This is a genomic window from Pseudomonas sp. LBUM1669 (assembly GCF_059695705.1).
This window is the reverse complement of the sequence record NZ_CP166784.1, coordinates 5,513,773-5,740,487: the sequence shown is the minus strand read 5'-3', so window position 1 is coordinate 5,740,487 and position 226,715 is coordinate 5,513,773. Positions and strand designations below refer to the sequence as shown.

Sequence of the window (226,715 nt, the reverse complement as noted above, 5' to 3'; positions counted from 1 at the left end):
GGCAGCAACGTGCGCATCGCGGCATCGGCTTGAAGCAGAAGACGGTCAATCGGCGAGTAGTGACGCTGGGTAGTCATGTTGACCTCCGGGAAGAATCTCGGCGGCCAGTTTAACCCAATCGGTCGGGGAAGGTTTGCGCTGGGTCATGTGGATGTCGCCGTGATCTGTAGGCGCGAGCGATGCGGCGACCCGACTTGCCCGCGAATGCGGTTTATCTGATGACATTAATGTGACTGTCAGATCCTTTCGCGGGCAAGTCGGGCCGCCGCATCGCTCGCTCCTACAGGGAAGAGCGGTGCATCAGCCCGGCGGCCAGTGCATCTGGCGCTGACCCAGCACATGCATATGAATGTGATAGACCGTCTGCCCACCCAATTCATTGCAGTTCATGACCACGCGGAAACCTTCTTCGCAGCCCAGTTCCAGGGCCAGGCGCTGGGCGGTGAACAGAATATGCCCGGCCAAAGCCTTGTCGTCCTCGGTGAGGTCGTTGAGGGTGCGCACCGCTTTTTTCGGAATGACCAGAAAATGCACCGGTGCCTGTGGGGCGATGTCGTGGAAGGCCAGTACCTGGTCGTCCTCGTAGATGATCTTCGCCGGGATTTCCCGGTTGATGATCTTGGTGAACAGAGTATCCACAGCTGTTTTCTCCGTTGTTTTGACTGGCCTGAGTGTACTCATGGGTTATCCACGAGCCCAGCCTTTTACCTTGAGGCCTGGTCAGCGCGGGCAGTAGGCCTTGTTGACCATGCCAGCGATTGTCCGGTTGAGCCAGCGCGAGCCGAGCCGCGGCAGGAAGGCGCGCCAGCGGTTCCCTCGGCCCGGAATAATGATTGCGCGATTTTTCTCAAGGGCGCGCACGGTATACAACGCAACCTCTTCGGGACTCATGAGCATGTTGCTGTCGGCCAGCTTGCCGGTGTCCAGTTGAGCGGTACGGAAGAACCCGGTACGGGTCGGGCCGGGGCACAGCACCGAGACCTTGACCGCACATTTCTTCAGTTCGACGCGCAACCCTTCGGAAAAATGCAGCACATAGGCTTTGCTGGCGTAGTACGTGCTCATCCACGGGCCGGGTTGGAAAGCGGCCGTTGAGGCGACATTCAGAATCTGCCCGCCCCCCTGCAAAGCCATGCTGTTGCCGATGGCATGGCACAAGCGGGTAAGTGCCAGGATGTTCACTTCGATCAGGTCCTGCTCGGTCATCCAGTCCTGGGCCAGGAATGGCCCGCAGGTGCCGATGCCGGCGCAGTTGATCAGCAGATCGATTTGCCGGTCACCTTCTTCCAGTTCCAGCAGGAACCCGGACAGCCGTAACGGTTCGCCCAGGTCACAGGCGCGGAACAATACTTCCACGCCAAAGCGTTGGGTCAGTTCAATGGCAATACTTTCCAGCTGATCACGTTGTCGGGCCACCAGAATCAGGCTGCGGCCGCGGCGGGCCAGTGCTTCGGCCATCGCCAGGCCGATGCCACTGGAAGCGCCAGTGATCAGAGCGTAACGGGTCATGCAGTTCTCCATCGCAACAGCCCCGCGCCGGCGACGCGTGTGTCACGGGCGGGGAGCGCTGTTCATTCTTTCGCAGAGTCTACAGGGGCCGGGGCTTCTTCGGCTTCATCGTCTGCAGAATCGGGTGCCTGCTCAGCCTCTGCGGCCGGCTCGACTTCAACTTCTTCAGTAATCACCGAGCTGCTGTCATAGCTGGTTTCGGCAGCAGTTTCATACTCTTGCTGGATCGCCGTAAGGCCTCCGGCCAGTGCGCCAACCAAGACGATGGCGATTAACACCACCCACAACGAAGACAGCACTTTGACCGCCGTGGTGTTGGGCGGAGGCGGTGCGCCGTAGCGATTGGCGATGTTGGTGCCCGGCGCGACCATGATCACGAACGGAAAGAAGCTGCCCACGAACGGGACCAGGTTCAGCAGCCAGAGCCAGCCGGACCAGCCGATGTCATGCAGACGCTGAACACTGATCTGGATGCTGACGACCGCGGCTGCGATGCACAGGATGAACGCTGCCAGGCCGCCGAGAATAAGGCCTGCGGTCGAATCGGCACTGATGATGGCGACTGCGAAAATCGCCGCTACGGAGCCGACCGCCAGCATGACCAGCGTCAGGACCATCGTCCACGCCAAATAGCGCAAACGACCGATGCGGCCTTCGACGCTGAATGGCTTGAGTATGGCGTATTCTGGCAGGGCTTCACCGACGGTAGCCCGGGGCGGGGCGTAAGGGGATGCCGGGTCGGCGAATTCGGATGGGCTGCTGACGGGCCGGTGTTCGTGAGCATCGGCCAGGTTCAGTTCTATGGACGGCTCGCTTTCGATGCGAGCATCGATACCAGTTTTCTTCAGCGCCTGAAGATAGGTTTGTGCGTCGGCGTGCGACAGGTCTTTCTTGAGTGTAACCGTCTTGCCAGTGAACAGCCGTTCGACCGCAGCGACTTCGCTTTTGTATAGCTCGGCCAGCTTCTGTTTAGCGGTGGTGGCGTCAACGTCTGGCAGCAGAGCGCCGTCGAACACGATCTTGAAACCGTTGTCGCTCATTGCGAGGCATCCTTGTCGCGAGTTTATTGAATGAGGAAATGTCACTGGCGTGAAGTGTAAGGCCAGCCGGTGTGGGCTGGCCAAACTTTCATCTCAGCGCGGCCAGCGTTTGGGCAGCTCGGCCGCCAGTTCCAGAGCCTTGCGGTACTCCGCGTCAAGTCGTGCGACCAATTGATCGACGCTCGGCAAATCATCGATTTCCCCGACACCCTGGCCCGCAGACCACACGGTTTTCCAGGCTTTGGCTTCATCGCTGATCGGCTTGAGTTTGGAGCCGAAGTCGACCTCGCCCTTGCCTTGCAGTGCTGCCATGTCGAAACCGGCAGCCTCCAGGCTTTGACGCATGAAACTCGCCGGTACGCCCGACACTGCCGGCGTATGGACGATGTCCGCGGCTCTGGACGTCAGCAGCATCTCTTTGTAGGCATCAGGCGCATGACTTTCAGTGGTGCCGATAAATCGCGTACCGAAGTAGGCCAGATCCGCGCCGAGCAATTGCGCAGCAAGGATCTCGTGGCCGTGGTTGAGGCAGCCTGCCAGCAGCAGGGTCTTGTCGAAGAACTGGCGAATCTCGGAAATCAGCGAGAACGGGCTCCAGGTCCCTGCGTGTCCACCGGCACCTGCTGCCACGGCGATCAAGCCATCCACACCGGCCTCGGCAGCTTTCTCGGCATGGCGGCGGGTCGTCACGTCATGGAACACCAGTCCGCCATAGCTGTGGACGGCATCTACCACTTCTTTCACGGCGCCGAGGCTGGTGATTACGATCGGTACTTTGTGCTCGATGCAGATCGCAAGGTCCGCTTGCAGCCGTGGGTTAGTGTTGTGAACGATGAGGTTGACCGCGTAAGGCGCCGGGTTTTCCAGTGTCGCCAACCCTGCTTCAATCTCTTCCAGCCAGGCCTTGAAGCCGCTGCTCTCGCGCTGGTTCAGCGCCGGAAAGCTGCCGACTACGCCGTTTCGGCAGCAGGCGAGCACCAATTGCGGATTGGAAATCAGGAACATCGGCGCTGCCACCACGGGCAGACGCAAACGTTGTTCGAGCAAAGCGGGCAGCGACATTGGAAGTACCCCGGTGAGTTGTGCCTATTGGAGTTAGAACGGCCGAACGACGACCAGAATTACGATAGCCAGCAATATCAGAACCGGCACTTCATTGAACCAGCGATAAAAGACATGGCTGCGGGTGTTTTCGCCACGGGCAAAACGCTTCACCTGTGCGCCGCACATGTGGTGGTAACCGATCAGGATCACCACCAGGGTCAGCTTGGCGTGAATCCACGCGCCTTGACTGAAGATGCTCGGGTTAAGCCAGATCAGCGCGATACCGAAAATCAGGGTAGCGATCATCGCCGGGCCCATGATGCCGCGGTACAGCTTGCGCTCCATGAGGCTGAAGCGTTCCTTGCTGACGCTGTCCTCGCTTTGCGCGTGATAAACGAACAGGCGCGGCAGGTAGAACAGGCCGGCAAACCAGCAGACCATGCTGACGATGTGAAGCGCTTTGAGCCACAGATAAAGCATTTTTAGTTATTCCCAGGTTCACGGTAGCCCGAATAGTAGAGAAAGTGTCCCGTCTCGGACATAACTGTTCAATTTTGACGGCGTCTTTTGCAGCCAGGCTGCGTTGCCGCTCCTCGCCATAGCGAGCTATGACTCGTCGCGGCGCCTTGTCTGGCCACAAAAGCCACTCGCCAAAAGTTGAACGTTATGCCCGAGACGGGACACATGAGCCGCCGCACGTCACCTAAGCGGTTGTCGCAGGCCCGCGCGGCCCCTATTATCGACGGCTTTCCAGTGGGTTCGTTGAGGGCAGGTTTATGGTCAAGGTCGGTATCGTCGGCGGCACGGGTTACACCGGTGTCGAACTGCTGCGTCTGTTGGCACAGCATCCGCAAGCTGAAGTGGTTGTGATCACTTCCCGATCCGAGGCCGGTCTGGCCGTGGCTGACATGTACCCGAACCTGCGAGGCCACTACGACGGCCTGGCTTTCAGCGTTCCGGACATCAAGACGCTGGGCGCCTGTGATGTGGTGTTCTTCGCCACGCCTCATGGTGTTGCCCATGCGCTGGCCGGCGAACTGCTGGGAGCCGGGACCAAGGTCATCGACCTGTCGGCGGACTTCCGTCTGCAAGACTCTGCCGAGTGGGCCAAGTGGTACGGCCAGCCGCACGGTGCACCGGAACTGCTGGAAGAGGCGGTCTACGGGTTGCCGGAAGTCAATCGCGAGCAGATCAAGGATGCTCGCTTGATCGCGGTGCCGGGTTGCTACCCAACAGCGACGCAATTGGGTTTCCTGCCTTTGCTCGAAGCCGGTCTGGCCGATACCACGCGTTTGATCGCTGATTGCAAATCCGGTGTCAGCGGTGCCGGTCGTGGCGCTTCGGTCGGTTCGCTGTACGCCGAAACGTCGGAAAGCATGAAAGCCTATTCCGTCAAAGGTCACCGTCATTTGCCGGAAATTCGCCAGGGCCTGCGTCGTGCAGCGGGCAAGGACGTCGGTCTGACTTTCGTTCCGCACCTGACGCCGATGATTCGCGGCATTCATTCGACGCTGTATGCGACCGTGGTGGATCGCTCGGTGGATCTGCAGGCGCTGTTTGAAAAGCGTTATGCCAACGAACCGTTCGTCGACGTAATGCCGGCCGGCAGCCATCCGGAAACCCGCAGCGTGCGTGGCGCCAACGTTTGCCGTATTGCCGTGCATCGTCCGCAGGACGGTGATCTGGTGGTGGTGCTGTCGGTGATCGATAACCTGGTCAAAGGTGCGTCGGGTCAGGCGGTGCAGAACCTGAACATCCTGTTTGGCCTGGATGAGCGTCTGGGCCTGTCCCACGCCGGCATGCTGCCGTAAGGCTTTATTCCTAGCAGCAAAAAGGCCCGACTGAACGGGCCTTTTTGCATTTTTAGCCGGCAATCGGGTTTATTGATATACCGTAACAATAGTTGACCAATTTTCTAGGAGAAGCGGATAATGCGCGTCATCACGCATTATGGCGGCGTAACGCCGGGAGATAGTCAGCATGAGCGTCGAATCCTTCACCCCCACCGCTTTGCAATTCACCCACGGTGCCGCGCACAAGGTGAAGAGCCTGGTCGATGAAGAGGGGAATGATCGCTTGAAGCTGCGCGTATTCGTTACGGGCGGCGGTTGTTCAGGTTTTCAGTACGGCTTCACCTTCGATGAAGAAGTGGCCGATGACGACACCATCGTCGAGCGCGAAGGTGTGAGTCTGGTCGTAGACCCGATGAGCTTCCAGTACCTGGCCGGTGCCGAGGTGGATTATCAGGAAGGTCTGGAAGGTTCGCGTTTCGTGATCAAGAATCCGAACGCCAGCACCACGTGTGGTTGTGGCTCTTCGTTCTCGATCTGATCGCGCTTCACCGCAATATCAAACGCCGCATGGCTTCAGGGCTTTGCGGCGTTTTGCTGTGCGGCGTTTATGCCGGGTAGATGGCGCCGAGTACGCGCAGGCCGCGGGCGCCGGTGACGCTCGGGCGGTTGGCGGCGATGCCTTCCAGGCAGCAATGGGCCAGCCAGGCGAAGGCCATGGCTTCGACCCAGTCCGGGTCCACGCCGTAATCGGCAGTGCTGCTGACTGTCGCGTTCGGCAGCAGGCTGGCCAGACGGTTCATCAGTGTGGCGTTGTGCGCGCCACCACCGCAGACCAGCAGTTCCTGAGTATCCGATTGTGCATGCTGCAGTGACTCGACGATGGTCAGCGCTGTGAGTTCAAGCAGAGTGGCTTGCACGTCTTCAGCGGCGAAGGACGGGAGTTTCGAGAGGTGCTGTGTCAGCCATGGCAGGTTGAACACTTCGCGTCCGGTGCTTTTCGGGCCTTTGGTCAGGAAGAATGGATCGCTCAGCAACTCATTCAGCAAAACTGGTTCAACCTTGCCGCTGGCGGCCCATTGGCCGTCACGATCAAAATTGTCGCCGCGTTGCTGGTGAATCCAGGCATCCAGCAGAACGTTGCCCGGGCCGCAATCGAAACCGGCGACAGGTTTGCCGGGCTCGATCAGGCTGAGGTTGCTGAATCCGCCAACATTCAACACCGCACGATGACCGGCGCGTTCATCAAACAACGCTTCGTGAAAGGCGGGCACCAAAGGCGCGCCTTGCCCGCCGGCGGCCACATCACGGCTGCGGAAGTCGCTGACCACAGTGATACCGGTCAGCTCAGTGAGCAGGGCAGGGTTGCCGATCTGAACCGTGAAGCCGCGCGCCGGTTCATGACGAATGGTCTGGCCGTGGCTGCCAATCGCGCGAATGTCTTCGGGTTTCAGGTTGTGTTGGTGGAGGAGGGTGTTAATGCCCTGAGCCGCCAGTTTCACCCAGTTCTGCTGGGCGATGGCGGAGCGGGCAATCTCGTCCGGGCCGCTGGCGCACAAGCCAAGCAGCTCGGCGCGCAGGGAATCAGGCATGGGGGTGTAGTGCGTGGCGATCAGGTTGATCCCCGGGGTCAGCTCGATCAGCGCAATGTCCAGGCCATCGAGGCTGGTCCCGGACATCACACCTATGTAGAGCGTCATGATTTAGCGCTTCGAAGCCAGCATGGTGGCTTTCTCTTGGTCCATGCGCGCCATCAGCGGCTGGCTCTGCGTGAGAAAGCGTGCGCGTTCCGCTTTGGAGATAGGGTCGGCCATCGCAACTTTCTGGCCCAGTGGGTCGACATGCACGCCGTTGACCTGGAACTCGTAGTGCAAGTGCGGGCCTGTGGACAGGCCGGTCGTGCCGATATAACCGATCACCTGGCCTTGCTTGACGCTACCGCCGGTCTTGACGCCTTTGGCAAAGCCCTGCATATGGCCGTAAAGCGTGCGGTAGGTGTTGCCATGCTGGATGATCACGGTATTACCGTAGCCGCCACGGCGACCGGCGAGTAACACTTTACCGTCACCGGCCGCTTTGATCGGTGTGCCGCGGGGTGCTGCGTAATCCACACCTTTGTGGGCGCGGATCTTGTTCAGGATCGGGTGTTTGCGGCCCATGGAGAATTTCGAACTGATGCGGGCGAAGTCTACCGGCGTACGGATGAAAGCCTTGCGCATGCTGTTGCCGTCAGCGGTGTAGTAACTGCTGTTGCCTTGCTTGTTGGTGTAACGCACGGCGGTGTAGGTCTTGCCGCGGTTGGTGAAGCGTGCGGACAGGATCGGGCCGTTGCCGACAGCCTTGCCGTTGACGACTTTTTGCTCGTAGATCACATCGAACTCGTCACCCTGGCGGATATCCTGAGCGAAGTCGACGTCATAACCAAACACGCTGGCCATGTCCATGGTCAGGCTATGGGACAGGCCTGCACGCGCGGCAGATTGCGACAGCGAGCTGTTGATCACGCCATGAACGTAGGCGGAGCGCACGGTAGGCTTGGCTGTAATGCGGTTGAACGTATAACCCTTGTCATTCTTTGTCAGGGTGATGCTTTCGAGGTCGCTGACTTTGCTGTGCAGGTTGGTCAACTGGCCGTCGGGAGTCAGTTCGAATTCGAGTTTCTGGCCGTGTTTGAGCTGGCTGAATTGCTTGGCTTGCTTATCGCTGGCCAGTACTTCATGCACCGAAGTGGCGGGGAGGCCGACTTTCTCAAACAGCGTGGACAGCGTGTCTCCTTTGGAAACGATCACTTCCCTGTGGTTTGGGGCCTTCTTTTCTTCGACGACCGGGGCAGGTACAGGCTCGACCTGAGCGGTTTCCTGTGGCTCTTCGGCGCTGTTTTCGATCTGCGCGAAAGGCGAGGCTGCCGGTTCATTTGTGGCTTGGACGGCTTCAGCTGCGTCTTGATCTTGTGTCAGTTGTTCAGCAGGGCTTTCCAGTTCAAGACTCAGGGTCGTCTTTTTGGCTTCTACATCACTGGACGGGAATACCAGAAGCGCCAGGCTCAGAAGAGCGGCGATTCCACTTGCTGCAAGCAGGTGGGTCTTCGGGTAAAGCGGTGGCGCTTTAGGCGATTCTTTGGTCATAGGTAATTTTTGACTTTGAAAAAGATGAATTGGAAAAGATGAATGACATGATGAAGATGAAATAACTGTATAAAATATAACCAAATCATCTCTGAAGCAAGTCCGTGGTCACTCTGCCGGCGGATTGGCGTCATTGCACCGGCCAAACTTTGTATTTGACGCGTGATCTTGTATGGTTGGTCCCCTTTGAATTCGAGCCTTGCGGGTCTGTTATGAAGTCGGTTGAAGAGCAGCTAGCGCTGATTAAACGTGGTGCGGAAGAACTGTTGGTCGAGTCCGAGCTGATCGAAAAGCTCAAGCGTGGCCAGCCGCTTCGTATTAAGGCAGGCTTCGATCCGACCGCGCCGGATTTGCACCTGGGTCATACGGTGCTTATTAATAAGCTGCGTCAGTTCCAGGAGCTGGGGCATCAGGTGATCTTCCTTATAGGCGACTTCACCGGGATGATCGGTGATCCGAGCGGCAAGAGCGCGACGCGTCCTCCGCTCACTCGCGAGCAGGTTCTCGAGAATGCCGAGACCTACAAGACTCAAGTCTTCAAGATTCTCGATCCGGCCAAGACCGAGGTGGCGTTCAACTCCACCTGGATGGATCAGATGGGGCCGGCGGACTTCATTCGTCTGACTTCGCAGTACACCGTGGCTCGCATGCTTGAGCGCGATGACTTCGACAAGCGTTACACGACCAACCAGCCAATCGCTATTCACGAGTTCCTCTATCCGCTGGTTCAAGGGTATGACTCGGTCGCGCTGCGCGCGGATGTCGAATTGGGTGGTACCGATCAGAAGTTCAACCTGCTGATGGGGCGTGAGCTGCAGCGCAGTTATGGTCAAGAGGCTCAATGCATTCTGACCATGCCGCTGCTCGAAGGTCTGGATGGCGTGAAGAAGATGTCCAAGTCCTTGGGCAACTACGTCGGTATACAGGAGGCGCCGGGTGTCATGTACGGCAAGCTGGTCTCTATTCCGGATGCGCTGATGTGGCGTTACTTCGAATTGCTCAGTTTCCGTTCCATGGATGAGATCAATGTCTTTCGTGCTGATGTCGAAGCGGGTGCCAATCCGCGTGATATCAAGATCAAGCTGGCCGAAGAGATCGTCGCGCGTTTCCATGGTGAAGAGGCTGCGGCCAATGCTCACCGTGCGGCGGGCAATCGTATGAAGGATGGCGAGCTGCCGGACGATCTGCCAGAGATCGAGTTGACCGCTACTGACGATATGCCGATCGCTGCCGTCCTTAATAAGGCGGGCCTGGTCAAGAACTCGGCTGTCGCGCGAGACCTGCTGGGTTCCGGTGGTGTGCGTATAGATGGTGAGGTTGTGGATCGCACCTTTATATACGTACTGGGCGCGACCCATGTTTGCCAAGCCGGAAAGAAGGCATTTGCGCGTATTACCCTCAAATCCGAATAAAGCTGAAATTATGTGTTGACGGCAGATTCTGGAAGTCTATAATTCGCCCCACTTCCGGCGCAGTCGAAACGGAAAACTCCTTGGTAAACAAAGAGTTACGCAGTTTTGGACAGCGAGTTGCTTCAGGTCATCGAAGCCCAGAAGGAGTTGGTCAGGCAGGGTTGTTTAGCTTGATTGACGATTCGATCTTCTCGGTCGAAAGCGGAGAAAAAGAGGTGTTGACAGCAGCGAGTAACGCTGTAGAATTCGCCTCCCGCTAACGAGAGATCGGAAGCGCAAGTGGTTGAAGTTGCAAAGGAAACTTTGAAAGCTTCTGAAAATAACCGCTTGACAGCAACAGAGGCTGCTGTAGAATGCGCGCCTCGGTTGAGACGAAAGATCTTAACCAACCGCTCTTTAACAACTGAATCAAGCAATTCGTGTGGGTGCTTGTGGAGTCAGACTGATAGTCAACAAGATTATCAGCATCACAAGTTACTCCGCGAGAAATCAAAGATGTAACCAACGATTGCTGAGCCAAGTTTAGGGTTTCTTAAAAACCCAAAGATGTTTGAACTGAAGAGTTTGATCATGGCTCAGATTGAACGCTGGCGGCAGGCCTAACACATGCAAGTCGAGCGGCAGCACGGGTACTTGTACCTGGTGGCGAGCGGCGGACGGGTGAGTAATGCCTAGGAATCTGCCTGGTAGTGGGGGATAACGCTCGGAAACGGACGCTAATACCGCATACGTCCTACGGGAGAAAGCAGGGGACCTTCGGGCCTTGCGCTATCAGATGAGCCTAGGTCGGATTAGCTAGTTGGTGAGGTAATGGCTCACCAAGGCGACGATCCGTAACTGGTCTGAGAGGATGATCAGTCACACTGGAACTGAGACACGGTCCAGACTCCTACGGGAGGCAGCAGTGGGGAATATTGGACAATGGGCGAAAGCCTGATCCAGCCATGCCGCGTGTGTGAAGAAGGTCTTCGGATTGTAAAGCACTTTAAGTTGGGAGGAAGGGCATTTACCTAATACGTAAGTGTTTTGACGTTACCGACAGAATAAGCACCGGCTAACTCTGTGCCAGCAGCCGCGGTAATACAGAGGGTGCAAGCGTTAATCGGAATTACTGGGCGTAAAGCGCGCGTAGGTGGTTTGTTAAGTTGGATGTGAAATCCCCGGGCTCAACCTGGGAACTGCATTCAAAACTGACAAGCTAGAGTATGGTAGAGGGTGGTGGAATTTCCTGTGTAGCGGTGAAATGCGTAGATATAGGAAGGAACACCAGTGGCGAAGGCGACCACCTGGACTGATACTGACACTGAGGTGCGAAAGCGTGGGGAGCAAACAGGATTAGATACCCTGGTAGTCCACGCCGTAAACGATGTCAACTAGCCGTTGGGAGCCTTGAGCTCTTAGTGGCGCAGCTAACGCATTAAGTTGACCGCCTGGGGAGTACGGCCGCAAGGTTAAAACTCAAATGAATTGACGGGGGCCCGCACAAGCGGTGGAGCATGTGGTTTAATTCGAAGCAACGCGAAGAACCTTACCAGGCCTTGACATCCAATGAACTTTCCAGAGATGGATTGGTGCCTTCGGGAACATTGAGACAGGTGCTGCATGGCTGTCGTCAGCTCGTGTCGTGAGATGTTGGGTTAAGTCCCGTAACGAGCGCAACCCTTGTCCTTAGTTACCAGCACGTAATGGTGGGCACTCTAAGGAGACTGCCGGTGACAAACCGGAGGAAGGTGGGGATGACGTCAAGTCATCATGGCCCTTACGGCCTGGGCTACACACGTGCTACAATGGTCGGTACAGAGGGTTGCCAAGCCGCGAGGTGGAGCTAATCCCAGAAAACCGATCGTAGTCCGGATCGCAGTCTGCAACTCGACTGCGTGAAGTCGGAATCGCTAGTAATCGCGAATCAGAATGTCGCGGTGAATACGTTCCCGGGCCTTGTACACACCGCCCGTCACACCATGGGAGTGGGTTGCACCAGAAGTAGCTAGTCTAACCTTCGGGAGGACGGTTACCACGGTGTGATTCATGACTGGGGTGAAGTCGTAACAAGGTAGCCGTAGGGGAACCTGCGGCTGGATCACCTCCTTAATCGACGACATCAGCTGCTCCATAAGTTCCCACACGAATTGCTTGATTCATTGAAGAAGACGATAAGAAGCAGCCCTAACAGGTTGTAGCTTAGTTGGTTGGAGCGCACCCCATGCTCAGTGTTAAAGAGCAGGGTGAGGTCGGCCTTAAAGCTCGAAATTGGGTCTGTAGCTCAGTTGGTTAGAGCGCACCCCTGATAAGGGTGAGGTCGGCAGTTCGAATCTGCCCAGACCCACCAATTTTGTGTGGGAACCTGTAGAAATACGGGGCCATAGCTCAGCTGGGAGAGCGCCTGCCTTGCACGCAGGAGGTCAACGGTTCGATCCCGTTTGGCTCCACCACTACTGCTTCTGTTTGTTGAAAGCTTAGAAATGAGCATTCCATTGTGATGATGGTGAATGTTGATTTCTAGTCTTTGGCTAGATCGTTCTTTAAAAATTTGGGTATGTGATAGAAAGATAGACTGAACGTTACTTTCACTGGTAACGGATCAGGCTAAGGTAAAATTTGTGAGTTACTCTTAACTGAGTATTATCGAATTTTCGGCGAATGTCGTCTTCACAGTATAACCAGATTGCTTGGGGTTATATGGTCAAGTGAAGAAGCGCATACGGTGGATGCCTTGGCAGTCAGAGGCGATGAAAGACGTGGTAGCCTGCGAAAAGCTTCGGGGAGTCGGCAAACAGACTTTGATCCGGAGATGTCTGAATGGGGGAACCCAGCCATCATAAGATGGTTATCTTAAGCTGAATACATAGGCTTAAGAGGCGAACCAGGGGAACTGAAACATCTAAGTACCCTGAGGAAAAGAAATCAACCGAGATTCCCTTAGTAGTGGCGAGCGAACGGGGACTAGCCCTTAAGTGGCTTTGAGATTAGCGGAACGCTCTGGAAAGTGCGGCCATAGTGGGTGATAGCCCTGTACGCGAAAATCTCTTAGTCATGAAATCGAGTAGGACGGAGCACGAGAAACTTTGTCTGAATATGGGGGGACCATCCTCCAAGGCTAAATACTACTGACTGACCGATAGTGAACTAGTACCGTGAGGGAAAGGCGAAAAGAACCCCGGAGAGGGGAGTGAAATAGATCCTGAAACCGTATGCGTACAAGCAGTGGGAGCCCACTTTGTTGGGTGACTGCGTACCTTTTGTATAATGGGTCAGCGACTTATTTTCAGTGGCGAGCTTAACCGAATAGGGGAGGCGTAGCGAAAGCGAGTCTTAATAGGGCGTCTAGTCGCTGGGAATAGACCCGAAACCGGGCGATCTATCCATGGGCAGGTTGAAGGTTGGGTAACACTAACTGGAGGACCGAACCGACTACCGTTGAAAAGTTAGCGGATGACCTGTGGATCGGAGTGAAAGGCTAATCAAGCTCGGAGATAGCTGGTTCTCCTCGAAAGCTATTTAGGTAGCGCCTCATGTATCACTGTAGGGGGTAGAGCACTGTTTCGGCTAGGGGGTCATCCCGACTTACCAAACCGATGCAAACTCCGAATACCTACAAGTGCCGAGCATGGGAGACACACGGCGGGTGCTAACGTCCGTCGTGAAAAGGGAAACAACCCAGACCGTCAGCTAAGGTCCCAAAGTTATGGTTAAGTGGGAAACGATGTGGGAAGGCTTAGACAGCTAGGAGGTTGGCTTAGAAGCAGCCACCCTTTAAAGAAAGCGTAATAGCTCACTAGTCGAGTCGGCCTGCGCGGAAGATGTAACGGGGCTCAAACCATACACCGAAGCTACGGGTATCACTTAGGTGATGCGGTAGAGGAGCGTTCTGTAAGCCTGTGAAGGTGAGTTGAGAAGCTTGCTGGAGGTATCAGAAGTGCGAATGCTGACATGAGTAACGACAATGGGTGTGAAAAACACCCACGCCGAAAGACCAAGGTTTCCTGCGCAACGTTAATCGACGCAGGGTTAGTCGGTCCCTAAGGCGAGGCTGAAAAGCGTAGTCGATGGAAAACAGGTTAATATTCCTGTACTTCTGGTTATTGCGATGGAGGGACGGAGAAGGCTAGGCCAGCTTGGCGTTGGTTGTCCAAGTTTAAGGTGGTAGGCTGGAATCTTAGGTAAATCCGGGATTCTAAGGCCGAGAGCTGATGACGAGTGTTCTTTTAGAACACGAAGTGGTTGATGCCATGCTTCCAAGAAAAGCTTCTAAGCTTCAGGTAACCAGGAACCGTACCCCAAACCGACACAGGTGGTTGGGTAGAGAATACCAAGGCGCTTGAGAGAACTCGGGTGAAGGAACTAGGCAAAATGGCACCGTAACTTCGGGAGAAGGTGCGCCGGTGAGGGTGAAGGACTTGCTCCGTAAGCTCATGCCGGTCGAAGATACCAGGCCGCTGCGACTGTTTATTAAAAACACAGCACTCTGCAAACACGAAAGTGGACGTATAGGGTGTGACGCCTGCCCGGTGCCGGAAGGTTAATTGATGGGGTTAGCTAACGCGAAGCTCTTGATCGAAGCCCCGGTAAACGGCGGCCGTAACTATAACGGTCCTAAGGTAGCGAAATTCCTTGTCGGGTAAGTTCCGACCTGCACGAATGGCGTAACGATGGCGGCGCTGTCTCCACCCGAGACTCAGTGAAATTGAAATCGCTGTGAAGATGCAGTGTATCCGCGGCTAGACGGAAAGACCCCGTGAACCTTTACTATAGCTTTGCACTGGACTTTGAATTTGCTTGTGTAGGATAGGTGGGAGGCTTTGAAGCGTGGACGCCAGTTCGCGTGGAGCCAACCTTGAAATACCACCCTGGCAACTTTGAGGTTCTAACTCAGGTCCGTTATCCGGATCGAGGACAGTGTATGGTGGGTAGTTTGACTGGGGCGGTCTCCTCCTAAAGAGTAACGGAGGAGTACGAAGGTGCGCTCAGACCGGTCGGAAATCGGTCGTAGAGTATAAAGGCAAAAGCGCGCTTGACTGCGAGACAGACACGTCGAGCAGGTACGAAAGTAGGTCTTAGTGATCCGGTGGTTCTGTATGGAAGGGCCATCGCTCAACGGATAAAAGGTACTCCGGGGATAACAGGCTGATACCGCCCAAGAGTTCATATCGACGGCGGTGTTTGGCACCTCGATGTCGGCTCATCACATCCTGGGGCTGAAGCCGGTCCCAAGGGTATGGCTGTTCGCCATTTAAAGTGGTACGCGAGCTGGGTTTAGAACGTCGTGAGACAGTTCGGTCCCTATCTGCCGTGGACGTTTGAGATTTGAGAGGGGCTGCTCCTAGTACGAGAGGACCGGAGTGGACGAACCTCTGGTGTTCCGGTTGTCACGCCAGTGGCATTGCCGGGTAGCTATGTTCGGAATAGATAACCGCTGAAAGCATCTAAGCGGGAAACTAGCCTCAAGATGAGATCTCACTGGGACCTTGAGTCCCCTGAAGGGCCGTCGAAGACTACGACGTTGATAGGTTGGGTGTGTAAGCGCTGTGAGGCGTTGAGCTAACCAATACTAATTGCCCGTGAGGCTTGACCATATAACACCCAAGCAATTTGCAAGCTTTGAGCTGAAAAGCAAAAGAGCACCAGATTGCGGTGTGTGAAGACGAAACGAACCGAAAGTTCGAAAGACTCACAAAACACCGAGATCTATCACATACCCATTCGCTGGAGCGTAATCCGTAAGGAGAACGACCTGGCTACCGAATTTCTTGACGACCATAGAGCATTGGAACCACCTGATCCCATCCCGAACTCAGCAGTGAAACGATGCATCGCCGATGGTAGTGTGGGGTTTCCCCATGTGAGAGTAGGTCATCGTCAAGATTAAATTCCGAAACCCCTATCTGCGTATGCAGGTAGGGGTTTTGTTTTGTCCGCAGGAAAATCTGGTCCTCGGGGTTTCTATGCAACGGCTCGGGGCATGGCTATCATGCGGGCCTCATTGTGAGGCGAGACTTGCATGCTGACGTTGTTAAAGCTTCTTAAGGATGGCAAGTTCCATTCGGGTCAGGCCCTGGGCGTCGCCTTGGGCGTCAGTCGTAGTGCGGTATGGAAGCAGCTACAGCATTTAGAGGCTGAGCTTGGCTTGTCCATCCATAAGGTGCGCGGACGTGGCTATCAATTGGCTGCGCCATTGACGCTGCTTGATCCTGCCGGCATAAAAGAACAGGCGCCCTCGTGCGACTGGCCTATTCTGCTCTTCGACTCAATTGACTCCACTAACGCTGAAGCCTTGCGCGTAATAGAGCGTGGGCAGGCTGCGCCATTCTTGGTGCTCTCCGAGCGGCAGACTGCGGGTCGCGGCCGACGTGGGCGAAATTGGGCCAGTCCTTTCGCAGAAAACATCTATTACAGCCTCGTATTGCGCATCGAAGGTGGAATGCGTCAGCTCGAAGGGTTGAGTCTTGTGGTTGGGCTTGCTGTCATGCAGGCGTTGAGAGATCTCGGTATCCCGGGCGCGGGCTTGAAGTGGCCCAATGATGTTCTGGTTGGCCAGAAAAAGATCGCCGGGATATTGCTCGAGCTGGTGGGTGATCCTGCTGATGTGTGTCACGTGGTGCTGGGTGTTGGAATTAATGTGAATATGCAGGCAACCGATGAGATTGATCAGCAATGGACATCCGTGCGGTTGGAGTCGGGCAGGGTGTTTGACCGCAATCACCTTGTCGCGCAATTAGGGTTAATGCTTCAGAAATATCTGGCCCGTCATCAGGTTGATGGGTTTTCCGCTATTCAGCGGGAATGGGAGCAGAACCATCTTTGGCAAGGGCGGGCAGTCTCGTTGATTGCTGGCGTCAACCAGATTGATGGTGAGGTGTTGGGTATCGACAGTCAGGGTGCCTTGCGCTTGAAGGTAAATGGTGTGGAAAAGGTCTTTAGTGGTGGTGAGCTCAGCCTGAGGTTGCGTGATGATTCTTGAGCTCGACTGCGGAAACAGTTTTATAAAGTGGCGGGCTCTCCATGCGGATGCCAAGCAGGTGTTTGGTGAAGGCGTCGTGGATTCGGATTTCGCATTGCTGGAAAGCCTGAGTGGACTCGAAGGGCTGGCCCTCAAGCAGTGCCGGTTGGTCAGTGTCAGAACGGCCGAAGAGACTGCTGCGTTGACCTCTCTGCTGACAAAAGCGTTCTCTGTATCCGTAATTTGCGCTGCGCCGGCGCGTGAAATGGCAGGCGTTCGGAATGGGTACGAGGAGTTTGAGCGGTTGGGGCTTGATCGCTGGTTAGCGATGCTCGGTGGATTTAACCTGGCCGCAGGAGCATGCCTGGTACTCGATTTCGGTACCGCGGTGACTGCTGATTTCATTGCGGGGGATGGAGATCATCTTGGCGGGTTTATTTGCCCTGGAATGCCTCTGATGCGCAACCAGTTACGAACCCATACCCGCAAGATTCGCTATGGCGATATCGCTGCCGAGCGCGCACTTGAAAGCCTCGTACCAGGCCGCACAACGGTCGAAGCGGTTGAGCGAGGATGTTTGCTTATGTTGAGAGGCTTCGTCCTGACTCAGCTGGAAATGGCGCGTAGTTATTGGGGGGAGGATTTTGCGGTATTCCTCACGGGAGGCGATGCGGCGCTCGTCTCCGAAATCGTACCGGATGCCAGACTGGTTCCAGACCTGGTGTTTGTAGGTCTGGCGATGGCATGCCCTTTGTCTTGAGGTTCTTATGCGTTGGTTGTTCCTGCTGTTGCTGGTTCTCAATGTCTTCTATTACATCTGGCATCAACAAGAGGCCCCGCTGCGTGCGAAAGATGTAACGCCTTTGAGTTTGTATCGAGGATCGCAGCAGGATATCCGTTTGCTAAGCGAGGCAACTGATACGGGGCGTGAGAAAGGAAAGTCGGCGTCGACGGACAGTGGCTGCCTTTACTTGGGTGGTTTCACTCGTCAGGAGGTCGCCCTGGCAGCTGAGCGCCGGCTGGGTGGGATGGATATCAAAGTTCAATCGTTGCCAAAAGACTCCTCTGATCCGTCTGGCTACTGGCTCCGTGTAGCACCTGAAAGCCGGCGTTTAGTGGATGATCTTCAGCTGCTAAACCTTTCCAAAGAATTCAATGAGTTAAAACATAAAATAATGCCGTGCGAGGGGGTTGCGCCTGCGGAATAGTTTGCATAGAATGGCGCCCGCTTCGCAGTGAAGACCTTTAACGGTCAGCAGTACGAAGCGGTGTCAATGCAGCTAACCTCAGGTTTTTAATGAGAAAATGCTTGACAGAAGGTCGGCATGATATAGAATGCCGGCTCGCTTAGGAGGGGTTCCCGAGCGGCCAAAGGGATCAGACTGTAAATCTGACGTCTACGACTTCGAAGGTTCGAATCCTTCCCCCTCCACCATTTTTAGCGAGAGCTGCAAGCTCCGCGGGTATAGTTTAGTGGTAGAACCTCAGCCTTCCAAGCTGATGATGCGGGTTCGATTCCCGCTACCCGCTCCAAGTTTGCAGGTCCTGCAAGGCGTTACGCTCTTGTAGCTCAGTTGGTAGAGCACACCCTTGGTAAGGGTGAGGTCAGCGGTTCAAATCCGCTCAAGAGCTCCATATAACAAGGCAGATATGAAAATATCTGCCTTTGTTTTAATGGGTTGTATCACTGCTTAATTCTTCTGCTGGGGGTTGCTTCGATGGCTAAGGAAAAGTTCGAGCGTAATAAGCCGCACGTCAATGTAGGCACCATTGGTCACGTAGACCACGGTAAAACTACTTTGACCGCTGCGCTAACCCGTGTCTGCTCCGAGGTTTTCGGTTCGGCAAAGGTGGATTTCGACAAGATCGATAGCGCCCCAGAAGAGAAAGCGCGTGGTATCACCATTAATACTGCTCACGTTGAGTACGATTCGGCTGTGCGTCACTACGCGCATGTTGACTGTCCGGGTCACGCTGACTACGTAAAGAACATGATTACCGGTGCTGCTCAGATGGATGGTGCGATCCTGGTTTGCTCGGCCGCAGACGGTCCGATGCCGCAAACCCGCGAGCACATCCTGCTCTCTCGCCAGGTTGGGGTTCCGTACATCGTTGTCTTCCTGAACAAGGCTGACATGGTTGATGATGCTGAGCTGCTCGAGTTGGTTGAGATGGAAGTGCGCGATCTGCTGAGTACTTACGATTTCCCGGGTGATGACACTCCGATCATCATTGGTTCTGCGCTGATGGCGTTGAACGGTCAAGACGACAACGAGATGGGTACAACTGCCGTTAAGAAGTTGGTTGAGACTCTGGATAGCTACATTCCGCAGCCTGAGCGTGCGATCGACAAACCGTTCCTGATGCCGATCGAGGATGTGTTCTCGATCTCGGGTCGCGGTACTGTCGTGACTGGTCGTGTTGAGCGTGGCATCGTCCGCATTCAGGAAGAGGTTGAGATTGTTGGTCTTCGTGACACTGTCAAAACAACTTGTACTGGTGTTGAAATGTTCCGAAAGCTGCTCGACGAAGGTCGTGCTGGCGAGAATTGTGGGGTGCTGCTGCGCGGTACCAAGCGTGATGATGTTGAGCGTGGCCAGGTTTTGGTCAAGCCGGGCACCGTCAAGCCGCACACCAAGTTTACTGCTGAAGTATACGTTTTGAGCAAGGAGGAGGGTGGTCGTCATACGCCATTCTTCAAAGGCTACCGTCCACAGTTCTACTTCCGTACTACGGATGTGACCGGTAACTGCGAATTGCCAGAGGGCGTTGAAATGGTTATGCCGGGTGATAACGTTCAGATGACCGTTACCTTGATCAAAACCATTGCGATGGAAGATGGTCTTCGTTTCGCTATCCGTGAGGGCGGTCGTACCGTCGGCGCTGGTGTCGTAGCTAAAGTCATCGAGTAAGTTGTTGTAATGTCTTTTTCAGGCCGGCATAATGGTCGGCCTGATTTTGTTTTAGGTCAGTAGCTCAATTGGCAGAGCGACGGTCTCCAAAACCGTAGGTTGGGGGTTCGATTCCCTCCTGACCTGCCAGATTCACTTGGTGTGTCTGGCTTTCTTTTCACAGGATCTTCATAGATGACTCCTAAAGCTGAAGCTCAAGGCTCTCGCTTCGATCTGCTCAAGTGGCTAGTAGTAGTTGCTTTGGTGGTTGTTGGCGTTGTTGGCAATCAGTATTACTCTGCTTCGCCGATCCTGTATCGCGTACTTGCATTGCTTGCCATCGCTGCTGTAGCTGCCTTTGTAGGCCTGCAGACTGTGAAGGGCAAGTCTTTCTTTGTGCTGGTTAAGGAAGCTCGCACCGAGATTCGTAAAGTCGTATGGCCAACTCGCCAAGAAACCACGCAGACCACGTTGATCGTTGTGGCTGTTGTTCTGGTTATGGCGTTGCTGTTGTGGGGGCTTGATTCCCTGCTCGGCTGGCTTGTTTCCTTGATTGTCGGCTAAGGGTGTCCCGTGGCTAAGCGTTGGTACGTTGTGCATGCTTACTCCGGTTACGAGAAGCATGTCATGCGCTCGTTGGTAGAGCGCGTAAAGCTGGCTGGCATGGAAGATGGCTTCGGCGAAATTCTGGTTCCCACTGAAGAAGTGGTTGAAATGCGTAATGGCCAGAAACGCAAAAGCGAGCGCAAGTTCTTCCCAGGTTATGTGCTGGTCCAGATGGACATGAACGAGGGTACTTGGCACTTGGTCAAGGATACTCCTCGGGTGATGGGCTTCATCGGCGGTACTGCTGATAAGCCTGCACCGATTACAGATAAAGAGGCAGAAGCGATTCTGCGTCGTGTCGCTGATGGTAGTGACAAGCCGAAGCCGAAGACGTTGTTCGAGCCAGGTGAGTCGGTACGTGTCAATGACGGTCCGTTTGCTGATTTTACCGGCACGGTCGAAGAAGTTAACTACGAAAAGAGCCGGATCCAAGTGGCGGTGCTCATTTTCGGTCGCTCTACTCCGGTAGAGCTAGAGTTCAGCCAGGTCGAAAAGGTCTAGCTGAGCAAGCATCCCAACCCCGCAGCCTTGGGCTGTGGGGTTTTGTCGTCACTGGGATAAACGCGCAAGTAACCGGGGAGCCTTTCGAGGCGTTCGAACCCGTAATTGGAGTGCCTCATGGCCAAGAAGATTACCGCTTACATCAAGCTGCAAGTGAAGGCCGCTCAGGCTAACCCAAGCCCACCTGTTGGTCCTGCTCTGGGTCAGCACGGCGTGAACATCATGGAATTCTGCAAGGCTTTCAACGCCCGTACTCAGGGTATTGAACCAGGTCTGCCGACTCCAGTGATCATCACTGTCTACAGCGACCGTAGCTTCACTTTCGAAACCAAGTCCACCCCTGCTTCGGTTCTGCTGAAGAAGGCTGCTGGTCTGACTAGCGGTTCCGCTCGTCCGAACACCGTTAAGGTTGGCACCGTGACCCGTGCTCAGCTGGAAGAAATCGCGAAAACCAAAAACGCGGATCTGACTGCAGCTGATATGGACGCAGCCGTGCGTACTATCGCCGGTTCTGCTCGTAGCATGGGCCTTAACGTGGAGGGTGTGTAATGGCTAAGTTGACCAAGCGTCAAAAGGCTATCGCCGGCAAAATCGAAGCAGGCAAGTCCTACAACTTTGTAGATGCTGCCGCTCTGCTGGCTGAGCTGTCGACTGTCAAGTTCAGCGAGTCGTTCGACGTTGCTGTAAACTTGGGCGTTGACCCGCGTAAATCTGACCAGGTTGTTCGTAGCGCTACTGTGCTGCCACACGGCACTGGTAAGACTGTTCGCGTAGCTGTGTTCACCCAGGGTCCAGCTGCTGAGGCCGCTCTGGCTGCCGGCGCTGACCGTGTAGGTATGGACGACCTGGCTGCCGAAATGAAAGGCGGCGACCTGAACTATGACGTAGTTATCGCATCCCCGGATGCCATGCGCGTTGTTGGTCAGTTGGGTCAGATCCTGGGTCCGCGCGGCCTGATGCCTAACCCTAAAGTCGGCACCGTAACGCCAGACGTAGCTACGGCGGTTAAAAACGCCAAGGCTGGTCAGGTTCGTTATCGCACCGACAAAAACGGCATCATTCACACCTCCGTTGGCAAAGTCGGCTTTGACGCCGTCAAGCTGAAGGAAAACGTTGAAGCCCTGATCGCTGATCTGAAGCGTATCAAACCAGCTTCGTCGAAAGGTATTTACGTCAAGCGCGTTACCCTGAGCACCACCATGGGTCCAGGTCTGGTCATCGACCAAGGCTCGCTCGACGCGTAAGACACAGATTGGCGCAAGCGATTGCGCCAATTGAAAGATTGGGGTCCCTGCCTTGCGGGGGCTATCCAAGACCGTAGGCGGCGCAAGTCTTAAACCTCAAGCCTACGCAGATGGTGCTCCCGGTTCCTTACCGAATCAGACACCAAAACGACATCTAGCCTCGGTTGGATGAAACGGTAACAAGCAGGAGTTTTTCCCGTGGCAATTAAACTTGAAGACAAGAAGGCCATCGTCGCTGAAGTCAACAAGGCTGCCCAAGTTGCTCTGTCCGCTGTCGTGGCTGATGCCCGTGGCGTAACAGTAGGCGCTATGACCGGACTCCGTAAAGAGGCTCGTGAAGCTGGCGTTTACGTACGTGTTGTACGTAACACCCTGCTCAAGCGCGCCGTTGCTGGCACTCAATATGACGTGCTCAACGACGTGTTCACTGGCCCGACCTTGATTGCATTCTCCAAAGAACATCCGGGCGCTGCTGCTCGTATCTTCAAAGAGTTCGCAAAAGGTCAGGATAAGTTCGAGATCAAGGCAGCTGCGTTCGAGGGCAAGTTCCTCGCGGCTAATCAGATCGACGTACTGGCAAGCCTGCCGACCCGTGACGAAGCAATTTCTCAGCTGATGAGCGTGATTCAAGGCGCAACCAGCAAATTGGCTCGTACTCTGGCGGCTCTTCGCGACCAGAAAGAAGCCGCTGCAGCCTAAGGCTGAGCGACACCTTTCAGCGTTTATTGTTTATTTCGATGGCCGCGTAGGCTGTCACCCCAATACAGGAATTTATAGTCATGTCTCTGACTAACGACCAAATCATCGAAGCAATCGGCGAAAAATCCGTTCTGGAAATCGTTGAGCTGATCAAGGCCATGGAAGAGAAGTTCGGCGTTTCTGCTGCCGCTGCTTCCGCTGGTCCAGCTGCTGTCGCTGCTGTTGTTGAAGAACAAACTGAATTCAACGTCATGCTGCTGGAAGCTGGCGAGAAGAAAGTTAACGTGATCAAGGCAGTACGTGAACTGACCGGTCTGGGCTTGAAAGAAGCCAAGGCAGTAGTTGACGGCGCTCCTGGCGTGGTTCTGGAAGCTGTTTCGAAAGACGCAGCTGACAAAGCCAAAGCCACTCTGGAAGAAGCAGGCGCTAAAGTCGAGCTGAAGTAAGCATCGACTTTGCTCCTCCAGCCCGAGCGTTAAGCGAAAGGCTGATGGCTGGTGGCTCTTGCCACCGGCCTTTTTCCGTTATTGGCAGCCGACTCGGTCGGTGCTGGTAACGAGCGGTAACCACCCGATGCGGTGGCGCAAACCATGGGGTTTGCACGATTTTCTGGCTGCTCCCGTCGGGAGGGGCCAAACAAGCAGGTGACCAAGCTGGGGAACGCTGATGGCTTACTCATATACTGAGAAAAAACGTATCCGCAAGGACTTTAGCAAGTTGCCGGACGTCATGGATGTGCCGTACCTCCTGGCCATCCAGCTGGATTCGTATCGTGAATTCTTGCAAGCGGGAGCGACTAAAGATCAGTTCCGCGACGTGGGCCTGCATGCGGCCTTCAAATCCGTGTTCCCGATCATCAGCTACTCCGGCAATGCTGCGCTGGAGTACGTCGGTTATCGCTTGGGCGAACCGGCATTTGATGTCAAAGAATGCGTATTACGCGGTGTAACTTACGCCGTACCTTTGCGGGTAAAAGTGCGCCTGATCATTTTCGACAAAGAATCGTCGAACAAAGCGATCAAGGACATTAAAGAGCAAGAAGTCTACATGGGTGAAATTCCCCTGATGACCGAGAACGGTACCTTCGTAATCAACGGTACCGAGCGTGTAATCGTTTCCCAGCTGCACCGTTCCCCGGGCGTGTTCTTCGACCACGACCGTGGCAAGACGCACAGCTCCGGTAAACTGCTGTACTCCGCGCGCATCATTCCTTACCGCGGTTCGTGGCTGGACTTCGAGTTCGACCCGAAAGACTGTGTGTTCGTGCGTATCGACCGTCGTCGCAAGCTGCCTGCATCGGTACTGCTGCGCGCGCTCGGCTATACCACTGAGGAAGTGCTTGACGCGTTCTACACCACCAACGTCTTCCACGTGCAGGGTGAAAACCTCAGCCTGGAACTGGTGCCTCAGCGCCTGCGTGGTGAAATTGCTGTCCTGGATATCCTGGATGACAAAGGCAAGGTTATTGTCGAGCAAGGTCGTCGTATTACCGCTCGCCACATCAACCAGCTGGAAAAAGCCGGGATCAAAGAGCTGCAAGTGCCTCTGGACTACGTCCTGGGTCGCACTACCGCCAAGGTCATCGTGCATCCGGCAACCGGCGAAATCCTGGCAGAGTGCAATACCGAACTGAACACCGAAATCCTGGCAAAAATCGCCAAGTCCCAGGTTGTTCGCATCGAAACTCTGTACACCAACGATATCGACTGCGGTCCGTTCGTCTCCGACACTCTGAAGATCGACTCCACCAGCAACCAATTGGAAGCGCTGGTCGAGATCTATCGCATGATGCGTCCAGGCGAGCCGCCAACCAAAGACGCTGCCGAGACTCTGTTCAACAACCTGTTCTTCAGTCCTGAGCGCTATGACCTGTCTGCGGTCGGCCGGATGAAGTTCAACCGTCGTATCGGTCGTACCGAGATCGAAGGTTCGGGCGTGTTGTGCAAAGAAGACATCGTTGCGGTGCTGAAGACTCTGGTCGACATCCGTAACGGTAAAGGCATCGTCGATGACATCGACCACCTGGGTAACCGTCGTGTTCGCTGCGTAGGCGAAATGGCCGAGAACCAGTTCCGCGTTGGCCTGGTACGTGTTGAGCGTGCGGTCAAAGAGCGTCTGTCGATGGCTGAAAGCGAAGGCCTGATGCCGCAAGACCTGATCAACGCCAAGCCAGTGGCTGCGGCGGTGAAAGAGTTCTTCGGTTCCAGCCAGCTTTCCCAGTTCATGGACCAGAACAACCCGCTGTCCGAGATTACCCACAAGCGTCGTGTTTCTGCACTCGGCCCTGGCGGTTTGACTCGTGAGCGTGCTGGCTTTGAAGTTCGTGACGTACACCCGACTCACTACGGTCGTGTATGCCCGATTGAAACGCCGGAAGGTCCGAACATCGGTCTGATCAACTCCCTGGCCGCTTATGCGCGCACCAACCAGTACGGCTTCCTCGAAAGCCCGTACCGTGTGGTGAAAGACGCTCTGGTCACCGACGAGATCGTGTTCCTGTCGGCCATCGAAGAAGCTGATCACGTGATCGCTCAGGCTTCGGCCACGATGAACGACAAGAAAATGCTGGTCGACGAGCTGGTAGCTGTTCGTCACTTGAACGAGTTCACCGTTAAGGCGCCGGAAGACGTCACCTTGATGGACGTATCGCCGAAGCAGGTAGTTTCGGTTGCTGCGTCGCTGATCCCGTTCCTCGAGCACGATGACGCCAACCGTGCGTTGATGGGTTCGAACATGCAGCGTCAAGCTGTACCAACCTTGCGTGCTGACAAGCCGCTGGTCGGTACCGGCATGGAGCGTAACGTAGCCCGTGACTCCGGCGTTTGTGTCGTGGCTCGTCGTGGCGGCGTGATCGACTCCGTTGATGCCAGCCGTATCGTGGTTCGTGTTGCTGATGATGAAGTTGAAACCGGTGAAGCTGGTGTCGACATCTACAACCTGACCAAATACACCCGCTCCAACCAGAACACCTGCATCAACCAGCGTCCGCTGGTGCGTAAAGGTGATCGGGTTCAGCGTAGCGACATCATGGCTGACGGCCCGTCCACCGACATGGGTGAGCTGGCGCTGGGTCAGAACATGCGTATCGCGTTCATGGCCTGGAACGGTTACAACTTCGAAGACTCCATCTGCCTGTCGGAACGAGTTGTTCAAGAAGACCGCTTTACCACGATCCACATTCAGGAACTGACCTGTGTGGCACGTGACACCAAGCTTGGGCCAGAGGAAATCACTGCAGACATCCCGAACGTGGGTGAGGCTGCACTGAACAAACTGGACGAAGCCGGTATCGTTTACGTAGGTGCTGAAGTTGGCGCAGGCGACATCCTGGTTGGTAAGGTCACTCCGAAAGGCGAGACACAACTGACTCCGGAAGAGAAGCTGTTGCGTGCCATCTTCGGTGAAAAAGCCAGCGACGTTAAAGACACTTCCCTGCGCGTGCCTACCGGCACCAAGGGTACCGTCATCGACGTACAGGTCTTCACCCGCGACGGCGTTGAGCGTGATGCTCGCGCACTGTCGATCGAGAAGACTCAACTCGACGAGATCCGCAAGGACCTGAACGAAGAGTTCCGTATCGTTGAAGGCGCCACTTTCGAACGTCTGCGCTCCGCTCTGGTCGGCCACAAAGCCGAAGGCGGCGCCGGGCTGAAGAAGGGGCAGGACATCACCGACGAAGTTCTCGACGGTCTTGAGCATGGTCAGTGGTTCAAACTGCGCATGGCTGAAGATGCTCTGAACGAGCAGCTCGAGAAGGCTCAGGCCTACATCGTTGATCGCCGCCGTTTGCTGGACGACAAGTTCGAAGACAAGAAGCGCAAACTGCAGCAGGGCGATGACCTGGCTCCAGGCGTGCTGAAAATCGTCAAGGTTTACCTGGCAATCCGTCGCCGCATCCAGCCGGGCGACAAGATGGCCGGTCGTCACGGTAACAAAGGTGTGGTCTCCGTGATCATGCCGGTTGAAGACATGCCGCACGATGCCAATGGCACCCCGGTCGACGTTGTCCTCAACCCGTTGGGCGTACCTTCGCGTATGAACGTTGGTCAGATCCTTGAAACCCACCTGGGCCTCGCGGCCAAAGGTCTGGGCGAGAAGATCAACCGGATGATCGAAGAGCAGCGCAAAGTCGCTGAACTTCGTAAATTCCTCGACGAGATCTACAACCAGATCGGCGGTCGTAACGAAGATCTGGATAGCTTCTCCGATCAGGAAATCCTGGATCTGGCGAAGAACCTGCGTGGCGGCGTTCCAATGGCCACTCCAGTGTTCGACGGCGCCAAGGAAAGCGAAATCAAAGCCATGCTGAAACTGGCAGACCTGCCAGAAAGCGGCCAGATGCAGCTGACCGACGGCCGTACCGGCAACAAGTTCGAGCGCCCGGTTACTGTTGGCTACATGTACATGCTGAAGCTGAACCACTTGGTAGACGACAAGATGCACGCTCGTTCTACCGGTTCGTACAGCCTGGTTACCCAGCAGCCGCTGGGTGGTAAGGCGCAGTTCGGTGGTCAGCGTTTCGGGGAGATGGAGGTCTGGGCACTGGAAGCATACGGTGCTGCTTACACTCTGCAAGAAATGCTCACAGTGAAGTCGGACGATGTGAACGGCCGTACCAAGATGTACAAAAACATCGTGGATGGCGATCACCGTATGGAGCCGGGCATGCCCGAGTCCTTCAACGTGTTGATCAAGGAAATTCGTTCCCTCGGCATCGATATCGATCTGGAAACCGAATAACACGTGACGCGAATCGAGAGCGGGGCAGGATTGCCCGCTCTCTGCTCCGCCAGGAGGAAAGGCCTTGAAAGACCTACTGAATTTGCTGAAAAACCAGGGTCAAGTCGAAGAGTTCGACGCCATCCGTATTGGATTGGCATCGCCTGAGATGATCCGTTCGTGGTCGTTCGGTGAAGTTAAAAAGCCGGAAACCATCAACTACCGTACGTTCAAACCTGAACGTGACGGCCTGTTCTGCGCCAAGATCTTTGGCCCGGTAAAGGATTACGAGTGCCTGTGCGGTAAGTACAAGCGCTTGAAGCACCGTGGTGTGATCTGCGAGAAGTGCGGCGTTGAAGTCGCGCTGGCAAAAGTTCGTCGTGAGCGCATGGCGCACATCGAACTGGCCTCGCCAGTTGCCCACATCTGGTTCCTGAAATCGCTGCCGTCGCGTATCGGCTTGCTGATGGACATGACCCTGCGTGATATCGAACGCGTTCTCTACTTCGAGAGCTATGTCGTTATCGACCCAGGCATGACCACCCTTGAAAAAGGCCAGCTGCTCAACGACGAGCAGTACTTCGAAGCGCTGGAAGAGTTCGGCGACGATTTCGATGCCCGCATGGGTGCCGAAGCTGTCCGTGAACTGCTGCACGCTATCGATCTGGAACACGAGATTGGCCGTCTGCGTGAAGAAATTCCGCAAACCAACTCCGAAACCAAAATCAAGAAGCTGTCCAAGCGTCTGAAGTTGATGGAAGCCTTCCAGGGTTCCGGTAACCTTCCAGAATGGATGGTGCTGACCGTTCTGCCGGTTCTGCCGCCAGATCTGCGTCCACTGGTCCCGCTGGATGGCGGTCGCTTCGCGACTTCCGACCTCAACGATCTGTATCGTCGAGTGATCAACCGTAACAACCGCTTGAAGCGCCTGCTTGATCTGTCCGCTCCGGACATCATCGTGCGCAACGAAAAGCGTATGTTGCAGGAAGCCGTCGATGCACTGCTCGACAACGGTCGTCGTGGCCGCGCTATCACTGGTTCTAACAAGCGTCCTCTGAAATCCCTGGCTGACATGATCAAGGGTAAACAAGGTCGTTTCCGTCAGAACTTGCTCGGTAAGCGTGTTGACTACTCCGGTCGTTCGGTAATTACCGTAGGTCCGACCCTGCGTCTGCACCAGTGCGGTCTGCCGAAGAAGATGGCTCTCGAGCTGTTCAAGCCGTTCATTTTCGGCAAGCTGGAAATGCGTGGTCTCGCTACCACCATCAAAGCCGCCAAGAAGATGGTCGAGCGCGAGCTGCCTGAGGTTTGGGACGTTCTCGCTGAAGTGATCCGTGAACACCCGGTTCTCCTCAACCGTGCACCGACCCTTCACCGTCTGGGTATCCAGGCGTTTGAACCAGTACTGATCGAAGGTAAGGCTATCCAGCTGCACCCTCTGGTCTGTGCTGCGTACAACGCCGACTTCGACGGCGACCAAATGGCCGTGCACGTACCGCTGACACTGGAAGCCCAGTTGGAAGCGCGTGCGTTGATGATGTCGACCAACAACATCCTGTCGCCAGCCAACGGTGAGCCAATCATCGTTCCTTCGCAGGACGTTGTATTGGGTCTGTACTACATGACTCGTGAAGCGATCAATGCCAAAGGCGAAGGTCGTGTGTTCGCGGATCTGCAAGAAGTTGACCGTGTGTTCCGTGCCGGCGAAGCCGCACTGCACGCTAAAGTCAAAGTGCGGATCCACGAAACCGTTAACGATCGTGATGGTGGCAGCGTCAAGAACACCCGTATCGTTGACACTACTGTCGGCCGTGCGCTGTTGTTCCAGGTTGTTCCACCTGGTCTTTCGTACGACGTCGTCAACCAGCCGATGAAGAAAAAGGCGATCTCCAAGCTGATCAACCAGTGCTACCGCGTGGTTGGTTTGAAAGAGACCGTGATCTTCGCTGACCAGTTGATGTACACCGGTTTTGCCTATTCGACCATTTCCGGCGTTTCCATCGGTGTTAACGACTTCGTTATCCCGGATGAAAAAGCCCGCATCATCAATGCTGCCACTGATGAAGTGAAAGAGATCGAAAGTCAGTACGCCTCCGGCCTGGTAACCCAGGGCGAGAAGTACAACAAAGTGATTGACCTTTGGTCCAAGGCGAACGACGAAGTTTCCAAGGCGATGATGGCGAACCTCTCGAAAGAGAAAGTCATTGACCGCCATGGCGTCGAAGTCGACCAAGAGTCCTTCAACTCGATGTACATGATGGCCGACTCGGGCGCTCGGGGTTCTGCTGCGCAGATCCGTCAGCTCGCCGGTATGCGTGGCCTGATGGCGAAGCCGGACGGTTCCATCATCGAAACGCCGATTACTGCGAACTTCCGTGAAGGTTTGAGCGTACTTCAGTACTTCATCTCCACTCACGGTGCTCGTAAAGGTTTGGCGGATACCGCGTTGAAAACCGCGAACTCCGGTTACCTGACTCGTCGTCTGGTAGATGTGGCGCAGGATCTGGTTGTGACCGAGATCGATTGCGGCACCGAGCATGGCCTGGTAATGACTCCGCACATTGAAGGCGGTGATGTTGTTGAGCCATTGGGTGAGCGCGTATTGGGTCGTGTCATTGCCCGTGACGTGTTCAAGCCAGGTACCGAAGAAATCATCGTTCCTGCCGGTACGCTGGTAGACGAGAAGTGGGTTGAGTTCATCGAGCTGAACAGTATCGATGAAGTGATCGTGCGTTCGCCGATCAGCTGCGAAACCCGCTACGGCATTTGCGCCAAGTGCTACGGCCGTGACTTGGCACGTGGTCACCAGGTGAACATCGGTGAAGCGGTCGGCGTCATCGCTGCCCAGTCCATCGGTGAGCCGGGTACCCAGCTGACCATGCGTACGTTCCACATCGGTGGTGCGGCAAGCCGGACCTCCGCGGCCGACAGCGTTCAGGTGAAGAATGGCGGTACCGTCCGTCTGCATAACCTGAAGCACGTTGAGCGAGTGGATGGTTGCCTGGTTGCTGTGTCCCGTTCCGGTGAGCTGGCGATCGCTGATGACTTCGGTCGTGAGCGCGAGCGTTACAAGCTGCCGTACGGTGCTGTGATTTCGGTTAAAGAAGGTGACAAGGTCGACGCTGGCGCAATCGTGGCCAAGTGGGATCCGCACACTCACCCAATCGTTACCGAAATGAAAGGTACCGTGACCTACGTGGGCATGGAAGAAGGCATCACGATCAAGCGTCAGACTGACGAATTGACCGGTATGACCAACATTGAAGTACTCGACGCCAAAGACCGTCCAGCTGCCGGTAAAGATATCCGTCCTGCTGTGAAGATGGTTGATGACAACGGCAAGGATCTCTTGCTGCCGGGTACCGACGTAATTGCTCAGTACTTCCTGCCTGCCAACGCCCTGGTCGGCGTGGCGGACGGTGCGAAAATCGCGATCGGTGATGTTATCGCTCGTATTCCGCAAGAGACTTCGAAAACCCGTGACATCACCGGTGGTCTGCCGCGTGTTGCCGACTTGTTCGAAGCCCGTCGTCCGAAAGAAGCCTCGATTCTGGCTGAAGTCAGCGGCACCATCGCGTTCGGTAAAGAGACCAAGGGCAAGCGCCGTCTGGTCATTACCCCGAACGATGGTAGCGATCCGTACGAAGAGCTGATTCCTAAGTGGCGTCACCTGAACGTCTTCGAAGGCGAACAGGTAAACCGCGGCGAAGTTATCTCCGACGGCCCGAGCGATCCACACGATATCCTGCGTCTGCTGGGTGTGAGTGCGCTGGCCAAGTACATCGTGAACGAGATCCAGGACGTTTATCGTCTGCAAGGCGTGAAGATCAACGACAAGCACATCGAGACCATCCTGCGTCAGATGTTGCGTAAGGTTGAAATCGCTGAGTCCGGCGATTCAACTTTCATCAAGGGCGACCAGATGGAATTGACTCACGTTCTTGTAGAGAACGAGCGTTTGGCTGGCGACGAGAAATTCGTTTCCAAGTTCACTCGCGTGCTGTTGGGTATTACCAAGGCGTCGTTGTCCACCGAATCGTTCATCTCGGCGGCTTCCTTCCAGGAAACCACTCGCGTACTGACCGAAGCGGCGGTAACCGGCAAGCGCGATTACCTGCGCGGCCTGAAAGAAAACGTGGTCGTAGGTCGTCTGATCCCGGCGGGTACCGGTCTGGCATATCACAGCGAGCGTAAGCGTCGTCGTGAAGCTGACAAACCGTTGCGTGTAAGCGCCAGTGAAGTGGAAGCTGCACTGACCGAAGCGCTGAACTCAAGCGGTAACTGAGTTCTGCGATTAATGAGCGTGAGGCCCTGGTCGCTCCGTTCGTCGAATCGAGACAAATTGTCGAGATTGGATGAGCGGGGAGGTCGGGGCCTTTCCTTGACTGGGGACAAGATCCTCTTTAGACTCTTGTACCCCTAAATTTGGCGGGAATTCGTTCCTGCCATTTTGCTTTTCTTGCAAGACAATAGCGTCGCAAGACAACAGTGGAGCTAGTAGATGGCAACTATCAACCAGCTGGTACGTCAGCCGCGTAAGCGTATCGTCGAGAAATCCGACGTGCCTGCGCTGCAGAACTGCCCGCAACGTCGTGGCGTATGCACCCGTGTGTATACCACCACGCCGAAAAAACCTAACTCGGCACTGCGTAAAGTATGCCGTGTGCGTCTGACCAACGGTTTCGAGGTTTCCTCGTACATCGGCGGTGAAGGCCACAACCTGCAAGAGCACAGCGTGGTACTGATCCGCGGCGGTCGTGTAAAAGACTTGCCAGGTGTTCGTTATCACACCGTACGCGGTTCTTTGGATACTTCCGGCGTTAAAGGTCGTAACCAGGGTCGCTCGAAGTACGGTACCAAGAAGCCTAAGTAGTAGTGGCTTTTTGTAAAAACTGATTTTCTATTTTTCTGAGTCGATAAGAGTAAGGTCGGAGGCGTCCCGAAAGGGGACCGATTCCGAGCGAACCTGAAGACCGTTTGAGGGCTTATCCATGCCAAGAAGACGCGTAGCAGCCAAGCGCGAAGTGCTTGACGATCCAAAATACGGAAGCCAAATCCTGGCCAAGTTCATGAACCACGTTATGGAAAGCGGCAAGAAAGCCGTTGCCGAGCGTATCGTTTATGGCGCGCTGGACAAGGTTAAAGAACGCAAGAACAGCGATCCCCTGGAAATCTTCGAGAAAGCTCTCGACGCCATCGCTCCGCTGGTCGAAGTAAAGTCGCGCCGTGTAGGCGGTGCTACTTACCAGGTTCCGGTCGAAGTTCGTCCGTCCCGTCGTAACGCTCTGGCAATGCGCTGGTTGGTAGACTTCGCCCGTAAGCGCGGCGAGAAGTCTATGGCTCTGCGTTTGGCTGGCGAACTGTTGGACGCCGCTGAAGGTAAAGGTGCTGCAGTTAAGAAGCGTGAAGACGTGCACCGTATGGCTGAAGCCAACAAGGCTTTCTCGCACTACCGCTTCTAATTTTAGCGTCACTAATTTTGCGAGGGCTTTATGGCTCGTACAACACCGATTAATCGCTACCGTAACATTGGTATCGTTGCTCACGTGGATGCTGGTAAAACCACCACCACCGAGCGCGTCCTTTTTTACACTGGCAAAAGTCACAAGATGGGCGAGGTGCATGACGGCGCCGCGACCACAGACTGGATGGTTCAGGAGCAGGAGCGTGGTATTACCATTACTTCTGCTGCTATTACCGCCTTCTGGCAGGGTTCCGAGAAGCAGCACAAAGACCAATACCGCTTCAACGTCATTGACACCCCGGGCCACGTTGACTTCACCATTGAAGTTGAGCGTTCCCTGCGTGTTCTCGACGGCGCGGTCGTTGTGTTCTGCGGCACTTCGGGTGTTGAGCCTCAGTCGGAAACCGTATGGCGTCAGGCCAACAAGTACGGCGTTCCACGTCTTGTTTACGTAAACAAGATGGACCGTGCTGGTGCCAACTTCCTGCGCGTGATCGGTCAGATCAAGCAGCGTCTGGGTCATACCCCGGTGCCAATCCAGTTGGCTATCGGTTCTGAAGACAACTTCCAGGGTCAGATCGACCTGATGGCTATGGAAGCTGTTTACTGGAATGACGCTGACAAAGGCATGGTCCCAGTTCGCAAGCCAATCCCTGCTGAACTGCAGGAACTGGCTGACGAGTGGCGCGGCAATATGGTTGAAGCTGCGGCTGAAGCCAGCGAAGAGCTGATGAACAAGTACCTCGAAGGTGAAGAACTCACCAACGCGGAAATCAAGGCCGCTCTGCGTCAGCGTACTATCGCTGGTGAGATCGTTCTGGCTGTTTGCGGTTCTTCCTTCAAGAACAAGGGTGTTCCCCTGGTTCTCGACGCCGTTATCGATTACCTGCCTGCACCAGTTGATATTCCTGCCATCAAGGGTACTGACCCGGATGACGAGACTATCGATCTGGAGCGTCATGCAGATGACAGCGAGCCGTTCTCGGCTCTGGCTTTCAAAATCGCTACCGATCCATTTGTGGGTACTTTGACTTTCGTCCGCGTTTACTCGGGCGTGTTGGCCTCCGGCGACGGTGTGATCAACTCGGTCAAAGGCAAGAAAGAGCGCGTGGGTCGTATGGTGCAAATGCACGCAAACGCCCGTGAAGAAATCAAGGAAGTGCGCGCTGGCGACATCGCGGCCTTGATCGGCATGAAGGACGTCACCACTGGTGAAACTTTGTGCGACGCTGCCAAGCCAATCATCCTGGTTCGCATGGACTTCCCGGAGCCGGTTATTTCGGTCGCCGTAGAGCCTAAGACCAAGGATGACCAGGAAAAAATGGGTGTCGCTCTGGGCAAACTCGCTCAGGAAGATCCATCTTTCCGCGTCAAGACTGATGAAGAGACTGGTCAAACGATCATCTCTGGTATGGGCGAGTTGCACCTGGACATCCTGGTTGACCGGATGCGCCGTGAGTTCAACGTCGAAGCCAACATCGGTAAGCCTCAGGTTTCGTATCGTGAGCGCATCACGAAGAACTGTGAAATCGAAGGCAAATTCGTTCGCCAGTCCGGCGGTCGTGGTCAGTTCGGCCACTGCTGGATCCGTTTTGCTCCTGCTGACGAAGGTCAGGAAGGTCTGCAATTCGTGAACGAAGTAGTGGGTGGTGTTGTTCCTAAGGAATACATCCCGGCGATCCAGAAGGGTATCGAAGAGCAGATGAAGAACGGCGTTGTTGCCGGCTATCCGCTGATCGGCCTGAAGGCCACTGTGTTTGATGGTTCCTACCACGACGTCGACTCCAACGAGATGGCGTTTAAGGTGGCTGCTTCCATGGCGACCAAGCAACTGGCCCAGAAGGGCGGTGGTGAGTTGCTTGAGCCGATCATGGCTGTAGAGGTTGTTACACCTGAAGACTATATGGGTGACGTGATGGGCGACCTTAACCGTCGTCGCGGCATGATCCTGGGTATGGAAGACACGGTTTCCGGCAAAGTGATTCGTGCCGAGGTTCCGCTGGGTGAGATGTTCGGTTATGCGACCGATGTCCGTTCCATGTCCCAAGGTCGCGCAAGCTACTCTATGGAATTCAAAAAATACAATACGGCTCCGTCGCACATCGTCGAAACCGTTACCAAAAAACAAGGCTGATTCAGCCCCTTTAGGCTAGGAGTTAATTGTCGTGGCTAAAGAAAAATTTGACCGTACCCTCCCGCACGTCAACGTTGGCACCATCGGTCACGTCGACCACGGTAAAACCACGCTGACCGCTGCTCTGACTCGCGTCTGCTCCGAAGTTTTCGGTTCGGCTGTTGTTGCTTTCGATAAAATCGACAGCGCTCCAGAAGAAAAGGCTCGTGGTATCACCATCAACACCGCGCACGTTGAATACAACTCGCTGATCCGTCACTACGCTCACGTTGACTGCCCAGGTCACGCTGACTATGTGAAGAACATGATCACCGGTGCTGCTCAAATGGACGGCGCTATCCTGGTTTGCTCGGCCGCTGATGGTCCGATGCCACAAACCCGTGAGCACATCCTGCTGTCCCGTCAGGTTGGCGTTCCGTACATCGTTGTCTTCCTGAACAAGGCTGACATGGTTGACGACGCTGAGCTGCTGGAACTGGTTGAGATGGAAGTGCGCGATCTGCTGAGCACTTACGACTTCCCAGGTGACGACACTCCGATCATCATCGGTTCGGCTCTGATGGCTCTGAACGGCCAAGACGACAACGAAATGGGCACCACTGCCGTTCGTAAACTGGTTGAGACTCTGGATACCTACATTCCGGATCCGGTTCGTGTTATCGACAAGCCGTTCCTGATGCCAATCGAAGACGTATTCTCGATCTCCGGTCGTGGTACTGTTGTAACTGGCCGTATCGAGCGCGGTATCGTCAAGGTTCAGGATTCGCTGGAAATCGTTGGTCTGCGTGACACTGTTGTCACCACCTGCACCGGCGTTGAAATGTTCCGTAAGCTGCTCGACGAAGGTCGTGCTGGCGAGAACTGCGGCGTCCTGCTGCGTGGTACCAAGCGTGATGACGTTGAGCGTGGCCAGGTTCTGGTCAAGCCAGGTTCGGTTAAGCCGCACACTACCTTCGAAGCTGAAGTGTACGTGTTGAGCAAAGAAGAAGGCGGTCGCCACACTCCGTTCTTCAAAGGCTACCGTCCACAGTTCTACTTCCGGACCACTGACGTGACCGGTAACTGCGAACTGCCGGAAGGCGTTGAAATGGTAATGCCAGGCGACAACATCAAAATGGTTGTCACCCTGATCAAAACCATCGCAATGGAAGATGGTCTGCGTTTCGCTATTCGTGAAGGCGGTCGTACCGTCGGCGCTGGCGTCGTAGCCAAAATCATCGCTTAATAAGTGATGACTTGAAAAAGCCCCCGCCTAGCGGGGGCTTTTTTATTGGGTTGACACTGTAGTAGCCCGTCTATAGAATTGCGCCTCCTTTTAACGGGCGTATTGCGCTCGCTGGGAATAGCAGCCGGAGTCTGAAATCCAATGCAAAATCAGCAAATCCGTATCAGGTTGAAGGCTTTTGACCATCGCCTGATCGACCAATCCACCCAGGAAATCGTGGAAACCGCGAAACGTACTGGTGCTCAAGTGCGTGGTCCAATTCCACTGCCTACCCGTAAAGAGCGGTTCACCGTTCTGGTCTCCCCGCACGTCAACAAAGACGCGCGTGACCAGTACGAGATCCGTACTCATAAGCGCGTTCTGGACATCGTCCAGCCAACGGATAAAACCGTTGATGCGCTTATGAAGCTTGATCTTGCGGCCGGTGTGGAAGTGCAGATCAGCCTCGGCTAAGACTCGGTCTTAGTCGTGTAACGCTCTGAAATGGGCGGCCATAGCGGGTGAAAGCCCCGTACACTCATGAGGTTTACAACATGACTATTGGTGTAGTCGGTCGTAAATGCGGTATGACCCGTATTTTCACCGAAGAAGGTGTCTCCATTCCGGTCACGGTCATTGAGATCGAACCGAATCGCGTCACCCAGTTCAAAACTGAAGAGACCGATGGCTATCGTGCAGTGCAAGTCACTGTAGGCGAGCGTCGTGCTTCGCGTGTTACAGCTGCTCAAGCTGGCCACTTCGCTAAAGCGAACGTTGCCGCTGGTCGTACCGTAATGGAATTCCGCCTTGAAGAAGGCGAGTACCAGGCCGGCGATCTGATCAACGCTGAAATCTTCGCTGCTGGTCAACTGGTTGATGTAACCGGTCAGTCCAAAGGTAAAGGCTTCCAGGGTACGATCAAGCGTTGGAACTTCCGCGGGCAAGATAATACCCACGGTAACTCCGTGTCCCACCGCGTTCCAGGCTCTATCGGCCAGTGCCAGACTCCTGGTCGTGTATTCAAGGGCAAAAAAATGTCCGGTCATATGGGCGCTGAGCGCGTGACCGTGCAGTCCCTCGAAGTAGTGCGCGTGGACGCTGAACGCAATCTGTTGTTGGTCAAGGGCGCTGTTCCTGGCGCTACTGGCGGCAACTTGGTTGTACGTCCAGCAGCCAAGGCTCGCGGTTAAGGGGAAGCTGACATGCAATTAAATGTAAATGACGCTCAAGCGATCGAAGTTTCCGAACTGACATTTGGCGGCGAATTCAACGAGACGCTCGTTCACCAAGCAGTCGTGGCCTACATGGCCGGCGGCCGTCAAGGTAGCAAGCAGCAAAAGACCCGTTCCGACGTTCGTGGTGGCGGTAAGCGCCCTTGGCGTCAGAAAGGTACTGGCCGTGCTCGTGCCGGTACTATCCGTAGCCCAATCTGGCGCGGCGGCGGTACCACTTTCGCAGCTCGTCCTCAGGATCACACCCAGAAGCTGAACAAGAAGATGTATCGCGCAGCAATGCGTTCCATCCTTGCTGAGCTGGTGCGTACTGATCGTCTGGTTGTGGTTCAGGACTTCGCTGTTGATGCACCGAAGACCAAAGATCTGCTGAACAAACTGACCGGCATGGGCCTGACTGACGTCTTGATCGTGTCTGAAGTAGTTGATCAGAACCTGTACCTGGCTGCTCGTAACCTGCCACACGTTGATGTACGTGACGTGCAAGGTTCCGATCCAGTTAGTCTGATCGCATACGACAAGGTGTTGATCACCGTGTCGGCCGTGAAGAAATTCGAGGAGCTGCTGGGATGAACCAGGAACGCGTATTTAAAGTTCTGCTTGGCCCGCACGTTTCCGAGAAGGCTACGGTTCTGGCTGACAAGAAAGGCCAGTTCGTTTTCAAGGTTGCAACTGACGCAACCAAGCTGGAAATCAAGAAGGCCGTCGAAAGCCTGTTCAGCGTGAAAGTAGAGCGTGTTACTACCCTGAATGTTCTGGGTAAGAGCAAGCGCACTGCTCGCGGTTTGGGCAAGCGTAATGACTGGAAGAAGGCGGTTATCTCCCTTCAGCCAGGCCAAGATCTCGATTTCAGCAGCAGTGCTGAGTAAGGAAGGGGTGCATCATGGCAATCGTTAAATGCAAACCGACTTCCCCTGGCCGCCGTTTTGTGGTCAAGGTGGTCAACCAGGAGCTGCATAAAGGCGCTCCTCACGCACCGCTGCTCGAGAAAAAATCGAAGACTGGTGGTCGTAACAACAATGGTCGTATTACCACTCGTCACATCGGTGGTGGCCATAAGCAGCATTATCGTCTGGTCGATTTCCGTCGCAACGACAAAGATGGCATCTCTGCCACTGTCGAGCGTATTGAATACGATCCAAACCGTACTGCTCACATCGCTCTGCTGCTGTACGCAGATGGCGAGCGTCGCTACATCATCGCCCCTAAAGGCGTGAGTGCTGGCGACCAGCTGATCGCAGGTGCTCTGGCACCGATCAAGCCGGGCAACGCTCTGCAACTGCGTAACATTCCAGTTGGTAGCACCGTACACGGCATCGAATTGAAGCCAGGTAAAGGCGCGCAAATCGCTCGTTCCGCTGGTGCTTCGGCTCAGCTGATCGCTCGTGAAGGTGTCTACGTGACCCTGCGTCTGCGTTCTGGTGAGATGCGTAAAGTGCTGGCTGAATGCCGCGCGACCCTGGGTGAAGTCTCGAACTCCGAGCACAGCCTGCGTTCGCTGGGTAAAGCTGGTGCCAAACGCTGGCGTGGCGTTCGCCCAACCGTTCGTGGTGTTGCCATGAACCCGGTTGACCACCCACATGGTGGTGGTGAAGGTCGTACCTCTGGTGGTCGTCATCCGGTATCGCCATGGGGCTTCCCGACTAAGGGCGCGAAGACTCGTGGTAATAAGCGTACCGACAAAATGATCGTCCGTCGTCGCAAGTAAATAGAGGGATACGACAGTGCCACGTTCTCTGAAAAAAGGTCCTTTTATTGATCTTCACCTACTGAAGAAGATCGAAGTGGCGGCGGAAAAGAACGATCGCAAACCAGTTAAAACCTGGTCGCGCCGTTCCATGATCCTGCCACAAATGGTCGGTTTGACCATTGCAGTGCATAACGGTCGTCAACATGTCCCAGTTCTTGTGAACGAAGACATGGTCGGCCACAAACTGGGCGAGTTTGCCGGTACCCGCACATATCGTGGGCACGTGGCAGACAAGAAAGCCAAGCGTTAAGGGGTAAGGAACGATGGAAGTAGCCGCTAAGTTGTCGGGCGCTCGAATCTCCGCCCAGAAAGCCCGCTTGGTCGCCGACCAGATCCGCGGGAAGAAGGTGGGCGAAGCGCTCAACCTGTTGGCTTTCAGCAGTAAGAAAGCCGCCGAGATCATGAAGAAAGTGCTGGAGTCGGCCGTAGCCAACGCCGAGCATAACGAAGGCGCAGACGTTGATGACCTTAAAGTCAGCACCGTTTTCGTCAACGAAGGGCGTTCGCTGAAGCGAATCATGCCACGTGCCAAAGGCCGTGCTGATCGCATCGTCAAGCGGTCTTGCCATATCACTGTCAAGGTTGCTGACAAGTAACGGAGTCGAAGAGATGGGTCAGAAAGTACATCCCATTGGCATTCGCCTGGGAATCGTCAAGGAGCACACCTCCGTCTGGTACGCAGACGGTCGGACTTATGCGGACTATTTGTTCGCTGATCTGAAGGTGCGCGAGTATCTCCAAGACAAACTAAAAAGCGCGTCCGTAAGCCGTATCGATATCCATCGTCCGGCTCAGACTGCACGTATCACCATCCACACCGCTCGTCCAGGTATTGTTATCGGGAAGAAAGGTGAAGATGTTGAGAAACTGCGTCAGGACCTGACCAAGCAAATGGGTGTGCCTGTGCACATCAATATCGAAGAAATCCGCAAGCCGGAACTCGACGGTATGTTGGTTGCGCAGAGCGTAGCTCAGCAGCTGGAGCGTCGCGTAATGTTCCGTCGCGCTATGAAGCGCGCTGTACAGAACGCCATGCGCATTGGTGCCAAAGGCATCAAAATCCAAGTGAGCGGTCGTCTCGGCGGTGCTGAAATCGCACGTACTGAATGGTATCGCGAAGGTCGTGTGCCACTGCACACCCTGCGTGCCGACATCGACTATGCCAACTACGAAGCTCACACCACTTATGGTGTGATCGGTGTAAAGGTTTGGATCTTCAAAGGCGAAGTAATTGGTGGTCGCCAAGAAGAACTGAAACCACAAGCACCAGCGCCTCGTAAAAAAGCTGCTAAGTAAGGGGTACGCCAAATGTTGCAACCAAAGCGTACGAAGTTCCGCAAGCAGATGACTGGCCACAACCGTGGCTTGGCTCAGCGCGGTAGCAAAGTCAGCTTCGGCGAATATGCGCTGAAGTCTGTAGCTCGTGGTCGTCTCACCGCTCGTCAGATCGAGTCAGCGCGTCGTGCACTGACCCGTCACGTTAAACGTGGCGGCAAGATCTGGATCCGTGTATTCCCGGACAAGCCTATTTCCAAAAAGCCACTCGAAGTTCGGATGGGTAAAGGTAAGGGTAGTGTGGAGTACTGGGTTGCCCAGATTCAGCCAGGCAAAGTCCTGTATGAAATCGAGGGTGTAACTGAAGAGCTGGCGCGTGAGGCTTTTGCCCTGGCTGCTGCAAAGCTGCCGCTCGCCACCGCCTTTGTTAAACGGACGGTGATGTGATGAAAGCGAATGAACTTCGTGAAAAAGACGCGCCGCAGCTTAACGAGCAACTGCTCGGCCTGCTGCGCGACCAGTTCAATCTGCGCATGCAGAAAGCAACTGGCCAGTTGGGGCAGTCTCACCTGCTCCGGCAAGTTAAGCGTGACATCGCTCGCGTGAAGACTGTGCTCAAACAGCAGGCAGGTAAGTAATCATGGCTGAAGCCGAAAAAACCGTCCGTACGCTGACTGGCCGTGTTGTCAGCGACAAAATGGACAAGACCATCACCGTTCTGATCGAGCGTCGCGTTAAGCACCCGATCTACGGTAAATACGTTAAGCGTTCGACTAAGCTGCACGCGCACGACGAAACCAATCAGTGCCACATCGGCGACAAAGTCACTATTCGTGAAACTCGTCCTTTGGCCAAGACCAAGTCTTGGGCGCTGGTTGATGTTCTCGAACGCGCTGTGGAAGTCTAAGGACTAGGGGTCGGAGAAATTATATGATTCAGACTCAATCCATGCTCGATGTGGCCGATAACAGCGGCGCACGCCGCGTTATGTGCATCAAGGTGCTGGGTGGCTCCCATCGTCGTTACGCTGGTATCGGTGACATCATCAAAGTTACCGTGAAGGAAGCAATTCCTCGCGGTAAAGTGAAAAAAGGCCAAGTGATGACTGCTGTTGTAGTCCGCACTCGTCACGGCGTACGTCGTGCTGATGGCTCCATTATCCGCTTTGATGGCAACGCTGCTGTTCTTCTGAACAACAAGCAAGAGCCGATCGGCACCCGTATCTTTGGGCCAGTGACCCGTGAACTTCGTACTGAGAAGTTCATGAAGATCGTCTCGCTCGCCCCAGAAGTGCTGTAAGGAGATCCGACATGCAAAAGATTCGTCGTGACGACGAGATCATCGTGATCGCCGGCAAAGACAAAGGTAAGCGCGGTAAGGTGCTTAAGGTTCTCGCTAATAACCGTCTGGTTATTGGTGGTCTGAACCTGGTTAAGCGTCATACCAAGCCTAACCCGATGTCGGGCGTACAAGGCGGTATCGTCGAAAAAGAAGCTCCGCTGGACGCTTCTAACGTCGCCATTTTCAACGGCGAAACCAACAAGGCTGACCGCGTTGGTTTCAAAGTAGAAGACGGCAAGAAAATTCGTGTCTTCAAGTCGACCCAAAAAGCGGTTGATGCTTGAACACTGCTAGGTAGATGAGACCATGGCACGACTAAAAGAGATTTACTGGAAAGAAATCGCACCGAAGCTTAAGGAAGAACTTAAGCTTTCGAACGTGATGGAAGTTCCACGCGTTACGAAAATCACCCTGAACATGGGTCTGGGCGAAGCAGTCGGTGACAAAAAAGTCATCGAGCACGCTGTTGCCGATCTGGAAAAGATCACCGGTCAGAAAGTTGTTGTGACTTACGCTCGGAAATCCATCGCTGGCTTTAAAGTCCGTGAAGGTTGGCCGATCGGCGTCAAAGTGACCCTGCGCCGTGAGCGTATGTATGAATTCCTGGATCGTCTGCTGTCGATCTCCCTGCCTCGGGTTCGCGACTTCCGCGGCCTGAATGCCAAGTCCTTCGATGGTCGTGGTAACTACAGCATGGGCGTTAAAGAGCAGATCATCTTCCCGGAAATCGACTACGACAAGATCGATGCTCTCCGCGGTCTGGACATTACCCTGACCACCACTGCCAAGAACGATGATGAAGGTCGCGCCCTGTTGCGTGCTTTCAAATTCCCGTTCCGCAACTGATTGGAGTAGGAAAATGGCCAAGATGAGCATGAAAAACCGCGAGCTGAAACGTCAGCTCACGGTTGCCAAGTACGCCAAAAAGCGTGCAGCACTGAAAGCTATCATCGTTGATCTGAACGCAAGTCCAGAAGCGCGTTGGGAAGCTACAGTAGCTCTGCAAAAGCAGCCACGTGACGCAAGCGCTTCGCGCATGCGTAACCGCTGCCGCCTGACCGGTCGTCCACACGGCGTTTACCGCAAGTTCGGCCTCGGTCGTAACAAACTGCGTGAAGCTGCAATGCGTGGTGACGTACCTGGTCTGGTTAAAGCCAGCTGGTAAGCACTATCAAAGTCTCGGTGTCCAGGAGCGCAAGTTCCTGACCATCGGTGACCTTGAACATGAATCAAGCCCCTTTTGGGGCTTGATTCATTTGTGGGGTGTGTCTAGAATACCCGGCTCGCCTGAGCCCGTGCTTTTTTCGCATGGAGTTTATCGGCGAAGGTAGTAGCCGCAAGGCTTATTTTTTTGTATTAGGAGCGTCTAGCCCATGAGTATGCAGGACCCGTTAGCGGACATGCTAACTCGAATCCGTAATGCCCAGATGGCTGAAAAGTCCGTCGTAAGCATGCCTTCTTCCACGTTGAAGGTGGCTGTAGCTAAAGTCCTGAAGGACGAAGGTTACATCGCGGGTTATCAGATCAGCAGCGAAACAAAACCACTGCTGTCTATCGAGCTGAAATATTTCGAAGGCCGTCCGGTCATCGAAGAAGTGAAGCGCGTTAGCCGTCCAGGCCTGCGTCAGTACAAGTCCGTCGATGATCTGCCAAAAGTTCGTGGCGGTCTCGGTGTGTCTATCGTCTCCACCAACAAAGGTGTGATGACGGATCGTGCTGCGCGCGCTGCCGGTGTCGGCGGCGAAGTTCTTTGCACTGTGTTCTAAGGGGGGATAAGCATGTCACGCGTCGCTAAGAACCCCGTTAAGCTGCCAGCCGGTGTCGAAGTCAAATTCGCAGGCCAACAGCTTTCGGTGAAGGGTGCCAAGGGCACTCTCGAACTGAACATCCATTCGTCCGTTGAGATCGTTGAAGAAGCTGGTGAGCTGCGTTTCGCTGCTCGCAATGGCGATCAACAAACTCGCGCAATGGCTGGTACCACTCGTGCGTTGGTAAACAACATGGTCCAAGGCGTAAGCCAAGGCTTCGAGCGCAAGCTCCAGCTGGTCGGTGTTGGTTACAAAGCGCAAGCAAAAGGCACAGTGCTGAATCTGGCTCTTGGCTTCTCGCACCCAGTGGATTATGAACTGCCGGAAGGCATCACCGCTGAGACTCCTAGCCAGACCGATATCCTGATCAAGGGCATCGATAAGCAACTGGTAGGTCAAGTGGCCGCCGAGATCCGCGACTTCCGTCCACCAGAGCCGTACAAAGGCAAAGGTGTGCGCTACGCGGACGAAGTCGTCCGTCGTAAAGAAGCCAAGAAGAAGTAGGGCATAGCAAATGACCGACAAAAAAGTTACTCGACTGCGTCGCGCTCGCAAAGCACGCCTGAAAATGCACGAACTCGAAGTCGTGCGTCTCTGCGTGTTCCGCTCGTCGCAGCACATCTACGCCCAGGTCATTTCGGCCGACGGCGCCAAAGTTCTGGCATCCGCCTCGACTTTGGATAAAGAACTGCGTGATGGTGCCACTGGCAACATCGACGCGGCCACTAAGGTTGGCCAGCTGGTCGCTACGCGTGCTAAGGCCGCTGGCGTCTCGCAAGTGGCTTTCGACCGCTCTGGCTTCAAGTACCACGGCCGCGTTAAAGCGCTGGCTGATGCTGCTCGTGAAGCTGGGCTGGAGTTCTAAGTTATGTCAAATAACGACCAAAAGCGCGACGAAGGCTACATCGAGAAGCTGGTTCAAGTTAACCGCGTAGCCAAAACCGTTAAAGGCGGCCGTATCTTCACTTTCACCGCGTTGACCGTGGTTGGTGATGGTAAAGGGCGCGTTGGCTTCGGCCGTGGCAAGTCGCGTGAAGTGCCTGCTGCGATCCAGAAGGCAATGGAAGCTGCTCGCCGCAACATGATCCAAGTTGACCTGAACGGCACCACTCTGCAGTACGCAATGAAGTCCGCTCACGGCGCTTCGAAGGTGTACATGCAGCCTGCTTCTGAAGGTACCGGTATCATCGCTGGCGGCGCTATGCGTGCTGTCCTCGAGGTTGCTGGCGTTCAGAACGTTCTGGCCAAGTGCTACGGCTCGACTAACCCGGTAAACGTGGTTCACGCCACTTTCAAAGGTTTGAAAGCTATGCAATCTCCTGAATCCATTGCCGCCAAGCGTGGCAAAAGCGTCAAGGAGATCTTCTGATCATGGCTACCGTTAAAGTAACGCTGATCAAAAGCATGACCGGCCGCATCCCTAACCACAAACTGTGCGTTAAGGGTCTGGGTCTGCGTCGCATCGGTCACACTGTAGAAGTACTTGATACTCCCGAGAATCGCGGGATGATCAACAAGGCTTACTACATGCTGCGTGTCGAGGGTTAATCGATGAAACTCAATGATCTGAGTCCAGCGCCGGGTTCCCGTCGCGAAAAGCATCGTCCGGGCCGTGGTATCGGTAGTGGTTTGGGCAAGACCGGTGGCCGTGGCCACAAAGGTCAGTCCTCCCGCTCCGGTGGCACCATTGCTCCAGGCTTTGAAGGCGGTCAACAGCCGCTGCATCGTCGCCTGCCGAAGTTCGGTTTCGTTTCCCTGAAAGCCATGGACCGCGCAGAAGTGCGTCTGTCCGAGCTGGCTAAAGTGGAAGGCGACATCGTCACCGTGCAGTCCCTGAAAGATGCCAACGTGATCAACGTCAACGTTCAGCGTGTGAAAATCATGCTGTCCGGCGAAGTGACTCGCGCTGTTACCATCGGAAAGGGAATCGGCGCCACCAAAGGTGCGCGTGCGGCTATCGAAGCAGCTGGCGGCAAGTTCGAGGAATAAATGGCTAAGCAAGGTGCTCTCTCTGCGCTCGGCAAAGGCGGTATGTCTGAACTCTGGGCTCGTCTGCGTTTTCTGTTCCTGGCGATTATCGTCTACCGAATAGGCGCACACATCCCGGTTCCAGGTATCAACCCGGACCGACTCGCGGACCTGTTTCGACAGAATGAGGGGACCATTCTTAGCTTGTTCAACATGTTTTCCGGCGGCGCGCTGGAACGGATGAGCATCTTTGCACTGGGGATCATGCCGTACATCTCGGCATCGATCATCATGCAACTGATGACCGCCGTTAGCCCGCAGCTGGAGCAGTTGAAGAAGGAAGGTGAAGCTGGGCGTCGCAAGATTGCCCAGTACACCCGCTACGGCACTGTCGTCCTCGCTCTCGTTCAGGCAATTGGCATGTCCATTGGTCTGGCAGGGCAGGGCGTTTCGTTCACTGGTGACTTTGGCTTCCATTTCGTCGCGGTATCCACTTTTGTGGCTGGTGCGATGTTCATGATGTGGCTGGGTGAGCAGATTACTGAGCGTGGTGTTGGCAACGGTATCTCGATGTTGATTTTCGCAGGTATCGTCGCCGGTCTTCCGAGGGCGATCGGGCAGTCTTTCGAGTCTGCGCGTCAGGGTGATATCAATATTTTTGCCTTGGTTGCCATCGGTTTGTTGGCAGTAGCGATTATCGGTTTCGTGGTGTTCATTGAGCGTGGTCAGCGTCGTATTGCTGTTCATTACGCCAAGCGTCAGCAGGGCCGCAAGGTCTTCGCTGCGCAGACCAGCCACTTGCCGTTGAAAGTGAACATGGCTGGTGTTATTCCAGCCATTTTCGCGAGCAGCATTTTGCTGTTCCCGGCTTCGTTGGGGACCTGGTTTGGTCAGTCTGAAGGTATGGGCTGGCTGCAGGACATCTCGCAGTCGATCGCTCCTGGTCAGCCGTTGAATATTCTGCTGTTTAGTGCAGGGATTATTTTCTTCTGCTTCTTCTATACGGCGTTGATGTTCAATCCGAAAGACGTAGCGGAAAACCTGAAGAAGTCCGGTGCCTTTATTCCGGGTATCCGTCCAGGTGAGCAGTCTGCGCGCTATATTGATGGCGTTCTGACTCGTTTGACCTTGTTCGGTGCTCTATATATGACGGCCGTGTGTCTGTTGCCCCAGTTCCTGGTGGTTGCAGCAAACGTACCGTTCTACCTTGGCGGGACCTCGTTGCTGATCGTCGTCGTGGTTGTGATGGACTTCATGTCCCAAGTACAATCGCACCTCGTTTCGCACCAGTACGAATCCCTGATGAAGAAAGCCAACCTGAAGGGTTACGGCAGCGGCATGTTGCGCTGAGTACCCATAAGGTTCGAGGAGTTGGTGATGAAAGTTCGTGCATCGGTGAAAAAGCTGTGCCGTAACTGCAAGATTATTCGCCGCGAAGGTGTTGTTCGGGTAATTTGCAGCGCGGAACCGCGTCACAAACAGCGCCAAGGCTGAGTGTGATTGTGCTTCAAGCCCGGTAGCTAGTGCGCTACCGGGTTGATTATTTGTTATTACAGCGATATTATCTCGCGCCCTATTTCTTGGCTTCCGGGGCGTAGGTAGCTGTCAATTGGAGTCCCACTGAATGGCCCGTATTGCAGGCGTTAACATTCCAGATAACAAGCATACTGTTATCTCGCTGACCTACATCTATGGTGTTGGTCGCACTACTGCACAGAAGATCTGTGCAGTGACTGGGGTAAACCCAGCCGCAAAGATCAAGGATCTGAGCGACGAGCAGATTGAACAGCTGCGTGGCGAAGTGGCGAAGTTCACCACTGAAGGTGACCTGCGTCGCGAAATCAACATGAAAATCAAGCGTTTGATGGACCTCGGTTGCTATCGCGGTCTGCGTCATCGTCGTGGTCTTCCAGTGCGCGGTCAGCGTACCAAGACTAACGCGCGTACCCGTAAAGGTCCGCGTAAGCCGATCCGCAAGTAATCGCCCCAGCGAATCGACAGGAAATTAATCATGGCTAAACCTGCTGCTCGTCCTCGTAAAAAAGTTAAAAAGACAGTGGTTGATGGCATTGCCCACATCCATGCTTCTTTTAACAACACAATCGTGACCATCACCGACCGTCAAGGCAACGCTCTTTCCTGGGCTACCTCCGGTGGTTCGGGTTTCCGCGGTTCCCGCAAGTCCACCCCGTTTGCTGCTCAAGTAGCTGCTGAACGTGCTGGTCAAGCTGCGCTGGAATACGGTCTGAAAAACCTCGACGTTAACGTCAAAGGTCCAGGCCCAGGTCGTGAATCTGCAGTCCGCGCTTTGAACGGCTGTGGCTACAAGATCGCCAGCATCACCGACGTGACGCCAATCCCGCACAACGGGTGCCGTCCGCCGAAGAAGCGCCGCGTGTAATCCAGGAGATTGTAAAGAATGGCTCGTTACATTGGTCCAAAATGCAAACTCGCTCGTCGCGAAGGCACCGATCTCTTTCTGAAGAGCGGCGTGCGCGCGATCGAATCGAAGTGCAACATCGAAGCAGCACCTGGTATCCACGGCCAACGCCGCGGTCGCCAGTCCGATTACGGCACCCAACTGCGTGAAAAGCAGAAGGTCCGTCGTATCTACGGCGTTCTCGAGCGTCAATTCAGCGGCTACTACAAAGAAGCTGCTGGCAAGAAAGGTGCAACCGGTGAAAACCTGCTGCAACTGCTCGAATGCCGTCTGGACAACGTTGTATACCGTATGGGTTTTGGCTCTACTCGTGCCGAATCCCGTCAGCTGGTATCGCACAAATCCGTCAGCGTTAACGGTCAGACCGTAAACGTACCGTCCTACCAGGTTCGTGCTGGTGACGTGGTCGCGATTCGCGAGAAAGCAAAGAACCAACTTCGCATTGTCCAAGCTCTCGATCTGTGTGCCCAACGTGGCCGCGTAGAATGGGTAGAAGTAGACACTGAGAAGAAGTCGGGCGTTTTCAAGAACGTTCCTGCTCGCAGTGATCTGTCCGCCGACATCAACGAAAGCCTGATTGTCGAGCTCTACTCCAAGTAAGGGCTAGAAAATAGGTGCATCCATGCAGATTTCGGTAAATGAGTTCCTGACACCCCGCCATATTGATGTGCAGGTTGTCAGTCCAACCCGCGCCAAGATCACTCTCGAGCCTCTCGAGCGTGGTTTCGGCCACACCCTGGGCAACGCGCTGCGACGCATCCTGTTGTCCTCAATGCCCGGCTGTGCAGTAGTCGAGGCCGAGATTGACGGTGTGCTCCATGAGTACAGCGCCATCGAAGGCGTACAGGAAGACGTAATTGAAATCCTGTTGAACCTTAAAGGTCTGGCTATCAAGCTGCACGGTCGTGACGAAGTTACGCTGACCTTGTCGAAGAAGGGTTCGGGGGTGGTTACCGCTGCCGATATTCAGCTGGATCATGATGTCGAGATCGTTAACCCCGATCACGTAATCGCTAACCTGGCGTCTAACGGCGCCCTGAACATGAAGCTCACCGTAGCTCGTGGTCGTGGTTATGAACCGGCAGACTCGCGTCAGAGCGATGAAGACGAAAGCCGCAGCATCGGTCGCTTGCAGCTTGACTCTTCGTTCAGCCCGGTTCGCCGTATCGCATACGTGGTCGAAAACGCCCGTGTCGAGCAGCGTACTAACCTGGACAAGCTGGTTATTGATCTGGAAACCAACGGTACCCTGGATCCTGAAGAGGCTATCCGCCGCGCTGCAACCATTCTGCAACAGCAGTTGGCTGCGTTCGTCGACCTCAAAGGTGACAGTGAGCCAGTGGTTGTCGAGCAGGAAGACGAGATCGATCCGATCCTGCTTCGCCCGGTTGACGATCTGGAACTGACTGTACGTTCGGCTAACTGCCTTAAGGCGGAAAACATCTACTACATCGGTGACCTGATTCAGCGTACCGAAGTAGAGCTGTTGAAGACTCCGAACCTTGGCAAGAAATCCTTGACTGAAATCAAGGACGTTCTGGCCTCCCGCGGTCTGTCCCTCGGCATGCGCCTCGACAACTGGCCGCCTGCAAGTCTTAAGAAGGACGACAAGGCGACTGCCTGATCGTCGTAATCACCGAACGTTGTGTTTGGTAAGGAATGAACCATGCGTCATCGTAAAAGTGGTCGTCACCTGAGCCGCACCAGCTCGCACCGCAAGGCCATGTTTCAAAACATGGCGGTGTCGCTGTTCGAGCACGAGCTGATCAAAACTACACTGCCAAAAGCTAAAGAACTGCGTCGCGTTGCTGAGCCGCTGATCACTTTGGCCAAGACAGACAGCCTGGCTAACCGCCGTCTGGCTTTCGACCGTACTCGTTCGAAAGCTATCGTTGGTAAGCTCTTCAACGACCTGGGCAAGCGTTACGCTACCCGTGAGGGTGGCTACCTGCGCATCCTCAAGTGCGGTTTCCGCACTGGCGACAACGCGCCTATGGCGTATGTCGAGTTGGTTGATCGTCCTGCCGGTGGTGAAGCTGTATCCGCTGAGTAAGACGTCAGTCTGAAACGAAGAACCGGGCCTAGTGCCCGGTTTTTTGTGCGCGCTCGAAAAGCATGGTCATCAACGCATAACCAGAAAGGTAATTAGTAATTTTCTATCGATAGCTGCAACTTAATGAATTTGTAGCTGTGACGTTCGTGATCAATACTCCCCGTCAGCCGATTAGCCGGCAGTTAAAGACTGACAGAGGAAGAGATCGCATGAGTCAAAATAAAACGCTGACCACCGCCAGTGGCGCTCCTGTCGCCGACAATCAGAATTCCCGTTCCGCCGGCCCTCGTGGCCCCCTGCTGCTCGACGACTTCCACCTGATCGAGAAGCTTGCCCACTTCAATCGTGAGAACATCCCTGAGCGCCGTGTACACGCCAAGGGCTCGGGTGCTTACGGCACGTTTACCGTGACTCGCGACATCACCCAGTACACCAGTGCCAAACTGTTTGAATCGGTCGGTAAGCAAACCCCGACGTTTCTGCGCTTTTCCACGGTTGGCGGCGAACGCGGTTCGGCCGATACCGAGCGCGATCCACGTGGCTTTGCCCTGAAGTTCTACACCGAAGAAGGTAACTGGGACATCGTCGGCAACAACACGCCAGTGTTCTTCATCCGTGATCCGTTGAAATTCCCGGACTTTATCCACACCCAAAAGCGTCTGCCGCAAAGCAATCTGAAAAGCGCGCAGATGATGTGGGACTTCTGGTCGCACTCGCCTGAGGCGCTGCACCAGGTCACTATTCTGTTCTCCGACCGCGGCATTCCTGACGGCTATCGTCACATGCACGGCTTTGGTAGCCACACCTACAGCTTGATCAACGCCGATGGCGAGCGGAGCTGGGTGAAGTGGCATTACAAGACCCAGCAAGGGATCAAAAACCTGGCGCCGGCAGAAGCGGCACGTTTGGCCGGTACCGATCCAGATTACGCGCAGCGTGACCTGTTCGGGGCGATTGAGCGCGGTGACTTCCCGAAATGGCGTGTATGCGTCCAGATCATGACCGAGGCCCAGGCCGCGGCGCACTATGAGAACCCATTCGACGTGACCAAAACCTGGTCGCAGAAAGAGTTTCCTCTGATCGAAGTCGGCGAACTGGAGCTCAACCGTAATCCGCAGAACTATTTTGCCGAAGTCGAGCAAGCGGCATTCGGCCCGAGCAATATGGTCCCAGGAGTTGGTCTGTCGCCAGATCGAATGCTCCAGGGCCGCGTGTTCGCTTACGCTGACGCGCACCGCTACCGCATTGGCACCAACCATCAGCAACTGCCGGTGAACGCGCCTCGCAGTCCGGTGAATAGCTATCAGCGAGATGGTTCGATGGCGTTCGGCAGCAATGGCGGTGCAGCACCTAACTATGAGCCGAACAGCTACGTCGATTCGCCGAAACAAGCGCCTCGCTACGCTGAGCCACCCCTGGCATTAAGCGGTGCCGCTGATCGTTATGATCATCGCGAAGACACCGACTACTACAGCCATGCCGGTGCGCTGTTCCGACTCATGAGTGACGAGCAGAAAGCGCTGCTTGTCAACAACATTGCCGGGGCGATGGGTGGTGTTTCAAGTGATGTGGTTGATCGCCAGTTACAGCATTTCTTCAAGGCTGACCCAGCGTATGGAGAAGCAATCGCAAAGGCACTCAGCGTACAGCTTAACGAAGTCTAAACGAGAAGCAGAACCGCCCTCATTTGGGCGGTTTTTGCGTTATTTGAACCACTTTTCTCAGAATATCTTCGCTTTTATCGCGCAGGCAGAGTGACCAAACAGTCTGCTTGGTTCAAACTACAGACTTTCAAGCAGGGAGATGTAGGGCGATGCAAGGCCACCCAGACGTAATCGATTACCTCAACACGTTGCTGACCGGCGAACTGGCCGCGCGTGATCAATATTTCGTTCATTCGCGGATGTATGAGGACTGGGGTTTCACCAAGCTCTACGAACGAATCAATCATGAGATGGAAGAAGAAGCCGGGCACGCTGATGCCCTGATGCGCCGTATCCTGATGCTGGAAGGCACACCGCGCATGCGTCCGGACGATCTCGACGTCGGCACCACGGTGCCTGACATGCTCGCCGCCGACCTGCGCCTGGAATACAAAGTCCGCGCCGCACTCTGCAAGGGCATTGAGCTCTGCGAGCAGCACAAAGACTACGTCAGCCGCGAGATGCTGCGTATTCAGCTGAACGACACCGAAGAAGATCATACCTACTGGCTCGAAAAGCAGTTGGGTCTGATCAAGTTGATCGGTCTTGAGAACTACCTGCAATCCCACACCTGATTGCTACCTGTCTAGTCCTGAAATAGGTTTACACCTGTTTCACCCCAACGCCCGATGCACCGCATCGGGCGTTTTGTATTTTAAGGACAGGTGCGGGCGTTCCTGGTTGTAGATCAGGATCGCTTCTCGCACCATTTGCTCCGCTTGCGCCAAGTCTGTCGGCCGGTGGAGTAATAGTTCTGTTTTCAAGATGCCGTTGACCCGCTCTGCCAAGGCGTTTTGGTAGCAGTCGTAGCCATCCGTCATCGAACACGTGATGCCATGCTTGGCGTGGAGCTTTTGATACAGCGCCGAGCAGTACTGGACTCCTCGATCCGAGTGATGGACCAGTTTCTGACGTGTTCGACGTGTCTTTAACGCCATGCGTAAGGCTTGGGCCACCGAGTCGGCATGCAGGCTGCCATGCACGTGATAACCGACAATTTTTCTTGAGAAGGCATCTGTGACCAGGCTCAGGTAGACCGGATCGTCACGCTGGGTGGACAGGTAAGTAATATCGGCCACCCAGACCTGTTCCGGACCGGTTGCAACGACTTGCTGCGGGCCTGGCTTTAGCAGATTGGGATGGCAGCGAAAGTGATGATGGCTGTCGGTCGTCTTGTGATACGCCCGTTTCCTGCGAACCAACTGCCGGTGCTCGCGCAGCACTTCAAACAAGCGATCCCGGCCAACATGCAACTCAGGTTTCTCATGCTCCGCGTGCATCAATGACTGGAGCTTGCGTGCGCCAATGCAGGGTTGGCGCACTCGGATTGCCTGCACAAACTTGATGAGTTTCTGATCTTGATCGACTCGCGCCCGATAGACGCGATCACGCTTGTAAAAGGCTTGGCGACTGATCCCCATAAACTGGCAAGCCCTGCTGACACTCAGGGTTTGGGTTTGCGCAACGACTTGCCGGGCCGCTTTTTTACAATGGATACGCCGTAGTCATTCTTCAGGACATCAACCACATCTTCAAAGAATTTGGCTTTCTGATTTGCTAGTGCCAGTTGCTCCTCAAGCTCTTTGATTCTCTGCTCGGGGGTCAAAGGCAAAGTTGGCTCGTCCATCGGTCGAGTCCTCTGCGTACGAATGGAGGCGCCTTGGCTCCAATCTTGTCGACCATGCTTGCGTAACCAGACCAACACCGTCGACCGACCTTGAATCCCATAACGCCGCTGAGCCTCTTTATAACTCAACTCGCCTTTTTCTACTTGGTCGACAACCGACAATTTAAAAGTCAGCGTGTAATCGCGCTGACTACGTTTTGCGCCCGTATCCATTGCACCTTCCTGATAAAAAGCCAGAAGGTGTAAACCTTATTCAGGACGAGACAACCGATACAAAAAAGCCCCTGTCACTGATGAAGTGACAGGGGCTTTTTCGTGGGCCCCGAATCAGGCCTTGTCGCGAGCCAACAGCGGCTTGAGGTAGAAGCCGGTGTGAGACTGCTTCATTTCAGACACTTCTTCCGGTGTACCGACAGCAATGATCTGCCCTCCCTTGGAACCGCCTTCCGGCCCCAGGTCCACCAGCCAGTCGGCGGTCTTGATCACGTCCAGGTTGTGCTCGATCACCACCACGGTATTGCCGTGGTCGCGCAGTCGATGCAGCACGTCGAGCAGTTGCTGAATATCCGCGAAGTGCAGGCCGGTGGTTGGTTCATCGAGGATGTACAGCGTCTTGCCGGTATCGCGCTTGGACAGCTCGCGGGACAGTTTCACCCGCTGGGCTTCACCCCCGGACAACGTCGTCGCCGATTGTCCCAGCTTGATGTAGGACAGACCGACGTCCATCAACGTCTGAAGCTTGCGCGCCAGAGCCGGAACAGCGTCGAAGAACACCCGCGCTTCCTCGATAGTCATCTCGAGGGTTTCGTGGATGTTCTTGCCCTTGTACTTGATCTCTAGGGTCTCGCGGTTATAGCGCTTGCTCTTGCAAACGTCGCACGGAACATAGATGTCCGGCAGGAAGTGCATTTCCACCTTGATCAGACCATCGCCCTGACACGCTTCGCAGCGTCCACCCTTCACGTTGAAGGAGAAACGGCCCGGGCCATAACCGCGGGAGCGGGACTCGGGAACACCGGCGAACAGTTCGCGAATCGGCGTGAACAGACCGGTGTAAGTCGCGGGGTTGGAGCGCGGCGTACGGCCGATCGGACTCTGGTCGATATCGACGACTTTATCCAGATGCTCGAGGCCCTTAATGCTGTCGTGAGCGGCAGCCTCAAGCGTCGTTGCACCGTTGAGTGCCGTAGCGCTCAAGGGAAACAGCGTGTTGTTGATCAGCGTGGACTTGCCCGAGCCGGACACGCCGGTCACACACGTCAACAGACCAATCGGAATGTCCAGGTCGACATTGCGCAAGTTGTTGCCACGAGCGCCCTTGAGCGACAGCGATAACTTCTTGTTACGCGGTGTACGTTTGGCTGGAACCGCGATCTTTACCCGGCCCGACAGGTACTTGCCGGTCAACGAATCAGGATGCGCCATCACTTCGGCCGGCGTACCTTCGGCGACGATATGCCCACCGTGGACCCCCGCACCCGGCCCGATATCCACCACGTAATCGGCCAGGCGAATAGCATCTTCGTCATGCTCGACCACGATCACCGTGTTGCCGATGTCGCGCAGGTGCTTGAGTGTGCCGAGCAACCGATCGTTATCACGTTGATGCAGACCGATCGACGGTTCATCGAGGATGTACAGAACCCCCACCAGGCCGGCGCCAATCTGACTGGCCAGGCGAATCCGCTGGGCTTCACCGCCGGACAACGTGTCGGCACTGCGGTCCAGCGAAAGATAGTCGAGACCCACGTTGACCAGGAACTGCAGGCGTTCGCGGATTTCCTTGAGGATTTTGTCGGCAATTTCGCCGCGACGGCCTGTGAGCTTCAGCACGCCGAAATACTCACACGCATCGCCAATCGGCAGATTGGTCACCGCCGGCAGCGTCTTCTCGCCCACCCAGACGTGCCGCGCCTCACGACGCAAGCGCGTGCCACGGCAATCCGGGCAAGCCTGGGTGCTGAGGAACTTGGCCAGCTCTTCACGCACAGAAGCCGACTCGGTTTCGCGGTAGCGACGTTCCAGGTTCGGCACGATGCCTTCGAACGGGTGCGAGCGTTTGACGATATCGCCGCGGTCGTTCAGGTATTTGAAGTCGACGTTCTGCGAACCGCTGCCGTGCAGGATGAACTTCTGCTGATCGGCCGACAGGTCGTTGAACGGCACTTCCAGGCTGAACTTGTAGTACGAAGCCAGCGAACCGAGCATCTGGAAGTAATAGACGTTGCGCCTGTCCCAGCCGCGAATCGCGCCCTCGGCCAGCGTCAGCTCGCCGTTCACCAGGCGCTTGATGTCAAAGAACTGCTTGACCCCCAGGCCATCGCAAGTCGGGCAAGCGCCAGCCGGGTTGTTGAAGGAGAACAGCTTGGGTTCCAGCTCGCTGATGGCATGACCGCAGATCGGGCAGGCGAAGCGTGCGGAGAAGATGATCTCTTCGCCGGGCTCGTCGTCCATCGGCGCGACCAGGGCGATGCCGTCTGCCAGCTTCAGCGCGGTCTCGAACGACTCGGCCAGGCGCTGTTGCAGATCGGCGCGGACCTTGAAGCGGTCGACTATTACATCAATCGAATGCTTCTTTTGCTTATCCAGCTTCGGCAGCTCATCCAGTTCGCAGATCCTGCCGTTGACCCGGGCCCGGACAAAACCCTGGGCGCGCAGTTCTTCGAAGACCGACAGGTGTTCGCCTTTGCGCTCGCGAATCACCGGGGCAAGCAGCATCAGCTTGCTGCCCTCCGGTTGGGCGAGGACCAGGTCGACCATCTGGCTGACGGTTTGCGCTTCCAGCGGAATGTCGTGATCTGGGCAGCGCGGAATACCCACGCGGGCGTAAAGCAGGCGCAGGTAGTCGTAGATTTCGGTGATGGTGCCGACCGTCGAGCGCGGGTTGTGCGAGGTCGACTTCTGCTCGATGGAAATGGCTGGCGACAAACCTTCGATGGTGTCGACATCAGGTTTTTCCATCATCGACAAAAACTGCCGGGCATAGGCCGACAGCGATTCGACGTAGCGGCGCTGGCCTTCGGCATACAGCGTGTCAAACGCCAGGGACGATTTGCCGGATCCGGACAGGCCGGTGATGACGATCAGCTTGTCCCGTGGCAGGGTCAGGTCGATGTTCTTCAGGTTGTGGGTTCGGGCCCCACGAATCAGGATCTTGTCCAAAGTGGCCTCGCTTGGCGGGCGTCGAAAACGTAGGAGTATACGGCCAAATACTGGATGGATGCACACTATCAAACGAGCGGAGTTGTGTCTTACATGAAGAGTCTGTCAGCGGAGCGCGTCAAAGCGTCGCGATATACCCCGTCAATCGATGGGACTGGTAGAATCGCCGCCGGTTCACATGAGGTTTTTCCATGCACGATCCCCACAGCGAACGCATGAGTGGCAGTGAGACCCGCGCAGCAAGCGGTCTGGCCCTGGTGTTCGCCTTCCGTATGCTTGGCATGTTCATGGTGTTGCCGGTACTGGCGACCTATGGGATGGATCTGGCAGGAGCGACCCCGGCCCTCATCGGGCTTGCGATCGGCGCTTACGGCCTGACCCAAGCGATTTTCCAGATTCCTTTCGGCTTCATTTCCGACCGCATCGGTCGTCGTCCGGTGATTTACCTCGGGCTGATCATCTTCGCCCTCGGTAGCGTGCTGGCGGCCAATGCCGACTCGATCTGGGGCGTTATCGCCGGACGCATCCTGCAAGGCGCCGGGGCGATTTCCGCCGCGGTGATGGCGCTGCTGTCAGACCTGACCCGGGAACAGCATCGGACCAAAGCCATGGCCATGATCGGCATGACGATTGGTCTGTCGTTCGCTGTCGCGATGGTTGTAGGGCCGTTACTGACCCGTGCTTTCGGCTTGTCCGGGTTGTTCCTCGCTACGGGCGGCATGGCGCTGTTCGGCATCGTGATCGTGATGTTCATGGTCCCGCGCTCCACCGGCCCGTTGCAGCACCGTGAGTCCGGCGTCGCGCGTCAGGCGCTGATCCCGACGCTCAAGCATCCGGACCTGCTGCGCCTGGATCTGGGCATTTTTGTGTTGCACGCGATGTTGATGTCGAGCTTCGTTGCATTGCCTCTGGCCCTGGTCGAAAAAGCCGGGCTGCCTAAAGAGCAGCACTGGTGGGTCTACCTTACCGCGCTGCTGATCTCCTTCTTCGCCATGATCCCGTTCATTATCTATGGCGAGAAGAAACGCAAAATGAAACGAGTTTTATTGGGCGCGGTGCTGACGCTGATGCTCACTGAGCTATTCTTCTGGCAGTTCGGCGACAGCCTGCGGGCTCTGGTGATCGGGACGGTGGTGTTCTTTACCGCGTTCAACTTACTGGAAGCTTCGTTGCCATCGCTGATCAGCAAGGTTTCACCGGCGGGCGGCAAGGGCACTGCGATGGGGGTATATTCCACCAGCCAGTTCCTCGGTTCGGCGCTGGGCGGGATCCTCGGCGGCTGGATGTTCCAGCATGGCGGTCTGTCGGTTGTATTCCTCGGATGCGCCGGCCTGGCTGCACTTTGGCTGGCCTTTGCTGTTACCATGCGCGAACCTCCCTACGTGACGAGTCTGCGCTTGCCGTTGTCGCCCGAGGCGATCCGCGAAGCGGGTCTGGTTGAGCGCCTGAAGGCCGTCGTAGGGGTAACAGATGCGGTAATCGTTGCTGAGGAAGCGGCGATTTACATCAAATTGGACACAGAACTATTGGATCGCACCACCCTTGAGCGCCTGGTGAACAACCCGGCCGGGGCTGCGTGCGTAGCCTAGGAGAACGTTATGGCCCGTGGGGTTAACAAAGTCATATTGGTCGGCACTTGCGGCCAGGATCCCGAAGTTCGCTACTTGCCTAACGGTAACGCCGTGACCAACCTGAGTCTGGCGACCAGCGAACAGTGGACCGACAAGCAAACCGGTCAGAAGGTCGAGAAGACTGAATGGCACCGTGTGTCGATGTTCGGCAAGGTGGCCGAAATTGCCGGTGAATATCTGCGTAAAGGTTCGCAGGTCTACATCGAAGGCAAGCTGCAGACCCGCGAGTGGGAAAAAGACGGTATCAAGCGTTACACCACTGAAATCGTGGTCGACATGCAAGGCACCATGCAGTTGCTGGGCGGCCGTCCACAGCAGGGCGAGCAACAAGGCGGGGGCAATAACTATCAGCAGTCCGCCCCGGCTCCACGCCAGCAGGCTCCGCGTCCGCAGCAGTCGGCACCGCAGCAGTCGCGTCAGGCTCCGCCTCCACAGCAGGCCGCTCCACAGCCGGCTCCGGATTTCGACAGCTTTGATGACGATATCCCGTTCTGATCCGCAGTTTTTCAGAACCGTAGACACAAAAAAGCGAAGCCATATGGCTTCGCTTTTTTGTGGGCGCTGTTAATTGGCCAACGTGGTCACATTGGCCCGTGCCGAGTGCAGCTTCTTGTAGCTTTCGATCAGCCGCAGGTGCCGGTCGAGCCCCTCCAGTTTCATGCTGGTCGGCGTCAAGCCATGGAAGCGCACGCTGCCATCCACCGAGGCGATCACGGCATCCATCCGTTCGTTGCCAAACATCCGGCGGAAATTGGCCTCGTAGTCTTCCAGCTCCAGGTCTTCGTCCAGCTTCATCTCCAGCACAGCGTTGACGGCTTGGTAGAACAAGCCACGTTCAACCGTGTTGTCGTTGTACTGCAGGAACATTTCCACCGCCTCTTTCGCCTCTTCAAATTGTTGCAAGGCGAGATAGATCAGCAGCTTCAACTCCAGGATCGTCAGCTGACCCCAGGCCGTATTGTCGTCAAATTCGATGCCGATCAAGGAGGTGATGTCGGTGTAGTCGTCCAGTTCACTTTCCACCAGACGCTCAGCCAGCGCTTGCAATTCTTCGTCGTCCAGGCGATGCAGGTTCAGGATATCGGCGCGGAAGAACAGCGCTTTGTTGGTGTTATCCCAGATCAGGTCGTCCACGGGATAGATTTCCGAGTAGTCCGGCACCAGGATACGGCACGCCGTCGCGCCGATATGCTCGTAAACCGCCATGTACACTTCTTTGCCCATGCCTTCGAGAATGCCGAACAAGGTCGCGGCTTCCTTGGCATTCGAGTTTTCACCCTGGCCGGAGAAGTCCCACTCCACGAATTCGTAATCGGACTTGGAGCTGAAGAAGCGCCACGACACCACGCCGCTGGAGTCGATGAAGTGCTCGACGAAGTTATTCGGCTCGGTCACCGCATGACCTTCAAACGTCGGCTGTGGCAAGTCGTTGAGGCCTTCGAAGCTGCGGCCCTGGAGCAGTTCGGTCAGGCTGCGTTCCAGCGCCACCTCCAGGCTCGGGTGCGCGCCGAACGAGGCGAACACACCGCCGGTGCGCGGGTTCATCAACGTGACGCACATCACCGGGAATTCACCCCCCAGGGATGCATCCTTCACCAACACAGGGAACCCTTGCTCTTCCAGCGCCTGAATACCGGCCAGGATCCCGGGGTACTTCGCCAGCACGTTGGCCGGCACGTCCGGCAGTGCAAATTCACCTTCGATGATTTCGCGTTTTACCGCACGCTCGAAGATCTCCGACAGGCACTGCACCTGGGCTTCGGCCAGCGTGTTGCCGGCACTCATGCCGTTGCTCAGGAACAGGTTTTCAATCAGGTTGGACGGGAAATAAACCACCTCGCCGTCCGACTGGCGCACGTATGGCAGCGAGCAGATGCCGCGCTCTTCATTGCCCGAGTTGGTATCGATCAGATGGGATCCGCGCAACTCGCCGTCGCGGTTGTAAATCTTCAGGCAGTGCGCGTCGAGGATTTCGGCCGGCAGTTCATCTTTACGGCCAGGCTTGAACCAGCGTTCGTCCGGGTAATGCACAAACGGCGCGTTGGCGATCTCTTCGCCCCAGAACTGGTCGTTGTAGAAGAAGTTGCAGTTGAGTCGCTCGATAAACTCGCCCAACGCCGACGCCAGCGCGCCTTCCTTGGTTGCGCCCTTGCCGTTGGTAAAACACATCGGCGAGTGTGCATCGCGGATATGCAGCGACCACACGTTGGGCACGATATTGCGCCACGAGGCGATTTCAATCTTCATGCCCAGGTCCGCCAGAATGGCCGACATATTGGCGATGGTCTGCTCCAGCGGCAGATCCTTGCCCGCAATATAAGTGCTCGCCTCTGAACTGGAAGCGGGCATCAACAGCGCCTGGGCATCGGCGTCGAGGTTTTCCACCTCTTCGATCACAAACTCAGGCCCTGCTTGCACGACTTTTTTCACGGTGCAACGGTCGATGGAACGCAGGATGCCCTGGCGGTCCTTGTCGGAGATGTCCGCCGGCAACTCGACCTGGATCTTGAAGATCTGGTTGTAGCGGTTTTCCGGGTCAACAATGTTGTTCTGCGACAGGCGGATGTTTTCGGTGGGAATACTGCGAGTGTCGCAGTACAACTTCACGAAATATGCCGCACACAACGCCGACGACGCCAGGAAGTAATCGAACGGACCCGGTGCCGAGCCATCGCCCTTGTAGCGGATAGGTTGATCGGCCACCACCGTGAAGTCGTCGAACTTGGCTTCAAGTCGAAGGTTGTCGAGAAAGTTGACCTTGATTTCCATGGGGGATTACCAGAATAACGGCTAGACGATTTGGCGGCCATTATCCGGCATTTCAGCCATAAGTCTTGCGGGCGTCTGTCGATATGTCCACACCGGGCCTTTTTAGTGGGCGATGGAGGGGTCAGTCGAGTATCAGATGCGGCAAGAACCGGCTCGAATCCTTGGTGATCAAGCTGTTGTCCTCACGCACGCCGATCCCCGCCGCTTGATCTCCGACCACCCAGGAGCCAATCAAAGTAAAGCTGTCACCAAACTGCGGCAGCGGCGCGAATTCCTGAAGGATAAACGGCGCATCGGTGTAGGGCCCGTCCTCTTTCACGATCAGACCGTCAGCGGTTTGCAACTCGATGTTTGCGCCTTCCCGCGAGAAGAACGGCTTGCGCACCCAGCCTTTCGGCACGGCTTTGCCCGGTTCGGTATCGAGGTGGGCCGCGAGCAGGTTCGGGTGACCTTTGTTGAACTCCCACAACAGCGGCAGGATGCCTTTGTTGGAAATGATGGATTTCCAGGCCGGTTCGAAAAACTGCGTATCACTCTGGGCAATCGCTGCACCAAAGGGTTCGTGGAAGATGAACTCCCAGGCGTGCAGCTTGAACAGGTGGGGAATCCAGCGGTCCTCAAGGTCGACGAAACGTCCATCACTGGTCAGGCCGATGTCTTCGATATCGATGTGGCGTGATTCGATGCCGACCTTTTCCGCCACCAGTCGCAGGTAGTCTGTGGTGCCCTTGTCTTCGACCGAGTCTTTCATCGAGGCGAAGTAGAAGGGCTGTTTGAGCTGCAATTGAGCGAAGGCCTGATGCAGTTTGGTGTCGATGCTGTTGAACTGGTCGGCGTGCTTGGGCAGCAAGCCGCGTTCGATGCATTGCTCCAGCCAACCCCACTGAAACGCCGCGGCCTCATACAGGCTGGTCGGCGTGTCGTAGTTGAGTTCCAGCAACTTGGCGGGCCCGGTGCCGTTGTAGGAGAAGTCCATGCGCCCGTACAGGTGCGGGTGGCCTTCGAGCCATGACGTGCGAATCATGTCGAAGAAAGGCGCGGGGATGCTCAGGCGTTCCAGCAGCTCCTCGCTCTGAACCACACGGGCCACCAGGTCCATGCACATCTCATGAATCTCGGTGGTCGGGTCTTCGAGATCGTTCTCGATCTGCTTGAGCGAGAACTGGTAATACGCGCTCTCGTCCCAGTAGGGCTCGTTGTCGATGGTGTGGAACAGAAAGCCAAGATTCTCGGCGGTCTGTTTCCAGTCAGCACGCTCTGCGCAATGGATCTTCTTCATGGCCCGGTTTCCTTAACTGCTCGACCCGCCGCCGCCCCAGCCGCTGCGTGCGCTGGCCTTACTGCCGAAGCCGCCACGGGAAGTGGACGAGGCCGCGGAGATCGGCTTGCTGGTAGAGGAACGGACCGAGTCGGCGTAATTGCTGCTGCCGTACCTCGCCTGATTGGACTTGGTAAACGTCGAGCCCTTTGAAATCCGCTGGTTGAGCGTTGATGAACCGTAATTTCCGCGATCATCGCGATAACGGTAAACCGGCTCGGAGTAGTAGCTGTTGCGGTTGCTGCTCAACATGTTGCCGATCAGCAGGCCGGTCAGCAGGCTGCTGGTGGAAAAGCCCGAGCCTCCACTGTTCGCCGCTTCCGAGGCGGGTAGTTGCGCCTTGGCCGCGTCCACCTGGGATTGCGTCACTTGGCCATCGGCGGTCAGTTCGAACCCGCCCAGCTTGGGGATGAACTTGCCGGTGGAGTCCTGCTGGCACCAGTCGGCGACAAAGTCGGCATCGCAATCGGCCTGGTTGTCGTACACCGGCGCTATGCGGCGGTGCTCGGTCATGGCTGTCATGTAGGCGTCTGAGCAGACATCCACCGGAAGCTTTTCATCGGCGCACTGCTGAACGGACTGGAAGTTGTACTTCTTCTGCACCGCGTAGGTTTTTTCCGTCGGCCCGCAGCCTGATATCGCCATGGCGACCGACGCTGCCAGCGAAAGCTGAACGTACTTGCTTCGTTTCATCGGGATCTCCGGGCGCAATCAGTTCTGGGAAGGGGTCATGCACGCGGCGTTCAACATGCCGACGCTGATGGCCACGGCTGCCACGTAGATGCCGGCCGCGATTTCACCTTTCTTGATGCGCTCGGAGGTGCCTTTGAGCACCAGGCTGGTCACCAGGAACGCCAGCAATTGTACGAGGGCAGCGATCACCGCCCAGACGACGAAGTCGAGGATGCTGATCGAGTAGGCAATCACATTGCTGGCCGGAATGGCGAAACCGATGATGGCGCCGCCCAAGGCAATTGCAGCCGCCACGTTGCCGGAACGGATCAGTTCGAATTCCTTGTGCGGGGTGATGCGGGTGTAGATGAACTGGAACAGCGCGAACAGAACGGCAGCGCCGAGGATGTAAGAAACAAAGCCGAACACGGCGGCTTTGTTCAACGAGATGGAGAGTGCTTCTAGCATGGACTTCTTCCTTTTTCAGAGCGTGTTCAGGTCGGTTGTGTACAGCGAGATGCCAAGCGAGGTGCTCAAACTGATGGTGCCTTCGGCGTCTTCTTCAACGGAAAACAGGAGGAATTCCCGGCGATCGGTCAGGCCGGTTTCGCGGGCGTACAGCATCGAACGGTGCTCGATACCGTAGGACTCGTCCGGATTTTTCAGCTGTTCGCTCAGCGCCACCAATTCTGTCTGGCCATCCTCGGTGCCCCATTCGCGGGTGTATTCGACGCCGTTATGGGAGTAGGTCGGCAGGCCGATCAGGCTCTGCGGACCGGCCAGTCGGCGCAGCTCCGCTTCACTGCTGATGGTGATGTAACTGAGGTAATTGAACAGGATCACCGACTCGACCTGCCCGGCGATCTCGCCGGTGGTGTGCACCTGCAGCCAGTAGTCTTCGTCGTTCATGTAATAGCGCGACAGCCAGGTCGACTGCCCGAGATCGACGGTGCCGCTGCTCCAGATCTGCTGGGAGCCCGGAATCGTCACCGTGGTATTTCCGTCGAGCAGCAATTTCAGGGTGGTGTCGAACATCACGCCCTTGCCCAATCCCAGCCCCAATGGGCCAGTGGCCGGAGGCGGGGTTTCGCTGGCGGTCCATTTCGATTCTGTCGTCGCGTTCGGGGCCTCAAGCCCCATCAACTGTTTAAACCATCCCATTGGAGATTTCCTTGAGGCGAGTGGAGGCGATGTAGAAGAGTTCGCCGCCCTCAACGCGGGTGGCGCCGGGCGGGTTGATCGACGGTTGTCGGGCGCCCTTGGCGCGATAGCCGATGAGCGTGGCGTTGTGATGTTCTTTCATCCGTGTGTACAGATCGCCAAACGTCGCTTCAAAGGCCTCGGGCAGTTTCATCAGGTATTGAGTGGCGCCTTGACCCACGCACAGCAGTTCGTTGATGACCACTGACGAGCCCGGATCCTGAGAGGCGCGCACCAGCATCTCGATGGCCATGCTTGAGGTGCATTCCAGGCTGGGTGCGTAGGCGCTGGCGAGCGCTGCGACTTCACTGTCATTGAAGTGGGCGACCACATGCCCGACAGGCTTCAGTTGATTGACCGCCAGCACGGTGGCCAGGGTCAGGTCGTCTGAATGGGTTCGCACCAGAACGCGTTCGGCACCCGGAACACCGGCGCGCAGCAACAAGGCCACGGAGGACAGGCTTTCACCTTTGATGAAGCTCGCTTTGCCCGGCATCGGGTTTTCTTCGAGGGTGCAATCGCAAATGACGATCAGGTTGTCGTTCGAGGTTTCGTCCTGAAGCAACAACTCAATGACCCGTTCGCTGGACGCGCCTTCCCAGCCGATGAGAACCGTATGGCCGACCTTGCCGGTGAAATCGCCTTTGCCCTTCATGCCTTTTCTCCATGCATCGATGACGCTGCTGGTGGTTTTGCCGATGGCTGCCGTCAGCAGCGCAATGCCCCCGAGCATGACCCAGGTGGCCACGAAAATCCGTCCCGCCGCTGTCTGCGGCGCGAGATCGCCATAGCCGACGGTGAGTGTGGTGGTCAGATAGAAGTAAGTAAACGTGGCGGGGGCGGTGAGGTGTTGTTCGCCCAGTAACACCAGGCCCAGATACGCCGTGATCAGGTGTACGCCCAAGGCAATGACCAGGCCTGCCCAGCCGAAACGGTGGAAGAGGGACGAGGCATACATGCGCAATAAAAGGAAAATCGACATTTCGTCCCTGACTCCGTGGGTACTTGTTCCTGGCGACTTCATCGCCTCGGCGTCTGAATGCGCAAGTGCGTTCAACCGGCGGCATTAAACCTGCTGCGCGGCGCCGAGAAAAGTACCTTGGCTGCAATTAATCCGGCGAGTGCACCAAACAGATGGCCTTCGAAGGAAACACCCTGGCGAGGCAGGAAGCCAAAAATCAGACCGCCGTAGAGCAGGGCCACGACGCCGGCCGTTATCAGATTGCCCCAGCTCCTGTGAAACCAGGCGCGGGACAGGAGGTACGCCCATAGCCCGAATACCCAGCCGCTGGCGCCGATGTGTACGCCTGTAAAACCGAACAGCCAGACCAGCGAGCCGCCCAGCAGAATAATGATCGCACTGACGGCAATGAACCGGTTGAGCCCTTCGACAATGACCAGGGTGCCCAGGATCAAAAAGGCAACCAGGTTCGCGCTCAGGTGTGCAAAAGAAGCGTGCAGGAAAGGCGAAGTGATGATGCCGAGCAGTCCGTGCACGGTTCTCGGGATCAGTCCGAAGGACATAAGGCTGTAGCCGGTCGCGACGTTGAACAGTTGCAACGCGACCATGAAAAGCGCCAGGCCTGCGATTGTCTTGAAACCCTTCAGGGCATCCATCCTTGACCTCGATTCACTGAAAACTGAAACGCAATCTATTGTGGGAGCGAGCCTGCTCGCGATGGGGGAGTGTCAGTCGACATCAATGTTGTCTGACAAACCGCAATCGCTAGCAGGCTAGCTCCCACAGGTTATGCGTTCGACCCGAGAGTCGGTTATTCGGCCGATTTTTGCTTCAGGCGTTCCAGGATCGCATTGGCGCTGCCGGCGTCCGGGGTGATGCCGGCGTCGCGCAGTTTGCGTTCCAGGTCAGTACCGGTCGACGCATCGGCCAGTTGGTCCTGAGCTTCCAGTTCAGCCGCGCGTTGCTGCTGCTTGGCCTGCAGGCGGTTCAGCGTACCGACGGCGGTCTCCAGCTTGCCGTTGGCGCCGCCACTGGCAATCGAAGCGCTGACCTGGGCTTTCTGCACGCTTTCGCGGGCCTTGGCCATGTCCACTTGCTGGCGCAGGCTTTTGATGCGGTTTTCGGCCTTGGTGATGTCTTTGCGCATGTTTTCCGCATAGCCGCCAAATTCGGTGGCCTGCTTTTGCTCGACATCCAGCTCGTTGGTCAGGGTCGAAATGGCTTCGGCCACTTCCAGGGCCAGGTCTTCGCGGTTGGCCTGGATGGCGGCAAGAGCCTTGGATTCCAGGTCCTTGATCTTGGCGTTGTACTCGCTGACGCGATCAGCCGACAGTTTGTGCTTGGCCATGATGGTGACCAGCTCACGCTTGGCGTTGGCCAGGGCGCTGTCAGCATCGCGAATTTCCTGGTCGAGGATGCGCAGGGCCTGTTGGTCGACGATCGATTCGCCGACTTCGTTGGCACCGCCACGCAGCGCGGTGAACAATTTGCTCCAGATGGACTGAGTCATTGGATATTTCCTGTTACCGAATAATTAATTGAAGAAACGTTCGAAGGCTTCGCTGGCGCGCTGGACGTTATCGACCAGGGTTTTCACCTCGGTCACGATGTTCGTCAGGCTGGAGTCGGAGCTCAGGGCGCCGAACATGTTGTAGACAATCTGCCCGTTCGGCATGGACTCGATACCGATCGAGGACAGCGGGAACATTTCCCGGCTGCGCAGCACGGCGTCGTTGAAGGCCGGTACATCGTTGATGGACTCGATGTCGACCAGAACGGTATCGACGATGATCTGTTCACCCACCACCGCGATGTAAATCGGCAAGCCACCGAAGTCGTTCATTTCCAGCTTGATGCTGGACTCGGAGCCTTGAACGAGAGAAAGCGTGATGTCGTTTGAAACCACTTCGTCCAGGGCTTGAAGGGCGCTGAAGAGGCGATCGATGTTCCAGTTTGTACCTGCGCTCATGTAATTCTCCGACATGAATGAGCCAGCCAGAATCGGTTGGCGAAGCTGTTTCTCCATCTGCTTGAGCAGGCTTCGGTTTTCGGGAAGCACCCAAGTCTCGTGTTTCACATAACCGGCGGCACCCAGGCCCGCGCGCATCTGCTTCATGTAGAAGCTCGATGGTTTTTTCGCAGACGGTTTCGAGCGCTCTCCCTTGCGGCTTGCTGAATCGTTATCGAGCCCCGTGGGAGGACTCGATGGAGAGCTGCTTTTCATGGGGCTGACCTCGTTGTGAAAAACTCACGCGTGAGAAACACTACAGGCAATTTTTGCCATGCTCAATAGCTCACGCGTGAGATTTTTTGTCATACATTTTTCGCTCCACGAAAAAGGCCCGCGGCGCTCAAGCGCGGCGGGCCCTTTTTGGAATTTGATCAATACGTTACGTGGTTAGCGGTTAGCCGCCAGGAATTCGTCAGTGGAAATCACGCTCGCGTAGGCGAAACCCAGGGCCGACATGAAGGCGGCGTGAACGTGGGCGGCGGGTACCGTGACGCCCTTGAATTCCAGATCGCGTGAGGCACAGGCGTCGTGGATCACGGTGACGGTGTAGCCGAAATCAGCTGCGGCGCGGGTAATGCCGTCGACGCACATATGGCTCATGCTGCCGACGACCACCAGTTCCTCGATGCCTTGCTCGTCGAGGATCGATTTCAGTTCAGTTTCACGAAACGAGTTGACGAAGTGCTTGAGCACCACCGGCTCATCGGCACGGTTCAGAACTTTGGGGTGCAGCTTCGCGCCTTCGGAACCCGGGGTGAAGAAGGGGGCTTCTTCGGAGGTGAACTCGTGGCGGATGTGCACCACCGAATCACCGGCGTCGCGAAAGGCTTTGAGCAGACGGACGGCGTTGTCGGCAGCGGCATCTGCGCCGACCAGCGGCCACTTGCCTTGAGGGAAGTAGTCGTTTTGGATATCGACTACGATGAGTGCTTGCTTGGCCATGACTGTTTCCTCGAAATAGGTGTGTTGGGTGTGGAACGAAGTATTGGCTGTGGCGGGCCTTCCGAGGATTGGCTGCACCGACAATAGAAGGGGGAAAACTGACAATGGATGCAGAAAGGGCAATCGTCGAACTCGGCGTGCTGATTTATCCCGGCGCGCAGATGGCAGCGGTGCATGGGCTGACGGACTTGTTCGGGGTGGCGAACCGGATAGCCGCCGAGCATCAGGCCGCGCAGTTGCCGCTGCTACGGATCAGCCATTGGCAGGTTGAGGGCGAGCAGACGCCCGAGCGGGTGTACGACAGTCATCCGGGGCCAGACCGCGCCTTGGTGGCGGTGTTGATTCCGCCATCGATTGTCGGATTCTCCGAGGGCCAGGCACCCCGGGGGTTGATCCACTGGATGCGTCAGCAACATGCGCAGGGCGCGACCCTCGGCGGGGTCTGCGTGGGCTCGATTCTGCTGGCGGAAAGCGGCTTGCTCGACGGCCGCAGCGCCACCACCCACTGGACCTCGGCCAAAACCTTCGCCGAGCGTTACCCGGCAATCAAGTTAAAAGCCGATACCCCCATCGTCGACGACGGCGACCTGATCACCACCGCCGGGCTGATGGCCTGGTCCGAGCTGGGGTTGCGCCTGGTAGACCGTCTGCTCGGCCCGAGTATCGCCACCGGCACCGCGCGTTTTCTGGTGGTGGAGCACAGCGACAGCGCGAGTGAATGCGGCAGCAATTTTTCACCGATTCTCAGCCACGGCGATGCGTCGATTCTCAAGGTTCAACATTGGCTGCAAAGCACCGGGGCCACCGATGTATCGCTGACGGCGATGGCCGAGCGGGCAGGGTTGGAAGAGCGCACGTTCCTGCGCCGATTCCGCGCGGCGACCGGGTTGAAACCCACCGAGTACTGCCAGCACCTGCGGGTCGGCAAGGCGCGGGAAATGCTTGAGTTCACCAACGGCACCATCGATCACATTGCGTGGACGGTGGGGTATCACGATCCGGGCGCGTTCCGCGCGACGTTCAAGAAAATCACCGGGCTGGCGCCGAGTGATTACCGCTCACGGTTTGGCGTGACGCCCACTGCCGCCGTCGCGCGGTAGCTGAATCGACACAGCCCGCGCGCCCAGTGGATCTGAGTCAGTCGTGCAAAATGCATGGAGTTAGTACTCTGTCGTGCAGAATCAAGCAGGCCTGGAGCCATCACGCTTTCCATAACTGACTGATTTGGAAACCGTTTCATACCAGCGCTCCTTGGCTTGATCTCTGCACCCCTCTAACGACATTCATCAAACGCAGATTGAAGGGGGACGCATGACCCCAACAAACCGCAAGAAACTGGTAGTCGCCCACTCGGTCCGCCCCGAGGCGCCCCAGCACGAAGTCGAAACCAATCGCGCGCTGGCCCGCTGGCTGGCGCAAATCCTGGGGCTCAAGTTCGGCGGCAGTTACGACCGAGAACTTCATAACGGCCGGGACCTTTATCTATTGCCGACTCAGACCTTGGTCGGCGTCGCTGCCGCCCAGGCTTTGGGCGTCACAGGGCCAGCGGATCTGTGGGGCGGTTACGTCGACCACGACTTCATCTGCACCAAAGCCATCAGCCACGGGTTGCGCAACAAAAATGCGCACGCCCCGCAAGGTTGGTCTGCGCTTTTTTCCGAACGTGTGCGCAACGTCGTGCTCGATGGCCTCAGCGTATTCTCGCTCGACGATGCGCGACCGGCAGCGGAGCATTTGCTTTACACCGGCCCCATCCGCATCAAGCCGATTCATGCCTGCGCCGGACGCGGGCAGGAAGTGATCAAAAGCCTCGACCAGTTCGACGCCGTTCTGGCGCGCCCCGATGCCAAGGCACTGTTCACTGAAGGCGTGGTGCTCGAGCAGGATCTCGACAAAGTGATCACCCACAGCGTCGGCCAGAGCTTTATCGGCGGCAAGGTGCTTAGTTATTGCGGTGATCAATACTTGACCGAAGACAGTCAGGGCGAGCAGGTTTATGGAGGTTCCAATCTGTTGGTGGTGCAGGGGTATTACGAAGACCTGCTGAAACTGGACCTGCCTGACGACGTGCAACTGGCGATCCGGCAGGCGCAAGTGTTCGACAGCGCAGCGGACGAGGCCTATCCCGGTTTCTACGCCTCGCGCCGCAACTACGACATCGCCCAAGGCCTGGACAGCAGCGGCAAACAGCGCAGCGGGGTGCTCGAACAGTCCTGGCGCATGGGCGGTGCCAGCAGTGCCGAAGTGGCCGCGTTGCAGAGCTTCGTCAACGATCCGGGGATGCGCGCGATTTGCGTGTCTTCGGTGGAAACCTACATCGACCAGCCGCTGCCGACGGACGCCATCGAGGTGTATCGCGGGCCGGCGGAAAACAGCGATTTTCTTCTCAAGTACGTGACGGTCAAATCCTATGACGGCTAGAAGCGAAACCATTCAGATCGACATCGACGATGAACAGATGATCGGGACCTTTCTGAGCCCAAAATCGAAAGTCCCCGGCGTGTTGTTTGTGCACGGTTGGGGTGGCAGCCAGGAACGGGACCTTGAACGGGCCAAAGGCATCGCCGGTTTGGGGTGCGTGTGTCTGACATTTGACTTGCGCGGGCACACCGGCGGGACCGGCATCCCGCTGACTCGGGTGACGCGTGAAGATAACCTGCGCGACCTGCTGGCGGCATACGACCGCTTGCTCGCCCACCCGGCACTCGACACCTCCGCCGTTGCGGTGGTCGGCACCAGTTATGGCGGTTATCTGGCCTCGATTCTGACTTCATTGCGTCCGGTGCGCTGGCTGGCGCTGCGGGTGCCGGCGTTGTATCGCGACGATCAATGGCATACGCCCAAGCGTGAACTGGACAAGGCTGATTTGCGCGATTACCGCAACACGCTGGTGCGCGCCGACAGCAATCGCGCCCTGCATGCGTGCTCGCAATTCACTGGGGATGTGCTGCTCGTGGAGTCCGAGACCGACGACTATGTGCCTCACTCGACGATCATGAGCTACCGCGCTGCGTGCCAGCAGACACATTCGCTGACGCACCGGATTATCGATGGTGCTGATCACGCGTTGAGCGAGCCGGTTTCGCAGCAGGCCTACACCTCGATTCTGGTGGACTGGATTACCGAGATGGTGGTGGGTGAGCGGTTGAGCATTATTCAATCGAAGTAGATCGGCGTTGAATTCTTCGCGGGCAAGCCTCGCTCCTACGGATTTATGTGTGTCGCAATATCGTGGTCGACGCCCAATCTGTAGGCGCGAGGCTTGCCCGCGAAAGCGTCATCAGCCTCACCAAAAATCTCAAGAAGGTTTCTTGGCAATCCGCAGCGACTTCGCCTTGGCCTCCACCACCAAATACATCACCAACGTAATCAGCAACGGCAAGATGAAATAGATCGCGCGATAAGCCAGCAATCCCGCCACCAGGCTCCCCCGCGAAGCCTCGTGCTGCAGCAACGCCACAAACACCGCCTCCAGGACCCCAAGCCCGGCAGGAATGTGGGTAATCACCCCGGCAATCGCACTGATCAACAACACGCCCAGTACCAGCGGGTAATCCAGCTTGCTCGGCAGCAACGTGAAAATCACCGCCGCCATCAGCGACCAGTTCAGCGCCCCGAGGGCCAGTTGCAGTACCGCCATGCGCAAGGACGGCAGGTTGATTTCCACCCCGCGTATCGCCCATTCCCGACGCTTGGAGAACTGGCATGCCGCCAGATACCCCGCGCTCACCAGCAGCAACAACACCCCCACACCTTGCAAGGCACCGCTGCTCAACTTCCAGCCCGGTGGCATTCTGACCATTCCGCTGCTGAACACGGCGCCCGCAATGACCATGTAGCCGAACCAGTTGGTCGCCAGGCTCAGCCCGAGGATTTTCGCGATGTTGCTTTTGCTCACGCCGAGTCGCGAATACAGGCGATATCGCATGGCAATGCCGCCGACCCAGGCACTCAGGTTGAGGTTGAAGGCGTAGCTGATGATTCCTACCGGCAGGATCTGTTTCCAGGTCAGGTCCTGGCGGATGTAGGTGCGGCCGATCAGGTCAAAACAGGCGTAGACCAGAAAACTCAACAGCGTCAGACCGGACGCAATGATCAGCGTGCGCACCTTGAAATTGGCCAGGGTGTGGAACACTTCATCCCATTCGATGCGCTGGGCAAGCATCGTCAACAGCACGATCAACGCCAGGAAAAACAGCATCGTCAGCGGTTTTTTCCAGCGATTCCAGCGTGTTTTATCTACCGGGGCGGGTGTTGCACTGTCGTCGTGAGGTGCCGAGTGCGTTTCAACGCGGTCCATGGTGGTCGCTCCCGGCGGGATGAGTGAAGGGTTTCAGACGAGGTTTATGCGCCGGCAGCCAACCGGCCCATGCCGGGAAGTGACTCAGGAAGTGAAACACCAGAAAGCCGACGGTCATGTGCCAGATCCGTCCGCGTGGTGACTTGTCCACTGACATGGCCTTGCAGTGGTTATTGCTCAGCACCTCAAGCCGTTCGAACAGATCGTGGTTGAAGGCTCGGTCGCGGATCAGCACATTGGCTTCCAGGTTCATGGACAGGCTCAAGGGGTCGAGGTTGCTCGAACCGACAGTGCTCCAGTCCTCATCCACCAGGGCGACTTTGCCGTGCAAGGGACGGTCGCAATATTCGTAAATCTTGACCCCGGACTTGAGCAAATAATCGTAAGTCATGCGCGCCGCAAGTTTGGCCACCAGCATGTCCGGCTGACCTTGCAGAATCAGCCGCACGTCCACGCCACGGCGAGCGGCATTGCGGATTTCGCGCAGCAAGCGGTAACCCGGAAAGAAGTAGGCATTGGCGATTACGACGCGGCGCCGGGCACTGCGCAGCACCTGGCGGTAAACCTCTTCGATATCCGTCTGATGGTCGCCGTTGTCGCGGTACACCAGCCGAACCTGGCCGTCGTGGTCGCTGAACGCCATTTCCGAACGCCGCTGCCGGCGGCGCTGCCACCAGTACTTGGCGCGGGCCGGGCGGCCACTTTGCAGCAGCGCGAAGTGGTGAATGTCGGCCACCGCAGGGCCTTGCACTTCAACGGAGTAATCCTGCTTGGCCTCGGGGCCGAAGTCGGCCAGGTGGTCGGCGGAAAAGTTGATCCCGCCGATGAACGCAATCGTACCGTCCACCACCACGATCTTGCGGTGCAGACGGCGGAACCAGTTGGTGCGGATGCCCAGGTGCTTGGGTGCAGGATCGAACATTTGCAGGCGCACGCCGGCCTGGCTCAACGCAGTGAGGTACCCGGTGCTCAACTCGCCGCAGCCAAACCCGTCGAGACTGGCGCTGACCCGCACACCGCGTTGGGCGGCTTCGATCAGCACTTGTTGCAGCTCATTGCCGACCTTGTCCTCGAACACAATGAAGGTTTCCAGGAGGATTTCAGTCTTGGCCTGGCGCATGGCCTCGAACACCCGCGGGAAATAGGCTTCGCCGTTTTCCAGCATTGCCACAAGATTGTTGCCCTGCCAGCCATATTCAACGTCGACCACGCCGGGTTCACGCACCGGCGGGGTGGTGGGCAGGTGTTCAACGGATTTTTCCATCGGGGCGCTGCTCATAGCTCGATCTCCACCGATAGCGGTGCGTGGTCGGAAAGGTGTGACCAGGGGCGCGCCGCCAGCACTTGTGGACGGCTGGCCTTGAGGTTGCGCACATAGATGCGGTCCAGGCGTAACGCCGGCAACCGCGCTGGAAAACTGCGCGCTGGTTTACCCAGATGCTCGGCAAACACCTCGCGCAGGCCACAGGGTTTGAGCAATGCATCGGCCCGTAGCCGCCAATCGTTGAAATCGCCGGCGACAATCACCGGGGCGTCGGCCGGGAGGTCTTCGAGGCGCCGCGCCAGCAACTTCAGCTGCTCCGTCCGGTGGCTTTCACGCAGCCCCAGATGCACGCAAATGGCGTGCACTTCACGGCCATCGCCCGGCAGGCGAAGCACGCAGTGCAGGAGGCCGCGGTTCTCATGGCCGCTGATCGAGACGTCGAGGTTCTCATGGCGAATGATCTGGAATTTCGACAACAGCGCATTACCGTGATCACCCGCGGGGTACACCGCGTTGCGACCGTAGGCAAACTGCGGCCACAGGGTGTCCGCGAGGAATTCGTATTGCGGCATCGTCGGCCAGTTGCTGTAACGCTGCGGATGATGCTCGTGGGTGCCGTGGACTTCCTGCAAAAACACCACATCGGCAGACACGCTGCGCACCGCTTCGCGCAATTCCGGCAGGATGAAGCGCCGGTTGAGCGCGGTGAAACCCTTGTGGGTATTGACCGTCAGCACGGTGAAACGGCGCACGGCGGTGATGATGGATTGCTGTTCGTCGGTACGGCCGACCGGTTCGGAAATGCTCATGACAGCACGCCTTCGGCGACTGGTTCACCGGGACAGGTGGCTTTGACGCTGAACATGAAGTCCGCTGGGGTTTCGGCATGCCACTGGGCATAACGTTCAGGCCGTTGCAGGGCATAAAACGATCCATTGATTTCGATGCTGTTGACCGCCCGTGACGCGAATTCCAGTTCGCACTTCTGGGTCAGCCCCTTCGGGTAGAAACCTCCCCACCAGGGTGTGTAGCACCAGCCTGAAATACCGATGTGAATCGTCGCCATGTCGCCTCCCGTCTAATGGTCCTCGGTTACCCCTGTCTTTTGATGACCGTGGGGCAACCGAGAAAGTTTCGACGGGGCTACGGATGGTCTGCGCTCCGGAAAACAACACCGACCTACTGTGGGAGCGGGCTTGCTCGCGAAGAGGGAGTGTCAGTCGACATTAATGCCGCTGACACACCGCTTTCGCGAGCAAGCCCGCTCCCACAGGGTTTAGTGACCGGCGACGATGCGGGTTGAACCTTCGACCGGTTCGGCATACACCGGCCCGAGTCGATCAAGGCGCCCACTCCACGCGGTCAGACCCAGCGCCACCAACACCACCAGTCCGCCAATCCACGCCGTGTGGATCAAACCCATATGCGCAACGATCAAGCCACCACCCCACGCACCACCGGCGATGCCGAGGTTGAACGCCGCGATGTTCAGTCCCGACGCCACGTCCACCGCGTGCGGGGTGTGATGCTCGGCCTGACGCACCACATACACTTGCAGCCCCGGCACGTTACCGAATGCCACTGCGCCCCAGACCAGCACGGTGGCCAGCGCCAGCCATGGGTTGCCGGCGGTAAAGGTCAGCACGAATAGCACGGCAGCGAGTAGGGCGAAGATGATTTTCAGGGCGCTGATCGGGCCGCGCTTGTCGGCCAGTTTGCCGCCCCAGATGTTGCCGACCGCCACCGAGATGCCGTAGACCAGCAACACCAGGCTGACAGTGCCGGCGCTGAAGCCGGAAATGTCCTGAAGAATCGGCGCCAGGAAGGTGAAAGCGATAAACGAACCGCCGTAACCCACTGCGGTCATGGCGTACACCAGCAGCAAGCGCGGCTGCTTGAGCACCTGCAATTGCTGCAAGAGCGAAGCGGGTTTGCTGTGGGCGATGTTTTTCGGCACGTAGAGCAGGCTGCCGATAAAGGCGATCACAGCCAATGCGGACACGGCGAGGAAGGTTTCACGCCAGCCGAAATGCTGACCGATGAAGGTCCCCAGCGGCACACCGGTGACCAGCGCCACGGTCAGGCCGGTGAACATGATAGCGATCGCGCTGGCGGCTTTTTCCTTCGGCACCAGGCTGGTGGCGATGGTTGAGCCAATCGAGAAAAACACCCCGTGGGCGAGGCCGGTGACGATCCGCGCCAGGATCAGCGATTCATAGCTTGGGGCTTTCCACGCCAGCAGATTGCCAAGGGTGAACAGCACCATCAGTGACAACAGCAGCAATTTACGCGGGACCTTGCCGGTGAGGGCGGTCAGCACCGGGGCGCCGATGGCAACACCCAGGGCGTAGAGGCTGACCAGCAGGCCGGCGGACGGCAGGCTGACGCCGAGGTCAGCGCCGATGGTAGGTAACAGGCCAACGATGACGAACTCGGTCGTCCCGATGGCGAAGGCGCTGAGGGTCAGCGCGAGCAAGGCAATGGGCATGACTGCAACTCCGGTGGGTTTGATTGATGGAGCGCAGTGTCGGGGTTTGGGTTGTGCGGAAAAATAGAGGGGTGGGCATTTGATATTTGCGCTGAGGTCAAATATCTCGCAGGGAAATGAAACCCGTGGCGAGGGAGCTTGCTCCCGCTCGGCTGCGCAGCAGTCGCAAAGCTATACCGCACGCTGTATCTGAAGAGCCAGGTTTGCAGGTTTTTTTGGGGGCGCTTCGCACCCCAGCGGGAGCCAGCTCCCTCGCCACAGGGGGATGTGCTGACGGTTATCTCGCGGGCAAAACCGAACTTGCCCGCCATTTCCCGATCAGTTCCTTACAGACCCTTCCCAAGGAGCTTCCCGTTTTGCTCAAGTTCAAGGCCGCGATACTGCTGGGGGCGTTGCTGTTTCTTGGCAGCAACGAGTTGGAAGCCGTCACGCTGCCAGGTGTTCCCGCGGCTGCCGAGGAGCCTGCCAAGCCTGAACCGCTGGTGCAGGGTGGTCTGCTCGGGGCCATCAGCTCCAGCATCGACGACGTTCAGGACAAGCTCGACCTCAACGAAAACCTGGTCGACGCCTGGCGCCTGCGGGCCGATCGGGCGGCGAATGAGGTGGACAAACTGGTCAATCGACCCTCGAGCCGTTCAGGCTGGAGCGTGATTGGCGACTTCCTGATGTTGTCCGGCGTCTGGCTCGGCAGCTTTGCCTTGCTCACCGTGCTTGGCGGGATCCTCGCCAAACGCTTGAACCAGGGCCGCTTTCTGCGAAGCCGTCAGCGTAGCCAGGATTTACTCAACTATGTGTTGCCTTACACGCTACCGGCCCTGATCTGTCTGCCGTTGACCCTCTATGTCAGCCATTTCCTGCCTGCCTCGGTGGGCCGTGCGCTGGCGCTGTGTTTCGCCTACGCCACCAGCAGCGGCATTTTCTCGACCTCGATGCTGCTCTGCGTCATCGTCATGTTCAACACCGGCCACAAGCGCACCGCGGTGCAGATCATCCGCGACTACTGCCCCCGGCCGCTGTTCCTGATCGGCTTCCTCGCCGCGCTCAGCGATGCGTTGACCAGCCCGCAGATCGCCCGGCAACTGGGCGGCAACATCACCAGCAGCGCTGCTGTGCTCACCGGCTTTTTCGTCTCGATCATCTTCGGCTTATTGGTGATTCGACTGAGGCGCCCAGTGGCGCATCTGATCCGTAACCGCCCCCTGGCCCAGCGCCTCAAACAGCCGTCGCTGCAAGAATCCCTGCGGATCTTTTCCGGGCTCTGGTACTGGCCGATCCTGCTGATGGTGATGGTCTCGGCGATCAACCTGCTCGGCGTCGGCGATGACAATCAGAAAGCCCTGCGCTGTGCGTTGTTCACCACCATCCTGCTGATCGCCACGGTGTTTCTCAGCACGATTTTCCAGCACATGTTCAAGTCACGCCAAGTCGCAGCGATCCAGCACAGCAGCGCCTACAAAGAGCGTTTTCTCAGTCTGCTGCATGCGTTGCTGCGAATCATCATGGCCGTTGCCTTCATCGAAATCCTTGGGCGGATATGGGGCGTGTCGCTGTTCGAATTTGCCGAGCAAAACTCGGTAGGGCGGGCGATCAGTGAGTCGTTGAGCAGCATGGGGCTGATCTTTCTGGTGACCTGGTTGCTGTGGGTGGTGCTGGATACAGCGATCCAGGAAGCGCTGAAACCACCGGTCAACAAACGCACGACGCAGCCGAGTACGCGGGTCAAGACGATCCTGCCGCTGCTGCGCAATGCGATCAAAATCATCCTGGTGGTGATCTGTGCGATTACCACCATGGCCAATCTGGGGATCAACGTCGCGCCGTTACTGGCCGGTGCCGGGGTGGTCGGCCTGGCCATCGGTTTCGGTTCGCAGCAATTGGTGCAGGACGTGATCACCGGGTTGTTCATCATCATCGAAGACACGCTGTCGATCGGCGACTGGGTGGTGCTCGACTCCGGCCATGCCGGTACGGTCGAGGGCCTGACCATCCGCACCTTGCGCCTGCGTGACGGCAAAGGCTTTGTGCACTCGGTGCCGTTCGGCCAGATCAAAGCGGTGACCAACCAATCACGGCAATTCGCTTATGCGTTTTTCTCGGTGCAGTTCACCTACGACACCGATGTCGACAAAGCGATTGAGTTGATTCGCGAGGCGGGGGATTCGATCCGTGAGGACGCATTTCTCAAGTACAACCTGCAAGGGCCGCTGGATGTGTTTGGCGTCGACAAAATGGACCTCAACGGCGTGGTGCTGACGGCGCAGTTCCGCACGGTGTCAGGTGGACAATATGCGGTGAGCCGGGCGTTTAACCAGCGGTTGAAGAAGCTTGTGGATAACAGCCCGTGGGTGCATTTCGCGCAGACTTATCCACAGCAGGTTTTGATGCCGAAACATGCGATGAGCGGACCGGAAGACGAGGGCCCGGCGCCGGAGAATTCGCCGGTGTTGCTGCCGGAGCAGCCGCGTACTCAATGATTTTGTGTTGTTGCTCATGGCCTCATCGCGGGCTTGCCCGCTAAGGGGCCGAAACAGGCACTACAAATCCCGTAGATCTACACTTTACGGATGACGGTTGCGCACTAAACCCGCAAAATGCAACGATTCCGGCAACTATCAACGACATCGCCCATGGGCGCTGTCGATAAAGCCATCGTTCCAATCAGACTGGGCCTGCTGACTCTATGCGAATGCGCCTTATGTTACTGGGCGGCGGAAATGCCCTTGGGCAGGCGCTGATTCGCCTCGGTGCGGAGGAAGACATCGGTTTCCTCGCCCCCCGCCCACCGCAAGACGGCTGGGATGCCGCGAGCCTGACGCAACTGCTCGACGACACCCGCCCGGACGCGCTGATCAATCTCGCCTACTACTTCGACTGGTTTCAGGCGGAGACAGTGAGTGAACAGCGTCTGGCCGGGCAGGAACGGGCGGTCGAGCGTCTGGCCGAACTGTGCCAGCACCACAACATCGTGCTGCTGCAACCTTCGAGCTATCGAGTATTCGACGGTTCCCGGGCGACCGCCTACAGCGAAAAAGACGAACCGGTGCCGTTGGGCTTGCGCGGTCAGGCCTTGTGGCGGATCGAACAAAGCGTGCGCGCCACCTGCCCGCAACATGTGCTGCTGCGATTCGGCTGGCTGCTCGATGACAGCCCCGACGGCACCCTCGGGCGGTTCCTCGCTCGCGCCGAACAGCCGGAGGAATTGCTGATGGCCGACGACCGCCGGGGCAACCCGACACCGGTCGACGACGCGGCGCGGGTGATCATTTCGGTGCTCAAGCAACTCGATTGCTCGGCGCCGCTGTGGGGCACCTACCATTACGCCGGGCATGAGGCGACCACGCCGCTGGCGCTGGGTCAGGCGATCCTGACCGAAGCCCGCAGCCTGCACCCGCTGGCCATCGAAGCGCCGACCGCCCAGGCTCACGCCGCGCGCCCGGACGCCGCCGAAGAGCCGCAACACGCGGTGCTGGCCTGCAAGAAAATTCTGCACACTTTCGGGATCAAGCCCCGCGCCTGGCGCGCGGCACTCCCGGGCTTACTGGATAGGTTTTATCGCCATGGCTGACGGCCCTGTTTTAATCACCGGCGGCGCCGGTTTCATCGGCTCGCACCTGACCGATGCCTTGCTCACCAAGGGGCATTCGGTGCGCATTCTCGATGACCTGTCCACTGGCAAACGCAGTAACCTGCCGCTGGACAATCCCAGGGTCGAACTGATGGTGGGCGACGTCGCCGATGCTGCGCTGGTGGCCCAGGCCATGGTCGGTTGCAGCGCCGTGGCGCATCTGGCGGCGGTGGCCTCGGTGCAGGCCTCGGTGGACGATCCGGTGAAGACCCACCGGAGCAATTTCATCGGTTCGCTGAATGTCTGCGAAGCCATGCGTCAGGCCGGTGTCAAGCGCGTGCTGTACGCCTCCAGCGCCGCGGTCTACGGCAACAATGGCGAAGGTGAGTCGATCGATGAAGAGACGCCCAAGGCGCCGCTGACGCCGTATGCGTCGGACAAGTTGGCCAGCGAGTATTACTTCGATTTCTACCGTCGCCAGCATGCCCTGGAGCCGGTGATTTTCCGCTTCTTCAACATTTTCGGCCCGCGCCAGGATCCGTCCTCACCGTATTCCGGCGTGATCAGTATTTTCAGCGAGCGCGCGCAGAAGGGCCTGCCGATCACCGTGTTTGGCGATGGCGAGCAGACACGCGATTTCGTCTACGTCGAGGACTTGGTGGGCTTGCTGGTGCAAGCCATCGAGCAACCTCAGGTCGACGTCGGCGCGGTCAATGTCGGCTGGAATCAGGCGACTTCCCTCAAGCAAATGCTTGGAGCACTGGAGGTGGTGGTCGGTCAATTGCCCCCGGTGAGTTATGGCCCGGCACGCTCCGGTGACATCCGCCACTCGCGTGCGAACAATCGGCGGTTGTTGGAGCGCTTTACTTTTCCGGAGCAGACACCGATGAGTGTCGGGCTTGCGCGGTTGTTGGAACGCTGAGATTTTCGCAGTCATGAAAAAGGCGCCTTTCGAGGCGCCTTTTTTCGTTCTCCTACACCCTTACGGCTGCGGTTCTTAGAACTTGTAACCCAGGCCAACCATGTAGATGAACGGATCAACATCCACATCGACCTTGGCTCGAGTGCCTGGAGCCACCGCGTTGTTTTCCACGGTCGCCGTGGTGTCGATGTCGATGTAGCGCACTTGGGCGTTGATCATCACGTTATCGGTCAGCATGTAGTCAGCCCCGACCTGAAACGCCATGCCCCAAGAGCTTTCCGCCTTGAAATTACTGAAGCCGTTGGCCTGCGCTTCGCTGCCGACGTGCTCGTCGTAGATCCAGGTGTAGTTGATGCCGGCGCCGACATACGGCTGGAACGCGGACTTCCCGTCCAGCGGGTAGTACACAACGCTCAAGGTTGGCGGCAGGTGTTTCAGGGTGCCGAGTTTGCCGTTGGCTGCGCCCAGGGCGGTGCCTTTGATCTTCACGTCATGCTCGAAGGGCGAGGCGGCCAGCAGCTCGATCCCCCAGTGGCTGTCGATCATGTAGGCGAAGTTCAGACCCAGCTGCGTGTCGCTGCTCATGGTGGCCTTTCCACCCAGGTCTGCGCCGGCCAGCGGGCCTTGATCGACCTTGACGCTGGAGCTGTCGGCTTTCGGGTTGACGGTGATTGCACCGGCACGAACGATGATGTCGCCGGCTTCGTGGGCGTAGGCGAGCGGGGCTGCGAGCGCGAGGGCGAACAGCGAAGCGCTGAGCAAGGACTTGTGCATGGGTGCTCCAAAGGACGTTAAAAGTATTCGATGTCCAATGGTACGGAGGCGTCTGATACGGTCTTTTGATTCAGCTCAATGAAACAGTGATGGGCCTGATTTTTGCGCAGCCTTTGAGGGCCTCTTCGCGGGCAAGCCTCGCTCCTACCAGGGGCTACGCATGACCTGCAGGAGCGAGGCTTGCCCGCGAAGAGGCCCTCACTGTCAAAACAAAACTGCCGGATTCACTCCGGCAGCTCATACGCATAAATCTTCTCCGCCTCCATCTGATAACCCGCATCCGCCAGCTCACTGGTCGACGCTTTGACCTGCAACGCCCCCTCGATCCAGTACGGCTGATACAGCTCATCCAGTTTCACGCCCACTTCGCTTTTCACATGCACGATCTGGTTCGACGGCGGTGGCGGCACATGGATGCAGGCGCCGAAATACGGCACCAACAAAAACTCCGTGGTGCGACCTTCTTCACTTACTTCCAGCGGCACGATGTAGCCCGGCAAGCGAATGTTCTGCCCGTCGAGGTTTTTCACCACGGGCGCGTTGGGCATGTCTTGTTTAGCGGCGGGCGCCGACTCAAGGGCGCTGCTCATCTGCGACAGGTCGTGCAGCGGTGTCATGTTCGGCACTTCCGGTGCAGCGTCCGGCGGGATCATTTCCGACCAGGTCAGCTCTTTCGGCTCGGCCGCCCACAGCGGCAGGGCGACAAGCATCAACAGCGCAAGCAGAGCGCGGGGCATCATTAACGTCCTCATAGTCGGATCGACAGGCCATCGGCCAGGGATTGGCGATACGCGCGCCAGGCCGGCACGCTGCCCATCAGCAATGCGGCGATCAGGATGCCACCGAGCAGCGTCCATTCATATTCACTGGGCCAGGCGAGCGGCAGATACAAGCCGTAATTGGCTTGCACATACCCTTGGGCCAGGGCGATGCCCACATACAAAAGACCCAGCCCGGCAATCACGCCGGACAGCGCCAAGGCAAACGCCTCCAGCACCAGCAATGTCGCGATGTGCCACGGCCGGGCGCCGACCGAGCGCAGAATCGCCATCTCGCGGCGTCGTTCGTTGAGGCTGGTGAGAATCGCCGTGAGCATGCCGATCAACCCGGTCAGCACCACAAACAGCGAGACCACGAACAAAGCTTTTTCCGCCGTGCTCATCAAACTCCACAACTCTTGCAGCGCCACACCGGGCAGGATCGCCAACATCGGCTCGCCACGGAATTCGTTGATCTCGCGCTGCACGGCGAAGGTCGAAATCTTGCTGTTGAGGCCCAGCATGAACGCGGTGATCGCTTGCGGCGTCAGGTCCATGTTGCGTGCCTGATCGGCACTGATCCGGCCCTTGCCCTGGGCCGGCACGCCGTTGTGCCAGTCGACGTGGATCGCTTCCATACCGCCGAGGCTGATGTGCAGCGTGCGGTCCACCGGGGTGCCAGTGCGTTTGAGAATGCCGACCACGGTGAACGGTTTGTCGTCGTGCTTGACCAGGCTGATCACCGCCACGCCGTGGGCCAGCACCAGTTTGTCGCCGAGTTTGTAGTGCAGGGCGTCGGCCACTTCGGCGCCGAGCACGACTTCGAATGGGTCGGTGGTGAAGGCGCGACCGTCGGCCACTTCCAGGTGTTGCTGGTGGCCATATTGGTAGTGCTCGAAGTACGCCTCGGTGGTGCCCATCACGCGGTAACCACGATGGGAATCGCCGAGGGACATCGGGATCGCCCACTTCACTTTCGGGTTGTTGGCGAAGTGTTCGAAGCTGTCCCAGCGGATGTTGTTGGTGGCGTTGCCGATACGGAACACCGAGTACAGCAACAGGTTCACCGAACCGGAACGTGCGCCGACGATCAGGTCGGTGCCGCTGATGGTGCTGGCGAAACTGGCCTTGGCTTCGGTGCGCACCCGTTCCACCGCCAGCAGCAGGCAGACCGAGAGGGCGATGGCGAACGCGGTGAGGATCGCGGTGAAGCGGCGGTTAGCCAGGCTGGCCATGGCTAGACGAAACAAATACATCTCAGACCTCGAACGGGGTGGCGGCGCGATTGAGTTCAGCCAGCGACAGATGGCGATCGAACAGCGGCGCGAGGCTTTGGTCGTGGCTGACAAACAACAGGCTCGAACCGGCCTCACGGCATTCGGCGAACAGCAGGCGAATGAAGTTTTCCCGAGCGTCGTAGTCCAGGGCCGAGGTCGGTTCGTCGGCGATCACCAGTTCCGGCTGACCAATTAACGCGCGTGCGGCAGCGACCCGTTGCTGTTGGCCGATGGACAGCGAATCGGCGCGACGGCTGAGGAGGCTTTCATCCTTCAGGCCCAAGTGAGCCAGCAAAGTGGCGGCGGCCTGGTCGACGCTGCCGTGGCGCTGTTTCGCACGTTGGGCGCGCAACCTGGAGAAGTGGCAGGGCAATTCGACGTTCTCGCGCACCGAGAGGAACGGCAGCAAGTTGAACTGCTGGAAAATGTAGCCGGTGTGATCGACCCGGAAGCGGTCACGCGCACCGGCGCCGAGTTCGGTCAGTTCCTGGCCCAGCAAGCGAATGCTGCCGCGATCGGGCTTTTGTACACCACCGAGCAGGCCGAGCAGGGTGGTCTTGCCACTGCCGCTGGGGCCTTTGAGGAACAGGGTTTCACCGGGTTCCAAACGAAACGCCGGGATGTCCAGCAACGGCGGATGGCCGGGCCAGCTGAAGCCCAGGTCGGACAGTTCGATGAGTGCTTGGGTCATGTGAAACCGGTCAGGTTGGTGGTGAACCCTGTAGGAGCGAGGCTTGCCCGCGAAGAGGTCATCACGTTCAACAGAGATGTCGACTGTAACGACGCCTTCGCGTGCAAGCCTCGCTCCTACAGGGGCGGGGCTGGATCAGAACTTGAGGGCGGCAGCCTTGGCCGTCACTTCAACCCCTTGCTGCCCGCTCGGGCTGATCAGTTGTACCTGAAGCTTCTGGGTGGCCGGGAAGGTGTTGAAAATATTTGCCAGGTCCAGGGTTTTCAGCGCGCCTGGGGCTGAGCAGGTGAATTGATAGTGGGCGTGGATTTCGCTGTGGTCGTGGTGATGTTCGTCCTTGGCTTCTTCATCGTGATCAGCGTCTGGCTTGTCACCGAACAGCGGGCTCTCCAGTTCCTGTGTCGCCATTACGCAACCTGCGGCTTTCGGAAGGTTGAACAGTGCCAGTGGTTTCTCAAGCTGCGCACGAGCTGCGGCCACTTTGGCCTTGTCGGCGTCAGTGGTGGCAGCGTGTTCGAAACCCACGAGGTTCATCGCCGGGCTTTCCAGCTCCAGCTCCAGGGTCTGACCGTCCAGCGCAGCATTCAGGCGACCGACGCCATGTTCGTGGGCGCTGAGGCTGCCGTGTTCATGGTCGTGGCTATGTTGATCAGCAGCATGGGCGACGGCCAGCGGCAACAGGGCAAACGGCAGAGCGAGCAGCAGACGGCGCATGGCGGGTCTCCGAAAGTAAAATGAAGAGTCTGTTATGTAATCTTATAACGAAAGTGCGGGGAGTTTGACCGCCTGCTTGGCGTTGCGCAAGTCACATGGGAGCATGCACGTCAGAAATGTGCAGGAGCAGACATATGTTGCGAATTCGCGGAAGCATCGGCAACTGGCCGGTGGATTTGACGGTGGAGATGGATGACGGCGACTGGGTGCGCCTGGGCGCACAGCTGCAGGTGGTCCAGCCTGAGGCCGGCGTCGCGCCGGCTAAACCGGTGAATCAGGATGATGCGCTGTGGCAGGTTGCCAAAGACCTGTTGCGCAAGGCCGGGCAATTGAGCGGGCCGGATCTGCTGGAGCAGTTGGAAGGACTGACCGGCAGCGCGTCGTCGGGAAAACGTCTGCTGGTGCGCTTGCGCCATTGCGCCGATGTGAAGGTGGTGAGCGGCGGGGATACGCCGCTCTACAGCTGGATCGAACCAGATTTGTAGGAGCAGAGCTGGCTCGCGAAGGCGATCTCAAGGACGCCTTCGCCGGCAAGCCGTGCTCCTACAAGGTTGCGGTCAATACAGCGCGGCGAACAGTTTGCGGCGGTAGGTGGTCACCAACGGGTGATCGTTGCCCAGCAGTTCGAACACCTGCAGCAAGGTCTTGTGCGGCAAGCCTTCGCTGTAGCTGCGATTGCGGATGAACAGTTTCAGCAGCGCATCCAGCGCGGCGTCGTATTGCTGGCGAGCCAGTTGCTGGATCGCCAGTTGATACACCGCTTCATCGTCCTGCGGATTTTTCGCCAGGCGCGCTTTCAGGTCTGCGGCATCCGGTAAATCCTTGGCCTGGCCAAGAAACTGGATCTGCGCCTTGGCGCCAGCCAGCGCTGCTTTGTGCTCATCGCTTTTCACTGCGTCGAGCACGGTTTGCGCTTCGCCCAGTTCGCCCCGTTCGGTGAGGCAGCGGGCGTAGAGGATCAGCGCCTTGGCATTGGTGTTGTCTTCGCCCAGCAGCACTTTGAGGGTGGCTTCGGCGTCGGCAAAGCGGTTGTCATCAAACAGTGCCTGAGCCTGTTCGAACGGGTCGGCAGCAGCCGGTGGCGGCATTTGCACGTGAGGCTCAAGCAGCGCCCGTACGGCGGATTCCGGCTGTGCACCGGCAAAACCGTCCACCGGCTGACCGTCCTTGAACAACACCACGGTCGGCAGGCTGCGAATGCCGAAACGCGAAACAATGTCCGGCTCGACGTCGCAGTTGACCTTGGCCAGCAGCAACTCGCCCTGGTAGCTCTCGGCGATGGTTTGTAGCATCGGCATCAGCGCTTTGCACGGCGCACACCATTCGGCCCAGAAATCCACCAGCACCGGTTTGTGGAAAGAGTTCTCGATCACCGACTGGTCGAAATCGGCAGTCGTGGCGTCGAAGATGTACGGCGTTTCCTGACTCATGGGGGATCTCGTAAAAGCGTGAATGGGGCAACTATAAGGCTTGATGGGGGGCGGCCGGAAGCGGGGAGGCGGTTGATAGGTGTGTTGCCTGACCGGACGCCTTCGCGGGCAAGTCGGATCGCCGCACCGCTCGCTCCTACAGGTCCGGCGTCGTTCTTCAAATCGGCGCGGACCTGTAGGAGCGAAGCTACTAGGAGCGCCGCGCGTGGTACAGGCTCACATGCCGAAACTCTTCAGGCTCGGCCAGATCCGGCAAGGTCATCGCCTCCAGCATTTCGATGCGTTGATACAGCGGATGACGAAAATCTCTCACCCGCGAGTCGGCCACCAACGCCTCCTTGCCACGGCTCAAGAACTCATCGAGCAACGGCAGGTTCGCCCGGTCGTAGAGCACGTCGGCCACCAGAATCAGATCAAACCGATCTACCTCGGCGAAAAAGTCTGTCGAGTATTCAAGGTGTACGCCATTGAGTTCAGCATTCGCCCGACACGCGGCAATCGCCAGCGGGTCGAGGTCACAGGCCACCACTTCCAACGCCCCGGCCTTGACGGCCGCGATCCCTGCCACCCCGGAACCGGCGCCAAAATCCAGCACCCGTTTGCCTTTGACCCACTCAGGGAATGCGGCGAGATAGCGGGCGACCGCCAGGCCGCTGGCCCAGCAGAAACTCCAGTAGGGCGGTTCATGCAGAATCCGTCGGGTTTCTTCCGGGCTGAAGGCGCGGTCCATATTGTCGCCGTCGATCAGCCAGAGTCTCAGCTCGGTATCGGGCAATGTGACCGGCACAAGCTGCGCATCGCCGAGCAGTTCACTTAATGCCTGTTGCAGGTCGAGCGGTGCAATCATGGCGCTTTGACGAATTGCAGCTGACCCAATACCTGGGTCGTCGGCTGGGTAATGACCTGCGAAGGCAGGTGCAAAATCAACTGACCCGACTGGCTGGCGCGACCGCGCAATTCAACGCGAACGCCGGCCGGGAACGATTCCGGGTTGAAGCGCAGGTGAAACGGCAGAACCTGATTGGTGCCGATCAGGCTGGAACTGGCGAGCAATTGCTGTGGGCGGTCCTTTTCATCAATCACTAGCAACGCCAGTTCGACTTCAGCGCCGGCCGGCACGCCTTGCAGGGTGCCGCTCAATTCGCGCTGATAAGCAGGCAGCGGGCCGAGGTTGGCGGACTCCTTGGCTTTCTTCTGTGCCGCTTGCGGGGCGGGCCCTGGCGCTGGCGGCTGGGGCTTGGGCGCATCGCTGCTGCAGGCCACCAGCAGGCTGAAAACACTGAGCAATACGAGCGGTCTTAGGTGCATTTGCGGCTCCAGCAAGGTGAAATCCATGGATCAAGCTCTATAGCCAGTCTGTATACCGCAAACCCTATGTCTTGTCTTGCCGCGGGGATGCGCTACCATGGCCCTCCCTTTTTTTGTTGCCTGCCACCATGCACTGTCCCTTCTGCGGTGCCAACGACACCAAGGTCATCGACTCGCGTCTGGTCGCCGAGGGCGAACAGGTGCGCCGCCGGCGTGAATGCCTGGCCTGCGGCGAGCGTTTCACAACGTTCGAGACGGCCGAACTGGTGTTGCCGCGCCTGATCAAAACCGACGGTAGCCGTCAGCCCTTCGACGAAGAAAAACTTCGCGCCGGCATGCAGCGTGCGCTGGAGAAGCGCCCGGTGAGTGTCGAGCGCCTCGAATCGTCGCTGGTGCACATCAAGCACAAACTGCGCGCCACCGGCGAGCGCGAGGTCAAGTCCCTCGTGGTCGGTGAACTGGTGATGGCCGAGCTGCAAAAGCTCGATGAAGTCGCCTACATTCGTTTCGCCTCCGTGTATCGGCGCTTCCAGGACCTCAATGAGTTCCGCGAAGAGATCGATCGCCTGGCCCGTGAGCCGATGAAAGAATGACCACCTCCCCAGAACAAGTCATCCTCGACGCCCATTACATGGCCCGCGCGCTGGAACTGGCCCGCAAGGGGCACTACACGACTCACCCCAACCCGCGAGTTGGCTGCGTGATCGTGCGTGACGGGCAGATTGTCGGCGAAGGCTGGCATGTGCGTACCGGCGAACCCCACGCTGAAGTCCACGCCCTGCGTGCCGCAGGTGACAAGGCCCGAGGCGCCACCGCGTACGTGACCCTCGAACCGTGCAGCCACCACGGCCACACGCCGCCTTGCGCCGATGCGCTGGTGAATGCCGGCCTCGCACGGGTCGTCGCGGCGATGCAGGACCCGAATCCGTCGGTGGCCGGTCGCGGCATGCAACGCCTGGCCCAGGCCGGCATCGCCATCGAAAGTGGCGTGCTGGAGGGCGAGGCGCGCAAGCTCAATCAAGGCTTCCTCAAGCGCATGGAGCACGGCTTGCCGTTCGTGCGGGTCAAGCTGGCCATGAGCCTGGACGGTCGCACGGCGATGGAAAGCGGCGAGAGCCAATGGATCACCGGCCCCGCCGCACGTTCGGCGGTACAGCGCCTGCGCGCCCAGGCCAGTGTGGTGCTGACCGGCGCCGACACGGTGCTGGCGGACAACGCCCGATTGACCGTGCGTGCCGATGAACTGGGACTGGACGCTGAGCAAACGGCCCTGGCCATGAGCCGTCCGCCGCTGCGCGTATTGATCGACGGCCGTTTGCGGGTGCCGCTGGATGCACCGTTCTTCAAGGCCGGCCCGGCGTTGGTCGCCACGTGCATGGCGATCGAAGAGCAATATGCCCATGGCCCGGAGTGCTTGATCGTGGCGGGCGAGGATGGTTTGGTCGACCTGCGCAAACTGCTGGTCGAACTGGCCAATCGCGGGGTCAACGAGGTGCTGGTCGAAGCGGGGCCGCGTCTGGCCGGGGCTTTCGCTCAGCAAGGGCTGGTGGACGAATTCCAGATTTTCATCGCCGGCAAGTTCCTCGGCTCCTCGGCACGGCCGCTGCTGGACTGGCCGCTGGCGCAAATGAAGGACGCGCCTGAGCTCAAAATCACCGAAATTCGCGCGGTTGGCGATGACTGGCGAGTCATCGCCATTCCTGCGCCAGCGGCGAGCGTATAATTCCCAGCCTGCGCCACGCGACGGCTCTGTTCTCGAGGAGGACTCCATGTTTACCGGCATCATCGAATCCATCGGCAGTATTCGTGCATTGACCCCAAAAGGCGGAGATGTACGGGTGCACGTAGAAACCGGCAAGCTCGACCTGAGCGACGTCAAACTGGGCGACAGCATTGCAGTCAACGGCGTGTGCCTGACCGCGGTTGAATTGCCGGGCAACGGCTTTGCGGCGGACGTCAGTCGCGAAACCCTCGACTGCACCGCCATGAATGATCTGAAAAGCGGCAGCCCGGTGAACCTGGAAAAAGCCCTGACCCCGACCACTCGCCTCGGCGGGCACTTGGTCAGCGGTCACGTCGATGGTGTGGGCGAGGTGGTTGCCCGTACCGAGAATGCTCGCGCCGTGGAATTTCGCATCCGCGCGCCGAAAGAACTGGCCAAGTACATCGCCCATAAAGGCTCGATCACTGTCGACGGCACCAGCCTGACCGTGAACGCGGTCGATGGCGCCGAGTTCATGCTGACGATTATTCCCCACACCCTGAGCGAAACCATCATGGCGTCGTACCAGCCAGGTCGCCGGGTGAATCTAGAAGTCGACTTGCTGGCACGTTATCTGGAGCGCCTGTTGCTGGGCGACAAGGCCGCAGAGCCGACATCCGGGAACATCACTGAAAGCTTTCTGGCCGAGAACGGCTACCTCAATTCCTGAAACTCAATTTTGAAAGAAGGGGGGTGCCTTGTGGCGCTCAATAGCATCGAAGAACTGGTTGAAGACATCCGCCAAGGCAAGATGGTCATCCTCATGGATGACGAAGACCGCGAGAACGAAGGCGACCTGATCATGGCCGCCGAGTGCTGCAAGGCCGAACACATCAACTTCATGGCCAAGCACGCCCGTGGCCTGATCTGCATGCCGATGAGCCGCGAGCGCTGCGAGCTGCTCAAGCTGCCCTTGATGGCACCGCGCAACGGTTCCGGCTTCGGCACCAAGTTCACCGTGTCCATCGAAGCGGCTGAAGGCGTGACCACCGGTATCTCCGCTGCCGACCGCGCGCGCACCGTGCAAGCGGCTGCGGCGAAAGACGCGAAGGCGGAAGACATCGTCAGCCCCGGCCACATTTTCCCGCTGATGGCCCAGGCCGGCGGCACCCTGGCACGCGCTGGCCACACCGAAGCGGCGTGCGACCTGGCGCGCATGGCCGGTTTCGAGCCAAGCGGCGTGATCTGCGAAGTGATGAACGACGACGGCACCATGTCCCGTCGCACCGAACTCGAAGCTTTCGCGGCCGAACACAACATCAAGATCGGCACCATTGCCGACCTGATTCACTACCGAATGATCCACGAACGTACCGTTCAGCGGATTGCTGAGCAGCCTTTGGACAGCGAACTGGGCCAGTTCAACCTGGTGACCTATCGTGATTCCGTGGAAGGCGATGTGCACATGGCCCTGACCCTGGGCACCGTGTGCGCGGAAGAACCGACCCTGGTTCGTGTGCACAACATGGACCCGCTGCGCGACTTGTTGATGGTCAAGCAACCGGGCCGCTGGAGCCTGCGCGCTGCCATGGCTGCGGTGGCCGAGGCGGGCAGCGGCGTGGTGCTGCTGCTCGGTCACCCGCTCGATGGCGACGTATTGCTGGCGCACATCCGTGAAACCGCGGATCAGACCGTCGTGAAAAAACCGACCACCTACAGCATCGTGGGTGCCGGTTCGCAGATCCTTCGGGACCTGGGCGTGCGCAAAATGCGCTTGATGTCTGCGCCAATGAAATTTAATGCGATATCCGGTTTCGATCTGGAAGTTGTAGAATACGTGCCCTCCGAATAATGACCGGTTGTTTCCAGTCCTTGATTCGCGGCTAACACATCACCGAGGGATGCGTAGAAAACGCGTCCCGGCTCTTTAAGAGATCTAACGAATGACCCTGAAGACCATCGAAGGTACCTTCATCGCCCCTAAAGGCCGCTACGCTTTGGTAGTGGGCCGTTTCAACAGCTTCGTCGTTGAAAGTCTGGTCAGCGGTGCAGTTGATGCCCTGGTTCGCCACGGCGTGAGCGAAAGCGACATCACCATCATCCGCGCGCCTGGCGCCTTCGAAATCCCGCTGGTTGCGCAGAAAGTCGCTCAGAAGGGCGAATACGCGGCAATCATCGCCCTGGGCGCGGTCATTCGTGGCGGTACTCCGCACTTCGAATACGTGGCGGGCGAATGCACCAAGGGCCTGGCCCAGGTGTCCATGGAGTTCGGCGTTCCGGTCGCTTTCGGCGTCCTGACCGTTGATTCCATCGAGCAAGCCATCGAACGTTCCGGCACCAAGGCCGGTAACAAAGGTGCCGAAGCTGCCCTGTCCGCTCTGGAAATGGTCAGCCTGCTGGCGCAGTTGGAGGCCAAGTGATTAGCGACGAAAGTGATCGTTTCAACCCGCGCGATCCAAAGCCTGCGGATGCCGGTAAGCCATCGAAAAGCGTCAAGCGTCGCGAAGCCCGTCAGCTCGCGACTCAGGCGCTGTACCAATGGCACATGGCCAAGCAGTCGCTGAACGAGATCGAAGCGCAGTTTCGGGTCGATAACGATTTCAGCGATGTCGATGCCGCTTACTTCCACGACATCCTGCACGGCGTTCCGGCGCACCGCACCGAAATCGATACTGCTCTGGCGCCATGCCTGGACATCACGATCGAAGAGCTGGACCCGGTTGAACTGGCCGTTCTGCGCCTGTCGACCTGGGAGCTGATCAAGCGCGTCGATGTGCCGTACCGCGTTGTGATCAACGAAGGTATCGAACTGGCGAAAGTCTTCGGTTCCACCGACGGCCACAAATTCGTCAACGGTGTACTCGACAAGCTGGCCCCGCGTCTGCGTGAAGCTGAAGTGAAGGCGTTCAAGCGCTGATCGGCGTTTGAATCTGCGATGGGTGAGTTTGAGCTGATCCGCAATTTCTTCGCCGCCGCGCCCTGTGCGCAAGGCGGCGAGGGCGTTTCCCTCGGGATCGGCGATGACTGCGCCTTGCTGGCTGTTCCTCCCGGGGAGCAGTTGGCCATTTCCACCGACACGCTGGTTGCCGGCGTGCATTTCGCAGAGCCTTGCGACCCTTTTCTGCTCGGTCAGCGCTCGCTGGCTGTGGCCGTCAGCGATCTGGCTGCCATGGGCGCCACTCCCGTTGCCTTTACCCTTGCTCTGACTTTGCCGACGGTGACCGCCGATTGGCTGGACGCCTACGCCCGTGGTTTGAACCTCATGGCGCAGAGCTGTGGCGTGGCGTTGGTGGGCGGCGATACCACGCGCGGGCCGCTGAGCCTGACCATGACCGTGTTCGGGCGTGTGCCCACCGGGCAGGCGTTGATTCGCAGCGGCGCGCAACCGGGCGACTTGCTGTGTGTCGGTGGCGAGTTGGGCAATGCCGCCGGCGCCTTGCCGCTGGTGCTCGGTCAACGAGCTGCGGATGAAGCTGTCGCCGATCCGTTGCTGCGTCATTACTGGTCGCCGCAACCGCAACTGGCCCTCGGTCAGGCATTGCGCGGCAAAGCCTCTTCGGCACTCGATATTTCTGACGGTTTGCTCGCCGATTGCGGGCACCTGGCGCTCGCATCGAAGGTCGGTATTCAGGTAGAGCGGAGTAAGCTGCCCCTGTCCCAGGCGTTGGTGACCTTTCTCGGTCAGTCTGGCGCTGAAGACGCTGCGTTGAGCGGTGGCGACGACTACGTGCTGGCTTTCACCTTGCCGCCCGTCGAATTGCCTCAGCTGCTGGCGGACGGCTGGCCGATCCATGTGGTCGGGCGGGTCGTGACCGGGCAGGGCGTGGTACTGCTGAACGCCGATGGACAGGACATCACCCCGCAAACCCGGGGCTATCAACATTTTCGGGAGACACCGTGACAGATCATCCCAAACAGGTCCCGGCGGAATTCGTACCGCCTTCGGTCTGGCGCAATCCCTGGCACTTCCTGGCGTTCGGCTTCGGCTCGGGCACCTTGCCAAAAGCACCGGGCACCTGGGGTTCGTTGGTTGCGCTACCCTTTATCCCGTTGTGGCAGATGCTGCCCGATTGGGGTTACTGGCTGATGCTCGGCATCACCATGCTGTTCGGCTTCTGGCTGTGCGGCAAGGTCGCCGACGATTTGCGGGTACACGACCACGAAGGCATCGTCTGGGACGAAATGGTCGGGATGTGGATCACCCTGTGGCTGGTGCCGGAAGGCTGGTACTGGTTGTTGGCGGGGTTCTTGGTGTTCCGCTTCTTCGACATTCTCAAGCCCTGGCCGATTCACTGGATCGACCGGCATGTGCACGGTGGCGTCGGAATCATGCTCGATGACGTATTGGCAGGCGTGTTTGCGTGGTTGGCGATGCAAGGGCTGGTGTGGATTTTCGCCTGACGGGCGAGACAGGGGATTAGGGATGGCTCGGCACTCGTTGGCTGTGATGATGTTCGCCACGTTTTGCTCGTTCGCCCAGGCGGGCGATGCCGCGATGACGCCGTCCGTGATCCACCTGGCCAGCGAAGACTGGGAAGACTACACCGCCGCTGACGGTCATGGCCTGGGCTGGGACTTGCTGCGCGAAGTGTTCGAGCCGGCCGGCGTCAAACTGGACATCCGCACCGAGCCTTACACGCGCTCCGTGGGCCTGGCCCAGCGCCGCGAAGTGGACGCCTGTGTCGGCTCTTACCGCGACGAGAACAGCGATGTGCTGTATCCGCGCTGGAATTTCGATACCGATCACATTTATGCCTTGGGTCTGGCGAGCAATCCGGCACCGACCCCGGAGACGCTTGGCAACTATCGACTGGCCTGGGTCCGCGGCTACGACTACCAGAACTATCTGCCCAACGTGCAGCGCTATAACGAAGTCATCCGGCGCACCGGGATTTTGTCGATGCTGACCCACAACCGCGTCGACTATTACATCGATGCGCTGACCGAAGTCGACTATATCCTCAAGTGGGCCAAGGACCCCGCGCAGTTTCGTCGCACTCACATCGCCGAATTGCCGCTGTACCTGTGCTTCTCCGATACGCCCAAGGCTCGCACCTTAATGGCGCTGTTCGATGAGCGCATGGCGTTGCTGGTGAAAAGCGGCCGGTTGAAACCGATCTTCGAACGCTGGAAACAACCGTATCCATTCAACTCAAACTGAACACGGTTAATGTGGGAGCGGGCTTGCTCGCGAAAACGGTAGTTCAGTCAACATTTCAGTCAACTGACAGTCCGCATTCGCGAGCAAGCCCGCTCCCACAGGGGTTGATGCTGGGCCTGAGATCTAACTTTTTGATCGTTATGCCCCATAATTCAGCCTAAGCGTCTGTAGGAACCTGCTGTTACAATGCCGCCTCTGCGAATCTCCAGTACTTATTGATCAGGAGCACACAGGTGCCTGTCGTTTTTGTCGCCGCTTCCAAGCTGCCAACGCCTTTTGCGCAATTCACCATGCACGGCTTTCTCGATGAAGAGAACGGGCGCGAGCACGTGGTGCTGAGCCTGGGTGAGTTCGATGACGGTGCCCCGGTACTCGGCCGGTTGCACTCCGAATGCCTGACTGGCGATGCCTTGTTCAGCCAGCGTTGCGACTGCGGCTCGCAACTTGAGGCCGCCTTGCAGGCCATCGCCCGTGAAGGCCGTGGCGTGTTGCTTTACCTGCGTCAGGAAGGCCGTGGCATTGGCCTGCTGAACAAAATCCGCGCTTATGAATTGCAGGATGGCGGTGCCGACACCGTTGAAGCCAACGAGCGTCTGGGCTTCGCCGCCGACCAGCGTGACTACGCCATGTGCCTGCCGATGCTGCAGCACTTGGGCGTGAAATCCCTGCGCCTGATGACCAACAATCCGCGCAAGGTCAAAGCCCTGACCGACATGGGCATTGTGGTCGCCGAGCGCGTGCCGCTGCACACCGGGCATAACCCACACAACAAACTCTACCTGGCCACCAAGGCCAGCAAGCTCGACCACATGATGGGCAACGAGCATCAGGGCGAGGCAGACCGGGCGTGACGCGTGGTCAAGTGCGGCGACGATTGTCCTTCAGCTGGTGGCAATACCTGGCCCTGGCCTTGCTGCCGCTGTTCGTGATCAATGGTGTGTTCGGCCAGGGCGAAGCTATCCTGCCGGTGCTGGCGATGCCGTTGTTCATCGCCGGTGTCGCCTCGATGTTTGTCAGCCTAAAGTTTTTTGGTGGCTATAAACACGCGCTGATCGCCACCCAAAAAGCCCTCGACACCCCTGAAGAACCTGCCGCCTGGATCACCCTGGCCGCCAAGCGCCGCATGGCATTCCTGGCTGCCGGCCTGCCGGCCTGGATCGGCGCACTGGCGGTGTTCGTCGGCCTTGAAGCGGTGCCGTTGGTGCTGCTGGCGCTGTCGACCACGGTGCTGTTCTACCTCTACCGTATCCCGCGTCAACTCGGCTGATGTTTCGCTTCTGGCTGGCGCTGATGCTGCTGGCCGGCAGCGGCATGGCCTCCGCTGTTGAGCGCGTTGTCAGTCTCGCGCCGTCTCTGTCTGAAATCGTTGTCGAACTGGGCTCCGCGGACCTTCTGGTCGGCGTGCTGGATGCAGGCAATCGTCCCGCTGAGCTCAAAGACCTTCCTTCCGTTGGCCGCTATGGCCAGTTGGACATGGAACAACTGCTTAGCCTGAAACCCGATTTGCTGTTGCTCTGGCCCGGCAGCGTTGGCCCGGCCCAGCGCGAGCAGCTCAAGCGCCTGAACATCCCCACGTATGTCGCCGAACCTCACAACCTCAACCAACTGACCGCGCAGATTGAAGCGATTGCCATCCAGCTCGGTCGCCCTGAGCGTGGCGTTTCCTTGGCCGCGCAATTACGCCAGCGCCTGGAGGTGCTGCGCCAGCGTTATCGCCGGGCTGAACCGTTGCGGGTGTTTTATCAGGTGTGGGATCGGCCGCTGTACACCGTTGGCGGCGGGCAGATCATCAGTGATGCACTTGAGGTGTGCGGGGCGCGCAATGTGTTCGCCGACCTGACATTGCCGGCGCCTCAGGTCAGCGTAGAGGCGGTGTTGCAGCGTAATCCCGAGGTGATTCTGGCCAGTGATCAGGCACAGCTGGAGGCTTGGAAAGCCTGGCCGCAGGTGGCGGCGGTGGCGCAGGGGCGGTTGCTGTTGGTGACGGACAAGGGGCTGGAGCGGCCGAGTGGGCAGATGATCGAGGCGACGGCCAAGTTGTGCCAAGTCATCGCGCCTGTCCGCTGATACGAAGGTGTGCTTCGCGGGCAAGCCTCGCTCCTACAGGTCCGGGGTGATCCTTGTAGGAGCGAGGCTTGCCCGCGAAGAGGCCCGCCAGAACACCTCACTTTTCAGATCAGAGCTCCGGCGTCCAGGTCACCCCAAACATCCAAGCCCGACCTTCCTCGCGATACCCATACTGGCTGCCATCATGGCTGTACAGCGCACGGCTGTAGCCTTTATCCAGCAGGTTATCGACCTTGAGCTCAAGCTTGATCTCACGATTGAGTTCCCAACTGCTGCGCACCCCCAACAAGGCGTATCCACCCAACGGCTGTTGATTGTTCAAGTCGTCATAGCTGCTGCTCACCGCTTGCCAACTGGCACCGAGGCCGAGCCGGTCGAACTGTCGATCCAGATCCAGGCTCAAGGTCCGCCGCGCACGACGGGCCAGGGTGTGGCCGCTGTCGCGATCCCTCGGGTCGATGATCGCCACGCCGAGGTTGCTCTGCCAGCCGAACAGTTCCTGCTTCAGAGCCGCTTCGAACCCGTTGATCCGCGCCGACGCCACGTTCTGTGGCCGTGAGTTGCTGCCAAAAATAATCGCGTCTTCAAGGTCCGTGCGGTATAGCGAAGTTTCGAGGCGACTGTTCTCGGTCAACTGACTGCGCCATTGCAGCTCGTAGCTTTTCGAGGTTTCGGGTTTGAGGTCCGGGTTGCTGAAATCCGGGTAGTACAAGTCATTGAAGGTCGGTGCGCGGAAACCTTCGCTGTAGGTCAGCAATACGTCGTTGTCCGGGTTCAGCGGCAGGGTGAAGGTGCCGCTCCAGCTGTTCTGACCGCCAAACTGCTGGTTCTGGTCCCGGCGCAAACCCAGTTCCGTGGAGAAGCTGTCAGCCTGGTAGCGATGCTGGATAAACGCCGCGCGGTTCCAGCGGCTGTCCTCGTCGAACGGGGTGCTGCTGTTGATCCGGTCTTCATACCAGTCGCCGCCGAGAATCAGACTGTTGCGCTCATTGAGCGTCAAGTCGTTCTGCCAGTTCACCGAGTCACGGTACGTATTGAACACGCTGCGCTCATCGCTGAGTTTGTCGAGGGTCTTCTCGCGGTTTTCGCTGTGACCGAATTCGACGCGGGTTTTCCAGAGGTCGTTGACCCGGGCATCGACATAACTGCTGATGCTGCTCACGGCAAAGTCGCTGTAAGGCTGCTGCTGGAGCGATTCGAAGGTCGTCGTGTCGAAGCGCCCGAACGGATTGTCGAACTCGCTTTTGCCGCGGTTATCCAGCAGGTTGGCGCCGATTTCGATGTCGTCGGTGAGGGCATGGCTCAGGCTCAGACTTACCGATTTGTTGCGGTATTCGTCATGATCGCCGTCGCTGGGATAGGACTCATGGGTGCGGTTGATCCCGGCGGTTTCATCGAGGCTGGCACCGAGGTTGAAGCGGGTCTTCCCATCGCCTCCGGATAATCCGAGGCTGCGCTCCCAGGCCTGATTACTGCCAAACCCCATGTGCAAGCGTGGCTGCAGGCCTGGTTCGCCACTGCGACGAGTGAAAATCTGAATAACGCCGCCAATTGCATCACTGCCATAAATCACCGAGCGGGAGCCGCGCAGCACTTCCACGCGCTCGACCTGCTCGATGTTGATGTGTTGCAGGTTGCTGTCGCCGGAGGTCGAGTTGCCGATGCGTTGGCCGTCCACCAGCACTAGGCTCTGCGCCGACTGGGTCCCGCGAATGTAAATCCCCGGCAGACTGCCGCGCCCGCCGGTTTGCACGACCTGCACGCCGGGTACCCGACTCAGCAAGTCCGTGACGCTGCCCGGTTGCAGGCGGTCGATGTCGTCGCGGGTGAACACGGTGTTGGCGGCGCTGCTGTCGTTGCGCGCTTCGACCTGACGGTTGGCGCTGATCAGCATTTCGGGCAGTTTCAGGGCTTGATCGCGTTCGAAGGTGTCGGCCAGGAGCTGGCTGGCCGGCAGCAGGGTCAGCGTCAGGGCGAGGGGGGAGAGTTTCATCGGTAATCCGTTGGGCGCTATTAAGCGAACACAAATTTTGAAAGGTACAGAAAACCAATGTGGGAGCGGGCTTGCTCGCGAATGCGGTGCATCAGTCAACATTTATGCTGATTGATACTCCGCATTCGCGAGCAAGCCCGCTCCCACAAGGGGTTTTACATTTGTTCAGATGTTGATTAGTTGCAGGCGCTCACGAACCGAAGCCTCGATCCCGGCCTCATCCAGCCCGCACTCGGCCAGCATCTGTGCAGGTTTCGCATGCTCGACGTAACTGTCCGGCAAGCCCAGGTGCAGCATCGACTTGAGGATGTTTTCACGCGCCAGGAACTCGCTGACCGCGCCACCGGCACCGCCCATGATCGCGTTCTCTTCGATCGTCACCAGCAATTCGTGGCTGTCGGCGATTTGGCGAACCAGGCCTTCATCCAGCGGTTTGACGAAACGCATGTCGACCACGGTCGCATCCAGCGTCTCGGCGACTTTCAGCGCCTCAGCCAGTTGCACACCGAACACCAGCAGGGCGACTTTGCTGCCCTGGCGACGAACCACGCCTTTGCCGATTTCAATCGGTTGCAGGTCTTTCTCGATCGTTGCATTCGGGCCAGTGCCGCGCGGGTAACGCACCGCCGCCGGGCCGTTGAACAGGTGACCGGTGGTGAGCATTTTGCGCAGTTCGTTTTCGTCGCTCGGGGTCATCACCAGCATGCCGGGGATGCAACGCAGGAACGACAGGTCGAAACTGCCCGCATGCGTCGGGCCGTCTTCGCCCACCAGACCTGCGCGGTCGATGGCGAACAGCACGTCGAGGTTTTGCACCGCCACATCATGCACAAGCTGGTCGTAACCGCGTTGCAGGAACGTCGAATAGATCGCCACCACCGGTTTCGCGCCTTCGCAGGCCATGCCGGCCGCGAGGGTCACGGCGTGTTGCTCGGCAATCGCCACGTCGAAGTAGCGCAGCGGGAAACGCTCGCTGAACGCCACCAGGTCGGAGCCTTCTTTCATCGCCGGGGTGATGCCCACCAAGCGGGGGTCGGACGCGGCCATGTCGCACAGCCATTCGCCGAACACACCGGAATACTTCGGCCCGCCGGATTTCTTCGGCGCAGCGGCCGGGGCATCAACGGGTTCAAGCTTGGTGATGGCGTGGTAACCGATCGGGTCGACTTCCGCCGGGGCGAAGCCTTTGCCTTTCTTGGTGACGACGTGCAGGAACTGTGGGCCTTTGAGATCGCGCATGTTGCGCAGGGTGGCGATCAGGGTCGGCAGGTCGTGGCCATCGATCGGGCCGATGTAGTTCCAGCCCAGCTCTTCAAACAGCGTGCCGGGAACCAGCATGCCTTTGGCATATTCTTCGGTGCGACGGGCGATTTCCCAGGCGCCGGGCAGGCGCGACAGGACCTTTTTGCTGCCTTCACGCATGCTTGCGTAAGTGCGGCTGGAAAGGATCTTCGCGAGGTAATTCGACAGTCCACCGACGTTGCGCGAGATCGACATGTCGTTGTCGTTGAGGATCACCAGCATGTTGGCGTTGACTTCCGGCGCATGGTTCAGCGCCTCGAAGGCCATGCCCGCGGTCAATGCGCCGTCGCCGATCACGGCAATGGCCTTGCGATCACTGTTCTGCAGGCGGGCGGCAATCGCCATGCCCAGCGCTGCGCTGATCGAGGTGCTGGAGTGGCCGACGCCAAAGGTGTCGTACTCGCTCTCGGAACGACGCGGGAAGGCGGCGACGCCGTCCTTCTGGCGCAGGGTGGCCATGCGCTCGCGCCGGCCGGTGAGGATTTTGTGCGGATAGGCCTGATGACCCACGTCCCACACCAGCCGGTCGTCCGGGGTGTCGAAGACGTAATGCAACGCGATGGTCAGCTCGATGACGCCCAGGCCGGCACCGAAATGCCCGCCGGTCTGACCGACCGTGTAGAGCAATTCCAGGCGCAACTCATCGGCCAGGGTTTCCAGCTCGGCTTCGCCTAACCGGCGCAGGCCGTCCGGCGTGTTGGCACGGTCGAGCAGGGGCGTGGTCGGGCGCTTGCGGGGAATCTCATGAAACGTCGTGGGCATCAGGCGAATCGTTATAGGTATAAAAGATGCGGCAGTTTACCTGATGCATCGCCCCCTGCCCACGCGTTGGTTTTAACTTGGCGGATACGCCGTCAGCTGCGCCGTTCGACGATGTAGCGGGCCAGATCGCGCAACGGCTCGGCAGCCGCGTCAAACGGTCGCAGCGCGTGCAGGGCCTGATCGCGCAGTTCCAGAGCGTAGGCCTTGGCGGCGTCGAGGCCGAGCAGGGCCGGGTAGGTCGGCTTGTCGCGCGCGATGTCGGCGCCCTGGCGTTTGCCTAGGGTTTCGGTATCGCTTTCGACGTCGAGAATGTCGTCCTGCACCTGGAACGCCAGGCCGATGGCCTGTGCATAAGTCTGCAACGACTTCAGTTCGTCCTTCTCGGCGCGGCCGCTGGCCAGGGCGCCGAGTTTGACGCTGACTTCGATCAACGCCCCGGTCTTGTGCCGGTGCATGGTTTCGAGGGCTTTTTGGTCAAGTTTCAGGCCGACCGAGCCGAGGTCGATGGCTTGGCCGCCGACCATGCCGGCCGGGCCTGCCGCCAACGCCAGGGCGCTGACCATCTGCAAGCGGATTTCGGAGTCCGACGTGCTCAGGCGTGGATCGAGCAGGGCACTGAACGCCAGGCTCTGCAAGCCGTCACCGGCCAGGATCGCGCAGGCTTCATCGAATTTTTTGTGAGTGGTCGGCTGGCCTCGACGCAGATCGTCGTCGTCCATGGCTGGCAAATCGTCATGCACCAGTGAATACGCGTGAATCAGCTCCACCGCGCACGCCGCGCCGTTGGCTTGCTCGGCCTTGCCACCGAGCGCTTCGCACGCGGCGTAGGCCAGCAGCGGACGGACCCGTTTGCCGCCATTCATCACGCTGTAGCGCATGGCTTCGTACAGGCGCGCGAGCTCAGGGCTCGGCGGGTTGAACAGGGTTTCCAGTGCCACGTTCACGCGAGCCTGGCTGGTCGCCGAATACGCTGCAATCATTCTGGCTGATCCGCGTCGAAGGGTTCCTCGGCCAGCTCGCCATCACGCTCGAGCAGCACTTGAACCTTTTGCTCGGCCTGAGCCAGCGCCGCCTGGCAATCGCGGGTCAGACCGATGCCCTGCTCGAAAGCCGTCAGCGAGTCTTCCAGCGACAATTCGCCGTTCTCCAGTCGCTCCACCAGCGTTTGCAGGTCAGCGAGGGATTGTTCGAAATCCAGTGCAGCTTTTTTGCGGGCCATGGCGGCTATTTCCGGTTGACGTTAAACCGGCGCGACACTAGCAGACATGGGGGTTATGGGCAAATGAGCGGGGTGTTTCGGCCAATGTGTCCGGGACTAAATGCGCCCCCTGTGGCGAGGGGGCTTGCCCCCGTTGGGCCGCGCAGCGGCCCCAAAACCATTCACCCAGGGTTTTCAGGAATACCGCATTCAGCAATTTACGACTGCTGCGCAGCCGAGCGGGAGCAAGCTCCCTCGCCACAAAGGAATGTCGCTTCCGGGAGTGATGGGGATTATTCGGCTCATTTCGTGAGCCGAATAACCTCCCTTTTCGGCTCACGGACTCAAATGTGCGTGATTCCTACCGCAAATATAGATGTATCCGATTGTTAAAAAACCGCCAAATGGCTAACCTTCGCGCCTTCTACGACCCAACAGTCACGGGTCTTTCTGACGAAACGCAGTTTTAGGATCTGTAACGCGCCGAGGATCGGGTGCAAGGTTTCGTTATGCATGGCAGGAGGCGTCACATGCGTTCATTTCTTCTGGTGCTGATGGGGTGGGTCTGCGCGACCGCTGCCTGGGCCGAGCCGACGGCTGAGTTGTCGGAACCGGTCGGCGGCTGGCGCTACAACGGCCTCCTCGATCGCAGCGAAAACCCTCAAGTCGCCTACCCGACGCCGCCCATCGACCGGGGCGTGCAGCGCAATCGCACGATGATCCAGGGCCAGCTCAAGGCCATTGGTACACAACGCGGGCCGCACACCCTGGCCGTCAACGGCAACCCCCTGAACCTGTACACCGACGATCAAGGGCGTTTCGCCCGGCCGTATGCGTTTGGCGCCGGTTCCAACAGCGTCGAAGTACGCAGTGCTGAAGGCAAATCCCTCAAGCGCGTTCAATTCTATGAGGCCAACAACCTGCGTACCCCGTCTCGGATTCGCGTGGTGCTGGGTTGGGATGACCCGAAAGCCGAACTCGATCTGCATATCGTGACCCCCGACGGCCAGCATGCGTTCTGGGCTCGCCCCGCGATGAGCAACGGCGGCGGGCTGGACCCGGACGGCGTCGATGGCCCCGGCCCGGAAATGTTCACCATGACCGCGCCGATGCATGGCACCTATCTGGTTTACGTGAACTATTGGGGCAACTTCGGCAGCGGCGGCTATAACTTCGAGGAGACCAGCAACCAGAACGAGGTGATCACCTCGCAGATCAACCTGGTGCTCAACGAAAACACCGTCGACGAAAAACGCGAGACCTTCATCGTGCCCCTGCGGGCCATCGGTGACCTGCTGCTGGTCAAGACTTTCAACTATTAAGCATCCCGCTCCACGGATGAATTGCTGAGCTTTGGGAACATGAGCGTGAACATGAGCGATAACACTGTTTCTCCTGCCGCTGAGACACCGGCCGCCAAACCTTCACGCCGCTGGCCGGCTGTGCTGATCGGGCTGTGCCTCGTTGCCGGTGTTGCGGCCGGGTTGGGCTGGTTCATGCACAAACCCAAGACGCCACCAGCGGAGTTGGCCAGCGACAAACTGGGCATGAGCCGCCCGGACGGTCTGCTCGAAACCCACTCCTTGAGCCAATTGCCCAAGGACTTGCTGGCGGTGCCGTTCCTCAAGGAAACCCTGACCGAAGATTTCGTCTTCTATTACGAAGCGCATGCGGATCGACTTGGCTTGATCGGCAGTCTGCGGCGGATCATTTACGAGCATGACCTGAAGTTGCAGGACAGTTTGATCGAGCAGCTCTTCGATCAACCAGCCGATGTGGCGTTGTGGCGTGGGGCGGACGGTCGGCTGAAAGACTTTTTGTTGGTGATGGATCGCGGTGGTCTGGCCAAGGTGCTGGAGCCACTGGCGAAAGTAGCGCTGGATGATTCGCAGCTGACGCAACTCGGTGACATCAAGGTCGCCGGCGATACGGTGCCGCTGTATCAGCTCACTTACAACAACAGCAAAGCGCTGCTGTTTGCCTCTCATGGCGACAAGTTGGTGGTGCTGTCCAATCCTTCGAAACTGTACGACAACAGTAATGGCCCGATCGATGAGCTCGGCATGGTTTCGACTCAATCGCTGGAAGCACTGCTCGGCGGCCAGAAACTGTTCCCCGAAGCCTTCGGCCTGCCACCGCGCGCACCTGAAGTGAAACAACGTCTGTCGGTCAATTCCAGCGTTCTGGCGATGGGTTATCAGCGTTTCATCCCGAACTTTGCCGGCCTGCGCTTCGACATGGACGATAAGGGCTGGCACAGCTTCCTCGCCATGGACGAACTGGACGACCAGCCGGACTTCGATTTCAAGCCGATCTGGCAAGCCATGCCGATGGGCGCCAGCGCCTGTGTCGCCCTGCCGCTCGCCGCCGAACAGCAGAAACCGCTGCTGGTGAAACTCGGTGCCGAAGAATCCGTGGCTCAGGCGTTGACCGAACACATGGCCGGTGCCGCCGGGCTGTGCTGGTACGCCGATTCGCGGTTGTACACGCCGTTGCTGGTGGCCAGCCTGAACGATGATGACAGCGCCAAGCTCGACGGCGACCTGGGCAGCCTGTTCGGCTCGATGGTTGGCGCCTATGAAGGCAACGTCGAAGAACACGCGTTCCCGGTGGTCGAGAAACAGGAAGGCCAAAGCCATCAGTGGCAGCGCCAGGTCAGTTCCAACTTCGGTCCCTACAAAGCCAAGGACGCCGAGAACCCGGATGCAATCACCGGCAAGGCGTTCATGAAAGTCAGCCTGGCGCGTCACGGTTCGACGCTGCTGTTCTCCCTCGACGACAAACTCGTGGACAAGGCCCTCGGCACCCTCGACAAACGCTTCCCGCCGATGGCCGACGTGGTGCCGAAAGACCTGCTGATGCCGGTCTACTTCGGCCCGGACTCCATGGCGCAACTGATGCAACAGGAAACCCTCGACAGCCTGCCGCAGGACATGGAACCGGTGTTCTACAACGCCGCGCAGACCTACCTGATCCCGAAACTGCGCAAGCTCGGCGGTTATGGCAAATACGCCCTGACCTTGCCCGAAGGCAGCGAGCCGGACGGCCATTGGCAGTGGCTGCCGCTGGAATGGAAAGCTCTGTGACCGCTCTTATCCGAGGCCTCGGCCTGCTGGCGATGTTGCTGGGCAGCCGCGCATTTGCCGGTGAAGCCGCAGCGCTGGATCCGCAGCAATCCCAGGTGTTCCGCGCCTGGTTCGTGCGCATCGCCCAGGAACAACTGACTCAAGGCCCGAGCCCGCGCTGGTATCAGCAGGACTGCGCCGGGCTGGTGCGGTTCGCCGCCAACGAAGCGCTGAAAGTCCATGACGACAAATGGCTGCGCAGCAATGGCCTGTCCAACCGCTACCTGCCGCCGGAACTGCAATTGAGCGAGGCCCAACGCGGTCTCGCCCAGCAATGGCAGCAGGGCGGCGGCAAGGTCGGGCCCTACGTCAACGCGATCAAGTTGATTCAGTTCAACAGCCATCTGATCGGTCGCGACCTGGCGCAAGCCCGGCCCGGCGACCTGATGTTTTTCGATCAGGGCGACGACCAGCACCTGATGATCTGGATGGGCCGCTTCATTGCCTATCACACCGGCACCACCACCCCCACTGACAACGGCATGCGTTCCGCGAGCCTGCAGCAACTCATGACATGGAAGGACACCCGATGGATACCCGACGCAGCCAACCCCAACTTCATCGGCGTCTATCGACTGAACTTTCTCTCCCAATGATCGGTGCCCGCATGTTGCGTTTTCTGCCTCTGCTGTTGGTTTTGGTGCTGCCGTTTTCGGCGGTCAACGCCGAAGACACCGTCGAGCCGAGCGGCTACACACCGGTGGCCGGTGAAAGCTTTTTCCTGCTGGCCGACAGCAGTTTCGCCGCCGACGAGCAGGCGATGGTGCGCCTCGAAGCGCCGGGCCGCGATTACCGTCGGTTCCGCATGGAGCCTTACGGCGGCGCAGACATTCGCGTGTATCGCATCGACAAACCGCTGGATTTCCTCAAGCGCCAGAAGAACCTGCACCGCGTGGTCAGCGATGGCCAGTTCAAGGGCGAAGGCCTGTCGAATACCCTCGCGTACCTGTGGGACAACTGGTATCGCAAATCCCGTCGGGTGATGCAGCGGGCGTTTTCCTACGAATCGCGTAAACAAGTCACCGAGGAAGTGCCGGAACTGAAGATGGGCAGCGCGATTGCCGCGCCAACGCCTTACGACGCTCAGCCGCAATTCGCGCTGATTCCGGGTTTGCCGGTGGTCAGTCAGTTCCGTTATCCGCTGTGGCAAGCCAAACCGATCCAGCCGCCTACCGGTGTGAACCTGGCCGGTTCGTCGAGCGAGTTCGTCAGCGTTGCGCCGGGTAACGTGTACATCCCGTTGGGCAACCTCAAACCCGGTCTTTATCTGGTGGAAGCGCTGATCGGCAAGTACCGCGCGACCACCATGGTCTTCGTTTCCAACACCGTCGCCGTGAGCAAGATTGCCGGCGATGAATTGGTGGTCTGGGCTGCGCGCAAGCACGAGGGCAGTTCGGTGCCGAAGGTCAATGTGTTGTGGACCGATGGCCTGGGCGTGATGAGCAGCGGCGCCACCGATGCCGATGGTTTGCTGCGCCTGAAACACGTCAGCCCCGAGCGTTCGTTTGTGATTGGCGAGGACGAAGAGGGCGGGGTGTTTGTCTCCGAGAACTTCTATTACGACAGCGAAATCTACGACACCAAACTTTATGCCTTCACCGACCGGCCGCTGTATCGGCCGGGGGATTGGGTGTCGCTGAAAATCGTCGGTCGCGAGTTCAAGAACGCCCGGGATTCGGTGTTGCCGACCGCTGCCGACGTCAACGTGACCGTGCTCGATGCCACCGGCACCGCGCTGCAATCGCTGGCGCTGAAACTCGACTCTAAGGCCGGCACCCAAGGGCGCTTCCAGTTGCCGGACAACGCCGTGGCCGGCGGTTATGAACTGCGTTTCAGCTACAAGGACCAGGCCTACAGCAGCGCTTTCCGTGTTGCCGAATACATCAAGCCGCACTTCGAAATCTCGCTGAACCTGGCCAAGCAGGATTACCGCACCGGTGAACCGGTCAAGGGCAGCCTCGTGCTGCTGTACCCGGACGGTAAGCCGGTGGCCGATGCCAAACTGACCCTGAGCCTGCGCGCCCAGCAACTGTCGATGGTCGACAACGAGCTGCAATACCTCGGGCAATTCCCGGTGGAGCTGACCAGCACCGAACTGACCACCGACAGCAAAGGCAGCGCGACCCTCGACCTGCCGGCCGCTGAGAAACCGAGCCGCTACATGCTCACCGTGTTTGCCAGCGATGGCGCGGCGTATCGGGTCAAGACCACCAAGGAAATCCTCATCGACCGTGGCGCCGCGAGTTTCCGCTTGAGCGCTCCGCAGCGCTTCAGCGCAGTGGGCGACAAGGTTGCGTTCAGCTATTTGAATGAAGGTGGCAGCGAGCAGACCAAAGCCGTCACGCCGGGCAGTTACGGTTGGGTGCGTCTGGAGGATCAGAGCACCGGCGAAGGCAAACTCGCTGCGACGGATAAAGGCTTCACCTTGGCCTTCGACCGTCCGGGCACCTACAACCTGACGTTGAAGGATGACCATGGCCGCGTCGTCGGCGCCACCGGCCATTCGGTGACCGGCGATGGCGTCAAAGCCGTGCCCGGCACCGTGGAAATCGTCCTCGACAAACCGGAGTACAAGGCGGGCGACGAAGCCCTGGCGTTGATCACTTTTCCCGAGCCGGTCAGCGATGCGCTGCTGTCTCTGGAACGGGACAAAGTCGAGTCCACGGCGTTGCTGTCCAAGGGCGGCGACTGGCTGAAGATGGAAAAACTCAGCGACACCCAATACCGCGCGCGGATTCCGGTAAAGGACAATTTCGCGCCGAACCTGACGTTCTCGGTGCTGTACACCAAGGGCGGCCAGTACAGTTTCCAGAACGCTGGCATCAAGGTGATTGCGCCGCAAATCGACGTGGCCATCGTCACGGACAAAGAGGCGTATCAGCCGGGCGATACCGTGTCGGTGGACCTGACCACCCAGTTCGCCGGCAAGCCAATTCCGGCACACCTGACGGTCAGCGTGGTCGATGAAATGGTCTACGCGCTGCAGCCGGAAGTTGCGCCGACCATCGACCAGTTCTTCTACCACCCGCGTCGCAACAATGTGCGCACCAGCGCCAGTCTGTCGTTCATCAGCTACGACGTTGCGTTGCCGGGCAGCCCCGGTGCACCGGGCAAAGCCAACCGCAGCGAGCGGGGCGTGAAAGTGTTGGAGCGGCCGCGCCGTGAAGACGTTGATACCGCCGCGTGGGAACCGGAATTGATCACCGACGCCAACGGCAAAATCCGCTTCACCTTCAAGATGCCGGATTCGCTGACCCGCTGGCGCATCACAGCCCGGGCCATTGCCGATGACGGCCAGGTCGGGCAGAAGAAGCAATTCCTGCGCTCGGAGAAACCGCTGTACCTGAAATGGAGCGGTCCGACCCAATTCCGCAATGGCGACAAACCGGATCTCGGTGTGTTCGCGTTCAGCCAGGCCGAAAAACCGGTCAAGGCCGAGCTGGTGATTCATTACGGTGGAGCGGAACAACGCGTTCCAGTAACGCTGAACAATGGCATCAACTACATCGCGCTGCCGGCGTTTGCGTTGACCTCCGGCGAGTGGACTGCCGAACTGGTGCAGGACGGCAAAACCGCCGACGCCCTGGCCGTGCGCCTGACTGCGACCGGCGAAGGCTGGCAGGTCACGCAAAGCCAAAGCCTGGACGTGGCCAGTGGTGACATGCCGCTGACCTTGCCGGCGGACGCGACGGATATTCGCCTGCGTCTGGATGACAGTCCGCAAGCGCTGTTCCGTTCGGCGCTGGATGATCTGCTGAGCTATCCATACGGCGGCGTCGAACAAACCGCGAGCCGTTTGCTGCCGTTGAGCATTGCGTATCCAACCTTGTCGTCGAACCCGCAGATCCGCGATCGCTTGCGCCTGATCATGCAAAACAGCCGTCTGCGCCTGGTGCAAATGGCCGGGCCGTCGGCGAGTTTCACTTGGTGGGGCATGGACGGCGAGCCGGATGCATTCCTCACTGCCTACGCCTATTACGCCGACTGGCATGCCAGCAAAGCACTGGAACTGAGCCTGCCGCCGGAGCATTGGCAGCGGGTGCTGGAGGTGTATTCCAAGCAGGCGCAAAACACGCCGCTGTTGCAGCGGGCGCTGATTCTGTCGTTCGCCAAGCAGATGCAATTGCCGGTCAACACCTTGCTCAGTGGCTTGATGGATGACCTGGCGAAAGCGGGCGAGGGCAATGCGGCGAACCTGATGGAGGATGGAGAAGACAGCATCGTCATGAGCGATCCAGATTCCGCGCTGGGTCTGGCGGCTGCTCGTGTGTTGACTGCCTCTTTGGCGAAGCAATCGAAGGTGACGCTGCCTGACGTATTCAATCGTCAACTGCCGGATGCGCAACAGCGTCTGGCCGTAAGTTCCCAACCGTTTGCCGAAGCCTTGAACCTGTCGCTGCAACCCTTCGATCAGGCTCACGCGCAAGCGTTGTTGCAACGTTTGCTGCCACAGCAATCGACCCTGGAACGCGCTCTGGCGCTGACCTGGTTGCAACGCAGCATCGAGCAGGCATCGCCCACTATCGCACTGGCCCCAGGTGAAGGCTGGAAAAAACAACACGGTGACACCGGTGAAATGTACTGGACGTGGCAGGGTGCTTCGGCGGTGCCGGCCGTGTTGTCGCTGGCCGGGACGCAGGAACGTCCGTTGCGCGCCGCGTTGAGCTTCCAGACCCGGCAGCCATTGGTTGATCCGATGGCGGTGACCATCACCCGTCGCCTGTCGCGTCTGGTGCCGGGTGACGAAGCCTTCACCTTCAAGCTGGAAGCGATAGGCAGCAAGCCGTTGTCCAGCGACAGCCTGTACCTGGACGAAGTGATCATCACCAGCAAAGCCGCGAAACCGCTGCGCTACGGCATGCTCGAAGTGCCGCTGCCGCCGGGCGCCGATGTCGAACGCACCACGTGGGGCATCAAGTTGATGGGCAAGGCCGGTACTGAGCCGACCGCGCTGGAGAAAGCGCGTTTCGAACCGGGCCAGATGGCTTACGCGATTCCGGTCGATGCCTTGAGCGGCGAACTGCGCCTGCGTCATCTGGTGCGCTTCTCGCAGAAAGGCCAATTCAACCTGCCGCCGGTGCGTTTCACTCAGGTCTACGCGCCGCAGCACCAGGCTCAGGAACAGAAACCCGCCCTCGGCCAGGTCACGGTCAACTGACATGCCACGAGCGCTGGTCTGGTGGCTGCTGTGTTTGATTCCTGCGCTGGCGACAGCGCAGGAGGAGCCGCTGCGCCTGGGTTTCAAGGGCGAGTTGATTTCGTTGAGCCAGACACAGGTGATTTCACGCGAGCCATTGTCCAGTGATTTGCAGGCGCCGTTGGGCAGTTTGTGGAAGTTGTTTGTGTACGGCTGGCTGGTGGATACCGGCGCCCGCGAGCCGGCTTACGAGTGTCGCGGGCAGTCGAAAGAGGAAGTTTATTGCTGCACGGCGGGCGGCAAGATCGAGCGCGATCAGGCGTTGATGAAGTCGTGCGGGTTGTATTTCGAACCTGCGCGGCTGGGTATTTCTGAGGCTGGCTGGCGGGAGTATTGGCAGGCACGGCAGGCGCCGGAATGGTTGCAGAACTTGCCTTCGATGCAGCCTTCTACGCGAGTGTCGGTGGCGCAATTGCTGAAAGTGCTGGCCGTGATGCCGGCGCAGGATCAGGCGCGCCGGGTGTTGCTCGATGTGGTGTTGAGCGCCGCCGACGGCAATGTCGTGGGCGAACTCGGTGGCCGGTTGCGGGTGAAAACCTGGAGCTGGTTGGGCGATCAGGATCCTGCGTCGCGTCAGGGCGGGTTTGCGGGTTGGATGGCGGACGGCACACCGATCTGGGCGGGCGGGCGCGGGACCAGTCAGATGGTGCTTCGTCATTACGGTGCTGCGTTGGCTTCGGTGTTGCCGGTGGATTGGCCCGTGGACGCGGGACGATGTGTCGAGGTCGGTCTGTTTTCCCGTTATCCGATCGGGCGTGTTCTTGCGGGGGATCGGGTTGTTTCTTCCGGGCCTCTGCAGGGCGACTATCGCGTCGAGTTCGCCAATGGCAATCAGCTGGATATCCACAGCGATGGCGAACTGTTTTTGCTTAAGGACAAACTGATCGCCCGTCTGGACCGCGAAGAATACGTCGCCCGTGTCCTCCAGCGCGAAGCCAAACCCGAACCCGCTGAAGCCGCCAAAGCCCTGGCCGTCGCCATCCGCACTTATCTGCTGCAAAACGCCACCCGCAATGGCGACTGTCTGAGCATCGACGACAGCAGCAACCGTCAACGCGTCGCCCCACGCCCAGCCACCGCTGAATCACGCTACATCGCCGCCTGGACCAGCGACCTCGTCATGGCCGGCAGCACCGTCACCTACCACTCCGACCAACCCGGCCCGGACAAACTCTCCTGGCAGCAAGCCGTCGAACAAGCCAACGCCGGCCAGCGCTACGACGCCATCCTGGTGCACGCCTACCCACGCGCCAGCCTCAGCCGCTGGGACAATCCCGTCGCCTCCTGCGAAGCACTGCCCGCCGCGCAAGACTGGCTACAAAAGCAACGCCGCGGTTGGCGTTTGCGGTTGGAAAGCGAGGTCGGCTACAACGACGTCAGCACCTTCGCCGTCTGCCGCCTGGTCTTCGGCCGCCCCTACGTCGACCGCGAACGTCAACGCATCTACGTGCGCGGCGTGCTGTCACTGCAAGACCGCCTCGACCTGACCCACGAATACCTGCACCTGGCCTTCGAAGCACATCCCAACGGCCAGGATGAAACCTACATCGAAGGGCTCGCCCGCCACCTCTTGCTGGAATAGGCCATGAAACTCCGTTATCCACAGGTCCTCCTGTTCCTTTGTTCTTTTTGTGTATTGCCGACGGTGTTTGCGGCTGAGAGCGGCGTGAAACTCGATACGCCCGTTGGCGGTTGGCGCACCGGCGCGGCTGAGGGGGAAGGTGAAAACTTTCGCCAGATGGTTAATTACCCGGCCTCTTCGGTGAATACCCCGGTGGGACAGGCCAACACTGCACGGATTACCGGCCAGATCAAAGCTGCGCCCAAGTCAGGTCAGCCCGGCAGGTTGATCGTCAACGGCGTCAGCATGCCGCTGAAGATTGATCCGGCCGGGCGCTTTGATCGACCGTTCTCGTTTCCCAATGGCAGCAACAGCGTTGAAGTGCGTAGTGCCGATGGACAGCAACGGTCTCGGACGCAGTTTCTTAATGCCAGTGGTGGGGCTACGCCGGCCAAGTTGCGGGTGCTGTTGGCCTGGGACAGCGATGGTACGGATCTGGACCTGCACCTCATCACGCCCGATGGTGCGCACATCTGGTACGGCGATCGGGTTGCACCCAATGGTGCGGCGCTGGATGTTGACGTGACGACGGGGTATGGGCCGGAGATCTTCGCCATGCCGGCGCCGATCAAGGGGCAGTATTTGGTGTATGTGAACTACTTTGGGGGCGGGTATCGGAGTGATGAGGAGGGGCAGGAGGAGGCGGTTCAGGCGCTGACCACGGCGCAGGTGACGGTGATTACGGAGGAGGGGACGCCGAACGAGAAGATGGAGACTTTTCTGGTGCCGATGCGGGCGGTGGGGGAGTTGACGTTGGTTAAGGGGTTTAGTTATCCGTGATGGCCAATTGTCTGATGGCTGTTGGACAATTGAATTGGGCAGCGGCTTGCTGCCCAATATCGGAAGCTCAGATGTTTTCCGAGACATTGCCTGAGCAGTCGAGATCATCCGGGCTTACCTTTACTCGCTGAGGCGATACAAGCTGCTCTGTAACCACCGCTACCAGCGCCTCATCCGCTTCGATGAGTGTCTTGTATTCAAGCGTTGAGCGTCGTCGAGATTCTCTATCGGCAGGAGTCTTGGACACGGTCATGAAGAGGCGCCTCTGATAATGGCCTTTTGGACATTAGAAATGATGATGATTTGTGGTTGGTTTTCAATCAATTTATCTATAAGAAACATAATGTTTGATTGATTTTTTAAGGATCTGAAATCCCACGCCGGCCACCATTCTCTTGCCGTTCGAGACCGGTTTTTAACAGATTTTTAGCGGTCTACAAGCCCAGACTTTACGTTTTTGATCCAGTACACTTGCCCCATCTCTAGCCTGCCAGCGGTGCAGGCGACCGAATAGTTGCTCAAGATTTTTCGAGAAAAAATGACCCTGATTACATTAAACGACCTTGAAGCCCACCTATGGAGCGACGTGCAGAAGGTGCTGCTGGTCAAGGAAGGATTTTAGCTATGAGCACGGATGGTGCCGACAGCAACACTTCACAGTTCATCATCTACCAGAGCGAAGACGGGCAAACCCGGCTGGATGTGCGCTTTGTCGACGAGTCTGTATGGCTGACCCAAGCCCTAATGGCGGAACTGTTCAGCACCACGCCAGAGAACGTGCTGATGCACCTGAAGAACATCTTCAGCGAGGCTGAGCTTGATCAAAATGCAACCACTAAGGATTTCTTAGTAGTTCGCCAAGAAGGCACACGCCAGGTAAAACGCAGCCTCAAACACTACAATCTGGACGCCATCATCTCGGTGGGGTATCGCGTACAGAGCCATACGGCAACCCGCTTCCGCCAATGGGCCACCCGGCAGCTGCGCGAATACATCGTCAAAGGCTTCGTGCTTGATGATGAGCGTCTGAAAAACCCCGACCAGCCCTTCGATTACTTCGAAGAGCTGACGCGGCGCATTCAGGATATTCGCACCAGCGAAAAGCGCTTCTACCAGAAGATCACCGATATCTACGCCACCAGCGTGGACTACGACCCAACCCAGGATGCCAGCATCGGCTTCTTCAAAACCGTGCAAAACAAAGTGCACTGGGCAATTACCGGGCAATTACCGGGCAAACCGCTGCCGAGCTTATTCACCACCGCGCTGACAGCAGCAAACCCCATATGGACCTGACCAACTGGCGCGGTGCTAAGGTGCGCAAGCAGGATATCGCCAACGCCAAGAACTACCTCTCGGCAGAAGAACTCAGCGCCTTGAACAACCTGGTCGAGCAATACCTGGTGTTTGCCGAGGGTCAGGCCATGCGCCGCATCCCCATGTCCATGGCTGACTGGGTGAAAAAGCTAGATGGCTTCCTTACTTTGAACGACCGCGACATTCTCGACAATGCCGGCAAGATCTCCCACGACATGGCCAAGCAATACGCCGAGTCGCAGTACGAGCAGTTTCACCAGCAGCGCCAGCATGCAGATGCCATCGATGCAGACAAACACCTTGCCAACTTGAGCCAGATTGCTCATCAGTTATCAGGCAATACGTGTAAGAAAGATTAAGTACCGGTCAAGCTAACACCAGAAACTCGGTGTGGGTCAGATATGGCGCTTTGCATCAAGCCCGCATTCTGCTTGTCTTTCAGGCATTAAAAAGCCGGCTTGTGGCCGGCTTCTCGGGGACTGGCTTGGTTCATTTTTGGTAAACCGCGCCAGCCTTCAAAACGTACACCCGGATCTTGCGTCCGGCTGTGGGACTCGGCGAGAAAGTCATCTGCCTTGTCGGTGCGATCAGCGCCGCGGGGCGGGGTGATGCGCAAATGTGGGGCGCAGCATACTGATTTTTTGGGGGGATTCCCAGTGTGGTGTGCGTCTTAGGGCTATCGGAGGCTTGGGATCAAGTAACCCATCCGGATTTGAGGGTGACTGTTCCATTGCTTTCGCGGGCGAGCCCGCTCCCACAGGGATTGTGTGATGCCTGTGGGAGTGGGCTCGCCTGTAAAAATGCCCGGGAGCTACAAAAACGGCACCGCCGGCCGCCGTTTGTTCAGCGTCGACCACCAGAACACCCATCCCAATACCCTGATGTTCTGCTTATCAATCTGCTCGGCATTGAAGATCTCATCCGGGTGTTCTGCCTTGTTGTAGCTGCGCAACCTCAGGGCGTTGCCCGGCATACGGTGCAGGTATTTGATTCGCAGCATCCCGTCATGCTCGATCGCATAGATTTCCCCATCAATCACTTTGGTGAGTCCGCGGTCGATGGCGAGTGTCGAGCCGTCCTCAATCCGCTCGCCCATGCCGTTGCCGATCATGTGGACGCAGAAGACATCCGTGTATCTGATTTCCAGGGAGTCGAGGTGGCTTTTGGGCAGGCGGATGAATTGGCCGGGGTCTTCGACGACGTGGGTTTTGCAGGACCCCGGGGTGACGGGTATTTCCTTGTAGAGAGGCAGTTCCACATCGGTGGGCTCGACCACCGTGTAGATGCCGCGAATGGCCTGGGCGTCGAAGGTGTTGCCAGACTCATCGAGCAGGCGCAGGTGTTTGGAGTCTTGTGGGCCTTCGCCGGTCTTGAGCCAGTCGCTGTTTACCGACAGTAGTCTGGAGACCTCTTCCATACGGTAGGCGGGCACACCGCGGGTGTACCAGTTGTGGATATTTTGCGGCTCCGTGTCGAAGAAAGCGGCAAATCCTGTCGTCGTTATTTTCGCTTTTTCGAGGAGCGCTTTAAACCGTGGGCCGCTAGTGTTCTTTTTCATAAACACGAGTCTACGGGCGCTGGGGCGGGCTTTGAATAAACGAACCGTTCAAATTTCGAGGGAAATTTACGACCGGATGTAAGACGTATTTGGAACAAATTAAACAAGAAAAAACGTAGCGCTCTGAAACTAAACGCCCTGTTTAAAAGGCACTTAATAGACGCCCACAAAAAACCCCGGATCAACCGGGGTTTTTTTCAAGTCGTCACAGGCACGAGGCCCATGGCGTCTTAGCCTTTGTAGGCAGCAACCGACTTCATGATCTCGGTGCGAGCGGCTTCTGCGTCGCCCCAACCTTCGATCTTCACCCATTTGCCTTTTTCGAGGTCTTTGTAGTTCTCGAAGAAGTGCTTGATCTGTTCCAGCAGCAGCGGAGGCAGATCGGTGTATTCCTTCACGTCGACGTACAGCTGGGAGAGCTTGTCGTGTGGGACTGCGATGACTTTGGCATCGCCGCCGCCGTCGTCGGTCATGTGCAGGATGCCGACCGGACGGGCGCGGATGACCGAACCTGGAGTAACCGGGTAAGGGGTCACGACCAGTACGTCGAGGGGGTCACCGTCGTCGGCCAGGGTGTTCGGAATGAAACCGTAGTTGGCCGGGTAGAACATCGGGGTGGCCATGAAACGGTCAACGAACAGGCAATCGCTGTCTTTGTCGATTTCGTACTTGATCGGCGCGTGGTTGGCCGGAATCTCGATCGCGACGTAGATGTCGTTCGGCAGGTCTTTGCCAGCCGGAATCTTGCTGTAGCTCATTGGGCGTTGCCCCCGTTAGTTGACCAAAAACACTTGGCCGGATTGACCAAAAAGTGGCGGCGATTATAGGCATATTCCGCCGTTGATGCTACGTACCAAGGGTCGTAGAGACCTTAGTCGTGTGCCTGATAGACCGGGTCATTGGCCAGAAGTTGCCGCAGCCGGGCCAACGGATCCTGGCGGTAAAACAGCCTCAGCTGCTCATAGACCTGAGGATACGCCTCGTGCAGCAAATCCGGGGCGCTGAAGAAGTATTCGCTGGTGACGGCGAAGAACTCGGCGGGATTTTCTGCTGCATACGGATCGATGGCTGTTTCGGCGTCTGGATTGCGGTCAAGGTGCCGATTGAGGTCGTCGTAGGCGTGCTGCATGACCTTGGCCCACTCGCTGACGCGCATGTCGGGGTGCAGCGGCGGCAAGCCGTTGGCATCGCCGTTGAGCATGTCGAGTTTGTGCGCGAGTTCGTGAATCACCAGGTTGTAGCCTTCCCAGCCGCCGCTGGCCATCACGCCGGGCCAGGCAAGGATGATCGGGCCTTGCTGCCAGGCTTCGCCGCTGTGTTCGCCGTCCCACTCGTGTTCGACGCCACTGGCATCGCGATGCCGTTGGGGGCTGAGGAAGTCGTCGGGGTAGAGGACGATTTCGTGAAAACCCTGATACCAGTTCAGATCGCCCAGGTTCAGCAGTGGCAATTGTGCCTGGGCGGCGAGCAGCAGGCGTTGCTCCTGGTGGAGTTCGACGCCGGGCAGGGCGGTCAAGTGTTTATCTTCCAGGAACAGCACGCAGGCTTCGCGCAGCCACTGATCTTCCGCGGCGCTGAGGCCATCGAGAAAACTCAAGTGATGGCGCACCCGTTGCCACAGGTCGTCGGCAATCGGGTGTCTGGCCAGGATGCGCCGGCGACGCCAGGCGCTCAGGGACCACATCGCGAGTCAGCGCGATGGGGTTTTAGGCGCGGCGTTGCCGAAGCGGCTGCGGACTACGCCGATGATCATCGGTACCAGCGACAGCAGGATGATGGCCACCACCAGCAGCGAAAGGTTTTTCTTGATGAACGGCACGTTGCCGAAGAAGTAACCCAAGGTCACCAGACCGCCGACCCACAGAATGGTGCCGAGGACACTGAAGGCAAAGAAGCGTGGGTAAGGCATTTTGGCAACGCCGGCGACGAACGGTGCAAAGGTGCGGATGATCGGCAGGAAGCGCGCCAGGGTCACGGTTTTGCCACCGTGTTTGTCATAGAAGTCGTGGGTCTGTTGTAGATAGTCGCGGCGGAAGATTTTCGAGTTCGGGTTGCTGAACAAGCGTTCGCCCGCTGTTCGGCCGATGACGTAGTTGGTGCTGTCACCGAGGATCGCCGCCAGCATCAGCAAGCCGCCCAGCAACACCGGGTCCATGCCGCCGCCGGCCGCAACGGCGCCCGCGATGAACAGCAGGGAGTCGCCCGGCAGGAAGGGCATCACCACCAGACCGGTTTCGCAGAAGATCACCAGAAACAGGATGGCGTAGATCCATGGCCCGTAGTTGTTCACCAGCAAGTCGAGGTAAACATCGAGATGCAGGATAAGGTCGATCGGGTTGAAATCCATGAGGGCACCTGTGGTGACGGCCAGACTCAGCAGGCCTGTGCGGATGACTTCGCGAAAGCCTACAGACGAGTGTAGTTTTTCTTACAAGCCGAAAAGGTCGGCATTATACGGCCTGAGTGGTGAAACGCGCGTCGAGATTGTAGCGGGGGATGTCGATGGGGCGACAGGAAGTCGCGTGACAATAAATAACCCTTTCTGCGAGAAGGGAACGTGCCCACTTCTCACAGAAATTGGCCTGGCTGCAAGGATCAGAGCTCGTCGCTGATCGGCAGCACGTAGTTCTTGAACTCGGTGTCTTCCTTGAACCCGATGGATTCGTAGGTTTTCTGCGCCACTTCGTTATTGCTGCTGGTGGAAACGCGCATGCGCACGGCATTGGTTTCCTTGGCCATTTTCTTCGCGGTACGGATGAGGTTGTCGGCCACCAGCTGGCGGCGGGCGTCTTCGGCGACATAGATGTCGTTGAGGATCCACACGCGCTTGAGCGAAAGGGATGAGAAGCTCGGATATAACTGACAGAACCCCATCAGTTTGTCGTCGCCATCGGCCAGCGCCAGGTAAATCACCGATTCCTTGCGCCGCAGACGTTTTTCAAGGAACGCCCGAGAGGAGTCTGGATAGGCCAGTGAGCCATAAAACTCGCGATATTTGACGAACAACGGGGTCAGCAGGTCCAGGTGTTCGAGGGTCGCTTGAATAATCCGCATCGATAGGTCTCATCTTCAAGTGGCTGTCTTCACGTGCTCTGACGGCGAACGGTTCTTCACTCGGGCAGCCGTGCATCGATCCTGCCTGAAACCGGAACAGAAACGCAATGCGGAAACGGTTCAGGTATTCGGCGGGCTCAGTAGGAAATTACCTTTCATGTCTGCACCTGTGTCCGACTCCAGCGTCTGAACCTGGGCTTCGTCCTTCAGATTGACCCCCGACAGTTGCCGCCGGCAAGCCTCACGCATCAGGTACAGCAAACGGTGTGCCGCCATTCCGTAGCTCAAGCCCTCGAGCCGGACATTGGAGATGCAATTGCGGTAGGCGTCGGTCAGCCCGACCTTAGGACTGTAGGTGAAATATAACCCCAGGCTGTCCGGCGAACTGAGGCCAGGGCGTTCACCGATCAGGATCACCACCATTTTCGCGCCGAGCAGTTCGCCAATCTCGTCGGCCACTGCGACCCGGCCTTGCTCCACCAGCACCACCGGTGAAACGGACCAGCCTTCAGTCACAATCTGCTCTTGCATCCGCGCCAGAAACGGCAAGGTATGGCGATGAACGGCCAGCGCCGACAAGCCATCGGCAACTACGATCACCAGGTCCACACCCCCAGGTTTTGCCTGTGCGTACCCGCGCAAGATCTGCGCCGACTCATCACTCAACTTTCGCCCCAGATCGGGCCGCTGCAAGTAACTGTCCCGGTTCGTGGCGGCGCTGTGCAGCAGCAAACTCTCGCGCCCGGCCTCGGCCAGTTGTGAGCTGAGCCCTGCATGGTCGAATGGCAAGTGCACCGCGTCCCGGGCTTGTGCGTGGGCGTATTGGAAATCCAGTTGCGCACTCGTCGGCATGCTGGTGCCGGTTCGACCCAGGGCAATCCGCGCCGGGGTCAGGCGACGCAGTTGCAGCAACGGATTCTCTGGATCAACAGGTGGTTTATCCATTTCAACACTCATCCCAGTTGCGCCATCGCTTGGCGGAAGGCTGGCGGCAGGCTGTCGCCGAAGTGAATCTTGCCGTCCGTCTGGGTCAGGATGCCCATTCTCGCCAGCCATTGTTCGAACTCCGGCGCCGGTTTCAGGCCCAGCGTCTGGCGAGCGTAAAGGGCGTCGTGGAACGAGGTGGTCTGGTAGTTGAGCATGATGTCATCGGAGCCTGGGATGCCCATGATGAAATTGATCCCGGCCACGCCCAGTAGGGTCAGCAGGGTGTCCATGTCATCCTGATCGGCTTCGGCGTGGTTGGTGTAACAGATGTCGCAGCCCATCGGTACGCCCAATAGCTTGCCGCAGAAGTGATCTTCAAGGCCGGCGCGGATGATCTGTTTGCCGTTGTAGAGGTATTCCGGGCCGATGAATCCTACGACGGTGTTGACCAGGAACGGCTTAAAATGGCGCGCCACGGCGTAGGCGCGGGTTTCGCAGGTCTGTTGATCGATGCCGTGGTGGGCGTTGGCTGACAGGGCACTGCCTTGGCCGGTTTCGAAATACATCAGGTTCTGGCCCAGGGTGCCGCGATTCAGGCTCAGCCCGGCGTCGTAACCTTCCTGCAAGACATTCAGGTTGATGCCGAAACTCGCGTTGGCCGCTTCGGTGCCGGCGATCGACTGGAACACCAGGTCCAGCGGAACCCCGCGATTGATCGCCTCGATGGAGGTGGTGACGTGGGTCAGCACGCAGGCCTGGGTCGGGATTTCGTAGCGCTGGATGATCGCGTCGAGCATTTCCAGCATGGCGCAGATCGACGCGATGTTGTCTGTGGCCGGGTTGATGCCGATCATCGCGTCACCGTTGCCGTACAGCAGGCCGTCGAGAATGCTCGCCGCAATGCCGGCCGGTTCGTCGGTGGGGTGGTTGGGTTGCAGGCGCGTGGATAACCTCCCGCGCAAGCCCATCGTGCCGCGGAATTTCGTGACCACGCGGATTTTTTGCGCCACCAGCACCAGATCCTGCACGCGCATGATCTTCGACACGGCGGCGACCATCTCCGGGGTCAGGCCGGGCGCCAGGGCGCGCAGGCTCTGTTCTTCGGCCGCATCGCTGAGCAGCCAGTTGCGAAAACCGCCGACGGTGAGGTGGCTGACGGCCGTAAACGCGTGTTTGTCATGCGTGTCGATGATCAGCCGGGTGACCTCATCGGCCTCGTAAGGAATCAATACTTCCTGCAGGAAGTGGGTCAGCGGGATGTCAGCCAGGGCCATTTGCGCCGCTACGCGCTCGCCATCGTTGAGGGCGGCGACGCCGGCCAGGAAATCCCCGGAGCGCGCCGGGCTGGCTTTGGCCATGACGTCCTTGAGACTCGCGAAGCGGTAGGTCTGGGCGCCGACGGAGTGGGCAAATTGGGCCATGGGACGGTGTCCTCCTGATGTGTAGAAGTCTTGATACCCTGACATTCCCTTGTGGGAGCCAGCCTGCTGGCGATTGCAGTGTGTCATTCAAAATCGATGCTGACTGTCAGACCGCAATCGCCAGCAGGCTAGCTCCCACAGGGGAACTGCGTGCACTTCTATATGGCAGGCGCCGGACAACAGGCCCGGCGCCGGTGCAACTCAGACGCCTTCGAGCATCGCATCGGCCGGTGCGTCGAAGCGCTGCTTGGCGGTCAGATGGAAATACAAGTAACCGGCCGCCATGAAGCCGAGGAACACGCACCCAATCAGCGGGTTGAACCACGCCATCGCCACCAGGCACACCACCGCCAGAAACAGCGCGATCCCCGGAACGATCGGATAGCCCGGCGCGCGGAAGCTGCGTTCCAGGTTCGGTTCGGTTTTACGCAGTTTGAACAGGCTCAGCATACTGATGATGTACATCACGATGGCGCCGAATACCGACATGGTGATCATCGCAGCCGTCAGCGTCATGCCTTGCAGGTTAACCAGGCCGTCGCTGTAAATCGCCGCAATGCCGATTACGCCGCCAGCGAGGATGGCGCGGTGCGGGGTCTGGAAACGCGAGAGCTTGGCCAGGCCGCGAGGCAGGTAACCGGCACGCGCCAGGGCGAAGAACTGCCGCGAATAGCCAAGGATGATCCCGTGGAAACTGGCCACCAGGCCAAACAAGCCGATCCACACCAGCATGTGCATCCAGCTTGAATTGTTGCCGACCACCGCTTTCATTGCCTGAGGCAGCGGGTCGTTGATGTTCGACAGTTGGCGCCAGTCGCCGACGCCGCCCGCCATGACCATTACGCCGATGGCCAGGAACACCAGGGTCAGAATGCCGCTGACATAAGCCCTGGGAATTGTGCGTTTCGGGTCCTTGGCTTCTTCAGCCGCCATCGCCGCGCCTTCAATGGCCAGGAAAAACCAGATCGCAAAGGGGATCGCCGCAAAGATGCCGGGGATCGAGCCCATGGTGAACTCGTTGGCGCCCGACCAGCCGTTAAGTGCGAAATTACTGAAGCTGAAGCCCGGCGCAACGACGCCCATGAACACCAGCAATTCGGCGACTGCCAGCACGGTGACCACCAGTTCGAAGGTGGCGGCGATGCTGACGCCGAGAATGTTCAGGCCCATGAACACGAAATACGCGCCAACGGCCGCGAGCTTGGGATCAAGTTCGGGGTATTGCACGTTGAGGTAAGCGCCGATGGCCATGGCGATGGCCGGGGGCGCAAAGACGAATTCGATCAGGGTGGCGATGCCGGCGATCAATCCGCCTTTCTCACCAAAGGCCCGACGGCTGTAGGCAAACGGCCCGCCCGCGTGGGGAATCGCGGTGGTCAGTTCGGTGAAACTGAAGATGAAGCAGGTGTACATCGTCGCCACCATCAATGCGGTGACGAGGAAACCCAGGGTGCCTGCGGTGCCCCAGCCATAACTCCAGCCGAAGTACTCGCCGGAAATCACCAAGCCGACGGCAATGCCCCATAGATGCAGGGTACCGAGTGTGGGTTTGAGCTGTGTGGAAGAAGTCATAAGTCCTCGCTGTCTTTTTTATTGTTTGATCTGTTGGACTTGCGGTACGACGTTTTCGTGTAGAGCGGGCACGCAAAGCCCGTGCCAGAGCGGCAGGGCGATGTTAGGTGTGAGGGGGGCGCCATCGCGAGCAAACCAGGCTCTTGTAGGAGCGAGGCTTGCCCGCGAAAGCCGTTACGCGGTGTCGCGCCGCTTTAGAAGAAGCCCAACGGATTGATGTCGTAGCTCACCAGCAGGTTTTTAGTCTGCTGATAGTGATCGAGCATCATCTTGTGGGTTTCACGGCCGACGCCGGACTTTTTGTAACCGCCAAACGCGGCGTGTGCCGGGTACAGGTGGTAGCAGTTGGTCCACACGCGACCGGCCTTGATGGCGCGGCCCATGCGGTAGGCGCGGTTGATGTCGCGGGTCCAGAGGCCGGCACCCAGGCCGAACTCGGTGTCGTTGGCGATCGCCAGGGCTTCGGCTTCGTCCTTGAACGTGGTGATGCTCACCACCGGGCCAAAGATTTCTTCCTGGAACACACGCATTTTGTTGGTGCCCTTGAGCAGGGTCGGCTGGATGTAATACCCGGTCGCCAGGTTGCCCTCGAGTTTTTCCACCTTGCCGCCGGTCAGCAGCTCGGCGCCTTCGCCCTTGGCGATTTCCAGGTACGAAAGGATTTTGTCGAATTGCTGCTCGGACGCCTGGGCGCCGACCATGGTGTCGGTGTCCAGCGGGTCGCCACGCTTGATCGACAACACTTTCTTCATCACGACTTTCATGAAGTCGTCGTAGATCGACTCTTGCACCAATGCACGGGAAGGGCAGGTGCACACTTCGCCCTGGTTGAAGAACGCCAGCACCAGACCTTCGGCGGCTTTCTCGATGAAAGTCGGCTCGGCTTGCATGATGTCTTCGAAGAAGATGTTCGGCGACTTGCCACCCAGCTCCACGGTGGACGGGATGATGTTTTCGGCCGCGCATTTCATGATGTGCGAGCCGACCGGGGTCGAGCCGGTGAAGGCGATCTTGGCGATGCGTTTGCTGGTGGCCAGGGCCTCGCCGGCTTCTTTGCCGAAGCCTTGCACCACGTTGAGCACGCCCGGCGGCAGCAGGTCGCCGATCAGCTCCATCAGCACAGTAATGCCCAGCGGGGTTTGTTCGGCAGGCTTGAGCACCACGCAGTTACCGGCAGCCAGGGCCGGGGCGAGTTTCCAGGCGGCCATCAGGATCGGGAAGTTCCACGGGATGATCTGGCCGACCACGCCCAGTGGTTCGTGGATGTGATACGCAACAGTGTTGCCATCGATCTCGGCGGCGCTGCCTTCCTGAGCGCGGATGCAACCGGCGAAGTAGCGGAAATGGTCAGCGGCCAGCGGGATGTCGGCGTTGAGGGTTTCACGCACGGCTTTGCCGTTGTCCCAGGATTCAGTGATCGCCAGCAATTCCAGGTTCTGCTCGATGCGGTCGGCGATTTTCAGCAGCACCAGCGAGCGAGCCTGGACGGACGTGGCGCCCCAGGCATCGGCAGCCGCGTGGGCAGCGTCCAGGGCTTTGTCGATGTCTTCGGCCGTGGAGCGAGGGAATTCGGCAATGGGTTGGCCATTTACTGGCGAGGTATTGGTGAAGTACTGACCTTTGACAGGCGCGACGAACTCGCCGCCGATGTAGTTACCGTATTTGCTCTTGAACGAAACGATAGCGCCTTCAGTACCGGGGTGAGCGTAACGCATGATGTTTTCTCCTTGGCTTTTGTACTTATAAGAGAGAGCGCTTGTGCGCTTGTTATAAGCGTAGAGCAAAGGTCGGGCCACTGCCTTGCAGGTCAGACAAATCAAGGCTTTACGCGGTTTTTGTCGGACCGGCGGACGCTGCCTGTGACGCTTTCGGTACAGCCCCGGTGACACTTTGTACCGCTTCTGGCGCAACCTGTGACCGGGCGGTCTTGCCAGCATTGCAATGCAGGCTAGGCTGGAGGATGCTCGGCATCACCTCAACCACGGGTCGCCGAGCTCTCGGGGAGAATAATAAGAAATGCACGACAACCATTTGAGTCGCCATGCCCAGCAAGTCTTGACCGTAACCCAGGGCAAATCCCACCTGCACGGTCCTGGCAGCGACCCGTCCATCGCCCGCTCCTGGTTGCGTTGTCTTGAGGATTATCACCTCGACCCGGCCCTGACGATGGCACCGACGGTGCTGGAGCACGGCCGCGTACTCGAAAGCCGCGAACGCTTGCAGCAAGTGCTGCACATCGCCGGCAACGAAATGACCAGCCTGCATCAGCAACTCTCCGGTGCCGGTCATGCCGTGCTTCTGACCGACGCCCGCGGGGTGATCCTCAACTGCGTCACCGCGCCTGCCGAGCGCAAGATCTTCGAGCGCGCCGGCCTGTGGCTCGGCGCCGACTGGAGCGAAGCGTGCGAAGGCACCAACGGCATCGGCACCTGCCTGGTCGAGCGCCAGTCGCTGACCATCCACCAGGACGAACACTTTCGCGGCCGCCACACCGGCCTGACCTGTTCGGCGAGCCCTGTGTTCGACCCTCACGGCGAGCTGCTGGCGGTGCTCGACGTGTCCTCGGCGCGTCACGAAGTCTCACGTCAAAGCCAGTTCCACACCATGGCCCTGGTCAATCTCTCGGCGAAGATGATCGAGAGCTGCTATTTCCTGCGCTACTTCGACAATCAATGGTTGCTGCGTTTTCACTTGCAGGCGGAGTCCGTCGGGTTGTTCAGCGAAGGATTGCTGGCGTTCGACGGGGAAGGGCGCATCAGCGCGGTCAACCAGAGTGCGCTGAACCTGCTGGGGCACATTCGCGGCGGATTGCTGGGCAAGCCGGTCGAGGTATTTTTCGATTGCTCGCTGGATGACTTGCTCGGCCGCGCAAGTGTCAACGCCAGCGCCAGTTGGCCATTGCGCACCCGTGACGGGCGGAGCCTGTTTGCCGTGTTGCGCGGGCAGCCGCGCAGCATTCCGGTGCCGGTGGTGCCCGGCACGGCGATTGCCGAGCGTCCGCGCCTGTCGGGCATCTGCCTGGGCGATGCCGCGTTGCAGGAAGATTTCCGCAAATCCTTGAGAGTCTTCGAGCGAGACGTGCCGCTGTTGATCAATGGCGAAACCGGTTCCGGCAAAGAGGCCTTTGCCAAAGCCGTGCATCAGGCCAGCCAGCGGGCCGAGAAAGCGTTCGTCGCCCTGAACTGCGCGGCGATCCCTGAAAGCCTGATCGAGAGCGAACTGTTTGGTTATCGCGGCGGCAGCTTCACCGGCGCGCGCAAGGAAGGCATGCGCGGCAAGTTGCAGCAGGCGGACGGCGGCACGCTGTTCCTCGATGAAATCGGCGACATGCCGTTGGCGTTGCAAACCCGGCTATTAAGGGTGCTGGAAGATCGTCAGGTGGTACCGATTGGCGGCGAGCCCGAGTCGGTCAACGTGCGGATCATCAGCGCCACACACCGTAACTTATTGGAGCGGGTGCAGGACGGCAGCTTTCGGGAGGATTTGTATTACCGGCTCAATGGGCTGGAGATTGCGTTGCCGGCGTTGCGTGAACGCAGTGATAAATCGCAGTTGCTTGATTTCCTGCTTGCCGAAGAAGCGGGCGGGGAAACCGTGCAGATCGACGGCCCGGCACGCCAAGCCTTGTTGGGTTTCGCCTGGCCAGGGAACGTGCGGCAGTTGCGCAACGTACTGCGCACCTTGGCGGCGTTGTGTGATGACGGGCGGATCGGGCTGGAGGATTTGCCGATGATGATTCGTCAGGTTCGACCGGTGCCGGTTGTGGCGGTTGAAGAGCCTTCCGAACATCCACTGGACGATGCCGAGCGCCTGGCGTTGCTCAATGCGCTGGAGCAGACGCGTTGGCACATGACCCATACCGCTGAGCAGCTCGGCGTCAGCCGTAATACCCTCTATCGAAAACTGCGCAAACACGGTATCGCCCGCTAGGCACGCCGTACCACTGTAGGAGCGAGGCTTGCCCGCGAAGAACGATTACGCGGTGTATTAGCGGAACCGTGTTATGGCCTTCGCGGGCAAGCCTCGCTCCTACGGGTTTTGCGTTGACCCGAAACAAAGGTGCGATTTTCCCCTCCCTACGCTAACCTGCGGCCATGTTTTACGAGGTCGACTATGCACATTCATATTCTTGGTATCTGCGGCACTTTCATGGGTTCGATGGCGGTTCTGGCCAAAGAGCTGGGCCATCATGTGACGGGCTCCGATGCCAACGTCTATCCGCCGATGAGCACTCAGCTTGAAGCGCAGGGCATTGAGTTGACCCAAGGCTACGACCCCGCCCAACTCGATCCGGCGCCGGATCTGGTGGTGGTCGGCAACGCCATGTCCCGGGGCAACCCGGCCGTTGAATACGTGCTGAACAAAGGCCTGCCTTACGTCTCCGGTCCGCAATGGCTGGCCGACCACGTGCTGCAAGGTCGCTGGGTCTTGGCCGTGGCTGGCACCCATGGCAAAACCACCACCAGCAGCATGCTCGCCTGGGTGCTGGAACATGCGGGCATGAGCCCGGGTTTCCTGATCGGCGGCGTGCCGCAAAACTTCTCGGTGTCGGCGCGTCTGGGTGACACACCGTTCTTCGTCATCGAAGCCGACGAGTACGACAGCGCGTTCTTCGACAAGCGCTCCAAGTTCGTTCACTACCGCCCACGCACGGCCATTCTGAACAACCTGGAATACGACCACGCGGACATCTTCCCCGATCTGCCGTCCATCGAGCGGCAATTCCACCACTTGGTGCGGACCATCCCGAGCGAAGGCCTGGTGATTCACCCGACCACCGAGCCGGCGTTGCAGCGCGTCATTGAGATGGGTTGCTGGACCCCGGTGCAAACCACCGGCGCCGGCGGCCAATGGCAGGTCAAACTGCTCAGCGAAGACGGCTCGAAGTTCGAAGTGATGTTCGAAGGCGTCGCCCAAGGCGTGGTCGATTGGGACATGACCGGTCAGCACAACGTCGCCAACGCCCTGGCCACATTGGCAGCGGCTCGCCATGTTGGCGTGGTGCCTGCCATGGGTATCGCTGCATTGAGCGCGTTCAAAAGCGTGAAACGCCGGATGGAGAAAGTCGCGGAAGTCCGTGGCATCACCATTTACGACGATTTCGCTCACCATCCGACCGCCATCGCCACGACCCTCGACGGCTTGCGCAAACGCATCGGTGATGCACCGTTGATCGCGATCATCGAGCCGCGCTCCAATTCCATGAAGCTCGGCGCTCACCGCGACGGCCTGCCGGAAAGCGTGGTCGATGCCGATCAAGTGATCTGGTATGCCCCCGCCAACCTCGGTTGGGACCTGGGCGCGACCGCTGCGCTGTGCACGGTGCCATCGATCGTCAGCGATTCCCTGGAAGGCATCATCGAGCGCGTGAAGAGCCAGGCTCAGCCCGGCACCCATGTGGTGATCATGAGCAACGGCGGCTTCGGCGGCCTGCACGGCAAACTCGCCGAGGCGCTGCAATGAACAACGGCCCGGAACGCATCACCCTGGCGATGACCGGCGCTTCGGGCGCCCAGTATGGTTTACGTCTGCTCGATTGCCTGATCCGCGAAGACCGCGAGGTGCATTTCCTGATCTCCAAGGCGGCGCAATTGGTGATGGCCACCGAGACTGACGTGTCGCTGCCGGCCAAACCGCAGACGATGCAGGCCTTCCTCACCGAATACACCGGCGCGGCCGCCGGCCAGATCAAGGTGTACGGCAAGGAAGACTGGATGTCGCCAGTGGCTTCGGGTTCCGGTGCGCCCGCGGCGATGGTGGTGGTGCCGTGTTCCACCGGAACCTTGTCGGCGATCGCGACCGGCGCCTGCAACAACCTGATCGAGCGGGCTGCTGATGTGACGTTGAAAGAGCGTCGCCAGCTGATTCTGGTGCCGCGTGAAGCGCCGTATTCGAGCATTCATCTGGAGCACATGCTCAAGCTGTCAAACATGGGCGTGACGATATTGCCGGCGTCGCCGGGCTTCTATCATCAGCCGCAGACGATCGATGACTTGATCGACTTTGTCGTGGCACGGATTCTCAACCTGCTGAACATCCCGCAAGACATGCTGCCGCGCTGGGGCGAACACCATTTGAGCAGCGATGAATAAGCTGCTGATTGTTCTGCTGGCGCTGCAACTGACGGGTTGCGCCACGGCGCGCACGCTGGACGCGGCCAAGCCGGGCGCTCCGGTGGTGTATGCGGGGACGCGTCTGGATTTGTATGCCATGAATGGCGGTTGCTGCGCGATGGACCGGTTTGGCGCCGAAGCGCCGAGCTACCCCGGCGTCGACCTGCCAGCCAGCGCGTTGCTCGACACACTGTTATTGCCGTTGTCATTGCTGACGGTGATCGGGGTGAGTTTTCAGGCGACGGGTGGGTTGTAGCGTTCGGATTTGAATCGGTGTTGCGCTCTTCGGGGGCAAGCCTCGCTCCTACAGGTTCTCCGTTGCCTGTGTAGGAGCGAGGCTTGCCCGCGAAGGCGCCCGCTCAGACACCACAGGATTATTTGCCTAACTTGCGTAGTTCATCCGACTCGACAATCCGCAACCCATCCTGCTCTTCCAGCGCCAGCCGCCACATGGCGCGGGCCAGTTGGCAGGCCTCGATGCCGCGGTATTTGCCGGGGATCAAGCGCGACAACGGTCCGACAAGTTGCTCGACCGTGCGCGGTTCGAGTCGTTCGCCCAGCAACATGGAAGGTCGGCAAATGGTCAGCTGCGGCCAGTCCTGCGCGCGCAATGCGTATTCCATCTCGCCTTTGACCCTGTTGTAGAAAACCGAGGATCTGCGATCGGCCCCCAAGGCACTGATCACGATCAGGTGCCGTGCGCCCATTTCCCTTGCTCGTTTGGCGAACGCCACCACCATGTCCAGGTCCACTGCGCGAAACGCCTGTTCCGAGCCGGCCTGTTTGATCGTGGTGCCGAGGCAGCAGTAGGCGATGTCGACGCGACCGTTCAGTTGCGGCAGAAACACCGCAGGGTCGCCGACCGGGTTTTCCAGATGGGGATGCTCAGCCAGCGGCCGGCGTGAGGGAGCCAGTACCCTTGAAATCGTTGGCTCATTGAGCAGTCGATCAAGCAAATGCTCACCGGTTAATCCGGTAGCTCCGGCAAGCAATACATGCTGAGGCGTCAAGTACATAGTGTTTCCCCCTTGATACTGTTCAGCTTAGTTGCTCTTTGCGTCCTTGCTGCTGATAGAGACACTTTGTAGCGCTTTTCGTGCCTGCTGTTTGCGTAAAAGCTGCCAGTGCGAGAGGACCGTTTTCGGCGCCCAGATCTGCGGTTCAGAGGCTTCGAAGCCGTCGGCCAGCTCACGTTCCGCCACCGTGGCCTTGGCCAGCTTGAAGGCTTGCTCCAGGTCGTCGGTCTGGTTCAGCGCCTTGGCGAACAGCGCATCGCCGAAGTAGGTGAAGTTGGCTTCTTCCGAGCAACCGAAGGACACCCGATCAGCGCGCGATGCGGTCATGATCAGCGTGCGTTCATCCTTGAGCGCGGGGATGAAGCCGCCGGAATAGCAGGACGAAATCACCACGATCTTGTCGCGATTTTTCAGCGGCGCGAGCACGGCGGCGAGTTCGTCGGCCGGCAGGTCGGCCAACTCCATGCGCGGCTGATCGAGCACCAGCTCATGTTCGCTGCTGCCATGGCTGGTCAGGTAGATGAAGATCAAGTCTTCCGGGCCACTGCGTTCGGCCAGGGTCATCGCGGCGCGGCGCAGGTTTTCCCGGGTGGCCATCGGTCGGTCGACGAGGTGATCGCGATGGTTCACCAGGCGGATCTGACCGAAGGCGCCGAAGCGGCTGCTGAGCATGTTGCTGACGTAATCGGACTCGCGCAGGAACACGCTCTGCTTGCCGTCGCCGCCCAGGGTCAAGGTGTACAGCTCGACCACCGGGGTCGAGGCCGGCACGTTGGTCAAGGCGTCATCGAGCAGCCGGCCTTGGGCCAGCAAGCCGAGTTCCAGGGTGTCGGGCAGCAACTTGCCATCGGCATCGCGAACACGCTGGCCATTGATCCACGTACCGCTTTGTACCGTGCCATCAGTGAGCACCAAGGTGCCGCGCCCCGAGTAGCTGTCACTGTCGAACTGGCCGATGTAGAAGCTGCCATCGGGCAGGTTCAATCGACCCTGGCCGGTAAAGCGCCAGTCGCTGAACTGGCCGATGTAATGGCTGCCGTCAGCGCCGATCAACTCGCCCTTGCCGTTCAGCGAGCCTTCCTTGAACTGGCCCAGCCAGACATCGCCGTCGGCGTTTTCGTAGCGGCCCTTGCCGTGCAGTTGATTGTTCTTGAAGCCACCGACATAGATGTCGCCGTCGGCGCTGTTGAAGGTCCCGTTGCCTTCCAGCTGACCGTCTTTGAAGTGCCCGGTGAACTGATTGCCGCTGGCGTCGCCGCGCTGGCCTTCACCGTTGGGTTTGCCGTGGGCGAACTGGCCCTGGTAGGTGCTGCCGTCGTCGAGTTCTAGACGACCGAGCCCTGAATATTGATCGGCCTTGAATTCACCGCGATAGGTCATCGCGTTTTCTTTGAGCGTGCCTTCACCGTCACGGCGACCAAGTTTGAATCCGCCGGTGTAGCTGCTGCCGCTGGTGGTCAGTGTGCCCTTGTCGTCGAACAGGCCTTGATTGAATTGGCCGCGATAGACCTCGCCGTTGCTGCCATGCCATTCGCCCTGTCCATGCCATTGCCCCTTGTCGAACTCGCCGGCGTACCAGCTACCGTTGGGGTAGTCGATGCGGCCCTGGCCTTGCAACAAACCGTTGACCAGATCACCGCGATAGCGCCCGCCGTCCGGCAAGCGGGCATCCGGGGGCAGCAGCGATTCGCCATCGCCGCAAGCGGTGAGCAACAGGGTCAAGGCGAGGAGTGCAAGTGAGCGCATAGCGGGATCCGGGCAATTATGCGACGGAGTATGCCGCAGCTATGTGTCGCATTTATAGAGACACGGCAGAGACACGGCGCGAAACAGCGTGAGCTGTTTCGCAATCAGGCCTGTGTCAGACGAAACAGAGGGACAGCGGCTCGGCGATATACGCCGGTTTGTCCGATCCTTCGATTTCAAGCGTGGCGGTGGCTTTGAGCAGCCATTGGCCGGGTTTCTTCTCGATGACTTCGTTCATGTCGACCTTGAGCCGAACCCTGGAGTTGACCTTCACTGGCTGGATGAAACGCACGCTGTCCAGCCCATAGTTGACCACCATCTTCGCCCCTTGAGGGAGGATCAGGATGTCTTCCATCAGTTTCGGGATCAGCGACAGCGACAGGAATCCGTGTGCAATGGTGCTGCCAAATGGCGTTTGCGCGGCTTTGACCGGGTCGACGTGAATAAACTGATAATCGCCTGTGGCTTCTGCGAACAGGTTGATGCGCTCCTGATCGATGGTGAGCCATTCGGAACGTCCGAGTTCCTTGCCGACATAATCTTTGAGCTCTGCAACGGGAACATAGGGCATTGAGACTCTCCTTGGGTTTCATCGGATTTATAGTTTTTCGAGTGGGGGGATTTGACCTCCCTGTGAACCACTTTAGATCAACATGGCAAATTGCTCCGGTCAACTGACCATGCTTTTGGCGAATGCCGATCCATAGCGTTGACGTGCTTATAATGCCCGGCCCCTTTTTGGTGGGGAGCGCGCGCGGGAGATGCTGGATGTTGTTACGTGGCCTGACCTGGCTGGTGCTGTTCCAATTGCTGGGCACAGCCATCAACCATTTGTTTTTGCCGGTGCTGCCGGGGCCGATTGTCGGCCTGCTGCTGTTGCTGGTGTACCTGATTTCGCGCGGGCAAGTTGGCGAGCCGCTGAACCTGGCGGCCAGCAGCCTTCTGCGTTATTTGCCCTTGCTGCTGGTGCCGCCGGCCGTTGGCGTGATGGTTTATGCCAAGGACATCGCCGCGGACTTCTGGGCCATCGTCGGCGCGCTGGTGTTGTCGCTGGTGTTGTCCATGGCGTTTGCCGGGGTGCTGATGCAGCGCATGGTCAAGCGTCATGCCCATCGCGGAGATCGCCCATGATCCTCGATTGGCACGGCGCGCTGGATTCGGTGATTCATCACCCGTTGTTCGGCATCGGCATTACGTTGGGCGCTTATCAGCTGGTGCTGGCAGCTTTTGAGAAAACCCGCTGGGTCTTTCTGCAACCGGTGCTGGTCTCCATGCTGTTGGTGATCGGCGTGCTGGTGACGTGCGGGATCACCTTTGCCGAGTACCGCAAGAGCACCGAGATCCTCAGCATCCTGCTCGGGCCTGCGACCGTTGCACTGGCGGTGCCGCTGTACCTCAATCTGCGACGGATTCGGCAGTTGTTCTGGCCGATATTTACTACGCTGGTGATAGGCGGCGTGGTTGCCACCGGCATGGGCGTGTTGTTGGGCTGGTGGTTTGGTGCCGAACACATGATTCTGATGACCATGGCGCCTAAGTCAGTGACGTCGCCGATTGCCATGTTGGTGGCCGAGCAGATCGGTGGTGTCGCGGCGTTGGCCGCGGTGTTCGTGTTGATCACCGGCGTGATCGGTGCGATCTTCGGCCCGAGTCTGTTGACCCGGCTGGGCGTGCACAGCCCTGAAGCCCGGGGCATGGCGCTGGGCATGACCGCCCATGCGGTCGGCACGTCGGTGGCCTTGCAGGAAAGTGAAGAATGCGGCGCCTTCGCGGCGCTGGCGATGAGTCTGATGGGTGTGGCCACGGCGGTGTTCCTGCCGTTGGCGGTGTCGATGGTGGTGTAAGGAAATGTCTATGAGCTTGCCGCTTTTTCCGTTGAACACAGTGCTGTTTCCTGGCTGCATCCTCGACTTGCAGATCTTCGAGGCGCGCTACCTGGACATGATCAGCCGCTGCATGAAACAGGGCGGCGGCTTCGGCGTGGTGTGCATTCTCGACGGCGAAGAAGTGGGCATCGCACCGGCGGGCTATGCGCTGGTGGGCTGCGAAGCGTTGATCACTGATTTCAAACAACAGGACAATGGCCTGCTGGGCATTCGGGTACAGGGCGGACGGCGCTTTCATGTATTGCGCACCGAAGTGCAGCGAGATCAGTTGACCCTCGCTGACATCGAATGGCTGGAAGATGAACCTGAACAGCCGCTGCAGGATGAGGATGCGGACCTGGTCGCCCTGCTCAAAGCCTTGGCCGAGCACCCGATGGTCGAGGCGTTGAACATGGGTACCGAAGCGACCGGGCAACAGTCGCTGGCGAATCAGCTGGCCTATCTGCTGCCATTTGCCGAAGTGGACAAGATCGACCTGCTGCAACTCGATGATCCCCAGCAGCGGCTGGATGCGATTCAGGCGTTGCTGGATGAGTTGCAGGGTGAGTTGTTTGCCTAGTTGTACTTTGTATTAAGTTGTCTGGTTCGCCACTATTGTCTTCGTAAAGCTCAATCAGTAGTTTGCAGCTATTCGCATGAGGCGAATTAACTGTTAACTATATGGATGTGGTTATGACAATTTATGAAGATGAATGGGCGTTTTGGGATGATATTGCCGGGCGTTATGTTTTAAAGCACGCGGGCACCGAGTCTAATACGGCTAATATTATTTACGCCGCTGCTTACTATGCAGATTCAATGGTTGTCGCGCGACGTAAGCGCAAGCGAGTAAAACTTTCAGTCTCCGGAACGGCTGCCGATGTTTCAGACGCCCCGGCGGCCATTTAGTACACGACTTATAAAATATTCGGCAACGGACTGAATTCCGCACGTATTGCTGAAAAAACAAGAATTGTGTGAAAAGCACATTGAGGTGATCCATGTCTCTGGAAAATCAAAGCAACGCATTTACCGCTAATCTTTACGTCAACGGCATGCCGGTGGTACTCAACCAGCAGCGCCTGAAGCTTCGGCTGCGCGACCCGCGAATCAACCGGCGCGAGCGCCTGGACGTGGAGGTGGCGTTGGCGAGTCACGACAGTGCAAGTATTCTGACGCTGGCCGATCATGAGGATGACAAACCCTTGTTGTTGAAATTTGTGCCCAAGGCTGGCAAATATGAAGTTCTGGCCGTTATTCGAGGTGCCTATGAAGGTAGTCGTTTAACGGTTGATGCCGGAACCCATCATCTTTACATGAATGGCGGTTTGGAAGGTTCCAGTTTTTCCATACGCAAGCACGGGGTGGAGCGAGCTGGTTTTGATGATCTTGTTGCCGGTCCTGTGTATGTGCAGCTCGTGAGTGAGCTTAATAGTCGGCCGCTCTATCTCGCTGACGACAAGGGGAAAGTGCATTTTAAAGATGTTGATCCAAACGCCACCAAGCATGACGCGTTCAATAATGCCCCTGTCAACTTCGTGATCAAGATTGTTGATAAGCCGGGCGAGGTGCGCAAGTAAAAGAACGCCATCAGTCCTGCACTCTGATGGCGTGTACCTCATTAGGTATTAGCCTAATAGGCATATCTCAACATCGCATGCGGAAGATGCCGCAATGCAAAGAACCCGAACAGCGCCACCATCACCGGCAATATCAGCCACCAGACCTTGGGCGGCATGGCATTGAGCGGTGTCTGGCGCTGGCTCAGCCACAGGCTGGCGGCACACACGCACGCCGCCAGCATCGCGCCGGCCAGTATATCCGTTGGCCAGTGCGCGCCCAGGTACACCCGGGACAGGGCAATCGCCAGGGCCGGCAAACAACCCAGCAGCAACCAGGTCAGGCGCATCCGCGGCGGCTGACCGCGACCGGCCAGCACGGCGAGGGCCAGGAACAACGCGAAGGAACCCGAAGCGTGGCCGCTGGGCATGCTGTAGCTGGTCAGCGGATCACTGAGTACTTCCGGGCGTATGCGGGCGAAAAATTGCTTGGTAAACGTGTTGCCGAGGGCGGTGAAGAGCAGGGCGCTACCGGCAAAAATCGCCTGGCGCCACTGCCGGGTGAGCAGCAGCAATCCGGTCAGCAGGGCGCTGAACACCAGCATGTTGCGGAACTCTCCGATCAGCGTGAAGGTGACGGCCACTTCATCGAGCATCGGGCTGCGGTGTTCCTGAACCAGGGTCATCACGCCTTGATCGAGCGCGGTCAGGTGCGGGTAGCCGATAAACAGCCCCGCCAGAATCAACAGGCCGAGGCTGGCTATATAGGCGGTGGCGTGGCGATGGCGGCGCAGACTGCTGGTCACGCTCAAGCCGATCATTACCGCAATGCTGCCGGCGACGATCCCTGCTTCAGGCCAGAAACCTTCGGGCAATGGCAAGCGAATCGCCGCGCCCGTGGCCCAGCCAGGCAGCAAGTAAGCGACGCTCCAGCCCGCGGCGGCCAGCAAGCTGACGGCGGCGAAGCGCGGGAACGGCATGTCGAACATCCCGGCGACCATCGGTAGCATCGGGCGTAGCGGGCCGATAAAGCGTCCGACCAGCAGGCTGGCAATACCGTAGCGCTGGAAATACGCCTCGGCGCCGGCGATCCATTCCGGATGGTGGCGCAACCCCGGCAGCCGCCGGATGTTCTGGTGGAAATGTCGACCGATGAAGTACGAAACGATGTCGCCCAGCACGCCAGCGACAAACCCCAGCAAAAGCGTTTCGCTCAATGACAGCGCCCCGCTGCCGGCCAGTACCGCCACGGCGAACAGCAACACTGTGCCAGGCACGATCAACCCGGCAATCGCCAGGCACTCGACAAAAGCCACAATGAACACCGCCGCAGCCAGCCATTGCGGGTTAGCCGCCAGCCAACCGGTCACGCTATCGAGCCATGGGCCCATAAAAACAACTCCCTCTGATGTTCATTGGTCCCATGGGACGAACGCAATCTTCAAAACACTACAAGCTCCCACAAGGGGGATATTCATTGTTCAGGACAGCAAAAAATAGTCGCGACCTTCGACCTGCCCCCGTCGCAGCGGGTTCCGCGTGCAATACGGCGCGTAAGCCGCATCGACGAAGCGATACATCAAATGCTCATCGCGTCCGTGGGGAATGCCCAGGCGCGTGGTCTGGATAATCTGGGCAGGCGCTGGGCCGATGTCTTCGACCAGCAACACTTCATGGTCAAAACGCTTGGCATCCCAGATGGGCACCTTCAACCCCAGCGACTTGCACAACAATGTCTGCCCGGCGCAGAGCTTTTGCGAGGGGCGAGGGCGACCTTGGGCGTCGGGATTGTTCAACAGCATCTGCGCCAAGCTCGCCGGCCCGCTCAACTCATCGACCCATGGATAGGCGGATTTGATCAGCACCGCGTTGCCCGGCCCTTGGGCGCTGAAGTTGAGGGAGTCGCCGCCGCGGGCGTAATACATATAGATGTGCCCGCCATCCAGAAACAAAGCCTTACGTTTTTCTGTGTAGCCGAGGGACGCGTGGCTGCCTTTTTCTTCGCAGTAATAGGCCTCGGTTTCGATAATCCGAGCGCTCAGCCACAGGTCGCCGACCCGATGACGGATGACCTTCCCGAGTAAATCCCGGGCCAGGGTTTGCGCGTCGCGGTCGAAAAATGCGTCCGGGAGCCCCGTGGGCAGGCGTGCAGCGGACGCTCGAACAGTCAGGTTGGACATGATGAACGGTGTTTATCAAGGCTGATTGAGTCGTGATGATAACAATTTGCAGCTTAATCCCGGCTGAACGTCGGCAAATTGCCCTCCATTTCGACCATCCGCCCGTCACCGCTGTTAGTCCCGGGACGCGACAGCTATAATCTGCCGCTTTACTCTTTACCAAGACCTTAGCAAAGACCCCCACAGACAATGACTGAGTCCGTTCTTGACTACATGACCCGCTTGGGTCGCGCTGCCCGTGAAGCTTCTCGCGTCATTGGCCGTGCCAGCACTGCGCAGAAAAACCGCGCGTTGCAGGCGGCTGCCAATGCGCTGGACGCTGCACGCGTCGAGCTGACGGCGGCCAATGAGCTGGATTTGGCCGCGGGCCGCGCCAATGGTCTTGAGCCGGCATTGCTTGAGCGTCTGGCGCTGACCCCGGAGCGCATCGACGGCATGATCGTCGGTTTGCGTCAGGTGGCGGCACTGCCGGACCCGGTCGGCGCGATTCGCGACATGAGCTATCGGCCATCGGGCATTCAGGTCGGCAAGATGCGCGTGCCGTTGGGCGTGATCGGGATCATCTACGAATCCCGGCCGAACGTGACCATCGACGCCGCGAGCCTGTGCCTGAAGTCCGGCAACGCGACCATCCTGCGTGGCGGCTCCGAGGCAATCAATTCCAATCGTGCCATTGCCGCCTGCATCCAGCGCGGCCTGGCCGAAGCCGATCTGCCGGCTGCCGTAGTGCAAGTGGTCGAAACCACCGATCGTGCGGCCGTTGGCGCGTTGATCACCATGCCGGAATACGTCGACGTCATTGTGCCCCGTGGTGGCCGTGGCCTGATCGAACGCGTCAGCCGCGATGCCCGCGTGCCAGTCATCAAACATCTGGACGGTATCTGCCACGTCTACGTCAGCGCCCACGCCGATCTGCCGAAAGCCCAGCGCATCGCGTTCAACGCGAAGACTTACCGCTACGGCATCTGCGGCGCGATGGAAACGCTGTTGGTGGATCAAGCCGTTGCCAAGGATTTCCTGCCGTCGATGGCTGCACAGTTCCGCGAAAAAGGCGTCGAACTGCGCGGTTGCGAACGCACCCGGGCGATCATCGATGCGGTGGCGGCCAGCGAAGAAGACTGGAACACCGAATACCTGGCGCCGATTCTTTCGATCCGCGTCGTTGACGGGCTGGACCAGGCGATCGAACACATCAATCAGTACGGCTCGCATCACACCGACTCGATCGTCAGCGAAAACCTCGCCGATACCCGGCGTTTTGTGGCGGAAGTCGATTCATCGTCGGTGATGATCAACACACCGACCTGCTTCGCCGATGGCTTCGAATACGGATTGGGTGCCGAGATTGGCATTTCTACTGATAAGCTGCACGCCCGCGGCCCGGTGGGCCTCGAAGGTCTGACCTGCGAGAAGTACATCGTGGTCGGTGATGGCCAGTTGCGCGGCCAGGCGTCAGTCTGACTTGGGCGACCTCAAACAGGCAGCCCCGCAAACCGCCAGCGAGCCTGCGCCTCGACGCATCGGCGTGCTGGGCGGGACGTTCGACCCGGTGCACATCGGCCATTTGCGCGGTGCGCTGGAGGTCGCCGAGTCGCTGGCGCTCGATGAGTTACGCCTGACACCCAGTGCCAGGCCGCCGCATCGCGGTACGCCGCAGGTGTCGGCAAAGGACCGTCTGGCGATGGTCGAGTGCGCGGTGGCCGGTGTGGCGCCGTTGGTGGTGGACGCCCGCGAATTGCAGCGGGACAAACCGTCCTACACCATCGACACCCTGGAACTGATGCGCGCCGAACTGGCCGCCTCTGACCAGGTTTTTCTACTTTTGGGCTGGGACGCATTTTGCGGCCTGCCCACTTGGCACCGCTGGGAAGAGTTGCTCCAGCATTGCCACATCCTGGTGCTGCAACGCCCGGATGCCGACAGCGAACCGCCGGATGCCTTGCGCAATCTGTTGGCGGCTCGCTCGGTGAGCGACCCGCTGGCCCTCAAAGGGCCGAGCGGACAGATTGCATTCGTCTGGCAGACGCCGCTCGCGGTATCCGCCACCCAGATCCGTCAACTGCTGGCCAGCGGTAAGTCGGTACGTTTCCTGGTGCCCGACGCGGTCCTGGCCTACATCGATGCGCACGGTCTCTACCGTGCGTCGAACTGAAAAAGGGAGCGCTTCAAAACACGTGAACGCGTGTACCGAAGCGCCCGAACATACGAGCAAAACGAGTTTTATATGACGAACAAAGACGTAACTAAAGTAAAGCGCAAAGGCACGTTCAAAAGCGCCCCGCTGCCTGAGCCGGTTCTCACCACCGAGCCACTTAAGGGTGATGAGCTGGTCAAGGTGGCCGTAGCCGCCCTGGAAGACGTGAAAGGCCAGGACATTCAGGTCATCGACGTTCGTGAAAAGCAGAGCATCACGGACTATATGATCATCGCGACCGGTACCTCCAACCGCCAGATCGGCGCCATGCTGGATAAAGTCCGCGAAGCCGTCAAAGCCCTGGGCGTCAAGCCGTTGGGTGAAGAAGGCAAGGGCGACAGCGACTGGGTGCTGCTGGATATGGATGACGTCATCGTTCACATGATGACCGCATCGGCTCGTCAGTTTTACGACCTCGAGCGTCTGTGGTCCGGTGCAGAGCAGAGCCGTGCTCTGAACGCGGCTCACCACAGCCCGGAAAACACCCATGAGCATTTCGTCAAGCTCAACAAAGACCAGCAATAAGGGACCGCTGTGCGACTGCGACTGATCGCCGTCGGCTCCCGCATGCCCAAGTGGGTGGAAGAAGGCTGGCATGAATATGCCAAGCGTCTTCCGTCCGAGCTGGCGCTGGAGCTGGTGGAAATACCGCTCAATACCCGTGGCAAGAACGCCGACGTGGCGCGCTTCATCCGTCAGGAAGGCGAAGCCATGCTGGCCAAGGTCGGGCCAAATGAGCGTGTTGTGACCCTCGAAGTCCATGGCAAGCCCTGGAGCACCGAGCAGTTGGCGGTCGAGCTCGATCGCTGGCGTCTGGACTCGCGCACGGTGAATTTCATGGTTGGCGGCCCCGAAGGGCTGGCGCCGGAAGTCTGTGCGCGGGCCGATCAGCGCTGGTCGTTGTCGCCGTTGACGTTGCCGCACCCGCTGGTGCGGATTCTGATCGGCGAACAGCTGTACCGTGCCTGGACAGTCCTGTCCGGCCATCCTTACCACAAGTAGTTCTGCCCTCATGCCTCAGCCGATCCGCATCAAGGACCACGAAAAAGACGCCCGTCTGGTGCGTGGCCGCGTCGTGTTCGGGGCTATTGCGGTGGTGTTGCTGATCTGTGTGCTGATCGCGCGGCTGTATTTCCTCCAGGTGATTCAGTACGAATACCACTCGACCTTGTCGGAAAACAACCGCGTCCATGTGCAGCCGATTCCGCCGACACGCGGGCTGATCTTCGACCGCAATGGCGTGGTGGTGGCCGATAACCGGCCCAGCTTCAGCCTGAGCATGACCCGCGAACGGTCCGGCGACTGGCAGCAAGTGCTCGATGTGATCGTCGAAGTGCTTGAGCTGACGCCCGAGGACCGGGTGATCTTCGAGAAGCGCATGCGTCAGGGGCGTCGGCCGTTCGAGCCGGTGCCGATCCTGTTCGAGCTGACTGAAGAGCAGATCGCCCGCATCGCAGTGAACCAGTTCCGTCTGCCGGGCGTGGAAGTGGTCGCGCAGTTGGTGCGTCACTACCCGCAGGGCGCGCATTTCGCGCACTCGGTGGGCTACATGGGGCGGATCAACGAGAAAGAGCTGAAATCCCTCGATCCGGTCAACTACAGCGGCACCCATCACATCGGCAAAACCGGCATCGAGCGTTTCTACGAGCCGGAGCTGCACGGTCAGGTGGGTTACGAAGAAGTCGAAACCAACGCTCGCGGCCGCGTACTGCGCGTGCTCAAGCGTACAGATCCGATTCCCGGCAAGGACATCGTCCTGAGCTTGGACATCAAATTGCAGGAGGCGGCCGAAGCGGCACTTGGCGGTCGTCGTGGCGCGGTGGTGGCGCTGGACCCGAAAACCGGCGAAGTCCTGGCGATGGTCAGTGCGCCGAGTTTCGACCCTAACCTGTTCGTCACCGGCATCAGCTTCAAGGCCTATTCCGAGTTGCGCGATTCCATCGACCGGCCGCTGTTCAACCGCGTGCTGCGCGGTTTGTACCCACCGGGTTCGACCATCAAGCCGGCGGTAGCGATTGCCGGTCTGGATGCCGGCGTCGTCACTGCGTCGAGTCGAGTGTATGACCCCGGCTATTACCAGTTGCCCAACTACGATCACAAATACCGTAACTGGAACCGTACCGGTGACGGCTACGTCGATCTGGACACGGCGATCATGCGGTCCAACGACACCTACTTCTACGACCTGGCCCACAAGCTGGGAATCGATCGCTTGTCGGCGTACATGAGCAAGTTCGGAATCGGTCAGAAGGTTTCGTTGGACATGTTCGAAGAGTCGCCGGGGCTGATGCCTACACGTGAGTGGAAGCGTGCAACCCGGCGTCAGGCCTGGTATCCGGGCGAAACACTGATTCTGGGAATCGGTCAGGGCTACATGCAGTCGACGCCGCTGCAACTGGCCCAGGCCACCGCGCTGGTGGCCAACAAAGGCATCTGGAACCGCCCGCACCTGGCCAAGACCGTCGAAGGCGAGCGGCCGAAGGATGAAAACCCGATGCCGGACATCATCCTGCGTGACCCGTCCGACTGGACCAGGGTCAACCACGGCATGCAGCAGGTGATGCACGGTGCCCGGGGTACGGCACGCAAAGCGGCGATCGGTTCGCAATACCGCATCGCCGGGAAAAGTGGTACGGCCCAGGTGGTCGCGATCAAGCAGGGCGAGAAGTACGACCGCTCCAAGGTTCAGGAGCGCCACCGCGACCACGCCTTGTTCGTCGGCTTCGCGCCGGCCGACAATCCGCAAATCGTGGTGTCGGTGATGGTCGAGAACGGCGAGTCCGGTTCTGGCGTCGCCGCGCCCGTAGTGCGTCAAGTCATGGACGCCTGGCTTCTGGATCAGGACGGTCGGTTGAAGGCCGAATACGCCAGCCCTATCAGTGCGGAGGCTACGGCCCGTGAAGAGTAATTTCGATCGCATCCTCTCCAGTGAGGATGTGATGCGTCGCCGTGCGACGCTGTTGCAACGCATGCACATCGACGGCCCGTTGCTGATCCTGCTGCTGACCCTCGCTGCCGGCAGCCTGTTCGTGCTGTATTCGGCCAGTGGCAAGAGCTGGGACCTGCTGGCCAAGCAAGCCACTTCGTTCGGCATCGGCCTGGTGTCGATGATCGTCATCGCCCAGTTCGAGCCGCGTTTCATGGCCCGCTGGGTGCCGGTCGGTTATGTGATCGGCGTGCTGTTGCTGGTGGTGGTGGACGTCATGGGCCACAACGCCATGGGCGCTACGCGCTGGATCAACATTCCGGGTGTGATCCGCTTCCAGCCTTCGGAGTTCATGAAGATCCTGATGCCTGCGACTATCGCCTGGTACTTGTCCAAGCGCACCTTGCCGCCTCAGCTCAAGCATGTGGGTGTCAGTCTGTTCCTGATCGGCTTGCCCTTCATCCTGATCGTGCGGCAGCCGGACCTCGGCACCTCGTTGCTGATTCTCGCCGGTGGCGCTTTCGTCTTGTTCATGGGCGGGTTGCGCTGGCGCTGGATCATGAGTGTGCTGGCGGCGGCCGTACCGGTGGCCGTGGCGATGTGGTATTTCATCATGCACGACTACCAGAAGCAGCGAATCCTGACGTTCCTTGATCCGGAGAGCGATCCGCTCGGCACGGGCTGGAACATCATTCAGTCAAAAGCCGCCATCGGTTCCGGCGGCGTGTTCGGCAAAGGCTGGCTGCTCGGCACTCAGTCGCACCTGGACTTCCTACCGGAAAGCCACACCGACTTCATTATTGCGGTCATGGGCGAGGAATTCGGCCTGGTGGGTATCTGCGCACTGCTGCTGATTTACCTATTGTTGATCGGTCGTGGGCTGGTGATTACCGCCCAGGCCCAGACATTGTTCGGAAAATTGCTCGCGGGCAGCCTGACCATGACGTTTTTTGTTTACGTTTTCGTCAACATCGGTATGGTCAGTGGCCTGTTGCCAGTCGTGGGGGTGCCGTTGCCGTTTATTAGCTACGGAGGAACTTCGCTGGTGACGCTGCTGTCAGCGTTTGGGGTTTTGATGTCGATCCATACCCATCGTAAGTGGATCGCACAGGTTTGAATAAGGTGAAGATGTCAATGCAAGTAATGCGTGGCTGGGCGACTCGATACGCGCCGTGGGTCGGCCTGGTAAGCATCCTTGGCACAGCGCAGGACGCGTTGGCCGGCGACTACGAAGGCTCACCCCAGGTGGCCGAATTCGTCGGTGAAATGACCCGCGACTACGGTTTTGCCGGTGAACAGCTGATGGGCGTGTTCCGCGAAGCCGAGCGTAAGCAGTCGATTCTGGACGCGATCTCGAAACCCGCCGAACGAGTCAAGCAGTGGCACGAATATCGCCCGATGTTCATCACCGACGCGCGCATCGCCCGTGGTGTGGATTTCTGGCGTCAGCACGAGGCGGTACTGGCCCGTGCCGAGCAGGAATACGGCGTGCCGGCTCAAGTCATTGTCTCGATCATCGGCGTTGAGACCTTTTTCGGCCGCAATACCGGAAATTTCCGGGTGATCGACGCTTTGTCGACCCTCGGTTTCGACTATCCCCCTCGTGCCGAATTCTTCCGCAAGGAATTGCGTGAATTCCTGTTGCTGGCCCGGGAAGAGCAGGTCGATCCGCTGACCCTCAAAGGCTCCTACGCCGGCGCCATGGGTTTGCCGCAGTTCATGCCGAGCAGTTTTCGAGCCTACGCGGTGGACTTCGACGGTGACGGCCACATTAATATCTGGACCAATCCGGTCGATGCCATTGGCAGCGTCGCCAGTTATTTCAAGCGTCACGGCTGGGTCGCCGGCGAGCCGGTGGTCAGCCGCGCCGATGTGCGTGGCGAACAAGTGGATGAAGGTTTGACGACGGGCATCGAGCCGACTAAAACGGTCGGGGAGTTGCGAGCCTTGGGCTGGTCGAGTCATGATGCGCTGCGCGATGATATGCCGGTCACGGCTTTCCGCCTGGAAGGTGACAATGGCCCCGAATACTGGATGGGCCTGAAGAATTTTTACGCAATCACGCGTTATAACCGCAGCGTGATGTACGCCATGGCCGTACATCAACTGTCTGAACAGCTGGTCCAAGCACGGGGCGTCAAGTAATGCGGGCATTGCCTATGAATAAACCCCTGAAGCTGATGGCATTCGCCGCGTTGGCGGTGCTGGTCGCCAGTTGTTCGACCAGCCGCGCGCCGACGCAAAAGTCTTCAACGGCCGTGCGCGCAACGCCTGGCCTGGACATCAACCGTGCCCACAAAGACGGCGCGCCATGGTGGGACGTCGACGTATCGCGCATCCCGGATGCCACGCCGACCCTGCACTCCGGTCCTTATAAAGCCAACCCGTACACCGTGCTGGGCAAGACTTACTTCCCGCTGCAAGAATCCAAGACCTACGTTGCCTCGGGCACAGCGTCCTGGTACGGCACCAAATTCCACGGTCAGAACACTGCCAATGGCGAGGTGTATGACCTGTACGGCATGAGTGCCGCTCACAAGACATTGCCACTGCCAAGTTACGTTCGGGTGACCAACCTGGACAACAACAAAAGCGTAATCCTGCGGGTCAACGATCGCGGGCCGTTCTACTCGGACCGCATCATCGACTTGTCCTACGCCGCCGCGAAAAAACTCGGTTACGCCGAAACCGGCACCGCGCGGGTCAAGGTCGAAGGCATCGATCCGCAACAGTGGTGGGCACAAAAGGGCCGTCCGGCGCCTTTGATGCTCAACGAGCCGCAAGTAGCGCAAAATGCCGCGCCGACGATTACCGCTTCGGCCGGCACCGTCGAGCAATGGACGCCACCGCCGCAGCAGCACGCGGCGGCCGTGGTGCCCGTGCAGATTGATGCAAAAAAAAACGCTTCTGTACCAGCCTCTGGCCAGTATCTGCAGGTGGGCGCGTTCGCCAACCCGGACGCTGCAGAACTCCTGAGATCGAAGCTCAGCGGGATGGTGAGCGCTCCGGTGTTCATCAGCTCGATCGTGCGCAATCAACAGACGCTGCATCGGGTGCGCCTGGGGCCGATCGGTTCGCCGGGTGAAATCCAGCAAGTGCAGAACAGCGTGCGCCTGGCCAATCTCGGTTCGCCGAGCGTGGTCACCGCCGAATAATACGTAGTACCTGATTGAGGGTTCGCTTGCGGTTTGGGGGGTGAACCTGGTTGTTGGCTCGTTGAAGAACAAAAGCCCGGCAAGGGTTCTGAGTGAGCAACTGAACACGCGATGGCCCGTTAGAAGGCCATCTGATTAGTTTTGCCTTCGGGCAGTTTCCATTAGCGATTTCGAGAGACGGATGAACATCACCACCTTTGCCAAACGCCTGTGTCTGCTAGTCCCGCTGCTCCTCTCGCCTGCCGCTTTCGCGGTCGAGATGATGCCGTCGCCACCACAACTGGCCGCTAAATCCTACGTGCTCATGGACGCCAGCAGCGGCAACGTGCTGGTCGAGAACAATGGTGACCAGCGTCTGCCGCCGGCCAGTCTGACCAAGCTGATGACCGCGTACATCGCGACCCTGGAAATCCGTCGTGGCCAGATCGGTGAAAACGATCCGGTGACCGTCAGCGAAAACGCCTGGCGTACCGGCGGTTCGCGGATGTTCATCAAGGTCGGCTCGCAAGTCACCGTCAGCGACCTGCTGCACGGCATCATCATTCAGTCGGGCAACGACGCCAGTGTCGCGCTCTCCGAGCACATCGCCGGCAGCGAAGACGCGTTCGCCGACATGATGAACAAAACCGTGGCCGACCTGGGCATGACCAACAGCCACTTCATGAACCCGACCGGTCTGCCGAACCCTGAGCACTACTCGTCGGCTCACGACATGGCCGTGCTGGCTCGCGCGATCATCCACGAAGACCCGGCTCACTATGCGATCTACTCGCAGAAAGAGTTCTTCTGGAACGGCATCAAACAACCTAACCGCAACCTGCTGTTGTGGCGCGACAAGACTGTCGACGGTCTGAAAACCGGTCACACCGACGAAGCCGGCTACTGCATGGTGTCTTCGGCTGTACGTGATGGCATGCGCCTGATCGCCGTGGTGTTCGGCACCAACAGCGAAGTGGCCCGTGCCTCCGAAACCCAGAAGCTGCTGACCTACGGTTTCCGCTTCTTCGAAACCCAGACCTTCTATCAGAAAGGCGCCGAGCTGGCTCAGGCACCTGTCTGGAAAGGCAGCACCAATCAAGTCAAGGCCGGCCTGGCTCAAGACCTGACCATGACCCTGCCAAAAGGCCAGCTGAAAAAGCTCGCCGCCAGCATGACCATGAACCCGCAACTGGTTGCGCCAATCGCCAAGGGCGACGTAATCGGTAAAGTCGAAGTGAAACTGGACGACAAAGTGGTGCACAGCGCCGACCTGATCGCCCTGGACGCTGTCGAGGAGGGTGGTATCTTCCGCCGCATGTGGGATAGCATCCGTCTATTCTTCTACGGCTTGTTCAACTGAATTAGTGTGGACTTGCATGACCCCGTTCCAATCCGGAGCGGGGCCATGTCCGTTGCCACGGCTTACGAGGCCGTTACGCCATGACAGATACCGAAGTAAAGGCGCCAAAGATCGAATTCCCTGCCAATGATTACCCGATCAAAGTGATCGGCGACACCATTGTGGATATCAAGCAAAAGATCATCGATATCGTTAAGAAACACGCAACGATCAACGATGAAAAGGTGGACGAACGCCAGAGCAGCAACGGCAAGTACACCACCATCCAGTTGCACATCATCGCCACCGGTCAAGACCAGCTGTACGACATCAACAGCGAACTGCGGGCTACCGGTTTCGTGCACATGGTGCTGTGATGTCTGGCACGCTGGGCTTTCGCGAGCTCGGCCAGATGGCTTATGAGCCGGTCTGGCATGCCATGCAACGCTTCACCAACGAACGCGGCAGCAATGCCGCGGACGAGATCTGGCTGGTCGAACACCCGCCGGTGTTTACACAGGGCCAGGCCGGCAAGGCTGAGCACGTGTTGCTCCCGGGAGATATTCCGGTAGTAAAGGTTGATCGCGGTGGTCAGGTGACTTATCACGGCCCCGGCCAATTGGTGGCCTACCTGCTGCTCGATGTGCGCAAGCTGGGTTTCGGTGTGCGTGACCTGGTCAGCCGCATGGAACACTGCCTGATCGAGTTGCTGGCCAGCTACGGCGTGACTGCCGTGGCCAAGCCGGATGCTCCGGGTGTCTACGTCAACGGGGCGAAAATCGCGTCCCTGGGTCTGCGGATCCGCCACGGTTGCTCCTTTCATGGATTGGCCTTGAACGTGAACATGAACCTGGAACCGTTTCGACGGATTAATCCCTGCGGTTACGCCGGGCTGGCGATGACCCAGCTGAGCGATCACGCAGGATCGATTGAATTTGCCGAGGTAAGTGCCCGGCTGCGCGCGCAGCTCGTCAAACACCTCGACTATGCTGAGCAGACGACCCTAACGGGCGGAATCGACTGATATGACTACTGATGCAGTGCAAACCATGATCCCGACGCTGGATGTCACCGAGCGTCCGGCCCCGCGTGCCAAGGTTGAAGCCGGCGTCAAGCTGCGCGGCGCCGAGAAGGTTGCACGTATCCCGGTAAAGATCATTCCGACCACCGAACTGCCGAAGAAACCTGACTGGATCCGCGTGCGCATCCCGGTTTCGCCGGAAGTCGACCGCATCAAGGCGCTGCTGCGCAAACACAAGCTGCACAGCGTGTGCGAAGAAGCGTCCTGCCCGAACCTCGGCGAGTGCTTCTCCGGCGGCACCGCCACGTTCATGATCATGGGCGACATCTGCACCCGTCGCTGCCCGTTCTGCGACGTGGGCCACGGTCGTCCGAAACCACTGGACGTCAACGAGCCGGAAAGCCTGGCCATCGCCATCGCCGACCTGAAACTCAAGTACGTGGTGATCACCTCGGTCGACCGCGACGACCTGCGTGACGGCGGTGCCCAGCACTTTGCCGACTGCATCCGCGAGATCCGCAAGCTGTCGCCGAACGTGCAGCTCGAAACCCTGGTCCCGGACTACCGTGGCCGCATGGACGTGGCGCTGGAAATCACCGCCGCCGAGCCACCGGATGTGTTTAACCACAACCTGGAAACCGTGCCGCGCCTGTACAAGGCTGCGCGTCCGGGTTCGGATTACCAGTGGTCGCTGACCCTGCTGCAACGCTTCAAGCAGATGATGCCGCACATTCCGACCAAGTCCGGCCTGATGCTGGGTCTGGGCGAAACCGACGAAGAAGTCATCGAAGTCATGAAGCGCATGCGCGAACACGATATCGACATGCTGACCCTGGGCCAATACCTGCAACCGTCCCGCAGCCACTTGCCGGTCCAGCGCTTCGTGCACCCGGACGTTTTCGCCTGGTTCGCCGAGGAAGGTTACAAGATGGGCTTCAAGAACGTCGCTTCCGGCCCGCTGGTACGTTCCTCGTATCACGCCGACGAGCAGGCGAAGCTGGTTAAAGCTGAATTGATGTCGTCTCTGTGATAAAGCGCCCGTAAGGCTTTTCAGCCTTGCGGGCGTTTTTGTTGGCCGTGCCTACGGCCGCTACCGTCTTTTCCTGCAACCTGCGGGGCGCCTGATCCTCTTCTGTTTGTCCCCGTTCCTGACTACTGTGTGCTGAAGCTTTTTCGCGCAGGGAGATTCATGGATGACCGTTCGACCGACCCACACGCTGTTTCCTCACTCAGCCGTTCCGGCCTTGCCCTCGGAAGGGCTGATCGGTGTGATCGCGCCCGCCGGTCCCGCCAGGCTGGACACCGATAAAGCCGTTGCCTGGATGCGCGCTCGCGGTTATGCGCTGCGGATATTTCCCGGGGTGTACGAACAGGATGGCTACCTGGCCGGTAGCGACGATGTGCGGCTCAATGATTTGCACGCGGCGTTCGCCGACACGGAAGTCGATGCGATCATTTGCCTGCGCGGCGGTTACGGTACGCCGCGTCTGCTCGATCGCATCGATTTCGAGTTGCTGCAAAACAACGCCAAGCCGTTCATCGGCTACAGCGACATCACTGCGCTGCACGTGGCGATCAGCCGTTACGCCGGTTTTGTGACCTTCCATGGTCCGCTGCTCAATGCCGATTTGTTGGGCGAGAAGCAGAAGCCGACGGAGTCTTCGTTTTTCAACATGCTCAGAGGGCAGGTGAAGGCGGGCAGTGTGCTTTCGCACCCGGTGGCCTGGCCGCTGACCACGATCGAACCAGGCATCGCTCACGGGCGTTTGCTGGGAGGCAATCTGTCGATGATTGCCGCGACCATGGGCACGCCATTTGAGATGGCGGCTGAAGGCGTCATTCTTTTCATTGAGGACATCAACGAGCCGCTGTATCGCATCGACCGCTTGCTGACTCATCTGCGCCTGGCCGGCACGCTGGGCAAGTTGCGCGGGGTTCTGGTGGGGGATGTGGCGGGGGTAGATACGGTTGCGCTGGAACGATTGCTCAAACAGACGTTCGAGCCGTTGCGGATACCGGTGCTGGCCGGGTGGCGCAGCGGGCATTGTGATCCGAACCTGACGTTGCCGATGGGGGCGTTGGTCAGGCTGGATGCGGGGAAGAAGGAATTGGTGTTGGAGCAGGATGTGGTGGTCAAGCGGTAGTTCGATAGCGCCTGATAGTCAGTCTTCGTCGGAACGCCGCCCGGAGCCGGCTCGCTCCCAGGTGACCGAGTTCTTTCATGTAAATACGGTCAAATGTGGGAGCGAGCCTGCTCGCGATGGCGGCAGTCGCCATACGGCTAACTATCGGTTACGCAGGCCTTCGAGCAGCTTGTGCGTCGGATACCCGTCCGCCGGCCAGCCAAACGACTGCTGTGCACTGCGGATCGCCTTGCGAGTGTTCGCGCCGATGATGCCGTCAGCAGTGCCCGCATCGTAATTCTGCGCACTCAGCAGGCTTTGCAGTTCAATCCGCTCGGTGCGGCTCAATGGCAAGTCATCTTTTGGCCAGGTGCCATTGATCAGGCCGCCGCCATTGAAGCGCTCGGACAACAGGCTCACCGCCAATGCATAAGACGACGAGTTGTTGTACTTGAGGATTGCGCGGAAGTTGTCGAGCACCAGGAACGCCGGGCCACGATAACCGGCCGGCAGCAGCAGGGCGGCGGACAGGTGTTCGGAGCCCGCCGGAGCCTGGGCGCCATTGGGCAGCGAGACACCCAACTGTTGCCATTCGGCGACGCTCTTGCGAATCGTGCCGTCGGCCAGAACGTAATTGAAGCTCCCCGGCAACCGCACTTCAAAACCCCATGGCTGGCCTCTCTGCCAGCCGGAGCTTTGCAGGTAGTGCGCCGTCGAGGCCAACGCATCGGCCGGGCTGCCCCAGATGTCCCGGCGGCCGTCACCGTCGAAATCCACGGCGTGGGTGTTGTAGGTGGTCGGGATGAACTGGGTCTGGCCCATGGCGCCCGCCCAGGAGCCGAGCATTTTCTCAGGCTCGATATCGCCTTGTTGCAGGATTTGCAAGGCGGCGATCAGTTGCGCATGAGCAAAGCCCGGACGCCGGCCTTCATAGGCCAGGGTCGCCAGGGAGTTGATCACTGACTTGTTGCCCTGGAACTGACCGAAGTTACTCTCCATGCCCCACACCGACACCAAGGCCTGGCGATCAACGCCGTAGCGCTGCTCGATGCTTTGCAGGATGTCGGCGTATTGGCTGACCAGCGCCTGACCTTTGCGTACCCGTAGCGGCGACAGGGCACCATCGAGGTATTCCCACACCGGGCGGGAGAATTCGGGTTGGCTGCGATCGGCGCGGATCACGCTGGTGTCGAGGCTGACATTGGCGAAGGCGCGGTCGAACAGATCAGCGCGGATGCCAGCGGCCAGCGCGTCTTTGCGGAAACCCGCCTGCCATTCGGCGAAGGTCTGGGTGGGCTGGATGTCGAGGTTTTCGCCGGTTGGCACCACGGGCGGAATGACCGCAGGGGCTGTCGCGATGGGGAGGGTCTGAAGCGGCTGGGCGTCGGCGGCGGTCGGTTTTTCCGCGCAGGCGACTAGCAAAATGAGGCTGGAGGCAGCGATCAGTTGGCGCAGTGGCCAACGACGGGAAAGACAAAGGGGCATGCACAGGTCCAGGGAGTACGAATCAGGTGCAGACCTTAACATGTTGAGCGGGCGCTTGCCTTTCAGGCCGCCAGAAAGTAAGAAGCCTCCCAGCTATTAGGCTGGAAGGCTTCGCGGCGGTAGCTGCCTTTGCCCTTGCCGGCTCGTTCCTGACGGCTGCGGAACAATGGCTGGGCGATGATGGATTTGGCCTTGTTGGGGCCATTTTTAGATGGCTTTTGGCTCATGATCGGATCTCTCGATTGAGTGGGTTTTGCGGGGGAAATAATCTGCCGAAGTTGGGGGGCTGTCTAGTCCCCACATTGTGTAGGACCTTTCGGATGCCTTCGCGGGCAAGCCTCGCTCCTACGGGTTGGGGTCGTACACATAATTGTGGGTCGACTGAGGTCTGTAGGAGCGGGGCTTGCCCGCGAATGGCCGTTATGCAGTCGAAAACCTTACTCCGCGGGTAGCGACAATCTCTGGCCCGCCATCAACAACGACAACCGACTCAAACTCATCCACGGCGAACCCGCCGCCTGGCCCTTGATCTGTGCATCAATGCGCTGCGCTTCCAGCAACAACTGCGCCCAGCGTTGCGCCGGGTAGCGTTGCAGGGCCTTGCTCATCAGCGGTTTGCGCTTGTCCCAGACCGGCGGTCGGGCCTGGCTGAAGGCTTTGTCCAGTGGCACACCCTGGCTGTATTGCAGCGAAAGGTTGGCCAGCAGACGCAGCTCCCGGGCCAGCGCCCAGAGAATCACGGGAGGTTCGACGCCTTCACCGCGCAGCCCTTCGAGGATGCGCAGGGCATGGGCGGCTTCGCCGTTGAGAATCGCGTCGGTCAGGCCAAACACATCGAAGCGCGCACTGTCGGCCACCGCCGCTTGCACGGTTTCAACGGTGATCTGGCCACCTTCGGCCATCAGCTTGAGTTTTTCGATTTCCTGGGCGGCGGCCAGCAGGTTGCCCTCGACCCGCGCGGCAATCAGTTCCACGGCGTCCTGGCTGGCGGAAAGCCCGGCCTGGGATAGCCGTTGACGAATCCAGCTCGGCAACTGGTTGGCATCTACCGGCCAGATCTGCACGAACTGCGTCTGCTGACCTTCGATCAGCGCCTTGCCCCACTTGGTCTTCTGCGCACTGCCATCCAGCTTGGGCAGGCTGATCAGCAGAACCGTATCTTCCGCCGGGCGCGAGCAGTACTCGATGAATGCGGCGGCACCTTTGTCGCCGGGTTTGCCGGACGGCAGACGCAGTTCCAGCAGGCGCTTTTCGGCGAACAGCGACATGCTCGCGCCGGCTTGCAGCAACGTTCCCCAGTCGAAACTGGCGTCGGCGGCAAAGACCTGGCGTTCGTCGAAACCCTGTTGGCGAGCGGCGGCCCGAATGGAGTCGGCGGCCTCCTGACACAGCAACGGGTCATCGCCGCTGATGATGTAGACCGGCGCGAGGGCACCTTGCAGGTGTTTGGCGAGTTGGGCGGGGGCGAGTTTCATAAGAGAGGGCGAACGGGGCGCCTGGGCGCCCCGTCAGTCTTATTGCTGCGGGATTTCGATGGGCGACTGACGCGGGGTTTCCGCTTCAGCTTTCTGCGCCGCTTCCAATGCCTGGGCTTCGGCTTTCGCCTTGGCGTCGGCGGTCTGCTGCAGCTGGTCCAACTGAGTCGGCGAGAGCTGTGACAGGCGCAGCATCATGCGTTGAACCAACTCGCGACGGGTTTCTGTGCGGGCGGTATTCGCTTCCTGGTCGGAACCCACCAGGTTGTTGCCGTCGTGGAGAAATATCTTCTGCACTTCGAGCTTGTCGCTCAGCAGCGGCAGGCCTTGCGCACCCCGGATGTCATAGCTCAGCACGGTGCTCACCTGATATTCGCCAGTACGGCCGGCACCGGCGTAGCTGAGGATGCGCTGACTTTCCTGCTCATCGGTCAGCACCAGTTTGTACGGCGCTCCGGTGTAAACCTTGACGCCGCTGCTTTCCAGTACCTGACGCAGTTGCGTCACGGTTTCGCCGTAGGCGTTGCGGGCGCTCAGATCGAGCTCCCTGATCGCCATTTCATTGGTGCCGGTGCCGCGCAGTTGGAAACCGCAGGCGCTCAACAGGACCGCGAGGCCCATCACCAGCAAATTGCGTTTGATCATCTTGTTGCTCCCCTTGAAACCATGTGGGCCGACCGTGCGGCCCGAAAGGTTTTACTCGGCGCCAGGCTCACCTGGCGCCTGATCCAATTAGCTGGCGACGATATTGACCAGTTTCCCGGGCACTACGATCACTTTACGAATAGTCAGGCCGTCGACGAAGCGCAGCACGTTCTCGTTGACCCGGGCTGCCGCTTCGACTTCTTCGCGAGTCGCGGTGGCTGGCATTTCGATCTGGCCGCGCAGCTTGCCGTTGACCTGGATAACCAGTGTCAGGCTGTCCTGCACCAGCGCGGTTTCGTCCACCACCGGCCAGCCGGCGTCGATCACAGGGTCAGCGTGACCCAGTTGATGCCATAGCTCGTGGCTGATGTGCGGGGTGATCGGAGCCAGCAGCAAGGTCACGGCTTCCAGACCGTCGTGAACCAGTGCGCGATCCTGTTCGGTGACTTGCGCGGCTTTTTCCAGCACATTCATCAGCGTCATCACCTGGGCGATGGCGGTGTTGAATTTGTGGTTCTGGCCGACGTCGTGGCTGGCCTGCTTGATGGCCAGGTGGATCGAACGGCGAATGGCTTTCTGCTCGTCGTTCAGGCTGGCGACGTCCAGTTTGCCCGGCAGACCCTGAATGACGTGGGCTTGAGCCAGACGCCAGACGCGCTTGAGGAAGCGGTGCGAACCTTCCACACCCGAGTCAGACCATTCCGCGCTCATGTCAGGTGGCGAGGCGAACATCATGAACAGGCGGCAGGTGTCTGCGCCGAACTGGTCGATCATTGACTGTGGGTCGACGCCGTTGTTTTTCGACTTGGCCATCTTCTCGGTGCCGCCGATTTCCACTGGCAGGCCGTCTGCGATCAGCTTGGCGCTGATGACTTTGGCCTTGCTGTCGCGTTCGAGTTCGACGTCAGCCGGGTTGAACCAGGTGTAAGCACCGTTGGCTTCACGACGATAGTAAGTCTCGGCGATCACCATGCCCTGGGTCAGCAGGTTCTTGAACGGTTCGTTGGAGCTCACCAAGCCTTCGTCACGCATCAGCTTGTGGAAGAAGCGCGCGTAGAGCAGGTGAAGAATCGCGTGTTCGATACCGCCGATGTATTGATCAACCGGCAGCCAGTGGTCGGCTGCCGATTTTTCCACCAGACCGCCTTCATAGTGCGGCGAGGCGTATCGGGCGTAGTACCACGAGGACTCGACGAAGGTGTCCATGGTGTCGGTTTCACGCTTGGCCGGTGCGCCGCATTTCGGGCAAGCGCACTCGTAGAACTCAGGCATGCGCGCCAAAGGCGAACCCGCGCCGTCCGGCACGACATCTTCCGGCAGTACCACAGGCAATTGGTCTTCCGGGACCGGCACATCACCGCAGGTGTTGCAGTGAATGATCGGGATCGGGCAGCCCCAGTAGCGCTGACGGCTGATGCCCCAGTCGCGCAGGCGGAACTGGGTGCGCGAGGCGCCAAGGTTTTTCTTGATCAGCGCAACTTCAATGGCGTCGAACGCGCCTGCGAAGTCCAGACCGTCGAACTCGCCGGAGTTGATCAGCGTGCCGTGCTCGCCGTAAGCGTCCTGCCACGGAGCCGGGTTTGTATCACCGGAGCTGGTGTGCACCACGGACTTGATCGGCAGGTCGTACTTGGTGGCGAACTCGAAATCACGTTCGTCGTGAGCCGGTACAGCCATCACCGCGCCATCGCCGTAATGCATCAGCACGTAGTTGGCGACCCATACGGGGAGTTTCTCACCGGTCAGCGGGTGCTCGACGAACAGCGAGGTCGGCAGACCTTTTTTCTCTTGGGTGGCGACGTCGGCTTCGGCAACGCTGCCGCCCTTGCATTCGGCGATGAACGCCTGCAGCTCAGGGTTGTTCTGTGCAGCCAGGGTCGCCAACGGGTGTTCGGCGGCCACGGCAACGTAGGTGGCACCCATCAAGGTGTCCGGACGAGTCGTGAAGACTTTCAGCGCGCCGGCTTCGCCGATGGAATCGACGTTGTAGGGGAACTGCACTTCCATGCCGCGGGATTTGCCGATCCAGTTGCGCTGCATGGTCTTGACCTGTTCAGGCCAGCCAGTCAGTTCGTCGAGGCTCTCCAGCAGCTCATCCGCGTAGGCGGTGATCTTGAAGTAGTACATCGGGATTTCGCGCTTCTCGATCAGCGCGCCGGAACGCCAGCCGCGACCGTCGATCACTTGTTCGTTGGCCAGGACGGTCTGGTCGACCGGGTCCCAGTTCACGGTGCCGCTTTTCTTGTAGATCACGCCTTTTTCGAACAGGCGAGTGAACAGCCATTGTTCCCAGCGGTAGTAATCGGGCTTGCAGGTGGTCACCTCGCGGGACCAGTCCACCGCCAGGCCCAGGCTGCGCAGCTGGTTTTTCATGTAGGCGATGTTTTCGTAGGTCCACTTGGCGGGCGCTACGTTGTTCTTCATCGCGGCGTTTTCCGCCGGCATACCGAAGGCGTCCCAACCCATGGGTTGCAAGACGTTCTTGCCTTGCATGCGCTGGTAGCGGGAGATCACGTCGCCGATGGTGTAGTTGCGCACGTGCCCCATGTGTAGCTTGCCGCTGGGGTAAGGGAACATCGACAGGCAGTAGAACGTCTCCTTGCCTGGCTGTTCACTGACTTCAAAGGACTTTTGCTCGTCCCAGAACGACTGGGCGGCGGCTTCGATTTCACGGGGCTGATATTGTTCGTGCATGGCTACTTTTGAACTGAATAGGGGTGGCCTAATCCTCTTCAATGCAACGTTGGGCGATGACGACGCCAAATCGGCGTTTCGGTGCCCGAACGAGCTGGAAGTGGAGTTACAGGAAGCGCCGTAGCATACATGACCGCACTCTACCGAGGGAAACCCTGATTACTGCCGCGCGTCTTGCGAAAACCGCCGCGAGGGCCGTTGGTCGCGGCATCCAGCCGGTTTGTTCATGGAAGCTAAGCTCTAAATGGGGAGCGAGTCTTATCTTCAATGAGGTGAGGGATGGTTGAGTCACAGCAAAAAGTCACGAAACCGCAGCTGTACGAAAGACTGATCGATCGTCTGGGGATGGCCCTGGACGCTGCAAAAACCGCTGACCGGCTACGCGATGAGCGTCCCCTGGAGCTGGAACTGCGTGGGTTGAGCCCCGCAGAGTTTGCACTGGTCAAAGCCTATCTGGATCGCAGTGAACGTGAGACGCACGGATGCTTGTCCGCAGCAGTGAAGCAACTCGACGCACCACGTTCGGCCAAGATCATCTGGCTCAAGGACAAGGCACCTGGCAGGGGCACGGAAAAGGTCCGGTCTCTGCAATTCAAGTAACGGCTGCACGCCATGACCCATGGTTTTTTAAAGCATAGCCTTCCGCATTTGTTGTCGCATTGCGTCAACCCACTTAGGCTTCGGGCATCTTATGGAGATGCTCGATGCCTTTTCGTTATTTCGTGAAACAACTTCTGTTGCCGCCCGGCATTCTTTTGCTGCTGTTGATGCTTGCGTGGTGGTTGCGCCGCTCAAGGCCGCGGCTCGCAGGCGTGTGCTTTGCCTTGGGGTTCGGCGGCTTCTTGTTAATGAGTTTGCCGGTGGTGGTGCAGTGGGGCGCCAAGGCCCTGGAAAGTGAGCCGCCACTGGCGCGCGAGGAATGGGCCACCCTGGGTCAGCGCGCGGATGCGATTGTGCTGTTGGGTTCGGGGCGTGAGCGTGGCGATATTGCCTGGGGGGCTGATCAGCCGACGGGCATCGGTCTGGAGCGCGAACGGTATGCGGCACGTCTGGCCAAGGCATCCGGGTTGCCCATTCTCACCAGCGGCGGCCTGCATTACGGCACACCGCCCACTGAAGCGAAGCTGATGGCGGATTCATTACTCGATGATTTCGGTGTGACCGTGCGCTGGCAGGAAGGACGCAGCCGCACGACGTGGGAGAACGCTCAGTTCAGCGCCGAGGTGTTGCTGCCACAGGGAATCAAACGGGTGGTGGTGGTGACTCAGGCCTGGCACATGCCGCGATCGGTCTGGAGTTTTCAGCAGGCTGGATTTGAAGTGGTGCCGGCACCGGTGGGTTTTTTAGGCGTGGACAATGCCCGGCCGCTGGGCGGCTGGATGCCGGAGTTCAAGTCGATCTGGCAGAGCGGGCAGTTGTTGAATGAGGCGGTGGGGCAGATCGGGTATTCGCTGTTTTACCGATAGTTATGTCGAGCGAAAACCTGTGGCGAGGGAGCTTGCTCCCGCTGGACTGCGCAGCAGTCCTGTTTTGGGGGCGCTGCGCGACCCAGCGGGAGCAAGCTCCCTCGCCACAAAAGCACGCCAGTCTCAGACCGTTTTGGCCATCCGGCTCGCCACCAGCGCCCAGCCAAACAACAACACACAAACGATGATCAGCGGCCACGAACGCCATTCCAGGTAAGGCGTCAGGTTATGCATCGGCACGACTTCGCCGTACAGAATGCCGCGTTCGAACTGCGGGATCTGCGCCGTGATCTGCCCGAACGGGTTGATCAGGCCGGTCACGCCGTTGTTGGTGGCGCGGATCATCCAGCGACCCGCCTCCAGCGCACGCATCTGTGCCATCTGCAAATGTTGCAGCGGACCGATGGAGGTGCCGAACCAGGTGTCGTTGCTGATGGTCAGCAGCAAATCACTGCGGGCCGCCAGGCTGGCGGCGAATTCCGGGTAGACCACTTCGTAGCAGATGAACGGCGCAATCTGATAGCCCTTGGCTTGCAGCATGGCCTGGTCAGCCGGGCCACGGGCAAAGTCGGACATCGGCAGGTCGAAAAACGCGATCAGCCCGCGCAGGACGTCTTGCAACGGAACGTATTCGCCAAACGGCACCAGCTTCTGCTTGAGATAAGTGCCATCGCCTTCACCGAGGACGGTGATGCCGTTGAAGAAGCGCTTCTCGTGTCGAACTTCCTGGCGGATCGGTACGCCGGTTATCAGCGCAGATTTACGCTCAGCGGCGAAATTCCCCATCATGTTGAGGTAGCCCTCGGCGGACTCCCTCAACACCGGGACGGCCGTTTCCGGCCAGATCAGCAGGTCGACCCGTTTCGAACTGAAACTCATGTCGCGGTACAGCGCCAGCTGCGCGTTGAGCTGCGCCGGGTCCCACTTCATGCTTTGTTCGATATTGCCCTGAAGGGCGGCAACGCTCAGCGCCGGGCCCGCCGGGCTGGTCCAGGCGTGTTCCTTCAGCGCCATGCCGGCCACCCAGGGGCCGACCAGCAGCAACGCGCCTGCAGCGATGAAGCCTTTACGGCCGGTGCGTACCAGACGCAAAGCGTTGTAAGTCAGCGCCGCCGTCAGGGCCAGGGTGAAGGAAATCAGCCACATTCCGCCGACGGGCGCGAGCCCGGCCAGCGGGCCGTCGAGCTGGCTGTAACCGGAGTAGAGCCACGGGAAGCCGGTGAGAAACCAGCCACGAAAGGCTTCCTGGCCGACCCACAGCGCGGCAAACGCCAACGCATCCGCCAGCGGCGCTTCGTTGCGACGCAGCCAGCGCGCCCAGATCCAGGCGGGCAGGGCGAAGAACCAGGCAATCGCGGCCGTGAAGATCAGCATCAGGAAACCGGCCAGCAGCACCGACGCGCCGCCGAAATGGTGAATGCTGTAATAGATCCAGCTGGTACCGGCGCCAAACAGGCCGAAACCGAAGCACCAGCCACGGCCCAGGGCCTGACGGGGGCTCAGTTCGCGCAAGCCAGCATAGAAGAAACCGACCGCCAGCAACGCCAACGGCCAGATATCGAACGGCGCCAGGGCCAGGGTGGTGAGTGCACCGGCCGCCACGGCCAGCAGGTTACCGGGCCAGCCGGGGCGGGTTATCCAGCGCATTTCTATCCTTAGTTTTTACCGAGCAATAGGCGTCAGGCGAAGCAAGTGAATCCGACGGCTGTCGGCGTTCAGGATGCGGAAGCGATAAGGGCCGATTTCAGTGATTTCGTTGCGTTTTGGCAAATGCCCGAACGCGCTCATCACCAGGCCGCCCACTGTGTCGAACTCGTCGTTGGAGAATTCGCTGTCGAAGAACTCGTTGAAGTTCTCGATCGGCGTCAGGGCCTTGATCAGGAAGTCACCGCTGGGCAGCGGCTTGATGTAGCTGTCTTCTTCGACGTCGTGTTCGTCTTCGATGTCGCCGACGATTTGTTCCAGCACGTCTTCGATGGTCACCAGGCCTGCCACGCCGCCGTATTCGTCAATGACGATGGCCATGTGGTTGTGGTTGGCGCGGAACTCGCGCAGCAGCACATTCAGACGCTTGGACTCGGGCACGAAGGTGGCCGGGCGCAGCAGATCCTTGATGTTGAAGCTGTCGCCATTCTCCTTGAGGATCAATGGCAGCAAGTCCTTGGCCAGCAACACGCCCATCACGTCATCGTGGCTTTCGCCGATGACCGGGTAACGGGAGTGGGCCGAGTCGACCACGGCAGGCAGGAACTCGCGAGGTGTCTGGGTCGCCTTGATGCTGACCATCTGCGAGCGCGGGACCATGATGTCCCGTACTTGCAGGTCAGCGACCTGGATGGCGCCTTCGACGATGGCCAGCGCTTCGCTGTCCAACAGTTTGTTCTGGTGTGCGTCGCGCAGCAGCTCCAGCAGCTCCTGGCGGTTCTTCGGCTCGTGGGCAAAAGCCTGGGTGAGCTTACCCAGCCAAGACTTTTGCCCGTTGCTCGATCGATCTTCGCTCATAGCGATTACTCTGAATCCTTTGTTGTAACGATAGGGTTTGTGTCTGTTTCGTCGTCCGCATAAGGGTCGGGATAGCCCAACTCGGCAAGCAACGTTCGTTCCAGTGTTTCCATTTCTTCGGCTTCGTCATCATCTATATGGTCGTAACCCAGCAGATGCAAGCAGCCGTGAATCACCAGATGCGCCCAGTGGGCCTTTAGTTCTTTGCCTTGTTCGGCGGCTTCGCGCTCGACCACTGCCACGCAAATAACCAGATCGCCCAGCAGCGGGATGTCGAGAAACTCGTCGGGCACATCGGCAGGAAACGACAGGACGTTAGTGGCGTAATCCTTTTGCCGCCAGGTGTGGTTCAGCTCGCGGGCTTCTTCGTCATCGACCAGGCGGATGGTCATTTCAGAGTCGGCAGTGCGCTGGCGCAGGGCCAGTTCGCACCATTGGCGGAACTCGGCTTCGCTGGGGGAAGACGCTTGTGTAGCCAGTTGCAGATCAAGCTCAAGCATCGCGGCGACTGTCCTTTGGTGTTTCGTCTGTCGCGCGATTTTCGAAGCGCTCGTAGGCTTCGACGATGCGCTGCACCAGTGGATGGCGCACAACGTCTTTTGGCTTGAAATGGGTGAAGCTGATGCCCGGCACGTCTTTGAGCACTTCGATCACATGGTGCAGCCCGGACTTGGTGCCTTTCGGCAGGTCGACCTGGGTGATGTCACCGGTGATGACTGCGGTAGAGCCGAAGCCGATCCGAGTCAGGAACATCTTCATTTGCTCGACGGTGGTGTTCTGGCTTTCGTCGAGGATGATGAAACTGTTGTTCAGCGTGCGACCGCGCATGTAGGCCAGCGGTGCAACTTCGATCACTTGGCGTTCGATCAGTTTGGCGACGTATTCGAAACCGAGCATCTCGTAGAGTGCGTCGTAGAGCGGGCGCAGGTACGGGTCGATCTTCTGCGACAGGTCGCCGGGCAGGAAGCCGAGCTTTTCGCCCGCTTCAACCGCAGGGCGCACCAGCAGGATGCGACGAATCTGCTCGCGTTCCAGCGCATCGACTGCGCAGGCTACGGCCAGGTAGGTCTTGCCGGTACCGGCCGGGCCGATGCCGAAATTGATGTCGTTACCGAGGATTTCCTTCACGTAGCGCAGCTGATTCAAGCCGCGAGGGCGAATCATGCCTTTTTTGGTGCGCAGGGCGACGGAGGGTTCGGACGGGGAGACGTTGTCCAGCTCTTCGACGGCCGATTCCTGCAGGAACAGGTGAACCGTGTCCGGCGACAGCTCGGTACCTTTGGTTTCCCGATACAGACGGCGAATCAGATTTTCTGCAGAAGTGGTGTGCTTGGGTTCGCCGATCAGCTCGAACTGGTTTCCGCGGTTGCGGATCTCGATGGTCAGGCGCTGTTCGATCAAGCGCAGATGCTCGTCGAATTGCCCGCACAGATTGGCGAAGCGACGGGCCTCAAAGGGCTCGAGGATGAAACGATGAGGTTCTATGGGTGCGTTCAAGGTCGTATTTAGCCGCCCTGGGGCAATTAAGATGAAATCAAGGATAACGCCAGTGGGCTGGGTGCGAAAGCTCTTAAATAATCCAGCGCCAAACACCGTCCCTGTAGGAGCGAAGCTTGCTCGCAAAGGCGGAATTTCAGACGACTCATGCTGTGAGTGTCAGTCCGCCTTCGCGGGCAAGCCTCGCTCCTACAAGTCATGCGGTGTTACTGGATCAGCGAGCCCCGCAGCGAGTGCGGCTGCGCGGCGTCGATGTGCACGTCGGCGAACTGGCCGATCAAGGTCGGATTGTCGCAGCGGAAGTTGACGATACGATTATTCTCGGTCCGGCCTTGCAGTTCGCCGGGGTCTTTTTTCGAATAATCGGTGACCAGAATCCGCTGAATCGAGCCGACCATTTGTCGGCTGATTTCGAAGCCTTGCTGGTTCAAGCGATGTTGCAGCGCGTTCAGCCGTTCTTTTTTCAGTTCTTCCGGCGTCTCGTCGGCCAGATCCGCGGCCGGTGTGCCCGGGCGCTGGCTGTAGACGAACGAGTAGGAGAAGTCGAAACCGACGTCTTCGATCAGCTTCATGGTCTGTTCGAAGTCTTTCTCGGTCTCGCCCGGGAAGCCGACGATGAAGTCCGAGCTGATGCAGATCCCCGGCACGGCGGCGCGCAGCTTGCGCAGTTTGGATTTGTATTCCAGCGCGGTGTGGTTGCGCTTCATTGCCGACAGAATGCGGTCAGAGCCCGATTGCACCGGCAAATGCAGGTGTTTCACCAGTTCCGGCACATCGGCGTGGGCCTGGATCAGGCTGTCGGAGAACTCCAGCGGATGCGAGGTGGTGTAGCGAATCCGGTCGATGCCATCGACGGCGGCCACGACGCGGATCAGCTCGGCGAGATCAGCCAGGCGCCCATCGTGAGTGGTCCCGCGGTAGCCATTAACGTTCTGCCCCAGCAGGGTTACTTCGCGCACGCCGTTTTCAGCCAGGTGGATGATCTCGGCGATCACGTCATCGAAGGGGCGACTGACTTCTTCACCACGGGTGTAAGGCACCACACAGAACGTGCAGTACTTGCTGCAGCCTTCCATGACCGACACGTAGGCGCTTGGGCCGTCGATGCGCGGCTCGGGCAAATGGTCGAACTTTTCGATTTCCGGGAACGAGACGTCGACTTGCGGCAGCTTGGTGGCGCGCGCGGCGTCAATCATTTCCGGGAGGCGGTGCAGGGTTTGCGGGCCGAAGACCACATCGACATACGGCGCGCGATCGCGGATAGCCGCGCCTTCCTGACTGGCCACGCAACCGCCGACGGCGATGACCATGTCCGGGTTGGCCAGTTTCAGTTCGCGCCAGCGGCCGAGTTGGGAATACACCCGGTCCTGGGCGCGTTCGCGGATCGAGCAGGTATTGAGCAGGATCACGTCGGCGTCTTCAGCGCGAGCGGTCACTTCCAGGGCCTGATGTTCACCCAGCAGATCGACCATGCGCGAGCTGTCGTACTCGTTCATCTGGCAACCGTGGGTTTCGATGTAAAGCTTCTTGGCCATGGACAGAGTCATCACGTGATTCAAAGAACCGCGCATTATAGGGAACATGTCTCTAGGTTCCTACCGTTGTGCGTCCGGCGGCTATGCTATAGTTCGCGCCCTCATTTTTATCCCCTATGTGTTGCCCGCCCACCATGACCAAACGTGAAGCCCCAATCTACAAGGTGATTTTCCTCAACCAGGGCCAGGTGTACGAAATGTATGCCAAGCAGATCTATCAAAGTGATCTGTGGGGCTTCCTGGAAGTGGAAGAGTTCGTCTTTGGCGAGCGCACGCAAGTGGTCGTCGACCCGAGCGAAGAGAAGTTGAAAGCTCAATTCGAAGGCGTTGTGCGCAGTTTTGTGCCGATGCATTCGATTGTGCGCATCGACGAAGTGGAACGCCTCGGCACTCCGAAAATCAGCGAAGCCCGCGGCGCGGTCGGCAATGTCATGCCGTTTCCGATGCCGATGCCTGAGAAGTAAGACCGAGTCGCTCCCTTCGCGGGCAAGCCTCGCTCCTACAGGTTTAATGCACGCCGTGAAAACGACGCATACCTGTAGGAGCGAGGCTTGCCCGCGAAGGCGTCAGTAGGGTCGAAGAAGATTTAAGGCAGCGGCGAAAACGGCGTGCGCCCATCGGCGCTTTGCAATTCCATCAGGTATTTACGGAAAATTTGCCCCAGCACCTGGGTAGCGACTTCCAGATCTTCGCGCGGCATCTTCTCGGCCACTTCATCCGCCGTGTCCAGCGCATCTTCAGCGCCGTTGACCGCGGCCATTTTCAGCACGATATACGCCTGAACGTTATTGGCCGGTACGCCTTCGCCGTGAAAGAACATGGTGCCGAGTTTGAATTGCGCCTGAGCGTGGCCTTGCAGTGAAGCCTTTTCGAAATAGCCCAGGGCTTTATTGAGGTCGCGCGGGGTGTTTTTGCCGTCGTAGTAGAACTCACCCAACTCGTATTGCGCTTGTGCATCCCCTTCATCCGACGCTTTCTGGCAGGCGGCGAGCGCTTGCGTCAGGTCTTGCGGCTGAGTATTGAGGGTGCAGCGACCCATCGCTGGGATTAACAACGAGTTGCCGCCTGCTTGTGCGAGCGCGAGCAGGGGCTGAAGGAGCAACAGGCAGCCCAGTGCAAGGGCGCGGCCGGTGCGGTTCATGGGAATCGACTTACCTCTGAAGGGCGCGCGGACCCATCGAGGGGATCCAATAAGCGCGCATTATGAAATAAGCAGGGCCAACCTTACAAAGTCTTTACTCGTTTTTCTGCTGCGCGGGGAATATATCGTCCCATTTACGGGGGATTATTAGCAGAAGCACAGGAATAAGGGTGCAAATCCAGGTGAAAGCTGACGCTGGCAATCGCCAACGTCAGCGTTACAACGTTATTTCAAGGCGGCGAATGCACGCTCGGCGGCATCCAGCGTCAGTTTCAACTCGGTTTCGCCATGAGCGATCGAGGTGAAGCCGGCTTCGAAAGCGCTCGGCGCCAGGTACACGCCGCCTTCAAGCATCAAGTGGAAGAAGCGACCGAACAGCTTGGCATCGCTGGCCATCACGTCATCGAAGGTCACGATGTCGTCGGCGCCGCTGAAGTACAGACCAAACATACCGCCGGCCTGGGTAGTGACGAACGGAATGCCCGCGGCATCGGCGCGCTGTTGCAGGCCATCGAGCAAGCGGCTGGTGTAGTCGCTCAGCTCGTCGTGGAAACCGGGACGGCTGATCAGGCGCAGCGTCGTCAGGCCCGCCGCCATAGCCAATGGATTACCCGACAGAGTGCCAGCCTGATAGACCGGGCCCAGTGGCGCGATGTGCGACATGATTTCGCGCTTGCCGCCGAAACAGCCGACCGGCATGCCGCCGCCGATGATCTTGCCGAACGTGCTCAGGTCCGGCGTCACGCCGAAGTGCGCTTGTGCACCGCCGAGGGCGACGCGGAAACCGGTCATCACTTCGTCGAAAATCAGCACCACGCCGTGCTTGTCGCACAGGGTCCGCAGGCCTTCGAGGAAACCTGGCGCTGGCGGTACGCAGTTCATGTTGCCGGCAACCGGCTCGACGATGATGCAGGCCACGTCCTGGCCGACGTCGGCGAGCATGGTTTCGACTGCGTCGATGTCGTTGAACGGCAACGTCAGGGTGTGCTTGGCAAAATCCGCCGGCACACCGGCTGAGCTCGGCACGCCTTGGGTTAAAGCGCCGGAGCCGGCCTTGACCAGCAGGCTGTCAGAGTGACCGTGGTAGCAGCCTTCGAACTTGATGATGTTGTCGCGGCCGGTGAAACCACGGGCCAGACGGATGGCGCTCATGGTCGCTTCGGTGCCGGAGCTGACCATGCGCACCATTTCCATCGACGGCACGATCGAGCAGACCAGGTCGGCCATCTCGGTTTCCATCGCGGTTGGGGCGCCGTAGGACAATCCGTGCTCAAGCTGTTTACGCACTGCGTCCAGCACGTCCGGGTGGCTGTGGCCGAGAATCATCGGGCCCCAGGAACCAACGTAGTCAACGTAACGCTTGTCGTCTTCGTCGGTGACGTAGGCGCCTTCGGCGTGTTTGAAGAACAACGGTGTGCCGCCCACGCTTTTGAACGCGCGAACAGGTGAGTTCACGCCGCCGGGGATGTGTTTCTGGGCATTGGCAAACAGGGTTTCGGAACGAGACATGATCGGGCTCTCAAATCAGACTTTTAGTAATTCGTTGAAGGCGCGGGCGCGGCGTGTCACTTCAGCCGTGCTCTCGGCGCCAAACAGGCCATGCACGACCGCCAGCAAGTCGACCCCGTGGGCCACCAGCGGTGCGGCGTTTTCCAGGGTGATGCCGCCGATCGCGCAGATCGGCAGGTGCAGTTTGCTGCGGGCCTGGTCGAGCAGTTCGAGGCTGCAGGTCGGTGCGCCGGGTTTGGTGTTGGAATTGAAGAAGCGACCGAAGGCGACGTAACTGGCGCCTTCCTTGGCTGCTTGCTCGGCGAGTTCGAGTTGCGCGTGGCAGGTCGAACCGATGATCGCCTGACGACCGAGCAGTGCTCGGGTCGGCGACAAGGGGCCGTCGGTCTGGCCCAGGTGTACGCCAACGTTCAAGCGAGCGGCCAGTTCGGCGTCGTCGTTGATGATCAGTTGTGTCTTGTAGCGATCACACAAGTCGCGCAGGGCTTCGGCCTCACGCAAGCGTCGGGCCTCGTCGCTGCTCTTGTCGCGGTATTGCAGCAGGGTGACGCCGCCTTCCAGCGCTGCTTCCACGTACAAGAGAAATTTACCGGCCAGCAACTGGCTGTCGGTAACGGCGTACAGGCCACGTAGTTTCATCGGACAAGCCTCACCGCGTTGCGAATAGAAAGTTACGAACAGAAATCCAGCGGCAGACGGCGCGGCACAAACTGGCCTTTGCCCAGTTGCTCCGCGTCACGCAGGGTACGCCAAGTGTAGTTAAGCGCGGTCTGCACGGCGCTGGCGAGATGTTCACCCTGGGCCAGTCGACCGGCCAGGGCGCTGGCCAGGGTGCAACCGGAACCGTGATAACTGCCGGGCAAGCGTTGGCAAGTAAAGGTTTCGCGGTGGCCATCGCGGCTGTACAGGCGATTGTGGATTTCGTGTTCGTCGCCATGACCGCCCGTGATCAGCAGGTGCTTGACGAACGGCAGGAGTTTTTCAGCGCACTCGTCCGCGGTGCCTTCGGGCAGTTCGGCGAGGATGCGGGCTTCGGGAAGGTTGGGGGTGGCGATGATCGACAGAGGCAGCAGGCGCTCGCGCATGGCATAGCCGACTTCATCCTTGCCCAGGCGTCCGCCGCCGCCGGCGCGCAGCACCGGGTCGCAGACCACCGGCAAATGCGGGTGTGCCGAAAGCAGTTCGACGACAGTGTCGACCATCTCCAGGGAGCCGAGCATGCCCAGTTTCACGGCAGCGACTTCGGAGTCGTTGAGTACGGCGTTGGCCTGGGCCAGCACCCACTCGCGGTCGAGCACGCGAAAGTCAGTGACGTTGACCGTGTCTTGCACGGTCAGGGCGGTGACGGCCGGAGCCGCATGACAACCCTGAGCGAGCAGGGCTTCGATATCTGCCTGCAAGCCGGCGCCACCACTGGGGTCGTGGCCGGAGAGACAGAGGACAACGGGGCGAGAGCTGTAGATATTCATGGTGCGCGAGCTTACCACCAAACATCGATTTTCGGGTGCAGTGGCCGCAAGGTCTGCCGATACATTGTGGTGAGGGGCTTGCCCCCTTTTTTGCATTCGGTCGGCAACATCGCGTCGTCAGATTCACGACTGCTTCGCAGCCGAACGCAGTGGTGTGGCATTGCGTCAAGTCCCCTCGCCACAGATGTTCAGTATTCCCATAAGCTGACCGTATAAACAGATTTGCCTCAATCGCGCCGCTGGAACACCCGTACTAGAGCCTTTTCAGGAAATATTTCAATGGTGCTCAATGGCCATCAACGGCTATGCTAGAGTGGATCCAAACCAATAACAGGTAATACCGGTTTTACGTCTACTCAAAGGGAATGAGGGGCTTCCTGAGATAACCGGACAGGCCACGCTGGGGCTTAAATGCGCTATTTGCTGATGTTGCTGTTGTGCTTGCCCCTCATGGCGAGCGCCGTCGAATTCGATGAATTCACCCAGAGCCTTCCCCTGGGCCGAACCCTGCAGGTGTACGAAGACGCGGGCGGTCAGGCGACCTTCGCCGATGTCCGTGCGCAAGCTGCGGCCGGTAACTTCAAGCCTCACGATAAAGCCACCCTCAACGCGGGTTATTCGCGTTCGGTGTTCTGGCTGAAAATCGATCTGCATTACCGTCCTTCGAATCCGGTTGCGCAACGGACCTGGCTTCTGGAGCTGGCCTACCCGCCCCTCGATCACCTCGATCTCTACTTGCCCGATGCTGTGGGTGGTTACCGATTGGCGGGACAAACAGGTGACGCGTTGCCGTTCGCCAGTCGCGAGATCCGCCAGAACAACTACCTGTTCGATCTGGATTTCGTGCCTGACCAGGCACAGACCGTTTTCCTGCGCCTGCAAAGCGAAGGGTCGATCCAGGCGCCCGTCACCTTGTGGTCGAGCACCGCTTACCTCGAAGAACAGCCGGTACGCCTTTATGTGCTGGGGCTGATTTATGGGGTGTTGTTGGGGATGCTGGTCTACAACCTGTTCATCTACCTCAGCGTGCGCGACACCAGTTACCTCTATTACATCTTTTACATCGCTTCCTTCGGCCTGTATCAACTGTCGGTGAACGGCGCAGCCGTGGAATATTTCTGGCCGGACAACCCGTGGTGGGCCAACGCCGCAACGCCATTTTTTATCGGTTGTGCAGGGCTGTTCGGCAGTCAGTTCGCCCGCAGCTTCTTGCAGACGGCCAACCACGGTCGTTGGCTCGACCGTTTACTGTTGGCACTGGTCGCGTTCAGTGCGGTGGTGGTCGGGTTGTCGTTGATGGCCAGTTACGCCCTGGCCTTGCGCCTGGCAACAGTTTTGGCGTTGGTCTTCACCGTGGTGATTTTCATCGCCGGGTTGTGCGCCTGGCTGCGTGGCCTTCGGGTGGCACGGTATTTCATCATCGCCTGGTCGGCTTTCCTGCTCGGCGGCATCGTCAACACGATGATGGTGTTGGGTTACCTGCCGAACGTGTTCCTGACGATGTATTCCAGCCAGATCGGTTCTGCCATCGAAGTGGCGCTGCTGTCTCTGGCCCTGGCCGACCGCATCAACGCCATGCGCGAGCAGCAGGCGCAGACGCTGTTTGATGCCGGTCAGAAGCTCGAAGTGCTGAACCAGCAACTGGCCCACAGTAACAAGCTCAAGGATGAATTTCTCGCCACCCTGACCCACGAGTTACGCACGCCCATGAACGGTGTGATCGGTTCGCTTGAATTGATGCAGACCGTCGAGATGGACCCGGAACTGGAGCAATACCAGCAGACCGCCGCCGGTTCCGCGCGGGACATGATGCGCATGGTCAACGGCATCCTGACCCTGACCGAGTTGCAGGCCGGCAAGCTTAAAGTCAGTCCGGCAACGTTCAGTCTGCGCGGCGTGGTCGAGACCTTGCGCGCACAGTTCGAGGGCAATGCTTCAAGCAAGTCGCTGGACTTCAAAGTGGAAGTGACACCGGGTCTGCCGGATCGCTTGAACGGCGACAGCGCCAAGCTGACGCAATGCCTGGAATGCCTGTTGGACAACGCCATCAAATTCACCCGGGTCGGCGGGCTGGCCCTGCGGGTGACGGGCAAACCGGTGGATAGCGGTCGGATGTCGCTGTCGTTTGCGGTGATCGACACCGGTATCGGCTTTACCGATCTGGGAGAGGCGACGATGTATCAGCGCTTCTTCCAGCTCGATGGTTCGATGACCCGCGAATACGGTGGCCTGGGCGTTGGCCTGGCGATCTGCCGGCAACTGGTCGAATTGCTCGGCGGGCGCCTGACCCATCGATCCGAGCCCGGCAGCGGTAGCCGTTTCCAGTTGGACGTCGAGTTCGAACTGCCCGTGATCGAGCGGCCGGCAGTGCCCTTGATGACCCGCAAGTTTGCGCGTCTTCGATTGCCACAGGACTGCACGGTGCTGTTGGTGGATGACAACAGCATCAATCAATTGGTGATGCGTGGCATGTTGCTCAAGCTCGGGTTCCGGGTACGCGCCACCGACGGCTGCGCAGCCGCGCTCGATCTCTTGCAGCGAGAAACATTCGATGCGGTGCTGCTCGATTGCCAGTTGCCGACGCTGGATGGCGCCGCCCTTTGCTGCCAGATCCGCACCTTGCCGGGCTGTGCCGATTTGCCGGTGTTCGTGATTGCCGTCAGCGCCGATCGGGAGCGCTGCCCGACGGGAGCCTTGATCGATTACCTGAGTAAACCGGTTAAATTCGAGGATCTGCAAGCGGCGCTCTATCGGCGGGTACTCTGTTCGGGGCAAGGCGAAAGCGCCGACATTTAGGCGGGTATGACACTTTGTTCGGTCAAGGGGCGGTGCTTAACTGAACCTCTTGGCTGATCAAAGGAGCCCCGTCATGAACCTGCATCAGTTCGCCGAAACCCACGAAGTCACCAACCAGCCACCGTCGCTGGACGGCACCAACCTCTATCGCATCGACCTGCCCTTGCAAGAGTGGTCGCGGCGTTTCGGGGCCGGTTGGGCCGAGTCGCGGATCGACGCGTATGGCGCACTGGCCGGTGGGCCGCTGATGGAAGCAGGGTTCCTGGCCAATCAGAACAAACCGCTGTTCGTCAGCCATGACCGTTACGGCCATCGCATCGACCTGGTGGAATTTCACCCGGCGTATCACCAGTTGATGCGCACGGCGGTCGAGCACGGCTTGACCTCGTTACCCTGGGCGCATCCGCAACCCGGCGCCCATGTGGCTCGCGCGTCCATGTCGTACCTGCACAGCCAGGCCGAAGCTGGCAGCGGTTGCCCGCTGACCATGACGTTCGCCAGCGTCCCGGCGATGCGCCTGCAACCGGATCTGGCCAAACAATGGCTGCCGAAAATCCTCTCGACCGAATACGACTCGCGCAATGTCGGCATGGCCCACAAGGCGGGTGTCACCATCGGCATGGCGATGACCGAGAAACAGGGCGGCACCGACGTGCGGGCCAACACCACCAAGGCGTACCCGGTTGGCGCCAGTGGCCCAGGCCAGGCCTATGAATTGGTGGGGCACAAGTGGTTCTGTTCCGCGCCAATGTGCGATGCCTTCCTGACGCTGGCGCAGACAGACAAGGGTTTGACCTGTTTCCTGCTGCCACGCCATCGCCCGGACGACACGCGAAATCAGTTCTATATCCAGCGCCTGAAGAACAAACTCGGCAATTGCTCCAATGCCTCCAGCGAGGTGGAGTTCCGTGGGGCGCTGGCGTGGATGATTGGCGAAGAGGGGCGGGGAGTTCCGACCATCATCGAAATGGTTGCCATGACCCGCTTCGATTGCATGGTCGGTTCCAGCTCGCTGATGCGTCAGGCGCTGACCCAGGCCAGCCATCACTGCGCTCACCGCAGCGTCGGTGGCAAGTTGCTCAGCGAACAGCCGTTGATGCAAAACGTACTCGCCGATCTGGCGCTGGAAAGCGAAGCGGCCCTGGCCTTGAGCCTGCGCATGGGCAAGGCGCTGGATCATCTGGATGACAGCCACGAAGCCAAATTCGCCCGGTTGGTCACGGCGGTGGGCAAGTACTGGATCTGCAAGCGCGCGCCCGCAATGATCAACGAAGCCGCCGAATGCATGGGCGGCGCGGGCTATGTCGAGGAAAGCATCCTCCCGCGCCTGTACCGTGAGGCGCCGGTCAATTCGACGTGGGAAGGTTCCGGCAACGTGCAATGCCTGGACGTGTTGCGAGCATTATCGAAGGAGCCGGGCGTGCTCGATGTGCTGTTCAGCGAGCTGGGCGATGGGCATGGCGATAAGCGCCTGGCTGCGCACATCAGCCAATTGCAGGCGGCGTTCAAGGACACCAGCGACATTCAATACCGCGCGCGGCAGCTGACTGAAGGCATCGCGTTGGGGCTTCAGGCCAAGTTATTGCTGGAGGCCGGGAACTCGGCGGTCAGCGATGCCTTTATCGCCAGCCGCCTAGGTTCGGCCGGTCGGGTGTATGGCGCGTTGCCGCGTGGGCTGGATGTTGAAGCGATCGTCGCCCGCTCGACTCCGCTCCTATAAACAACAAAGAACCCTTGTGGGAGCGGGCTTGCTCGCGAACGCGGTGTTTCAGTCGACATCTCTATCGCCTGACACGGCGTATTCGCGAGCAAGCCCGCTCCCACAATTGATCTTTGGCGAACTGAGCAAATTGCGTATCAGCACGCCACTGTTTCCGTCTGGCAGCGATGCAGGCAAGATGAAGCTCTGCAAGTCAGAACACAGGATGCTGATCGTGACCGAAGCTTTTATTGTCGTTCAAACCGCCGAGCAAGCCGTGGACAGGCTTGCGCTCTTGCACAATCGTGCAACCACCGCGCTGAACCAGGCGCTCAAGCGTTATCTCAAGGACCGAGTCGAGCCGGACGCTGAACAGCGTGCGATGTTTCGTTATCCCGAGCTGCGTCTGGCCTACCACTGCCAGGGCGAAGTCCCACAGACCACGCGCGCTTATGCCAAGGTTCAGTTGCCCGGAACCTACAGCGTCACCGTCACCCACCCGGCGGCCTTCCGTAAATACCTGCTGGAACAACTCGTGCCGTTGATGCACGACTTCACCGTGACCGTAGAAGTCGGCATCAGCCAGCAAAACATTCCTTATCCCTACGTGGTCGAGCAGGGCGATGAACTGGCCGGCTCCGGCGTCACCGCGGCCGTGCTGGCGCGGGTGTTCCCGAGCACCGACTTGTCCGCCGCGACCGACGGCATTGCCGATGGCTTGTACGACTGGGAAAACACCGATCCGCTGCCACTGGCCCTGTTCGATGCCGCGCGGGTCGATTTCTCGTTGCGCCGACTGGTGCATTACACCGGCAGCGACTGGCGTCATGTGCAACCGTGGATTCTGCTGACCAACTACCACCGTTACGTCGATCAGTTCATCGTCCATGGCCTGGAGCAGTTGCGCAGCGATCCGCGTTTCGTGCGCATGGTATTGCCGGGCAACGTGATCATCGAAAAGAGCATGGACCACGGCGAAGCCTCGGCGATTGCTGCGGGCGTGGTTTGGCACCGCTATCAGATGCCGGCTTATCACCTGATCGCCAGCGATGGCCATGGCGTGACCTTGGTGAACATTGGCGTCGGCCCGTCCAACGCCAAGAACATCACCGACCATTTGGCGGTGCTGCGTCCACATTGCTGGTTGATGATCGGTCACTGCGGCGGCTTGCGTCAGTCGCAGACCATTGGCGACTACGTGCTGGCTCACGCTTATATGCGTCGTGACGGGATTCTCGACCGGGTGGTGCCGCCGAACATTCCGATTCCGGCCCTGGCCGAAGTGCAGATGGCCTTGCAGCAGGCGGCCGCCAATATCACCGGCGAGAAGGGCGACGAGCTGAAGAAACGCCTGCGCACCGGCACCGTACTGACTTACGACGACCGTAACTGGGAATTGCGCTGGGCGCAGGAACGTCCGTTGATCAACCTGTCCCGCGCCGTGGCGGTGGACATGGAAAGCGGCACCATCGCGGCCCAAGGCTATCGCCTGCGGGTGCCCTATGGCACGTTGCTCTGCGTGTCGGACAAACCGCTGCACAGCGAAATCAAGCTGCCGGGTTCGGCCAACGCCTTCTATGAGCGCGCGGTCAGCCAGCACTTGAAGATCGGCATCGAAGCGGTGGATCTGTTGCGCACCGAACTCAACTCGTTGCATTCGCGCAAACTGCGCAGCTTCGACGAGCCGCCGTTCCGCTGATTCGTGATGGTCATTTGACGGTCAGGGCACTAGCATTGGCAGCCCTGACCGTTAGATGTTCCTCTTTCCCATGCCCCGTCCTCAACGTCCCGTTTCTCGCCGCCCTGGCGCGAAGCCTGCGCCATCCTCCTCAGCCCCGCGCCGTGTCGCCAAAGCGCCACCGGCCGAGCCGAAGTTGATCCTGTTCAACAAACCCTTCGATGTGCTGACCCAGTTCAGCGACGAAGGAGGGAGGGCGACACTCAAGGATTACATCGAGATTCCGGGGATTTACCCGGCAGGCCGACTGGACCGCGACAGCGAGGGATTATTGCTGCTGACCAACGATGGCCAGCTGCAAGCGCGAATCGCCGACCCGAAACACAAATTGGCAAAGACTTATTGGGTGCAAGTGGAGGGCGAGCCGAGCGCTGAGCAGTTGCAGCGTTTGCGTGACGGCGTCGAACTCAACGACGGCATGACCTTGCCGGCCGAGGCGCGGCAACTGGATGAGCCCGAGCTGTGGCCACGCAACCCGCCGGTGCGCTTTCGCAAAAGCGTGCCGACCAGTTGGCTGGAGTTGGTGATTCGCGAGGGGCGCAATCGTCAGGTACGGCGCATGACGGCGGCGGTCGGCTTGCCGACGTTGCGCCTGGTGCGGGTCAGGATTGGCGACTGGACGATCGAAGGGCTCGATCAGGGCCAGTGGAAAGAAGTACCGGCGCGATTATAACGCGCCGGATTCGATCAGGCCGATCACCACGCTTTTGATCACGAACGCGGCCACGCCCAGACCCAGTACGGAGAACAGGATAACCGAGCCAAAGCGTCCGGCCTTGGATTTCTTCGCCAGATCCCAGACGATGAAACCCATGAAAATGATCAGGATGCTGACCAGTCCAGTCATCATCCACTCTTCGAAAACTGCAGGATCCATTGAATATCTCCAGCGCGGGCGAGGCTAAAAGGCGCTGGAGTATACGGCATGGAGGAGTGGTGGAGGATTGACCTGCGGCAGTGTGTCGCACTGTGGCGAGGGAGCTTGCTCCCGCTGGGGCGCGAAGCGGCCCTCCAAAAACGCGATTGAGTTCAGCAAGGCACACCGCGTCCACCGGTTTGTGCCTGCTTCGCAGCCGAGCGGGAGCAAGCTCCCTCGCCACAATCAGCTACGCAGATGAGTCAGCGGCAGCTCGGTGCTGTTCAACACCTGATTCAGCACAAAACTCGACCGCACACTCGTCACCCCTTCAATCCGGGTCAAATGCCCCAGCAGCAGTTTCTGATAGTGATCCATGTCCGGCACGACGACTTTAAGCTGATAGTCCGCATCCATCCCCGTGACCAGACTGCATTCCAGCACCTGCGGCAAGGTGCGAATCGCTGCTTCAAAGTTCTCGAAACGCTCCGGCGTATGTCGGTCCATGCCGATCAGCACATAAGCCGTGAGGCTCAAGCCGAGCATCTTGCGGTCCAGCAGCGCCACCTGGCGGGTGATGTAGCCATCGTCTTCCAGTTGCTTGACCCGGCGCGAGCAAGGCGAAGGCGACAGGCCGATGCGTTCGGCCAGCTCCTGGTTGGAGATGCGCGCGTCGCGCTGCAATTCCGCCAAAATGCTCAAGTCGTATCGGTCGAGTTTGCTCATCAATCAGGCCTTTGTCATAACTATTGCGGCAGATTATCTATCCAGGGTTAAAAATTGCGCAAGTGATGTTTAATTGAGCAATCTTCGCAATCCTCTGCCGGCGCCTGCGGCCTATTCTTATCACCAGAATCACTGCTCGGACAAACAGTCCATAGCCGCTCGCCGAATCAGGCCAGCGGCGGCCGCCACCCCCACCGGGGATGTGCCGGCCCCCGAGCTACACACTGTCCAGAAGACGGCGTGAGGTGAGCCGACGTCATAAGCGTCGAGCACGGACGAAGTTCTCAAAGGGAGGCCGACGGGTCTCCCTTTTCTTTTGCCTGCAATTTACCCGCTGCCATCAATAAATAAGTTGCGCGACTGATAACCTGTTGCAGAACCGCCCTGTACTTTCCCAGTCCTACGTACAGGCCCTAACCCGCAGTGAGGAAAAGCATGAAGTCGCGCATCTGGCGTTTGGCCGGTGTTGGTTTGCTGTGTGTCAGTGTCACTGCGCAATTGCTGGCCGATGATCAGCAAAACCGTGGCCCCGATGGCGGGCAAGGTGGATCGGACGGCCATCAGGGCAACAATCAGGGGCATGGCGGCAATAATCAGCCGCGCCCGCAGAACAACGACATCATTCGTGGCGACAACAGCCGCCAGTTTGAGCACAACGGCCAGAATCAGAACAACGGCCAGTGGCAGAACCGTCAGCCGCCCAACTACAACAATCCTGTTCGATCACCGCCACCGCCACCTCAGCTGCCGGCCAATGACCTGCCGATTCAGGGGCGGCCGGACACTGTGCGCCAGACCCAGCAGCCTCAGCGTGGTTACTATCAGGACAATCCACAGCGCAACAATTACAACCAGCATTGGCAGAACAACGGTCCGCGTCCCGATGATCGCCGTTGGGCGGGTCGTCCGGATGGGCACGGTAATGGCTGGGGCCCCGGCCCGCAATATCGCCCGGGTCATGTGATCGACCGCTTCCCGGACCGTGACTACCGCGTGCCTTATGGTGGTCGGGATTATTTCTATTCCGGCGGCTATTGGTATCGCCCACAAGGCCCGCGGTATGTGGTGGTCCAACCACCACGCGGGATTCGAGTCAGCTACTTGCCCGATTACGCGCGTGAGGTGTGGATAGGCGGGGCGCTGCTGTTCCTGGCGGCCGGTTCGTACTACGCCTATCAGGAAAACACCCAGGACTACTTGGTGGTCGAGCCGCCGGTGCAAGCGCAGCCGCAGCCGGTCAGTAATAGCTACGACGTGGAGGCGTATCCGGCCAACGGTCAGTCGCCGGAACAGGTCAGCCAGGACGGTTACGAGTGTTATCAATACGCGGTGCAGCAAAGTGGCTTCAATCCGCGCACGGCGACCTACCAGCCAGACCCGTCGGTGGTACAAGCCTATCGCCAGGCCCAGGGCAATTGCCTGGGCGGTCGGGGTTATCAGGTGTCTTACTGAGCCTTGGCGGCCAGCACCACTTCCTGCGGGTCGGCGTGCACCAGCACTTCGGCTCGCGGGTAAGCGGCGTGAATCGCATCGGCGGCCTGATCGCTGATGCCGTGGGCGACTGACAGGGTCAGCTCCCCCGGCAACTCCAGGTGCAACTGCACGAACCACTGGTTGCCGGAAATCCGCGTGCGCAGGTCATGCGCGCCCAAAACCCCCGGAACGCCGCAGGCCAGTTCGAGCATGTGCTGGCTCACATCCGGCGGCAGTTCTTCATCCATCAGCACCGTAAAACTTTCTCGGGCGATCTGAATGGCGCTCCAGAAAATGTACGCAGCGATTCCCAAGCCAAACCACGCATCGAGCTGATGCCAACCAAACCCGGCGAGCACAAGCGCCACCAGAATGCTGCCATTGAGCAGCATGTCCGAACGGTAGTGCAGGGAGTCGGCGCGCACCGCATTGGAGCCCGTGGCCTTGACCACCCGATGTTGCAACATCAGCAACGCCAAGGTCAGCGCCAGGGAAAATATAATCACCCCGATGCTGATCCACGGCGCGCCCACCGGTTCCGGATGTTTCAGCCGCTCGATCGCCTGCAAGGCAATCAGTACCGCACTGCCACCAATGAACAGCGCTTGAGCCATGCCTGCCAGCGACTCGGCTTTGCCATGCCCGTAACGGTGATCGTCATCGGCGGGGCGCAAGGCGTAATGCACCGCCAGCAGGTTGAGCAAGGAGGTGACGCCGTCGAGCGCCGAGTCGGTCAACCCGGCGAGCATGCTCACCGAACCGCTCAACCACCACGCGATGGCTTTGGCGACGATCAGCGTACACGCCACCGCCACCGAGGCACGAGTCGCCAGCCGCAGCAGGCGGGCGTGTTCGGAGCTGGAGATCATAAGTGCGGCTATTCCTTCACGTGCACGGATTACGCGGCGGGTTGCAGGCCGAACATGGCCAGTTGCTGGGCGCTGCCTTTGTGTTGAATCAGGCGTGGGTCATCCAGAGGGAAGCTGCGACCCAACTCGGTTTCGAGAATAGTCTGCAACTTATGGTTATCAACTTTGCCGTCAGCGCCTATCGCTTCCTTGAGCTTTTCCGGAGCCACTTGGGCGGTGTGGCCAGGCTCGAAGTAAATCGCCCCGGTGGCGAAGTCAACGGCAAACGCGATCAGGCCGGGGATGATGTAGAACAGCAGACCCACGGCATCCAGCGCCGCAATGGCCGGGTCGATCTTGCCGTCAATCTGTCCCCGACGGTCCGGGTAGAAAATCGATCCGCAAGCGGTCACCTGGGTCAGCAACGTCGCGACCAATACACCGCCAATCAAGCGAAAGGGAACACGCATATGAAATCTCCTGAGTCATCTGGAAAACGAAGGGGCGTCTATATGAATTAGGACCGTGATTAACGCCGAGCAGTTCGCCGTTATACTCGGCGCGGCAGGGCGTGCCCACAGTAAATTGCGGCCGCGTCTCACCCCTTCCTGGAATAGTTGAGTACTGAAGTTGTTTTTTCCAGATCAACCACGTGTAACGGCTGATAAATTTTATCGGGGTTCGGCCCTGTGGGCTGAAGCTGTGGACGCGCCATGCTGCGTTGCGAGACTTGGTAAGGAAACGACCCTTACCAGCGTCTCGCGCCTTGCCTGGCACGCCCACAACTTCAACGCGACTCGCAATTTACTGTGGGCACGCCCTGTGGAGCCAGCATGATTCCTTTGCCGATTGATGAAGTTTTACCCGCCCTGCGTGAAGCCTTGGCTACACGCCACGAAGCCGTGCTCGAAGCACCGCCCGGCGCCGGTAAGACCACCCGTGTTCCGCTGGCCTTGCTCAACGAGCCGTGGCTGGCCGGGCAGACCATTCTGATGCTTGAACCGCGCCGTTTGGCGGCGCGGGCGGCGGCGGAGCGTCTGGCCAGTGAGCTGGGGGAGAAGGTTGGTGAAACTGTCGGATATCGCATTCGTCTCGATAGCAAAGTCGGCCCCAAGACCCGTATCGAAGTGGTCACCGAAGGCATCCTCACCCGACGCTTGCAGGATGACCCGGCGCTCGACGGCGTTGGCCTGCTGATCTTCGACGAATTCCACGAGCGCAGTCTCGACGCGGATCTGGCATTGGCCCTGAGCCTGAATGGCCGCGAGCTGTTCCGCGACGATCAGCCGCTGAAAATCCTTTTGATGTCTGCAACGCTCGAGGGCGAACGCCTGGCCGGGTTGCTCGATGACGCGCCGATCCTGCGCAGTGAAGGCCGCATGTACCCGGTGGCGATGCGCTGGGGGCGCCCGTTTCAGACCGGCGAATTCATTGAGCCCCGTCTGGTGCAGACGATTCTCGACGCCTTGAATGATGAGACCGGCAGCGTGCTGGTTTTTCTGCCGGGGCAGGCGGAAATCCGTCGCGTGCATCAACAATTGGCGGATGCGCTGGGTGAGAGTCCACAGGTTTTGCTCTGCCCGTTGCACGGTGAACTGGACCTCGCCGCCCAACGCGCGGCGATCGATCCGGCACCGGCGGGCAAGCGCAAAGTGGTGCTGGCGACCAACATCGCCGAGACCAGCCTGACCATCGATGGCGTGCGCGTGGTGATCGATGCCGGGCTGGCGCGGGTGCCGCGTTTCGATCCCGGCAGCGGCATGACCCGGCTCGACACCCAACGAATTTCCAAAGCCAGCGCCACTCAACGCGCCGGGCGGGCAGGGCGTCTGGAGCCGGGCGTGTGTTATCGATTGTGGTCTCAGGATCAGCACGAGCAATTGGCGGCCTACGCCAGTGCGGAAATTCTCTCGGCCGACCTCGCCGGCCTGGCCTTGCAGCTCGGACGTTGGGGCGTGACACCCGGGCAATTGGTGTGGCTCGACGTACCGCCCGCGGCCGCTTATGCACAGGCTCAGGATCTGCTTGATCGGCTGGGTGCCTTGGACGGCGAAGCGCTGACGCGTCACGGTCAGGCCATGGCCGAACTGCCGGCCCATCCGCGCATCGCCCATTTGTTGTTGCGCGGGCAGGCGCTCGGTTTGGCCAGCATGGCCTGCGATGTCGCGGCATTGCTCGGCGAGCGGGACATCTTGCGTGGCGCCGGAGCGGATCTGCACAGCCGATTGGTGCTGTTGTCCGGCGAAGAGCGCGCCGCACGCGGCGCTCAGGGTGGCGTGCAACGTGCCCGGCAATTGGCGCGGCAGTATCGCGGTTACCTGCGCGGCAAAGCGTCGGAGCCGGTCAGCGATCCTGATCATCCGCGCTGGCTCGGCGCCCTGTTGGCGTTGGCCTATCCCGACCGCGTTGCCCAGCAGCGTCGCGCCGGTGGCGCTGAATATCGCCTGGCCAACGGCCGTGCGGCGTTGTTCGCCGAAGCAGACAGCTTGATGAAGCAAGCATGGTTGGTGATTGCGGATCTGGGCAGTCGACAGGGGCAACGCGAGGAACGGATTTATCTGGCGGCGGATTTTGATCCGGCGTTGTTCGAGTCCGTGCTGGCCGAGCAAGTGCGCGTAGTCGATCAACTGGATTGGGACGAGCGCGAAGGCGTGTTGCGCGCCGAGCGTCAGCGCAAGGTCGGTGAATTGATCCTCAGCCGTGAACCGCTGACGGGCCTCGACGAAACCGCGCGCAGCCAGGCGCTGGTCAATCTGGTACGCCGTAAAGGGCTGGAACTGTTGCCGTGGACGCCGGAACTGCGTCAGTGGCAGGCGAGGGTGGCGTTGTTGCGCCAGCTGGACATCGGCAGTAAGGGTGAAAGTGAATGGCCGGATGTCAGCGATACCGCGCTGCTCAAAAGCCTCGAACACTGGTTGATGCCGTATCTGGGCAAAGTCTCGCGGCTCAGTCATTTCGCCAACCTGGACCTGTCGAGCATCGTCCACAACCTGCTGCCATGGCCGCTGCCGCAACGGCTGGATGAACAGGCGCCGCATCATTTGAGCGTGCCGTCGGGTTCTTCGATTCGTCTGGACTACAGCGAGCAGCCGCCGATTCTGGCGGTGCGTTTACAAGAACTGTTCGGCCTTGCCGAAACCCCGCGCATTGCCGGGGGCCGGCAGGTGGTGAAGTTGCATCTTCTATCCCCGGCGCGGCGACCGGTGCAAGTGACCCAGGACTTGGCGAACTTCTGGCGCAGCACCTACGCCGAGGTGAAGAAGGATTTGAAGGGACGGTATCCGAAGCATTATTGGCCGGATGATCCGTTGGTGGCTGAGGCCACTGCTCGGATCAAACCCCGTAAATAATCCTTCAGGTCGAACACAAAACCTGTGGCGAGGGGGCTTGCCCCCGTTGGGTGGCGAAGCCGCCCCAAAATCTGCAACCGAGGTGTGTCAGTTGCACCACATGCAGTGGTTTTGCGACTGCTGCGCAGCCGAACGGGGGTAAACCCCCTCGCCACAGTTTCACCTGACTCAGGTTCTTGTTGTGGCCTTCGCGGTGAGCTGCTCCCGACAATAATCAGCAAACAACTGCGCCGGTTTGGTCAACTGCCCGCGCTTCAACCACGCTGCCACCAGCCCTGAACCAGTGACCTCTTCGACAATATCCACGCACACCACTTTCTTCCCGTCGTAGGTGCATTCCGAATGCGGCCGCGTCACCAGGATCGAGAAGCCGAACCCTTGCCCGACCATCCCGCGCACCATCTCGATCGACGGTGAGCTGAAGGCAATGTTCGGCGACAGGTTCAGTTCTTCGAACAGGCTGACGAAGTAAGTCCGGCTCGGTTGCACGTCCAGCAGAATCATTGGCTCAAGGCACAGATCGCGCAGCGACACTTGCTTGAGCTGGGCGAAGCGATGATCCGCCGGCAGCAACGCATAAGGCCGTTGCGCCGGCATCAGCGGTTCGGTCTGAATCGTGGCGTCGAGTTCGTGCTCATAGAGGATCGCCAGGTCAAAGGTGCCCGAGGTCAGGCCTTGCACCAACTCTTGCTGCTCGCCGTCGCGGATGCGGATTTTCACCCCCGGGTACAGCGCCGAGAACCCGGCAATCAGTTGCGGCAGGTACAACGGCGCGACCGTTTCGAAACAGCCGATATCGATTTGTCCGGCCACCACGTCGTTGTCGGCGAGGGCGTTCTGTTCGAACTCCTTGGCCATGCGCAGCAATTCCTGGGCCTTGCGATAGAAGCGCGCGCCGCTCGGTGTCAGGGACACGCCTTGGGCGTGATGGCGGATCAGCAGTTGCACGCCGAAGCTGTCTTCCAGACCTTTGATCGCCGTGGAAATCGCCGGCTGGGCGATGTACAGCTTGCGCGAGGCCTCGGCGACGCTGCCGCATTCGACGGTGGTGATGAAGTACTTCAATTGACGCAGGTTGTAGGCAGCCACGGCAAACCTCGGGGTGGATGGACTCGACATCCAGGCAATTTTGCGCCGACTGCATCCGTTCTGACGACGGTGTTGTTGTGTTTGAACAATAACCACATACCGCGTCACCGGGGAGATCGGCTGCCCAGTTTTTTCATGGTCTGCGAAGACATTTTTACTATTTTTCCTCGACACAGGCCTGGGCCACCATCCAATCCACAAGAAAGCCCATGGAGCATCTGAACGTGTTCGAGCTTGCATATTGGCAAAACAAAGCCGCTGCGCTGGGGTTTCCCGATCAGGCCCTGATCGACGGCAAACCCCGTTCGGCGCAGTCGGGGCAGACCTTCACGGCGATCAACCCCGCCACCGGCCAGCGTCTGGCGAACGTGACCGCTTGCGGTGATGAAGAGGTGGACGCTGCGGTAAGCAATGCGCGGCACGTGTTCGAGGCCGGAACCTGGTCGGCGCGGTCGCCGAGTGAGCGCAAGCAAGTGCTGTTGCGCCTGGCCGATCTGATCATGACCCATCGCGAGGAACTGGCGCTGCTCGACTCGCTGAACATGGGCAAACCCGTCATGGATGCCTACAACATCGACGTGCCGGGCGCCGCCGGGGTTTTTCGCTGGTACGCCGAAAGCCTCGACAAACTCTACGACCAGATCGCCCCGAGCGCGCAGAACGTATTGGCGACTATCACCCGCGAAGCGCTGGGTGTGGTCGCCGCCGTGGTGCCATGGAATTTCCCGCTGGACATGGCCGCGTGGAAACTCGCACCCGCGTTGGCGGCGGGCAACTCGGTGATCCTCAAACCCGCCGAGCAATCACCGTTTTCCGCGTTGCGTCTGGCCGAGCTGGCGCTGGAGGCCGGCCTGCCACCGGGCGTGCTGAACGTGCTGCCGGGCCTCGGTGAACAGACCGGCAAAGGCCTCGGTTTGCACCCGGACGTCGATTGCCTGGTGTTCACCGGCTCCACCGAAGTCGGTAAATATTTCATGAAGTACTCGGCGCAATCGAACCTGAAACAGGTGTGGCTGGAGTGCGGCGGCAAGAGCGCCAATCTGGTATTCGCCGATTGTCAGGACCTGGATCTGGCTGCACAGAAAGCCGCGTTCGGGATCTTCTTCAATCAGGGCGAAGTGTGCTCGGCCAACTCACGGTTACTGGTGCAGCGTTCGATTCATGACGAATTCATCGAGCGCCTGAAAGTACAGGCCGAGCGCTGGCAACCGGGTGATCCGCTGGACCCGTCGAGCAGCGCCGGGGCGATTGTCGACAGCCGACAGACCGCGCGCATCATGAAGTTCATCCAGCAGGCCGAACGCCTGGGCGCGACCAGGGTGTGCGGCGGTCGGCAGTCGATCTTCAACGGGTCCGACAACTTCATTCAGCCGACGATTTTCACCGGTGTGAGCCCGGACATGCCGCTGTTTCGCGATGAAGTGTTCGGCCCGGTGCTGGCGGTCACGGCGTTCGATGACGAGGCCCACGCCTTGCAACTGGCCAATGACAGCGTCTATGGATTGGCCGCCTCGCTGTGGACCGACGACCTCAACCGCGCCCACCGTGTGGCGCGGCAATTGCGAGCGGGCACGGTGTCGGTCAACAGTGTCGATGCCCTGGACGTGACCGTGCCTTTCGGCGGTGGCAAGCAGTCGGGTTTTGGCCGCGACCTGTCGCTGCACTCATTCGATAAATACACCCAGTTGAAGACCACCTGGTTTCAGCTGCGCTCATAACAGCCGCTCATAACAAAACGGAGAACTGGCGATGACCACACCACGTGAAACCCGCGACTACCAGGCCGCCGACGCTGCGCACCACATCCACGCGTTCGTCGACCAAAAAGCGCTCAACGACGAAGGGCCGCGGGTGATGGTCCGTGGCGAGCGTCTGCACCTGTGGGACAACGATGGTCGGCGTTACCTCGACGGCATGTCCGGGTTGTGGTGCACCAACCTCGGTTACGGGCGCAAGGACCTGGCGGCGGCGGCGACCCGACAGCTTGAGCAACTGCCGTACTACAACATGTTTTTCCACACCACCCACCCGCAGGTGATCGAACTCTCTGAGCTGCTGTTCAGCCTGCTGCCGGGGCACTACAGCCACGCGATCTACACCAACTCCGGCTCTGAGGCCAACGAGGTGCTGATCCGCACCGTGCGTCGTTACTGGACGATTCTCGGCAAGCCCGAGAAGAAAATCATGATTGGTCGCTGGAACGGTTACCACGGTTCGACTCTGGCAGCGACGGCGCTCGGCGGCATGAAGTTCATGCACGAAATGGGCGGCATGATCCCCGACATCGAACACATCGACGAGCCGTACTTTTTCGCCCACGAGGGCAACCTGACCCCGGCCGAATTCGGCCTTCGGGCGGCGCAGCAGCTGGAAGCGAAGATTCTCGAACTGGGCGCTGACAAGGTCGCCGGGTTTATCGCCGAACCGTTCCAGGGCGCGGGCGGGATGATCTTTCCGCCAGAAAGTTACTGGCCGGAAATTCAGCGGATCTGCCGCAAATACGATGTGCTGTTGTGCGCCGATGAAGTGATCGGCGGCTTCGGTCGCACCGGCGAATGGTTCGCGCACGAGCACTTCGGTTTTGAGCCGGACACGCTGTCGATCGCCAAGGGTTTGACCTCCGGTTACATCCCCATGGGCGGGTTGATTCTGTCGAAGAAAATGGCTCAGGTACTGGTGGAGCAGGGCGGGGTGTTTGCCCATGGCCTGACCTACTCCGGACACCCGGTGGCGGCAGCGGTCGCGATTGCCAACCTCAAGGCGTTGCGCGATGAGGGCGTGGTGACGCGGGTCAAGGATGACATCGGGCCGTACCTGCAACAGTGCCTGCGTGAGGTGTTCGGCAATCACCCGTTGGTGGGTGATATTCAGGGTGTCGGCATGGTGGCGGCGTTGCAATTGGCGGAGGACAAAAGCAGCCGCAAGCGCTTTGCCAACGAGAACGACATCGCCTGGCGTTGCCGCACGATCGGCTTTGAAGAGGGTGTGATTATTCGTTCGACGCTGGGGCGGATGATCATGGCGCCGGCGTTGATTGCCCGTCGTGAGGAAATCGATGAGCTGGTTGGCAAGACCTTGAAAGCGGTTGATCGGACGGCTCAGGAATACGGCCGACTTTAATCTTGTAGCGTTCTTGCGGGCCTCTTCGCGGGCAAGCCTCGCTCCTACAGGTTATGTATCGTTCCCAATTTCCGCGGCCGACATATGTGTCGTGCCCGATTCCGAGGACGACATAAACCTTGTAGGAGCGAGGCTTGCCCGCGAATGCTATGGCCGATTCAACACATATTTCATGTTTTGCACCCACCCCGTGCACGCCCGCCTACCCCGCCCTTTAACGGCGCACGCTACCCAGTTTTTTCATCGCTCGCCTCGACATATTTCCTAATTTTCCTATTCCCGCCCCTGGTCCAACATCGACTTCGCCAGTCAGCCCGATGCTGCTCACCGAAAGGTCCACCAGAGACCGCAGGTGACAGCTGATTTCCAGGGTCGCTGGCCGTACTGCCCATCAAAACTAAATCAACAGCTTTGGGAGTGCTCCATGATCAAGTCCTTGCTTACCCGCTTCGCTCATCCACTAGCGATCACCGCCATCGCCGCCACGGTCGCCACCAGCGCCCAGGCCGGCACCCTGTCCATCGGCCACACCACGTGGGTCGGCTACGGAACCCTCTATCTCGCCCAGGACCTGGGCTACTTCAAGGAAGGCGGCTTGACCGTCGAATTGCCTGTCGTCGAAGAAGCTTCGATGTACATGGCCGCGCAAGCCTCGGGCGAATTGTCGGGCTCGGCGTCGACCATCGATGAAGTGCTGAAATACCGTCCGCAATTCTGTTTCAAGGCAGTGGCTGCACTGGATGACAGCCATGGTGGCGACGGTGTTTTGGTCGGCAAGGACGTCAAGAGCCTGCAAGAACTGAAGGGCAAGGCGGTGGCGGTGAACGAAGGGTCGACCTCGCAGTTCTGGCTGTCGTACCTGCTGAAAAAACACGGCATGAGCATGAGCGACATCACCGTGCAGAACATGACGGCTGATGACGCCGCCACCGCGTTCATCGCCGGTCGTGTGCCGGCCGCCGTGACCTGGGAACCGCACCTGTCGATGGTCCGCAATAAGCAACAAGGCAAAGTGCTGATCGACAGCAGCAGCACGCCGGGAGTGATTGTCGACGTGGTCGCGCTCAACTGCACGGTCATCGAAAAGCAACCGGAAGACGTCAAGGCCTTGGTCGCCGGTCTCTACAAAGCGGTGCAGTACACCAAGGATCATCCGCAAGAAGCCTACAAAATCATGGCCAAGGGCGTTGGCGGTTACCTCGCCGATCCGAAGGAGCTGGCCGCCGCCGCGCAAGGCGTGCGCTTCTACGATCAAGCCATGAGCGAAAAACTCCTGGGCTCGCCGGGCAAACCGGGCGATAGCGCACAGCTGATCAAACTGGCCAACGAAACCGCCAGCGAATTGCAGGGCAAACCCTACAACGTCAGCAATGACGACCTGATCGACAACCGCTTCGTCAGCCCGCTGTAGGAGGTTCGCATGTTCAAGCGCAATTCATGGCTGAGCCGCTGCATCACGCCCAAGACCGCTCTGCCGGTGCAGGTGATCTGGAGCGCGAGCGGCCTGGCCTGGGTGTTGTTGATCGGCCTGTGGGCCGGGTTGTCTTATGGCGGCGTGGTGCCGGGCATGTTCTTGCCGACACCGGGGGCGGTGGCCGAAGCCGCCGTGCGCCTGAGCCGCGACGGCACCCTCGGCCTGCACGTGTGGGCCAGTCTCGAAGTGGTGATGGTCGGTTTCATTGTTTCGTCGCTGGTGGCGGTGCCGCTGGGGTTGCTGATGGGCAGCTTCCGTATCGTCCAGGCGTTCCTTGAGCCGATGGTCAATTTCATCCGCTATCTGCCGGTGACCTCGTTCGTGCCGCTGTTCATTCTGTGGATCGGCATCGGTCTGGAACAGCGGGTGTCGGTGATCATATTCGGTGTGTTTTTTCAGCAACTGGTGATGATCGCGGACGTGTCCAAGGGCATCTCCAAGGACCTGATCAACGCGTCCTACACCTTGGGTTCGACCCGCCGCGATGCGGTGCTGCATGTGATCGCCCCGGCGTCGTTGCCGGGTGTGCTCGATACCTTGCGTGTGACCATGGGCTGGGCCTGGACTTACCTGGTGGTCGCCGAGCTGGTCGCCGCGTCCAGTGGCCTGGGTTACTTGAGCCTCAAAGCCATGCGCGGCTTTCAAGTGGATGTGATTTTCCTGGCCATCGCGATCATCGGCCTGCTGGGCCTGGTCACCGATCAACTGTTCCGTTTTCTCCGACTGAGGATTGCCGCATGGGCTCAGTAAGCGCCGTCAACCCGCGTTTCATCACGCCCACGACCGCCCCGGTGCAGGCCGCGCCACGGCTGCAAGTGGACAAGGTCAGCCTGCGCTATCAGAAACCTGACGGCGGTATGTTCACCGCGCTGGAGCAGGTGTCGTTCGAAGTGCCGGATCAACAATTCGCCGTGCTGGTCGGGCCGTCGGGCTGCGGCAAGTCGAGTTTGCTGTACCTCACGGCCGGCCTGAACGAGCCCACGGAAGGCGAGATTTACGTCGGCGGCCAGCAAGTGCAAGGGCCGGGCGCAGATCGCGGCATGGTGTTCCAAAGCTATACGCTGTTCCCGTGGCTGACCGTGCGGCAGAACGTCGAGTTTGGCCTCAAACGGCGCGGCATGGCGGCCGCTCAGCGCAAGGAGATCGTCGATTACTACGTCAATGAAGTGGGGCTGACGGGGTTCGCCGACAACTACGCCAAGCAGCTGTCCGGCGGCATGATGCAGCGTGTGGCGATTGCCCGGGCGTTGGCCAATGACCCGCAAATCCTCTTGATGGACGAACCCTTCGGCGCGCTCGACAGCCAGACCCGCCTGCAAATGCAGCAGTTGTTATTGCGGGTCTGGGGCAACAGCAAGAAGACCGTGCTGTTCGTGACCCATGACATTGACGAGGCGATTCTGTTGGGGGATCGGGTTTACGTGATGGGCGCCAAACCTGGGCGGATCAAGCAGATTCTGGACGTGCCGATCGAACGCCCGCGCAATCTGGACATGGTCATGGAGCGCTCGTTTATCGACATGAAGCGCAAGATCTTCGGGTTATTGCACGACGAACTGGAGGAAGAGCATTGAGGCTGATGTGCGATCCCCTGTGGGAGCGGGCTTGCTCGCGAAAGCGGTGGGTCAGTCGACATTAATGTTGAATGATAAATCGCCTTCGCGAGCAAGCCCGCTCCCACAGGTTGTGCATCATCAGTTGGCGGGCAGCAGGAACCGCGCTATCACCGGCAAATGATCGGAGATCCGCAAGGTATCGTCCTGCCTCACCATGGCCTCGACCCGTTTGATCCGCGGGCTGTAGAAGAGGTAATCAACCGTCCGGTCCGGGCCGTTCAAGCCTGGATCATTCGGGTAGTGGGTCAGCCACCGCGCCCGGTCGATCCCGCTGGCTTCGTTGTTGGTCGGGATCATCGGGTATTTGTCCCACAGCACGTGCAAGGCACTGTCGACGGAGTAGGGCGTGCGTTGTTCGTCGGGCAGGCGTCGATACTGGCCTAGCGGCAACAAGTTGAAGTCGCCACCGATCAACCACGGCGTGCTGCGGCTTTCAAATTTGTCGAGCACCTTGGCCACGGCGGTCACTTGTGCCAGTAGGGTTTCATCTGGTTGGATGACGCGGTCCAGATGGGTATTGAGCACCGCGATCTGCCCGCCGTCGCTCAACGGCAGGTAAGTCGCCAACAAGGCGTTTTTGGGTTTGAACTGACGGCTGATGATGTTGGCCGACGCGACCGGCAATTGCAGGCGTTCGGCGTGTTCGATCTGGTATCGGCTGAGGGTTGCCAGTTGCCGGCCGACGCTGCCGAAGATGTGCGGTAGCGGCACAAAATCGGCTTTCCAGTCGAAGGCGTGAGCGCTGCATGGATAAAGGTCGGCGACCCGCTCCTGGAGCAACTTCAACTGGTTCTGGTAATCGCTGGCCTTGGCGCCGTCATCCAGTTCCTGCAACAGCACGATGTCTGGTTGCTCGTCGCGAATCACCCGCGCCACTTCATCGAGGCTGAAAGCCATGTCTTCGGGCGTGGGTTTTTCGTCATTGCCGGCCGCCAGGTCATTCCAGAACACGTAGCGTTTTCCCGCCAGGTACTGGACGTTCCAGGTCATCACCTTCAGCGCCTGACCAGGCACCAGCGTCGGTGCCTGGGCGTTGCAACTGACCGGTAGGGCCTCCTTGGCACCGGGACGCCAGGTCAGGCTGTAGATCAGCAAGGCAATCAGGCCCGCCGCGATAAGCAGGCCCAGCAGGGGGTAGCGCAGTAGACGGGTCATGGCTCGGCTTATAGCGTTACAAAAGTTGAGCCCGAGCATAACCGAGCGCCGGGGTTAAGCCCATGGGTCATAGCGCCCCGTCAATTTTCTCGGGCGCATCGGCAATCAGCATGAACAACCGGAACAGCACCACGCTGGTGAACAGTTGCAGGAAGCTGTGCGCGCTGTCGATCAGCAGCGAAATCACCGGGTTCTGCGGCTCCGGGTAAATCGCAAAGGTCGCGCCCTTGAGCACCCACAACGGGCCCATCACACACAGGATGCACACCAGGATGCGCAGGAAATGGCCACGGGTCAGGCGCAGGCTTTCTTTCATCGCCGCCAACGGGGCCAGGCCGCGCAGCACCAGCAGGTACTCACCGAATGCCAGGGTCACCATCAGCCAGATGCCCGGCAGGAAGTACAGCGACAGGCCGATCAGGATAAGCAAGGTGTTGAGGGCGGTGAGCAGTGCGAAGCGCGGCCACAGGTAGGCCGACCTCGACAGCAACTCGCGGGTGCTTGGCGATTCGCCACGGCTGCGGGCATCGAGAAACAGGATCAGTGCGGCGGTGTACAGCGGATAGACCAACAAGCCGACCATCACGCTGATGCCGGGGAAACTGTCCGGCTCGGTGGACCGATCGACCACCTGTTGCAACAGCGCTTCGAAGATCACCAGCGGCAGGCACAGACGCACGATCTGGCCCAGATTGCGCTTGAAGAAATACAGAGAGTCACGCAGTACATCGAACGAATTCATCAGTCGGTATCGCAGGTTGAAAGCGGTGGCCCACTTTAACCGATGAAGCCCTTTGGGGCGCAAACGTAAACGTTCGGTAAAGGTCATTGAAACATCCTGTATCAGCCCCATTACTGGAGAGCACCTTATCCGCAGTGGATGAGGGCGACGATATTCCCGGCAATCTACGAGGTCGCCATGAACAGCGAAGAACAAACCCTGATCGATGGACTGTTTTCCCGGCTGCAACAGGCCGAAACGGACTCAGCCCCGCGCGACGCCCAGGCTGAGGCGCGGATCAAGGAGCACCTGACTCGCCAACCGGCGGCAGGCTATTTCATGACCCAGGCGATTCTGGTTCAAGAAGCGGCCATCAAAAGCCTCGACGCGCAGAACAAGCAACTCGCTCAGCAGGTGCAGCAATTGCAGGCCGAACTGCAATCGGCCAAGGCACAGCCGTCGGCGCCTGCCAGCGGTGGTTTCCTGTCGAGCATCTTTGGCGGCGGTTCCCGTGATCCGCAGCCTGCAGCGACGCAAAGCGCGCCGTCCTCCAATGGTGGATGGCGTGAGCCGGGGCGGCCGTCGTTCAATTCGCAGCCGCCACAGCTACAGAACTTCGGTGCCGCACCGCCGCAGCAGAATTACGCGCCGCAACAGCAAGCCCCTGGGATTGGCAGTGGTTTCCTTGGTGGTGCACTGAAAACCGCCGCCGGTGTGGCCGGTGGCGTGATGCTGGCGCAAGGCATCAGCAGCCTGTTCCATAGCAATCAGCAACCGCAGGAAGTCGTCGAAGTCATCAAGGAAGAGCCGGCTCAGGTCAACGATCAGAGCGGTGACAACGGCTCGGGCGACGATCAGCGCGTGGCTGACAACTCCAGTGATCAGGGCGGCTTTGCCGACGCCGACTACAGCGATGACAACTCATCGTTCTTCGGCGGCGACGACGACTCCTTCGTCTGATTCAACGTTACAGGTGTAACACTGAGCCCGTGGCGAGGGAGCTTGCTCCCGCTGGGCTGCGCAGCAGTCCTTCTTTGGGGCCGCTGCGCGACCCAGCGGGAGCAAGCTCCCTCGCCACAGGTCGCCATTCGTCCGAGGCTCCAAGATGCTTCGGGCCGATTATTCGCGGAACAATCCTTCAGGCTGGCATACTGGGCCACTTTTCGGGCCTGGTGCCTGACCCAGCCTGCGCGCGACTGCGCCAAAGAGGATGCACGGTGAAAAAAATCGCAGTGTTCGCCGACGTTCAAAACCTCTATTACACCGTGCGTCAGGCCTATGGTTGCCACTTCAACTACGCCGCGTTGTGGGCTGATATCAGCAAACAGGGCGAGATCGTTGAGGCTTATGCCTATGCGATCGATCGCGGCGACAGCAAACAGCAGCAATTCCAGCAGATCCTGCGCAACCTCGGCTTCATCGTGAAGCTCAAACCCTACATCCAGCGCAGCGACGGCTCGGCCAAGGGCGACTGGGACGTGGGCATCACCCTCGACATCATGGACGCCGCCGATCATGTCGACGAAGTGGTGCTGGCCTCCGGCGACGGCGATTTCGACATGCTGCTGGAACGCATCATCACCAAGCACGGCGTGCAAGCGGTGGCCTACGGCGTGCCGGGCCTGACGGCCAACTCGCTGATCCGCGCCGCCAGCCGCTACGTGCCGATCGAAGGCGCGTTGCTGCTCAAGAATTGATTTTTACGGAGTTGAAACAGGTTTGGAACGCATAGCAGTCATCGACTTTGAAACCACCGGGATCTCCCCGAGCAGCAGCTGCCGGGCCACGGAAATTGCCGTGGTGATCCTTGAACAGGGGCGCATCGTCGAGCGTTACCAGAGCCTGATGAACGCCGGCGTGCGCGTCCCGGCCTTCATCGAGCAGCTCACCGGCATCAGCAACGCCATGCTGCGCACCGCGCCCTCGGCCGAGCAGGTGATGAACGAGGTCAACGAATTCGTCGGCATCACACCGCTGCTGGCCCACAACGCCGCGTTCGACCAGAAGTTCTGGGACTTCGAACTCGGCCGCATCAAGCGCACCCGCCTGCAAAACTTCGCCTGCTCGCTGCTACTCGCCCGCCGCCTGATGCCCGCCGCGCCGAACCACAAACTCGGCACCCTCACCACCTTCGCCAGCCTGCCCAACACCGGCAAGGCTCACCGGGCCATGGCCGATGCCGAAATGGCGGCCAACCTGACGGAGCATCTGGTCCAGGAACTGCAGCACAAGCATGGGTTGCGCGAGTTGTCCCATGATCTGCTGGTCAGCTTGCAGAAGGTGCCGGCGGCTAAGATCAACGAACACCTCAAGCGCCATCGCGGGTTTTAGGATTTGTGGTGTTCTGGCGGGCCTCTTCGCGGGCAAGCCTCACTCCTACAGGTTTTGCAGTGTTCATTCGGCCGGCATAAATCCTGTAGGAGCGAGGCTTGCCCGCGAAGGCGTCATCCGCATCGCTACTTACCATTGCTTTCCAACTGCCCCAACGGCACGCGCTTCTCTATCGCGCTCGACAGCACAATCGACGTCTTGCTGAACCCGAACTTGGCGATTCGGTTGATCAACTCTTCCAGCTCCGGCATCGAACCTACCGCCGCTTGCATGATCACGCACGGATCACCCGTCACCCGGTGGCACTCCGTCAGTTGTGGGATTTTGATCAGGTCGTCGTAGGCCTTCTGGTTGCCATGCTGGTTCAGGCGCAGTTCGATCACGCACTGGATCGGCAATCCAAGCTTGGCCATGTCGACTTTGGCCTGGTAACCGGTGATGACCCCACTGGCTTCGAGTTTGGCCACGCGCTCGGCCACGGCCGGGGCGGACAGGTTCACCTTGCGCGCCAGGTCGGCGTAGGACGCACGACCGTTTTCCAGCAGGGCGCCGAGGAGCATGCGGTCGTATTTATCCATCGTCGTATACCTGAAAAATGACTGACTTTCGAAAGCACGGTTTATAGCGCTGATCTCCGTGTTTTGAAAAGTGTACCGGCGCTATAAACAGGTTTTGTAACTTATTTTTCGCCGTTGGCCTTTCTAAAATAGCGGTTCACATTGTCCTGTCATCGAGCTGCCCATGCCTGGCTTACGTCGTTTTCCCTTGCCGTTGATCGCCGCCTTTTTTGCGTTGTACGTGATTTGGGGCTCGACTTACCTGGTGATCCGTATCGGCGTGGAGTACTGGCCGCCCTTGCTGCTCGCCGGTATTCGCTTTGTCATCGCAGGGAGTTTGATGTACGCCTTCCTGCGCTGGCGCGGGGCACCGGCACCGACCTGGACGCAGTGGAAAGCCGCGGGGATCATTGGGATCTTGCTGCTGACGTGCGGTAACGGCGCGGTCAGCGTGGCTGAACACACGGGGGTCGCCTCCGGGGTTGCTGCGCTCGCGGTGGCGACGGTGCCGCTGTTTACCTTGCTCTGCGGATATTTTTGGGGCGCGCGTAATACCCGTCTCGAATGGGCCGGGATTGTGCTCGGGCTGATCGGCATTGCCATGCTCAACCTCGGTTCCAACTTGCAATCGAGCCCGCTGGGTGCCGTGTTGCTGATATTCGCGGCAGCGTCCTGGGCCTTCGGTTCGGTCTGGAGCAAACACTTGCCGTTGCCCCAGGGCGCCATGGCCAGTGCCGTGGAAATGTTGGTGGGCGGTGTAGCGCTGCTGATCGGCAGTGCGCTGAGCGGCGAGCATCTGCAAGCCATGCCGCCGATCGAAGGCTGGGCGGCCCTGGCCTACCTGACCTTCTTCGGCTCGATCATCGCTTTCAACGCTTATATGTATTTGTTGAAAAACGTGCGGCCGGCGGCGGCCACCAGTTATGCCTACGTCAACCCGGCCGTGGCGGTGTTGCTGGGGATCGTGTTTGTCGGCGAGACCATCGGGATCGAAGAAGCACTGGCCATGTTGGTGATCATCAGCGCCGTGGTGTTGATCGGTTTGCCGCAGTGGCGCCGGGCTCCGGAACGACCTGCTGCCGTGGTGCAGACAGAGTCGAGCGTGAATTAGGGTAAACTGCGCGCCATTGCATCTTGTTTTGCACACTTTTTTTGAAAAACCCGCGCTGAATTTTCCTACGGTAATCCCATGACTTTCGCCACCCTTGGCCTGATCGAACCCTTGCTGCGCTCTCTCGAGACGCTCGGCTACCAGACCCCGACGCCGGTTCAGGCGCAAGCCATTCCGGCGGTGCTGGCCGGTCGCGACCTGATGGCCGCCGCCCAGACCGGGACTGGCAAGACCGCCGGTTTCGCGCTGCCGCTCCTGCAATTGCTGGCCATGGAAGGGCCGAAAGTGGCGTCTAACTCGGTGCGCGCACTGATCCTGGTGCCGACCCGCGAATTGGCCGAGCAGGTTCACGAAGCTGTGCGTCAGTACGCCGAGAACCTGCCGTTGAGCACTTACGCGGTGTACGGCGGCGTCAGCATCAACCCGCAAATGATGAAGCTGCGCAAGGGTGTTGACGTGCTGGTAGCGACGCCGGGTCGTTTGCTCGACCTGTATCGCCAGAAGGCCCTCAAGTTCAATCAGCTGCAAACCCTGATTCTGGACGAAGCCGATCGCATGCTTGATCTGGGTTTCTCCGAGGAGCTGGGGAATATCTACCGCGTGCTGCCCAAGCAACGTCAGACGCTGTTGTTCTCCGCGACGTTCTCCGACGCGATCCGCTTGCTGGCCGGACAAATGCTCAACGATCCACTGAGCATCGAAGTCAGCCCGCGCAACGTCGCTGCCAGTACCGTCAAGCAATGGGTCGTGGTGGTGGACAAGAAGCGCAAGCCGGAGCTGTTCGTTCACCTGCTGCGCAAGGGTAAGTGGAAGCAGGTGCTGGTGTTCGCCAAAACCCGCAATGGGGTGGACGCGCTGGTGGAAAAACTCCAGGGCCTGGGCATCAATGCCGACGGCATCCACGGCGACAAACCGCAGGCAACCCGTCAGCGTGCGCTGGACCGTTTCAAGGCCAGTGAAGTGCAGATTCTTGTGGCCACCGACGTTGCGGCCCGTGGTCTGGATATCGAGGATCTGCCATTGGTGGTCAACTTCGATCTGCCGATCGTGGCAGAGGACTACATCCACCGGATCGGTCGTACCGGACGTGCGGGTGCCTCCGGGCAGGCTATTTCGCTGGTGTGCGCCGATGAAGTGAATCTGCTGTCGGCCATCGAGACGTTGACCCGTCAGACGTTGCCTCGCCAGATGGAGCATGACTTCGAGCCTGAGCACCGGGTGCCGGATACCGATGCCAGCGGCCAAGTGGTGAAGAAGCCGAAAAAACCGAAGAAGCCGAAGACCTCCGGTGGCGGTAAACGCAATCTGGGTAAGTGGGTTGAGAGTGGGGATGCTTCGGCGCCGGAGCCTTCGATCAAACCTGTGCGAAAAGTGCCGGTGTTCAATACCGGGCCGCGTAAGCGTAAGCCTTGATTAAACGCTGCGCCTGTTAAACCGCTTTCGCGAGCAAGCCCGCTCCCACAGGTGACCGAGTTCTTCCAGAAAGAATGCGGTCAATGTGGGAGCGGGCTTGCTCGCGAAAGGCGCGCCTCGGTTTTCAGTCCTTACGTTTCAACCACTCCACCATCCCCAATCCCGCCGCACGCCCACTGGCGAAACACGCGGTCAGCAGATAGCCGCCCGTCGGCGCCTCCCAATCGAGCATTTCCCCCGCGCAAAACACCCCTGGCATTTGCTTGAGCATCAGCCGTTCATCCATCGACTCAAACATCACGCCTCCGGCGCTGCTGATGGATTCATCCAGCGGACGGGTTTTCACTAAAGTCAGCGGCAACGCCTTGATCGCTTTGGCCAGCAACGCCGGATCGGCGAAGCATTCGGCTGGCGTGAGTTCGCGCAACAACGCTGCTTTCACCCCATCAATCCCGAGCTGGCTGTGCAGGTGTTTGGACATGGAACGCGACCCGCGCGGTTTGCTCAGCGCCGCCTGAACTTTATCCACAGGCCGGCCCGGGAGCAGGTCGATGCGAATGGTAGCGGAGTCGTGCTGATTGATGGCCTCGCGGATCGGCGCCGAGAGGGCGTAGATCAAACTGCCTTCGATCCCGGTCGCCGTAATCACGCATTCGCCCAAGCGCGGCACGTCGTCATTGAGGCCGATGGCGATGTTTTTCAGCGGCGTGCCGGCGAACTTGCTGACCATCAAGTCGCTCCAGGCCTGCACCTCGAAGCCGCAATTGCTCGGTTGCAACGGCATCAGTCCTACACCGCGCTGTTCCAGTGGCAGCATCCACGCGCCGTCCGAACCGAGGCGTGACCAGCTGCCACCGCCGAGGGCCAGCAAGGTGGCGTCGGGCTTGATGATGGTTTCGCCGTCGGGGCTGTCGATGCGTAATCCACCTTGGTCATCCCAGCCTAGCCAGCGGTGGCGGGTGTGGATAACAACGCCGCTGTCTCGCAGGCGTTTAAGCCAGGCACGCAACAGGGGCGCGGCTTTCATGTCGGTGGGAAACACCCGGCCGGAGCTGCCGACAAAGGTTTCGATGCCCAGGTCATGAATCCATTGGCACAACGCATCAGCGCCGAATGAACGAAGCAGCGGGGCAATCTGCGGCGCGCGTTCGGCATAGCGCGACAGAAACGCCGGGTAGGCTTCGGAATGGGTGATGTTCATGCCGCCAACACCGGCCAGCAGGAATTTTCGCCCCACCGATGGCATGCCGTCGTACAGGTCGACCTTGATTCCGGCCTGGCTCAACACTTCTGCCGCCATCAGACCCGCGGGGCCGCCGCCGATGATTGCAACGTGAGGGGGGAGGGGAGTCGAGGGCTGAGTCATGGGATGCGCTGCGGTATGGCGGAATGAAGCCAGGCATTCTATCAGCACGAAACATTGTGGGAGCGGGCTTGCTCGCGAAAGCGATTTAACATTCAACATTGATATCGACTGATACGCCGCTTTCGCGAGCAAGCCCGCTCCCACATTGGAGCTGTGTCGTTTCAAATGGCTGATCAAAAAACAACCACCCCTTTGCAGGCTATATACAGCTAGGCCTGCAGGACCTTTCACTCAGGTTATCCACAGGCAGTTCCACAGGCATTGTGGGTAAAGACCCACACCTCAATGACAACCTGATGACTGCCAGACCCGTTGCGCGCTGTGATGCAGGATGCCGTGGCGGCGCGCCAGGGCCTTGCGGTCCTTGCTGTAGCCGCCGCCAATCACCCCGACCACCGGAATATCCCGCCCCAGGCAATGACGCATCACGCTTTCATCACGAGCGGCAACGCCTTCGTCGGTCAGCTTCAGGTAACCGAGGGCGTCGTCCTTGTGCACGTCGACGCCGGCGTCATACAACACCAGATCCGGTTGGTAGAGCGGCAGCAAATAATTCAGCGCGTCGTCCACCACCTTCAGGTAATCGGCATCGCCCATACCTTTGGGCAATGGGATGTCCCAGTCGCTTTCGGCTTTGCGTGCGGGAAAATTCTTCTCGCAGTGCAGGGAAACGGTCACCGCCTCCGGGGTGTTGTGCAGAATGCGTGCAGTCCCGTCGCCCTGGTGCACGTCGCAATCGAAGATCAGCACCCGATTCACACGACCACTTTCCAGCAGGTAATGGCTGATCACCGCCAGGTCATTGAAGATGCAGAAACCCGCCGGATAGTCGTAATGCGCGTGATGGGTGCCTCCGGCCAAATGACAGGCCAGCCCATGTTCCAGCGCCTGCTCTGCCGCGAGCAACGATCCGCCGACCGCCCGCACCGTGCGCCGGGCCAGCGCTTCGCTCCAGGGCAGGCCGAGGCGCCGCTGGTCTTCGCGGGACAACTCGCCGCTCATGTAGCGTTCGATATAGGCAGCGTCATGGGCGAGGGCGAGAATCTCCGGGGGGCAGAGCTCCGGGCGCAGCAGGTCGGCGTCCCGGGTCAGTCCGCTGTCCACCAGGTGATCGCGCAGCAGGCGAAACTTGTCCATGGGGAAACGGTGATCCGCCGGGAACTCGGGACTGTAGTCTTCGTGATAGATCAGCGGCAGTGACATGAGTGATTTCATGGGTGAATGAAGGAAGGATCCTACCAGCGATGTAGACTTGCGGCATGGAAAGGGGAGGACACGATGGAGCCGATACTGGAACTCGAGAGCGCGCGACTGGTGTTGCGGCAGTGGCGCGATGAGGATTTGCCGGAGTTTGCGGCGATGTGTGCCGATCCGCAGGTCATGCGCTATTTTCCGGCCCCTTTGGGTCGACTGGAGAGTGCTTCGCTGATCGGGCGGATTCGCGGGCATTTTGCCGAACACGGCTTTGGGCTCTGGGCGCTGGAGCGCAAGGACACCGGGGCATTCATCGGTTTCACCGGCCTCGGTGTTGTTGGTTTCGATGCGCCGTTCACCCCGGCTACCGAAATCGGCTGGCGCCTGGCGCGTGAGCATTGGGGCCTGGGTTATGCCAGTGAAGCGGCGTGGACCGCTCTGCGCTGCGGGTTTGACCGGTTGGCGCTGAAAGAGGTGGTGTCGTTCACCACCGACACCAACACGCCGTCGCAGAAAGTCATGCAGGCGATCGGCATGCACCATGATTCAGCCGATGATTTTGAACATCCCAAGCTCGCGGCCGATCATCCCCTGCGTCACCATGTGCTGTATCGCATCTCCCGTGAACAATGGCTGCAAACCTTGCATGGATAAGCAGGCACGGACGTTTACAATGGCTGCCATGTTGGCCTGGGCCATAAACTGAATCGACCGCCGCAGCCAAGACTGCGCGGCAAGCTTTGTGTGAGGAGAGTCTGAATGAGCCAAGTGTTGGATGATCTGGTCGATTTGCTGACCCTGGAACCGATCGAAGAAAACCTGTTCCGTGGCCGCAGTCAGGACCTGGGCTTTCGTCAGTTGTTCGGTGGTCAAGTGATCGGTCAGTCGTTGTCGGCGGCCAGTCAGACAGTCGAAGAAACGCGCCATGTGCATTCGATGCACGGTTATTTCCTGCGCCCGGGCGATTCCGCGTTGCCAGTCGTGTATCAGGTTGACCGGGTGCGTGATGGCGGTAGTTTCAGCACGCGTCGGGTGACGGCGATCCAGAAGGGCAACCCGATCTTTACCTGCAGCGCCTCGTTCCAGTACGACGAAAAAGGCTTCGAGCACCAGGCCGAGATGCCAACCGTGGTCGGCCCGGAAAACCTGCCCTCGGAACTGGAGCTCACTCAGCAGCGTGCGCACCTGATTCCCGAGCACATGCGCGAAAAATTTCTGTGCCCCAAGCCGATCGAATTCCGACCGATCACCGAGAAAGATCCCTACAACCCGCAACCCTCCGATCCGGTCAAGTACGTCTGGTTTCGCGCCGACGGTGCTTTGGCCGACTCTCCGGCGCTGCACAAGTACCTGCTGGCCTACGCCTCGGATTTCGGTTTGCTGACCACCTCGATGCAGCCCCACGGCAAATCGGTCTGGCAGAAAGACATGCAGGTCGCCAGCCTCGATCATTCGCTGTGGTTCCATGCGGATCTGCGCGCCGATGACTGGTTGCTTTACGCGATGGACAGCCCTTGGGCCGGCAATTCCCGTGGTTTCTCCCGCGGCAGCGTATTCAACCGCGCCGGGCAACTGGTGGCTTCGGTCACGCAGGAAGGCCTGATTCGCCACCGCAAGGATTGGGCATGAGCCTGGCCGAGGTGCGGCACTGGGTGTTCGACATGGACGGCACCTTGACGGTGGCCGTGCATGACTTCGCGGCGATTCGCGTGGCCTTGGCAATCCCCGCCGAAGACGACATCCTGACCCACCTCGCGGCGCTGCCGGCCGATGAAGCAGCCGCCAAACATGCGTGGTTGCTGGAGCATGAACGGGACTTGGCGCTAGGCTCGAAAGCCGCGCCGGGCGCGGTGGAACTGGTGCGTGAGTTGGCCGGGCGCGGGTATCGCTTGGGCATTCTCACGCGCAATGCCCGGGAGCTTGCACACGTGACCCTGGAGGCGATCGGCCTGGCTGACTGCTTTGCCGTTGAGGATGTGCTGGGGCGTGATGAAGCGCCGCCTAAACCGCATCCCGGTGGTTTATTGAAACTGGCCGAGGCCTGGAACGTGCCGGCGAGCGAGATGGTGATGGTCGGTGATTATCGCTTTGATCTGGATTGCGGTCGGGCGGCGGGGGCGCGGACAGTGTTGGTGAATTTGCCGGATAACCCTTGGCCGGAACTGACGGATTGGCATGCGGCGGATTGTGCGGTGTTGCGGGAAATGCTTTCGGCTTGAGGTAATTGTTGCCTGATTAACCGCTTTCGCGAGCAAGCCCGCTCCCACAGGGGATCTCCATCGAATACAAATCCAGAGTTCACTGAAGACCCAATGTGGGAGCGGGCTTGCTCGCGAAGACGTCAGACAAGACACCGCAAACTCACTGACCAAACAACACCTTCTGCCCCTCAGGCGACGTCAACATCCCATCCCCGTTATGCCCGACCCCCGGCACTTCAACCAGCCGCTGATTCACCCCTTTTGGATTGCGACGCAGCAGGTAATTGAAAAAATTCTTTCCGCGAACCAGACGATAAGCACCTTGCGCTTCGGCCTCGCAACCTTTGTCCATCGCCGGATGCTGCGGGTCGGTGTCTTGCTGCCCGAGCAGATAAGTCACGTCCCGTTTGGCGTAGTTTCCTTCAATCTGCGGTGCCGATTGCCCACTGGCATAAACCGGTAAATCCGTCAGCCCATATTTCCACCGATTGAAACCGGGACACGCCGCATGGTTGAACGCCACCGGTCGCTGCTCGTTGAAGTACGCATAGGACGAAGGGTTGGCGACCACGTAGCGAAGCTTCACGCCGGCGGCCGCCAGGGCCGGTTGCTCACGGGCCAGCAACGCATAACGCTGCACCACCTGAGCGCCACCAGAGTGGCCGGCGATGATGATTTGCTTCACGTCCGGAAACTGTCGACGATCGCTGACTCTCTCGATGATTTGATCGAGGGCTGCAAATGAACTCAGCGCAAAAGGAGCCGTGGATAAACCTCCTGCCATCCAGTCATTGCCCTGCCAGCGCAACACTGTGTCAGCCACCGGATGAAGCGCGATGTCGGTTTCGTTGAGGAATTGCGGAGCGATCACCAAGGTGCTTGCACTTTGCCCGGCCAGTTCGGCCGAGCGCTCGGCGCTCTGGCGATAGGTTTCAGCGTTGCGCAGACGACCATGGATGATGATCAGCACGCGTTCGATTTTCTCTGGCGCCGGGCCGAGGCTCACCGCCATCTCACCTTCTTTCAACAACAACCGCCCGGGGCTGAGCTCTTTGACACCATGCTCCGCAGCCTGGGTGCTCGCGCAGGTGAACAACAACATCAACAACCACTTATTCATTTAAAGGTTTTTCGCCGCAAAGGTATCGCACTGGCCCACCTGGCCTTGCGCAAATCCGGTTTTGAACCAGCGCACCCTTTGCGCCGATGTGCCATGGGTAAACGAGTCCGGTACCACCCGACCCTGCCCCTGTTGTTGCAAACGGTCATCGCCGATGGCGTTGGCCGCATTCAAGGCTTCTTCGATGTCACCCGGTTCCAGCCAGTTCAGACGCTGCTGCGCATTGTTGGCCCAGACACCGGCCAGGCAATCGGCTTGCAATTCCTGGCGCACCAACAAGCCGCCATCACCTTCCATCTGCCGGCCTTGCTGGCGGGCTGCCTGCATTTTCGCGGAAACGCCGAGCAACGTCTGAACATGGTGTCCGACTTCGTGCGCAATCACGTAGGCCTGAGCGAAGTCGCCGGCCGCGGAAAAGCGTTGCGACATTTCCTGGAAAAAAGCCATGTCCAGGTAGACCTTCTGGTCGGCCGGGCAATAGAACGGCCCGGTCGCCGATGTCGCCAGGCCGCATGCCGAATTCACCCGGTTGCTGAACAGCACCAGCGTCGGGTTTTTGTACTGCCGACCGGCCTGCTGGAATATCTGGCCCCAGGTGTCTTCGGTGTCGCCGAGAATCGAGCGCACGAACTCGGCGCCTTCATCGTTGGTCGGCGGCGCCTTGCGGCTCTGGTTGGTGGCCGGGGCCGATTGCTCGGTCATTTGTCCGGTCAGTTGCCCGAGGATTTGCATCGGGTCCTGGCCGGTGAGCCAGCCAATCCCCACAATCAGGATGATCGCGGTCAGGCTCAAGCCTTTGCCGCCGCCAAAACGCATCCCACCGCCACCGCTGCCGACATCATCACCACGGGCGTCGACCACGTTGTCGCTGCGTCGGCCTTTTTTCCATAACATGTGGGAATCCTCTGATTGTCCGTGTTGAAGAGTGTTGCTGGTGTGTGGGGGCGGCGCCAGTCCGGCTGTCCGGCTTTTTTGTTCACTGGCCGGTCGCCTTGCTGACAGTAGGAACATGGATAACCCATCGAATTCCGTCAGGGGCACGGGTTTTTATCGAGCAGGCGATCAACTGCGTCTATCGAGCATTGGGTTCCAGATTTCGCATTACACGGTTCATCTTCTAGAATCAGGCAAATTGTAGGTGGAACCTCCCATGGCCGGCAGTCAGATCGAACGTGTCTTCAACGTGCTCGAAAGCCTCACCAGTGACCCTCGCGGTCTGCCGATGCAGGTGCTCGCGGAGCAACTGGACATCCCTAAAAGTGCAACCCACCGTCTGCTCGCGGAGCTGATCCGGCTGGGTTATGTGCGGCAGAATCCAGAGAACTTGCGATATCACTTGTCCACCAAACTGGTGGCGATGGGGTTTCGTTACCTGTCGGGCAGTGGCGCCGATATCGTACAGCCGGTGCTGGATCGCCTGGCACAGGACACTGGGGAACTGGTGCGTCTTGGGGTGATTGAAGGTGATCGGCAGATCTGGATTGCCAAGTCCCAGGGGGCCCGTTCCGGCCTGCGCTACGACCCGGAAATGGGCCGTGATGCGCCGTTGTTCTATACCGCGTCGGGCCATGCGTGGCTGGCGTGCATGAGCGATGCCGAGGCGTTATCGCTGGTGGAACGCCAAGGGGGCGAGCGGCCAAAAGACCTCGGGCCGAATGCTCCGCGTTCCAACATTGAACTGCTGGAACGCCTGCGTCTGGCGCGGGAGCAGGGTTACGCCTGGGTCGAGGAAAGCTCGGCGGTGGGCACCTCGGCGATTGCGGCGGTGGTGCGGCACCCGAGGGAAGGGCGGGTGATGGGCGTGCTGAGCATCGCCGGGCCGAGTGCGCGGATGCCGGGGGCGCGGTTGCATGAATTGGCGCCGCTGTTGTTGAGGTATACCGAAGAATTGGAGGCGGCGAGTCTGGCGTCGGAGTTGTTCAGTTAATTCAGCCAGCACAACTCAATTGTGGGAGCGAGCCTGCTCGCGATAGCGGACTTTCAAACAAATGAGATGTCGAAGCTGAGTCCGCCATCGCGAGCAGGCTCGCTCCCACAGTTGATCTTTATTGACCGTAAAACCGTGCGGTATTCGAACGCTTTCGGCCTATGCTTGTGTTGGAATCTGGAACCAGGTTCTAAATTATTGGGACTCACCGCCCGCGACACGTTGCACTTCGCAAGGGATACCCATGACCGCCAGCACACCGCTCTCCGGCGTCAACCAACCCTTCAAAGGGATTTTGCTGATTGTCGTCGCCACTTTCCTGTTTTCCAGCCATGACGCCTTTTCGAAATACCTCTCGGGCTTCTATCCGATCGTGATGGTGGTCTGGGCTCGTTATGTGGTGCACACCTTGTTGATGGCCGGGATTTTTCTGCCTCAGTCCGGGTTGCGCGTCCTACGGACCAAACGACCGATGCTGCAGTTGGTGAGGGCGTTGTGCCTGTTGGGCACCAGTTTGTTTTTTACCACCGGCCTGCAGTACATCCCGTTGGCTGAAGCGACGGCGGTCAACTTTCTTGCGCCGGTTCTGGTGACTGCGCTCTCGGTGCCGCTGCTGGGGGAGCGCGTGACACGTGGCCAATGGATCGCGGTGATTTGCGGATTTATCGGCGTGTTGATCATCGTCCACCCCGGTGGCGATCTGTTCACGCCGGCGGTGCTGCTGCCGCTCTGTTCGGCGCTGTTTTTCTGCTTTTATCAGTTGCTCACTCGCAAGCTCAGCAATATCGACAGCCCGACCACCAGCAACTTCTTCGCCGGCTTGTGCAACACCCTGGTGATGAGCGCGCTTGTGCCGTTCTTCTGGCAAGTGCCGACCCTGGGGCATGGCTTCATGATGGTGGCGCTGGGGACCTGTGGGATGACTGCGCACTTGTTTCTGACTCAGGCCTTCCGCCACGCCGCGCCCGCGCTGCTGGCGCCGTTCGGTTATTGCCAGATTGTATTTGCCGGTTTGCTGGGCTGGCTGCTGTTTTCCCACACACCGACCCTGACCACGGTGATAGGGATCGCGGTGATTTGCTGCAGCGGATTGGCGGCGGCGTGGCAGCAGAGTCGTCGGTAGGAGAAGCAAAAAGACAGGCCTGGAATCAGGCCTGCCTGAGGAGGGGATTTTACTCGGTGACGGTAGGAATCTTGCGCGGTGCCATGAAGTACATCCAGGTCAGGGCAATGAAGTACATCGCCGGAATCAGGGTGAACAGCACGGTGTAGTTGTTGTTGGTGACCGTCAGGATGTGGCCGACCAACTGGGTCATGAACATCCCGCCGATGGCCGCGCACATGCCGCCGAAGCCGAACACCGTACTCATCATGTGTTTAGGCGTGTAGTCCATCACCAGGCTCCAGATGTTGGCGGTCCAGGCCTGGTGCGCTCCGATGGCCAGGGAGATGGCGAACACCGCGACCCACAGACTGCTCGAGCCCGCCGCCATGATCACGCCGACGATGCAGCAGGCAAACAGCAACATGGACATCAGTCGTGCCTTGATCGGGTTCATGCCGCGGCCGATCAGGAACGAGGACAGGATCCCGCCGCCGACGCTGCCGAAGTCGGCGGTCAGGTAGATGATGATCAGCGGGATACCCATCTGGGTCACGTTGATCCCCAGGTTGTATTGCTGATTGAGAAACGGCGGCAGCCAGTACAGGTAGAACCAGAACACCGGCGCGGTCATGGAGTAGGCGAGGGCGAAGGCCCAGGTGCCACGCATGCGCAGGATTTTCGAGAACGGGACGCGGGCCTGTTCCGGTTCGACTTCCTTCTGGATGTAGTCCAGTTCCGATTGTTTGACGCTCGGATGCTCTTCCGGGTTGAAGTACTTCAAACCCCAGAACAGCAACCAGATCCCGCCCAGTGACGCCATGCACAGGAACGCGGCCTGCCAGCCCCACACGTGCAGGATCAGCGGCAGCAGCATCGGCGTGAACATCGCGCCGACGTTGGTGCCGGCGTTGAAGATGCCGGTGGCCACGGCGCGTTCGCCGGCCGGAAACCACAACCGGGTGGTTTTCACGCAGGCGGGGTAGTTGGCGGCTTCGGTCAAACCGAGAATGAACCGGCAGACCATGAAGCCGACCGCCGACGTGGCCAGTCCGTGGGCGCCGGTCGCCAGGCTCCAGAGCAGCACCGCGCAGAAGAACACCCGCTTCACGCCGACCCGATCGATCAACCGGCCTTGCAGCACAAAACCGATGGCGTAGCCGACTTGAAACCAGAAGTTGATGTTGGCGTAGTCCATCGCCGTCCAGCTCATTTCCTTGGCGAGGATGGGCTGCATGACGCCCAGTGCGGCTCGGTCGATGTAGTTGAGCGTGGTGGCAAAAAACACCAGTGCCAGCATGCCCCAACGGGTCTTGCCGACCGCCATGGCGCCGCGAATCTTGTCGCCGATACCGCCGCTGGCAGGAGTCATGGAGGAACGCTCCACGGGAGAGCTTTGAGAAGGAGTCATGTAGGCCACCGATTATTTTTATGTGGTGTTCTGGGTCTTTGGTCACCGAGACCGATGTGTGTGATCGGGCTCAATGTGCAGTCGATGTTGGGCAGTGGACGAAAAATCGTCAATTCGACAACAGCCATTGTGTTCGATAATCGCACGCAAAACTAACTGGGTAGTACACTTTAAATTGCTGTGTGAGATCGCCAGGCCAATAATTCCCCCCAAGAAAAACGCGATCCCTGTAGGAGCCAGGCTTGCCGGCGATGGCGTCCTCAAGATCGCCTTCGCGAGCAAGCTTCGCTCCTACAAAAAGGGTGCGACGCCTTTAACAAGATTGTCTCCACCACCGGGAGTCGAAATATGCAGCGTTCCATTGCCACCGTTTCCTTGAGCGGTACCCTGCCGGAAAAACTCGAAGCCATTGCCGCCGCCGGTTTCGACGGGGTAGAGATTTTCGAGAACGACCTCCTTTACTACGACGGCAGCCCGCGGGAAATCAAGCAGATGTGCGCCGATCTCGGGATCTCGATCACACTGTTTCAACCCTTTCGGGACTTTGAAGGCTGCCGCCGTGACCGTTTGCATCGCAACCTGGAACGGGCTGAGCGCAAGTTCGACCTGATGCAGGAATTGGGCACTGACCTGGTGCTGGTGTGCAGTAACGCGTCCGCCGATTCCCTCGGTGATGAACGCATTCTCATCGATGACTTGCGCCTGCTGGCCGAACACGCCGGCGCACGCGGGCTGCGGATCGGCTACGAAGCGCTGGCCTGGGGCCGGCATGTGAACACTTATCAACAGGTGTGGAACATCGTCCGTCAGGCCGATCACCCAAGCCTCGGTGTGTTGCTGGACAGCTTTCACACGCTGTCGCTCAAGGGGGATCCGAGTGCGATCGCCGATATTCCCGGTGACAAGATCTTCTTCGTGCAAATGGCCGACGCGCCGATTCTGGCGATGGACGTGCTGGAGTGGAGCCGGCATTTCCGCTGCTTCCCGGGCCAGGGCGAATTTGATTTGCCGGGCTTCCTCGCGCCAATCATCAAGAGTGGGTACACCGGGCCGCTGTCGCTGGAAATCTTCAACGACGGTTTCCGCGCCGCACCACCTCGGGCCAACGCCGCCGACGGTTTGCGTTCGTTGTTGTACCTCGAGGAGAAAACCCGTCAGCGTCTGGCGCAGGAAGCGACACTGGCGACCAGCCTCGACATTCTGTTCGAGACGCCCAAGGCCAGCGAATACAACGGCATTGAGTTTCTCGAATTCGCTGTGGACGAAAGCCTTGGCGCCAAGCTCTCCCATTGGCTGGAGCGACTGGGTTTCGTCAAGGCAGGTCAACATCGCTCCAAGAGCGTGAGCCTGCTGCGTCAGGGCGACATCAACCTGATCCTCAATTCCGAGCCTTACTCGTTCGCCCACAGTTTTTTCGAAGCGCACGGCCCATCGCTGTGCGCCACCGCCGTGCGGGTCAAGGACAGCGCCAGTGCGCTCGCTCGGGCCGTGGCCTATAAAGGCCAGCCTTATCGCGGGCTGGTTGGCCCCAATGAGCTGGAACTCGCTGCCGTGCGCGCACCGGATGGCAGTCTGATTTATCTGGTGGATCAGGACGCTGATGTCTACGGTACCGATTTCAATCTGCAACCGCCCGCCCGTGACCGGTGGCGGCCTCAAGCGCATCGACCACATGGCGATGGCGTTGCCGGCTGACAGCCTCGACAGTTGGGTGCTGTTCTATAAGAGCCTGCTGGATTTTGAAGCCGATGATGAAGTGGTGTTGCCCGATCCTTACGGTTTGGTGAAGAGTCGAGCATTGCGCAGTCGTGACAGTTCGATTCGCCTGCCGCTGAACATCTCCGAAAACCGCAACACGGCAATCTCACACGCGCTGTCGAGTTATCGCGGCTCCGGCGTGCATCACATCGCGTTTGACTGTGATGACATCTTTGCCGAAGTCAGTCGTGCCAAAGAGGCGGGTGTGCCGCTGCTGGATATTCCGCTCAACTATTACGATGATCTCGCTGCGCGGTTCGATTTCGACGACGAATTCCTCAGTGAACTGGCGTATTTCAACGTTCTTTATGACCGCGATGCCCAGGGCGGCGAGCTGTTCCACGTTTATACCGAGCCGTTCGAAGGGCGGTTCTTCTTTGAAATCATCCAGCGCAAACAGGGCTACGTCGGTTACGGCGCGGCCAACGTGGCGGTGCGCCTGGCGGCCATGGCCAAATCCCGAAGTGGCGCTGTACGTCCGGCAAAGTTGTAGGAAAATCGTAAACACGGCGACAAACCGCTGCCGCGCGGCTTCCTTCACTGTGCGGCGCGGCCCATAATCGCCAGCCTGTGCAGTGATGGCCGTGAGCCCGCAATGACGATAACTTCAGAACTCTCCGCAGTGCCCGCCGAGCCGATTGCGGGGCCGCGCAAGAGTCGCAAGAACAACCCGGAAAAGACCCGCGAGAACATCCTTCAAGAGGCGATTGTCGAGTTCGTCCAGCAAGGGCTTTCCGGTGCTCGCGTCGATGCCATCGCCGAGCGCATCCACACCTCAAAACGCATGATCTATTACTACTTCGGCAGTAAGGAACAGCTGTACGTCGAGGTGCTGGAGAAACTCTACGGCGAAATCCGCAATACGGAAAACCATCTGCACCTGGCCGAACTGGCGCCGGTGGAAGCGATTCGGCGACTGGTGGAATTCACCTTCGATCACCATGATCGCAACGTCGATTTCGTGCGCATTGTCAGCATCGAGAACATTCACAACGCTGAGTACGTGAAGCGCTCCGGCGCGATTAAGGCGATGAACAACACCATCCTCGATTCACTGGGCGTGATTTTGCGCCGTGGTGCCGAAGAGGGCGTGTTCCGCTCAGGGCTTGAGCCGTTGGATGTGCATCTGCTGATCAGCTCGTTTTGCTTTTATCGCGTGTCGAACCGCCATACCTTCGGCGAGATCTTTCAGATCGACTTGCCGGACGAAAGCATCAAGCAGCGTCATCGGGCGATGATCTGCGAGTCGGTTTTGCGGTATTTGCAGGCCTGACCTGTGGCGAGGGGGAGGGCTCGGAACGCCGCATCACCCCGCTGGGCTGCGGAGCAGCCCCTCCCGATCTCTCAACCATTCATGCTCTGGAAATGCGCCAACATCCGCTGCGCATCCGGCACCACACCACTGAACAATTCAAACGCCTTCACTGCCTGAAACACGGCCATGTTGCCGCCATCCAGCGTCCGGCAACCCAAGGCTCGGGCGTTACGCAGCAGCTCCGTTTCCAGTGGAAAATATACAATCTCCGCCACCCACAATTCACGTCGCAGCAACTCCACCGGCACCGGCATGCCCGGGAGTTTTTTCATGCCCATGGGCGTGGTGTTCACTAACCCATCCGCTTGGTCCAACGTGCTCGGCAAATCATGCCCCGCCACGGCCCGACCAGCGCCGAAGTGTTGATTGAGATTGTCCGCCAGCGCCTGTGCACGACTGATCTCCACATCGAAAATACTCAGCAGCTGTACGCCTTCGCTCAACAGCGCGTGGGCCACTGCCGCACCGGCGCCGCCAGCGCCCATCTGGACCACACGCGCACGGGCAACGTCCTTCAAGCCCCGGCGAAAACCCTCGGCAAAACCCAGGCAATCGGTGTTGTGGCCGATACGTTTACCGTCCTTCAGCACGACGGTGTTCACCGCCCCTATACCACGAGCTTCCGGCGACAATTCGTCGAGCAGCGGGATGATCGCTTGCTTGCACGGGAAGGTGATATTCAGGCCGGTGAAGTTCATGCGTTCGGCGGCCATCAACAGATCGGGCAGGGCGCTGCTGTCGAGTTTCAACTGATCGAGGTCGATCAGGCGATAGAGATAACGCAAGCCCTGGGCATCACCTTCATGCTCGTGCAGTGCCGGGGTACGGGAAGCCTGGATGCCGGCGCCGATCAGCCCGGCCAGTACCGCGTTGTTCTGAGTCACGGCGTTCACCCCTTCAAACGTTGGCTGAAATAATCCAGCGCCAGGCGATAACCGTGGCTGCCGAAACCGGCCATCACCGCAGTGGCAATGGCGGAAACGAAGGAGTGATGCCGGAAGGGTTCGCGGGCGTGAACGTTGGACAGGTGGACTTCGACAACCGGTAATTCGCTGGCGATCAAGGCATCGCGGATCGCGACTGACGTGTGCGTCCAGGCTGCCGGGTTGATGACGATCCCGGCGCAACGGCCACGGGCCGCGTGAATCCAGTCAAGCATTTCGCCTTCATGGTTGGTCTGGCGAAATTCCACCGCCAGACCGAATTCTTCGGCGGCGCGTCCGCACAGTGCAGAGATATCGGCCAGGGTTTCGTGACCGTAAGTCGCCGGTTCACGGGCGCCGAGCAGGTTCAGATTCGGGCCGTTGAGCACCAGAACGATAGGGGTCATCAAAGTCTCTCCACATATTATTTTTGGAATGGGCTGGGGGTGTTCAGCCTGTGGAGATAAATTGTACTAGCTGGTTAGTTCGGTCAATTGAAGAGCGGTTTCATTGAGGTTTTGTGTGCGGTGATCGGACAGTCGCACTACTTATCGCGGCAGATGTTCGACCAGAAAATCGATAAATGCCCGCAGTCTCAGCGGCATATGACGGCTCTGCGGATAGAGCAGGGTGAAGGGCCGCGAACGTCCGCCATAAGGCTTGAGCACTTCCACCAACGAACCAGCGGCCAGTTCGTTTTCGACGATGAAGCGGTAGGTTTGAAAAAGCCCCGCCCCGTGTTTGGCCAGGGTCACGCCGCCGAGTACGTCGTCAGAACAACTGAGCCTGCCCTCGGCAAGAATCTCCCGCAGGGCACCGTTGTCGTTGAACAGCCAGGCAATGCGCCGACCGCTGCTGGGCAATTCGTATTGAATGCATTCGTGCTGCGCGAGGTCGTCCAGACTCTGTGGGACACCCGCGCGCTTCAGGTAATCGGGGCTGGCAATCATCACCAGCGCGGCGTCCTCAAGGTGCCGGGCGATGAGGCCGGAATCCGGAATCGCCCGCACGCGGATCGCCATGTCATAGCCTTCGCCGACGAAATCGATGTTGCGATTGCTGATGTGCGATTCGACTTTTACGTCTGGAAAGCGCGCCCGGAATGCCGGCAACAACGGCAAGATCCGATGGTGCGCATACGTCGTGGGAATACTGATGCGCAGAGTGCCGGACGGTTGCTGTTGTTGGCCCATGACCTCGCGCTGAGCCTCGACCAACTGCGCCAGGGCCTGACGACATTCCTCGTAATAGCGGCGACCACTGTCGGTCAGCTTGACGCTGCGGGTGGTGCGCGCAAACAGCCGCACACCCAGGCGTTCTTCCATGCGCGACACCGAACGACTCACGGCTGCCGGGGTGACGCCGGCCACCAACGCGGCCGCCGTAAAGCTGCCGGCCTCGGCCGCGAGGCAAAACAGTTCGATGCTGCCCAGCTGAAGATCGTCGAATACTCGCTGCATGATGGATGACACCGCGGATCAAATGAGGGACTGCGCCACTGTAGATGAAATCGACCCGGCGGTGCTTTACTTGACCTGCGTCCTCTTTGATTACCGGCCAGGAGTAGCATCATGCCTTTCGTCAGCGTGCGCATTACCCGTGACGGCGTCACCCGGGAGCAGAAAGCCCAGGTCATTGCCGAGATTACCGACACCTTGGAGCGAGTCCTCGGCAAGGATCCGAAACTGACCCACATCGTGATCGAGGAAGTCGACACTGATAATTGGGGTTACGCCGGCATGACAGAGCCGTCCTCGCGACGGCTTTTTTGTGGGCGTGGCGAAAGGATTGCTTACTATTTTGCGCAGTTATCCACCGCCCAAGGCGAGGCTTGGCGCTAGTCTCTGAGGCGTAAAGGCAATTTGGCGCAGAGCCAATCGTCGGATTTCCAGGGAGTATCGGGTCTTTGGATTTGTTAACCTAACGGATGGGTTAGTATGCGGTTATTCAGCTACAAAGGATTTTCAATGGTGATCATGTTGCGTGATGAGCACTGTCCGCCGCACGCACATGTGGACGCCGGAAGCTGGAGCGCACGCTTCAAATTCTGCTTTTGGCACAACAGTGTCGAGCTGTGGGATGTGGTTCCTCATTCAAATCGACCGCCTGTGGCAGTGCTGGAAGGATTGCGTCAGGCACTCGGTCAACCCGCCCACTTGCGCCGCGCCCGAGCCATCTGGTGGGGCAAGCTGCACACGGTGTGTCTTGATCATCAGATGTGGGACTGGCAGACCAGCGAAGTCGTGGTGGTAAAAAGGATTGCGAGTACGGCCTGGATGATTGGCTCGGCTTGCTATGAACCCGAGACGAACAAGACCCTGCTGGCGCTGATCGGCGTTCCTGAGGGTGTGGAGATCCAACTATGAAAACGATACAGGCAGGCATGCTGGCGGATCGGCCCGTCACCGAGGCAGTGCTGGATGAAGCCATCCAGCGTGGGCAAGTGCGCCAAAAAAGCGGATTGCAGGCTACTTCGGTGACGTTTGTGGAACCTTGTCTGGCGGTCAGTTTCATTGATGGCAGTGGCGTGCTACTGCCCGTGCAGCACTATCCGGAATTTGATGATTTCGACGTCGAGGATTTCGCAGATCTGAAAGTCGGCTTTTCCGGAACCGCCCTGTGCCATGACGGCAAGGATCTGCACGTGTCCATCGCCGGGATGATTTCGGCGAGCAAGCCTTTGATGGACATGGCTGCCTCGGTCATCGCCTCGCGCAATGGTCGCCAAAGCAGCGCCGCCAAAGCAGAGGCTGCGCGGGCTAATGGCCGTAAAGGCGGGCGTCCGCGCAAGGCAGATGTCACCGATTGAGCACCCACAAAAAAGCCGTCGTGATGACGGCTGATTTGTCTAAGCGACTTACCTTCAGCGACGCGTCAGCAACACCCCGGATTCCATGTGATGTGTCCACGGAAACTGGTCGAACATCGCGCACTGGGTGATGCGATGGGTGTCGTGCAACTGGGCGATGTTGGCCGCCAGGGTTTCCGGGTTGCAGGAGATGTAGAGGATGTTGTCGAAGCGCCGGGTCAGCTCGCAGGTGTCCGGGTCCATGCCGGCGCGAGGCGGGTCGACGAAGACGCTACCGAATTCGTAGCTCTTCAGGTCGATGCCGTGCAGGCGACGGAACGGGCGGACTTCGTTCAGGGCTTCGGTCAGCTCTTCCGCGGACAAGCGCACCAGGGTGACGTTATCCACAGCGTTTTCGCTGAGGTTGCTCAGCGCCGCGTTAACCGACGTCTTGCTGATTTCGGTGGCCAGCACTTTGCGTACACGGGTCGCCAGCGGCAGGGTGAAGTTGCCGTTGCCGCAATACAGCTCCAGCAAATCGTCTGGGCGATCGCCGAGGGCGTCGTAAGCCCAGTTGAGCATCTTCTGGTTCACCGTGCCGTTGGGCTGGGTGAATGCACCTTCGGGCTGGCGGTAGCTGAACGTGCGGTCACCGACGTCCAGTTTCTCGACCACGTAATCCTGGCCGATCACTTCGCGTTTGCCTTTCGAACGACCGATAACGCTGACGTTCAGGTCAGCGGCCAGTTTCGACGCCGCCGCGTGCCAGTGTTCGTCCAGCGGGCGGTGATAGCACAGGGTGATCATCGCATCGCCGGCCAGGGTGGTCAGAAACTCCACCTGGAACAGCTTGTGGCTCAGCGCCGCACTTGCCTTCCAGGCCGCCTTGAGCTGCGGCATCAGTTCATTGATGCGCAGGCTGGCGATCGGGAACTCTTCGATCAGGATCGGCGTGCGTTTGTCTTCCTGGGAAAACATCGCGTAGTGACGATCGCCGGCTTCACGCCACAGGCGGAATTCGGCACGCAGGCGGAAATTTTTCAGTGGCGAGTCAAACACCGCAGGTTCTGGTGCATCGAACGGCGCCAGCAGGTCGCGCAGGCGCGTGACCTTTTCTTCGAGCTGAACAGCGTAGGCCTGGGAATCAAAAGTCATGCGTTGAACCAACCCAACTTGATCACGAACAGAATCGAAAGAATCACCAGCGCCGGGTTCAGCTCACGGCCGCGACCGGACAGCAACTTGATCGCGGTCCAGGAGATGAAACCGAAGGCGATGCCGTTGGCGATGGAATACGTGAACGGCATGGCCAGGGCGGTGATTACAACCGGTGCGGCGACGGTGATGTCGTCCCAGTCTATTTCGGCCAGGCCGGATGTCATCAACACAGCGACGAACAGCAGCGCCGGTGCGGTAGCAAAGGCTGGAACGCTGGCGGCCAATGGCGAAAAGAACAGCGCCAGCAGGAACAGAATCGCCACCACAACGGCCGTCAGGCCGGTGCGGCCACCGGCACTCACGCCAGCGGCGGATTCGATGTAGCTGGTGGTGGTCGATGTACCGAGCAGCGAACCGGCCATGGCTGCGGTGCTGTCGGCGATCAGGGCGCGGCCCATTTTCGGCATGTGGCCGTCCTTGCCCATCAGGCCGGCGCGCTTGGCGACGCCGATCAGGGTGCCGGAGTTGTCGAACAGGTCGACGAACAGGAAAGCGAAAATCACGCTGACCAGGCCGATGTCCAGCGCACCTTTGATGTCCAGTTGCAGGAAGGTCGGCGCCAGGGACGGTGGCATCGACATCACGCCGCCGAACGGCGTGAAGCCCAATGCGATGGACGCGATGGTCACGACCAGAATGCCGATCAGCACCGCACCGCGTATGGCGAGCGCTTCAAGCGCCACGATCAGGGCAAAGCCGAGGGTCGCGAGGATCGGTGCCGGTTGTTTCAAGTCACCGAGGCCGACCATGGTCGCTGGGTTGCTGACCACGATGCCGGCGTTATGCAGGGCAATCAGCGCCAGGAACAGACCGATACCGGCGGCAATCGCCGAACGCAGCGGCAGAGGGATGCTGTTGATGATCCATTCGCGGATGCGGAAGATCGACAACAGGAAGAACAGCACCGCCGAGATGAACACCGCCCCCAGCGCCACTTGCCAGGTGTGACCCATGTGCAGGACCACGGTGTAGGTGAAGAAGGCGTTCAGGCCCATGCCCGGCGCAAGCGCGATCGGGTAGTTGGCGATCAGGCCCATCACCGTGGAGCCGATGGCTGCCGCCAGACAGGTCGCGACAAACACCGCGCCCTTGTCCATGCCGGTCTCGCCGAGGATGCTCGGGTTGACGAACAGAATGTAGGCCATGGCCAAAAAGGTCGTGACGCCCGCCAGAATCTCGGTCCGCACGTTGGTGTTGTGTGCCTTGAGTTGAAACAGCCTTTCCAGCATGTCTGCTCCCCGTGGCGCGCCCGGCGCCGTGAATGTATTGACCTCAACAGCAAAGCACAGACCGCTGATAGCGCCTGGTCATTTTCTGTGGGCCGGAAAAAGCCGCGCATCATACCAGCAGCGTGGGGCTATGGCTGCTTATGGCTGCGATCGTCGTCGATGTTTTGCGCTAAAGCGAAGTGAGCCATACTGCGCGCTGGTTTTGGGGGGCGTTATGAATTGCATTAGGAAGCGTGGGGTTGCGGTGATTGGCGTCGCGATGGCGGTGTGGCTGGGGGCGCAAACTGCCTCGGCGGCGATGGCGCCGCCGTTGAGTCAGGTGAAAGTGGTCAAAGTGGAATCGCCCGGCTGTGGTTATGAAAACATTGTCGAGAAACAGGAGCAGACGAGCTGCGACCACAGTGGTCCGAGCATCAAAGTCTACGTTCTGGAGATTGGCTATGGTCGTGACCCGCATGTCGCGCTGGATGGTTTTGAAGTAGACGGCACCCGGACGCCCGTGTGTGCCTATCAAACCGGCAATCTGAAGGAGTGCACGCCCGGAGAAAAAACCATCGGCTATCTGTATATCTTCAATCTTGCGGGCAAGCAGGACGGGATCTTCACGTTCAGCAACACCTCAATCAATGCCCCGGGCAACACGATGTCGACGCAGCTTTACATCAAGTAACGGCTGCGCTCGAACAAGGGTCAGGAAAGCTGACTACGCTTTAAAGATCATTCTGTGGACCGCGCCCATGACCTTTAGAGCTTTGATTACCCTCGCCGAGGGCATCGACGACCTGCAAACCGTGACCCTGATCGATGTACTGCGACGCGCCAAGGTTGAAGTGGTGGTGGCGAGCATCGAGGGCCGGCGCATGCTTACTTGTGCCCGTGGTACCCGCGTGACCGCCGATGCGATGTTGGTGGATTTACTGGCTCAGCCGTTCGACCTGATCGCTCTGCCCGGCGGAGAAGTTGGCTCGCAACATCTCGCCGCCCATCAGCCTCTATTGCAACTCATCAAGGATCAGGCGGCTGCCGGACGCTTGTTTGCCGGCATCGCCGAATCTCCGGCGCTGGCGCTGCAAACCTTCGGCGTTCTGCGTCAGCGGCGCATGACCTGCCTGCCATCAGCCAGCCATCAACTCTCGGGTTGCAACTTTGTCGACCAACCCGTAGTGGTCGACGGCAATTGCATCACCGCTCAAGGTGCGGGTGCGGCGCTCGAATTTGCCCTGACGCTGGTGGAACAACTCTGCGGTAAAGCCACGCGGGCGGCAGTGGCGGGGGAGTTGGTGGTATAGCCGTTCATATTCTTTTGCCGTTGCGCGATCCTTGTAGCAGCTGGCGAAGCCTGCGTTCGGCTGCGAAGCAGTCGTGAGATTAGCCACCGTGTTGTATCAGGTAGACCAAGTTGGCAGATCTTACGGCCGCTTCGCAGCCGAACGCAGGCTTCGCCAGCTGCTACATACCCTTTTTCCACGCCCATCAATTCCCTTGAACGCTCATCCCACCCAGAAGTCGTACCCCTTATGACGGCGGTTTGCCAAAACGCCGCGAATGTACGACCAACCGTGAGGTGTTTATGAGCGCGACCACTCCCGAGGCGGCGCAGCCGTCTTTCGCACGTCATCCGTTACGCCTGTCCCTCAACGGCCAGGATCGTCATCTTGAGATCCTGCCCTGGATCACGTTGCTGGACCTACTGCGTGAGCAACTGGACCTGATCGGCACGAAAAAAGGCTGTGATCACGGCCAGTGCGGTGCCTGCACGGTATTGCTCAACGGCAAACGGGTTAACGCTTGTCTGACGTTGGCGGTGATGTGCGACGGTGCCGAGTTGACCACCATTGAAGGATTGGCCAATGGCGACGAACTGCATCCGATGCAGCAAGCCTTCATCAAACACGATGCCTTTCAATGCGGCTATTGCACGCCAGGGCAGATCTGCTCGGCGGTGGGTTTGGTCAACGAAGGTCGGGCGCAAACCACTGAACAAATTCAAGAGCTGATGAGCGGCAACCTCTGTCGTTGTGGCGCCTACAACAACATCCGCGACGCCATCGAGGAGGCGCTCCCAGTCTGCCGTCAACTTGGGCAAGGCGGTGGCCAATGAACCCTTTCCATTACAGCAAGCCGGATTCGGTGCAGGACGCGGTTCATCTCGCCGGCCCGGCATCGCGCTTCATCGCTGGCGGTACGAATCTGCTGGATTTGATGAAGGAAAACCTCACCCGCCCCGAGCACTTGATCGACATCACCGGTTTGCCATTACGCGAAGTCACCGAAACGACCAAAGGCGGATTGATGATCGGCGCCCTGGTCAGCAACGCTGATCTGGCCTGGCACCCGTTGATTGAACAGCGTTACCCGCTGTTGTCCCAAGCCATTTTGGCTGGCGCTTCACCGCAGTTGCGCAACATGGCCAGCACCGGCGGCAATCTGCTGCAACGCACGCGCTGCTATTACTTCTACGATGCCAGCGTGCCGTGCAACAAACGCGAACCCGGCAGCGGCTGTCCGGCGCGGGAGGGGCTGAACCGAATTCACGCGATCCTTGGCGCCAGTGCGCAGTGCGTCGCCACTCATCCGTCCGACATGTGCGTTGCTTTGGCCGCGCTGGAAGCCGTGGTCCACGTGCAAGGTCGCGGCGGTGCGCGGACCATCGAGTTCGCCGACTTCCATCGTTTGCCCGGCGATACGCCGGAGCGCGACAACCAACTGGCCGACGATGAACTGATCATTGCCATCGAGTTACCCTCCGCCGGTTTTGCCGAGTACAGCCATTACTTGAAGATTCGAGATCGTGCGTCGTATGCCTTTGCACTGGTCTCGGTGGCTGCTGCGCTGGAAATGACCGGGCCGATCATTCGTGAAGCTCGGCTGGTCCTCGGCGGTGTAGCGCACAAACCCTGGCGCGACAAAACCGTCGAAAACTGGCTGGTGGGCAAAGCGGTCAGCCGCGAAACTTTCGGCGCCGCCGCCGACGCTTTGCTGCAAAACGCCGAACCGCTCGAACATAACGCCTTTAAAGTCAAACTGGCGCGCCGAGCCATTGTCCGCGCCCTGAGTGATGCCGCGCTGGGAGGACACGCCTGATGAACACCTTCACCAAACCCATGGGCCAATCGCTGGATCGGGTCGACGGCCAGCTCAAAGTCACCGGCCAGGCCCGCTACGCCGGTGAGTTTCCCGAGGAAGGCTTGCTGCACGGCAGCGTCGTTTCGAGCAACATTGCCAGCGGTCGCGTGGTCAGCATCGACGCATCCGAGGCGCTGGCGCTGCCTGGCGTGGTAGCGGTGATTGATCACAACAATCGCCCGAGAATCGCCAATTACGACAAAGATTACGAAGACGCTGACTCGGCCGAAGGTTCGCCGTTTCGCCCGTTGTACAACGATCGGGTCCTGTACAGCGGCCAGCCACTGGCACTCGTCGTCGCGGATAACCTTGAGCTGGCGCGCCATGCAGGTTCGTTGATAAAGATTGAATACGAAGCCGCGTCTCATCAGACCGATCTGCTATCGCTGCAAGGCGAAGCCCATACCGCACCGGCCGAATTGCCCAAGCCACGTGGGAATTTTCAGGCTGAGTTTGCCGGCGCGGCCATGAGTCTGGATCTGAACTACAGCACCCCGATCGAACACCACAACCCGATGGAAGCCCACGCCAGCACGGTGCTGTATCAGGCCGATGGCAGTCTGCATATCCACGACAAGACCCAAGGCCCGCAGAACTGTCAGTCCTATGTGCAAAAGGTCTTCGGGCTTGAGAAGGAGCAGGTCAGAGTTTTCGCTGCCTATGTGGGCGGTGCATTCGGTTCGGGCTTGCGTCCGCAGTATCAATTGCCCTTGGCTGTGATGGCGGCGCTGGAGCTCAAACGTTCGGTGCGCGTGACGTTGACGCGCCAGCAGATGTTCACTTTCGGCTATCGCCCACGCACTCTGCAGCGCTTGCAATTGGGCGCGGCGGCCAATGGTCGGTTGCTCGCGGTCGCGCACACTGCCATCGGCCAGACTTCGCGCTTCGAGGATTTCACCGAGCACGTAGTGGAGTGGAGCGGCATGCTCTATCACTGCGACAACGTGCAGCTGACCTACAAACTGCTGCCGCTGGACGTTTTCACACCGCTGGACATGCGTGCCCCAGGCGCGGCACTGGGATTGATCGGACTTGAATGTGCAATGGACGAACTGGCGTGCGCATTAGCGATCGATCCGGTTCAGTTGCGCTTGATCAACTACTCCGAACGCAATCAGAACGAAGACAAACCGTACTCCAGCAAAGAACTGCGTGAGTGCTACGCCCAAGGCGCCAAACGTTTTGGCTGGGATAAGCGCAATGCCGAACCCCGAAGCATGCGTCACGGTCGGCAATTGGTCGGTTGGGGCATGGCCGGAGGCGTCTGGGAGGCTATGCAGCAGAAGGCCAGTGCCAAGGCATCGCTCGATCACAACGGCAAACTAACGGTTAGCAGCGCGACCACAGACATCGGCACCGGAACCTACACGGTAATGACGCAAATCGCCGCGCAGTCGTCGGGCGTTTCGCTGAAAGACGTCACTTTTGTCCTTGGTGACTCTTCATTACCGACAGCGCCATTGCAGGGCGGATCGTTCACGGTTTCGTCGGTCGGCACTGCCGTGCAGCAAGCCTGTGAAGCGCTGAAGGAAAAACTGCTCGCTGTGGCGCGGCAAACGTGTCCTGCATTCAGTGGCGTGACCTCTGAGCAGTCGGTTTTCGAAGAAGGACAGCTGTCATTCGGTGACGCGCGGATAAAGCTGTCTGATTTAGCCCGGAACAGCGGCGAAGATGTGATTGAGGTTCAAGTCGACGCCGAGCCCGACAAAAAACGCGAAGCCTACGCCACCGCGACCCACTCGGCCGTGTTCGTCGAGGTGCTGGTGGATGAGGATTTGGGCACGGTGAAGGTGAGCCGGGTGGTCAGCGCCATTGCCGCAGGCCGGGTGGTCAACCCGAAAATGGCCCGCAGCCAGATTCTCGGTGGCGTGGTGTGGGGTATCGGCATGGCGCTGCACGAGGAGACGCAAACCGACCATGCGCTGGGTCGTCACATGAACCACAGCCTGGCCGAGTACCACATCCCGGTAAACGCCGACATCGGCGACATTGATGTGCTGTTTGTCGAAGAACGCGACGAGATCGTCAACGCCCTCGGCTCCAAGGGGGTAGGCGAAATCGGCATCGTCGGGGTTGCGGCGGCGGTGGCGAATGCCATTTATCACGCCACCGGCAAGCGGGTGCGGGACTTCCCCATCACCCTCGACAAACTGCTTTAGACCTTGGCTTCTTCCACCGGCACATGCATGCGGTCGCGGTTGGCCAGGGTCGGGAACAGTTTGATCCACGCCCCGGTCACCACCAGCGTACCGATACCGCCCATGACCACCGCTGGCACGGTGCCGAACCAATGGGCGGTGAGGCCGGATTCGAATTCGCCCAACTGGTTCGATGCGCCGATGAACAAACCATTTACGGCGCTGACTCGGCCGCGCATTTCGTCCGGGGTTTCCAATTGCACGAAGGAGGCGCGGATCACCATGCTGATCATGTCCGCTGCGCCCAACACCACCAGAACGGCCAGGGAAAACCAGAAGGAAGTCGAGAGGCCGAACGCGATGGTCGCGACGCCGAACACACCGACGGCCGTGAACATCACCCGCCCGACTTTGCGCTCCACGGCAAATCGCGCCAAGTACAGCGACATCAGCAGCGCGCCGACGGCCGGAGCTGAGCGCAACAGGCCCAGGCCCCAGGGTCCGGTCAACAGGATGTCCTTGGCAAACACGGGCAGCAGCGCCGTCGCACCGCCGAGCAATACTGCAAACAGATCCAGGGATATCGCCCCGAGAATGTCCGGGCGACTGCGAATGAAGCGGATACCCGCGAGCAACGAATCGAGGGTTGCCTTGCCCTTGTTCAGCGGCGTTTGCCGGGCCGGCAGGTTGAGCATCAACAAGCAGGCAATGAGGTAGAGGATCACAGTCGGGCCATACACCCAGACGCTGCCGAAGGCATAGAGCAAACCACCCAGGGCCGGGGCGACGATGGTGGCGGATTGTTGAGCCGACTGCGCGGCGGCGACGGCGCGGGGGAACAGCGCGCTGGGCACGATGCTTGGCAGCAAGGCCTGGGTGGTCGGCATCTCGAAGGAGCGCGCAGCACCCAGCAGGAATGCGAGGATGAAGATCATCTCTCGGGTGACATGGTCGGTCGCGCTGCCGATGGCCAGGGACAGGGCAATCAACGCTTGCAGAGACTGGCAGATCGCCGCGACCTTGCGCCGGTCATAGCGGTCCGCGACATGCCCTGTGTGCAGCATGAACAGCACCCGCGGGGCAAATTCCACCAAGCCCACCAGACCCAGGTCGAGCACATTGCCGGTCAATTGATACAGATTCCAGCCGATGGCCACGGTGAGCATCTGAAAACCGCTGGCGGTAAACACCCGAGCCAGCCAGAACGCGATAAAAGGGCGGTGATGGCGTAACAGCAAGGGCGCTTGGCTGGGCATCTGAGGGCAGGTCTTGAGCGAGGGGAGGGTCGAGATTATCACCAACCTGTAACCAGAAGTTGCAGGCTGGGCAAATTTAGTTAGCTAGACACCGATCTCCAAAAACACCGACATTCCCCTGTGGGAGCGAGCCTGCTCGCGATGACGGAGTATCAGTCGACATCTCTGCTGCCTGACACACCGCTTCGCGCGCAGGCTCGCTCCCACAGGCAATGTGTTTCAGATCATGAGCAGAGCTATGAGGCAACCTGTCACGCGGCAAAAGACCACACCGTCCATCGTCAAAAATGGGACTACTCTTTTAACCATTGCTTGATCCAGATCAAGACCCTTGGTGGAAATGATCCGGCGGCCAGATGGCCAGACTCCCTACGTTGTGATGGTTGTAAAAAAAGAACGAATTCAAATTCGCCACACTCCATATCCGTGGGGGCCGTGGGTGCAGGCCGCAAGCCTTCAGCCAGTATTACCTGACAGAGGAAGACTTATGTTCGGTTTGGAGGCGCTTGATCTCGCCCGAATTCAGTTCGCGTTCACCATCTCGTTCCACATCCTGTTCCCGGCCATCACCATTGGCCTGGCGAGTTACCTGGCGGTGCTCGAGGGGCTGTGGCTGAAGACGAACAACGACACTTACCGCGATCTGTACCATTTCTGGTCGAAGATCTTTGCCGTCAACTTCGGCATGGGTGTGGTATCCGGGTTGGTCATGGCCTATCAGTTCGGTACCAACTGGAGCCGATTCTCGGACTTCGCCGGTTCCGTGACCGGGCCGTTGCTGACGTATGAAGTCCTGACAGCGTTCTTCCTGGAGGCCGGTTTCCTCGGCGTCATGCTGTTCGGCTGGAACAAGGTCGGACGCAACCTGCACTTCTTCGCCACGGTCATGGTTGCCATCGGCACGCTGATCTCGACCTTCTGGATTCTCGCCTCCAACAGCTGGATGCAAACCCCGCAGGGTTTCGAAATCGTCAATGGCCAGGTCATACCAACCGACTGGCTGGCGGTGATCTTCAACCCGTCATTCCCCTACCGTCTGATGCACATGGCAACGGCCGCGTTCGTCGCGACCGCCTTCTTCGTCGGCTCTTCGGCGGCCTGGCACTTGCTGCGCGGCAAGGACAACCCGGCCATCCGCACCATGCTCTCGATGGCCATGTGGATGGCATTGATCGTGGCGCCGATTCAGGCGGTCATCGGTGACTTTCACGGGCTCAATACGCTCAAGCACCAGCCGGCCAAAATCGCCGCGATCGAAGGTCACTGGGAAAACCACGGCGATGAGCCAACTCCGCTGATCCTGTTCGGCTGGCCGGACATGAAAGAAGAGCGGACCAAGTTCGCGGTGGAAATTCCGTACCTGGGCAGCTTGATCCTGACGCATTCCCTGGATAAGCAAGTGCCGGCGCTGAAAGATTTTCCGCCTGAAGACCGTCCTAATTCCACCATCGTGTTCTGGTCATTCCGGATCATGGTGGGTCTGGGCATGCTGATGATCTTCACCGGACTGTGGAGCCTGTGGCTGCGCAAGAGCGATAAGTTGTACACCTCGCGACCGTTCCTTTATCTGGCGTTGTGGATGGGCCCGTCCGGCCTGATTGCGATCCTTGCCGGTTGGTTTACCACTGAAATCGGCCGTCAGCCGTGGGTGGTCTATGGCCTGATGCGCACGGCGGACGCGTCCTCCAATCACAGTTTCATGCAGATGAGCATCACGCTGATCCTGTTCGTGGTGGTGTATTTCGCGCTGTTCGGTGCCGGTCTGGGCTACATGATGCGCCTTGTGCGCAAAGGGCCGAAGATCGACGAAGGCAAGGAAACCAATGACGGTGGCCCTGGCCAGAAACGCACGCCGGCCCGTCCGCTTTCTGCAGCCGACGACGATGGTGCAGACGCTGACCACCGCCCCAGCCTGACCAAGGAGATTTGAGTCATGGGTATTGATCTTCCGCTGATCTGGGCCGTGATCATCATCTTCGGCATCATGATGTACGTGGTCATGGACGGTTTCGACCTGGGGATCGGGATTCTCTTCCCGTTCATCCCGGGCAAGACTGACCGTGACGTGATGATGAACACCGTCGCCCCGGTCTGGGACGGCAACGAAACCTGGCTGGTGCTGGGCGGCGCGGCGTTGTTCGGCGCGTTCCCGCTGGCCTATTCGGTGGTGCTCTCGGCGCTGTACCTGCCACTGATTTTCATGCTGATCGGGCTGATTTTCCGCGGCGTGGCGTTCGAGTTCCGCTTCAAGGCCAAGGACGACAAGCGTCATCTGTGGGACAAGGCGTTTATCGGTGGTTCGATTGCTGCAACGTTCTTCCAGGGTGTGGCGCTGGGTGCATTCATCGACGGGTTGCCAGTGGTCAACCGCCAGTTTGCGGGCGGTTCACTGGACTGGATGACACCGTTCACCCTGTTCTGCGGCCTCGCGTTGGTGGTGGCTTATGCGCTGCTCGGCTGCACCTGGCTGATCATGAAGACCGAAGGCAAGTTGCAGGAACAGATGCATGATCTGGCGCGGCCGTTGGCGTTCGTGGTGTTGGCGGTGATCGGTATCGTCAGTATCTGGACCCCGCTGGCCCACGCCGAGATCGCGGCTCGCTGGTTCACTCTGCCGAACCTGTTCTGGTTCCTGCCCGTACCGATTCTGGTGTTGGTGACCATGTACGGTCTGATTCGCGCCGTGGCCCGCAATGCGCACTACACGCCATTCCTGCTGACGTTGGTGCTGATCTTCCTGGGCTACAGCGGTCTGGGCATCAGCCTGTGGCCCAACATCGTGCCGCCTTCGATTTCGATCTGGGACGCCGCTGCACCGCCGCAAAGCCAGGGTTTCATGCTGGTCGGTACGCTGTTCATCATCCCCTTCATCCTGGGTTATACCTTCTGGAGCTATTACGTGTTCCGCGGCAAGGTGACCCACGAAGACGGTTATCACTAGCGCACACGACAATGGCGCAGGGCTTGAACCTGCGCCGTTTCAGAGGAGATCAAGATGATGGCTGGCAAACATTCCCTGGAGGAAATCAAGGCGGCAGAGAAGAAACCGCTTTGGCAGCGACTCGGTTGGTTGGCCTTGATTTGGGTCGGTAGCGTGGGGGCCCTGTTTATCGTGGCCAGCCTGATGCGCATGTTCATGAACGCCGCGGGTCTGTCCACGCACTGAAACGCCCGATACTCCCCATCCCGTTGCCTTGCGCCACGAACTCAAAACCCTCCTGTCCCGGAGGGTTTTTTTTACCTGCGGTTATTTGCGGGCTTTGAGAATGACGAATTTCGGCGTGGCTGCCACTTGTTCAACGCCACGGAACAACCGTGCGAGCTTGCTGTGGTAGCCCAGGTGACGGTTGCCGACGATGTACAACGCACCGCCAGTCACCAGGGATTCGCGCGCCTGCTGGAACATCCGCCAGGCCAGAAAGTCGCCGACGACTTGTTGCTGGTGAAACGGTGGATTGCACAACACCACGTCCAGCGATTGTGGCTCTTGCCCGGCCAGGCCATCGCCGGCGCGCACGATCACGTCACGACCACCCAGTGCAGCGCGCCAGTTTTCGGCGGCCGATTGCACCGCCATGAATGACTCGTCCACTAGCGTGTAATGGGCTTCAGGGTTTTGTAGAGCGCTGGCGATTGCCAGTACGCCGTTACCACAACCGAGATCGGCAACCCGGGCTGTACCGAGGTTCTGTGGCAAGTGTGGAAGAAATGCTCGAGTGCCGATGTCCAGCCCTTCGCGGCAGAACACATTGGCGTGGTTCAGCAGTTCGATCGCCGGCGTGTCGAGTTGATAGCGGGAAGGGTAGGGGGACACGGCTGGGCTTTTGGCTTCGGGCGTTGCGATCAGCAGTCGGGCTTTTTTCACCGCCAACGAGGCTTGCACCGGGCCGATGTAACGTTCCAGCAGATCACCCGCGGCACGAGGCAGATGCTTGACCATCGCCGCAGCGATGACCTGGGCGCCCGGAGCCAGTTGGTTTTGCAGGCGAATCAGTTGCTCTTCCAGCAAGGCCAGGGTTTTCGGCACCCGTATCAACACACGGTCAAACGGCCCCGCAAAAGCTTCGTTGGCCGGTACGCTCGGCACGGCATCGAAGGCCTGGCCGTTGCGGATCAGATTCTTTTCCAGACCCTGGAAGGCCAGGAACGAGTCGCCGCTGGTGGTCACCACCACTTTTCCCGCCAGGCTCGCGGCCAATGCGCCGAAACTGTCGTTGAGCACCAGTACTCGAGTGTCGGCGGCCGGTTGTTGCTCGGCCAGATGGTTGAGCAGGTATTCGTCTGCTGCGTCGAAAGCTTGCAGCGGTTCGTTTTGCTGTTCTGGCTGACGGATCAGATCGAGTTGGGCGAAGGGCGTTTCGAGCAGGGGCATGAGGCGGGGCTCTGGGTAGTCAACGGGTGTGGTGTCCCGCTGCCTGAAGCGTTGTAGCGGGCGGGACCGTCCGAGTGGACTGCGACGTAATGGTTCACTCGTCATCACTCTGGAGGAGCCGCAAATGGTACGTTTTTTTCTTTTGGAATACTCGCAGGTTTTTCCTCCTGGGTACTCGGGCGTTCTGCTCAGATCATGCACGCCCTGGTTGCCGCGACCACTGCTGCGAGCTTGTTGTTGACGCCCAGTTTCTGGATTGCCCTGTGAATATGAAAATTTGCGGTGCGTTCAGTGATGAAGAGGATCCTGCCTATTTCATAGGCGGTTTTGCCATCGGCTGACAGTTTCAATACCTCTATCTCGCGTGCTGATAAATGAGGTTTGCAGCAATCCTTCACGCGATCGGGGAGTTTTTTAGCGACGAGCCCATGCAGATGGTTGCCGATGAAAATCATGAAACCCATTTTTTCATAAAATTCATAGGGGGTGATCGGGCTGTCGCTTCTTGCCAGGCTAAGCATGCTGCGCAGCCCGCTGTCGCCATGGAGCGATTGCGACCAGCCATACTGCAAACCGAGTTGTTTCTGTACTTGCCACAGCGTTGGTGTTTTCGAGTAGACCTTCTCTTCCCATAGAATGGGCAGTGTTGATTTATTGCAATGAGCTACTACTGGATCTATTTCCCTGAAGTGATTTTGTTCATATTCCGTGTTCCAGTCACTTGGGTAGTTATTGAAATTCACTCTGTCGAAGTGTGGGCCTCGTAAGTGAGAAGTGATTGAAAATGCACAAAAATTAAAGCCAAGGCTTTTGACGAAATCCAGTGACATCTCATAGGCAGGTTCAACGTCTCTTGCCTCAGATATCTGTCTTAAACGTGATTCGTTCCACACTTCCATTGGTGTAACTCCATGCGGGTATCTAGGGGGTGCACATTGGATCCGAAATCCAGCACGCCACGAGTGTAGGAGTATTCCTACGAGCAGGCTGCAATTTTTTTGCTCTTGAAAAGGTTGAAAAGTAAATAACTGGTTCTTAGTCGGGAACTGACAAGTTTATATGTTGCACCCAATGCAATTGTTGAGCCTTGTTTAGTACCCTTTGGTTAGTGTGAAAATTGAGTCATTTTCAACC

Annotated in this window: 221 protein-coding genes, 6 tRNA genes, 3 rRNA genes and 3 pseudogenes (1 of these 233 running past the window's edge); 146 read left to right on the top strand and 87 right to left on the bottom strand. The window is 59.0% G+C overall.

The window, feature by feature from the left end; translation table 11 throughout:
- The 6 genes from coq7 to hemJ form a co-directional block, all read right to left on the bottom strand.
- Nucleotides 1-77 carry the beginning of a 2-polyprenyl-3-methyl-6-methoxy-1,4-benzoquinone monooxygenase gene (coq7, locus tag ACA051_RS26765; protein ID WP_010467212.1) on the bottom strand. 571 nt of this gene lie to the left of the window's left edge, so only the first 77 of its 648 coding nucleotides appear in the window; the start codon lies at nt 75-77; its stop codon lies off the left edge, out of view.
- 223 nt (nt 78-300) lie between these two features.
- On the bottom strand, nt 301-639 hold the full coding sequence (locus tag ACA051_RS26760; RefSeq protein WP_094470373.1) for a histidine triad nucleotide-binding protein: 339 nt from the start codon (nt 637-639) through the stop codon (nt 301-303).
- An 81-nt stretch (nt 640-720) separates the two neighbouring features.
- Entirely contained in the window at nt 721-1,509 is a 789-nt protein-coding gene (locus ACA051_RS26755) for an SDR family NAD(P)-dependent oxidoreductase (protein ID WP_497296317.1), read from the bottom strand.
- Nucleotides 1,510-1,571: 62 nt separating this feature from the next.
- Nucleotides 1,572-2,549, bottom strand: a complete 978-nt coding sequence (locus ACA051_RS26750; protein ID WP_497305874.1) for a DUF805 domain-containing protein — start codon at nt 2,547-2,549, stop codon at nt 1,572-1,574.
- A 93-nt stretch (nt 2,550-2,642) separates the two neighbouring features.
- Entirely contained in the window at nt 2,643-3,611 is a 969-nt protein-coding gene (locus ACA051_RS26745; protein ID WP_497372515.1) for an NAD(P)H-dependent flavin oxidoreductase, read from the bottom strand.
- Nucleotides 3,612-3,644: 33 nt separating this feature from the next.
- Complete coding sequence (gene hemJ / locus ACA051_RS26740) at nt 3,645-4,073, bottom strand: protoporphyrinogen oxidase HemJ (RefSeq protein ID WP_497305872.1); 429 nt, start codon at nt 4,071-4,073, stop codon at nt 3,645-3,647.
- Between the two features lie 296 nt (nt 4,074-4,369).
- Here hemJ and argC point away from each other — a divergent pair, with 296 nt between their 5' ends.
- Nucleotides 4,370-5,404 carry an N-acetyl-gamma-glutamyl-phosphate reductase gene (gene argC / locus ACA051_RS26735; RefSeq protein ID WP_497372513.1) on the top strand — a complete coding sequence of 345 codons (1,035 nt, stop codon included), beginning with the start codon at nt 4,370-4,372 and terminating at the stop codon, nt 5,402-5,404.
- 169 nt (nt 5,405-5,573) lie between these two features.
- Nucleotides 5,574-5,924 carry an iron-sulfur cluster insertion protein ErpA gene (erpA, locus tag ACA051_RS26730; protein WP_007947969.1) on the top strand — a complete coding sequence of 117 codons (351 nt, stop codon included), beginning with the start codon at nt 5,574-5,576 and terminating at the stop codon, nt 5,922-5,924.
- Between the two features lie 67 nt (nt 5,925-5,991).
- On the opposite strand, the gene ACA051_RS26725 is transcribed toward erpA, so the two are convergent.
- The gene (locus ACA051_RS26725; protein ID WP_497372511.1) at nt 5,992-7,083 is read right to left on the bottom strand and encodes an anhydro-N-acetylmuramic acid kinase; all 1,092 of its coding nucleotides are present in this window, start codon (nt 7,081-7,083) and stop codon (nt 5,992-5,994) included.
- Between the two features lie 3 nt (nt 7,084-7,086).
- Nucleotides 7,087-8,508 (bottom strand): peptidoglycan DD-metalloendopeptidase family protein, encoded by a 1,422-nt coding sequence (locus tag ACA051_RS26720; protein WP_497305869.1) that lies wholly within the window; start codon nt 8,506-8,508, stop codon nt 7,087-7,089.
- Nucleotides 8,509-8,720: 212 nt separating this feature from the next.
- Here ACA051_RS26720 and tyrS point away from each other — a divergent pair, with 212 nt between their 5' ends.
- From tyrS to bfr, 56 genes are all read left to right on the top strand, one after another.
- Nucleotides 8,721-9,920: a tyrosine--tRNA ligase gene (gene tyrS, locus ACA051_RS26715; RefSeq protein ID WP_497372509.1), complete on the top strand. Its 1,200-nt coding sequence runs from the start codon at nt 8,721-8,723 to the stop codon at nt 9,918-9,920.
- Between the two features lie 552 nt (nt 9,921-10,472).
- Nucleotides 10,473-12,011, top strand: a 16S ribosomal RNA gene (locus ACA051_RS26710).
- 161 nt (nt 12,012-12,172) lie between these two features.
- A tRNA-Ile gene (locus ACA051_RS26705) sits at nt 12,173-12,249 on the top strand.
- A 27-nt stretch (nt 12,250-12,276) separates the two neighbouring features.
- A tRNA-Ala gene (locus tag ACA051_RS26700) sits at nt 12,277-12,352 on the top strand.
- A gap of 249 nt (nt 12,353-12,601) precedes the next feature.
- Nucleotides 12,602-15,493 (top strand): 23S ribosomal RNA (locus ACA051_RS26695).
- A gap of 173 nt (nt 15,494-15,666) precedes the next feature.
- Nucleotides 15,667-15,782, top strand: a 5S ribosomal RNA gene (gene rrf, locus ACA051_RS26690).
- Together the 16S, 23S and 5S rRNA genes with 2 tRNA genes alongside form the textbook arrangement of a ribosomal RNA operon.
- 136 nt (nt 15,783-15,918) lie before the next feature.
- Nucleotides 15,919-16,878: a bifunctional biotin--[acetyl-CoA-carboxylase] ligase/biotin operon repressor BirA gene (birA, locus tag ACA051_RS26685; RefSeq protein ID WP_497305865.1), complete on the top strand. Its 960-nt coding sequence runs from the start codon at nt 15,919-15,921 to the stop codon at nt 16,876-16,878.
- Nucleotides 16,868-17,617, top strand: coding sequence for a pantothenate kinase (locus tag ACA051_RS26680; protein WP_497305863.1), 750 nt, complete (start codon nt 16,868-16,870; stop codon nt 17,615-17,617). Before birA ends, ACA051_RS26680 begins: the two co-directional genes overlap by 11 nt.
- 7 nt (nt 17,618-17,624) lie before the next feature.
- Nucleotides 17,625-18,065, top strand: coding sequence for a hypothetical protein (locus tag ACA051_RS26675; protein ID WP_497305861.1), 441 nt, complete (start codon nt 17,625-17,627; stop codon nt 18,063-18,065).
- Nucleotides 18,066-18,207: 142 nt separating this feature from the next.
- Nucleotides 18,208-18,292: transfer RNA gene (locus ACA051_RS26670), tRNA-Tyr, on the top strand.
- 24 nt (nt 18,293-18,316) lie between these two features.
- Nucleotides 18,317-18,390 (top strand) — tRNA-Gly (locus tag ACA051_RS26665).
- A 26-nt stretch (nt 18,391-18,416) separates the two neighbouring features.
- Nucleotides 18,417-18,492: transfer RNA gene (locus ACA051_RS26660), tRNA-Thr, on the top strand.
- 83 nt (nt 18,493-18,575) lie between these two features.
- A complete protein-coding gene (gene tuf / locus ACA051_RS26655; RefSeq protein WP_007896619.1) occupies nt 18,576-19,769 on the top strand; it encodes an elongation factor Tu in 1,194 nt (397 codons plus the stop codon).
- Between the two features lie 53 nt (nt 19,770-19,822).
- A tRNA-Trp gene (locus ACA051_RS26650) sits at nt 19,823-19,898 on the top strand.
- 45 nt (nt 19,899-19,943) lie between these two features.
- On the top strand, nt 19,944-20,312 hold the full coding sequence (secE, locus tag ACA051_RS26645) for a preprotein translocase subunit SecE (RefSeq protein ID WP_008145488.1): 369 nt from the start codon (nt 19,944-19,946) through the stop codon (nt 20,310-20,312).
- 9 nt (nt 20,313-20,321) lie between these two features.
- Nucleotides 20,322-20,855, top strand: coding sequence for a transcription termination/antitermination protein NusG (gene nusG / locus ACA051_RS26640; protein WP_007896622.1), 534 nt, complete (start codon nt 20,322-20,324; stop codon nt 20,853-20,855).
- Nucleotides 20,856-20,972: 117 nt separating this feature from the next.
- The gene (gene rplK, locus ACA051_RS26635) at nt 20,973-21,404 is read left to right on the top strand and encodes a 50S ribosomal protein L11 (RefSeq protein WP_003210097.1); all 432 of its coding nucleotides are present in this window, start codon (nt 20,973-20,975) and stop codon (nt 21,402-21,404) included.
- Nucleotides 21,404-22,099 (top strand): 50S ribosomal protein L1, encoded by a 696-nt coding sequence (gene rplA, locus ACA051_RS26630; protein ID WP_007896626.1) that lies wholly within the window; start codon nt 21,404-21,406, stop codon nt 22,097-22,099. Before rplK ends, rplA begins: the two co-directional genes overlap by 1 nt.
- Nucleotides 22,100-22,297: 198 nt before the next feature.
- Entirely contained in the window at nt 22,298-22,798 is a 501-nt protein-coding gene (gene rplJ / locus ACA051_RS26625; protein ID WP_010467255.1) for a 50S ribosomal protein L10, read from the top strand.
- An 80-nt stretch (nt 22,799-22,878) separates the two neighbouring features.
- Nucleotides 22,879-23,244 (top strand): 50S ribosomal protein L7/L12, encoded by a 366-nt coding sequence (rplL, locus tag ACA051_RS26620; RefSeq protein ID WP_008145490.1) that lies wholly within the window; start codon nt 22,879-22,881, stop codon nt 23,242-23,244.
- 220 nt (nt 23,245-23,464) lie between these two features.
- Nucleotides 23,465-27,538, top strand: a complete 4,074-nt coding sequence (gene rpoB, locus ACA051_RS26615; protein ID WP_497305859.1) for a DNA-directed RNA polymerase subunit beta — start codon at nt 23,465-23,467, stop codon at nt 27,536-27,538.
- 64 nt (nt 27,539-27,602) lie between these two features.
- Nucleotides 27,603-31,802, top strand: coding sequence for a DNA-directed RNA polymerase subunit beta' (gene rpoC, locus ACA051_RS26610; RefSeq protein ID WP_497305857.1), 4,200 nt, complete (start codon nt 27,603-27,605; stop codon nt 31,800-31,802).
- Between the two features lie 216 nt (nt 31,803-32,018).
- Nucleotides 32,019-32,390 carry a 30S ribosomal protein S12 gene (rpsL, locus tag ACA051_RS26605; protein WP_002555494.1) on the top strand — a complete coding sequence of 124 codons (372 nt, stop codon included), beginning with the start codon at nt 32,019-32,021 and terminating at the stop codon, nt 32,388-32,390.
- A 118-nt stretch (nt 32,391-32,508) separates the two neighbouring features.
- On the top strand, nt 32,509-32,979 hold the full coding sequence (gene rpsG, locus ACA051_RS26600; protein WP_010490886.1) for a 30S ribosomal protein S7: 471 nt from the start codon (nt 32,509-32,511) through the stop codon (nt 32,977-32,979).
- 30 nt (nt 32,980-33,009) lie between these two features.
- Nucleotides 33,010-35,115 carry an elongation factor G gene (fusA, locus tag ACA051_RS26595; RefSeq protein ID WP_283181874.1) on the top strand — a complete coding sequence of 702 codons (2,106 nt, stop codon included), beginning with the start codon at nt 33,010-33,012 and terminating at the stop codon, nt 35,113-35,115.
- Nucleotides 35,116-35,146: 31 nt separating this feature from the next.
- Nucleotides 35,147-36,340 carry an elongation factor Tu gene (gene tuf, locus ACA051_RS26590; protein ID WP_497305854.1) on the top strand — a complete coding sequence of 398 codons (1,194 nt, stop codon included), beginning with the start codon at nt 35,147-35,149 and terminating at the stop codon, nt 36,338-36,340.
- 141 nt (nt 36,341-36,481) lie between these two features.
- Complete coding sequence (rpsJ, locus tag ACA051_RS26585; RefSeq protein WP_003186070.1) at nt 36,482-36,793, top strand: 30S ribosomal protein S10; 312 nt, start codon at nt 36,482-36,484, stop codon at nt 36,791-36,793.
- An 80-nt stretch (nt 36,794-36,873) separates the two neighbouring features.
- On the top strand, nt 36,874-37,509 hold the full coding sequence (rplC, locus tag ACA051_RS26580; RefSeq protein WP_003186059.1) for a 50S ribosomal protein L3: 636 nt from the start codon (nt 36,874-36,876) through the stop codon (nt 37,507-37,509).
- A gap of 12 nt (nt 37,510-37,521) precedes the next feature.
- Nucleotides 37,522-38,124: a 50S ribosomal protein L4 gene (gene rplD, locus ACA051_RS26575; RefSeq protein ID WP_007896707.1), complete on the top strand. Its 603-nt coding sequence runs from the start codon at nt 37,522-37,524 to the stop codon at nt 38,122-38,124.
- Nucleotides 38,121-38,420: a 50S ribosomal protein L23 gene (rplW, locus tag ACA051_RS26570; protein ID WP_002555488.1), complete on the top strand. Its 300-nt coding sequence runs from the start codon at nt 38,121-38,123 to the stop codon at nt 38,418-38,420. Before rplD ends, rplW begins: the two co-directional genes overlap by 4 nt.
- A gap of 14 nt (nt 38,421-38,434) precedes the next feature.
- On the top strand, nt 38,435-39,259 hold the full coding sequence (gene rplB, locus ACA051_RS26565) for a 50S ribosomal protein L2 (protein ID WP_003176423.1): 825 nt from the start codon (nt 38,435-38,437) through the stop codon (nt 39,257-39,259).
- Nucleotides 39,260-39,275: 16 nt separating this feature from the next.
- Nucleotides 39,276-39,551, top strand: a complete 276-nt coding sequence (gene rpsS, locus ACA051_RS26560; protein WP_002555486.1) for a 30S ribosomal protein S19 — start codon at nt 39,276-39,278, stop codon at nt 39,549-39,551.
- A gap of 13 nt (nt 39,552-39,564) precedes the next feature.
- A complete protein-coding gene (gene rplV / locus ACA051_RS26555) occupies nt 39,565-39,897 on the top strand; it encodes a 50S ribosomal protein L22 (RefSeq protein ID WP_003103908.1) in 333 nt (110 codons plus the stop codon).
- A gap of 13 nt (nt 39,898-39,910) precedes the next feature.
- Complete coding sequence (rpsC, locus tag ACA051_RS26550) at nt 39,911-40,597, top strand: 30S ribosomal protein S3 (protein ID WP_003176422.1); 687 nt, start codon at nt 39,911-39,913, stop codon at nt 40,595-40,597.
- Between the two features lie 12 nt (nt 40,598-40,609).
- On the top strand, nt 40,610-41,023 hold the full coding sequence (gene rplP, locus ACA051_RS26545) for a 50S ribosomal protein L16 (protein ID WP_045057467.1): 414 nt from the start codon (nt 40,610-40,612) through the stop codon (nt 41,021-41,023).
- The gene (gene rpmC, locus ACA051_RS26540; protein WP_008030901.1) at nt 41,023-41,214 is read left to right on the top strand and encodes a 50S ribosomal protein L29; all 192 of its coding nucleotides are present in this window, start codon (nt 41,023-41,025) and stop codon (nt 41,212-41,214) included. The genes rplP and rpmC overlap by 1 nt, the downstream gene beginning before the upstream one ends.
- A 2-nt stretch (nt 41,215-41,216) precedes the next feature.
- Nucleotides 41,217-41,483 (top strand): 30S ribosomal protein S17, encoded by a 267-nt coding sequence (gene rpsQ / locus ACA051_RS26535; RefSeq protein WP_003176419.1) that lies wholly within the window; start codon nt 41,217-41,219, stop codon nt 41,481-41,483.
- A 23-nt stretch (nt 41,484-41,506) separates the two neighbouring features.
- A complete protein-coding gene (gene rplN, locus ACA051_RS26530; RefSeq protein WP_002555479.1) occupies nt 41,507-41,875 on the top strand; it encodes a 50S ribosomal protein L14 in 369 nt (122 codons plus the stop codon).
- An 11-nt stretch (nt 41,876-41,886) separates the two neighbouring features.
- Entirely contained in the window at nt 41,887-42,201 is a 315-nt protein-coding gene (rplX, locus tag ACA051_RS26525) for a 50S ribosomal protein L24 (protein ID WP_003176416.1), read from the top strand.
- Nucleotides 42,202-42,223: 22 nt separating this feature from the next.
- On the top strand, nt 42,224-42,763 hold the full coding sequence (gene rplE / locus ACA051_RS26520; RefSeq protein ID WP_003176415.1) for a 50S ribosomal protein L5: 540 nt from the start codon (nt 42,224-42,226) through the stop codon (nt 42,761-42,763).
- Between the two features lie 13 nt (nt 42,764-42,776).
- Nucleotides 42,777-43,082: a 30S ribosomal protein S14 gene (gene rpsN / locus ACA051_RS26515; RefSeq protein WP_003176414.1), complete on the top strand. Its 306-nt coding sequence runs from the start codon at nt 42,777-42,779 to the stop codon at nt 43,080-43,082.
- A gap of 208 nt (nt 43,083-43,290) precedes the next feature.
- Entirely contained in the window at nt 43,291-43,683 is a 393-nt protein-coding gene (gene rpsH / locus ACA051_RS26510; protein ID WP_008065722.1) for a 30S ribosomal protein S8, read from the top strand.
- A 12-nt stretch (nt 43,684-43,695) separates the two neighbouring features.
- Nucleotides 43,696-44,229 (top strand): 50S ribosomal protein L6, encoded by a 534-nt coding sequence (rplF, locus tag ACA051_RS26505; RefSeq protein ID WP_003176412.1) that lies wholly within the window; start codon nt 43,696-43,698, stop codon nt 44,227-44,229.
- Nucleotides 44,230-44,239: 10 nt separating this feature from the next.
- The gene (rplR, locus tag ACA051_RS26500) at nt 44,240-44,590 is read left to right on the top strand and encodes a 50S ribosomal protein L18 (RefSeq protein ID WP_017341069.1); all 351 of its coding nucleotides are present in this window, start codon (nt 44,240-44,242) and stop codon (nt 44,588-44,590) included.
- Between the two features lie 3 nt (nt 44,591-44,593).
- A complete protein-coding gene (gene rpsE / locus ACA051_RS26495; protein ID WP_003186035.1) occupies nt 44,594-45,094 on the top strand; it encodes a 30S ribosomal protein S5 in 501 nt (166 codons plus the stop codon).
- 2 nt (nt 45,095-45,096) lie between these two features.
- A complete protein-coding gene (gene rpmD / locus ACA051_RS26490) occupies nt 45,097-45,273 on the top strand; it encodes a 50S ribosomal protein L30 (RefSeq protein WP_003186033.1) in 177 nt (58 codons plus the stop codon).
- A gap of 3 nt (nt 45,274-45,276) precedes the next feature.
- Nucleotides 45,277-45,714: a 50S ribosomal protein L15 gene (gene rplO / locus ACA051_RS26485; RefSeq protein ID WP_007896782.1), complete on the top strand. Its 438-nt coding sequence runs from the start codon at nt 45,277-45,279 to the stop codon at nt 45,712-45,714.
- Nucleotides 45,715-47,043, top strand: a complete 1,329-nt coding sequence (gene secY / locus ACA051_RS26480) for a preprotein translocase subunit SecY (RefSeq protein WP_008073883.1) — start codon at nt 45,715-45,717, stop codon at nt 47,041-47,043.
- Between the two features lie 27 nt (nt 47,044-47,070).
- Entirely contained in the window at nt 47,071-47,187 is a 117-nt protein-coding gene (gene rpmJ, locus ACA051_RS26475; RefSeq protein WP_002555468.1) for a 50S ribosomal protein L36, read from the top strand.
- Nucleotides 47,188-47,317: 130 nt separating this feature from the next.
- A complete protein-coding gene (gene rpsM / locus ACA051_RS26470) occupies nt 47,318-47,674 on the top strand; it encodes a 30S ribosomal protein S13 (RefSeq protein WP_003186020.1) in 357 nt (118 codons plus the stop codon).
- 30 nt (nt 47,675-47,704) lie between these two features.
- Nucleotides 47,705-48,094, top strand: a complete 390-nt coding sequence (rpsK, locus tag ACA051_RS26465; protein ID WP_002555466.1) for a 30S ribosomal protein S11 — start codon at nt 47,705-47,707, stop codon at nt 48,092-48,094.
- A gap of 18 nt (nt 48,095-48,112) precedes the next feature.
- Nucleotides 48,113-48,733 carry a 30S ribosomal protein S4 gene (gene rpsD / locus ACA051_RS26460; RefSeq protein WP_003210056.1) on the top strand — a complete coding sequence of 207 codons (621 nt, stop codon included), beginning with the start codon at nt 48,113-48,115 and terminating at the stop codon, nt 48,731-48,733.
- Between the two features lie 22 nt (nt 48,734-48,755).
- Nucleotides 48,756-49,757: a DNA-directed RNA polymerase subunit alpha gene (locus ACA051_RS26455; RefSeq protein ID WP_003186012.1), complete on the top strand. Its 1,002-nt coding sequence runs from the start codon at nt 48,756-48,758 to the stop codon at nt 49,755-49,757.
- Between the two features lie 42 nt (nt 49,758-49,799).
- Complete coding sequence (gene rplQ / locus ACA051_RS26450; protein WP_008145500.1) at nt 49,800-50,186, top strand: 50S ribosomal protein L17; 387 nt, start codon at nt 49,800-49,802, stop codon at nt 50,184-50,186.
- A 209-nt stretch (nt 50,187-50,395) separates the two neighbouring features.
- Nucleotides 50,396-51,850, top strand: a complete 1,455-nt coding sequence (locus ACA051_RS26445) for a catalase (RefSeq protein ID WP_497305849.1) — start codon at nt 50,396-50,398, stop codon at nt 51,848-51,850.
- Between the two features lie 149 nt (nt 51,851-51,999).
- Nucleotides 52,000-52,464 (top strand): bacterioferritin, encoded by a 465-nt coding sequence (bfr, locus tag ACA051_RS26440; protein WP_008030905.1) that lies wholly within the window; start codon nt 52,000-52,002, stop codon nt 52,462-52,464.
- Between the two features lie 39 nt (nt 52,465-52,503).
- Here the strand turns inward: bfr and ACA051_RS26435 are convergent.
- Both ACA051_RS26435 and uvrA read right to left on the bottom strand, forming a co-directional pair.
- Nucleotides 52,504-53,729, bottom strand: a protein-coding gene (locus tag ACA051_RS26435; RefSeq protein WP_497303223.1) for an IS3 family transposase whose coding sequence is annotated in 2 segments (ribosomal slippage) — nt 52,504-53,378 and nt 53,378-53,729 — 1,227 coding nt in all. Because the reading frame shifts where the segments join, the coding sequence is not laid out codon by codon here.
- A gap of 114 nt (nt 53,730-53,843) precedes the next feature.
- The gene (gene uvrA / locus ACA051_RS26430; RefSeq protein ID WP_497372506.1) at nt 53,844-56,678 is read right to left on the bottom strand and encodes an excinuclease ABC subunit UvrA; all 2,835 of its coding nucleotides are present in this window, start codon (nt 56,676-56,678) and stop codon (nt 53,844-53,846) included.
- Between the two features lie 191 nt (nt 56,679-56,869).
- Between uvrA and ACA051_RS26425 the strand changes: the two genes are divergently transcribed.
- Nucleotides 56,870-58,267 carry an MFS transporter gene (locus ACA051_RS26425; protein ID WP_497305845.1) on the top strand — a complete coding sequence of 466 codons (1,398 nt, stop codon included), beginning with the start codon at nt 56,870-56,872 and terminating at the stop codon, nt 58,265-58,267.
- A gap of 9 nt (nt 58,268-58,276) precedes the next feature.
- Nucleotides 58,277-58,804, top strand: a complete 528-nt coding sequence (locus tag ACA051_RS26420) for a single-stranded DNA-binding protein (RefSeq protein WP_049711300.1) — start codon at nt 58,277-58,279, stop codon at nt 58,802-58,804.
- A gap of 69 nt (nt 58,805-58,873) precedes the next feature.
- Here the strand turns inward: ACA051_RS26420 and ACA051_RS26415 are convergent, their stop codons facing one another.
- The 10 genes from ACA051_RS26415 to ACA051_RS26370 all read right to left on the bottom strand — a co-directional run bounded on the left by ACA051_RS26415 (nt 58,874) and on the right by ACA051_RS26370 (nt 68,182).
- Nucleotides 58,874-61,078: an OsmC domain/YcaO domain-containing protein gene (locus tag ACA051_RS26415; RefSeq protein ID WP_497372504.1), complete on the bottom strand. Its 2,205-nt coding sequence runs from the start codon at nt 61,076-61,078 to the stop codon at nt 58,874-58,876.
- A 121-nt stretch (nt 61,079-61,199) separates the two neighbouring features.
- Nucleotides 61,200-62,357 carry a glutathionylspermidine synthase family protein gene (locus tag ACA051_RS26410; protein WP_497305841.1) on the bottom strand — a complete coding sequence of 386 codons (1,158 nt, stop codon included), beginning with the start codon at nt 62,355-62,357 and terminating at the stop codon, nt 61,200-61,202.
- 12 nt (nt 62,358-62,369) lie between these two features.
- On the bottom strand, nt 62,370-63,089 hold the full coding sequence (locus ACA051_RS26405; protein ID WP_497305839.1) for a DUF1190 domain-containing protein: 720 nt from the start codon (nt 63,087-63,089) through the stop codon (nt 62,370-62,372).
- An 18-nt stretch (nt 63,090-63,107) separates the two neighbouring features.
- Nucleotides 63,108-63,536, bottom strand: coding sequence for a DUF350 domain-containing protein (locus tag ACA051_RS26400; protein WP_010467290.1), 429 nt, complete (start codon nt 63,534-63,536; stop codon nt 63,108-63,110).
- A gap of 15 nt (nt 63,537-63,551) precedes the next feature.
- On the bottom strand, nt 63,552-64,229 hold the full coding sequence (locus tag ACA051_RS26395; RefSeq protein WP_497305837.1) for a DUF2491 family protein: 678 nt from the start codon (nt 64,227-64,229) through the stop codon (nt 63,552-63,554).
- A complete protein-coding gene (locus ACA051_RS26390) occupies nt 64,216-65,250 on the bottom strand; it encodes an ion channel (RefSeq protein ID WP_109635242.1) in 1,035 nt (344 codons plus the stop codon). Before ACA051_RS26390 ends, ACA051_RS26395 begins: the two co-directional genes overlap by 14 nt.
- A 71-nt stretch (nt 65,251-65,321) precedes the next feature.
- Nucleotides 65,322-65,885: a rhomboid family intramembrane serine protease gene (locus ACA051_RS26385; RefSeq protein WP_497305834.1), complete on the bottom strand. Its 564-nt coding sequence runs from the start codon at nt 65,883-65,885 to the stop codon at nt 65,322-65,324.
- A gap of 155 nt (nt 65,886-66,040) precedes the next feature.
- The gene (locus tag ACA051_RS26380; RefSeq protein WP_219097497.1) at nt 66,041-66,739 is read right to left on the bottom strand and encodes a PspA/IM30 family protein; all 699 of its coding nucleotides are present in this window, start codon (nt 66,737-66,739) and stop codon (nt 66,041-66,043) included.
- A 24-nt stretch (nt 66,740-66,763) separates the two neighbouring features.
- Nucleotides 66,764-67,345 carry a YjfI family protein gene (locus tag ACA051_RS26375; protein ID WP_010467297.1) on the bottom strand — a complete coding sequence of 194 codons (582 nt, stop codon included), beginning with the start codon at nt 67,343-67,345 and terminating at the stop codon, nt 66,764-66,766.
- A 282-nt stretch (nt 67,346-67,627) separates the two neighbouring features.
- Nucleotides 67,628-68,182, bottom strand: a complete 555-nt coding sequence (locus ACA051_RS26370) for a cysteine hydrolase family protein (RefSeq protein WP_497372502.1) — start codon at nt 68,180-68,182, stop codon at nt 67,628-67,630.
- Nucleotides 68,183-68,286: 104 nt separating this feature from the next.
- Between ACA051_RS26370 and ACA051_RS26365 the strand changes: the two genes are divergently transcribed.
- From ACA051_RS26365 to ACA051_RS26355, 3 genes are all read left to right on the top strand, one after another.
- Nucleotides 68,287-69,282, top strand: coding sequence for a GlxA family transcriptional regulator (locus ACA051_RS26365; RefSeq protein ID WP_497305828.1), 996 nt, complete (start codon nt 68,287-68,289; stop codon nt 69,280-69,282).
- 211 nt (nt 69,283-69,493) lie between these two features.
- Entirely contained in the window at nt 69,494-70,603 is a 1,110-nt protein-coding gene (locus ACA051_RS26360; RefSeq protein WP_497372500.1) for a DUF3182 family protein, read from the top strand.
- The gene (locus tag ACA051_RS26355) at nt 70,593-71,351 is read left to right on the top strand and encodes an alpha/beta hydrolase family protein (RefSeq protein WP_497305824.1); all 759 of its coding nucleotides are present in this window, start codon (nt 70,593-70,595) and stop codon (nt 71,349-71,351) included. Before ACA051_RS26360 ends, ACA051_RS26355 begins: the two co-directional genes overlap by 11 nt.
- Before the next feature lie 129 nt (nt 71,352-71,480).
- Here the strand turns inward: ACA051_RS26355 and ACA051_RS26350 are convergent, their stop codons facing one another.
- The 5 genes and pseudogenes from ACA051_RS26350 to ACA051_RS26330 form a co-directional block, all read right to left on the bottom strand.
- Entirely contained in the window at nt 71,481-72,482 is a 1,002-nt protein-coding gene (locus ACA051_RS26350) for a lysylphosphatidylglycerol synthase domain-containing protein (RefSeq protein WP_497305822.1), read from the bottom strand.
- Complete coding sequence (gene clsB / locus ACA051_RS26345; RefSeq protein ID WP_497372498.1) at nt 72,469-73,761, bottom strand: cardiolipin synthase ClsB; 1,293 nt, start codon at nt 73,759-73,761, stop codon at nt 72,469-72,471. The genes ACA051_RS26350 and clsB overlap by 14 nt, the downstream gene beginning before the upstream one ends.
- Nucleotides 73,758-74,555 (bottom strand): endonuclease/exonuclease/phosphatase family protein, encoded by a 798-nt coding sequence (locus ACA051_RS26340; RefSeq protein ID WP_497305819.1) that lies wholly within the window; start codon nt 74,553-74,555, stop codon nt 73,758-73,760. The genes clsB and ACA051_RS26340 overlap by 4 nt, the downstream gene beginning before the upstream one ends.
- Before the next feature lie 38 nt (nt 74,556-74,593).
- Nucleotides 74,594-74,812, bottom strand: a pseudogene (locus tag ACA051_RS26335) (DUF72 domain-containing protein); the annotation flags it as partial.
- A gap of 210 nt (nt 74,813-75,022) precedes the next feature.
- Nucleotides 75,023-76,234: an MFS transporter gene (locus tag ACA051_RS26330; protein WP_497372496.1), complete on the bottom strand. Its 1,212-nt coding sequence runs from the start codon at nt 76,232-76,234 to the stop codon at nt 75,023-75,025.
- A gap of 356 nt (nt 76,235-76,590) precedes the next feature.
- Here ACA051_RS26330 and ACA051_RS26325 point away from each other — a divergent pair, with 356 nt between their 5' ends.
- From ACA051_RS26325 to pgnE, 3 genes are all read left to right on the top strand, one after another.
- Nucleotides 76,591-78,708: a mechanosensitive ion channel family protein gene (locus ACA051_RS26325; protein ID WP_497372494.1), complete on the top strand. Its 2,118-nt coding sequence runs from the start codon at nt 76,591-76,593 to the stop codon at nt 78,706-78,708.
- Between the two features lie 206 nt (nt 78,709-78,914).
- Nucleotides 78,915-79,799 carry a sugar nucleotide-binding protein gene (locus ACA051_RS26320; protein ID WP_497372492.1) on the top strand — a complete coding sequence of 295 codons (885 nt, stop codon included), beginning with the start codon at nt 78,915-78,917 and terminating at the stop codon, nt 79,797-79,799.
- Nucleotides 79,792-80,721, top strand: coding sequence for a UDP-N-acetylglucosamine epimerase PgnE (pgnE, locus tag ACA051_RS26315; RefSeq protein ID WP_497305811.1), 930 nt, complete (start codon nt 79,792-79,794; stop codon nt 80,719-80,721). Before ACA051_RS26320 ends, pgnE begins: the two co-directional genes overlap by 8 nt.
- Nucleotides 80,722-80,796: 75 nt before the next feature.
- Here the strand turns inward: pgnE and ACA051_RS26310 are convergent, their stop codons facing one another.
- The 5 genes from ACA051_RS26310 to ACA051_RS26290 all read right to left on the bottom strand — a co-directional run bounded on the left by ACA051_RS26310 (nt 80,797) and on the right by ACA051_RS26290 (nt 84,935).
- Nucleotides 80,797-81,495: an OmpW/AlkL family protein gene (locus ACA051_RS26310; RefSeq protein WP_497305809.1), complete on the bottom strand. Its 699-nt coding sequence runs from the start codon at nt 81,493-81,495 to the stop codon at nt 80,797-80,799.
- 224 nt (nt 81,496-81,719) lie between these two features.
- A complete protein-coding gene (locus ACA051_RS26305) occupies nt 81,720-82,232 on the bottom strand; it encodes a DUF3299 domain-containing protein (protein ID WP_497305807.1) in 513 nt (170 codons plus the stop codon).
- Between the two features lie 11 nt (nt 82,233-82,243).
- Entirely contained in the window at nt 82,244-83,509 is a 1,266-nt protein-coding gene (locus ACA051_RS26300) for an ABC transporter permease (protein WP_497305805.1), read from the bottom strand.
- A 1-nt stretch (nt 83,510) separates the two neighbouring features.
- Nucleotides 83,511-84,221 (bottom strand): ABC transporter ATP-binding protein, encoded by a 711-nt coding sequence (locus tag ACA051_RS26295; RefSeq protein WP_497305803.1) that lies wholly within the window; start codon nt 84,219-84,221, stop codon nt 83,511-83,513.
- A 135-nt stretch (nt 84,222-84,356) separates the two neighbouring features.
- Nucleotides 84,357-84,935 (bottom strand): DUF2796 domain-containing protein, encoded by a 579-nt coding sequence (locus ACA051_RS26290; protein WP_497305801.1) that lies wholly within the window; start codon nt 84,933-84,935, stop codon nt 84,357-84,359.
- 134 nt (nt 84,936-85,069) lie between these two features.
- Here ACA051_RS26290 and ACA051_RS26285 point away from each other — a divergent pair, with 134 nt between their 5' ends.
- Nucleotides 85,070-85,420, top strand: a complete 351-nt coding sequence (locus ACA051_RS26285) for a hypothetical protein (protein WP_497305799.1) — start codon at nt 85,070-85,072, stop codon at nt 85,418-85,420.
- Between the two features lie 72 nt (nt 85,421-85,492).
- Here ACA051_RS26285 and trxA read toward each other — a convergent pair whose 3' ends face one another.
- The 3 genes from trxA to ACA051_RS26270 all read right to left on the bottom strand — a co-directional run bounded on the left by trxA (nt 85,493) and on the right by ACA051_RS26270 (nt 87,673).
- A complete protein-coding gene (trxA, locus tag ACA051_RS26280) occupies nt 85,493-86,365 on the bottom strand; it encodes a thioredoxin (protein WP_497372490.1) in 873 nt (290 codons plus the stop codon).
- Nucleotides 86,366-86,555: 190 nt separating this feature from the next.
- Complete coding sequence (locus tag ACA051_RS26275; protein ID WP_497372489.1) at nt 86,556-87,212, bottom strand: class I SAM-dependent methyltransferase; 657 nt, start codon at nt 87,210-87,212, stop codon at nt 86,556-86,558.
- The gene (locus ACA051_RS26270; RefSeq protein WP_497310670.1) at nt 87,209-87,673 is read right to left on the bottom strand and encodes a YbaY family lipoprotein; all 465 of its coding nucleotides are present in this window, start codon (nt 87,671-87,673) and stop codon (nt 87,209-87,211) included. The genes ACA051_RS26275 and ACA051_RS26270 overlap by 4 nt, the downstream gene beginning before the upstream one ends.
- A gap of 128 nt (nt 87,674-87,801) precedes the next feature.
- Here ACA051_RS26270 and nrdR point away from each other — a divergent pair, with 128 nt between their 5' ends.
- The 12 genes from nrdR (at nt 87,802) to ACA051_RS26210 (ending at nt 96,603) form a co-directional block, all read left to right on the top strand.
- Entirely contained in the window at nt 87,802-88,266 is a 465-nt protein-coding gene (nrdR, locus tag ACA051_RS26265; protein ID WP_497305793.1) for a transcriptional regulator NrdR, read from the top strand.
- Nucleotides 88,263-89,396 (top strand): bifunctional diaminohydroxyphosphoribosylaminopyrimidine deaminase/5-amino-6-(5-phosphoribosylamino)uracil reductase RibD, encoded by a 1,134-nt coding sequence (ribD, locus tag ACA051_RS26260; RefSeq protein ID WP_497372488.1) that lies wholly within the window; start codon nt 88,263-88,265, stop codon nt 89,394-89,396. Before nrdR ends, ribD begins: the two co-directional genes overlap by 4 nt.
- A 46-nt stretch (nt 89,397-89,442) precedes the next feature.
- Entirely contained in the window at nt 89,443-90,105 is a 663-nt protein-coding gene (locus tag ACA051_RS26255) for a riboflavin synthase (RefSeq protein WP_497305789.1), read from the top strand.
- Nucleotides 90,106-90,135: 30 nt separating this feature from the next.
- Entirely contained in the window at nt 90,136-91,227 is a 1,092-nt protein-coding gene (gene ribBA, locus ACA051_RS26250; RefSeq protein ID WP_461977106.1) for a bifunctional 3,4-dihydroxy-2-butanone-4-phosphate synthase/GTP cyclohydrolase II, read from the top strand.
- 91 nt (nt 91,228-91,318) lie between these two features.
- On the top strand, nt 91,319-91,795 hold the full coding sequence (gene ribH, locus ACA051_RS26245; protein ID WP_003185938.1) for a 6,7-dimethyl-8-ribityllumazine synthase: 477 nt from the start codon (nt 91,319-91,321) through the stop codon (nt 91,793-91,795).
- Nucleotides 91,792-92,292, top strand: coding sequence for a transcription antitermination factor NusB (gene nusB, locus ACA051_RS26240; RefSeq protein WP_007944234.1), 501 nt, complete (start codon nt 91,792-91,794; stop codon nt 92,290-92,292). Before ribH ends, nusB begins: the two co-directional genes overlap by 4 nt.
- 18 nt (nt 92,293-92,310) lie before the next feature.
- Complete coding sequence (gene thiL, locus ACA051_RS26235) at nt 92,311-93,276, top strand: thiamine-phosphate kinase (RefSeq protein WP_497372487.1); 966 nt, start codon at nt 92,311-92,313, stop codon at nt 93,274-93,276.
- Nucleotides 93,273-93,776: a phosphatidylglycerophosphatase A family protein gene (locus tag ACA051_RS26230; RefSeq protein ID WP_008033735.1), complete on the top strand. Its 504-nt coding sequence runs from the start codon at nt 93,273-93,275 to the stop codon at nt 93,774-93,776. The genes thiL and ACA051_RS26230 overlap by 4 nt, the downstream gene beginning before the upstream one ends.
- Nucleotides 93,777-93,798: 22 nt before the next feature.
- The gene (locus ACA051_RS26225; RefSeq protein ID WP_497305785.1) at nt 93,799-94,536 is read left to right on the top strand and encodes a substrate-binding periplasmic protein; all 738 of its coding nucleotides are present in this window, start codon (nt 93,799-93,801) and stop codon (nt 94,534-94,536) included.
- Between the two features lie 233 nt (nt 94,537-94,769).
- The gene (gene ribA / locus ACA051_RS26220) at nt 94,770-95,387 is read left to right on the top strand and encodes a GTP cyclohydrolase II (RefSeq protein ID WP_497305783.1); all 618 of its coding nucleotides are present in this window, start codon (nt 94,770-94,772) and stop codon (nt 95,385-95,387) included.
- Complete coding sequence (locus ACA051_RS26215) at nt 95,384-95,803, top strand: MFS transporter (protein ID WP_497305782.1); 420 nt, start codon at nt 95,384-95,386, stop codon at nt 95,801-95,803. The genes ribA and ACA051_RS26215 overlap by 4 nt, the downstream gene beginning before the upstream one ends.
- Nucleotides 95,803-96,603, top strand: coding sequence for a cobalamin-binding protein (locus ACA051_RS26210; RefSeq protein ID WP_497305780.1), 801 nt, complete (start codon nt 95,803-95,805; stop codon nt 96,601-96,603). Before ACA051_RS26215 ends, ACA051_RS26210 begins: the two co-directional genes overlap by 1 nt.
- Nucleotides 96,604-96,712: 109 nt before the next feature.
- Here the strand turns inward: ACA051_RS26210 and ACA051_RS26205 are convergent, their stop codons facing one another.
- From ACA051_RS26205 to ACA051_RS26190, 4 genes are all read right to left on the bottom strand, one after another.
- Nucleotides 96,713-98,596 (bottom strand): TonB-dependent receptor domain-containing protein, encoded by a 1,884-nt coding sequence (locus ACA051_RS26205; protein ID WP_497372486.1) that lies wholly within the window; start codon nt 98,594-98,596, stop codon nt 96,713-96,715.
- Nucleotides 98,597-98,761: 165 nt separating this feature from the next.
- Nucleotides 98,762-100,660: a 1-deoxy-D-xylulose-5-phosphate synthase gene (gene dxs, locus ACA051_RS26200; protein ID WP_497305776.1), complete on the bottom strand. Its 1,899-nt coding sequence runs from the start codon at nt 100,658-100,660 to the stop codon at nt 98,762-98,764.
- Nucleotides 100,661-100,752: 92 nt separating this feature from the next.
- Nucleotides 100,753-101,640 (bottom strand): (2E,6E)-farnesyl diphosphate synthase, encoded by an 888-nt coding sequence (gene ispA / locus ACA051_RS26195; protein WP_497372485.1) that lies wholly within the window; start codon nt 101,638-101,640, stop codon nt 100,753-100,755.
- On the bottom strand, nt 101,637-101,879 hold the full coding sequence (locus tag ACA051_RS26190) for an exodeoxyribonuclease VII small subunit (RefSeq protein WP_007894317.1): 243 nt from the start codon (nt 101,877-101,879) through the stop codon (nt 101,637-101,639). The genes ispA and ACA051_RS26190 overlap by 4 nt, the downstream gene beginning before the upstream one ends.
- 509 nt (nt 101,880-102,388) lie before the next feature.
- Here ACA051_RS26190 and ACA051_RS26185 point away from each other — a divergent pair.
- Genes ACA051_RS26185 through ACA051_RS26160 form a run of 6 tightly spaced genes read left to right on the top strand, consistent with a single transcriptional unit; the run spans nt 102,389 to nt 112,581 of the window.
- Entirely contained in the window at nt 102,389-103,180 is a 792-nt protein-coding gene (locus ACA051_RS26185; RefSeq protein WP_497372484.1) for a YfaP family protein, read from the top strand.
- A gap of 51 nt (nt 103,181-103,231) precedes the next feature.
- Nucleotides 103,232-104,944: a DUF2138 domain-containing protein gene (locus ACA051_RS26180; RefSeq protein WP_497305767.1), complete on the top strand. Its 1,713-nt coding sequence runs from the start codon at nt 103,232-103,234 to the stop codon at nt 104,942-104,944.
- The gene (locus ACA051_RS26175; protein ID WP_497372483.1) at nt 104,929-105,579 is read left to right on the top strand and encodes a DUF1175 domain-containing protein; all 651 of its coding nucleotides are present in this window, start codon (nt 104,929-104,931) and stop codon (nt 105,577-105,579) included. The genes ACA051_RS26180 and ACA051_RS26175 overlap by 16 nt, the downstream gene beginning before the upstream one ends.
- Complete coding sequence (locus tag ACA051_RS26170) at nt 105,576-110,141, top strand: alpha-2-macroglobulin family protein (RefSeq protein WP_497375640.1); 4,566 nt, start codon at nt 105,576-105,578, stop codon at nt 110,139-110,141. The genes ACA051_RS26175 and ACA051_RS26170 overlap by 4 nt, the downstream gene beginning before the upstream one ends.
- Before the next feature lies 1 nt (nt 110,142).
- Nucleotides 110,143-111,762, top strand: a complete 1,620-nt coding sequence (locus tag ACA051_RS26165; protein WP_497372482.1) for a DUF2300 domain-containing protein — start codon at nt 110,143-110,145, stop codon at nt 111,760-111,762.
- A gap of 3 nt (nt 111,763-111,765) precedes the next feature.
- Entirely contained in the window at nt 111,766-112,581 is an 816-nt protein-coding gene (locus ACA051_RS26160) for a YfaP family protein (protein WP_497372480.1), read from the top strand.
- A 67-nt stretch (nt 112,582-112,648) separates the two neighbouring features.
- Here the strand turns inward: ACA051_RS26160 and ACA051_RS26155 are convergent, their stop codons facing one another.
- Nucleotides 112,649-112,834, bottom strand: coding sequence for a hypothetical protein (locus ACA051_RS26155; RefSeq protein ID WP_497372478.1), 186 nt, complete (start codon nt 112,832-112,834; stop codon nt 112,649-112,651).
- Between the two features lie 323 nt (nt 112,835-113,157).
- On the opposite strand from ACA051_RS26155, the gene rhuM (ACA051_RS26150) reads away from it, so the two are divergent.
- Both rhuM (ACA051_RS26150) and rhuM (ACA051_RS26145) read left to right on the top strand, forming a co-directional pair.
- Nucleotides 113,158-113,877: a RhuM family protein gene (rhuM, locus tag ACA051_RS26150; protein WP_497372476.1), complete on the top strand. Its 720-nt coding sequence runs from the start codon at nt 113,158-113,160 to the stop codon at nt 113,875-113,877.
- The gene (gene rhuM / locus ACA051_RS26145) at nt 113,868-114,257 is read left to right on the top strand and encodes a RhuM family protein (RefSeq protein ID WP_497372474.1); all 390 of its coding nucleotides are present in this window, start codon (nt 113,868-113,870) and stop codon (nt 114,255-114,257) included. The genes rhuM (ACA051_RS26150) and rhuM (ACA051_RS26145) overlap by 10 nt, the downstream gene beginning before the upstream one ends.
- A 452-nt stretch (nt 114,258-114,709) precedes the next feature.
- Here rhuM (ACA051_RS26145) and ACA051_RS26140 read toward each other — a convergent pair whose 3' ends face one another.
- The 9 genes from ACA051_RS26140 to exaC all read right to left on the bottom strand — a co-directional run bounded on the left by ACA051_RS26140 (nt 114,710) and on the right by exaC (nt 124,145).
- Nucleotides 114,710-115,456: a S24 family peptidase gene (locus ACA051_RS26140; RefSeq protein ID WP_497305754.1), complete on the bottom strand. Its 747-nt coding sequence runs from the start codon at nt 115,454-115,456 to the stop codon at nt 114,710-114,712.
- A 230-nt stretch (nt 115,457-115,686) separates the two neighbouring features.
- On the bottom strand, nt 115,687-116,214 hold the full coding sequence (gene ppa, locus ACA051_RS26135; RefSeq protein ID WP_282379152.1) for an inorganic diphosphatase: 528 nt from the start codon (nt 116,212-116,214) through the stop codon (nt 115,687-115,689).
- Nucleotides 116,215-116,327: 113 nt separating this feature from the next.
- A complete protein-coding gene (locus tag ACA051_RS26130; protein WP_497305752.1) occupies nt 116,328-117,140 on the bottom strand; it encodes a M90 family metallopeptidase in 813 nt (270 codons plus the stop codon).
- A gap of 6 nt (nt 117,141-117,146) precedes the next feature.
- On the bottom strand, nt 117,147-117,803 hold the full coding sequence (locus tag ACA051_RS26125) for a DedA family protein (protein WP_497305751.1): 657 nt from the start codon (nt 117,801-117,803) through the stop codon (nt 117,147-117,149).
- Nucleotides 117,804-118,051: 248 nt separating this feature from the next.
- Nucleotides 118,052-118,510 (bottom strand): GNAT family N-acetyltransferase, encoded by a 459-nt coding sequence (locus ACA051_RS26120; RefSeq protein ID WP_109635166.1) that lies wholly within the window; start codon nt 118,508-118,510, stop codon nt 118,052-118,054.
- A gap of 120 nt (nt 118,511-118,630) precedes the next feature.
- Nucleotides 118,631-119,455 carry an ethanolamine ammonia-lyase subunit EutC gene (gene eutC / locus ACA051_RS26115; protein WP_497372472.1) on the bottom strand — a complete coding sequence of 275 codons (825 nt, stop codon included), beginning with the start codon at nt 119,453-119,455 and terminating at the stop codon, nt 118,631-118,633.
- Between the two features lie 8 nt (nt 119,456-119,463).
- Nucleotides 119,464-120,858 (bottom strand): ethanolamine ammonia-lyase subunit EutB, encoded by a 1,395-nt coding sequence (locus tag ACA051_RS26110; RefSeq protein WP_497372470.1) that lies wholly within the window; start codon nt 120,856-120,858, stop codon nt 119,464-119,466.
- A gap of 201 nt (nt 120,859-121,059) precedes the next feature.
- Nucleotides 121,060-122,430, bottom strand: coding sequence for an ethanolamine permease (gene eat, locus ACA051_RS26105; RefSeq protein ID WP_497305746.1), 1,371 nt, complete (start codon nt 122,428-122,430; stop codon nt 121,060-121,062).
- Between the two features lie 194 nt (nt 122,431-122,624).
- Nucleotides 122,625-124,145 (bottom strand): acetaldehyde dehydrogenase ExaC, encoded by a 1,521-nt coding sequence (exaC, locus tag ACA051_RS26100; protein ID WP_497372468.1) that lies wholly within the window; start codon nt 124,143-124,145, stop codon nt 122,625-122,627.
- 301 nt (nt 124,146-124,446) lie between these two features.
- Between exaC and ACA051_RS26095 the strand changes: the two genes are divergently transcribed.
- The 4 genes from ACA051_RS26095 to ACA051_RS26080 all read left to right on the top strand — a co-directional run bounded on the left by ACA051_RS26095 (nt 124,447) and on the right by ACA051_RS26080 (nt 128,799).
- A complete protein-coding gene (locus ACA051_RS26095; protein WP_497305742.1) occupies nt 124,447-126,360 on the top strand; it encodes a sigma-54-dependent Fis family transcriptional regulator in 1,914 nt (637 codons plus the stop codon).
- A gap of 183 nt (nt 126,361-126,543) precedes the next feature.
- Nucleotides 126,544-127,893 carry a UDP-N-acetylmuramate:L-alanyl-gamma-D-glutamyl-meso-diaminopimelate ligase gene (gene mpl / locus ACA051_RS26090; protein WP_497372466.1) on the top strand — a complete coding sequence of 450 codons (1,350 nt, stop codon included), beginning with the start codon at nt 126,544-126,546 and terminating at the stop codon, nt 127,891-127,893.
- Nucleotides 127,890-128,522 (top strand): flavin prenyltransferase UbiX, encoded by a 633-nt coding sequence (gene ubiX / locus ACA051_RS26085; protein WP_219096022.1) that lies wholly within the window; start codon nt 127,890-127,892, stop codon nt 128,520-128,522. The genes mpl and ubiX overlap by 4 nt, the downstream gene beginning before the upstream one ends.
- Nucleotides 128,515-128,799 carry a YceK/YidQ family lipoprotein gene (locus tag ACA051_RS26080; RefSeq protein WP_497305738.1) on the top strand — a complete coding sequence of 95 codons (285 nt, stop codon included), beginning with the start codon at nt 128,515-128,517 and terminating at the stop codon, nt 128,797-128,799. Before ubiX ends, ACA051_RS26080 begins: the two co-directional genes overlap by 8 nt.
- 118 nt (nt 128,800-128,917) lie before the next feature.
- Here ACA051_RS26080 and ACA051_RS26075 read toward each other — a convergent pair whose 3' ends face one another.
- The 3 genes from ACA051_RS26075 to ACA051_RS26065 form a co-directional block, all read right to left on the bottom strand.
- Nucleotides 128,918-129,559 carry an oxidoreductase gene (locus ACA051_RS26075; RefSeq protein WP_497305736.1) on the bottom strand — a complete coding sequence of 214 codons (642 nt, stop codon included), beginning with the start codon at nt 129,557-129,559 and terminating at the stop codon, nt 128,918-128,920.
- Between the two features lie 27 nt (nt 129,560-129,586).
- Complete coding sequence (locus ACA051_RS26070) at nt 129,587-131,305, bottom strand: C13 family peptidase (protein WP_497305734.1); 1,719 nt, start codon at nt 131,303-131,305, stop codon at nt 129,587-129,589.
- A 115-nt stretch (nt 131,306-131,420) separates the two neighbouring features.
- A complete protein-coding gene (locus ACA051_RS26065; RefSeq protein ID WP_010467353.1) occupies nt 131,421-131,876 on the bottom strand; it encodes a MaoC family dehydratase in 456 nt (151 codons plus the stop codon).
- A 197-nt stretch (nt 131,877-132,073) separates the two neighbouring features.
- Here ACA051_RS26065 and ACA051_RS26060 point away from each other — a divergent pair, with 197 nt between their 5' ends.
- The 5 genes from ACA051_RS26060 to ACA051_RS26040 all read left to right on the top strand — a co-directional run bounded on the left by ACA051_RS26060 (nt 132,074) and on the right by ACA051_RS26040 (nt 134,750).
- Complete coding sequence (locus ACA051_RS26060; RefSeq protein WP_109635147.1) at nt 132,074-132,436, top strand: CidA/LrgA family protein; 363 nt, start codon at nt 132,074-132,076, stop codon at nt 132,434-132,436.
- Nucleotides 132,433-133,149 (top strand): LrgB family protein, encoded by a 717-nt coding sequence (locus tag ACA051_RS26055; RefSeq protein WP_497372464.1) that lies wholly within the window; start codon nt 132,433-132,435, stop codon nt 133,147-133,149. Before ACA051_RS26060 ends, ACA051_RS26055 begins: the two co-directional genes overlap by 4 nt.
- A gap of 10 nt (nt 133,150-133,159) precedes the next feature.
- On the top strand, nt 133,160-133,750 hold the full coding sequence (locus ACA051_RS26050) for an LON peptidase substrate-binding domain-containing protein (protein ID WP_497372462.1): 591 nt from the start codon (nt 133,160-133,162) through the stop codon (nt 133,748-133,750).
- 113 nt (nt 133,751-133,863) lie between these two features.
- On the top strand, nt 133,864-134,079 hold the full coding sequence (locus tag ACA051_RS26045; protein WP_497372460.1) for a hypothetical protein: 216 nt from the start codon (nt 133,864-133,866) through the stop codon (nt 134,077-134,079).
- Nucleotides 134,080-134,171: 92 nt separating this feature from the next.
- Nucleotides 134,172-134,750: a hypothetical protein gene (locus ACA051_RS26040; RefSeq protein ID WP_497372458.1), complete on the top strand. Its 579-nt coding sequence runs from the start codon at nt 134,172-134,174 to the stop codon at nt 134,748-134,750.
- Between the two features lie 53 nt (nt 134,751-134,803).
- Here ACA051_RS26040 and ACA051_RS26035 read toward each other — a convergent pair whose 3' ends face one another.
- Together ACA051_RS26035 and ACA051_RS26030 are read right to left on the bottom strand one after the other, a co-directional pair.
- The gene (locus ACA051_RS26035; protein WP_497305726.1) at nt 134,804-136,120 is read right to left on the bottom strand and encodes a bifunctional DedA family/phosphatase PAP2 family protein; all 1,317 of its coding nucleotides are present in this window, start codon (nt 136,118-136,120) and stop codon (nt 134,804-134,806) included.
- Between the two features lie 90 nt (nt 136,121-136,210).
- The gene (locus tag ACA051_RS26030) at nt 136,211-136,909 is read right to left on the bottom strand and encodes a DNA-3-methyladenine glycosylase (RefSeq protein WP_497372456.1); all 699 of its coding nucleotides are present in this window, start codon (nt 136,907-136,909) and stop codon (nt 136,211-136,213) included.
- A gap of 189 nt (nt 136,910-137,098) precedes the next feature.
- Here ACA051_RS26030 and ACA051_RS26025 point away from each other — a divergent pair, with 189 nt between their 5' ends.
- The 13 genes from ACA051_RS26025 (at nt 137,099) to ACA051_RS25965 (ending at nt 149,667) form a co-directional block, all read left to right on the top strand.
- Nucleotides 137,099-138,370 carry a glutamate-5-semialdehyde dehydrogenase gene (locus ACA051_RS26025; protein WP_497305722.1) on the top strand — a complete coding sequence of 424 codons (1,272 nt, stop codon included), beginning with the start codon at nt 137,099-137,101 and terminating at the stop codon, nt 138,368-138,370.
- Nucleotides 138,339-139,061: a nicotinate-nucleotide adenylyltransferase gene (nadD, locus tag ACA051_RS26020; RefSeq protein WP_497305720.1), complete on the top strand. Its 723-nt coding sequence runs from the start codon at nt 138,339-138,341 to the stop codon at nt 139,059-139,061. The genes ACA051_RS26025 and nadD overlap by 32 nt, the downstream gene beginning before the upstream one ends.
- 72 nt (nt 139,062-139,133) lie before the next feature.
- A complete protein-coding gene (gene rsfS, locus ACA051_RS26015) occupies nt 139,134-139,628 on the top strand; it encodes a ribosome silencing factor (protein WP_010467363.1) in 495 nt (164 codons plus the stop codon).
- 9 nt (nt 139,629-139,637) lie between these two features.
- On the top strand, nt 139,638-140,105 hold the full coding sequence (gene rlmH / locus ACA051_RS26010) for a 23S rRNA (pseudouridine(1915)-N(3))-methyltransferase RlmH (RefSeq protein WP_007937439.1): 468 nt from the start codon (nt 139,638-139,640) through the stop codon (nt 140,103-140,105).
- 10 nt (nt 140,106-140,115) lie between these two features.
- Nucleotides 140,116-142,011 carry a penicillin-binding protein 2 gene (gene mrdA / locus ACA051_RS26005; protein WP_497305718.1) on the top strand — a complete coding sequence of 632 codons (1,896 nt, stop codon included), beginning with the start codon at nt 140,116-140,118 and terminating at the stop codon, nt 142,009-142,011.
- Between the two features lie 31 nt (nt 142,012-142,042).
- Nucleotides 142,043-143,146, top strand: coding sequence for a rod shape-determining protein RodA (gene rodA / locus ACA051_RS26000; RefSeq protein WP_497310668.1), 1,104 nt, complete (start codon nt 142,043-142,045; stop codon nt 143,144-143,146).
- Nucleotides 143,147-143,163: 17 nt separating this feature from the next.
- Nucleotides 143,164-144,174, top strand: coding sequence for a lytic murein transglycosylase B (gene mltB, locus ACA051_RS25995; protein WP_497305716.1), 1,011 nt, complete (start codon nt 143,164-143,166; stop codon nt 144,172-144,174).
- Nucleotides 144,174-145,184 (top strand): septal ring lytic transglycosylase RlpA family protein, encoded by a 1,011-nt coding sequence (locus tag ACA051_RS25990; RefSeq protein ID WP_219096031.1) that lies wholly within the window; start codon nt 144,174-144,176, stop codon nt 145,182-145,184. Before mltB ends, ACA051_RS25990 begins: the two co-directional genes overlap by 1 nt.
- Before the next feature lie 181 nt (nt 145,185-145,365).
- Nucleotides 145,366-146,523, top strand: a complete 1,158-nt coding sequence (locus ACA051_RS25985; RefSeq protein WP_497305712.1) for a D-alanyl-D-alanine carboxypeptidase family protein — start codon at nt 145,366-145,368, stop codon at nt 146,521-146,523.
- 80 nt (nt 146,524-146,603) lie between these two features.
- Nucleotides 146,604-146,879: a DUF493 domain-containing protein gene (locus ACA051_RS25980; RefSeq protein WP_054052426.1), complete on the top strand. Its 276-nt coding sequence runs from the start codon at nt 146,604-146,606 to the stop codon at nt 146,877-146,879.
- Nucleotides 146,879-147,526, top strand: coding sequence for a lipoyl(octanoyl) transferase LipB (gene lipB, locus ACA051_RS25975; RefSeq protein WP_497372453.1), 648 nt, complete (start codon nt 146,879-146,881; stop codon nt 147,524-147,526). Before ACA051_RS25980 ends, lipB begins: the two co-directional genes overlap by 1 nt.
- Before the next feature lies 1 nt (nt 147,527).
- Nucleotides 147,528-148,553 carry a lipoyl synthase gene (lipA, locus tag ACA051_RS25970; RefSeq protein WP_131063091.1) on the top strand — a complete coding sequence of 342 codons (1,026 nt, stop codon included), beginning with the start codon at nt 147,528-147,530 and terminating at the stop codon, nt 148,551-148,553.
- 163 nt (nt 148,554-148,716) lie between these two features.
- Entirely contained in the window at nt 148,717-149,667 is a 951-nt protein-coding gene (locus tag ACA051_RS25965) for a S66 peptidase family protein (protein WP_497305708.1), read from the top strand.
- Between the two features lie 141 nt (nt 149,668-149,808).
- Here the strand turns inward: ACA051_RS25965 and ACA051_RS25960 are convergent, their stop codons facing one another.
- The 5 genes from ACA051_RS25960 to leuS all read right to left on the bottom strand — a co-directional run bounded on the left by ACA051_RS25960 (nt 149,809) and on the right by leuS (nt 155,945).
- Nucleotides 149,809-151,131 carry a lytic murein transglycosylase gene (locus ACA051_RS25960; protein ID WP_497372451.1) on the bottom strand — a complete coding sequence of 441 codons (1,323 nt, stop codon included), beginning with the start codon at nt 151,129-151,131 and terminating at the stop codon, nt 149,809-149,811.
- A 62-nt stretch (nt 151,132-151,193) separates the two neighbouring features.
- On the bottom strand, nt 151,194-151,358 hold the full coding sequence (arfA, locus tag ACA051_RS25955) for an alternative ribosome rescue factor ArfA (protein ID WP_497305704.1): 165 nt from the start codon (nt 151,356-151,358) through the stop codon (nt 151,194-151,196).
- 210 nt (nt 151,359-151,568) lie between these two features.
- Nucleotides 151,569-152,606, bottom strand: coding sequence for a DNA polymerase III subunit delta (gene holA, locus ACA051_RS25950; protein ID WP_497372449.1), 1,038 nt, complete (start codon nt 152,604-152,606; stop codon nt 151,569-151,571).
- 39 nt (nt 152,607-152,645) lie between these two features.
- Nucleotides 152,646-153,251 carry an LPS-assembly lipoprotein LptE gene (locus ACA051_RS25945; RefSeq protein WP_497305700.1) on the bottom strand — a complete coding sequence of 202 codons (606 nt, stop codon included), beginning with the start codon at nt 153,249-153,251 and terminating at the stop codon, nt 152,646-152,648.
- Nucleotides 153,252-153,338: 87 nt separating this feature from the next.
- Nucleotides 153,339-155,945, bottom strand: coding sequence for a leucine--tRNA ligase (leuS, locus tag ACA051_RS25940; RefSeq protein WP_497372447.1), 2,607 nt, complete (start codon nt 155,943-155,945; stop codon nt 153,339-153,341).
- Nucleotides 155,946-156,224: 279 nt separating this feature from the next.
- Between leuS and ACA051_RS25935 the strand changes: the two genes are divergently transcribed.
- Both ACA051_RS25935 and ACA051_RS25930 read left to right on the top strand, forming a co-directional pair.
- Nucleotides 156,225-156,545 (top strand): hypothetical protein, encoded by a 321-nt coding sequence (locus tag ACA051_RS25935; RefSeq protein WP_094470479.1) that lies wholly within the window; start codon nt 156,225-156,227, stop codon nt 156,543-156,545.
- 104 nt (nt 156,546-156,649) lie between these two features.
- Nucleotides 156,650-157,411, top strand: a complete 762-nt coding sequence (locus ACA051_RS25930; protein ID WP_497305697.1) for a YdcF family protein — start codon at nt 156,650-156,652, stop codon at nt 157,409-157,411.
- A 123-nt stretch (nt 157,412-157,534) separates the two neighbouring features.
- Here the strand turns inward: ACA051_RS25930 and lnt are convergent, their stop codons facing one another.
- From lnt to miaB, 5 genes are all read right to left on the bottom strand, one after another.
- Nucleotides 157,535-159,058, bottom strand: coding sequence for an apolipoprotein N-acyltransferase (lnt, locus tag ACA051_RS25925; RefSeq protein WP_497372445.1), 1,524 nt, complete (start codon nt 159,056-159,058; stop codon nt 157,535-157,537).
- Between the two features lie 15 nt (nt 159,059-159,073).
- A complete protein-coding gene (locus tag ACA051_RS25920; RefSeq protein WP_497305694.1) occupies nt 159,074-159,913 on the bottom strand; it encodes a CorC family transporter in 840 nt (279 codons plus the stop codon).
- Between the two features lie 5 nt (nt 159,914-159,918).
- Nucleotides 159,919-160,413 (bottom strand): rRNA maturation RNase YbeY, encoded by a 495-nt coding sequence (gene ybeY, locus ACA051_RS25915; protein ID WP_497305692.1) that lies wholly within the window; start codon nt 160,411-160,413, stop codon nt 159,919-159,921.
- Nucleotides 160,406-161,410, bottom strand: coding sequence for a PhoH family protein (locus tag ACA051_RS25910; RefSeq protein WP_497372443.1), 1,005 nt, complete (start codon nt 161,408-161,410; stop codon nt 160,406-160,408). Before ACA051_RS25910 ends, ybeY begins: the two co-directional genes overlap by 8 nt.
- Nucleotides 161,411-161,616: 206 nt before the next feature.
- Nucleotides 161,617-162,945 carry a tRNA (N6-isopentenyl adenosine(37)-C2)-methylthiotransferase MiaB gene (gene miaB / locus ACA051_RS25905; RefSeq protein WP_033049358.1) on the bottom strand — a complete coding sequence of 443 codons (1,329 nt, stop codon included), beginning with the start codon at nt 162,943-162,945 and terminating at the stop codon, nt 161,617-161,619.
- A 134-nt stretch (nt 162,946-163,079) separates the two neighbouring features.
- Here miaB and ACA051_RS25900 point away from each other — a divergent pair, with 134 nt between their 5' ends.
- Nucleotides 163,080-163,409 carry a DUF1820 family protein gene (locus ACA051_RS25900; protein WP_007894425.1) on the top strand — a complete coding sequence of 110 codons (330 nt, stop codon included), beginning with the start codon at nt 163,080-163,082 and terminating at the stop codon, nt 163,407-163,409.
- A 122-nt stretch (nt 163,410-163,531) separates the two neighbouring features.
- Here ACA051_RS25900 and ACA051_RS25895 read toward each other — a convergent pair whose 3' ends face one another.
- From ACA051_RS25895 to ACA051_RS25880, 4 genes are all read right to left on the bottom strand, one after another.
- Nucleotides 163,532-164,086, bottom strand: coding sequence for a tetratricopeptide repeat protein (locus tag ACA051_RS25895; RefSeq protein WP_403102585.1), 555 nt, complete (start codon nt 164,084-164,086; stop codon nt 163,532-163,534).
- Between the two features lie 225 nt (nt 164,087-164,311).
- On the bottom strand, nt 164,312-165,595 hold the full coding sequence (hemL, locus tag ACA051_RS25890) for a glutamate-1-semialdehyde 2,1-aminomutase (protein WP_497305689.1): 1,284 nt from the start codon (nt 165,593-165,595) through the stop codon (nt 164,312-164,314).
- A gap of 15 nt (nt 165,596-165,610) precedes the next feature.
- Complete coding sequence (gene thiE, locus ACA051_RS25885; protein ID WP_497305687.1) at nt 165,611-166,234, bottom strand: thiamine phosphate synthase; 624 nt, start codon at nt 166,232-166,234, stop codon at nt 165,611-165,613.
- 32 nt (nt 166,235-166,266) lie between these two features.
- Nucleotides 166,267-167,064, bottom strand: a complete 798-nt coding sequence (locus ACA051_RS25880; protein ID WP_219096044.1) for a hydroxymethylpyrimidine/phosphomethylpyrimidine kinase — start codon at nt 167,062-167,064, stop codon at nt 166,267-166,269.
- Between the two features lie 411 nt (nt 167,065-167,475).
- Here ACA051_RS25880 and ACA051_RS25875 point away from each other — a divergent pair, with 411 nt between their 5' ends.
- From ACA051_RS25875 to ACA051_RS25860, 4 genes are all read left to right on the top strand, one after another.
- The gene (locus tag ACA051_RS25875; RefSeq protein ID WP_497372441.1) at nt 167,476-169,860 is read left to right on the top strand and encodes a hybrid sensor histidine kinase/response regulator; all 2,385 of its coding nucleotides are present in this window, start codon (nt 167,476-167,478) and stop codon (nt 169,858-169,860) included.
- Between the two features lie 73 nt (nt 169,861-169,933).
- Entirely contained in the window at nt 169,934-171,580 is a 1,647-nt protein-coding gene (locus ACA051_RS25870; RefSeq protein WP_497372439.1) for an acyl-CoA dehydrogenase family protein, read from the top strand.
- Between the two features lie 178 nt (nt 171,581-171,758).
- A complete protein-coding gene (amn, locus tag ACA051_RS25865) occupies nt 171,759-173,258 on the top strand; it encodes an AMP nucleosidase (protein WP_497375638.1) in 1,500 nt (499 codons plus the stop codon).
- A gap of 70 nt (nt 173,259-173,328) precedes the next feature.
- A complete protein-coding gene (locus ACA051_RS25860; RefSeq protein ID WP_497305680.1) occupies nt 173,329-173,970 on the top strand; it encodes a pseudouridine synthase in 642 nt (213 codons plus the stop codon).
- On the opposite strand, the gene ACA051_RS25855 is transcribed toward ACA051_RS25860, so the two are convergent.
- Together ACA051_RS25855 and ACA051_RS25850 are read right to left on the bottom strand one after the other, a co-directional pair.
- Nucleotides 173,965-174,174: a DUF2788 domain-containing protein gene (locus tag ACA051_RS25855; RefSeq protein WP_109635094.1), complete on the bottom strand. Its 210-nt coding sequence runs from the start codon at nt 174,172-174,174 to the stop codon at nt 173,965-173,967. The genes ACA051_RS25860 and ACA051_RS25855 overlap by 6 nt on opposite strands.
- A gap of 225 nt (nt 174,175-174,399) precedes the next feature.
- Nucleotides 174,400-174,879 carry an Lrp/AsnC family transcriptional regulator gene (locus tag ACA051_RS25850; protein ID WP_007894448.1) on the bottom strand — a complete coding sequence of 160 codons (480 nt, stop codon included), beginning with the start codon at nt 174,877-174,879 and terminating at the stop codon, nt 174,400-174,402.
- A 435-nt stretch (nt 174,880-175,314) separates the two neighbouring features.
- Between ACA051_RS25850 and ACA051_RS25845 the strand changes: the two genes are divergently transcribed.
- Nucleotides 175,315-176,331, top strand: a complete 1,017-nt coding sequence (locus ACA051_RS25845) for a DUF6515 family protein (protein ID WP_497372436.1) — start codon at nt 175,315-175,317, stop codon at nt 176,329-176,331.
- On the opposite strand, the gene ACA051_RS25840 is transcribed toward ACA051_RS25845, so the two are convergent.
- A complete protein-coding gene (locus tag ACA051_RS25840) occupies nt 176,325-177,221 on the bottom strand; it encodes a cation diffusion facilitator family transporter (RefSeq protein WP_497372434.1) in 897 nt (298 codons plus the stop codon). The genes ACA051_RS25845 and ACA051_RS25840 overlap by 7 nt on opposite strands.
- A gap of 29 nt (nt 177,222-177,250) precedes the next feature.
- Nucleotides 177,251-177,670: a periplasmic Zn2+ metallochaperone PmcY gene (pmcY, locus tag ACA051_RS25835; protein WP_259156072.1), complete on the bottom strand. Its 420-nt coding sequence runs from the start codon at nt 177,668-177,670 to the stop codon at nt 177,251-177,253.
- A 363-nt stretch (nt 177,671-178,033) separates the two neighbouring features.
- On the opposite strand from pmcY, the gene hrpB reads away from it, so the two are divergent.
- Nucleotides 178,034-180,550, top strand: a complete 2,517-nt coding sequence (gene hrpB, locus ACA051_RS25830) for an ATP-dependent helicase HrpB (RefSeq protein ID WP_497372432.1) — start codon at nt 178,034-178,036, stop codon at nt 180,548-180,550.
- A gap of 168 nt (nt 180,551-180,718) precedes the next feature.
- Here hrpB and ACA051_RS25825 read toward each other — a convergent pair whose 3' ends face one another.
- Nucleotides 180,719-181,639, bottom strand: a complete 921-nt coding sequence (locus ACA051_RS25825; protein WP_497305673.1) for a LysR substrate-binding domain-containing protein — start codon at nt 181,637-181,639, stop codon at nt 180,719-180,721.
- A gap of 224 nt (nt 181,640-181,863) precedes the next feature.
- Here ACA051_RS25825 and ACA051_RS25820 point away from each other — a divergent pair, with 224 nt between their 5' ends.
- The 5 genes from ACA051_RS25820 to ACA051_RS25800 all read left to right on the top strand — a co-directional run bounded on the left by ACA051_RS25820 (nt 181,864) and on the right by ACA051_RS25800 (nt 187,807).
- On the top strand, nt 181,864-183,357 hold the full coding sequence (locus ACA051_RS25820; RefSeq protein WP_497372430.1) for an aldehyde dehydrogenase: 1,494 nt from the start codon (nt 181,864-181,866) through the stop codon (nt 183,355-183,357).
- Nucleotides 183,358-183,388: 31 nt separating this feature from the next.
- Nucleotides 183,389-184,759, top strand: a complete 1,371-nt coding sequence (locus ACA051_RS25815; RefSeq protein WP_497305669.1) for an aspartate aminotransferase family protein — start codon at nt 183,389-183,391, stop codon at nt 184,757-184,759.
- A gap of 424 nt (nt 184,760-185,183) precedes the next feature.
- Nucleotides 185,184-186,170, top strand: a complete 987-nt coding sequence (locus tag ACA051_RS25810) for an ABC transporter substrate-binding protein (RefSeq protein WP_497305667.1) — start codon at nt 185,184-185,186, stop codon at nt 186,168-186,170.
- Nucleotides 186,171-186,179: 9 nt separating this feature from the next.
- Nucleotides 186,180-186,983, top strand: coding sequence for an ABC transporter permease (locus tag ACA051_RS25805; protein ID WP_497372428.1), 804 nt, complete (start codon nt 186,180-186,182; stop codon nt 186,981-186,983).
- A complete protein-coding gene (locus ACA051_RS25800; RefSeq protein WP_497372426.1) occupies nt 186,971-187,807 on the top strand; it encodes an ABC transporter ATP-binding protein in 837 nt (278 codons plus the stop codon). The genes ACA051_RS25805 and ACA051_RS25800 overlap by 13 nt, the downstream gene beginning before the upstream one ends.
- Before the next feature lie 120 nt (nt 187,808-187,927).
- On the opposite strand, the gene ACA051_RS25795 is transcribed toward ACA051_RS25800, so the two are convergent.
- Both ACA051_RS25795 and ACA051_RS25790 read right to left on the bottom strand, forming a co-directional pair.
- Entirely contained in the window at nt 187,928-189,004 is a 1,077-nt protein-coding gene (locus ACA051_RS25795; protein ID WP_497372424.1) for an endonuclease/exonuclease/phosphatase family protein, read from the bottom strand.
- A 67-nt stretch (nt 189,005-189,071) separates the two neighbouring features.
- Nucleotides 189,072-189,746, bottom strand: a complete 675-nt coding sequence (locus tag ACA051_RS25790) for a YciC family protein (RefSeq protein WP_497310667.1) — start codon at nt 189,744-189,746, stop codon at nt 189,072-189,074.
- A 177-nt stretch (nt 189,747-189,923) separates the two neighbouring features.
- Here ACA051_RS25790 and ACA051_RS25785 point away from each other — a divergent pair, with 177 nt between their 5' ends.
- The 3 genes from ACA051_RS25785 (at nt 189,924) to ACA051_RS25775 (ending at nt 192,056) form a co-directional block, all read left to right on the top strand.
- Nucleotides 189,924-190,685: a DUF2076 domain-containing protein gene (locus tag ACA051_RS25785; protein WP_497372422.1), complete on the top strand. Its 762-nt coding sequence runs from the start codon at nt 189,924-189,926 to the stop codon at nt 190,683-190,685.
- A gap of 257 nt (nt 190,686-190,942) precedes the next feature.
- Nucleotides 190,943-191,422 (top strand): LabA-like NYN domain-containing protein, encoded by a 480-nt coding sequence (locus ACA051_RS25780; protein WP_010467410.1) that lies wholly within the window; start codon nt 190,943-190,945, stop codon nt 191,420-191,422.
- Nucleotides 191,423-191,444: 22 nt separating this feature from the next.
- The gene (locus ACA051_RS25775) at nt 191,445-192,056 is read left to right on the top strand and encodes a 3'-5' exonuclease (protein WP_497305658.1); all 612 of its coding nucleotides are present in this window, start codon (nt 191,445-191,447) and stop codon (nt 192,054-192,056) included.
- Between the two features lie 125 nt (nt 192,057-192,181).
- On the opposite strand, the gene ACA051_RS25770 is transcribed toward ACA051_RS25775, so the two are convergent.
- A complete protein-coding gene (locus ACA051_RS25770; RefSeq protein WP_497372420.1) occupies nt 192,182-192,634 on the bottom strand; it encodes an Lrp/AsnC family transcriptional regulator in 453 nt (150 codons plus the stop codon).
- Nucleotides 192,635-192,797: 163 nt separating this feature from the next.
- On the opposite strand from ACA051_RS25770, the gene yedA reads away from it, so the two are divergent.
- Both yedA and rhlE1 read left to right on the top strand, forming a co-directional pair.
- On the top strand, nt 192,798-193,724 hold the full coding sequence (yedA, locus tag ACA051_RS25765; protein ID WP_497305652.1) for a drug/metabolite exporter YedA: 927 nt from the start codon (nt 192,798-192,800) through the stop codon (nt 193,722-193,724).
- Between the two features lie 78 nt (nt 193,725-193,802).
- Nucleotides 193,803-195,137 carry an RNA helicase RhlE1 gene (rhlE1, locus tag ACA051_RS25760; protein ID WP_497372418.1) on the top strand — a complete coding sequence of 445 codons (1,335 nt, stop codon included), beginning with the start codon at nt 193,803-193,805 and terminating at the stop codon, nt 195,135-195,137.
- Nucleotides 195,138-195,261: 124 nt separating this feature from the next.
- Here rhlE1 and ACA051_RS25755 read toward each other — a convergent pair whose 3' ends face one another.
- Nucleotides 195,262-196,503 (bottom strand): TIGR03862 family flavoprotein, encoded by a 1,242-nt coding sequence (locus ACA051_RS25755; RefSeq protein WP_497372416.1) that lies wholly within the window; start codon nt 196,501-196,503, stop codon nt 195,262-195,264.
- Nucleotides 196,504-196,785: 282 nt separating this feature from the next.
- Nucleotides 196,786-197,706 (bottom strand): histone deacetylase family protein, encoded by a 921-nt coding sequence (locus tag ACA051_RS25750; protein WP_497372414.1) that lies wholly within the window; start codon nt 197,704-197,706, stop codon nt 196,786-196,788.
- 75 nt (nt 197,707-197,781) lie between these two features.
- Between ACA051_RS25750 and ACA051_RS25745 the strand changes: the two genes are divergently transcribed.
- The 3 genes from ACA051_RS25745 (at nt 197,782) to ACA051_RS25735 (ending at nt 199,916) form a co-directional block, all read left to right on the top strand.
- On the top strand, nt 197,782-198,351 hold the full coding sequence (locus ACA051_RS25745) for a GNAT family N-acetyltransferase (protein ID WP_497305647.1): 570 nt from the start codon (nt 197,782-197,784) through the stop codon (nt 198,349-198,351).
- A 105-nt stretch (nt 198,352-198,456) separates the two neighbouring features.
- Nucleotides 198,457-199,326, top strand: coding sequence for an acyl-CoA thioesterase II (gene tesB, locus ACA051_RS25740; RefSeq protein WP_219096059.1), 870 nt, complete (start codon nt 198,457-198,459; stop codon nt 199,324-199,326).
- Entirely contained in the window at nt 199,323-199,916 is a 594-nt protein-coding gene (locus tag ACA051_RS25735) for an HAD family hydrolase (protein ID WP_497305645.1), read from the top strand. Before tesB ends, ACA051_RS25735 begins: the two co-directional genes overlap by 4 nt.
- Before the next feature lie 142 nt (nt 199,917-200,058).
- Here the strand turns inward: ACA051_RS25735 and ACA051_RS25730 are convergent, their stop codons facing one another.
- Both ACA051_RS25730 and ypfJ read right to left on the bottom strand, forming a co-directional pair.
- Nucleotides 200,059-201,018, bottom strand: coding sequence for an alpha/beta fold hydrolase (locus ACA051_RS25730; RefSeq protein ID WP_497372412.1), 960 nt, complete (start codon nt 201,016-201,018; stop codon nt 200,059-200,061).
- Nucleotides 201,019-201,912, bottom strand: a complete 894-nt coding sequence (ypfJ, locus tag ACA051_RS25725) for a KPN_02809 family neutral zinc metallopeptidase (protein WP_497372410.1) — start codon at nt 201,910-201,912, stop codon at nt 201,019-201,021.
- A gap of 256 nt (nt 201,913-202,168) precedes the next feature.
- Between ypfJ and ACA051_RS25720 the strand changes: the two genes are divergently transcribed.
- Together ACA051_RS25720 and ACA051_RS25715 are read left to right on the top strand one after the other, a co-directional pair.
- Nucleotides 202,169-202,945 (top strand): IclR family transcriptional regulator, encoded by a 777-nt coding sequence (locus ACA051_RS25720; RefSeq protein ID WP_497305640.1) that lies wholly within the window; start codon nt 202,169-202,171, stop codon nt 202,943-202,945.
- Between the two features lie 244 nt (nt 202,946-203,189).
- Nucleotides 203,190-204,068, top strand: a complete 879-nt coding sequence (locus tag ACA051_RS25715; protein ID WP_172791678.1) for a DMT family transporter — start codon at nt 203,190-203,192, stop codon at nt 204,066-204,068.
- Nucleotides 204,069-204,117: 49 nt separating this feature from the next.
- Here ACA051_RS25715 and ACA051_RS25710 read toward each other — a convergent pair whose 3' ends face one another.
- Entirely contained in the window at nt 204,118-205,419 is a 1,302-nt protein-coding gene (locus ACA051_RS25710; protein ID WP_497372408.1) for an MFS transporter, read from the bottom strand.
- Nucleotides 205,420-205,806: 387 nt separating this feature from the next.
- Here ACA051_RS25710 and quiC point away from each other — a divergent pair.
- Nucleotides 205,807-207,709: pseudogene (quiC, locus tag ACA051_RS25705) on the top strand (3-dehydroshikimate dehydratase QuiC).
- A gap of 102 nt (nt 207,710-207,811) precedes the next feature.
- Nucleotides 207,812-208,489 carry a TetR/AcrR family transcriptional regulator gene (locus tag ACA051_RS25700; RefSeq protein ID WP_497305632.1) on the top strand — a complete coding sequence of 226 codons (678 nt, stop codon included), beginning with the start codon at nt 207,812-207,814 and terminating at the stop codon, nt 208,487-208,489.
- Between the two features lie 71 nt (nt 208,490-208,560).
- Here the strand turns inward: ACA051_RS25700 and ACA051_RS25695 are convergent, their stop codons facing one another.
- From ACA051_RS25695 to ACA051_RS25685, 3 genes are all read right to left on the bottom strand, one after another.
- Nucleotides 208,561-209,415 carry a shikimate dehydrogenase gene (locus ACA051_RS25695; RefSeq protein WP_497305630.1) on the bottom strand — a complete coding sequence of 285 codons (855 nt, stop codon included), beginning with the start codon at nt 209,413-209,415 and terminating at the stop codon, nt 208,561-208,563.
- A gap of 5 nt (nt 209,416-209,420) precedes the next feature.
- Complete coding sequence (gene aroQ / locus ACA051_RS25690) at nt 209,421-209,861, bottom strand: type II 3-dehydroquinate dehydratase (protein WP_497305629.1); 441 nt, start codon at nt 209,859-209,861, stop codon at nt 209,421-209,423.
- Nucleotides 209,862-210,002: 141 nt separating this feature from the next.
- The gene (locus ACA051_RS25685) at nt 210,003-210,914 is read right to left on the bottom strand and encodes a LysR family transcriptional regulator (protein ID WP_497305627.1); all 912 of its coding nucleotides are present in this window, start codon (nt 210,912-210,914) and stop codon (nt 210,003-210,005) included.
- A 111-nt stretch (nt 210,915-211,025) separates the two neighbouring features.
- Between ACA051_RS25685 and ACA051_RS25680 the strand changes: the two are divergent.
- The 3 genes and pseudogenes from ACA051_RS25680 to ACA051_RS25670 all read left to right on the top strand — a co-directional run.
- A pseudogene (locus ACA051_RS25680) lies at nt 211,026-211,217 on the top strand (tautomerase family protein); the annotation flags it as partial.
- A 174-nt stretch (nt 211,218-211,391) separates the two neighbouring features.
- Nucleotides 211,392-211,820, top strand: a complete 429-nt coding sequence (locus ACA051_RS25675; RefSeq protein ID WP_497305625.1) for a DUF4160 domain-containing protein — start codon at nt 211,392-211,394, stop codon at nt 211,818-211,820.
- Nucleotides 211,817-212,263, top strand: coding sequence for a DUF2442 domain-containing protein (locus ACA051_RS25670; RefSeq protein WP_497305623.1), 447 nt, complete (start codon nt 211,817-211,819; stop codon nt 212,261-212,263). The genes ACA051_RS25675 and ACA051_RS25670 overlap by 4 nt, the downstream gene beginning before the upstream one ends.
- Before the next feature lie 54 nt (nt 212,264-212,317).
- Here the strand turns inward: ACA051_RS25670 and trmA are convergent, their stop codons facing one another.
- Together trmA and ACA051_RS25660 are read right to left on the bottom strand one after the other, a co-directional pair.
- Nucleotides 212,318-213,397, bottom strand: coding sequence for a tRNA (uridine(54)-C5)-methyltransferase TrmA (trmA, locus tag ACA051_RS25665; RefSeq protein ID WP_497305621.1), 1,080 nt, complete (start codon nt 213,395-213,397; stop codon nt 212,318-212,320).
- The gene (locus ACA051_RS25660) at nt 213,394-214,689 is read right to left on the bottom strand and encodes an NCS2 family permease (RefSeq protein ID WP_403102479.1); all 1,296 of its coding nucleotides are present in this window, start codon (nt 214,687-214,689) and stop codon (nt 213,394-213,396) included. Before ACA051_RS25660 ends, trmA begins: the two co-directional genes overlap by 4 nt.
- Nucleotides 214,690-214,903: 214 nt before the next feature.
- On the opposite strand from ACA051_RS25660, the gene ACA051_RS25655 reads away from it, so the two are divergent.
- From ACA051_RS25655 to ACA051_RS25635, 5 genes are all read left to right on the top strand, one after another.
- Nucleotides 214,904-215,359, top strand: a complete 456-nt coding sequence (locus ACA051_RS25655) for a DUF4879 domain-containing protein (protein WP_497305619.1) — start codon at nt 214,904-214,906, stop codon at nt 215,357-215,359.
- 67 nt (nt 215,360-215,426) lie between these two features.
- Complete coding sequence (locus ACA051_RS25650; RefSeq protein ID WP_497305617.1) at nt 215,427-215,978, top strand: DJ-1 family glyoxalase III; 552 nt, start codon at nt 215,427-215,429, stop codon at nt 215,976-215,978.
- A gap of 281 nt (nt 215,979-216,259) precedes the next feature.
- A complete protein-coding gene (locus ACA051_RS25645; RefSeq protein WP_497305615.1) occupies nt 216,260-216,790 on the top strand; it encodes a (2Fe-2S)-binding protein in 531 nt (176 codons plus the stop codon).
- A complete protein-coding gene (locus tag ACA051_RS25640; RefSeq protein ID WP_497305613.1) occupies nt 216,787-217,773 on the top strand; it encodes an FAD binding domain-containing protein in 987 nt (328 codons plus the stop codon). The genes ACA051_RS25645 and ACA051_RS25640 overlap by 4 nt, the downstream gene beginning before the upstream one ends.
- A complete protein-coding gene (locus tag ACA051_RS25635) occupies nt 217,773-219,974 on the top strand; it encodes a xanthine dehydrogenase family protein molybdopterin-binding subunit (RefSeq protein ID WP_497305611.1) in 2,202 nt (733 codons plus the stop codon). The genes ACA051_RS25640 and ACA051_RS25635 overlap by 1 nt, the downstream gene beginning before the upstream one ends.
- Here the strand turns inward: ACA051_RS25635 and ACA051_RS25630 are convergent.
- Nucleotides 219,971-221,209, bottom strand: coding sequence for an MFS transporter (locus ACA051_RS25630; protein WP_497305609.1), 1,239 nt, complete (start codon nt 221,207-221,209; stop codon nt 219,971-219,973). The genes ACA051_RS25635 and ACA051_RS25630 overlap by 4 nt on opposite strands.
- A gap of 487 nt (nt 221,210-221,696) precedes the next feature.
- Here ACA051_RS25630 and ACA051_RS25625 point away from each other — a divergent pair, with 487 nt between their 5' ends.
- The 3 genes from ACA051_RS25625 to ACA051_RS25615 are packed head-to-tail and all read left to right on the top strand — an operon-like array spanning nt 221,697 to nt 224,375.
- Complete coding sequence (locus ACA051_RS25625) at nt 221,697-223,139, top strand: cytochrome ubiquinol oxidase subunit I (protein ID WP_497372406.1); 1,443 nt, start codon at nt 221,697-221,699, stop codon at nt 223,137-223,139.
- A gap of 3 nt (nt 223,140-223,142) precedes the next feature.
- Complete coding sequence (gene cydB, locus ACA051_RS25620; RefSeq protein ID WP_497372404.1) at nt 223,143-224,150, top strand: cytochrome d ubiquinol oxidase subunit II; 1,008 nt, start codon at nt 223,143-223,145, stop codon at nt 224,148-224,150.
- A gap of 57 nt (nt 224,151-224,207) precedes the next feature.
- Nucleotides 224,208-224,375, top strand: a complete 168-nt coding sequence (locus tag ACA051_RS25615; RefSeq protein WP_010467474.1) for a DUF2474 domain-containing protein — start codon at nt 224,208-224,210, stop codon at nt 224,373-224,375.
- A gap of 81 nt (nt 224,376-224,456) precedes the next feature.
- Here ACA051_RS25615 and ACA051_RS25610 read toward each other — a convergent pair whose 3' ends face one another.
- Nucleotides 224,457-225,581, bottom strand: coding sequence for a methyltransferase (locus ACA051_RS25610; RefSeq protein ID WP_497305605.1), 1,125 nt, complete (start codon nt 225,579-225,581; stop codon nt 224,457-224,459).
- Nucleotides 225,582-225,769: 188 nt separating this feature from the next.
- Nucleotides 225,770-226,480, bottom strand: a complete 711-nt coding sequence (locus ACA051_RS25605) for an autoinducer binding domain-containing protein (RefSeq protein ID WP_497372402.1) — start codon at nt 226,478-226,480, stop codon at nt 225,770-225,772.
- Nucleotides 226,481-226,715: the final 235 nt, after the last annotated feature.

Coding starts and splice junctions, on each gene's coding strand:
- ACA051_RS26755 (WP_497296317.1), bottom strand. CDS start 1,509: ATGACCCGTTACGCTCTGATCACTGGCGCTTCCAGTGGCATCGGCCTG.
- ACA051_RS26750 (WP_497305874.1), bottom strand. CDS start 2,549: ATGAGCGACAACGGTTTCAAGATCGTGTTCGACGGCGCTCTGCTGCCA.
- ACA051_RS26745 (WP_497372515.1), bottom strand. CDS start 3,611: ATGTCGCTGCCCGCTTTGCTCGAACAACGTTTGCGTCTGCCCGTGGTG.
- hemJ (WP_497305872.1), bottom strand. CDS start 4,073: ATGCTTTATCTGTGGCTCAAAGCGCTTCACATCGTCAGCATGGTCTGC.
- argC (WP_497372513.1), top strand. CDS start 4,370: ATGGTCAAGGTCGGTATCGTCGGCGGCACGGGTTACACCGGTGTCGAA.
- erpA (WP_007947969.1), top strand. CDS start 5,574: ATGAGCGTCGAATCCTTCACCCCCACCGCTTTGCAATTCACCCACGGT.
- ACA051_RS26725 (WP_497372511.1), bottom strand. CDS start 7,083: ATGACGCTCTACATAGGTGTGATGTCCGGGACCAGCCTCGATGGCCTG.
- ACA051_RS26720 (WP_497305869.1), bottom strand. CDS start 8,508: ATGACCAAAGAATCGCCTAAAGCGCCACCGCTTTACCCGAAGACCCAC.
- tyrS (WP_497372509.1), top strand. CDS start 8,721: ATGAAGTCGGTTGAAGAGCAGCTAGCGCTGATTAAACGTGGTGCGGAA.
- birA (WP_497305865.1), top strand. CDS start 15,919: ATGCTGACGTTGTTAAAGCTTCTTAAGGATGGCAAGTTCCATTCGGGT.
- ACA051_RS26680 (WP_497305863.1), top strand. CDS start 16,868: ATGATTCTTGAGCTCGACTGCGGAAACAGTTTTATAAAGTGGCGGGCT.
- ACA051_RS26675 (WP_497305861.1), top strand. CDS start 17,625: ATGCGTTGGTTGTTCCTGCTGTTGCTGGTTCTCAATGTCTTCTATTAC.
- tuf (WP_007896619.1), top strand. CDS start 18,576: ATGGCTAAGGAAAAGTTCGAGCGTAATAAGCCGCACGTCAATGTAGGC.
- secE (WP_008145488.1), top strand. CDS start 19,944: ATGACTCCTAAAGCTGAAGCTCAAGGCTCTCGCTTCGATCTGCTCAAG.
- rplK (WP_003210097.1), top strand. CDS start 20,973: ATGGCCAAGAAGATTACCGCTTACATCAAGCTGCAAGTGAAGGCCGCT.
- rplA (WP_007896626.1), top strand. CDS start 21,404: ATGGCTAAGTTGACCAAGCGTCAAAAGGCTATCGCCGGCAAAATCGAA.
- rplL (WP_008145490.1), top strand. CDS start 22,879: ATGTCTCTGACTAACGACCAAATCATCGAAGCAATCGGCGAAAAATCC.
- rpoB (WP_497305859.1), top strand. CDS start 23,465: ATGGCTTACTCATATACTGAGAAAAAACGTATCCGCAAGGACTTTAGC.
- rpsL (WP_002555494.1), top strand. CDS start 32,019: ATGGCAACTATCAACCAGCTGGTACGTCAGCCGCGTAAGCGTATCGTC.
- rpsG (WP_010490886.1), top strand. CDS start 32,509: ATGCCAAGAAGACGCGTAGCAGCCAAGCGCGAAGTGCTTGACGATCCA.
- fusA (WP_283181874.1), top strand. CDS start 33,010: ATGGCTCGTACAACACCGATTAATCGCTACCGTAACATTGGTATCGTT.
- rpsJ (WP_003186070.1), top strand. CDS start 36,482: ATGCAAAATCAGCAAATCCGTATCAGGTTGAAGGCTTTTGACCATCGC.
- rplC (WP_003186059.1), top strand. CDS start 36,874: ATGACTATTGGTGTAGTCGGTCGTAAATGCGGTATGACCCGTATTTTC.
- rplD (WP_007896707.1), top strand. CDS start 37,522: ATGCAATTAAATGTAAATGACGCTCAAGCGATCGAAGTTTCCGAACTG.
- rplW (WP_002555488.1), top strand. CDS start 38,121: ATGAACCAGGAACGCGTATTTAAAGTTCTGCTTGGCCCGCACGTTTCC.
- rplB (WP_003176423.1), top strand. CDS start 38,435: ATGGCAATCGTTAAATGCAAACCGACTTCCCCTGGCCGCCGTTTTGTG.
- rplV (WP_003103908.1), top strand. CDS start 39,565: ATGGAAGTAGCCGCTAAGTTGTCGGGCGCTCGAATCTCCGCCCAGAAA.
- rpsC (WP_003176422.1), top strand. CDS start 39,911: ATGGGTCAGAAAGTACATCCCATTGGCATTCGCCTGGGAATCGTCAAG.
- rplP (WP_045057467.1), top strand. CDS start 40,610: ATGTTGCAACCAAAGCGTACGAAGTTCCGCAAGCAGATGACTGGCCAC.
- rpmC (WP_008030901.1), top strand. CDS start 41,023: ATGAAAGCGAATGAACTTCGTGAAAAAGACGCGCCGCAGCTTAACGAG.
- rpsQ (WP_003176419.1), top strand. CDS start 41,217: ATGGCTGAAGCCGAAAAAACCGTCCGTACGCTGACTGGCCGTGTTGTC.
- rplN (WP_002555479.1), top strand. CDS start 41,507: ATGATTCAGACTCAATCCATGCTCGATGTGGCCGATAACAGCGGCGCA.
- rplX (WP_003176416.1), top strand. CDS start 41,887: ATGCAAAAGATTCGTCGTGACGACGAGATCATCGTGATCGCCGGCAAA.
- rplE (WP_003176415.1), top strand. CDS start 42,224: ATGGCACGACTAAAAGAGATTTACTGGAAAGAAATCGCACCGAAGCTT.
- rpsN (WP_003176414.1), top strand. CDS start 42,777: ATGGCCAAGATGAGCATGAAAAACCGCGAGCTGAAACGTCAGCTCACG.
- rpsH (WP_008065722.1), top strand. CDS start 43,291: ATGAGTATGCAGGACCCGTTAGCGGACATGCTAACTCGAATCCGTAAT.
- rplF (WP_003176412.1), top strand. CDS start 43,696: ATGTCACGCGTCGCTAAGAACCCCGTTAAGCTGCCAGCCGGTGTCGAA.
- rplR (WP_017341069.1), top strand. CDS start 44,240: ATGACCGACAAAAAAGTTACTCGACTGCGTCGCGCTCGCAAAGCACGC.
- rpsE (WP_003186035.1), top strand. CDS start 44,594: ATGTCAAATAACGACCAAAAGCGCGACGAAGGCTACATCGAGAAGCTG.
- rpmD (WP_003186033.1), top strand. CDS start 45,097: ATGGCTACCGTTAAAGTAACGCTGATCAAAAGCATGACCGGCCGCATC.
- rplO (WP_007896782.1), top strand. CDS start 45,277: ATGAAACTCAATGATCTGAGTCCAGCGCCGGGTTCCCGTCGCGAAAAG.
- secY (WP_008073883.1), top strand. CDS start 45,715: ATGGCTAAGCAAGGTGCTCTCTCTGCGCTCGGCAAAGGCGGTATGTCT.
- rpmJ (WP_002555468.1), top strand. CDS start 47,071: ATGAAAGTTCGTGCATCGGTGAAAAAGCTGTGCCGTAACTGCAAGATT.
- rpsM (WP_003186020.1), top strand. CDS start 47,318: ATGGCCCGTATTGCAGGCGTTAACATTCCAGATAACAAGCATACTGTT.
- rpsK (WP_002555466.1), top strand. CDS start 47,705: ATGGCTAAACCTGCTGCTCGTCCTCGTAAAAAAGTTAAAAAGACAGTG.
- rpsD (WP_003210056.1), top strand. CDS start 48,113: ATGGCTCGTTACATTGGTCCAAAATGCAAACTCGCTCGTCGCGAAGGC.
- ACA051_RS26455 (WP_003186012.1), top strand. CDS start 48,756: ATGCAGATTTCGGTAAATGAGTTCCTGACACCCCGCCATATTGATGTG.
- rplQ (WP_008145500.1), top strand. CDS start 49,800: ATGCGTCATCGTAAAAGTGGTCGTCACCTGAGCCGCACCAGCTCGCAC.
- ACA051_RS26445 (WP_497305849.1), top strand. CDS start 50,396: ATGAGTCAAAATAAAACGCTGACCACCGCCAGTGGCGCTCCTGTCGCC.
- bfr (WP_008030905.1), top strand. CDS start 52,000: ATGCAAGGCCACCCAGACGTAATCGATTACCTCAACACGTTGCTGACC.
- ACA051_RS26425 (WP_497305845.1), top strand. CDS start 56,870: ATGCACGATCCCCACAGCGAACGCATGAGTGGCAGTGAGACCCGCGCA.
- ACA051_RS26420 (WP_049711300.1), top strand. CDS start 58,277: ATGGCCCGTGGGGTTAACAAAGTCATATTGGTCGGCACTTGCGGCCAG.
- ACA051_RS26415 (WP_497372504.1), bottom strand. CDS start 61,078: ATGGAAATCAAGGTCAACTTTCTCGACAACCTTCGACTTGAAGCCAAG.
- ACA051_RS26410 (WP_497305841.1), bottom strand. CDS start 62,357: ATGAAGAAGATCCATTGCGCAGAGCGTGCTGACTGGAAACAGACCGCC.
- ACA051_RS26405 (WP_497305839.1), bottom strand. CDS start 63,089: ATGAAACGAAGCAAGTACGTTCAGCTTTCGCTGGCAGCGTCGGTCGCC.
- ACA051_RS26400 (WP_010467290.1), bottom strand. CDS start 63,536: ATGCTAGAAGCACTCTCCATCTCGTTGAACAAAGCCGCCGTGTTCGGC.
- ACA051_RS26395 (WP_497305837.1), bottom strand. CDS start 64,229: ATGGGATGGTTTAAACAGTTGATGGGGCTTGAGGCCCCGAACGCGACG.
- ACA051_RS26390 (WP_109635242.1), bottom strand. CDS start 65,250: ATGTCGATTTTCCTTTTATTGCGCATGTATGCCTCGTCCCTCTTCCAC.
- ACA051_RS26385 (WP_497305834.1), bottom strand. CDS start 65,885: ATGGATGCCCTGAAGGGTTTCAAGACAATCGCAGGCCTGGCGCTTTTC.
- ACA051_RS26380 (WP_219097497.1), bottom strand. CDS start 66,739: ATGACTCAGTCCATCTGGAGCAAATTGTTCACCGCGCTGCGTGGCGGT.
- ACA051_RS26375 (WP_010467297.1), bottom strand. CDS start 67,345: ATGAAGCAGATGCGCGCGGGCCTGGGTGCCGCCGGTTATGTGAAACAC.
- ACA051_RS26370 (WP_497372502.1), bottom strand. CDS start 68,182: ATGGCCAAGCAAGCACTCATCGTAGTCGATATCCAAAACGACTACTTC.
- ACA051_RS26365 (WP_497305828.1), top strand. CDS start 68,287: ATGGATGCAGAAAGGGCAATCGTCGAACTCGGCGTGCTGATTTATCCC.
- ACA051_RS26360 (WP_497372500.1), top strand. CDS start 69,494: ATGACCCCAACAAACCGCAAGAAACTGGTAGTCGCCCACTCGGTCCGC.
- ACA051_RS26355 (WP_497305824.1), top strand. CDS start 70,593: ATGACGGCTAGAAGCGAAACCATTCAGATCGACATCGACGATGAACAG.
- ACA051_RS26350 (WP_497305822.1), bottom strand. CDS start 72,482: ATGGACCGCGTTGAAACGCACTCGGCACCTCACGACGACAGTGCAACA.
- clsB (WP_497372498.1), bottom strand. CDS start 73,761: ATGAGCAGCGCCCCGATGGAAAAATCCGTTGAACACCTGCCCACCACC.
- ACA051_RS26340 (WP_497305819.1), bottom strand. CDS start 74,555: ATGAGCATTTCCGAACCGGTCGGCCGTACCGACGAACAGCAATCCATC.
- ACA051_RS26330 (WP_497372496.1), bottom strand. CDS start 76,234: ATGCCCATTGCCTTGCTCGCGCTGACCCTCAGCGCCTTCGCCATCGGG.
- ACA051_RS26320 (WP_497372492.1), top strand. CDS start 78,915: ATGCGAATGCGCCTTATGTTACTGGGCGGCGGAAATGCCCTTGGGCAG.
- pgnE (WP_497305811.1), top strand. CDS start 79,792: ATGGCTGACGGCCCTGTTTTAATCACCGGCGGCGCCGGTTTCATCGGC.
- ACA051_RS26310 (WP_497305809.1), bottom strand. CDS start 81,495: ATGCACAAGTCCTTGCTCAGCGCTTCGCTGTTCGCCCTCGCGCTCGCA.
- ACA051_RS26305 (WP_497305807.1), bottom strand. CDS start 82,232: ATGCCCCGCGCTCTGCTTGCGCTGTTGATGCTTGTCGCCCTGCCGCTG.
- ACA051_RS26300 (WP_497305805.1), bottom strand. CDS start 83,509: ATGTATTTGTTTCGTCTAGCCATGGCCAGCCTGGCTAACCGCCGCTTC.
- ACA051_RS26295 (WP_497305803.1), bottom strand. CDS start 84,221: ATGACCCAAGCACTCATCGAACTGTCCGACCTGGGCTTCAGCTGGCCC.
- ACA051_RS26290 (WP_497305801.1), bottom strand. CDS start 84,935: ATGCGCCGTCTGCTGCTCGCTCTGCCGTTTGCCCTGTTGCCGCTGGCC.
- ACA051_RS26285 (WP_497305799.1), top strand. CDS start 85,070: ATGTTGCGAATTCGCGGAAGCATCGGCAACTGGCCGGTGGATTTGACG.
- trxA (WP_497372490.1), bottom strand. CDS start 86,365: ATGAGTCAGGAAACGCCGTACATCTTCGACGCCACGACTGCCGATTTC.
- ACA051_RS26275 (WP_497372489.1), bottom strand. CDS start 87,212: ATGATTGCACCGCTCGACCTGCAACAGGCATTAAGTGAACTGCTCGGC.
- ACA051_RS26270 (WP_497310670.1), bottom strand. CDS start 87,673: ATGCACCTAAGACCGCTCGTATTGCTCAGTGTTTTCAGCCTGCTGGTG.
- nrdR (WP_497305793.1), top strand. CDS start 87,802: ATGCACTGTCCCTTCTGCGGTGCCAACGACACCAAGGTCATCGACTCG.
- ribD (WP_497372488.1), top strand. CDS start 88,263: ATGACCACCTCCCCAGAACAAGTCATCCTCGACGCCCATTACATGGCC.
- ACA051_RS26255 (WP_497305789.1), top strand. CDS start 89,443: ATGTTTACCGGCATCATCGAATCCATCGGCAGTATTCGTGCATTGACC.
- ribH (WP_003185938.1), top strand. CDS start 91,319: ATGACCCTGAAGACCATCGAAGGTACCTTCATCGCCCCTAAAGGCCGC.
- thiL (WP_497372487.1), top strand. CDS start 92,311: ATGGGTGAGTTTGAGCTGATCCGCAATTTCTTCGCCGCCGCGCCCTGT.
- ACA051_RS26225 (WP_497305785.1), top strand. CDS start 93,799: ATGGCTCGGCACTCGTTGGCTGTGATGATGTTCGCCACGTTTTGCTCG.
- ACA051_RS26210 (WP_497305780.1), top strand. CDS start 95,803: ATGTTTCGCTTCTGGCTGGCGCTGATGCTGCTGGCCGGCAGCGGCATG.
- ACA051_RS26205 (WP_497372486.1), bottom strand. CDS start 98,596: ATGAAACTCTCCCCCCTCGCCCTGACGCTGACCCTGCTGCCGGCCAGC.
- dxs (WP_497305776.1), bottom strand. CDS start 100,660: ATGCCCACGACGTTTCATGAGATTCCCCGCAAGCGCCCGACCACGCCC.
- ispA (WP_497372485.1), bottom strand. CDS start 101,640: ATGATTGCAGCGTATTCGGCGACCAGCCAGGCTCGCGTGAACGTGGCA.
- ACA051_RS26190 (WP_007894317.1), bottom strand. CDS start 101,879: ATGGCCCGCAAAAAAGCTGCACTGGATTTCGAACAATCCCTCGCTGAC.
- ACA051_RS26185 (WP_497372484.1), top strand. CDS start 102,389: ATGCGTTCATTTCTTCTGGTGCTGATGGGGTGGGTCTGCGCGACCGCT.
- ACA051_RS26180 (WP_497305767.1), top strand. CDS start 103,232: ATGAGCGATAACACTGTTTCTCCTGCCGCTGAGACACCGGCCGCCAAA.
- ACA051_RS26175 (WP_497372483.1), top strand. CDS start 104,929: ATGGAAAGCTCTGTGACCGCTCTTATCCGAGGCCTCGGCCTGCTGGCG.
- ACA051_RS26170 (WP_497375640.1), top strand. CDS start 105,576: ATGATCGGTGCCCGCATGTTGCGTTTTCTGCCTCTGCTGTTGGTTTTG.
- ACA051_RS26165 (WP_497372482.1), top strand. CDS start 110,143: ATGCCACGAGCGCTGGTCTGGTGGCTGCTGTGTTTGATTCCTGCGCTG.
- ACA051_RS26160 (WP_497372480.1), top strand. CDS start 111,766: ATGAAACTCCGTTATCCACAGGTCCTCCTGTTCCTTTGTTCTTTTTGT.
- ACA051_RS26155 (WP_497372478.1), bottom strand. CDS start 112,834: ATGACCGTGTCCAAGACTCCTGCCGATAGAGAATCTCGACGACGCTCA.
- rhuM (WP_497372476.1), top strand. CDS start 113,158: ATGGAGCGACGTGCAGAAGGTGCTGCTGGTCAAGGAAGGATTTTAGCT.
- rhuM (WP_497372474.1), top strand. CDS start 113,868: ATGGACCTGACCAACTGGCGCGGTGCTAAGGTGCGCAAGCAGGATATC.
- ACA051_RS26140 (WP_497305754.1), bottom strand. CDS start 115,456: ATGAAAAAGAACACTAGCGGCCCACGGTTTAAAGCGCTCCTCGAAAAA.
- ppa (WP_282379152.1), bottom strand. CDS start 116,214: ATGAGCTACAGCAAGATTCCGGCTGGCAAAGACCTGCCGAACGACATC.
- ACA051_RS26130 (WP_497305752.1), bottom strand. CDS start 117,140: ATGTGGTCCCTGAGCGCCTGGCGTCGCCGGCGCATCCTGGCCAGACAC.
- ACA051_RS26125 (WP_497305751.1), bottom strand. CDS start 117,803: ATGGATTTCAACCCGATCGACCTTATCCTGCATCTCGATGTTTACCTC.
- ACA051_RS26120 (WP_109635166.1), bottom strand. CDS start 118,510: ATGCGGATTATTCAAGCGACCCTCGAACACCTGGACCTGCTGACCCCG.
- eutC (WP_497372472.1), bottom strand. CDS start 119,455: ATGGATAAACCACCTGTTGATCCAGAGAATCCGTTGCTGCAACTGCGT.
- ACA051_RS26110 (WP_497372470.1), bottom strand. CDS start 120,858: ATGGCCCAATTTGCCCACTCCGTCGGCGCCCAGACCTACCGCTTCGCG.
- eat (WP_497305746.1), bottom strand. CDS start 122,430: ATGACTTCTTCCACACAGCTCAAACCCACACTCGGTACCCTGCATCTA.
- exaC (WP_497372468.1), bottom strand. CDS start 124,145: ATGCGTTACGCTCACCCCGGTACTGAAGGCGCTATCGTTTCGTTCAAG.
- ACA051_RS26095 (WP_497305742.1), top strand. CDS start 124,447: ATGCACGACAACCATTTGAGTCGCCATGCCCAGCAAGTCTTGACCGTA.
- mpl (WP_497372466.1), top strand. CDS start 126,544: ATGCACATTCATATTCTTGGTATCTGCGGCACTTTCATGGGTTCGATG.
- ubiX (WP_219096022.1), top strand. CDS start 127,890: ATGAACAACGGCCCGGAACGCATCACCCTGGCGATGACCGGCGCTTCG.
- ACA051_RS26080 (WP_497305738.1), top strand. CDS start 128,515: ATGAATAAGCTGCTGATTGTTCTGCTGGCGCTGCAACTGACGGGTTGC.
- ACA051_RS26075 (WP_497305736.1), bottom strand. CDS start 129,559: ATGTACTTGACGCCTCAGCATGTATTGCTTGCCGGAGCTACCGGATTA.
- ACA051_RS26070 (WP_497305734.1), bottom strand. CDS start 131,305: ATGCGCTCACTTGCACTCCTCGCCTTGACCCTGTTGCTCACCGCTTGC.
- ACA051_RS26065 (WP_010467353.1), bottom strand. CDS start 131,876: ATGCCCTATGTTCCCGTTGCAGAGCTCAAAGATTATGTCGGCAAGGAA.
- ACA051_RS26060 (WP_109635147.1), top strand. CDS start 132,074: ATGTTGTTACGTGGCCTGACCTGGCTGGTGCTGTTCCAATTGCTGGGC.
- ACA051_RS26055 (WP_497372464.1), top strand. CDS start 132,433: ATGATCCTCGATTGGCACGGCGCGCTGGATTCGGTGATTCATCACCCG.
- ACA051_RS26050 (WP_497372462.1), top strand. CDS start 133,160: ATGAGCTTGCCGCTTTTTCCGTTGAACACAGTGCTGTTTCCTGGCTGC.
- ACA051_RS26045 (WP_497372460.1), top strand. CDS start 133,864: ATGACAATTTATGAAGATGAATGGGCGTTTTGGGATGATATTGCCGGG.
- ACA051_RS26040 (WP_497372458.1), top strand. CDS start 134,172: ATGTCTCTGGAAAATCAAAGCAACGCATTTACCGCTAATCTTTACGTC.
- ACA051_RS26035 (WP_497305726.1), bottom strand. CDS start 136,120: ATGGGCCCATGGCTCGATAGCGTGACCGGTTGGCTGGCGGCTAACCCG.
- ACA051_RS26030 (WP_497372456.1), bottom strand. CDS start 136,909: ATGTCCAACCTGACTGTTCGAGCGTCCGCTGCACGCCTGCCCACGGGG.
- ACA051_RS26025 (WP_497305722.1), top strand. CDS start 137,099: ATGACTGAGTCCGTTCTTGACTACATGACCCGCTTGGGTCGCGCTGCC.
- nadD (WP_497305720.1), top strand. CDS start 138,339: ATGGCCAGTTGCGCGGCCAGGCGTCAGTCTGACTTGGGCGACCTCAAA.
- rsfS (WP_010467363.1), top strand. CDS start 139,134: ATGACGAACAAAGACGTAACTAAAGTAAAGCGCAAAGGCACGTTCAAA.
- mrdA (WP_497305718.1), top strand. CDS start 140,116: ATGCCTCAGCCGATCCGCATCAAGGACCACGAAAAAGACGCCCGTCTG.
- rodA (WP_497310668.1), top strand. CDS start 142,043: ATGCGTCGCCGTGCGACGCTGTTGCAACGCATGCACATCGACGGCCCG.
- mltB (WP_497305716.1), top strand. CDS start 143,164: ATGCAAGTAATGCGTGGCTGGGCGACTCGATACGCGCCGTGGGTCGGC.
- ACA051_RS25990 (WP_219096031.1), top strand. CDS start 144,174: ATGCGGGCATTGCCTATGAATAAACCCCTGAAGCTGATGGCATTCGCC.
- ACA051_RS25985 (WP_497305712.1), top strand. CDS start 145,366: ATGAACATCACCACCTTTGCCAAACGCCTGTGTCTGCTAGTCCCGCTG.
- ACA051_RS25980 (WP_054052426.1), top strand. CDS start 146,604: ATGACAGATACCGAAGTAAAGGCGCCAAAGATCGAATTCCCTGCCAAT.
- lipB (WP_497372453.1), top strand. CDS start 146,879: ATGTCTGGCACGCTGGGCTTTCGCGAGCTCGGCCAGATGGCTTATGAG.
- lipA (WP_131063091.1), top strand. CDS start 147,528: ATGACTACTGATGCAGTGCAAACCATGATCCCGACGCTGGATGTCACC.
- ACA051_RS25965 (WP_497305708.1), top strand. CDS start 148,717: ATGACCGTTCGACCGACCCACACGCTGTTTCCTCACTCAGCCGTTCCG.
- ACA051_RS25960 (WP_497372451.1), bottom strand. CDS start 151,131: ATGCCCCTTTGTCTTTCCCGTCGTTGGCCACTGCGCCAACTGATCGCT.
- arfA (WP_497305704.1), bottom strand. CDS start 151,358: ATGAGCCAAAAGCCATCTAAAAATGGCCCCAACAAGGCCAAATCCATC.
- holA (WP_497372449.1), bottom strand. CDS start 152,606: ATGAAACTCGCCCCCGCCCAACTCGCCAAACACCTGCAAGGTGCCCTC.
- ACA051_RS25945 (WP_497305700.1), bottom strand. CDS start 153,251: ATGATCAAACGCAATTTGCTGGTGATGGGCCTCGCGGTCCTGTTGAGC.
- leuS (WP_497372447.1), bottom strand. CDS start 155,945: ATGCACGAACAATATCAGCCCCGTGAAATCGAAGCCGCCGCCCAGTCG.
- ACA051_RS25935 (WP_094470479.1), top strand. CDS start 156,225: ATGGTTGAGTCACAGCAAAAAGTCACGAAACCGCAGCTGTACGAAAGA.
- ACA051_RS25930 (WP_497305697.1), top strand. CDS start 156,650: ATGCCTTTTCGTTATTTCGTGAAACAACTTCTGTTGCCGCCCGGCATT.
- lnt (WP_497372445.1), bottom strand. CDS start 159,058: ATGCGCTGGATAACCCGCCCCGGCTGGCCCGGTAACCTGCTGGCCGTG.
- ACA051_RS25920 (WP_497305694.1), bottom strand. CDS start 159,913: ATGAGCGAAGATCGATCGAGCAACGGGCAAAAGTCTTGGCTGGGTAAG.
- ybeY (WP_497305692.1), bottom strand. CDS start 160,413: ATGCTTGAGCTTGATCTGCAACTGGCTACACAAGCGTCTTCCCCCAGC.
- miaB (WP_033049358.1), bottom strand. CDS start 162,945: ATGGCCAAGAAGCTTTACATCGAAACCCACGGTTGCCAGATGAACGAG.
- ACA051_RS25900 (WP_007894425.1), top strand. CDS start 163,080: ATGACCAAACGTGAAGCCCCAATCTACAAGGTGATTTTCCTCAACCAG.
- ACA051_RS25895 (WP_403102585.1), bottom strand. CDS start 164,086: ATGAACCGCACCGGCCGCGCCCTTGCACTGGGCTGCCTGTTGCTCCTT.
- hemL (WP_497305689.1), bottom strand. CDS start 165,595: ATGTCTCGTTCCGAAACCCTGTTTGCCAATGCCCAGAAACACATCCCC.
- thiE (WP_497305687.1), bottom strand. CDS start 166,234: ATGAAACTACGTGGCCTGTACGCCGTTACCGACAGCCAGTTGCTGGCC.
- ACA051_RS25880 (WP_219096044.1), bottom strand. CDS start 167,064: ATGAATATCTACAGCTCTCGCCCCGTTGTCCTCTGTCTCTCCGGCCAC.
- ACA051_RS25875 (WP_497372441.1), top strand. CDS start 167,476: ATGCGCTATTTGCTGATGTTGCTGTTGTGCTTGCCCCTCATGGCGAGC.
- ACA051_RS25870 (WP_497372439.1), top strand. CDS start 169,934: ATGAACCTGCATCAGTTCGCCGAAACCCACGAAGTCACCAACCAGCCA.
- amn (WP_497375638.1), top strand. CDS start 171,759: ATGAAGCTCTGCAAGTCAGAACACAGGATGCTGATCGTGACCGAAGCT.
- ACA051_RS25860 (WP_497305680.1), top strand. CDS start 173,329: ATGCCCCGTCCTCAACGTCCCGTTTCTCGCCGCCCTGGCGCGAAGCCT.
- ACA051_RS25855 (WP_109635094.1), bottom strand. CDS start 174,174: ATGGATCCTGCAGTTTTCGAAGAGTGGATGATGACTGGACTGGTCAGC.
- ACA051_RS25850 (WP_007894448.1), bottom strand. CDS start 174,879: ATGAGCAAACTCGACCGATACGACTTGAGCATTTTGGCGGAATTGCAG.
- ACA051_RS25845 (WP_497372436.1), top strand. CDS start 175,315: ATGAAGTCGCGCATCTGGCGTTTGGCCGGTGTTGGTTTGCTGTGTGTC.
- ACA051_RS25840 (WP_497372434.1), bottom strand. CDS start 177,221: ATGATCTCCAGCTCCGAACACGCCCGCCTGCTGCGGCTGGCGACTCGT.
- pmcY (WP_259156072.1), bottom strand. CDS start 177,670: ATGCGTGTTCCCTTTCGCTTGATTGGCGGTGTATTGGTCGCGACGTTG.
- hrpB (WP_497372432.1), top strand. CDS start 178,034: ATGATTCCTTTGCCGATTGATGAAGTTTTACCCGCCCTGCGTGAAGCC.
- ACA051_RS25815 (WP_497305669.1), top strand. CDS start 183,389: ATGACCACACCACGTGAAACCCGCGACTACCAGGCCGCCGACGCTGCG.
- ACA051_RS25810 (WP_497305667.1), top strand. CDS start 185,184: ATGATCAAGTCCTTGCTTACCCGCTTCGCTCATCCACTAGCGATCACC.
- ACA051_RS25805 (WP_497372428.1), top strand. CDS start 186,180: ATGTTCAAGCGCAATTCATGGCTGAGCCGCTGCATCACGCCCAAGACC.
- ACA051_RS25800 (WP_497372426.1), top strand. CDS start 186,971: ATGGGCTCAGTAAGCGCCGTCAACCCGCGTTTCATCACGCCCACGACC.
- ACA051_RS25795 (WP_497372424.1), bottom strand. CDS start 189,004: ATGACCCGTCTACTGCGCTACCCCCTGCTGGGCCTGCTTATCGCGGCG.
- ACA051_RS25790 (WP_497310667.1), bottom strand. CDS start 189,746: ATGAATTCGTTCGATGTACTGCGTGACTCTCTGTATTTCTTCAAGCGC.
- ACA051_RS25785 (WP_497372422.1), top strand. CDS start 189,924: ATGAACAGCGAAGAACAAACCCTGATCGATGGACTGTTTTCCCGGCTG.
- ACA051_RS25770 (WP_497372420.1), bottom strand. CDS start 192,634: ATGGATAAATACGACCGCATGCTCCTCGGCGCCCTGCTGGAAAACGGT.
- yedA (WP_497305652.1), top strand. CDS start 192,798: ATGCCTGGCTTACGTCGTTTTCCCTTGCCGTTGATCGCCGCCTTTTTT.
- rhlE1 (WP_497372418.1), top strand. CDS start 193,803: ATGACTTTCGCCACCCTTGGCCTGATCGAACCCTTGCTGCGCTCTCTC.
- ACA051_RS25755 (WP_497372416.1), bottom strand. CDS start 196,503: ATGACTCAGCCCTCGACTCCCCTCCCCCCTCACGTTGCAATCATCGGC.
- ACA051_RS25750 (WP_497372414.1), bottom strand. CDS start 197,706: ATGTCACTGCCGCTGATCTATCACGAAGACTACAGTCCCGAGTTCCCG.
- ACA051_RS25745 (WP_497305647.1), top strand. CDS start 197,782: ATGGAGCCGATACTGGAACTCGAGAGCGCGCGACTGGTGTTGCGGCAG.
- tesB (WP_219096059.1), top strand. CDS start 198,457: ATGAGCCAAGTGTTGGATGATCTGGTCGATTTGCTGACCCTGGAACCG.
- ACA051_RS25735 (WP_497305645.1), top strand. CDS start 199,323: ATGAGCCTGGCCGAGGTGCGGCACTGGGTGTTCGACATGGACGGCACC.
- ACA051_RS25730 (WP_497372412.1), bottom strand. CDS start 201,018: ATGAATAAGTGGTTGTTGATGTTGTTGTTCACCTGCGCGAGCACCCAG.
- ypfJ (WP_497372410.1), bottom strand. CDS start 201,912: ATGTTATGGAAAAAAGGCCGACGCAGCGACAACGTGGTCGACGCCCGT.
- ACA051_RS25720 (WP_497305640.1), top strand. CDS start 202,169: ATGGCCGGCAGTCAGATCGAACGTGTCTTCAACGTGCTCGAAAGCCTC.
- ACA051_RS25715 (WP_172791678.1), top strand. CDS start 203,190: ATGACCGCCAGCACACCGCTCTCCGGCGTCAACCAACCCTTCAAAGGG.
- ACA051_RS25710 (WP_497372408.1), bottom strand. CDS start 205,419: ATGACTCCTGCCAGCGGCGGTATCGGCGACAAGATTCGCGGCGCCATG.
- ACA051_RS25700 (WP_497305632.1), top strand. CDS start 207,812: ATGACGATAACTTCAGAACTCTCCGCAGTGCCCGCCGAGCCGATTGCG.
- aroQ (WP_497305629.1), bottom strand. CDS start 209,861: ATGACCCCTATCGTTCTGGTGCTCAACGGCCCGAATCTGAACCTGCTC.
- ACA051_RS25685 (WP_497305627.1), bottom strand. CDS start 210,914: ATGCAGCGAGTATTCGACGATCTTCAGCTGGGCAGCATCGAACTGTTT.
- ACA051_RS25675 (WP_497305625.1), top strand. CDS start 211,392: ATGCGGTTATTCAGCTACAAAGGATTTTCAATGGTGATCATGTTGCGT.
- ACA051_RS25670 (WP_497305623.1), top strand. CDS start 211,817: ATGAAAACGATACAGGCAGGCATGCTGGCGGATCGGCCCGTCACCGAG.
- trmA (WP_497305621.1), bottom strand. CDS start 213,397: ATGACTTTTGATTCCCAGGCCTACGCTGTTCAGCTCGAAGAAAAGGTC.
- ACA051_RS25660 (WP_403102479.1), bottom strand. CDS start 214,689: ATGCTGGAAAGGCTGTTTCAACTCAAGGCACACAACACCAACGTGCGG.
- ACA051_RS25655 (WP_497305619.1), top strand. CDS start 214,904: ATGAATTGCATTAGGAAGCGTGGGGTTGCGGTGATTGGCGTCGCGATG.
- ACA051_RS25650 (WP_497305617.1), top strand. CDS start 215,427: ATGACCTTTAGAGCTTTGATTACCCTCGCCGAGGGCATCGACGACCTG.
- ACA051_RS25645 (WP_497305615.1), top strand. CDS start 216,260: ATGAGCGCGACCACTCCCGAGGCGGCGCAGCCGTCTTTCGCACGTCAT.
- ACA051_RS25640 (WP_497305613.1), top strand. CDS start 216,787: ATGAACCCTTTCCATTACAGCAAGCCGGATTCGGTGCAGGACGCGGTT.
- ACA051_RS25635 (WP_497305611.1), top strand. CDS start 217,773: ATGAACACCTTCACCAAACCCATGGGCCAATCGCTGGATCGGGTCGAC.
- ACA051_RS25630 (WP_497305609.1), bottom strand. CDS start 221,209: ATGCCCAGCCAAGCGCCCTTGCTGTTACGCCATCACCGCCCTTTTATC.
- ACA051_RS25625 (WP_497372406.1), top strand. CDS start 221,697: ATGTTCGGTTTGGAGGCGCTTGATCTCGCCCGAATTCAGTTCGCGTTC.
- cydB (WP_497372404.1), top strand. CDS start 223,143: ATGGGTATTGATCTTCCGCTGATCTGGGCCGTGATCATCATCTTCGGC.
- ACA051_RS25615 (WP_010467474.1), top strand. CDS start 224,208: ATGGCTGGCAAACATTCCCTGGAGGAAATCAAGGCGGCAGAGAAGAAA.
- ACA051_RS25610 (WP_497305605.1), bottom strand. CDS start 225,581: ATGCCCCTGCTCGAAACGCCCTTCGCCCAACTCGATCTGATCCGTCAG.
- ACA051_RS25605 (WP_497372402.1), bottom strand. CDS start 226,480: ATGGAAGTGTGGAACGAATCACGTTTAAGACAGATATCTGAGGCAAGA.